This window comes from Streptomyces camelliae (genome assembly GCF_027625935.1).
GTDB lineage: Bacteria > Actinomycetota > Actinomycetes > Streptomycetales > Streptomycetaceae > Streptomyces > Streptomyces camelliae.
In genome coordinates this window covers 56,972-273,284 of the sequence record NZ_CP115301.1, presented here as the reverse complement: position 1 = coordinate 273,284, position 216,313 = coordinate 56,972, and the positions used below count along the sequence as shown (strand labels likewise).

201 protein-coding genes, 18 pseudogenes and 1 riboswitch (1 of these 220 only partly in view) are annotated in these 216,313 nt (G+C 70.3%); of the genes and pseudogenes, 93 read left to right on the top strand and 126 right to left on the bottom strand.

The features are described 5' to 3' along the window. Nucleotides 1-19: 19 nt before the first annotated feature. Entirely contained in the window at nucleotides 20-214 is a 195-nt protein-coding gene (locus tag O1G22_RS44420) for a hypothetical protein (RefSeq protein WP_270086937.1), read from the bottom strand. A gap of 55 nt (nucleotides 215-269) precedes the next feature. After that, entirely contained in the window at nucleotides 270-641 is a 372-nt protein-coding gene (locus tag O1G22_RS44415; RefSeq protein ID WP_270086936.1) for a hypothetical protein, read from the bottom strand. A gap of 142 nt (nucleotides 642-783) precedes the next feature. Between O1G22_RS44415 and O1G22_RS44410 the strand changes: the two genes are divergently transcribed. From O1G22_RS44410 to O1G22_RS44400, 3 genes and pseudogenes are all read left to right on the top strand, one after another. Beyond that, a complete protein-coding gene (locus O1G22_RS44410; protein ID WP_270086935.1) occupies nucleotides 784-1,335 on the top strand; it encodes a YciI family protein in 552 nt (183 codons plus the stop codon). A gap of 445 nt (nucleotides 1,336-1,780) precedes the next feature. Next, nucleotides 1,781-2,315 (top strand): annotated as a pseudogene (locus O1G22_RS44405) (phosphohydrolase). After that, nucleotides 2,296-2,607, top strand: a pseudogene (locus tag O1G22_RS44400) (transposase); the annotation flags it as partial. The pseudogenes O1G22_RS44405 and O1G22_RS44400, both read left to right, overlap by 20 nt. 13 nt (nucleotides 2,608-2,620) lie before the next feature. Here the strand turns inward: O1G22_RS44400 and O1G22_RS44395 are convergent. Together O1G22_RS44395 and O1G22_RS44390 are read right to left on the bottom strand one after the other, a co-directional pair. Beyond that, a complete protein-coding gene (locus O1G22_RS44395; RefSeq protein ID WP_270086934.1) occupies nucleotides 2,621-3,094 on the bottom strand; it encodes a DUF7919 family protein in 474 nt (157 codons plus the stop codon). Nucleotides 3,095-3,260: 166 nt separating this feature from the next. Further along, nucleotides 3,261-3,585: pseudogene (locus O1G22_RS44390) on the bottom strand (transcriptional regulator); the annotation flags it as partial. 150 nt (nucleotides 3,586-3,735) lie between these two features. Here O1G22_RS44390 and O1G22_RS44385 point away from each other — a divergent pair. The 5 genes and pseudogenes from O1G22_RS44385 to O1G22_RS44365 form a co-directional block, all read left to right on the top strand. Further along, nucleotides 3,736-4,200 (top strand): hypothetical protein, encoded by a 465-nt coding sequence (locus O1G22_RS44385; protein WP_270086956.1) that lies wholly within the window; start codon nucleotides 3,736-3,738, stop codon nucleotides 4,198-4,200. Then, nucleotides 4,170-4,334: a 50S ribosomal protein L33 gene (gene rpmG / locus O1G22_RS44380; RefSeq protein WP_225102430.1), complete on the top strand. Its 165-nt coding sequence runs from the start codon at nucleotides 4,170-4,172 to the stop codon at nucleotides 4,332-4,334. Before O1G22_RS44385 ends, rpmG begins: the two co-directional genes overlap by 31 nt. Nucleotides 4,335-4,392: 58 nt before the next feature. Next, nucleotides 4,393-4,653: a type B 50S ribosomal protein L31 gene (locus O1G22_RS44375; RefSeq protein ID WP_270086933.1), complete on the top strand. Its 261-nt coding sequence runs from the start codon at nucleotides 4,393-4,395 to the stop codon at nucleotides 4,651-4,653. 53 nt (nucleotides 4,654-4,706) lie between these two features. Continuing rightward, nucleotides 4,707-4,829 (top strand): type B 50S ribosomal protein L36, encoded by a 123-nt coding sequence (gene ykgO, locus O1G22_RS44370; protein WP_270086932.1) that lies wholly within the window; start codon nucleotides 4,707-4,709, stop codon nucleotides 4,827-4,829. Between the two features lie 845 nt (nucleotides 4,830-5,674). Next, nucleotides 5,675-6,010: pseudogene (locus tag O1G22_RS44365) on the top strand (site-specific integrase); the annotation flags it as partial. A gap of 157 nt (nucleotides 6,011-6,167) precedes the next feature. On the opposite strand, the gene O1G22_RS44360 reads toward O1G22_RS44365, so the two are convergent. Continuing rightward, the gene (locus O1G22_RS44360; protein ID WP_270086955.1) at nucleotides 6,168-6,527 is read right to left on the bottom strand and encodes a hypothetical protein; all 360 of its coding nucleotides are present in this window, start codon (nucleotides 6,525-6,527) and stop codon (nucleotides 6,168-6,170) included. A gap of 840 nt (nucleotides 6,528-7,367) precedes the next feature. Between O1G22_RS44360 and O1G22_RS44355 the strand changes: the two genes are divergently transcribed. From O1G22_RS44355 to O1G22_RS44645, 7 genes and pseudogenes are all read left to right on the top strand, one after another. Continuing rightward, nucleotides 7,368-8,027: a hypothetical protein gene (locus tag O1G22_RS44355; protein ID WP_270086931.1), complete on the top strand. Its 660-nt coding sequence runs from the start codon at nucleotides 7,368-7,370 to the stop codon at nucleotides 8,025-8,027. Between the two features lie 187 nt (nucleotides 8,028-8,214). Next, complete coding sequence (locus tag O1G22_RS44350; RefSeq protein ID WP_270086930.1) at nucleotides 8,215-8,853, top strand: hypothetical protein; 639 nt, start codon at nucleotides 8,215-8,217, stop codon at nucleotides 8,851-8,853. A gap of 61 nt (nucleotides 8,854-8,914) precedes the next feature. After that, a protein-coding gene (locus O1G22_RS44345; RefSeq protein WP_270084189.1) for an IS3 family transposase occupies nucleotides 8,915-10,077 on the top strand; the annotation gives its coding sequence in 2 pieces (ribosomal slippage) (nucleotides 8,915-9,199 and nucleotides 9,202-10,077; 1,161 coding nt in all). 571 nt (nucleotides 10,078-10,648) lie between these two features. Then, entirely contained in the window at nucleotides 10,649-11,056 is a 408-nt protein-coding gene (locus O1G22_RS44340) for a hypothetical protein (protein WP_270086929.1), read from the top strand. Nucleotides 11,057-11,286: 230 nt separating this feature from the next. After that, nucleotides 11,287-12,216, top strand: coding sequence for a P-loop NTPase family protein (locus O1G22_RS44650; RefSeq protein WP_333492504.1), 930 nt, complete (start codon nucleotides 11,287-11,289; stop codon nucleotides 12,214-12,216). A 165-nt stretch (nucleotides 12,217-12,381) separates the two neighbouring features. Continuing rightward, entirely contained in the window at nucleotides 12,382-12,969 is a 588-nt protein-coding gene (lspA, locus tag O1G22_RS44330; RefSeq protein ID WP_270086928.1) for a signal peptidase II, read from the top strand. Between the two features lie 260 nt (nucleotides 12,970-13,229). Continuing rightward, nucleotides 13,230-13,600 (top strand): annotated as a pseudogene (locus tag O1G22_RS44645) (transposase); the annotation flags it as partial. Between the two features lie 218 nt (nucleotides 13,601-13,818). On the opposite strand, the gene O1G22_RS44320 reads toward O1G22_RS44645, so the two are convergent. Then, entirely contained in the window at nucleotides 13,819-14,319 is a 501-nt protein-coding gene (locus tag O1G22_RS44320) for a hypothetical protein (protein ID WP_270086927.1), read from the bottom strand. A 245-nt stretch (nucleotides 14,320-14,564) separates the two neighbouring features. On the opposite strand from O1G22_RS44320, the gene O1G22_RS44315 reads away from it, so the two are divergent. Both O1G22_RS44315 and O1G22_RS44310 read left to right on the top strand, forming a co-directional pair. Then, nucleotides 14,565-15,446: an ISL3 family transposase gene (locus tag O1G22_RS44315; RefSeq protein WP_333492503.1), complete on the top strand. Its 882-nt coding sequence runs from the start codon at nucleotides 14,565-14,567 to the stop codon at nucleotides 15,444-15,446. Nucleotides 15,447-15,467: 21 nt separating this feature from the next. Then, nucleotides 15,468-16,256 carry an SDR family oxidoreductase gene (locus O1G22_RS44310; RefSeq protein WP_270086926.1) on the top strand — a complete coding sequence of 263 codons (789 nt, stop codon included), beginning with the start codon at nucleotides 15,468-15,470 and terminating at the stop codon, nucleotides 16,254-16,256. A 13-nt stretch (nucleotides 16,257-16,269) separates the two neighbouring features. Here O1G22_RS44310 and O1G22_RS45110 read toward each other — a convergent pair. After that, nucleotides 16,270-16,476: pseudogene (locus tag O1G22_RS45110) on the bottom strand (IS256 family transposase); the annotation flags it as partial. Between the two features lie 102 nt (nucleotides 16,477-16,578). Continuing rightward, nucleotides 16,579-17,618, bottom strand: a pseudogene (locus O1G22_RS44305) (IS256 family transposase); the annotation flags it as partial. A 186-nt stretch (nucleotides 17,619-17,804) separates the two neighbouring features. On the opposite strand from O1G22_RS44305, the gene O1G22_RS44300 reads away from it, so the two are divergent. Continuing rightward, entirely contained in the window at nucleotides 17,805-18,515 is a 711-nt protein-coding gene (locus tag O1G22_RS44300) for a transposase (RefSeq protein WP_270086925.1), read from the top strand. Nucleotides 18,516-18,555: 40 nt separating this feature from the next. Here O1G22_RS44300 and O1G22_RS44295 read toward each other — a convergent pair whose 3' ends face one another. Further along, nucleotides 18,556-18,909, bottom strand: coding sequence for a MerR family transcriptional regulator (locus O1G22_RS44295; protein WP_270086924.1), 354 nt, complete (start codon nucleotides 18,907-18,909; stop codon nucleotides 18,556-18,558). A 108-nt stretch (nucleotides 18,910-19,017) separates the two neighbouring features. Between O1G22_RS44295 and O1G22_RS44290 the strand changes: the two genes are divergently transcribed. Together O1G22_RS44290 and O1G22_RS44285 are read left to right on the top strand one after the other, a co-directional pair. Beyond that, the gene (locus O1G22_RS44290; RefSeq protein WP_270086923.1) at nucleotides 19,018-19,803 is read left to right on the top strand and encodes an amidohydrolase family protein; all 786 of its coding nucleotides are present in this window, start codon (nucleotides 19,018-19,020) and stop codon (nucleotides 19,801-19,803) included. A 154-nt stretch (nucleotides 19,804-19,957) separates the two neighbouring features. Then, nucleotides 19,958-20,347, top strand: a pseudogene (locus O1G22_RS44285) (IS21 family transposase); the annotation flags it as partial. 283 nt (nucleotides 20,348-20,630) lie between these two features. On the opposite strand, the gene O1G22_RS44280 reads toward O1G22_RS44285, so the two are convergent. Further along, the gene (locus tag O1G22_RS44280; RefSeq protein ID WP_270086922.1) at nucleotides 20,631-21,260 is read right to left on the bottom strand and encodes a hypothetical protein; all 630 of its coding nucleotides are present in this window, start codon (nucleotides 21,258-21,260) and stop codon (nucleotides 20,631-20,633) included. Nucleotides 21,261-21,521: 261 nt separating this feature from the next. On the opposite strand from O1G22_RS44280, the gene O1G22_RS44275 reads away from it, so the two are divergent. Continuing rightward, nucleotides 21,522-21,755, top strand: coding sequence for a hypothetical protein (locus O1G22_RS44275; protein ID WP_270086921.1), 234 nt, complete (start codon nucleotides 21,522-21,524; stop codon nucleotides 21,753-21,755). Between the two features lie 247 nt (nucleotides 21,756-22,002). Here the strand turns inward: O1G22_RS44275 and O1G22_RS44270 are convergent, their stop codons facing one another. Further along, the gene (locus O1G22_RS44270; protein ID WP_270086920.1) at nucleotides 22,003-22,860 is read right to left on the bottom strand and encodes a hypothetical protein; all 858 of its coding nucleotides are present in this window, start codon (nucleotides 22,858-22,860) and stop codon (nucleotides 22,003-22,005) included. Nucleotides 22,861-23,451: 591 nt separating this feature from the next. Here O1G22_RS44270 and O1G22_RS44265 point away from each other — a divergent pair. Continuing rightward, on the top strand, nucleotides 23,452-23,694 hold the full coding sequence (locus O1G22_RS44265) for a tautomerase family protein (RefSeq protein ID WP_270086168.1): 243 nt from the start codon (nucleotides 23,452-23,454) through the stop codon (nucleotides 23,692-23,694). Between the two features lie 422 nt (nucleotides 23,695-24,116). Here the strand turns inward: O1G22_RS44265 and O1G22_RS44260 are convergent, their stop codons facing one another. After that, nucleotides 24,117-27,263 carry an AfsR/SARP family transcriptional regulator gene (locus O1G22_RS44260; protein WP_270086919.1) on the bottom strand — a complete coding sequence of 1,049 codons (3,147 nt, stop codon included), beginning with the start codon at nucleotides 27,261-27,263 and terminating at the stop codon, nucleotides 24,117-24,119. A gap of 241 nt (nucleotides 27,264-27,504) precedes the next feature. Between O1G22_RS44260 and O1G22_RS44255 the strand changes: the two genes are divergently transcribed. Next, entirely contained in the window at nucleotides 27,505-28,101 is a 597-nt protein-coding gene (locus tag O1G22_RS44255) for a helix-turn-helix transcriptional regulator (RefSeq protein WP_270086918.1), read from the top strand. 373 nt (nucleotides 28,102-28,474) lie between these two features. Here O1G22_RS44255 and O1G22_RS44250 read toward each other — a convergent pair whose 3' ends face one another. The 10 genes from O1G22_RS44250 to O1G22_RS44205 all read right to left on the bottom strand — a co-directional run bounded on the left by O1G22_RS44250 (nucleotide 28,475) and on the right by O1G22_RS44205 (nucleotide 38,568). After that, a complete protein-coding gene (locus tag O1G22_RS44250; RefSeq protein WP_270086917.1) occupies nucleotides 28,475-29,251 on the bottom strand; it encodes an SDR family NAD(P)-dependent oxidoreductase in 777 nt (258 codons plus the stop codon). Nucleotides 29,252-29,307: 56 nt separating this feature from the next. Further along, the gene (locus O1G22_RS44245; RefSeq protein WP_270086916.1) at nucleotides 29,308-30,612 is read right to left on the bottom strand and encodes an APC family permease; all 1,305 of its coding nucleotides are present in this window, start codon (nucleotides 30,610-30,612) and stop codon (nucleotides 29,308-29,310) included. Beyond that, nucleotides 30,609-31,562, bottom strand: coding sequence for a transketolase family protein (locus O1G22_RS44240; RefSeq protein WP_270086915.1), 954 nt, complete (start codon nucleotides 31,560-31,562; stop codon nucleotides 30,609-30,611). The genes O1G22_RS44245 and O1G22_RS44240 overlap by 4 nt, the downstream gene beginning before the upstream one ends. Next, complete coding sequence (locus O1G22_RS44235; protein WP_270086914.1) at nucleotides 31,559-32,416, bottom strand: 1-deoxy-D-xylulose-5-phosphate synthase N-terminal domain-containing protein; 858 nt, start codon at nucleotides 32,414-32,416, stop codon at nucleotides 31,559-31,561. The genes O1G22_RS44240 and O1G22_RS44235 overlap by 4 nt, the downstream gene beginning before the upstream one ends. After that, nucleotides 32,413-34,368: a M20/M25/M40 family metallo-hydrolase gene (locus O1G22_RS44230; protein WP_270086913.1), complete on the bottom strand. Its 1,956-nt coding sequence runs from the start codon at nucleotides 34,366-34,368 to the stop codon at nucleotides 32,413-32,415. The genes O1G22_RS44235 and O1G22_RS44230 overlap by 4 nt, the downstream gene beginning before the upstream one ends. Continuing rightward, entirely contained in the window at nucleotides 34,365-35,405 is a 1,041-nt protein-coding gene (argC, locus tag O1G22_RS44225; RefSeq protein ID WP_270086912.1) for an N-acetyl-gamma-glutamyl-phosphate reductase, read from the bottom strand. The genes O1G22_RS44230 and argC overlap by 4 nt, the downstream gene beginning before the upstream one ends. Next, entirely contained in the window at nucleotides 35,398-36,717 is a 1,320-nt protein-coding gene (locus O1G22_RS44220) for an aminotransferase class I/II-fold pyridoxal phosphate-dependent enzyme (protein ID WP_270086911.1), read from the bottom strand. The genes argC and O1G22_RS44220 overlap by 8 nt, the downstream gene beginning before the upstream one ends. Beyond that, the gene (locus tag O1G22_RS44215; protein WP_270086910.1) at nucleotides 36,714-37,382 is read right to left on the bottom strand and encodes a DegT/DnrJ/EryC1/StrS family aminotransferase; all 669 of its coding nucleotides are present in this window, start codon (nucleotides 37,380-37,382) and stop codon (nucleotides 36,714-36,716) included. The genes O1G22_RS44220 and O1G22_RS44215 overlap by 4 nt, the downstream gene beginning before the upstream one ends. Before the next feature lie 113 nt (nucleotides 37,383-37,495). Continuing rightward, nucleotides 37,496-38,380, bottom strand: coding sequence for an ATP-grasp domain-containing protein (locus tag O1G22_RS44210; RefSeq protein WP_270086909.1), 885 nt, complete (start codon nucleotides 38,378-38,380; stop codon nucleotides 37,496-37,498). Further along, nucleotides 38,377-38,568, bottom strand: coding sequence for a lysine biosynthesis protein LysW (locus tag O1G22_RS44205; protein WP_270086908.1), 192 nt, complete (start codon nucleotides 38,566-38,568; stop codon nucleotides 38,377-38,379). Before O1G22_RS44205 ends, O1G22_RS44210 begins: the two co-directional genes overlap by 4 nt. Before the next feature lie 420 nt (nucleotides 38,569-38,988). On the opposite strand from O1G22_RS44205, the gene O1G22_RS44200 reads away from it, so the two are divergent. The 3 genes from O1G22_RS44200 to O1G22_RS44190 all read left to right on the top strand — a co-directional run bounded on the left by O1G22_RS44200 (nucleotide 38,989) and on the right by O1G22_RS44190 (nucleotide 41,599). Then, nucleotides 38,989-40,098 (top strand): acyl-CoA dehydrogenase family protein, encoded by a 1,110-nt coding sequence (locus O1G22_RS44200; protein ID WP_270086907.1) that lies wholly within the window; start codon nucleotides 38,989-38,991, stop codon nucleotides 40,096-40,098. A gap of 67 nt (nucleotides 40,099-40,165) precedes the next feature. Further along, complete coding sequence (locus O1G22_RS44195) at nucleotides 40,166-40,486, top strand: poly-gamma-glutamate hydrolase family protein (protein WP_270086906.1); 321 nt, start codon at nucleotides 40,166-40,168, stop codon at nucleotides 40,484-40,486. A 525-nt stretch (nucleotides 40,487-41,011) separates the two neighbouring features. Further along, complete coding sequence (locus O1G22_RS44190) at nucleotides 41,012-41,599, top strand: hypothetical protein (protein WP_270086905.1); 588 nt, start codon at nucleotides 41,012-41,014, stop codon at nucleotides 41,597-41,599. Between the two features lie 339 nt (nucleotides 41,600-41,938). On the opposite strand, the gene O1G22_RS44185 is transcribed toward O1G22_RS44190, so the two are convergent. Continuing rightward, complete coding sequence (locus O1G22_RS44185) at nucleotides 41,939-42,547, bottom strand: TetR-like C-terminal domain-containing protein (RefSeq protein WP_270086904.1); 609 nt, start codon at nucleotides 42,545-42,547, stop codon at nucleotides 41,939-41,941. A gap of 69 nt (nucleotides 42,548-42,616) precedes the next feature. Here O1G22_RS44185 and O1G22_RS44180 point away from each other — a divergent pair, with 69 nt between their 5' ends. After that, the gene (locus O1G22_RS44180; RefSeq protein WP_270086903.1) at nucleotides 42,617-43,951 is read left to right on the top strand and encodes an alpha/beta fold hydrolase; all 1,335 of its coding nucleotides are present in this window, start codon (nucleotides 42,617-42,619) and stop codon (nucleotides 43,949-43,951) included. A gap of 191 nt (nucleotides 43,952-44,142) precedes the next feature. Here the strand turns inward: O1G22_RS44180 and O1G22_RS44175 are convergent, their stop codons facing one another. Next, complete coding sequence (locus tag O1G22_RS44175; protein ID WP_270086950.1) at nucleotides 44,143-44,808, bottom strand: DUF4097 family beta strand repeat-containing protein; 666 nt, start codon at nucleotides 44,806-44,808, stop codon at nucleotides 44,143-44,145. A 226-nt stretch (nucleotides 44,809-45,034) separates the two neighbouring features. Here O1G22_RS44175 and O1G22_RS44170 point away from each other — a divergent pair, with 226 nt between their 5' ends. After that, nucleotides 45,035-45,790 (top strand): GbsR/MarR family transcriptional regulator, encoded by a 756-nt coding sequence (locus O1G22_RS44170; RefSeq protein ID WP_270086902.1) that lies wholly within the window; start codon nucleotides 45,035-45,037, stop codon nucleotides 45,788-45,790. A gap of 13 nt (nucleotides 45,791-45,803) precedes the next feature. Here O1G22_RS44170 and O1G22_RS44165 read toward each other — a convergent pair whose 3' ends face one another. Further along, on the bottom strand, nucleotides 45,804-46,034 hold the full coding sequence (locus O1G22_RS44165) for a hypothetical protein (RefSeq protein WP_270086901.1): 231 nt from the start codon (nucleotides 46,032-46,034) through the stop codon (nucleotides 45,804-45,806). A gap of 422 nt (nucleotides 46,035-46,456) precedes the next feature. Between O1G22_RS44165 and O1G22_RS44160 the strand changes: the two genes are divergently transcribed. Next, a complete protein-coding gene (locus O1G22_RS44160) occupies nucleotides 46,457-46,678 on the top strand; it encodes a hypothetical protein (protein ID WP_270086900.1) in 222 nt (73 codons plus the stop codon). 150 nt (nucleotides 46,679-46,828) lie between these two features. Here the strand turns inward: O1G22_RS44160 and O1G22_RS44155 are convergent, their stop codons facing one another. After that, nucleotides 46,829-47,329, bottom strand: a complete 501-nt coding sequence (locus O1G22_RS44155) for a hypothetical protein (protein ID WP_270086899.1) — start codon at nucleotides 47,327-47,329, stop codon at nucleotides 46,829-46,831. Nucleotides 47,330-47,397: 68 nt separating this feature from the next. After that, complete coding sequence (locus O1G22_RS44150) at nucleotides 47,398-47,694, bottom strand: hypothetical protein (RefSeq protein WP_270086898.1); 297 nt, start codon at nucleotides 47,692-47,694, stop codon at nucleotides 47,398-47,400. A gap of 74 nt (nucleotides 47,695-47,768) precedes the next feature. Here O1G22_RS44150 and O1G22_RS44145 point away from each other — a divergent pair, with 74 nt between their 5' ends. Then, on the top strand, nucleotides 47,769-48,044 hold the full coding sequence (locus O1G22_RS44145; RefSeq protein ID WP_333492502.1) for an SDR family oxidoreductase: 276 nt from the start codon (nucleotides 47,769-47,771) through the stop codon (nucleotides 48,042-48,044). A 272-nt stretch (nucleotides 48,045-48,316) separates the two neighbouring features. Continuing rightward, nucleotides 48,317-48,424, top strand: a pseudogene (locus O1G22_RS44140) (NDP-hexose 2,3-dehydratase family protein); the annotation flags it as partial. Between the two features lie 5 nt (nucleotides 48,425-48,429). Here O1G22_RS44140 and rfbB read toward each other — a convergent pair. Beyond that, entirely contained in the window at nucleotides 48,430-49,407 is a 978-nt protein-coding gene (rfbB, locus tag O1G22_RS44135; protein WP_270086897.1) for a dTDP-glucose 4,6-dehydratase, read from the bottom strand. Continuing rightward, nucleotides 49,404-50,471: a glucose-1-phosphate thymidylyltransferase gene (locus tag O1G22_RS44130; RefSeq protein WP_270086896.1), complete on the bottom strand. Its 1,068-nt coding sequence runs from the start codon at nucleotides 50,469-50,471 to the stop codon at nucleotides 49,404-49,406. Before O1G22_RS44130 ends, rfbB begins: the two co-directional genes overlap by 4 nt. Nucleotides 50,472-50,635: 164 nt before the next feature. Here O1G22_RS44130 and O1G22_RS44125 point away from each other — a divergent pair, with 164 nt between their 5' ends. Further along, entirely contained in the window at nucleotides 50,636-50,998 is a 363-nt protein-coding gene (locus tag O1G22_RS44125; RefSeq protein WP_333492501.1) for a hypothetical protein, read from the top strand. Here O1G22_RS44125 and O1G22_RS44120 read toward each other — a convergent pair. The 8 genes and pseudogenes from O1G22_RS44120 to O1G22_RS44085 all read right to left on the bottom strand — a co-directional run bounded on the left by O1G22_RS44120 (nucleotide 50,976) and on the right by O1G22_RS44085 (nucleotide 57,085). After that, complete coding sequence (locus O1G22_RS44120; protein WP_270086895.1) at nucleotides 50,976-51,350, bottom strand: PIN domain-containing protein; 375 nt, start codon at nucleotides 51,348-51,350, stop codon at nucleotides 50,976-50,978. The genes O1G22_RS44125 and O1G22_RS44120 overlap by 23 nt on opposite strands. Next, on the bottom strand, nucleotides 51,347-51,601 hold the full coding sequence (locus tag O1G22_RS44115) for a hypothetical protein (RefSeq protein WP_270086894.1): 255 nt from the start codon (nucleotides 51,599-51,601) through the stop codon (nucleotides 51,347-51,349). The genes O1G22_RS44120 and O1G22_RS44115 overlap by 4 nt, the downstream gene beginning before the upstream one ends. A 44-nt stretch (nucleotides 51,602-51,645) precedes the next feature. Continuing rightward, the gene (locus O1G22_RS44110) at nucleotides 51,646-52,488 is read right to left on the bottom strand and encodes a TrmH family RNA methyltransferase (protein WP_270086893.1); all 843 of its coding nucleotides are present in this window, start codon (nucleotides 52,486-52,488) and stop codon (nucleotides 51,646-51,648) included. Nucleotides 52,489-52,547: 59 nt separating this feature from the next. Next, nucleotides 52,548-53,300, bottom strand: a complete 753-nt coding sequence (locus O1G22_RS44105) for an rRNA methyltransferase (protein WP_270086892.1) — start codon at nucleotides 53,298-53,300, stop codon at nucleotides 52,548-52,550. 64 nt (nucleotides 53,301-53,364) lie between these two features. Next, nucleotides 53,365-53,992, bottom strand: a pseudogene (locus O1G22_RS44100) (LuxR C-terminal-related transcriptional regulator). 310 nt (nucleotides 53,993-54,302) lie between these two features. After that, the gene (locus O1G22_RS44095) at nucleotides 54,303-55,025 is read right to left on the bottom strand and encodes a sigma factor-like helix-turn-helix DNA-binding protein (protein WP_270086891.1); all 723 of its coding nucleotides are present in this window, start codon (nucleotides 55,023-55,025) and stop codon (nucleotides 54,303-54,305) included. A gap of 391 nt (nucleotides 55,026-55,416) precedes the next feature. Continuing rightward, the gene (locus O1G22_RS44090; protein ID WP_225102115.1) at nucleotides 55,417-56,196 is read right to left on the bottom strand and encodes a glucose 1-dehydrogenase; all 780 of its coding nucleotides are present in this window, start codon (nucleotides 56,194-56,196) and stop codon (nucleotides 55,417-55,419) included. A 259-nt stretch (nucleotides 56,197-56,455) separates the two neighbouring features. Then, nucleotides 56,456-57,085: an LUD domain-containing protein gene (locus tag O1G22_RS44085; protein ID WP_225102114.1), complete on the bottom strand. Its 630-nt coding sequence runs from the start codon at nucleotides 57,083-57,085 to the stop codon at nucleotides 56,456-56,458. Between O1G22_RS44085 and O1G22_RS44080 the strand changes: the two genes are divergently transcribed. Further along, nucleotides 57,084-58,820: an FAD-dependent monooxygenase gene (locus tag O1G22_RS44080; protein ID WP_333492500.1), complete on the top strand. Its 1,737-nt coding sequence runs from the start codon at nucleotides 57,084-57,086 to the stop codon at nucleotides 58,818-58,820. The two genes, O1G22_RS44085 and O1G22_RS44080, sit on opposite strands and share 2 nt — an antisense overlap. A 118-nt stretch (nucleotides 58,821-58,938) precedes the next feature. Beyond that, nucleotides 58,939-59,982: a 3-oxoacyl-[acyl-carrier-protein] synthase III C-terminal domain-containing protein gene (locus tag O1G22_RS44075; protein ID WP_225102112.1), complete on the top strand. Its 1,044-nt coding sequence runs from the start codon at nucleotides 58,939-58,941 to the stop codon at nucleotides 59,980-59,982. A 74-nt stretch (nucleotides 59,983-60,056) separates the two neighbouring features. On the opposite strand, the gene O1G22_RS44070 is transcribed toward O1G22_RS44075, so the two are convergent. Both O1G22_RS44070 and O1G22_RS44065 read right to left on the bottom strand, forming a co-directional pair. Then, nucleotides 60,057-60,869 carry an LLM class F420-dependent oxidoreductase gene (locus tag O1G22_RS44070; protein WP_270086889.1) on the bottom strand — a complete coding sequence of 271 codons (813 nt, stop codon included), beginning with the start codon at nucleotides 60,867-60,869 and terminating at the stop codon, nucleotides 60,057-60,059. A gap of 18 nt (nucleotides 60,870-60,887) precedes the next feature. Then, the gene (locus O1G22_RS44065) at nucleotides 60,888-62,060 is read right to left on the bottom strand and encodes a cytochrome P450 (RefSeq protein WP_225102111.1); all 1,173 of its coding nucleotides are present in this window, start codon (nucleotides 62,058-62,060) and stop codon (nucleotides 60,888-60,890) included. A gap of 341 nt (nucleotides 62,061-62,401) precedes the next feature. Between O1G22_RS44065 and sigJ (O1G22_RS44060) the strand changes: the two genes are divergently transcribed. The 3 genes from sigJ (O1G22_RS44060) (at nucleotide 62,402) to O1G22_RS44050 (ending at nucleotide 65,470) form a co-directional block, all read left to right on the top strand. Beyond that, the gene (sigJ, locus tag O1G22_RS44060) at nucleotides 62,402-63,334 is read left to right on the top strand and encodes an RNA polymerase sigma factor SigJ (RefSeq protein ID WP_225102110.1); all 933 of its coding nucleotides are present in this window, start codon (nucleotides 62,402-62,404) and stop codon (nucleotides 63,332-63,334) included. Between the two features lie 133 nt (nucleotides 63,335-63,467). Next, a complete protein-coding gene (locus tag O1G22_RS44055) occupies nucleotides 63,468-64,487 on the top strand; it encodes a ketoacyl-ACP synthase III family protein (RefSeq protein ID WP_270086887.1) in 1,020 nt (339 codons plus the stop codon). A 59-nt stretch (nucleotides 64,488-64,546) separates the two neighbouring features. After that, nucleotides 64,547-65,470 (top strand): LysR family transcriptional regulator, encoded by a 924-nt coding sequence (locus tag O1G22_RS44050; protein WP_270086886.1) that lies wholly within the window; start codon nucleotides 64,547-64,549, stop codon nucleotides 65,468-65,470. 238 nt (nucleotides 65,471-65,708) lie between these two features. Here the strand turns inward: O1G22_RS44050 and O1G22_RS44045 are convergent, their stop codons facing one another. Both O1G22_RS44045 and O1G22_RS44040 read right to left on the bottom strand, forming a co-directional pair. Next, complete coding sequence (locus O1G22_RS44045) at nucleotides 65,709-66,056, bottom strand: hypothetical protein (protein ID WP_270086885.1); 348 nt, start codon at nucleotides 66,054-66,056, stop codon at nucleotides 65,709-65,711. Further along, complete coding sequence (locus O1G22_RS44040) at nucleotides 66,053-66,274, bottom strand: hypothetical protein (protein ID WP_270086884.1); 222 nt, start codon at nucleotides 66,272-66,274, stop codon at nucleotides 66,053-66,055. Before O1G22_RS44040 ends, O1G22_RS44045 begins: the two co-directional genes overlap by 4 nt. A gap of 301 nt (nucleotides 66,275-66,575) precedes the next feature. On the opposite strand from O1G22_RS44040, the gene O1G22_RS44035 reads away from it, so the two are divergent. From O1G22_RS44035 to O1G22_RS43990, 10 genes are all read left to right on the top strand, one after another. Then, on the top strand, nucleotides 66,576-67,142 hold the full coding sequence (locus O1G22_RS44035) for an RNA polymerase sigma factor (protein ID WP_270086883.1): 567 nt from the start codon (nucleotides 66,576-66,578) through the stop codon (nucleotides 67,140-67,142). Between the two features lie 134 nt (nucleotides 67,143-67,276). Continuing rightward, nucleotides 67,277-68,761, top strand: a complete 1,485-nt coding sequence (locus tag O1G22_RS44030) for an MFS transporter (RefSeq protein WP_270086882.1) — start codon at nucleotides 67,277-67,279, stop codon at nucleotides 68,759-68,761. A gap of 248 nt (nucleotides 68,762-69,009) precedes the next feature. Beyond that, nucleotides 69,010-70,212: a ScyD/ScyE family protein gene (locus tag O1G22_RS44025; RefSeq protein WP_270086881.1), complete on the top strand. Its 1,203-nt coding sequence runs from the start codon at nucleotides 69,010-69,012 to the stop codon at nucleotides 70,210-70,212. 109 nt (nucleotides 70,213-70,321) lie between these two features. Next, nucleotides 70,322-71,476, top strand: a complete 1,155-nt coding sequence (locus tag O1G22_RS44020) for an inositol-3-phosphate synthase (RefSeq protein WP_270086880.1) — start codon at nucleotides 70,322-70,324, stop codon at nucleotides 71,474-71,476. Next, entirely contained in the window at nucleotides 71,473-72,327 is an 855-nt protein-coding gene (locus tag O1G22_RS44015) for an SCO3242 family prenyltransferase (protein WP_270086879.1), read from the top strand. Before O1G22_RS44020 ends, O1G22_RS44015 begins: the two co-directional genes overlap by 4 nt. Next, nucleotides 72,324-73,217, top strand: coding sequence for a sugar phosphate isomerase/epimerase family protein (locus tag O1G22_RS44010; RefSeq protein ID WP_270086878.1), 894 nt, complete (start codon nucleotides 72,324-72,326; stop codon nucleotides 73,215-73,217). Before O1G22_RS44015 ends, O1G22_RS44010 begins: the two co-directional genes overlap by 4 nt. Then, nucleotides 73,214-73,915 carry an EboA domain-containing protein gene (locus O1G22_RS44005; RefSeq protein WP_270086877.1) on the top strand — a complete coding sequence of 234 codons (702 nt, stop codon included), beginning with the start codon at nucleotides 73,214-73,216 and terminating at the stop codon, nucleotides 73,913-73,915. The genes O1G22_RS44010 and O1G22_RS44005 overlap by 4 nt, the downstream gene beginning before the upstream one ends. Further along, entirely contained in the window at nucleotides 73,915-74,790 is an 876-nt protein-coding gene (locus O1G22_RS44000) for a TatD family hydrolase (RefSeq protein WP_270086876.1), read from the top strand. The genes O1G22_RS44005 and O1G22_RS44000 overlap by 1 nt, the downstream gene beginning before the upstream one ends. Beyond that, nucleotides 74,790-75,959, top strand: coding sequence for a metabolite traffic protein EboE (gene eboE / locus O1G22_RS43995; RefSeq protein WP_270086875.1), 1,170 nt, complete (start codon nucleotides 74,790-74,792; stop codon nucleotides 75,957-75,959). The genes O1G22_RS44000 and eboE overlap by 1 nt, the downstream gene beginning before the upstream one ends. Further along, the gene (locus O1G22_RS43990) at nucleotides 75,956-77,362 is read left to right on the top strand and encodes an alkaline phosphatase family protein (RefSeq protein ID WP_270086874.1); all 1,407 of its coding nucleotides are present in this window, start codon (nucleotides 75,956-75,958) and stop codon (nucleotides 77,360-77,362) included. Before eboE ends, O1G22_RS43990 begins: the two co-directional genes overlap by 4 nt. Before the next feature lie 71 nt (nucleotides 77,363-77,433). Here the strand turns inward: O1G22_RS43990 and O1G22_RS43985 are convergent, their stop codons facing one another. Beyond that, the gene (locus O1G22_RS43985; RefSeq protein WP_270086873.1) at nucleotides 77,434-78,330 is read right to left on the bottom strand and encodes an aromatic prenyltransferase; all 897 of its coding nucleotides are present in this window, start codon (nucleotides 78,328-78,330) and stop codon (nucleotides 77,434-77,436) included. Nucleotides 78,331-78,540: 210 nt separating this feature from the next. Here O1G22_RS43985 and O1G22_RS43980 point away from each other — a divergent pair, with 210 nt between their 5' ends. Together O1G22_RS43980 and O1G22_RS43975 are read left to right on the top strand one after the other, a co-directional pair. Further along, entirely contained in the window at nucleotides 78,541-79,596 is a 1,056-nt protein-coding gene (locus O1G22_RS43980; protein WP_270086872.1) for a methyltransferase, read from the top strand. 131 nt (nucleotides 79,597-79,727) lie between these two features. Continuing rightward, nucleotides 79,728-81,236, top strand: coding sequence for a multicopper oxidase family protein (locus O1G22_RS43975; protein ID WP_270086871.1), 1,509 nt, complete (start codon nucleotides 79,728-79,730; stop codon nucleotides 81,234-81,236). Nucleotides 81,237-81,257: 21 nt separating this feature from the next. On the opposite strand, the gene O1G22_RS43970 is transcribed toward O1G22_RS43975, so the two are convergent. Together O1G22_RS43970 and O1G22_RS43965 are read right to left on the bottom strand one after the other, a co-directional pair. Then, nucleotides 81,258-81,581: a 2Fe-2S iron-sulfur cluster-binding protein gene (locus O1G22_RS43970; protein WP_225102092.1), complete on the bottom strand. Its 324-nt coding sequence runs from the start codon at nucleotides 81,579-81,581 to the stop codon at nucleotides 81,258-81,260. 150 nt (nucleotides 81,582-81,731) lie between these two features. After that, nucleotides 81,732-82,682, bottom strand: a complete 951-nt coding sequence (locus O1G22_RS43965; RefSeq protein ID WP_270086870.1) for a LysR family transcriptional regulator — start codon at nucleotides 82,680-82,682, stop codon at nucleotides 81,732-81,734. 203 nt (nucleotides 82,683-82,885) lie between these two features. Here O1G22_RS43965 and O1G22_RS43960 point away from each other — a divergent pair, with 203 nt between their 5' ends. The 4 genes from O1G22_RS43960 (at nucleotide 82,886) to cydC (ending at nucleotide 88,970) form a co-directional block, all read left to right on the top strand. Beyond that, nucleotides 82,886-84,199, top strand: coding sequence for a cytochrome ubiquinol oxidase subunit I (locus tag O1G22_RS43960; RefSeq protein WP_270086869.1), 1,314 nt, complete (start codon nucleotides 82,886-82,888; stop codon nucleotides 84,197-84,199). Nucleotides 84,200-84,230: 31 nt separating this feature from the next. After that, the gene (gene cydB / locus O1G22_RS43955) at nucleotides 84,231-85,262 is read left to right on the top strand and encodes a cytochrome d ubiquinol oxidase subunit II (RefSeq protein ID WP_270086868.1); all 1,032 of its coding nucleotides are present in this window, start codon (nucleotides 84,231-84,233) and stop codon (nucleotides 85,260-85,262) included. Between the two features lie 42 nt (nucleotides 85,263-85,304). Beyond that, complete coding sequence (gene cydD, locus O1G22_RS43950; protein WP_270086867.1) at nucleotides 85,305-86,996, top strand: thiol reductant ABC exporter subunit CydD; 1,692 nt, start codon at nucleotides 85,305-85,307, stop codon at nucleotides 86,994-86,996. Nucleotides 86,997-87,218: 222 nt separating this feature from the next. After that, complete coding sequence (gene cydC / locus O1G22_RS43945) at nucleotides 87,219-88,970, top strand: thiol reductant ABC exporter subunit CydC (RefSeq protein WP_270086866.1); 1,752 nt, start codon at nucleotides 87,219-87,221, stop codon at nucleotides 88,968-88,970. Between the two features lie 79 nt (nucleotides 88,971-89,049). Here the strand turns inward: cydC and O1G22_RS43940 are convergent, their stop codons facing one another. Beyond that, nucleotides 89,050-89,607, bottom strand: coding sequence for a DinB family protein (locus O1G22_RS43940; protein ID WP_270086949.1), 558 nt, complete (start codon nucleotides 89,605-89,607; stop codon nucleotides 89,050-89,052). 746 nt (nucleotides 89,608-90,353) lie between these two features. Between O1G22_RS43940 and O1G22_RS43935 the strand changes: the two genes are divergently transcribed. After that, the gene (locus O1G22_RS43935) at nucleotides 90,354-90,887 is read left to right on the top strand and encodes a hypothetical protein (RefSeq protein WP_225102086.1); all 534 of its coding nucleotides are present in this window, start codon (nucleotides 90,354-90,356) and stop codon (nucleotides 90,885-90,887) included. 139 nt (nucleotides 90,888-91,026) lie between these two features. On the opposite strand, the gene O1G22_RS43930 is transcribed toward O1G22_RS43935, so the two are convergent. Continuing rightward, a complete protein-coding gene (locus O1G22_RS43930) occupies nucleotides 91,027-92,136 on the bottom strand; it encodes an SMI1/KNR4 family protein (RefSeq protein WP_270086865.1) in 1,110 nt (369 codons plus the stop codon). Between the two features lie 50 nt (nucleotides 92,137-92,186). Here O1G22_RS43930 and O1G22_RS43925 point away from each other — a divergent pair. Together O1G22_RS43925 and O1G22_RS43920 are read left to right on the top strand one after the other, a co-directional pair. After that, a pseudogene (locus O1G22_RS43925) lies at nucleotides 92,187-93,190 on the top strand (IS5 family transposase). A 244-nt stretch (nucleotides 93,191-93,434) separates the two neighbouring features. Further along, nucleotides 93,435-94,196, top strand: coding sequence for a HEAT repeat domain-containing protein (locus O1G22_RS43920; protein WP_270086864.1), 762 nt, complete (start codon nucleotides 93,435-93,437; stop codon nucleotides 94,194-94,196). Nucleotides 94,197-94,296: 100 nt separating this feature from the next. Here the strand turns inward: O1G22_RS43920 and O1G22_RS43915 are convergent, their stop codons facing one another. The 8 genes from O1G22_RS43915 to O1G22_RS43880 all read right to left on the bottom strand — a co-directional run bounded on the left by O1G22_RS43915 (nucleotide 94,297) and on the right by O1G22_RS43880 (nucleotide 103,043). Then, complete coding sequence (locus O1G22_RS43915; RefSeq protein WP_487416698.1) at nucleotides 94,297-95,328, bottom strand: methyltransferase; 1,032 nt, start codon at nucleotides 95,326-95,328, stop codon at nucleotides 94,297-94,299. A gap of 282 nt (nucleotides 95,329-95,610) precedes the next feature. Beyond that, a complete protein-coding gene (gene metK / locus O1G22_RS43910; protein WP_270086862.1) occupies nucleotides 95,611-96,834 on the bottom strand; it encodes a methionine adenosyltransferase in 1,224 nt (407 codons plus the stop codon). Between the two features lie 35 nt (nucleotides 96,835-96,869). Then, a complete protein-coding gene (locus O1G22_RS43905; protein WP_270086861.1) occupies nucleotides 96,870-98,450 on the bottom strand; it encodes a class I adenylate-forming enzyme family protein in 1,581 nt (526 codons plus the stop codon). Nucleotides 98,451-98,554: 104 nt separating this feature from the next. After that, on the bottom strand, nucleotides 98,555-99,175 hold the full coding sequence (gene wrbA / locus O1G22_RS43900; protein WP_270086860.1) for an NAD(P)H:quinone oxidoreductase: 621 nt from the start codon (nucleotides 99,173-99,175) through the stop codon (nucleotides 98,555-98,557). A gap of 44 nt (nucleotides 99,176-99,219) precedes the next feature. Beyond that, the gene (locus O1G22_RS43895; protein ID WP_270086859.1) at nucleotides 99,220-100,215 is read right to left on the bottom strand and encodes a class I SAM-dependent methyltransferase; all 996 of its coding nucleotides are present in this window, start codon (nucleotides 100,213-100,215) and stop codon (nucleotides 99,220-99,222) included. After that, nucleotides 100,212-101,369: a DegT/DnrJ/EryC1/StrS family aminotransferase gene (locus O1G22_RS43890; RefSeq protein ID WP_270086858.1), complete on the bottom strand. Its 1,158-nt coding sequence runs from the start codon at nucleotides 101,367-101,369 to the stop codon at nucleotides 100,212-100,214. Before O1G22_RS43890 ends, O1G22_RS43895 begins: the two co-directional genes overlap by 4 nt. Before the next feature lie 5 nt (nucleotides 101,370-101,374). Then, nucleotides 101,375-101,941 carry a cupin domain-containing protein gene (locus O1G22_RS43885; RefSeq protein ID WP_225102077.1) on the bottom strand — a complete coding sequence of 189 codons (567 nt, stop codon included), beginning with the start codon at nucleotides 101,939-101,941 and terminating at the stop codon, nucleotides 101,375-101,377. Nucleotides 101,942-101,972: 31 nt separating this feature from the next. Then, the gene (locus tag O1G22_RS43880; protein ID WP_270086857.1) at nucleotides 101,973-103,043 is read right to left on the bottom strand and encodes a type III polyketide synthase; all 1,071 of its coding nucleotides are present in this window, start codon (nucleotides 103,041-103,043) and stop codon (nucleotides 101,973-101,975) included. 554 nt (nucleotides 103,044-103,597) lie between these two features. Between O1G22_RS43880 and O1G22_RS43875 the strand changes: the two genes are divergently transcribed. Then, the gene (locus tag O1G22_RS43875) at nucleotides 103,598-104,521 is read left to right on the top strand and encodes a sigma-70 family RNA polymerase sigma factor (protein WP_270086856.1); all 924 of its coding nucleotides are present in this window, start codon (nucleotides 103,598-103,600) and stop codon (nucleotides 104,519-104,521) included. Between the two features lie 76 nt (nucleotides 104,522-104,597). Here the strand turns inward: O1G22_RS43875 and O1G22_RS43870 are convergent, their stop codons facing one another. Continuing rightward, nucleotides 104,598-105,515 (bottom strand): aromatic prenyltransferase, encoded by a 918-nt coding sequence (locus O1G22_RS43870; RefSeq protein WP_270086855.1) that lies wholly within the window; start codon nucleotides 105,513-105,515, stop codon nucleotides 104,598-104,600. A 443-nt stretch (nucleotides 105,516-105,958) separates the two neighbouring features. Between O1G22_RS43870 and O1G22_RS43865 the strand changes: the two genes are divergently transcribed. Then, nucleotides 105,959-107,215, top strand: a complete 1,257-nt coding sequence (locus tag O1G22_RS43865) for an AfsR/SARP family transcriptional regulator (protein ID WP_270086854.1) — start codon at nucleotides 105,959-105,961, stop codon at nucleotides 107,213-107,215. A gap of 111 nt (nucleotides 107,216-107,326) precedes the next feature. Here the strand turns inward: O1G22_RS43865 and O1G22_RS43860 are convergent, their stop codons facing one another. Then, a complete protein-coding gene (locus O1G22_RS43860) occupies nucleotides 107,327-107,779 on the bottom strand; it encodes a nuclear transport factor 2 family protein (RefSeq protein ID WP_225101880.1) in 453 nt (150 codons plus the stop codon). A 398-nt stretch (nucleotides 107,780-108,177) separates the two neighbouring features. On the opposite strand from O1G22_RS43860, the gene O1G22_RS43855 reads away from it, so the two are divergent. From O1G22_RS43855 to O1G22_RS43800, 12 genes are all read left to right on the top strand, one after another. Next, nucleotides 108,178-109,947 (top strand): FAD-dependent monooxygenase, encoded by a 1,770-nt coding sequence (locus O1G22_RS43855; RefSeq protein WP_270086853.1) that lies wholly within the window; start codon nucleotides 108,178-108,180, stop codon nucleotides 109,945-109,947. Nucleotides 109,948-110,049: 102 nt separating this feature from the next. Continuing rightward, a complete protein-coding gene (locus O1G22_RS43850) occupies nucleotides 110,050-111,561 on the top strand; it encodes an MFS transporter (protein WP_270086852.1) in 1,512 nt (503 codons plus the stop codon). A 253-nt stretch (nucleotides 111,562-111,814) separates the two neighbouring features. Continuing rightward, on the top strand, nucleotides 111,815-112,444 hold the full coding sequence (locus tag O1G22_RS43845) for a hypothetical protein (RefSeq protein ID WP_270086851.1): 630 nt from the start codon (nucleotides 111,815-111,817) through the stop codon (nucleotides 112,442-112,444). Between the two features lie 286 nt (nucleotides 112,445-112,730). Then, nucleotides 112,731-113,723, top strand: coding sequence for a mevalonate kinase (gene mvk / locus O1G22_RS43840; RefSeq protein WP_270086948.1), 993 nt, complete (start codon nucleotides 112,731-112,733; stop codon nucleotides 113,721-113,723). Continuing rightward, nucleotides 113,716-114,780, top strand: coding sequence for a diphosphomevalonate decarboxylase (gene mvaD, locus O1G22_RS43835; RefSeq protein ID WP_270086850.1), 1,065 nt, complete (start codon nucleotides 113,716-113,718; stop codon nucleotides 114,778-114,780). Before mvk (O1G22_RS43840) ends, mvaD begins: the two co-directional genes overlap by 8 nt. After that, nucleotides 114,777-115,892, top strand: coding sequence for a phosphomevalonate kinase (locus tag O1G22_RS43830; protein WP_270086849.1), 1,116 nt, complete (start codon nucleotides 114,777-114,779; stop codon nucleotides 115,890-115,892). Before mvaD ends, O1G22_RS43830 begins: the two co-directional genes overlap by 4 nt. Further along, the gene (gene fni / locus O1G22_RS43825; RefSeq protein ID WP_270086848.1) at nucleotides 115,889-117,001 is read left to right on the top strand and encodes a type 2 isopentenyl-diphosphate Delta-isomerase; all 1,113 of its coding nucleotides are present in this window, start codon (nucleotides 115,889-115,891) and stop codon (nucleotides 116,999-117,001) included. Before O1G22_RS43830 ends, fni begins: the two co-directional genes overlap by 4 nt. Further along, complete coding sequence (locus O1G22_RS43820; RefSeq protein ID WP_270086847.1) at nucleotides 116,998-118,059, top strand: hydroxymethylglutaryl-CoA reductase; 1,062 nt, start codon at nucleotides 116,998-117,000, stop codon at nucleotides 118,057-118,059. Before fni ends, O1G22_RS43820 begins: the two co-directional genes overlap by 4 nt. A 3-nt stretch (nucleotides 118,060-118,062) precedes the next feature. Further along, nucleotides 118,063-119,232: a hydroxymethylglutaryl-CoA synthase gene (locus tag O1G22_RS43815; RefSeq protein ID WP_270086846.1), complete on the top strand. Its 1,170-nt coding sequence runs from the start codon at nucleotides 118,063-118,065 to the stop codon at nucleotides 119,230-119,232. A 107-nt stretch (nucleotides 119,233-119,339) separates the two neighbouring features. Then, nucleotides 119,340-120,317, top strand: a complete 978-nt coding sequence (locus O1G22_RS43810; protein ID WP_270086845.1) for a 3-oxoacyl-ACP synthase III family protein — start codon at nucleotides 119,340-119,342, stop codon at nucleotides 120,315-120,317. A 570-nt stretch (nucleotides 120,318-120,887) separates the two neighbouring features. Continuing rightward, nucleotides 120,888-121,394, top strand: coding sequence for a DUF6624 domain-containing protein (locus O1G22_RS43805; RefSeq protein ID WP_270086844.1), 507 nt, complete (start codon nucleotides 120,888-120,890; stop codon nucleotides 121,392-121,394). Between the two features lie 45 nt (nucleotides 121,395-121,439). Beyond that, nucleotides 121,440-122,123 carry a hypothetical protein gene (locus O1G22_RS43800; RefSeq protein ID WP_270086843.1) on the top strand — a complete coding sequence of 228 codons (684 nt, stop codon included), beginning with the start codon at nucleotides 121,440-121,442 and terminating at the stop codon, nucleotides 122,121-122,123. A 73-nt stretch (nucleotides 122,124-122,196) separates the two neighbouring features. Here the strand turns inward: O1G22_RS43800 and O1G22_RS43795 are convergent, their stop codons facing one another. The 10 genes and pseudogenes from O1G22_RS43795 to O1G22_RS43750 all read right to left on the bottom strand — a co-directional run bounded on the left by O1G22_RS43795 (nucleotide 122,197) and on the right by O1G22_RS43750 (nucleotide 131,205). Then, nucleotides 122,197-122,676 (bottom strand): hypothetical protein, encoded by a 480-nt coding sequence (locus O1G22_RS43795; protein WP_270086842.1) that lies wholly within the window; start codon nucleotides 122,674-122,676, stop codon nucleotides 122,197-122,199. Nucleotides 122,677-122,861: 185 nt separating this feature from the next. Continuing rightward, nucleotides 122,862-123,236 (bottom strand): annotated as a pseudogene (locus O1G22_RS43790) (TetR/AcrR family transcriptional regulator); the annotation flags it as partial. A gap of 117 nt (nucleotides 123,237-123,353) precedes the next feature. Continuing rightward, a complete protein-coding gene (locus O1G22_RS43785; protein WP_270086841.1) occupies nucleotides 123,354-123,821 on the bottom strand; it encodes a PhzA/PhzB family protein in 468 nt (155 codons plus the stop codon). A gap of 77 nt (nucleotides 123,822-123,898) precedes the next feature. Next, nucleotides 123,899-124,588 (bottom strand): phenazine biosynthesis FMN-dependent oxidase PhzG, encoded by a 690-nt coding sequence (gene phzG, locus O1G22_RS43780; protein WP_225101854.1) that lies wholly within the window; start codon nucleotides 124,586-124,588, stop codon nucleotides 123,899-123,901. After that, a complete protein-coding gene (locus O1G22_RS43775) occupies nucleotides 124,581-125,417 on the bottom strand; it encodes a PhzF family phenazine biosynthesis isomerase (protein ID WP_270086840.1) in 837 nt (278 codons plus the stop codon). The genes phzG and O1G22_RS43775 overlap by 8 nt, the downstream gene beginning before the upstream one ends. Nucleotides 125,418-125,539: 122 nt before the next feature. After that, nucleotides 125,540-127,441: a chorismate-binding protein gene (locus tag O1G22_RS43770; protein WP_270086839.1), complete on the bottom strand. Its 1,902-nt coding sequence runs from the start codon at nucleotides 127,439-127,441 to the stop codon at nucleotides 125,540-125,542. Further along, the gene (locus O1G22_RS43765; protein ID WP_270086838.1) at nucleotides 127,438-128,061 is read right to left on the bottom strand and encodes an isochorismatase family protein; all 624 of its coding nucleotides are present in this window, start codon (nucleotides 128,059-128,061) and stop codon (nucleotides 127,438-127,440) included. The genes O1G22_RS43770 and O1G22_RS43765 overlap by 4 nt, the downstream gene beginning before the upstream one ends. A gap of 36 nt (nucleotides 128,062-128,097) precedes the next feature. Continuing rightward, a complete protein-coding gene (locus O1G22_RS43760; protein WP_270086837.1) occupies nucleotides 128,098-129,285 on the bottom strand; it encodes a 3-deoxy-7-phosphoheptulonate synthase in 1,188 nt (395 codons plus the stop codon). 43 nt (nucleotides 129,286-129,328) lie between these two features. Then, nucleotides 129,329-129,829 (bottom strand): PhzA/PhzB family protein, encoded by a 501-nt coding sequence (locus O1G22_RS43755; RefSeq protein WP_270086836.1) that lies wholly within the window; start codon nucleotides 129,827-129,829, stop codon nucleotides 129,329-129,331. 296 nt (nucleotides 129,830-130,125) lie between these two features. Then, nucleotides 130,126-131,205, bottom strand: a complete 1,080-nt coding sequence (locus O1G22_RS43750; protein WP_270086835.1) for a polyprenyl synthetase family protein — start codon at nucleotides 131,203-131,205, stop codon at nucleotides 130,126-130,128. Between the two features lie 325 nt (nucleotides 131,206-131,530). On the opposite strand from O1G22_RS43750, the gene O1G22_RS43745 reads away from it, so the two are divergent. Next, nucleotides 131,531-132,292, top strand: a complete 762-nt coding sequence (locus O1G22_RS43745; RefSeq protein WP_270086834.1) for a sigma factor-like helix-turn-helix DNA-binding protein — start codon at nucleotides 131,531-131,533, stop codon at nucleotides 132,290-132,292. An 86-nt stretch (nucleotides 132,293-132,378) separates the two neighbouring features. Here O1G22_RS43745 and metF read toward each other — a convergent pair whose 3' ends face one another. From metF to sigJ (O1G22_RS43730), 3 genes are all read right to left on the bottom strand, one after another. Beyond that, a complete protein-coding gene (gene metF, locus O1G22_RS43740; protein WP_270086833.1) occupies nucleotides 132,379-133,284 on the bottom strand; it encodes a methylenetetrahydrofolate reductase [NAD(P)H] in 906 nt (301 codons plus the stop codon). Continuing rightward, nucleotides 133,281-134,303: a carbohydrate kinase family protein gene (locus tag O1G22_RS43735; RefSeq protein ID WP_270086832.1), complete on the bottom strand. Its 1,023-nt coding sequence runs from the start codon at nucleotides 134,301-134,303 to the stop codon at nucleotides 133,281-133,283. The genes metF and O1G22_RS43735 overlap by 4 nt, the downstream gene beginning before the upstream one ends. A 208-nt stretch (nucleotides 134,304-134,511) precedes the next feature. Next, the gene (gene sigJ / locus O1G22_RS43730) at nucleotides 134,512-135,441 is read right to left on the bottom strand and encodes an RNA polymerase sigma factor SigJ (RefSeq protein ID WP_270086831.1); all 930 of its coding nucleotides are present in this window, start codon (nucleotides 135,439-135,441) and stop codon (nucleotides 134,512-134,514) included. Between the two features lie 155 nt (nucleotides 135,442-135,596). On the opposite strand from sigJ (O1G22_RS43730), the gene O1G22_RS43725 reads away from it, so the two are divergent. Further along, on the top strand, nucleotides 135,597-136,373 hold the full coding sequence (locus O1G22_RS43725; protein WP_270086830.1) for an SDR family oxidoreductase: 777 nt from the start codon (nucleotides 135,597-135,599) through the stop codon (nucleotides 136,371-136,373). 164 nt (nucleotides 136,374-136,537) lie between these two features. On the opposite strand, the gene O1G22_RS43720 is transcribed toward O1G22_RS43725, so the two are convergent. Continuing rightward, nucleotides 136,538-138,088, bottom strand: coding sequence for a right-handed parallel beta-helix repeat-containing protein (locus O1G22_RS43720; protein WP_270086829.1), 1,551 nt, complete (start codon nucleotides 138,086-138,088; stop codon nucleotides 136,538-136,540). A 249-nt stretch (nucleotides 138,089-138,337) separates the two neighbouring features. On the opposite strand from O1G22_RS43720, the gene O1G22_RS43715 reads away from it, so the two are divergent. The 3 genes and pseudogenes from O1G22_RS43715 to O1G22_RS43705 all read left to right on the top strand — a co-directional run bounded on the left by O1G22_RS43715 (nucleotide 138,338) and on the right by O1G22_RS43705 (nucleotide 140,006). Continuing rightward, nucleotides 138,338-138,766 carry a YunG family protein gene (locus tag O1G22_RS43715; protein ID WP_270086828.1) on the top strand — a complete coding sequence of 143 codons (429 nt, stop codon included), beginning with the start codon at nucleotides 138,338-138,340 and terminating at the stop codon, nucleotides 138,764-138,766. A 178-nt stretch (nucleotides 138,767-138,944) separates the two neighbouring features. After that, nucleotides 138,945-139,355 (top strand): annotated as a pseudogene (locus O1G22_RS43710) (BtrH N-terminal domain-containing protein); the annotation flags it as partial. Nucleotides 139,356-139,628: 273 nt separating this feature from the next. Continuing rightward, nucleotides 139,629-140,006, top strand: a complete 378-nt coding sequence (locus O1G22_RS43705; protein WP_428986543.1) for a PaaI family thioesterase — start codon at nucleotides 139,629-139,631, stop codon at nucleotides 140,004-140,006. A gap of 475 nt (nucleotides 140,007-140,481) precedes the next feature. Here the strand turns inward: O1G22_RS43705 and O1G22_RS43700 are convergent, their stop codons facing one another. The 24 genes and pseudogenes from O1G22_RS43700 to O1G22_RS43585 form a co-directional block, all read right to left on the bottom strand. Beyond that, a complete protein-coding gene (locus O1G22_RS43700) occupies nucleotides 140,482-141,732 on the bottom strand; it encodes an ATP-grasp domain-containing protein (RefSeq protein WP_270086826.1) in 1,251 nt (416 codons plus the stop codon). Between the two features lie 190 nt (nucleotides 141,733-141,922). Continuing rightward, entirely contained in the window at nucleotides 141,923-143,158 is a 1,236-nt protein-coding gene (locus O1G22_RS43695; protein ID WP_270086825.1) for an ATP-grasp domain-containing protein, read from the bottom strand. Further along, nucleotides 143,143-144,315 (bottom strand): GNAT family N-acetyltransferase, encoded by a 1,173-nt coding sequence (locus O1G22_RS43690; RefSeq protein WP_270086824.1) that lies wholly within the window; start codon nucleotides 144,313-144,315, stop codon nucleotides 143,143-143,145. The genes O1G22_RS43695 and O1G22_RS43690 overlap by 16 nt, the downstream gene beginning before the upstream one ends. A 105-nt stretch (nucleotides 144,316-144,420) precedes the next feature. Then, complete coding sequence (gene rosC, locus O1G22_RS43685) at nucleotides 144,421-145,092, bottom strand: 8-demethyl-8-aminoriboflavin-5'-phosphate phosphatase (protein WP_270086823.1); 672 nt, start codon at nucleotides 145,090-145,092, stop codon at nucleotides 144,421-144,423. Nucleotides 145,093-145,218: 126 nt separating this feature from the next. Beyond that, a complete protein-coding gene (locus O1G22_RS43680; RefSeq protein ID WP_270086822.1) occupies nucleotides 145,219-145,617 on the bottom strand; it encodes a PaaI family thioesterase in 399 nt (132 codons plus the stop codon). A 16-nt stretch (nucleotides 145,618-145,633) separates the two neighbouring features. After that, nucleotides 145,634-146,971, bottom strand: coding sequence for a beta-ketoacyl-[acyl-carrier-protein] synthase family protein (locus O1G22_RS43675; RefSeq protein ID WP_270086821.1), 1,338 nt, complete (start codon nucleotides 146,969-146,971; stop codon nucleotides 145,634-145,636). A gap of 12 nt (nucleotides 146,972-146,983) precedes the next feature. Then, nucleotides 146,984-147,259, bottom strand: a complete 276-nt coding sequence (locus O1G22_RS43670; RefSeq protein ID WP_270086820.1) for an acyl carrier protein — start codon at nucleotides 147,257-147,259, stop codon at nucleotides 146,984-146,986. Nucleotides 147,260-147,279: 20 nt separating this feature from the next. Then, nucleotides 147,280-149,004, bottom strand: coding sequence for an AMP-binding protein (locus O1G22_RS43665; protein ID WP_270086819.1), 1,725 nt, complete (start codon nucleotides 149,002-149,004; stop codon nucleotides 147,280-147,282). Continuing rightward, a complete protein-coding gene (locus O1G22_RS43660; RefSeq protein WP_270086818.1) occupies nucleotides 149,001-150,527 on the bottom strand; it encodes a B12-binding domain-containing radical SAM protein in 1,527 nt (508 codons plus the stop codon). Before O1G22_RS43660 ends, O1G22_RS43665 begins: the two co-directional genes overlap by 4 nt. Continuing rightward, nucleotides 150,524-151,831: a B12-binding domain-containing radical SAM protein gene (locus O1G22_RS43655; RefSeq protein ID WP_270086817.1), complete on the bottom strand. Its 1,308-nt coding sequence runs from the start codon at nucleotides 151,829-151,831 to the stop codon at nucleotides 150,524-150,526. The genes O1G22_RS43660 and O1G22_RS43655 overlap by 4 nt, the downstream gene beginning before the upstream one ends. Nucleotides 151,832-152,074: 243 nt before the next feature. Beyond that, the gene (locus O1G22_RS43650; protein ID WP_270086816.1) at nucleotides 152,075-152,617 is read right to left on the bottom strand and encodes a cytochrome P450 family protein; all 543 of its coding nucleotides are present in this window, start codon (nucleotides 152,615-152,617) and stop codon (nucleotides 152,075-152,077) included. Nucleotides 152,618-153,336: 719 nt separating this feature from the next. Continuing rightward, nucleotides 153,337-153,945, bottom strand: a pseudogene (gene ribB, locus O1G22_RS43645) (3,4-dihydroxy-2-butanone-4-phosphate synthase); the annotation flags it as partial. Between the two features lie 107 nt (nucleotides 153,946-154,052). Next, nucleotides 154,053-154,181: riboswitch (FMN riboswitch) on the bottom strand. Nucleotides 154,182-154,343: 162 nt separating this feature from the next. Next, nucleotides 154,344-155,156, bottom strand: coding sequence for an ABC transporter permease (locus tag O1G22_RS43640; RefSeq protein WP_270086815.1), 813 nt, complete (start codon nucleotides 155,154-155,156; stop codon nucleotides 154,344-154,346). Then, on the bottom strand, nucleotides 155,117-155,920 hold the full coding sequence (locus O1G22_RS43635) for an ABC transporter permease (protein WP_270086814.1): 804 nt from the start codon (nucleotides 155,918-155,920) through the stop codon (nucleotides 155,117-155,119). Before O1G22_RS43635 ends, O1G22_RS43640 begins: the two co-directional genes overlap by 40 nt. Further along, entirely contained in the window at nucleotides 155,917-156,768 is an 852-nt protein-coding gene (locus tag O1G22_RS43630) for an ABC transporter ATP-binding protein (protein ID WP_428986541.1), read from the bottom strand. Before O1G22_RS43630 ends, O1G22_RS43635 begins: the two co-directional genes overlap by 4 nt. A 344-nt stretch (nucleotides 156,769-157,112) precedes the next feature. Then, nucleotides 157,113-159,431, bottom strand: coding sequence for an alpha-xylosidase (gene yicI, locus O1G22_RS43625; protein ID WP_270086813.1), 2,319 nt, complete (start codon nucleotides 159,429-159,431; stop codon nucleotides 157,113-157,115). Between the two features lie 27 nt (nucleotides 159,432-159,458). Further along, on the bottom strand, nucleotides 159,459-160,259 hold the full coding sequence (locus O1G22_RS43620) for an ABC transporter permease (RefSeq protein ID WP_270086812.1): 801 nt from the start codon (nucleotides 160,257-160,259) through the stop codon (nucleotides 159,459-159,461). After that, a complete protein-coding gene (locus O1G22_RS43615) occupies nucleotides 160,249-161,037 on the bottom strand; it encodes an ABC transporter permease (RefSeq protein ID WP_270086811.1) in 789 nt (262 codons plus the stop codon). The genes O1G22_RS43620 and O1G22_RS43615 overlap by 11 nt, the downstream gene beginning before the upstream one ends. 18 nt (nucleotides 161,038-161,055) lie before the next feature. Beyond that, complete coding sequence (locus O1G22_RS43610; protein WP_270086810.1) at nucleotides 161,056-162,066, bottom strand: ABC transporter ATP-binding protein; 1,011 nt, start codon at nucleotides 162,064-162,066, stop codon at nucleotides 161,056-161,058. A gap of 93 nt (nucleotides 162,067-162,159) precedes the next feature. Then, nucleotides 162,160-162,936, bottom strand: a complete 777-nt coding sequence (gene rosB / locus O1G22_RS43605; protein ID WP_270086809.1) for an 8-demethyl-8-aminoriboflavin-5'-phosphate synthase RosB — start codon at nucleotides 162,934-162,936, stop codon at nucleotides 162,160-162,162. Nucleotides 162,937-162,998: 62 nt separating this feature from the next. Then, on the bottom strand, nucleotides 162,999-164,048 hold the full coding sequence (locus O1G22_RS43600) for an ABC transporter substrate-binding protein (protein ID WP_270086808.1): 1,050 nt from the start codon (nucleotides 164,046-164,048) through the stop codon (nucleotides 162,999-163,001). Between the two features lie 107 nt (nucleotides 164,049-164,155). Then, nucleotides 164,156-164,716: a riboflavin ABC transporter permease RibX gene (gene ribX, locus O1G22_RS43595; RefSeq protein ID WP_270086946.1), complete on the bottom strand. Its 561-nt coding sequence runs from the start codon at nucleotides 164,714-164,716 to the stop codon at nucleotides 164,156-164,158. Between the two features lie 462 nt (nucleotides 164,717-165,178). Beyond that, complete coding sequence (ribC, locus tag O1G22_RS43590) at nucleotides 165,179-165,655, bottom strand: riboflavin synthase (protein ID WP_270086807.1); 477 nt, start codon at nucleotides 165,653-165,655, stop codon at nucleotides 165,179-165,181. Nucleotides 165,656-165,714: 59 nt separating this feature from the next. Beyond that, on the bottom strand, nucleotides 165,715-167,316 hold the full coding sequence (locus O1G22_RS43585) for a gamma-glutamyltransferase (RefSeq protein WP_270086806.1): 1,602 nt from the start codon (nucleotides 167,314-167,316) through the stop codon (nucleotides 165,715-165,717). A 410-nt stretch (nucleotides 167,317-167,726) separates the two neighbouring features. Here O1G22_RS43585 and ribA point away from each other — a divergent pair, with 410 nt between their 5' ends. From ribA to O1G22_RS45105, 4 genes and pseudogenes are all read left to right on the top strand, one after another. Then, nucleotides 167,727-168,332: a GTP cyclohydrolase II RibA gene (gene ribA, locus O1G22_RS43580; RefSeq protein WP_270086805.1), complete on the top strand. Its 606-nt coding sequence runs from the start codon at nucleotides 167,727-167,729 to the stop codon at nucleotides 168,330-168,332. A 78-nt stretch (nucleotides 168,333-168,410) separates the two neighbouring features. Continuing rightward, complete coding sequence (locus O1G22_RS43575; protein WP_270086804.1) at nucleotides 168,411-169,265, top strand: beta-keto acid cleavage family enzyme; 855 nt, start codon at nucleotides 168,411-168,413, stop codon at nucleotides 169,263-169,265. Next, entirely contained in the window at nucleotides 169,262-170,113 is an 852-nt protein-coding gene (locus O1G22_RS43570) for a class I SAM-dependent methyltransferase (RefSeq protein WP_270086803.1), read from the top strand. Before O1G22_RS43575 ends, O1G22_RS43570 begins: the two co-directional genes overlap by 4 nt. Continuing rightward, nucleotides 170,082-170,648: pseudogene (locus O1G22_RS45105) on the top strand (MFS transporter); the annotation flags it as partial. The gene O1G22_RS43570 and the pseudogene O1G22_RS45105, both read left to right, overlap by 32 nt. A 171-nt stretch (nucleotides 170,649-170,819) precedes the next feature. On the opposite strand, the gene O1G22_RS43560 reads toward O1G22_RS45105, so the two are convergent. Further along, entirely contained in the window at nucleotides 170,820-170,966 is a 147-nt protein-coding gene (locus O1G22_RS43560) for a hypothetical protein (RefSeq protein WP_270086801.1), read from the bottom strand. 53 nt (nucleotides 170,967-171,019) lie between these two features. Here O1G22_RS43560 and O1G22_RS43555 point away from each other — a divergent pair, with 53 nt between their 5' ends. From O1G22_RS43555 to O1G22_RS43545, 3 genes are read left to right on the top strand one after another with little or no spacing between them, the layout of a single operon-like run. Beyond that, nucleotides 171,020-171,337 carry an MFS transporter gene (locus O1G22_RS43555; protein WP_270086800.1) on the top strand — a complete coding sequence of 106 codons (318 nt, stop codon included), beginning with the start codon at nucleotides 171,020-171,022 and terminating at the stop codon, nucleotides 171,335-171,337. Nucleotides 171,338-171,350: 13 nt separating this feature from the next. Beyond that, nucleotides 171,351-172,532, top strand: coding sequence for a glycosyltransferase family 2 protein (locus tag O1G22_RS43550; RefSeq protein ID WP_270086799.1), 1,182 nt, complete (start codon nucleotides 171,351-171,353; stop codon nucleotides 172,530-172,532). Beyond that, a complete protein-coding gene (locus O1G22_RS43545) occupies nucleotides 172,529-173,053 on the top strand; it encodes a hypothetical protein (protein ID WP_270086954.1) in 525 nt (174 codons plus the stop codon). Before O1G22_RS43550 ends, O1G22_RS43545 begins: the two co-directional genes overlap by 4 nt. A 196-nt stretch (nucleotides 173,054-173,249) precedes the next feature. Here O1G22_RS43545 and O1G22_RS43540 read toward each other — a convergent pair. Together O1G22_RS43540 and O1G22_RS43535 are read right to left on the bottom strand one after the other, a co-directional pair. After that, nucleotides 173,250-173,399: pseudogene (locus O1G22_RS43540) on the bottom strand (ArsR family transcriptional regulator); the annotation flags it as partial. Next, a complete protein-coding gene (locus O1G22_RS43535; protein ID WP_270086798.1) occupies nucleotides 173,383-174,852 on the bottom strand; it encodes an MFS transporter in 1,470 nt (489 codons plus the stop codon). The gene O1G22_RS43535 and the pseudogene O1G22_RS43540, both read right to left, overlap by 17 nt. 97 nt (nucleotides 174,853-174,949) lie before the next feature. On the opposite strand from O1G22_RS43535, the gene O1G22_RS43530 reads away from it, so the two are divergent. Together O1G22_RS43530 and O1G22_RS43525 are read left to right on the top strand one after the other, a co-directional pair. Further along, nucleotides 174,950-175,960: an Lrp/AsnC family transcriptional regulator gene (locus O1G22_RS43530; RefSeq protein WP_270086797.1), complete on the top strand. Its 1,011-nt coding sequence runs from the start codon at nucleotides 174,950-174,952 to the stop codon at nucleotides 175,958-175,960. A gap of 56 nt (nucleotides 175,961-176,016) precedes the next feature. Continuing rightward, a complete protein-coding gene (locus O1G22_RS43525) occupies nucleotides 176,017-176,439 on the top strand; it encodes an SbtR family transcriptional regulator (protein ID WP_333492498.1) in 423 nt (140 codons plus the stop codon). 214 nt (nucleotides 176,440-176,653) lie between these two features. Here the strand turns inward: O1G22_RS43525 and O1G22_RS43520 are convergent, their stop codons facing one another. Beyond that, on the bottom strand, nucleotides 176,654-177,481 hold the full coding sequence (locus O1G22_RS43520; RefSeq protein WP_270086796.1) for a class I SAM-dependent methyltransferase: 828 nt from the start codon (nucleotides 177,479-177,481) through the stop codon (nucleotides 176,654-176,656). Between the two features lie 67 nt (nucleotides 177,482-177,548). Here O1G22_RS43520 and O1G22_RS43515 point away from each other — a divergent pair, with 67 nt between their 5' ends. Further along, nucleotides 177,549-178,151, top strand: a complete 603-nt coding sequence (locus O1G22_RS43515; protein ID WP_270086795.1) for a TetR/AcrR family transcriptional regulator — start codon at nucleotides 177,549-177,551, stop codon at nucleotides 178,149-178,151. Between the two features lie 325 nt (nucleotides 178,152-178,476). Here O1G22_RS43515 and O1G22_RS43510 read toward each other — a convergent pair whose 3' ends face one another. The 3 genes from O1G22_RS43510 to O1G22_RS43500 form a co-directional block, all read right to left on the bottom strand. Further along, nucleotides 178,477-178,875 carry a PIN domain-containing protein gene (locus O1G22_RS43510; protein WP_270086794.1) on the bottom strand — a complete coding sequence of 133 codons (399 nt, stop codon included), beginning with the start codon at nucleotides 178,873-178,875 and terminating at the stop codon, nucleotides 178,477-178,479. After that, entirely contained in the window at nucleotides 178,875-179,141 is a 267-nt protein-coding gene (locus tag O1G22_RS43505; RefSeq protein WP_270086793.1) for a hypothetical protein, read from the bottom strand. The genes O1G22_RS43510 and O1G22_RS43505 overlap by 1 nt, the downstream gene beginning before the upstream one ends. Nucleotides 179,142-179,375: 234 nt before the next feature. Next, entirely contained in the window at nucleotides 179,376-180,944 is a 1,569-nt protein-coding gene (locus O1G22_RS43500) for an outer membrane protein assembly factor BamB family protein (RefSeq protein ID WP_270086792.1), read from the bottom strand. A 615-nt stretch (nucleotides 180,945-181,559) separates the two neighbouring features. On the opposite strand from O1G22_RS43500, the gene O1G22_RS43495 reads away from it, so the two are divergent. Continuing rightward, the gene (locus O1G22_RS43495) at nucleotides 181,560-182,225 is read left to right on the top strand and encodes a DUF4097 family beta strand repeat-containing protein (protein WP_270086791.1); all 666 of its coding nucleotides are present in this window, start codon (nucleotides 181,560-181,562) and stop codon (nucleotides 182,223-182,225) included. A 59-nt stretch (nucleotides 182,226-182,284) separates the two neighbouring features. Then, nucleotides 182,285-183,103, top strand: a complete 819-nt coding sequence (locus tag O1G22_RS43490; protein ID WP_270086790.1) for an alpha/beta fold hydrolase — start codon at nucleotides 182,285-182,287, stop codon at nucleotides 183,101-183,103. A 91-nt stretch (nucleotides 183,104-183,194) separates the two neighbouring features. Here O1G22_RS43490 and O1G22_RS43485 read toward each other — a convergent pair whose 3' ends face one another. Beyond that, the gene (locus tag O1G22_RS43485) at nucleotides 183,195-183,569 is read right to left on the bottom strand and encodes a VOC family protein (protein ID WP_270086789.1); all 375 of its coding nucleotides are present in this window, start codon (nucleotides 183,567-183,569) and stop codon (nucleotides 183,195-183,197) included. 287 nt (nucleotides 183,570-183,856) lie between these two features. Between O1G22_RS43485 and O1G22_RS43480 the strand changes: the two genes are divergently transcribed. Beyond that, a complete protein-coding gene (locus O1G22_RS43480) occupies nucleotides 183,857-184,234 on the top strand; it encodes a VOC family protein (RefSeq protein WP_270086788.1) in 378 nt (125 codons plus the stop codon). A 4-nt stretch (nucleotides 184,235-184,238) separates the two neighbouring features. On the opposite strand, the gene O1G22_RS43475 is transcribed toward O1G22_RS43480, so the two are convergent. The 8 genes from O1G22_RS43475 to O1G22_RS43440 form a co-directional block, all read right to left on the bottom strand. Continuing rightward, the gene (locus tag O1G22_RS43475; RefSeq protein WP_270086787.1) at nucleotides 184,239-184,613 is read right to left on the bottom strand and encodes a DUF3099 domain-containing protein; all 375 of its coding nucleotides are present in this window, start codon (nucleotides 184,611-184,613) and stop codon (nucleotides 184,239-184,241) included. A 112-nt stretch (nucleotides 184,614-184,725) separates the two neighbouring features. Next, complete coding sequence (gene qcrB / locus O1G22_RS43470) at nucleotides 184,726-186,459, bottom strand: cytochrome bc1 complex cytochrome b subunit (RefSeq protein WP_270086786.1); 1,734 nt, start codon at nucleotides 186,457-186,459, stop codon at nucleotides 184,726-184,728. 305 nt (nucleotides 186,460-186,764) lie between these two features. Continuing rightward, nucleotides 186,765-188,288 carry an FAD-dependent oxidoreductase gene (locus O1G22_RS43465; RefSeq protein WP_270086785.1) on the bottom strand — a complete coding sequence of 508 codons (1,524 nt, stop codon included), beginning with the start codon at nucleotides 188,286-188,288 and terminating at the stop codon, nucleotides 186,765-186,767. A gap of 569 nt (nucleotides 188,289-188,857) precedes the next feature. After that, a complete protein-coding gene (locus O1G22_RS43460; RefSeq protein ID WP_270086784.1) occupies nucleotides 188,858-190,267 on the bottom strand; it encodes a nitrosuccinate lyase in 1,410 nt (469 codons plus the stop codon). Further along, nucleotides 190,257-192,281 carry an FAD/NAD(P)-binding protein gene (locus tag O1G22_RS43455; RefSeq protein ID WP_270086783.1) on the bottom strand — a complete coding sequence of 675 codons (2,025 nt, stop codon included), beginning with the start codon at nucleotides 192,279-192,281 and terminating at the stop codon, nucleotides 190,257-190,259. Before O1G22_RS43455 ends, O1G22_RS43460 begins: the two co-directional genes overlap by 11 nt. Before the next feature lie 96 nt (nucleotides 192,282-192,377). Then, nucleotides 192,378-193,352 (bottom strand): 3-oxoacyl-ACP synthase III family protein, encoded by a 975-nt coding sequence (locus O1G22_RS43450; protein ID WP_270086782.1) that lies wholly within the window; start codon nucleotides 193,350-193,352, stop codon nucleotides 192,378-192,380. A 154-nt stretch (nucleotides 193,353-193,506) separates the two neighbouring features. Then, a complete protein-coding gene (gene mvk / locus O1G22_RS43445; protein WP_270086781.1) occupies nucleotides 193,507-194,484 on the bottom strand; it encodes a mevalonate kinase in 978 nt (325 codons plus the stop codon). 79 nt (nucleotides 194,485-194,563) lie between these two features. Next, nucleotides 194,564-195,625, bottom strand: coding sequence for a type III polyketide synthase (locus O1G22_RS43440; RefSeq protein ID WP_270086780.1), 1,062 nt, complete (start codon nucleotides 195,623-195,625; stop codon nucleotides 194,564-194,566). A gap of 543 nt (nucleotides 195,626-196,168) precedes the next feature. On the opposite strand from O1G22_RS43440, the gene O1G22_RS43435 reads away from it, so the two are divergent. Together O1G22_RS43435 and O1G22_RS43430 are read left to right on the top strand one after the other, a co-directional pair. Next, entirely contained in the window at nucleotides 196,169-197,119 is a 951-nt protein-coding gene (locus O1G22_RS43435) for an aromatase/cyclase (protein WP_270086779.1), read from the top strand. Nucleotides 197,120-197,313: 194 nt separating this feature from the next. Continuing rightward, complete coding sequence (locus O1G22_RS43430; protein ID WP_270086778.1) at nucleotides 197,314-198,690, top strand: condensation domain-containing protein; 1,377 nt, start codon at nucleotides 197,314-197,316, stop codon at nucleotides 198,688-198,690. A gap of 3 nt (nucleotides 198,691-198,693) precedes the next feature. Here O1G22_RS43430 and O1G22_RS43425 read toward each other — a convergent pair whose 3' ends face one another. Further along, a complete protein-coding gene (locus tag O1G22_RS43425) occupies nucleotides 198,694-198,894 on the bottom strand; it encodes a hypothetical protein (protein WP_270086777.1) in 201 nt (66 codons plus the stop codon). Between the two features lie 125 nt (nucleotides 198,895-199,019). Here O1G22_RS43425 and O1G22_RS43420 point away from each other — a divergent pair, with 125 nt between their 5' ends. Then, on the top strand, nucleotides 199,020-199,841 hold the full coding sequence (locus O1G22_RS43420; RefSeq protein WP_270086776.1) for an AfsR/SARP family transcriptional regulator: 822 nt from the start codon (nucleotides 199,020-199,022) through the stop codon (nucleotides 199,839-199,841). Between the two features lie 213 nt (nucleotides 199,842-200,054). Here O1G22_RS43420 and O1G22_RS43415 read toward each other — a convergent pair whose 3' ends face one another. The 8 genes from O1G22_RS43415 to O1G22_RS43380 form a co-directional block, all read right to left on the bottom strand. After that, nucleotides 200,055-200,900: an AfsR/SARP family transcriptional regulator gene (locus O1G22_RS43415; protein ID WP_270086945.1), complete on the bottom strand. Its 846-nt coding sequence runs from the start codon at nucleotides 200,898-200,900 to the stop codon at nucleotides 200,055-200,057. A gap of 414 nt (nucleotides 200,901-201,314) precedes the next feature. Continuing rightward, nucleotides 201,315-202,067 carry a thioesterase II family protein gene (locus tag O1G22_RS43410; RefSeq protein ID WP_270086775.1) on the bottom strand — a complete coding sequence of 251 codons (753 nt, stop codon included), beginning with the start codon at nucleotides 202,065-202,067 and terminating at the stop codon, nucleotides 201,315-201,317. Nucleotides 202,068-202,267: 200 nt separating this feature from the next. Beyond that, complete coding sequence (locus O1G22_RS43405; RefSeq protein WP_225102374.1) at nucleotides 202,268-203,089, bottom strand: AfsR/SARP family transcriptional regulator; 822 nt, start codon at nucleotides 203,087-203,089, stop codon at nucleotides 202,268-202,270. Between the two features lie 288 nt (nucleotides 203,090-203,377). After that, entirely contained in the window at nucleotides 203,378-204,046 is a 669-nt protein-coding gene (locus tag O1G22_RS43400; protein ID WP_270086774.1) for a ScbR family autoregulator-binding transcription factor, read from the bottom strand. Between the two features lie 131 nt (nucleotides 204,047-204,177). Further along, entirely contained in the window at nucleotides 204,178-204,357 is a 180-nt protein-coding gene (locus O1G22_RS43395) for a hypothetical protein (RefSeq protein ID WP_270086953.1), read from the bottom strand. Nucleotides 204,358-204,461: 104 nt separating this feature from the next. Next, a complete protein-coding gene (locus O1G22_RS43390) occupies nucleotides 204,462-205,325 on the bottom strand; it encodes an AfsR/SARP family transcriptional regulator (protein WP_270086773.1) in 864 nt (287 codons plus the stop codon). A gap of 324 nt (nucleotides 205,326-205,649) precedes the next feature. Continuing rightward, on the bottom strand, nucleotides 205,650-207,182 hold the full coding sequence (locus O1G22_RS43385) for an acyl-CoA carboxylase subunit beta (protein WP_270086944.1): 1,533 nt from the start codon (nucleotides 207,180-207,182) through the stop codon (nucleotides 205,650-205,652). Between the two features lie 176 nt (nucleotides 207,183-207,358). Beyond that, a complete protein-coding gene (locus tag O1G22_RS43380; protein ID WP_225102378.1) occupies nucleotides 207,359-207,550 on the bottom strand; it encodes an acyl-CoA carboxylase subunit epsilon in 192 nt (63 codons plus the stop codon). Between the two features lie 361 nt (nucleotides 207,551-207,911). Here O1G22_RS43380 and O1G22_RS43375 point away from each other — a divergent pair, with 361 nt between their 5' ends. Then, a complete protein-coding gene (locus O1G22_RS43375) occupies nucleotides 207,912-208,907 on the top strand; it encodes a ScbA/BarX family gamma-butyrolactone biosynthesis protein (RefSeq protein ID WP_270086772.1) in 996 nt (331 codons plus the stop codon). A gap of 140 nt (nucleotides 208,908-209,047) precedes the next feature. On the opposite strand, the gene O1G22_RS43370 is transcribed toward O1G22_RS43375, so the two are convergent. Further along, on the bottom strand, nucleotides 209,048-209,902 hold the full coding sequence (locus tag O1G22_RS43370; RefSeq protein WP_270086771.1) for an NAD(P)H-binding protein: 855 nt from the start codon (nucleotides 209,900-209,902) through the stop codon (nucleotides 209,048-209,050). Between the two features lie 133 nt (nucleotides 209,903-210,035). Between O1G22_RS43370 and O1G22_RS43365 the strand changes: the two genes are divergently transcribed. Continuing rightward, entirely contained in the window at nucleotides 210,036-210,704 is a 669-nt protein-coding gene (locus O1G22_RS43365; RefSeq protein WP_270086770.1) for a ScbR family autoregulator-binding transcription factor, read from the top strand. Here O1G22_RS43365 and O1G22_RS43360 read toward each other — a convergent pair. The 6 genes and pseudogenes from O1G22_RS43360 to O1G22_RS43340 all read right to left on the bottom strand — a co-directional run. Next, nucleotides 210,697-212,259 carry an FAD-dependent monooxygenase gene (locus O1G22_RS43360; RefSeq protein ID WP_270086769.1) on the bottom strand — a complete coding sequence of 521 codons (1,563 nt, stop codon included), beginning with the start codon at nucleotides 212,257-212,259 and terminating at the stop codon, nucleotides 210,697-210,699. The genes O1G22_RS43365 and O1G22_RS43360 overlap by 8 nt on opposite strands. Nucleotides 212,260-212,458: 199 nt before the next feature. Continuing rightward, the gene (locus O1G22_RS43355; RefSeq protein WP_270086768.1) at nucleotides 212,459-212,881 is read right to left on the bottom strand and encodes a DUF6009 family protein; all 423 of its coding nucleotides are present in this window, start codon (nucleotides 212,879-212,881) and stop codon (nucleotides 212,459-212,461) included. Continuing rightward, on the bottom strand, nucleotides 212,878-214,389 hold the full coding sequence (locus O1G22_RS43350; protein ID WP_270086767.1) for a DNA primase family protein: 1,512 nt from the start codon (nucleotides 214,387-214,389) through the stop codon (nucleotides 212,878-212,880). Before O1G22_RS43350 ends, O1G22_RS43355 begins: the two co-directional genes overlap by 4 nt. A gap of 712 nt (nucleotides 214,390-215,101) precedes the next feature. Then, nucleotides 215,102-215,372 (bottom strand): annotated as a pseudogene (locus tag O1G22_RS43345) (DUF6009 family protein). An 85-nt stretch (nucleotides 215,373-215,457) separates the two neighbouring features. Continuing rightward, a pseudogene (locus tag O1G22_RS44640) lies at nucleotides 215,458-215,559 on the bottom strand (hypothetical protein); the annotation flags it as partial. Between the two features lie 165 nt (nucleotides 215,560-215,724). Next, nucleotides 215,725-216,313 carry the 3' portion of a bifunctional DNA primase/polymerase gene (locus O1G22_RS43340; protein WP_428986540.1) on the bottom strand. The gene runs 500 nt beyond the window's last position, so only the last 589 of its 1,089 coding nucleotides appear in the window; the start codon falls outside the window, past its right edge; the stop codon is at nucleotides 215,725-215,727.

The following is a 216,313-nucleotide window of genomic DNA, read 5'->3' as shown; positions in this document are numbered from 1 at the left end:
ACGACGCCGGGCCGGCTCCCTACAGCGCGGCGCGGCCGCCGACACCGAGAGTCCGCCGCGGTGCCGGGGGCGACGCCGCGCGGGTACCGAGCACCCCTCGGGACCGCAGCTCCTCCAGATCAGGGAGACGGAGGCCGGGAAGGGCATCGAGCAGGTCGGCCTGCGCGGCGCGGATGGTCTGAGGACCGGCGCCAAGGGCGCGGCGAGGTGTCACGCGCGCATCGTACGGGCAGACAGCAGGTCTCCAAAGGACGTCCGGCGCCTTGGCGTCAGCTTGCGTCGCTCGAGCCGCTGAGGTGGCCACCACACGCGTGCAGGTCTACCGCCTTCCCCCCTGCCGCCCAGAATGCCTGGCTGAGCAGTCGATTGAGCTGGTCATCGAGTTGCTGCTTGAGGGAGCCCAGCTGCTTCGGACCCAACTCAGGGGACGTGGCGTTGAGGAGCGGGTGGGCCTCTGTGATCGCCTTGTCGAGCCACTCCATCGGGGCGACCGTGTAGGCGCCGAGCATGCCACTGCGGCGCGTGAACGGGATGTAGTCCACGCTGAGCTTCGCGTGAGTCTGGGTGAAAAGGCGCAGGTAGTCGAAGCGTTCCCACGCCAGCTCGAAGAGGCCCTCACCCACGGCGCCGACCCGCTCCACCTGTCCCTCGTCTTCAGCATCGACGAGAAGACGGCCATCCGCTGCGCGGAGTCGGCACGCTTGCTTCTGGGTGAGGCGGCCGAGCAGTCATCGCGGTGAAACTCGCTCGTCCTGGTTACCTCCTTGAAGAGACCCTATGGACATGGAGTTCCTCTGCTACCACCGCGACCGGCCCGGCTCCCTGCCGCTGCGCGACGAGCTGCTGGAAGATCATTGGTCCTACATGGACCGGTACGCGAAGGAGATGATCGCCCGGGGCCCGACCCTCGCCGACGACGGCGACACACCCACCGGAAGCGTGCACATCGTCGACCTGCCCGATCCCGCCGCTGCCCGCGCTTTCGCCTTCGATGAGCCGAATTACCAGGCCGGCGCCTACCGGGACGTGCTGCTGCGACGGTGGCGCAACATGCTGGGGCGTACCATGTGGGACTTCCCCGGCGGCCGGACCGGCGGCAACCGGTATCTGGTGCTCGGCCTCGGCACAGGGCAGGCCGCCGACCTCGCGGTGCCGCCCGACCGGGACGAGCTGATCGCCTACGGGCCGCTGCTGTCCGACAACGGCACCACCTGGCTGGGCACGGCGGTGTTGCTCCGGGCGCCGGACCCGGAGACGGCACGCGCCATCCTGACCCCGGACCGGTACGCCGACATCGAGGTGCACAACTGGCAGTTCGGCGGGCGGCCCTCCTGACGGAGGACGTGCAGGCCGACGTCACCACGGAAGTCCGTCGGATCGCTCGGCATCCCCGTGTTTCACCCGAGCCCGCGGATGGATCGACCTGACGCATACTGGCGCACCCGTGGGTTCGCGCTGAACAACTTTCAGTTTCCCCGAACCCACGGGGATCGAGGCCCTGTGCTCCCGAAGCTGCCGCGAAGTGACAAGTAGCTCTCCGTGCTCGACCTGACGAGCTGTTGTCATGGCTGCCCGCGTTCTCCCCCGGGCTAGGAGTAGAAGCCCCGGCCGTAGTCCTCGCGTGACACCGTGAAGTCGTCCGGGTGATCCCGGCGCAGATCGATCATCCCAGCCAGGCAAGATCACGATTGTTCGGTGAGGGCTCCTCTTACGGACGCAAAAGGGGGACGCCGTCAGTACCCTGACGGCGGTGACGACCAACACCCACTTGTCGAGAGCCATGAGCGGCACCGGCAGCCCGCCCCTACTGCCTCTGCCGGATCGTGTCGCAGAGTTTCTGTCGGAGCTGGGAAGTCCGCCGCGGCTGGCGGCCCACCTGTGCGCCGTCCATGACGTCGCGCACCAGCTGGTCGACTGGGTGGAACAGCGCTACCCCGTCGTGGTCTTCGACCGCGAGGCGGTGCTCTTTGGGGCGGCCACGCACGACGTAGGAAAGACGGTGCACCTCGCCGAACTCTCCGGGCCCGGATCGGCGCACGAGGTGGCCGGGCAGGCTCTTCTGCTCGGCCACGGCATCAGCCCGGAACTGGCGCGCTTCGCCGCGACTCACGCGTCATGGGTGGAAGCGCGGGTCGGCCTGGAATGCCTGCTGGTCAGCCTCGCCGGCAAGATCTGGAAGAACAAGCGTATTCCCGACCTGGAAGATCTCGTCGTGGCTCGGCTGGCCGAAGCGACTGGCCGCGGCGGGATGGGAGGAGTTCATCGCGCTCGACGGGGTTCTCGCCGACATCGGCGACGCGGCCCGATCATCTTAGGGGCGACAAGGCCTATTCGTCGCGCCGTAACCGTCGCTATCTGCGGCGACGTCGGATCAAGCACACGATTCCCGAGCCCAGGGACCAGCGGGCCAACCGTCGGCGCCGGGGAAGCAAGGGCGGCCGCCCGACCGGGTTCGACACCGACATCTACCGCCGACGCAACGAAGTGGAGCGGACGATCAATCGGCTGAAGATGTTCCCCGCGGTCGCGACCCGCTATGACAAGAGGGCCTGCATCTTCCACGAGACGGTCACTGCCGCCTCGGTCCGGCTTTGGCTGCGCCGGTGAGGATTGTTTGCACCTACTCCACCAGGCGTTCGGCGTCTTCCGGGACCCACGGGAAGGGCACGTCAGGCCACCGTGCGGCAGCCCACGCGTCGAGATCGACGGCGAGAACGGCGTCGATGAAAACCTCAGGCGGTTGGTAGCCGTGAACGGTGATGTAGTGGGTGACCAGGAGCGGGGCGGCGTAGGCGATGCCGACCTCGCCCGGGATCCGTATCTCCCCGTTCCCTTCCGGAGCCTCGGCCTGAGGACACAGGTCGCATTCGTGGACACCGAGGCAGACGTTCATCCACTGGACCTGCTGGATGGCCTGCAGCTTCTCCACGAAGCCTGCGGGAACAGGCCCTGTCGAGTATGGCTTGCCGGCTTCCAGCCATCCGATGTTCAGGCGGCTGTACTCAGGGCGGTACCAGAGCTCGTAGAACGACTCCCTGTCCCCGAACGCGTCCTCGTCCCGGTAGGTGTACTCGCTGAGATCCTCGTAGAACACCCGCACATCATCGCCGCACGCTGCGTTGCCGACCACGCACTTCCATGACCAATCGGACACTGCCTAGGCGGCCGCCTCGCCCTGTCCGAGGACGCCGTCGGACAGGCGCAGCCGAGGCCAGCACCCATGCTGGCCTCGGTGTCCGGTGCTCGTCACCGATGGAGGCTCAGGCCGCAAAGCCGATGTTGGTCACGTATTCGTACTGGCCCCACTCGGAGCCGAGGTCGACCGCGGCATCGCTTACCCAGGCGTTGTCCAGTGCTTCGTCGTTGTCGTCGGCCCAGGCTTCGACGATGCGGTCCCAGTGGCGCACGTCGAGTGTCCGGAAGCTGAGCTCGCGTTGGCGCGGCCGCGGTACTGGGGACTGGTTGAGTGGATGAATCTCGGGTGCCCCTGCCTTCACGATTGAGGCGCGCGAGCAGGTAGCGGGCGACGTTGTGTCGGCGCACCGTTCGGTAGGCCGTTTCGATGCGCTCAAGGTTCTTCTTCGAGAGCCGGACCTGGCAGGTCGTGGGATTGCAGGGGCAGCAGGTGCGGCTGATCGACGAGCAGGGCATGGTGGCGACGGTGCTGGCGAACTTCCTTTTCGCCGCCGACGACTTCGCCCTGGTCGGCGCTGCCGTTCCGACCGCGGTGCCGCAGTGGGGCTGTTCGCGACCGTGCCGCTGCGCGAGCAGGAGCGGGCCCCTGGCCTGGCAGCGGCACATCCGCGAGGTGGAGACCGACAGCCAGCCGCAGCGGGCAGCGGTCAGGCGCCGCGGCCCAAGTACGACCCGGCCACCGGCACCCTGGCCCAGCGCGAGCAGGCCAAGGCCGGGGAGCTGACCGCGATCGGCTTCGGCACCGTCGCGCGCACCACCGTGCAGCGGATGCGCCTGTCCTACCGGGCCAAGGGCCTGTGGGGCCTTGTCGATCACCGCACCACCCGCACCTACAGCCGCACCGGGCGCACCGACGAGCGCGTGGTCGCCGCCGTGCTGGAGGCGCCGGGAATGCGGGGCCGGTGGATGCCGTTGCACATCTTGCCTGACATGCCCGAGTCAACCGACTCGGGTGCACGTGAAAGGGGCACCTCATGGCACGCAGCACCACGCGGCCCGTCGTGAAGCTGAGGTCGACTGCCGGCACCGGCGTCACCTACGTGACCCGCAAGAACCGCCAGAACGACCCCGACCGGCTGGTCCTGCGCAAGTACGACCCGAAGGCCGGCGCCCACGTCCTCTTCCGCGAAGAACGCTGACCCCCGCCCCTGTCGCCCGGCGCCCCGGGCGACAGGGGCACCCAGGAAGGACACCGTCATGAGGCATGGCATCCACCCCGTTTCTCGCCCCGTCCTCTTCCGCGACCGCGCGGCCGGCTTCGAACTGCTCGTCCCCTCCACCGCCGCCGCGCAGCACACGGTCCAGTGGAAGGACGGCAACACCTATCCCGTCGTCGACGTCGAGGTCTCGTCGGCGAGCCACCCCTTCTACACCGGCACCTCCCGCGTCGTCGACACAGCGGGACGGCTCCAGCGGTTCGAGCGGCGCTACAAAAGCACCACTCGGGCCGGCCGTTGACGGCAGTGCCGTCGACGACGTCCCCGGTTCGACCGCACGGAAAGGAGACGGCCATGAAGGTACGCAAGTCGTTGCGCTCGCTCAAGAACAAGCCCGGCGCCCAGGTGGTCCGCCGGCACGGCGTGACATACGTGATCAACAAGAAGGACCCGCGCTTCAAGGCCCGCCAGGGCTGAACCCCGACACACATGGGCGGCCCGGCACCGGCAACACGGTGCCGGGCCGCTCCGCGTCCGGTGGGCGCGACATCGGTCGGGCCGGTCCCGCCGGCCGGCGCCCGGCGGCAGTGGCTCCCCCGCGCCGCGTCGGCGGACGGACTGACCTCCGGTCCGGGGGCCGATCGTGCGGGCAGGTGTTCCGGCCGTGGGGAGCTGCCCTGGGCCCCCGACATCCATACGCCCGGCCGGCGGACGGGGGAGCCAGCCACGCCGGCGGTCCGACGGTGCGTCCACGGCGGAGAGGCCGGGATTCCGCACAGATGCACCGGCTTCACGCGGCCGCTCCAACGGCCGGCTCTCGCCGTCGGGCCGAAGCCCGGTCGCATCCGACCGCCGACGGGCAAGAATTCAAAAACGCCGATGGACAGGGCGCGGCCGACTCGGCGACGTCCTCGTGATCGCAGCGCTCCGACGAAGACGACGCTCCTCCGACCTGCAAGAAGACCTACGGCCATCACCTCTTACGGATTCACCGCACTCCGCGTCAGTCGCTCACGGACGCAAAGCACAGCGGCGAGACGCGCTGGAGACCGGCAGAGCCGAACCCATCGGCCTGGGGCGGGAGTTCATCATCGCGATGCCCGCCGCCGGAGGCGCCCCGCTCAGAGCCCGCCGTGCCTTCCCGGATGAAGCCGCCCGCGCACTCGCCGATGAGACCAACCTCGCCAGGCTCGCCGAGGTCTACGGCCCCGATGACCAGGGGATGCGCGACGCCTGGGAGACGATCGTCCTCACCGGCCGCCGCGTCAACGAGGTTCTGAAACTGCGCTGGGGACTGCATCGGCCGCTACGGCGGCCTGGCGATGTTCTGGCACGACCAGACCAAGGCCGGCAACTACGACGCCGCGATCCGCATCCCCGAGCGCCTCTACGACATCCTCGCCGAGCGGCAGCGCAAGACCCTGGACCGCTTCACCGGCCGCCACGGCCGCCGGCCGACCGGAGCCGAGCGGGCAAAGCTCGCCCTGTTCGCCACCACGGTCCGCAACCCCGACGGCACCACGGCACTGACCTACCAGTGGTTCCACAGCCGCTTTAGACAGTGGATCGCCGAACTCGACCTCGGCCAGGTCGTCCCGCACCAGCCTCGCCATACTCTGGCCACCAGCCTGCTGCGGCACGGCGCCACCTTGACGCACATCCGCCGCTACCTCGGCCAGGTCTCCGACCGGATGGCCGAGCACTGCGTCCACCTCACCCAGGCCGACCTGGACAACGTCCTCCAGCACGTCTGGGTCGCCGGCCCCGGCACCGCCAGCCCCGGCCAGCTGCTGACCGGCGACGCCGCCACCGCGCTCACCCGAACAAGCCCAGGCCCTCGCGATCGCCCTCACCCGCCGCAGCACCCCCGCCGAGGGCGGCTTCTGCATCTTCCAGCCCGTCGTCGACGGCGGCGCCTGCCCCTGGAACCTCGACTGCCACAACTGCGACAAGTTCGTCCTCTCCGGCGCCGATCTCCTCCACTGGCGGCGCAAGCGAGAGCAGTGGCGGCTGCTGGCCGAAGGCGCCCCGGACGATGCCACCGCCGACTACCTCCACCGCTACTTCGAGCCCACCGCCCGCGCCATCGACGGCCTGGAGAAGGCCCTGGCCAGCCTCGGCGTCCTCGACGACGCCCTCGCACTGGACCTGCGCAAACCCCAGGACTGCTTCCACCGCGTATGTCCACCGCCTTCCGCGCCGCCGACCTCGCCGACGCGGGCGACGACGAGCAGAGCGAGTACAGCGATACGTACACAGCCGGCGGCGCCGCACCCGAACAGGACCCCGCATGAACACCTCCACCGTCCCCGAACCCCGCACAGCCGCCGCTCTGGCCGCCCGCCGCCGCTCACCGAGACCGCCCAGCCGCCCCGGCGGCACGGCGAGACTCTGGGCCGACATCACGAGTTCAAGTTCAGTAGCCCGCCGGCGGCCCGACGCGAAAGGCGGCCTTCCTCGCCTCGCGCGCAAACCAAGCAGGTGAACCCGCAGTCCGGAGAAGGCCTGCTCTGCGGGAGCTGCAATACCGCGGAGGGTACGCGCACCCGCGACCCGCTCAGTCTGCTGGCGGCCTACCGGGCACGCCCACCCGCCGTCGTGATCGGTTGGGCCGCGCCCTACGCAAAACCCCATCCCGTGGCCGCCGCCCGCCTCGGACCAGCACCGGACGATCCGGCGGCTGCGGTCCACTACTTACTGAAGACCGTAGAGGGCGGTACGTGACGTATTGTCACATCTGTCGTCTCCGGAGCGTGCAGGAACGCGGCATCCGCACTGACCGGAGGGCTCGGTCGTGTTGGAGTGTCCCCGAAATGGGCGCAGATCCTCGATCTTCACTGCGTTGGAGGTATCGACGCGTCTCCGGCGGACCCAATAGCATGCGGCGCTCAATTCAACCGCGATCAAGCAAGGAGGGGGCGCGGGATGCTACTGACGTGTCGGAAGTGTCAACAGCGTGAAGTTGCTTTTGACGGGATCAAAGGGCTGTGTCCGGTCTGTCAGCAGGAGAGCGACTTGTCGAAGCCGCCTCAGCGTCGCGGGCGCAACGCCAAGGCGGCGTTGCTGATCCAGTCCAAGGTGAGTCCCGGGCGGGTTTCGATGACGGGCCCACTACTCACGGTACTGGCTGCAGCCGCGGTGGCCATCGTCAGCGAGGTCGTGCGGTTCTCCGCCGAGCGCACGCGGGCCCACCAATGGGCCTTGGCCGCCGCCAACGACGGCTATGACCGGCAGGCTTTGCACAGCGCACTCCAAACGATCAACACCACGAACATGTTGCGCTTCGCAGCCTTCATGGCAGTTCTGTACGCCTACCAGCGGTGGGCGCGCGCCGGCCACGCGAACGCCATGTCACGCACCGACATCGGGCTGGGATGGGCCAGGGCCCTGCCAGGCGGCCGCGGAGTCGTCTGGACCTACGGCGCGTGGCTCCTGTCGGTTTTCGCCGCGCTCTACCTCTCATTCGTGACCAACTCCAACCTCCAAACGCCCGGCGACTACGAGACCGCGGCGAACGTCGACGCCATCTACAGCCTGGTCCGAATAGTCCTGGCCGTCCTACTGAGCATGTTCGTCGTGCAGTTGACCCTTGGACTGAACAAGCTGCTGGCCACGCCACAGACCATGGACGTGGCCGACCGGCCCGTCGAGCTGCAGACCATCGACGAGGAGTAACGTGCCACGCCTGGCCACAGCGCCGAGGGAAGCGCGACCTGCGATGCCCCAGTTATCCGCAAAGGTGCAGTCCCCTGAAGGGATCTGCACCCAACCGCAATAGCAAAACGAGCATCAGCTCGCGTACCGCCCTCTGAGGTACAGGCTGCTCGGCCGGCTGTCAGCGGCGGCCTGTTCAATGTCCGCCATGAATGTTCACGAGCTGGTGTCCGTGCTGGCCGATCCCGACGTCCTGCGTGCCCGTTGCCGGGCGCTGGCGCTGCTCGACGTTGTGCTCGGCGGTTCCGCTCCGAGGCACGACTACTTCCCGGGCTGGCGTGCGGGCGTGGACTTGGCCACGAGGGAGAACGGCTCCGGTGATCTGTACGGGGTCGTCTTCGATCCGGCCGGGGTCTTTCTCTACGGTTTCGACCATGAATGCGATGCCACGCCGTGGCGTGAGTGGCCCAGGGCGCACTGGCCTGGGCTGCTGGAGGGTCTGCCTGCTGCGCTGGCGCACTATCCGGCCGATCCGGAGCTGCAGTTCGAGGGGTTCTTTGACGCGACGGTGTGCGTGTGGCGCGAGGCGGATGCGGCTTCGTGGCGATGCGGTCCGGTGGTGTTCGCGCCGGGGGAGTCGGATGGGGCTGGTTGGCTTTTCAGGGTGCTGACCGACGGCAGTGCCGAGACCGTCTGCAGTGACGCTGAGGACTACTACGAACGGCCGGTGGACCGGCAGGCTGTTGCCGCGATCCTGGCGGGCGCCCCAGTGGACCGTCGGACGGTCAGTGTGCTCAATCCGGTGGCGGGCTTCGAGGCGGTAGCCGACCGTGCCCGCTGGGTCTGATGCACGATCGGGTGACATCTGAACTGGCTTGCCCTGCAGGGCGGGTGGGAAGGATGTCGCTGTGCCCAAGCCCTATCCGGAAGAGTTCCGCCAAGACGTCGTGCGAGTCGCGAGGAACCGCGGCCCGGGTGTCACGGTCGAGCAGGTGGCCACCGATTTCGGGGTCCACCCGATGACGTTGTGGAAGTGGATGCGCCGGGCGGACATCGATGACGGGCCCAAGCCCGGGGTGACCAGCCACGAGAGCGCGGAACTGCGGGAAGCGCGTCGGCGGATCAAGCTGCTGGAGCAGGAGAACGAGGTCCTGCGCCGGGCCGCGGCATATCTCTCGCAGGCGCATCTGCCGGGAAAAGGATCTACCCGCTCGTAAAAGAGCTGGCCGTGGACGGGGTGCCCGTCACGGTGACGTGCCGGGTGCTGAAGCTCGCCAGACAGCCCTACTACCGCTGGCTCGACAAGCCGATGGCCGACGCCGTACTGGAGGAGGCGTACCGCGCGAACGCACTGTTCGACGCTCACCGCGAGGACCCGGAATTCGGCTACCGCTTCCTGGCCGATGAAGCGCGTAGTGCCGGGGCTCGGATGGCGGACCGGACCGCGTGGCGGATCTGCCGGGACAACAACTGGTGGAGCGTGTTCGGCAAGAAGCGTGGCCGGGGCAGGAAGGCCGGCCCGCCGGTGCACGACGATCTCGTGAGCCGCAGCTTCACCGCGACCGGCCCGAACCGGCTGTGGCTCGCCGACATCACCGAACACGCCACCGCCGAAGGCAAGTTGTACCTCTGCGCGATCAAGGATGTCTTCAGCAACAGGATCGTGGGCTACTCCATCGACGCGCGGATGAAGTCCCGCCTGGCCGTGACCGCCCTGGACAACGCCGTGGCCCGACGGGAACACGTCGACGGGTGCATCCTGCACAGCGATCGCGGCTCGCAGTTCCGGTCCCGGAAGTTCGTCCGGGCCCTCGATCGCCACCGGATGGTCGGATCGATAGGGAGAGTCGGGGCGGCCGGCGACAACGCGGCCATGGAGTCCTTCTTCAGTCTGCTGCAGAAGAACGTCCTCGACCGCCGGAGCTGGACCACCCGCGAGGAGTTGCGGATCGCGATCGTGACCTGGATCGAGAGGACCTACCACCGACGCCGCCGACAGGCCTCGCTCGGCTGGCTGACACCTGTCGAATACGAAACCGTCATGACCACACCGGCCCTCCAGGCTGCGTAACCGAACCTGTCACCCAAACCTGCATCAGACCCGCTTGCTCGGCTACATGGTGGCGGATGCCTGAACGTGGCGAGGTGTCTCACACGGGCTTGGTACATCGCTACATCGGTTATCGGCAAGAACGATCACGGTCCAGTTGCCTCAAGGGCCTTGCCCCGGTTCTCGTACCCTCGACAAGCCTTGCGCTGGGCGGGGATTGCCGGGCACCCTGGCCGCCGTCGAGCGGCTGGCAGCGGGCGAGGAGTCCGCGTCGCGATGGACGGCGGAACGGCGCTGACGCGCAGGGTGTAGCCCTGGCCGCGCCGTACGGTCACCCGTGGTCGAGGGCGGCCCGCGCCGTGGTGCCGACACCCTCGGATACACCAGACTCGCCGCTCAGGCCGGAGGTCCCTGGAGCCGGTACGCCTCTGGGCACCACTCACGGTCACCGCAAAGACCTGGCGTGAGCTGACTCGCGAGCTCACCCATAGCGCCTCCGGCGTCATCGAGGCCCCGATGCACGATCGGCGAACGCGGACGCGGTGGGCGCGCCACGCACCGTGGCAAGACGAGCCACCGAAAAACTACTGCCATGCATCTTGATCCGGGGAAGTTGTGGCCCGTGGCCGGAGTCCTCGCCGGCCTCCAGGTCACTGGATTCAGTCTGCGAATCAACAGGGAGATCGCAGTCAGCGGCATGGGCGACATCACGTGGCTGCCCCTCGCGGACGCCCTCAACCTTGTGTCACTCGCCGTGACCCTGGCGGGTGTGTTCATCCCTCCCATTCTTGGGATCGGCAGTGCGGCTTTCGCCACGAAGGCCTTTGGCCTGTCAGTCCTCCTGCTCGCAAGCTACCCGTTCGCGCTCGCTGGCCACTACGAGATGTACAACCCTCGATCGGTTCGCAAGATGGCCTACTGCCCACGGCAGGAGAAGATCGTGCTGTCCATCGCTGCCATGGCAGTGATCGTCTACGTCGTTCTCGTGAGCATCCGGTAGGGGCCGGCCTGACGACAGTTGAATCGGCGACCTCACCAGTATCGAGGCCGGTGCCAGAGCGCTCCACGGCGCGGCAGGCCTGAATCCGTCGCTCAGGCGGGCCACGGCAGAGGGGTGGACTCCCCAAATCCCGCAGGACGGGCATAGGTTGACCTGCGAGTGATCATTTTTCGGGGGTGGATGTGGCAGGCCGGGATCTCAGGGCCCTGTTCAGTACGAACGACCGTGGCGTGGCGGTGCAGGAGACGTTCACGAACTGGCAGGCGCAGTGGGAGGCTCTGGCCGCCGCCCTCACCGAGCACCTGCAGCACACCGGCGCGCCCGGCTTCGACGTCGAGGATTTCGAGGCGCCCCGCGACAACGTGATCGTGTTCCACGGGGTGGGCGGCGTCGGGAAGACCACGCTCTCGCGTCAGCTGGAGGCGGCGCTCGCCGACGCGGGACGGCGCCCGGCGCAGTGGGGCGAGCCCGGCTGGCCGGCCGACCGGATCCTCCCGGTACGGATCGACCTCGCGCGGTCCGCCACGGCCGGCTTCGAGCAGATCGTGCTCATGATCCGGCTCACCCTGACCCGCATCGGCCGCCCGCTGCCCGCCTTCGACATCGCACTGCGCCGCTACTGGGAAACCAACCACCCCGGGAAGCCGCTGGAGGAATACCTGCGCCGCCGCGGCCTGGCCGCCCGGTTCGGCGAAGTGCTGCCACAGCAGATGGAGTCCGCGCTCGCTGAAGTCGCCCAGGCCCTGACGCAGTTTGCGCAACCAGCCGCGATCAGCCAGCCTGACCAGCCTCCCGCGCAGCGGTTCCAGCTTGGACCGCACGGTGACACCGACTCCGAGCATCTCGCCGACCTGCCGGGCCATGACCGGCCCGGCGGCCTGACGCACAGCGGCGAGAATGCGCTGGTAGTCCGGCGGAAGCATGGTCTCCTCCATGTCCGGCGTGCGGTGTGGGATCAGCATTACCGGCCGGCCGCCCACCTGCCCCGGCAAGGGCGCGGCCGAGGCCCGCTCGTCGGCGAGCTGATCGCTCACCCTCTCCAGGACCCGCTCGGCGACAGCGAGCTCGTCCCGCTCCGACCGCACCTCCGCCAGCTGCTTGACCAGCTGTTCTTCGAGTTCGTCCAGTTCAGCGCGGCGCGCGGTGATCCGCTCCAGTAGCTTGGGATCCAGCATGCATAGATCGTAGAAGGCTGTTCGTGGGGCCTGAGGCCAGAGCCAACATGATCTGACCACGGAGGTGTGAAAGCTGGAGCCAACCGCCTGCCCGACGTTTCCCCTCGCAGTCCCTTGTAATGTGGTGTCGTCCCGGGCGGCTCGGCATCCATGGAGCGGATCATTACTACCCACAATGCCTCGCAATCCCAGCCCGAGACCGCAACACGTGCTGTTGGCAACCGCACACTGGCTCTGACCGCTCTGCTGACGGCGGCCGTTCTCACCTATGCCTTGGATCTCGGCAGCAAGCTTGTGGCTGTCTCGCGGTTGGAAGGCCAAGAGCCCGTTGCCATAGCGGGCCACGTGCTTACGCTGCAAGTGTTCCGTAACTCGGGTGCGGCTTTCAGCAGCGGCCAGACCTTCACTGCAGTATTCACGGCGATTGCGATCGCGGTTGTCGTGGTCATCACGCGTGCCGCGCGTAGGCTTCAGAGCCTTCCCTGGGCCGTCGCCCTGGGCCTGATGCTCGGGGGCGCGCTCGGCAATCTCACTGACCGGATCTTCCGGGCGCCCGCGGTCTTTCGCGGGCACGTCGTCGACTTCATCTCCGTCGAGCACTTCGCGGTGTTCAACCTCGCCGATTCGGGCATTGTCTGCGGCGGTGCCCTGATGGTCCTCATGTCGATCCGGGGTACTTCCCTGGACGGCTCAGCCCCGCAGGATCGGCAGGGCCGGAGCATTCTCTCCCCGCGGTGACATGCTCCAGAACCGAGAGTTCGACCGCCGCGCATACACGGACACTGCGGACAGTGCTCTTCGCATAAAGCGCCATCACCATCCGGCCACAGGCAGCACGATCCAGCGAGCCAATCGCTGACAAACGATCTGCTCCGCAGACTGCCGCCGACGACCAACGTGAGTATCCCGGAAGCCAGTCATACCAGCCCTTCGACCTGCGGTTTCAAGTTGGCGAAGGCTCACTGATCGGAGAGCCTGGCCGTGCTGGAGTGTTCCTCGTGAGCGATCGCCAGCCCTACAAGAGCGACTTGTCCCACGAGCGTGGGCCCTGATCGAGCCCGTCGTCGCCTCCTGGAAGGCCCGGCACCCCTCCGTCAGCGGCCACCAAGGCGCCTACGAGATGCGGGAGATCGTCATCGCCCTGCTCTACCAGTCCCGTACCGGCTGCCAGTGGGACTACCTCCCCCACGACCTGCCCCCGGTCGGTGCGGTGAAGTACTACTTCTACAAGTGGCGCGACGACGGCACCGACCAGACCATCCACGACCTTCTGCGCTGGCAGGTCCGCGAGAGCCGGGGCCGATTAGCCGACCCCAGTCTGGTCGTGCTCGACACCCAGAGCCTGCACGCCGCCGCTGGCGTCCCGGCCTACCAGCAGATCATGGCGGTATTCGCCGCGGCTGATGCCCCGCTACGGGCGCGGGCGGTGTGTGAGGCGATGGACGTGGAGATCGCGCCCAGCAACATCAACAACGTCCCCCTGAAACTCAAGCGGCTCGCTGAGCGGGGAATCCTGGCCGAGACCGAGCAGGGGCTATTCGCCCTGCCACGGCCGTAGCCCATCCAGCGCAACCCCGTGTCCGCAGCTCAGTGCTGGTGCCGCTCGGCGAGCAGCTTCAGGTTCAGCAACTGCCGTCGAGCCATAATCAGATCGCCGACGGACAGCCCGAGGGCTGCCCAGCGGCTGGTTTGCATGACGACCTTGAGCAGCAGGCGCGTCGTGTCGTGATCCTGGGGCACGAGGACGTAGGACATGAAGGCGCCCATGATGGTGCCGGTCAGCTGCTTCCCCGGGGTGACCGAGACGATCCGGCCCAGCTCACGCCCGCCAGCGGTAGTGAACCTTTCTCCGACTTGAGGCTCGGGAAGGCCTACCAGCTCGCGAGGCGAGCGGCGGCCGAGGTTGTCGAGCCAGTCGTACGAGTATGGCGCAAGCCGCACTTGTGCGACCCGCCGCCACACCGCTTCTGCAGGCGCCTGGACAGCCACGCCCCGCCACGCCTGCAGCGTTGGTGAGGTGACGAAGTCGTCGCACGGGTAGGAGCGCACGATCTCGCTGTCGCTCACACCCCATCGATCACCGATCATGGGTCCATCCTCCACGAATGCCCCCGTTGGCTGGCGTCCGAGGCTGGGTACGCGCGTCGGCGGGCAGCACGGCTGGAACGCACCATTTCATTGCCATCGTTAAAAATCGTATCCCTGCGACGGCCGGATAACTCCCCACCAACCGGCCGACAATGGGGAGTTGGAACGGTTCTGATCCACTTCTTGTGGTCGGGTGACGTTGCGTTACGGACCTCTGATCGGTTGACCCTTCGTGTGAATCCAGCGTGCTCTGGACCGCCTTATCCCACCTGAAGTCGGTTGTGGTGGACGAGATCACGGTGGGCGACGAAGCGGTGGCCGTCGCGGCGCGGGCGACGAGTCCAGAGGCACCCTGCCCAGGGTGCGGTTGCAGGTCCAGCCGAATTCACGGGCGATACCACCGGCGTTTGGCCGATCTGGCGGTGGCAGGGCGGAAGGTCGTCATAGACCTTGTGGTCCGGCGGTTCCTATGCGAGACGCCGGAGTGCGGTCGCCGGCCGTTCGTCGATCAGGTAGAAGGGCTAACCGAGCGGTTCGCGCGTCGCACACCGGTCTTACGCCGGACGCTGGAGAGGCTCGCGCTGGCACTGACCGGGCGCCCCGCGGCCCGGCTGGCCGCGCACCTATCGATCCCCACCAGCGCGAACTCCCTGCTCAGGCTGCTGGGCAAGCTCCCGGACAAGAACCCCGGCACGGCCCCGCGGGTCCTGGGCGTGGACGACTTCGCCTTCAAGAAGGGCCACGTCTACGGGACAATCCTGATGGACATGGAGACCGGCGCGCGTGTGGACGTGTTGCCCGACCGCACATCGGAGACGCTCATAGCCTGGCTGCGCGACCATCCCGGCGTGGAGATCGTGTGCCGGGACTGGGCCAGCGCCTACGCCGAGGCCGTCCGCACAGTCTGTCCCGACGCCACGCAGGTCGCAGACAGGTTTCATCTATGGAAGAACCTGTGCGAGGCAGTAGAGAAGTGCGTTGGCGAACATCGCAGGTGTCTCGTCGAGCCCACCGAAGACATGACCGCCGACACCGCCGACGTGGAGGCCGGCACGGCAGCCGACGACGAGCAATCGTCAAGACTTGTGGATGAGCTGAGGGAAAATCGGGTTGCCGTTCCCGTGTAGCAGGCCGAACGATTGCTCCTCGTGACGACTGCTGATGAGAAGCCGCTGTTCGACGCCGCCAGGCCGGTCACGTTGGTGACCGGCGTCGGCCGGTCCATCGGGATCGGTGCGGGGATCGCCCGTCGACTGGCCGAAGCGGGCTGGAATGTCGCCTTCACCTACTGGACGCCCTACGACGCGCGCATGGCCTGGGGCGTCGAGCCTGACGCCGCGGACACCATCGCCAAGGCCCTGGAAGAGCAGGGCGCCAACACGGTGGCGATCGAGGCGGACCTCACCGGTCCTGAGGCCCCAGCGCGAGTCTTTGACCAAGCTCAGGGCCGCCTCGGCAACGTCACCGCGTTGGTGATGTGTCACTGCGAGTCGGTGGCCTCCGGCCTGCTCGACACCACCCTGGAGAGCTTCGACCGCCACTTCGCGGTCAACGCGCGTGCCTCCTGGCTGCTGATCCGTGAGTTCGGCCGACGCTTCCAAGGAACCCAGGGAACTGGACGCGTGATCGCCCTCACCAGCGACCACACCGTTGGCAACCTCCCCTACGGGGCGAGCAAGGGCGCACTCGACCGCATCACCCTGGCCGCTGCCCACGAATTCGCTCACCTCGGGATCACCGCCAACGTGATCAACCCCGGCCCGATCGACACCGGCTGGATGTCCGACGACATCCGCGACCACGCACTGCGCCAGACACCGCTGGGACGTCTGGGCAGCCCGCAGGACACCGCTGACCTGGTGGAGTTCCTGTGCTCACCGCAAGGGCAGTGGATCAACGGGCAACTACTGAAGAGCAACGGTGGCTTCGCCAGCTGACCGGCCGACCTGACTACGCGGCCTCCTCGCGCTCGACCAGGACGCCGTTCTTGAACCTGGCGCCGGACCGGACCAGGGCGACGAGGGAGGCTCCGGTGATCGCCCGCCGGCGGTCCTGGGCGGACTCGACGAGCTTGAAGACCATCGCCAGGGCTGCGGCCGGGCTTCCGGCCCCGCGGGTGACCTTCGTACGGAGCTTGGCTGTGGAGAACGTCGACTCGAACAACCGCATGGCCGTCAATGGGGTTCAGAGTCAGGGCGGGCCGCATCGAGCGCCAGCCGGGGAGCAACTCCCCAACTGGTATGGGAAGTACAACACCCAGATGGGGTTCGTGGTCCGCAGGTGGACCCAGTGCTCCGCCGGGAAGTCGTAGAACGCCAGCAGTTCCTCCGCATCGTCGGTGATCTTCGCGACGGCCCTGGGCCACTTGGTGCCGTAGGTACGGGAGAACTCCTCGATCGCCTTCTCCGCGTGGGTGCGGTCCTCGGCGTTGTAGATCTCCTGCATCGCCTTCGTCACGCCCGGCTGTGCGGACTTCGGCAGGCAGTTCGTGACATTCCGGGCTTTATGAACCCAGCAGCGCCGGTGGCGGGAGGCCGGGAACACCTCGGCCAGGGCATTCCACAGGCCCATCGCGCCGTCGCCGATGACCAGCTCGGGATCGCGCATGCCACGGCGGCGGCAGTCCCGGAGCAGGTCGGCCCAGGACTCGGTGGACTCCCGCAGCCCCTCTGCGAGGGCGATCAGTTCCTTGGTGCCGTCCAGGCGGACGCCGAGCAGGACCAGGACAACGAGTGGGCCTGGCCGAGCCGAACCTTCGGGTGCACGCCGTCGGCCCACACGTAGACGAAGTCGGTCTGCGACAGGTCTCGCTGCTGGAAGGCCGCGTGGTCGTCCTGCCACTGCTTTGTCAACCGGGTCACCGTCGCGGGCGACAGGCCGGCCGTGCCGCCGAGGAACTGCTCCAGCGCTGGCACGAAGTCTCCGGACGACAGGCCGTGCAGGTAGAGCAGCGGCAGCACCTCGGAGATCTTCGGTGACTTGCGGCACCAGGGCGCCAGGATCTTCGAGGAGAACCGCTTGCGCTCGCCGGTCGCGTCGTCGATGCGACGGTCGTTCACCCGCGGAGCCCGCACCTCGACCGGGCCGGCCGCGGTAACCACGGTCCGGGGCCGATGGTGGCCGTTACGGACAACCAGGCGATGACCGACCTGATCTGTCACGGCGGCCAACTCGGCTATGTACTGGTTGACTTCCGCCTCCAGCGCGGCGGCCAGCATGCGGCGGGCACCCTCGCGGACGATCTCGTCGATCAGGGAGCCGGACTGGGTGGAGCCGTCGTCGGTCACTACGCTGAGCACAAGCGTGCCTTCCCGACCCGCGCTGCGAACGCGGGCCTACTCGGACATCACGGGATCATCGGGAAGGTACGCCTTCTGCGTCCCGCCCCGGGACTGATCCACAAGTCCTAAGCACTGCTCGCCGACGACGCGCCGGAGCCCCTGGAAGGGCTGCGCGCGATCAAGCGACGCGAGCGCCATGCCGCGGTGCATACCCTCTACGACAAGGGCGTGCAGATCGACGTCATTGCCAAAACCCTCGGTCTCGACCGCAAGACCGTGCGCCGCTACGCACACGCCGCCACTCCTGACGATGCCTCCCGCGGAACCGGCTCCCGCCGCTACGGCCAAATCCACGCCTACTCGCCCTATCTGTGCCGACGTTGGAACGAGGGGTGCACGGACGCGGCACGGCTTCATGCGGAGATCGTCGAGCTCGGCTACCGCGGCAGCAAGCGGACTGTCCGCCGTCACCTGCAACAGATCCGGGCCAGCGGCAAACCCGCACCCGACAAGCCCAAGGAGCTGACCGTCCGGAAAGTCACCTGGCTGATCACCGCGCACCCCGACAAGACCGACGAGGGCAACGCGCTCAAGCTCAAGCAACTCCTGGCCCACTGCCCGGAATTGGAATTCGTCACCGACTGTGTGCGCGACTTCGCGCAGATGATGACCGAGCGCCGCGGCAGCGAGCTTGAGAGCTGGCTCACCCTCGCTGAGAACACCGGGCTGAAGCCGCTGCAGAGCCTGGCCCGCGGCCTACGGCAGGACTTCGACGCTGTGACTGCCGAGCTCACCTTGGAGTGGAGCTCGGGCAAGGTCGAAGGCAACGTCAATAGGGTGAAACGGATCAAAAGGGATAGCTACGGCCGGGCCGGATTCGACCTGCTTCGCCGCCAAATCCTCTTCGCAGATTGAGCGATCGCATGCTCCGCCCAGTCTCGGGCACCGGCTTTGGTTAGCCGGCTCGTTCGGCGAGCGCGATGGCCTGTTGCAGTGTCTGTCGCGCCCGAGCCAGCTCGTCCGCGCGCTGATCAAGACGGGCGAGCTGGCTGCGCAGGGTGTCCACCACTCCCGGGCATGGCCGCAGTGAACCGTCGGCGAGCGCGCAGGGCAGCACCTGCCGGATCACATGGGTCGGTAGTCCCGCAGCCAACAAGGCACGGACTTGCGCGACCGTCTGCTCGGCATCGTCGTCGTAGTCGCGGTACCCGTTGACCTGCCGCCTCGGGGTCAGCAGCCCGACGCGTTCGTAGTAGCGAAGCCGGCGCTCGCTCGTCCCGGTCCGCCTCGCCAACTGTCCGATCAGCATCCGTGCCCCTGTCTCTCCGGTGAACTTGACCTTCCCACGGTGTCAATGTTCAACACTGGGCGCGCGGTCGCACTTCCCCCGAATCCCTGCCCTGACCAGGAGAAGCCAGTGATCATCGATGCGCACAGCCATGTCCACGACCCCCTGAACACCCACATCGACCTGCTAGATGAAGCAGGAGTGGATCGCGCTGTCCTGTTCGCCACCCGGCCACATCCGGAACGGGCCGACGACCTGGCCTCGTTGCGACGCGAGATGAACGCACTGGCCGGTGCGACCGGCGGCCGCGCCAACGGCCGCGACGGCTACCAGACCGCATGGCAGGAACTCGACGCCGCTGTCGCAGCACATCCTGACCGATTCATCGGCTTCCGTTCCCTCAGGCTCGACCTGCCCGCCGAGCAGATCACCGCGGATGTCGAACGAGACGTGGTCGGCCGGGGCTTCCGTGGCATCGGTGAGCTGACCCCGCCCCCCGGCCAGGCCAGCCGGATCGAGCCGGTCCTGCGCGCAGCCGCCGATCATGGTCAGCTCCCGGTGGTAGTGCACGGAGCCGCACCGACCACCAAGGGCGACCTGACCACCCTGGCCGGCCTCGCGCGCCGCTATCCGACCGTTCCCCTGGTGATCAGCCAACTCGGCGGCGCACACTGGCTGACCGCAATCGAGGTAGTACGGGACACCCCGAACATGTTCCTGGAGCTGTCGACGGCCGACATCATCTTCGCAGTCCGACTGGCGATTAACGAAGTACCCGACCGCACGCTCTTCGGCTCGGACGCCCCCTACGGCGACCCGGTTCTCGCCCGCATGACCGTCGAACGCGTCACCCGCCCAGGAACACTGCGCGACCGCGTCCTCGGTGACACTCTCGCCGAGCTGCTTGGACTCTGAACAGCACGCACTGCTCACTGATCGAGCCCACCGTGACACTCTGCGACCGGACCACACCAAGTGGATCAGAGCCGTTGGAACTGGCCGCTGACACCTGCTCAGCCCAACCGAAAGGCCAAAACGGGCATCACCTTACGTACCGCCCTCTGAGGGTGCGTACTCGACGTTCACGCGGGCGCTTCGCCGCTATCAGGTCCGGCCGCACTGCGAGCCCTGCCACGCATCCACCGGCCGCGACGTCGCGATGATCGCGCACCCGCCGGGCGAAGAGATCCAGTTCGACTGGCTGGAGCTACCGGATGCTCCGGAGGGGTGGGGAGTGGGTGAGCATGCCCATCTACTGATCGGGGCGCTCGCGCACTCGGGCCGGTGGCGGGCCGTGCTATCGGAGTCAGAGGACTTCCCGCACCTCGTCCAGGCCCTGGACGAAGTGATGCGCAAGCTCGGCGGGACCACGCGCAGGTGGCGGTTCGACCGGATGGCGACGGTCTGTTACCCCTCCAGCGGGCAGATGACCGCAGCGTTCGCCGCGGTCGCGAAGTACCTGGCGGATGCTGCACATCACCCAGACCGGACGCGATCACCTGGCCCGGCACCAGCAGGACTACGCCGAGCACTACCCCGACGTCGCCACCCCTGCCGACCGCCGCCGCACCGTGACGGAGACGGGCCGCGGTGCCGTCCGGCGCGCACGTACCTGCACCACGGGATCGCTGCCCGCGCCGAGCGGTGCCGCGGAAGCGGGGCCCGGGGGCCGGCGAAGGCCCCCGGCAGCCACCGGCCCCCGGGCCAGGGCGGTACCGGAGAAGCACCCGCAGATCGTGCGATCAGGCACCGCCCAGGGCCCAACTGCCGTCCTGCGGCACCGCGAAGGCGAGCTTCCAGGGCGTGTGGTCCGGGACGGTGCAGGTCGCCCAGAGGCGGATGGGGGCGGTGCTGTACTCGCTGCGCCAGCGCTGTTCTCCGTCGGCGCCCTCATACCAGGAAGGTTTCAGGGACGGGTCGAGTGCGAGCCGATGACGGTCGCCAAGGAGGAGGGGGAAGGCGGGAACTGACCGGCCCAGCTCATCGGCCTCATTGATTCTGGGTCGGAATCGGTACGGCCCCCAGATGACTTCGGCTGTCTGCTCCGGTGTCGGAACGCCAGCCAGGTGAGGAAGCCGGGAGCGGTCGAAGTCGTCCCGTATGGTCAGCTGGATGTTGAGTTCGCCGAGCATGGCCGGGCTGTCGAAGCGGATGTACAGCACGTCATCGGACTCAGCCTGAAGTTTGATCCGGAGCTGGGGCGTCAGCTCCTTGTGCCAGCGGTCTCGTTCGATCTGCGCGACGGAGACGGCCGTCTCGTTCGCCTTCAGGGCTGCCTCGTTCGCTTCACGTGAGGCCTTCCATGCGCCCCAGGCGGCGAGGCCGCTGAAGGCTGCTGAGGCCGCGGCTATGGACGTGTCGACGATGCTCATGCCGGACTGTATAGCTCACTTGGCCTACGACGATTCTTCGAGGCCGGATCACCGGCGCCGGGCTGTGCCGTCAGCCAGCAGCTGAGGGTATGCGGGGTCAAGAGTGCGGCATCCGCCACCGCGTCGTACGCCAGGACCAAGCCGAGCCGGGCCGCGGGGCGCACCTGAGTACGAGCCTGGGCGGAGATAAGTATCCGGGCCCATGCCGGGGCGGTGTCGGCGCGACGAGGATCGTTTGCACCGCCCACGGAAGGAATCCCGATGAACCCCGGCACCTACGCCCGCCTGTACGGGCCCCCGCAGCTGGCGCCGCGCCGCGAGCGGTCCGGCGTCGTGGTGCTGGCCTGGGCGCTGTGGGTGCTCAGCGTGGCTTCGCTGGCCTGGCTGACCTTCCTCGTGGCCGTGATTGCGCTCTGGGGTGCGGCGGAGGGGGAGGCGGTCGGCGGTTTCGTCCTGGAGTTCGTGCTGATCAGCGGCCGGGGGCGTGTTGACTGAACCAAAATCGGCGTTTACGCAGGTCAGATGTCCTTCTGCTACCTTCCGGGCATGGAGTGAAGGGGGAGCCACGAACGGGATCTGAAGCGCCTTGTCGTGCCCGAGGCCGCGGTGCCCCTTCGCCGGATCTGCATCGCCTGCCGGCACGGATCCCCCGATCCTGGCACCGCGCGGAAGCGGCCCTCGCTTCAGCCGGCGCAGTCATCGCTCCAGAACTGCACCGCTGGTGGGCTCACTGGACGGTGCTTCAGTCTTGGGTGCCCAGTAACGGCCAAAACCACCAGGTCCAGGCTCTCACGATGGCACTCAGGCCCAGGACGAGGACGATTGCCAGCCACGCAGGAAAGCCGAGGGCACCGTAGCCGAGAAGCGCGATCCCTGAGGCCGTGAGAACGGTGGCTGTGGCGAAGAGATAGCGCCACACCCGCATCATGTTCTGATACAGCACCCAGGCTGCGGAACTGGGCGGTCGCGCCACACGCCAGCTGCGACGAAGCGAGCGCACTTCTCCTGCGCCGCGTTGCTCGCCCCAGAAGCGCTCGGGCATCAGGAGTGAGTCGTATGCATAGAGCGTCGCGAAGTAGAGGACGGCGGCGAGAAGGAGCACCACAGCGGCAGCCTGAACGCTCCAGGTCCGGCTTCCGAGAGCCTGGAGCTGGTCCTGTTTGAGCAGGATCCCGAAGATCACGGTGAGGCCGAAGGTCAGGGCACCGCTCAGGAGCTTGGCGGTGTCCATCTTACGCTGGATCTTCTCCCGGACCTGGTCCGCGGCCTTGCTGTCGTCGTAGCTGATGGTCCACTGCAGCTCAGCGCGGGAGCCGTCCTTGTCAGCGCAGGAGTCGACCTTGAACGCGATGCACACCACGTCGGCGCGGCCGAGCGGAACGGGAGGCCGTCGTGGCCTGAGGTGCCGCCCATGGTTGAGGAATTCATCGGCAAGCAGGCTCAGCTGTGGTTGATGACCGACCAGCAGGACGGAACGACCCTCGCTGATCTCTTGGCGCAAATCCTCGACCGTTCCAGGCTGCCGGGAAGGACCCGTGAGTTCGGTCTTCGGATCCATCGGCGGCCGGTCACTGGATGAAGCCCACAGGATTCGCGTCAAGCGTTGCAGCGTCTCGCCCGCCTCCTGGGAGCTCGCGCACCAGACCTTGGCGGGGAGGCCGGCTGGGTACTGTTCCAGCTACTCCCGCAGCCGCTCGGCGACCAAATCGATCGGGTACTCGTGCCCCATGCCGTTTCGACGGAAGTGAGTCTCCCGTGCCGGTGCTGTCCGTGCCTGCAGAGAAGGATGTACGGCATGCCGTGCTGCAGGAGGGTGTGGCGGTCCCTGCTCGACCAGATCAAGGGCACCTCCGAAGGCAATGGAGCAGGGCCGACGACGAATCCGTCTCGTTCTTCGCATTATGGGCTCGACTACTGAGTTCGAACTCGCACTGTCGCCCTCACGGCTTCGCGTGTTTCGCCGCGGGCAAGGATGGCGTCGTGCACTGTCCGGACGCCGACGAGTTGTGAGGACCGTGCGGTGTCGCTGCCGGGGTGGCGCGGTGGCCGGGACGGGAACGGGAACGGTACGGGAACCGGGGCGTGGACAGTGGTGGGCAGTCTGGGCCAGGTCTCTGTGTCCAGGCCCGCCGTCATGGCGATACGACCCGGCGCCGTCCGCCGCGCCCACGACCCTCAAAGGAGCGTCAACGTGCCTGTGATCACCGTTGATTGGTGGCAGGGGAACGACCGGGAACGCCGGGCGGACCTCGTGTCCGAGCTGGCCGCCACCGCCTCCCGGGTGACCGGGTGTCCGATCGACGACGTGACCGTCATCGTGCGGGACTGCGAGCCCGGCCATGCCTCCGGGCTGCGCGACGGCCGCTCCAGAACCGCGTGCCCCGGTGCGAACGGCTTCGGTGAGATGGGCCTGGGGCAGGGCAGTCCCTGCTGAGACGTGCCGCGGTACTGGTCTTCGGCGCCGATCGGCGTGCGCCCGGGGATCCGAGCGGTAACGAGCCCGGACTCGTTCGGGAACGGCCGACGGCAGGTTGATGCCTGTCGCAGTCATTCGAACGAGGGGGCACCCGATGCGCATCACTTGGTACCGGACGGCCGGGGTTCTGTCGGCGGTCGCGATTGCGGCGGCCGGGGGATTCGGGACGCAGGCGGGGCGGGGTCACCTGGCGACCGACGGCCGCACCGCGGCATACCAGGTGCTCGGTTCCGGGGAGGGACCGGCGAGCGTGGTGACGGTTCCGAGCTCGGGCGAAGGACCGGCCCTCACGAGCTGACCCGGGCCGACCATCACGAGCCGAGCCGGCCGACCATCACAAGCTGACCCGGCCGACCATCACAAGCCGAGCCGGCCGACCATCACGAGCCGAGCCGGGCCGCCGACTCGTTCATCGCTTTCAGCAGCTCGGCCGCCTCGCTCCGATAGGCCTCGGCGGACGCGCTGTCTCCTTGCGCCGCCAGTACATCGGCCAGACCGCTCAAAGCTCGCACGACCTCGATGCGGTAGCCCACGGCCGAGGCGATCCGGTGTGCGTCGGAGTGCAGCTGCCGCGCTTCGGCGTGGTCGCCGCTTTGGTGGCGGAGAGCCCCGAGGATGTTCCAGACGGCCGCCTGCCGGATCGGCGCGCAGGGCCCGCGGGTCAGCTTCAGTGCCTGTTCCTCGTACGCCGCCGCTTCCGCGTCGGCCGCCGCCTGCCCGGGAGCCCGCCGACCGTGCCGCACCCGGGCGGAGAGGGCGAGGACCAGGGCGCTGTCGCCCAGCGGCGCCGACTCGTCGCAGAGTCCCAGCGCCCGGTCCAGGCAGGTGCGCGCGTCGTCGTCCCTGCCGAGGCCGAGATAGGCGAGTGCCAGGTCGGTCAGCGCCACGATCTCGTTCTCCCGGGCGCCGATGTGCTGGTTGAGCTCGACGGAGCGCTGGGCCGTGGCGGCCGCTTCGGCATGCCGGCCCATGTGCTCGAAGAGGGAGCTGAGGTTGGTCAGGGACTCGGCCTCGGCGCGCGGGGTGCCGAGCTGCCTCTTGAGGGCTATGGACTGTTCGAGCTGGGGCAGCGCCTCGCCGAACCGGCCCAGGGTGGCCAGCAGCAGCCCGAGCATCCCGGTGCTCTTCGCCTCGCCCCGCTGGTCCCGTAATCGTACCGACAGCTCCAGGCTCTCCTGGGCGGTGGCCAGCCCTTCGGTGAACCGGCCCAGCTTCCAGTCGGCGACGGCCAGGTTGGACAGGCTCAGCGCCAGCAGGTACCGGTTGCCCAGCTCCCGGGAAGCGGCGACGGCGATGCCCGCGACCTCGCGGAACTCCTCGAAGCGTCCCCGGGTGTCGAGCTGGAAGACCACATTGCGGGAAAGCTCGGCGGAGTGCCGGTGCAGGTCGCGGCGCTGCGCGAGTCTGACGGCCGCCAGCAGGTTCTCCTCCTCGCGGTCCAGCCACTGCCGGACGCGGACGGGGTCGTGCAGCGCGGGCAGCACGACGGTGGCGCGGGGGGTGCCGTCCGGCTCCGGGGCGAAGGGGGCCCGCCCCGGGAACGCGACGTCGCAGGCCGCCTCCGTCGCCGCCACGTAGTAGTCCAACAGCCGCTCCACGGCGCGCTGGTCGACCTCGGCGGGGTCCTCGCCGGCCTGGCCTCTCAGCCATTTGGCGAAGCTGCGCACCAGGTCGTGGAAGACGTAGCGGCCGGTCTCGAACTGCTGCATGAGGTGCGTGTCCAGCAGGTGTTCGAGGACCTCTTCGGCCTTGGCGGGATCGGTGTCGAGCAGCGCGGCGGCGCTGTACGGGTCGAACTCCGCGCCGGGGTGGCTGTCGAGCAGTTGGAAGGCCGCCTGGTGCGCCGGGCTCAGGCCCTGGTAGGTCAGGTTCAGCGTGGCGGTGACGCCGCGCGTCCCGGAGCGCAGTTCGTCCAGTCGGCGGGTCTCGTCGCCCAGCCGGTCGACCAGATACTGCACGGTCCACCGCGGCCGGTTGCGCAGCCTGGCCGCCGCTATCCGCAGGGCGAGCGGCAAGTGGGCGCACAGCTCGACCAGTTCGCCGACCGCCTGGGGTTCGGCGGACGTACGTTCCTCGCCGAGCGTCCGGGAGACCAGCGCCGTGCTGTCCTCGGGCGGCATGCCGCCGAGCGATATCCACTCGACACCGTCCAGGTCGACCAGCCGGGCCCGGCTGGTGATCAGCACGAGGACGTCGGCGGACGCCGGCAGCAGCGGCTGGATCTGGGCGCTGTCGATCGCGTTGTCCAGGAGCAGGAGCAGCCGGTACTGCGTCGCGGTGGTCCGCCACAGCGCGATACGGCCCGCCTCGTCGTCCGGGATCCGGTCGCCGGGTACGTCGAGCATGCGCAGCAGTCCCTCGGCGACGGCGCCCGGTGACAGGGGCGATTCGCCGGGCGTGTAGCCGCGCAGATCGAGGTAGAGGTGGGCGTCCGGGTACTGGCCGGCCAGCCGGTGGGCGACCCGGATGGCCAGGGAGGTCTTGCCGCTGCCGCCCATCCCGTCGATCGCCATGATGCGGGAGCCGGGCCAGCCGTCCGGCTCGTCCGGGTCGGCCAGCATCAGTTGCAGTTCCCGTTTGCGGCCCGTGAAGTCCGGCAGGTCGTACGGCAGCGTGCACCGGTGCGGATGGTTCGTCGGCGCCGCCGCCGGGAGGGGCGCGGGGGCCACCGGGGCCGCCGGAACGGACGGTGTGTGCCGCGCCGGGGCGGCCGTCCCGGCCTCGGCGGGCAGGGCTGTGCGCTTGCGGCGCGGTGGGGCGGCGAGTTCGGGACTGTTGCGCAGGATCCCCTCGTACAGCGCGGTCAGCCGCCCGTCCGGATCCACCCCCAGCTCGTCGACGAGCGCGTCGCGCATCCGGGTGTACTCCGCGAGGGCCTCCGACTGGCGCCCGGACCGGTACAGGGCCAGCATCAGCTGCCCGCACAGGGTCTCCTGGTACGGGTGCGCCGCGACCAGGTCCCGCAGGTCACCGACCAGCTCTCCGGTCTCGCCGAGTCCCAGCCGCAGTTCGAAGAACAGCTCCAGGGCCGCCAGCCGCCGGTCTTCCAGGGCCGCCGACGCCGTCGTGATCACCGATCCGCCGGCCCCGACCAGGACCGGCCCACGCCACAGCGCCAGCGCCTCGCGCAGCGTGTCCACCGCGCTCTCGGGGAGGTCGGCCGCGGCCTGGTCACGGGCCTGGCCCAACAGGTCGGAGAAGACGGCCAGGTCCGACTGGCCCGGTTCGAGCGCGATCCGGTAGCCCGGTCCCTCGGTGACGATCAGCTCCCGGCCGCCGGGGATGCGCCGCCGCAGTTCGGCGACGGCCTTGCGCACCTGGTGCGCGGCGGTGGCCGGCGGCTCCTCGTCCCAGACGGCATCGACCAGCCGGCTGACCGGCAGTACGCGGTCCGGGGAGAGGAGCAGCAGGACCAGGACGCGTTCTTGCACCGTGCCGCCGGTCGGCAGCTGTTTCCCGTCGCTGGTCAGGCATTCGAGCGTGCCGAGGATGTTGAACCGGACCGACGGCTGTTCCGGCTTTGTCACGTTGCCCCTTCAGCCCGTCTACGGGATCCCCCGCCAATGTCCGCATGTCGACGTATGAGTTCATCACTTAACCACTGCGAAGGTTGTTTACACAGTGACTTCCCGGACACTCTCCCGGGCGCTCCTCGGTCGTCAGGTACCGGAAAGGGATCGGTTCGGGAGTCCGCCGCCGCAGTCTGAGGGCCACCACGGGGAGGGGCGCTCGCACCCCGCCCGGCACGTCCTCTCGACGGGAGCAGTGATGAAGTACCTGGTGGAACGGCGCCTGCGGGACGGGGCCGACCTGCGCCGAACCCGGCCCCGGCACCGCTCGTACTGGCAGCGGATGGCCCGGCACCGGGTGCTGCTCTACATCGGAGTCTGGGCCGAGGGGCCGGGCGACACCCTGCTCGTGCAGGTCAAGGATCCCGCCGCGCTGCGCCAGGTCCTGAACGGCGACCCGTATGCACAGGAGAGCCTCGTCGTCGGCATCCGAACGCGGCGGCTCGGCGACGACGTACTGGGCTGGGACACCGCCGGGTTGCCGGACCGGTCCGCCGCGGGGGCGGGTACCGGCGCGGTCACCGCCCCCGGTCCGGGACTCGTCGGCGGCCTGGGAACGGTCTCGGCGCTGCGGGACCGGGATGCGGCGCCGACCGCCGGCCACGGGCCGCTCAGCGCCCACGAGTCCCGGATCACCCGCATGATGCTCGACGGCATGACCAACCAGCAGATGGCCGCCTGCCTCGGGGTCAGTTCGCGTGCGGTGGAACAGCACATCACCCGGATCTACCGCAAACTCGCCATCAGCCGCCGGGCCCAGCTCGCCGTCGCCCTGCACGACCGTCCGGCGGCCTAAGCGCTCCGCTCGAAGTGCCGCGATGCGCCGTCAGCCGCCTGCGGCACCGTCGTGGCTGGTCGCTCCCCCAAGCTCTCGACGTCGTTCGAGCAGGGAGGTACCCCCATCGCGGCGGAGCCGCATGTCGACACAGCCCCGCGCCCCTTCAGGGCGCTGCCGAACCGCAGTGGACTTCACCCAACCTGCTTAGTCGTACCGCCCCTGAGCGCGCGGCGGGCCAGGCGCGGACGTCCGGTCTCGGTCAGGGGTGCACTAGGTGGGGCATGAGGGCCTGTGTGCTGGTCGGTGGCGATGGCGCACTCCCCGCCGAACCCGGAAGGCCCTCACTCGTCCAAGGTCACCCATGCGTGATCGCTGTCGTACGGCCTGATTTTCACAGCAGACCGCGCGTGGCTCCGCCGTCCACCGGCAGGACCGTCCCCGTGATCGAGCCGGCCGGCGCGGACGCCAGGAACGCGGCGGCGGCGGCCACCTCCTCCGGCTCCGCGAGCCGGCCGATCGGGATGTCGGCACACAATCCCGCCTCCCCGCCGTCGAGTTGCTCGGCCCAGGCCCGGAGCGTCGGCGTACGCGTCATACCCGGGGCGATCACGTTCACCGTGACCGACCCCTCCCTCGCCGCCGAGAGTTCGTGCACCAGCGACTTGGCGTAGCCGACGACCGCCGGACGGACCGTGTTGGACAGCGCCAGCCCCGGGATCGGCTGCTTGGCCGCCAGCGAGGTCACGAACAGTACCCGGCCGTAGCCCGCCGCCCGCATGTGCGGCAGGGCCGCGCGGCTCAGGGTGACGGCGGACAGCAGGTTCAGCTCCAGCGCCGTCCGGTAGTCCGGTACGCCGAACCGGTCGGCGCCCCCTTCCGACGGGCTCCCCGCGTTGGCGACCACCACCTGCGGGCCGCCGAACCGGTCGGCCACCTCACCGACCCAGCTCTCGATCGCCGCGTGGTCGGTCACGTCCACGGCCGCGCCGTGCACGGGGCCGTCGGTCTCCTTCTCCAGCAGGGCCACCGCCTCCCGCAACCGGTCCGGGGAGCGCCCGCACACCGACACCACCGCTCCCTCCGCCGCCAGCCGGCGGGCGATGGCCAGTCCGATCCCGCTCGTCCCGGCCGCCACCATCGCGACCCGTCCCCTCAACCCGAGATCCACCGGGGCTTCCTCCCTGCCGTTCCGTCCACTGCCGTGCTCTTCCTGCGCGCCGTCCGCTACTCCGCCGCCTCGGCCTCCTGGGCCACCAGGGCCGGTTCCACCGGAGGCGCTGCCGTCCGGCGACGCGGCGCCGTCCACGTGGACCAGCCGATCGCCACCCCGCCCAGCACCAGCGGAAGCAGCAGGAACCAGCCGGAGAACGCCAGGACGACGGTCATCACCACGGCGGCCAGCACCGCGCCCCACCACACCGCGCTGCCCCGGGGCAGCAGCCGTACACCCGCCACCAGCCCGGCCACGGTGACCGCGATGAAGCAGGCCGAGGCCGCCAGCATCACATCGCCGAGCTGGGTTCCGGTGGCCAGCGCGAAGACGCACACCAGGGCGCTGAGCACGAACAGCAGCGCCAGGCTGCGCCGGGGCACCTCGCCCGGAAGGTGGCCCTTGGACAGCGGTGCGGGCAGTACACCGTCCCGTGCCAGGGCCGCGCCCAGCCGGGAGGCCCCGGCCAGGTAGGAGTTCATGGTGCCGAAGGTGAGCAACATGGCCATGACGGCGGTGACCCCGGAGGCGGCCGGGCCGGTGCCGCGCTGGAGCAGCAGCGTCAACGGCGCGTCGGTGCGGGCGAGATCGGGGCCGAGCACCAGGACGCAGGTCATCGCGAGGCCCAGGTACAGCACGGCGATCACCGCGAGGGTCGTCATGGTCACCCGACGCAGGTCCCGGGCGGGGTCACGGAACTCGCCGGACAGGTGGGTGACCGCCTCCCAGCCCGCGAAGGTGAAGAACAGCAGGCTGGCGGCCTGTCCGACGGCCCCCCAGCCGTGCGGTGCGAACGGGGTCAGGTTGGCGGTGTCGGAGTGCGGCAGGGCGGTGAGCACCGCGATCAGCAGCAGCACCGCCAGCACCCCGACCAGGATGAGCTGGAGGCGGCCGGAGATCCGCAGTCCGAACGTGTTGCTGATGAACGCGGCCAGCAGCAGCACCGCAGCCACGGACAGGGCCATGCTCTCCCCGCCGCCCAGGGTGTGTGCCACGTACTGGCCGCCGACGTAGGCGGTGGCCGGCGCGCCGGCGGGCAGCGCGAAGTAGAACCAGTAGCCGACCGCTCCGGAGGCGCGCGGTCCGAAGGCCTTGGCGACGAAGGTGGCCACGCCACCGCTGTCCGGATAGCGCGCGCCGAGTGCGGCGAAGCTGGTGGCGACCGGTACGCAGAACAGCAGCAGGGCCAGCCAGGCCAGCAGTGAGGCGGGACCGGCCACCTGGGCGGCCAGGGCGGGCAGCGCGAGGATGCCGGCGCCCAGGATGGCCCCTACATAGATCGCGGTGCCCTGCCCCAGCCCGATCCGGTGGGTGCTCATGCCTTTCCCCCCTCAGCTGCCGGGGGGGTCCCCGGCGGGGCTTCGTACGGAGCGAGAGCCTTCCACAACGCGGCCTCGTTCAAGCCTAGTTCGTCCAGTACCTGTTCGTGGCTGCCGCCGTGCACCGGCCACCGGTCGCCCGCATCGACCGACCGCACCTCGCGGCCGGGCAGCAGCAGGGCCAGCGCGGAGCCGACGCCGCCGGCCGGCCGGTGCTCCTCGACGACGACGAACCGGTCGAAGCGCTCGGCCAGTTCGGCGGCGGCCCGCTCCAGGTGCGGCTGGTCGACGAAGCACAGGTGGGCGTGCGGCAGGGCGGGCCGGGCCCGGCGTACGGCCAGGCACAGGTCGGTGCCGACCTCGCCGACGGAGACCAGGCAGGTACGGCCGGCCTCGGCACCCGCGTCGTCCCAGTTGACGACGGGCGGGTCGGTGCCCTCCCAGGGCAGGCTCACCGGGGCGGCGTTGCGGCCGGTGCGGATGTAGTGCGGCTCCCCGGTGCGCGCGGCCCGCCGGATGACGGCCCGCATCTCCTCCTCCCCGTAGGGCGCGGCCACCGTGACGCCGGGGATCGCGCGCAGTACGGCGAAGTCCTCCAGGCAGTGGTGCGTGGTGCCGAACCAGCCGCCGGACACTCCCGCGTACGGGGCGACCACCGTGACCCCCGCACCCAGGTAGCCCAGGGCGAGCTTGAGGCTCTCGGCGGCGCGCAGCGCGGCGAACGGCGCGAAGGTCGAGACGAAGGGCTGGTAGCCGCCCTCGGCCAGGCCGGCGGCCATGTCGATCATCGTGCCCTCGGCGATGCCGACGTTGAAGAAGCGGTCGGGGTACGCCGTGGCGAAGGGGTGGCCGCGTCCGCCGAGGTCCGCCTCCAGGCACAGGATCCGGGGGTTGTCGGCGGCGATGCGGGTCAGTTCGTCGCGGTAGGCGGTACGTCCGGGCAGGGTCATCGCACGATCTCCTTCCAGGCGGCGGCCCGGCGGGCGTCGATGCTCACGTAGTGGGAGGCGGCTTTGCCCTCCACCGGGCGCAGTCCCTTGCCCTTGACGGTGTCGGCGATGATCGCGAGGGGCCGGTCGCGGTCCGACCGGTCCGGCTCGAAGAGGTCCCGCAGCGCGTCCACGTCGTGGCCGTCCACCTGGCGGACCTCGAAGCCGAACGCGTCGAATCGCTCGGCCAGTCGCGGTTCGGGGGAGATGTCCGCGACGAGGCCGTCGTTCTGGCCGCCGTTGCGGTCCACCACGACGATCAGGTTGCCGACCCGCTGGGCCGCCGCGACCTGGCAGGTCTCCCAGACCAGCCCTTCCTGGAGTTCGCCGTCGCCGAGGACCGCGATGCCGAGCCCGGGGGTGCCGGCCAGCCGGCGGCTCAGCGCCCAGCCGAGCGCGTACGGAGCGCCGTGGCCCAGGCTCCCGGTCGGGAAGCGGACCCCCTCCACGGACGGTCCCGGATGGCCGGTGAAGTGGTGGGTCGGGGCGCCGTAGTGCGGCACCGGGTGCTCGCCGAGGATGCCGGTGACGTACATCGCCGCGTACAGGCCGGCCGCGGCGTGGCCCTTGCTGAGGACGACCTCGCTGTCGGCGTCGGTGGCGGTCCGGTCCAGCGCGGCGATCAGGATGTCCATCGCCGACAGGCTGCCGCCGAGGTGGCAGCCTGTCGGGGTGGCCGCCATGTCGATCACCATGCGGCGTGCGGCGAGGGCACGTTCGCGCAGCGGGGAGAAGGCGGCGATGGCGGGAGGGGTGGTGGCGGGGAAGGGGGCCAGGACGAGGCCGGGCCGGCCGGCCTGCGTGCTGGTGGTCATCGGGTGACCTCCTGCGCCTGCCGCCGGGCCCGGTCGCCCGCGCCGGCCAGTTCGAAGAACACGGCGACCGCGTCCCGCAGTACGGCGCGGCCCCGGCGGTACTCGGCAGCGCCGATGTGCTCCTCGGCGGTGTGGTCCAGCGCCGAGTCACCCGGCCCGTAGGCGACCATGGGGACGCCCTGCCAGGTCGTGGCCAGCGTGTTCATGTCGGAGGTGCCCTTCTTCAGCAGGTATCGGGGACGGATGTCCCTGCGGTTCAGCGCCCGGCCGAACGCCTTGGCCAAGGAGGTCGAACGGCCGCCGGCACAGCCGGGGGTGGCCCGCAGGAAGGTGATCGTCACGTCGTCGCCGACCGCGTTGGCAGCCGCCGTACGGAGCGCGTCCAGGTCGGCCATCGGTGGCACCCGGAAGTTGAGGATCGCGGTCGCCGTCTGGCTCTCGGTGGTGGCCGAGCAGGACAGGTCGATGACCGCGCTCAGCGCGTCGTCCGCCTCCTTGAGCACCGCCCGGCGGATCCGTTCCAGTGAGTCGGTCAGGTGGTCGGGGGCGGACAGGGCCTCGAAGCCGGCCGAGTGGCCGCTGCGCACGGTCACGGTCACCCGCAGCTTGAAGAGGCCGAAGTAGCCGAGGGTCAGCGCTCCGGAGCCGCTGGGCTCACCCACCACGACGGCGTCGGCGGGGTAGTGGTCGCGGGCGTGGAAGGCGCCCTTGGACGAGGAGACCTCCTCCTCCACCGCGCCGACGACGCGCAGCCGCCAGCCGTCGGGGACCGGTGTGCCGGTGTCCGCCAGGACTTCGAGGAAGGCGATCAGCGACGCCTTGGCGTCCACGCTGCCGCGTCCGTGCAGGACGGGGTCCTGGTCGGCGTCGGCGTCGGCGTCGGCGTCGGCGTCGGTGGCATGGGCCCCGCTGTGCCCGCCGGTGGACTCCCACCGCACCGGCCAGTTGAACGGCACCGTGTCCGCATGCCCGAGGAGCAGCAGCGTGCGCGGCCCCTCCCCGCGCTCGGCCACCAGGTTGCCTGCCTCGTCGACGCGTGCCTCGATGCCCCGCTCCCGGCACCACTGCACCAGGTACCGCACCACCTCGTGCTCGTCGTACGAGACGGACGGGATCTGCACCGCCCGGCTGAGCAGCGCGAGGTCCGCCGAGGGCTCGGCGGCCCAGAAGCGGGTCCAGCCCTCGGGGTCGGACATGGTGTGCGGCCCGGTCACCGCGACATCCGCCGTCCCGAGCAGCCCCAGCTCGGCGGCCCGCACCTTCTGCTTCATCCGGCCGCCCGCGTACACCCCCGCCGTGCCGGGGAACGCATCGCGCAGCGTGGAGGCCGGGTCGGCGGGATCGGTGAGGATCCCGGCGCTCCCGGTGACCAGCCGCAGATGGTCGGCGCCCAGCGCGTTCGCCAGCGTGGCGGCCAGCACGTCGGCGTCCACGTTGAGGTCGCTGCCGCCGTCCGCGTCCCGTACCGGCGGGGAGAGGCACACCACGTCGTACGCGTCGAGCAGAACGCGCAGCCGCTCGGTGTCGACCGCCGTCACCGTGCCGGCCCGGTGGTCCCTGACCACCTTGGAGCGGCCGTTCTCGGTCACCCGCAGCGGCTTGTTGACGATGCCGGTGACCAGGCCTGCGTAGGCGGCGACATGGGTGAGGACGGTCAGGCCGTGCGCGGCGAGTCCCGCCTCCACCACGGGCAGGGTCACCCGGCGGTAGGCGTCCGCGATGTGCGGCATCTCCTCGGGCGGGCAGTAGCGCACGGTGTCGCCGTTGCGCAGGGTGAGGGAGGGCATCGTCCGGCCGATGGAGCCGTAGTGGCGTTCGATGCCCTCCGCTCCGCCGGCGACGACCAGGACGCGGGCGCCCCGGCCGCGCACGGCGGCGATCTCGGCGAAGATCTCCGGGTGCAGCAGGGTGCTGCTCCCGACCTTGATCACGTAAAGCGGCCGTTCGCTCATGGGGTCACCGCCGTGAAGGGAAGGGCCGTGGACTGCTCGAATCCGTGGACGAGGTTGAAGGCCTGCACCGCCTGGCCGGCCGCCCCCTTGATCAGGTTGTCGATCGCGGTGACCGCCACGTACTGGTCGCCGCGCACCGCCACCGCGACCTCCGCCATGTTGGAACCGATGACGCTCTTGAGCATCGGGAAGTCCGTCGGCGTCTTCAGCTGGGAGCGCGCCGTGACGAAGGGGGCGTGGGCGTAGGCGGTGCCGTACGCGCGTTTGATGTCCAGCCGGGTGGCGTCCGGGCGCAGCAGGCCGTACGCCGAGACCAGGATGCCGCGCGACACGTCCAGGCTGAAGGTGGAGAACCGCAGCCGGGGCGTGCGGCCGGAGAAGGTCTGCAACGCCTGTGAGATCTCCGGGGCGTGCCGGTGGCCGTACGGCTTGTGCACCCGGAAGTTGCCGAACCGCTCGGCGGGGTGCTCGGTCGACTTGTTGCCGCTGCCGCTGGCGCCGGTCTTGGCCTCCACGACCACGTCCCCGGCCGCGAGGTCGGCGGCGAACAGGGGCTGCAGCGCGTAGAGCGTGGCCACGGCCATGCAGCCGGGCAGGTTGAGGAACCGGGCGTCACCGGGCGGCGGCGAGAACTCGGGTACGAAGTACTCGAAGGCCTCGGTCCACTCGGCGGACTGCGGGTAGTGCAGGGCGGCCTGGCCGGGGTCGGTGAGCCGGAAGTCCCCGGCGAGGTTGATCACCCGGCCCGCCCGCTCGGAGAGCTTGGGCATCTGCGGGGGCAGCGCGCCGGTGGGCAGGCACCCGAAGGCCACGTCGACTTCTTCGCAGGCCTCCAGCGGGGCGAACCGCAGCCCCGCCGCGCCGGGGTGGTTGCGGATGCCGGGCAGCACCGAGGTGATCGGCTGCCCGCTGTGCCGCTCGGACGAGAGATGGACGAGTTCGGCGTGCGGGTGCCCCAGCAGCAGCCGGATCAGTTCGGCGCCGGTGTAACCGCTGGCACCGAGCACCGCCACGCGTAAGCGGCCGTTGTCAGCCAAGGCGTGCCGCCTTCTCGTAGGGCCGCACGTACTCGCGTTCGGCGACCAGCTTGCGGATGGCGTCGGGGCGGGCGGCGACCTTGCGGAAGGCGTCCGCGTAGCGGGTGGCCCGCTCGTACTCCACGGGGGAGCGCAGTTCGCGGCAGAGCACGACGGTGCTCTCCAGCATGGCGACGACGTTCGGGAAGTCGGTGGGCCGGTGGTCCCGGACCGCCCCCGGGTTGAGGGTGAAGGGGTAGCCGTTGCCGAAGCCGGTCCGCTGCTGGAACGGCAGATGGCAGGGGATCGGGGTGTTCTGCCACTCGCGGGCCGGCACACCCTCGGCGGTGAGCAGCTCGTGCACCGCCTCCTTGACCGCCCAGACAGGCAGGTCTGCGAGGCCGACGGCCTCCGGCACCAGGCCGATCCGGTACATGTTGTACGCGTGGGTGTGGCCCTCGGGGACGTGCGGCGGGGTGAACAGACCGGTCTCCCGCAGCGCGTCGGCCAGCAGCGTGGCGTTCCTGGCCCGGATCGCGTCGTAGTACGGCAGCCGCTTGAGCTGCGCGGCCCCGAACGCGGCGGCCACCCAGGACATCCCGTAGTCGATGCCGTTGCGGTCCAGGAAGTCCACGGCCCGCTGGTACGCCTCGCCGCTCCCGAAGAAGGCGATGCCGCCCTCGCCGCCGAGCGGGAAGTTCTTGTCCGCCATCAGGCTCTGCCCGGCCGCGTCCCCGAAGGAGCCGGCCACCTGGTCGCCGATCTTCGCGGAGTGTGCGTGCGACGCGTCCTCCACCAGCGCCAGCCCGTGCCGGTCGCAGACCCCGCGCAGCGCGGTGACATCGGCCGGCAGCCCGTGCACATGCACCGGCATGAGCACCCGGGTCCGCTCGGTGACGGCGGCCTCGGCCGCCTCGGCCGACATGCAGTACGTCAGCGGGTCGACGTCCACGAAGACCGGCACCGCCTTGGCGGCGACCACGGCCTGCGCGGTGGCGATGAAGGTGAACGCAGGGACGATGACCTCGTCACCGGGCCGCACACCGGCGCCGATCAGCGCCAGGTGGAGACTCGATGTGCCGCTGGCGGTCGGCAGGGCACTGTGCGCGCCGACGTAGGACCGGTACTCCTCGGCGAAGTCGGCCACGACCTTGTCCGGGTCGGACCGCTGCGCCAGCAGCATGGTGAAGACATCCTCCTTGGTGATCACCGGGAAGATGGTGCGCCGCGCCTCTTTGGGGATCATCGCCGCGCCGCCGAACCCGGCCAGTTCGGCCGTGACCTCGGCCGGATCGGGCAGGGCCAGTGGTGCGCTGGGAAAGTCGGTGATCATCGGGAGGTGCCTCCGGTCGTCACGGGGGTGGTCGTCACGGGGGTACGGGAGGAGCCGGCCTGCGCGAGTGCCATCCGGGCACAGGCGGCGACCAGGGGGCTGAGCCGGTAGTTGAACTGCACGCCCGGTGCCGTCCCGGGCTCCGCCTCCTGCTGCGTCCACATGGTCCGCAGGTCGAAGGCGCCGAAGATCTTCAGACGCTCGGCACGCGTCCAGATCCGCTCGTCGTCGGTGAGCACCGCTCCGGCGGGCCCGAAGCCGAGGCCGGTGAGGTCCACGGCCAGGGCGGGCGCGGTGGAGCCGGCGGCCTGCTGGGCGAAGGTGTCGGCGTTGTCCGGGGTGAGCGTCAGCAGGTCGAAGGCGGGCGGGGCCGCGTCGTCGGTGCCCTGGGCTTCTTCCACACCGAGCCAGTCGACGAACGCCCGGGTCCGGTCGTCGAGGCCTACGGGCAGCACGGCCCGGTCGCCGTGGCCTATGCCCTGGCCGACCAGGGCGGCGTGCACGGCGGCACTCCTGCTGTTGACCAGGACCGCTCGGAGACGGCCGCTGCGTTTCGTCAGGAGCCGTTCCAGCGCGGGCAGTTCCTTGTCGTTCTTCTCGATGCTCATCACGATGCCGGAGGTCAGTACCCGGGAGAGGACGAGCGCGGTGTCGTACTGTTCCATGAGCGGTCTCCTTGTTCTGCGGGCCGGCCCGTCCGGGCAGCCCTCGGACACCTTGCGGCGCAGGGCGGTCCACAGGGGATGCCGGGGCACGGCCCGGGTGCGGCAGGTGCCGGTCAGACGGCGAGTACCGGGCGCTCCGATTCCAGCAACCCGGCCACGTGGCGTGCGTAGAGGCCTGCCACGTCCACGCCGTGGGTCTCCGACGAACGGGCGAACTCGGGGTTGGCGTTGATCTCCAGGACCGTCATCTCGCCGGTGTGCCGGTCCTGCATCATGTCGACGCCGTAGAAGCCGGGGCCGAGCGCGGCGACGGCCTGCGCGCACAGCCGGCGCATGTCGTCACTGACCTCGACGCGCTCGACCTGCGCGCCGAGGTGGGTGTTGGTACGCCAGTTGTCGGAGTTCCGGCTGATCGCGACGACGGGTTCCGTCCCGACGACCACGATCCGCAGGTCGTGGCCGGGCTTCTCCACGTACTGCTGCACCAGGACGGGGAAGAGCTTCCCCGCCGCGTCCACGGACTCCCGTCCGCCGGTCCAGGCCTCCAGTTCCTCCTCGTGGGAGAGGCGGGTCACGCCGCGTCCCCAGGAACCCGACACCGGCTTGACCACCACGGGCCAGCCGAACTCGGTCGCGATGTCGTGTACTTGCTCGTAGGTGAACGCGTGCCGGGTCGCCGGGTGCAGGATGCCGAGCCGGGCGAACAGAAGTGCCTGAAGGCCCTTGTCGTTGCAGACCTCGACGGCGGACGGACTGTTCAGCGTGGCGACCCCGGCCTGCTCCAGCCGACGGGCGGTGCCGATGGCCTCACGGTGCGACAGGTTCCGCAGGACGGCCAGCCGCGGCCGCTCGCCCCCGGCCGCCAGCACCTCCGCGAGGTCCGGCTGAAGGACCGGACGGGCGGTCAGCCCCTGGGAGCGCAGCGCGTCCAGGAGCCGACGCTCGTCGGGGCGCAGCACGGTCACCGACAGCAGGACATCGGTGGCTGCGGTGGTCATTCGCCCCAGTCCTCCTCGACCTCGGGAGCGAGCGAGACCTCGTAGCCGTTCTCCGAAGTGTCGGTCAGCTCATGCTCCTGGCCGCACGTGCCGCACTCGACGATCTCGCCCTTCTCCGAGCCGCTCTCGATGTCCAGGGGGCTGTCACACACCAGGCACGCCACGCCCGTCACGACGGTGGTCGACATGGATTTACCCTTCCGTCCGGTCTCCGATGGGAGGTGCACCGGGGGGAGCGGCCCGTTTCTCGTGGGGCGGACCGCCGCTTCCGGCACACACGAAGTTACGGTCGGCCGCCGGCGGGGGCACTACGGGATCACGTACTCGATCTCCGTCGGGCCGGCTCGTCCACGGTTGGCCAGGAGGCGCACACCGATCGAGGCCGGACCTGTTTCGCAGGTCCGGCCTCGACGAACTGGCGAAAAGTTGGAAAGTTTTTTCGGGGGCACGTCTTGATGCCGATGTCGGCCGAAGATGTGCACTCGACGCATAAGTCCGCGTCTGCTGAACTTCAACTCACGGTGTCCTGTGGGGTGGTGATGGTGCGGTGCGGTCAGGGGAGGCCCCTCCGGCCGACTCCCGATCCGGCGGTGCAAGGAGATTCCCTTATGACGCAGTTCGATCGAGTGCTGGCAGTGGTGGCCGAACGACGAGCTGAATTCGAGGAGAAACGGCATGTCCCGCCGGAGGTGATCGGCGAGTTCAAGCGCGCGGGAATCTACCGAGCAGGTGTTCCACGGCGTTTCGGTGGAGACGCCCTGCCGCCCGCCCAATTCCTGCGCCTCGTCGAGCGGATATCGGTGGTCGACGGTTCGGCCGGATGGGTCGCGAGCTTTGGCTCGTCCACCGTCTACCTGGCCGGGCTTCCTCTGGAATCGCAGGCCGTGCTGTACGGGGAGGGGCCTGACGTGGTCTTCGCCGGCGGCCTTTTCCCGATACAGCCCGCTCAGCGCGTCGAGGGCGGCTACCGGGTGTCGGGCCGCTGGAGGTTCGCGAGCGGCTGTACGAGCGCGGACGTCCTCGGCGTGGGCATCAAGGTCGGCGACGACCGGGCCGGCCGCCCCCTGACCGCCGTACTGCGGCCCGAGCAGGTGCAGATCGCCGACAACTGGGACGTCATCGGGTTGCGCGGAACCGGCAGCCACGACCTGGTGGTCGACGGGGCCGTGGTGCCCCGGGAGTGGACGTTCGTCCGCGGTGGCGCGCCCACCGTGGACGAACCGCTCTATCGCTATCCGACCGTCCCCTACGCCGCCCAGGTCCTGGCCGTCGTGGGCCTGGGAGTGGCCCGCGCCGCACTCGACCATGTCATCGCCGAAGGCGGCCGCTCCGGCTACACCGGTGCACCGAAGCCGGCCGAACGCGCCACCTACCGCATCGCGGTCGGGCAGGGTGAGGCCCAACTCCGGTCTGCGCGCGCCTTCTTCTACGAGATCACCGAGGAGGTCTGGGCGACCGTCGAGGCGGGAGACCATGCGACTGCCGAGCAGGCCAGCCTGTTGCGGCTGGCCTCCGCGCACCTCGCCAAGACCTCCTTCGAGGTCGTGCAGATCGCCTACCGGCTCGGCGGCACCACGGCCATCGCCACCGGCAGCCTCCTGGAGCGCTACCTGCGCGACGCATCGGTCGTTCCGCAGCATGCCTTCCTCCAGGAGGGCATGTACGACGGCGCCGGCGCGGTCCTGATGGGCGTCCAGCCTTTCCCTGGCTACGTGTGATGTGCCCCGGGTCTGGTGGAGTCATCTTGCTGGACGGATGATGCTCCAGTCACTCAAGGAGGCTTCTGTGCCCCGCAGTTACCCGCCCGAGTTCCGGCGCAAGATCAATGCCCGCGGCACGAGCAGCCCCGTCGGCAGTACGGCGGTGATCGCGCCGCACGGCGGCGGGATCGAGGCGGGTACGAGCGAACTGTGCATGGCCATCGCCGGCTACACACCCTTCGAGGCCGACACCGATCCGGCGAGCGCGGCGGTGCCGGGAGAGCCGCAGCGGGACTACTGGATGTTCGAAGCCCTGGCCAACTCCGCCGCACAGCACGTCACTTCCGCGGCCGGGACGAACGCCTCAAGCGGAACCTGCTGGCGGCCTTCACGAAGTACGCTCTGACCTCCCCCGCGACCAACGCCGACTGGAACGTGACCGTGGCCTTCGCGGGCGCCACCGACCCCATCAACGGCGACGACCCGGCCAACATCGTCAACCGCACCCGCGCCTTGCGGGGATTCTTGAGGGCATGGCCGACTTCTCCGCCACGGTGGTCGTCATCCGCCGCACCGGCTTCACTTGCGTGTAGTCCTCGGCGTGCGTGCCCGGGGTCATGATGCGCATCACTCACGCCTTTGGCACAGCCGATCCTTTAACACGGATCAGTTCATGGATTTCGCAGCGACACACGGTCGGCAAGGGGTGAAGGGGCGTCAGTAGATCATCCGGAAGGACTAACAGACATTCAATAGGCCTTTTTTCTTGGCCACTTCATGTCCTGGTCGAAGGGGAGGCGGGGCCGTATATACCCCGATCGGCTCTCTGCCGCTCATCTTCCGATATGACTGATATGACAGCTGTGAGTAGGTTTGGTCGCAGTCGGCTGACGAGCCGACATCTCCGAGATATCCAGACAGGAGAAGCGACATGAAGCTCGCTCGTTCCACCATGGTGACCGCAGGTGTCTCGGCCGCCGCGGCGCTCGCCGTGACCGGCATCACCTACGCCTCGGCGGCCCCCGCCCAGGCACCCCAGGCCGCCCCGGCCGCCGCCCCGGCAGCCCCCCTCAGCAACGACCCCGGACAGGGCAAGAACAACAACAACGGCAACAACAACGAAGGGCAGGGCAAGGGCAACGAAGGCAAGGGCAACGAAGGCCGGCGCGAGGAAGGCAGGCGCCACGAGGAGGGCCGGATCGAGGTCAACGAGCGGTCCTACTCCGCCCACCCCGGTGACTGCATCACCGTCGTCAGCGGCCTGGGCGCCAAGACCCTGAACATCCGCAACGAAAGCCACAAGCGGGTGGAGGTCTTCCGCGGCGCGGTCTGCGACAACGGCGCCCCCATCGCCACCGTCGGCCCCCACAGCTCCAGCTTCGGCGTCGACGACCTCCACACCAAGGCCGTCCACGTCAAGGAAGGCGTCGTCGCCAGCTTCCGCGTCGTCTGCGACGAACGCGGCGAACGTGGTGAGCGCGGCGAGGGCGGCTGGGGCGGCGAGGGCGGCTGGGACTGACCCGAAGCCCACAGCACGATACGGGGCCCCGGCCCGCCGGAATCGGGCCGGGGGCTCCCTTCCCATTGTCTGACAACCCACGCGCCATGCGCGCACCGCCGGCCCGGACACCAGAGGTCACACCCCTGGCGCCCGGGCCGGCGTCCTTGCTCCCGCCGGCCGACCCACCTGGGGATATCCGCCCCGAACGCCCCCGGCGGGCACATCTCCCCACACCCACACCACCCGCACCCCTCCCGGCGATTCCCCACCCCCGAACGGGTGAGACAAGACATGAGGCAGGCCGCGCAGGACGCCTACGGGTGTCGCTCCCGAGCGCTTGTGCCACGGCCCCGGCCCTCAGGTGGTGCGTCGGAGGTCCGGGAACGCGGTGGGGGTTGCCCAGCCGCGCAGTACGGCGTGGATCGTCGACCGGAATGCGGTCTCGGCTGTGGTGTCGTCCAGGGTGCCGGCGAGTTCGAGGGTCACGAGGCCGTGCAGGGCGACCCACAGCGAGACGGCGATCAGGGTGGTGTCGCCCGCGAGGGTGTGGTCCGCCACGGCGCGGTCGATCGCCGAGAGGAGCGGTCGTACGGGGTCGTGGTCGCCGACCGTGCCTGAGGGGTCGAAGGACTGCGCGCCGCCGAACAGCACCGTGTACAGGTGGTGGTGTTCGCGTCCCCACCGCCGATACGCGGCGGCCAGCGCGTACAGGTCTTCGAGGGCGGCCTCGGAGGCGGGAACCGCTGTCAGGTTCTGGAACAGGCCGGCGACTGCCCGGTCGCGCACCTCGCGGATCAGTCCGTCCTTGCCCTGGAACAGGGTGTACACCGCCGCTGTCGACGTTCCGGCGGCGGTGGCCAGCGCGCGGACTGTGACCGACTCCTGGGGACGGGTGGCGAACATCTCGGTCGCGCATGCCACGAGACGTTCTCCGACGGCGGCGTCGTTCGTTCTCGGCCTTCCCATGCGGAGCAGTCTAGCGGCACTGATAACATCGTTTCGAAACGGTGTTTTGAAACTCTGGGGGAGATTGCCGTGCCACCGTCCGTCATACGTCCTTTCCGCCTCGCCGGCCGTGTGCTGGCCGCCACCGCCGCAGTGGTGGGGCTGGTTGCCGTCTTCCTGGCACTGATCGTCGCCACCGACGGTGCGGGATCAGGGTTCGCCGCATGGTCCGCGACTGTCACAGGCGCGGTCGTCGCGGCGCTGTGGCGGGGCCGCCGCCGCAGCCGGTGGGGACGGCTGGTGCCGTTTGTGCCGGTGCTCGTGGCCGCGGTCCTGACGCTGTCGGTGTGCATCCCGACCGTTCCCACGACCCGTCACTATCCGCCCGCCCTGCCGTTCGTGACCACCGGGCACTGGAGCCTGTCCACCGGCAGCCGGGTCGCCGTCTACCACTACCCGCCCACCGGCAACGGCCCCCGGCACCGCGTTCCCCTCGTCTACCTCAACGGCGGGCCGGTGCGCGGCATCTCGGTGCTCGACCACCACTTCCTGCAGCGGCTCGCGGGTGAGGGCTACGACGTGTACACCTACGAGCAGGCCGGCGGCGGGCGCAGCGACCTGCTGCCCATGGGCCAGTACTCGATCACCCGGTCGGTCCGTGACCTCGGCGCTTTCGTCGACAGGCTCGGCAAGGGCCGTGCCGACGTGCTGGGGTTCTCCGCGGGCGCGGTCGTGCTCACCCGCGCGCTGGCCGACCCGGCCGTCGCCGTCCGTCTGCACCGGGCGGTCATCGCCGAGCCCGGTCCGATGGACGGCCCCACCACGCGCATCGCGGGGCGCAAGGGCCGGCCGTCGGCGCGCGGCATCGCACCGCCCATGACCGGGCCGCGCTCCACACACCAGCCGCGGTACGCCGTCGCGTTCGGCCTCATGCGGCTCGGACTGCTCAGCCCGGACAACGGGCTGGTGGGGCAGGCCGAGGGCGACAACGCCTTCACCGCCGCCGATCTCGGCGGCGACACCGCGGCCGGTTACTGCGCGCGAGACGCGCACCGCATCCCGGTCGAGGACACCGTGCGGAACTTCTCCTTCAGCGCCGCCGCCAGCCTCCGCATCCAGCAGACGGTCAAGGACTCCCCCTCCATCGCCCCACGGCTGAGGCGCTCCCGGACACCCGCCATGCTGATGATCGCCGAGTGCTCCTCCCAGGTCCGGCAGTGGGAGACGACGGTCCTCGCCGACGATCCCGCCGTCCGGCGCACCCAGTACATGCCCGGCGTCGGCCACCACATGTGGAACGGCCTGGGTGACAACGACCGACGAGCGGCAGCCGTCATCACCGCGTTCCTCCAGGACAAGCCCGCACCGCTGCGCAACTACCCGACCCGGGCCGACATCCCGGCCTTCCTCCGTGACCACACGTAGGCAGCCCCTGACCTGCCACCCGGCTCGGTGCTGCTGTGCGCCGCCAAGGCCGCCGACTTGACCGGCAGTGCGCCCCCGAAAGCCATGCGGCGACCGATGTCAGGACCTGCTGCCGGATCTCGCGCCGCTGAGCGGCTCGGACGGGTCCGACGTCCTGTCCGAGCCGCCACCCCGGCCTGGGTTCGGCCTCTTCACAGGCTGCGGGCGGTGATGTCGCCGTGGGAGGTGGTGGCGCGGATGTCGAGCTCGGCGGTGCCGTCGTTCTTCAGGGCGTTGCTGATGCGGCCGTAGGAGGTGCCGGCGTCCAGGGCGGCGGAGACGCCGGCGGCGGCGCCGACCGTGATGTCGCCGGACTGGGTGCGCAGGACGACCGTGCCGCGTACGGCCTCGGCGATGCGGATGTCGCCCCGTGCGGTGCTGATCTGCGCGGGGCCGCCCAGCCGGCCGACCTCGACGTCGCCGTCGGTCGCGGTCAGGCGCAGACTCGCGGTCTCGTCCAGCTTGATCTGGCGGTACGCGCCGTCGAATTCGACGTCGCCCAGGCGGCCGACACCGCGGAGCTCACAGGCGGCGGTCCTGGCCTCGACGCGGGAGCCGGCCGGCAGCTTGACGCTGACCTCCAGGGATCCGGAAGGGCCGAAGAGCTGGTTCTTGGGCTCGGCGGTGCCGATCCGCAGGACGCCGTCGGCGTAGGCGACGGTGGTCTGCTCGGCAGCCTTCACGTCGCGGCTCTTCGCGGGGTTGGCGGGCAGGACCTCGACGCTGGTGTCGGCACGGTCGGCGGCGAAGAGCTGGACGCGTCCGGCGGGGATGTCCAGGACGACGGTGATCGGGGCGGGGGTGGCGAACTTCTGCATCATGCTCTCCGGTGTGTTCGTTCGTCGTTTCTGACAGGGAAAACGCTATGTTGCATTCATCGATACGGCAACAAGCTTGTTGCGAATGAGTGTTATCGCCGCAGGTCAGAGCGAGAAATCGTTGCATCGACCTGAGCGGTAACGCAACAGACTCGATGCACCCGTTGCAATGGATTGAGGGTGAACGCTATGGTGGCGACACCACGGACCACTTGAGGAGACCGCGATGCCAGGAGGCAGGCTCACCCAGCCCGAACGTCAGCAGATCGCGCTGGGCCTGGCCGACGGCCTCGCCTACGCGGAGATCGCCCGACGCCTCGACCGCCCCACCTCGACCGTCACGCGCGAGGTCATGCGCAACGGCGGTCCCACCGCCTACCGCGCCGACCTCGCCCACCGCGCCACCGAACGCCGTGCCCACCGGCGCAGGCAGGCCGCGCCCCGTGATGCGGCGACGCCCCCGCAGGCCCACGGACGCGACGCCGAAGCGGTACGCGAGTACGAGGAGACGCTCACCACCGTCTTCATGCAGTCGGGCACGCCCAAGATGATGGCCCGGGTGATGGCCAGCCTCTGCATCAGCGACGCGGGCAGCCTCACGGCATCCGAACTCGTCCAGCGCCTCCAGGTCAGCCCGGCGTCCATCTCCAAGGCGATCGCCTTCCTGGAGAGCCAGGACCTGGTCCGCCGGGACCGCGACGAACGCCGCCGCGAGCGCTACTCCATCGACGACGACGTCTGGTACCAGTCCATGATGGCCAGCGTCCGCTCCACCGCCCAGGTCGCCGAGACCGCACGCCAGGGCATCGACATCCTCGTGGCCGGCACCCCGGCCGCCACCCGCCTGGAGAACATCGCCCGGTTCCTCGACTTCGTCTCCGAGAGTCTCGCCCGCGCCGCGGACCAGGCCCGCGAAGTCCTCCACACCAAGCCCGCAACCACCCCCGACGACACCGACCGGCCGCATCCGGACCACGCATAGACACACCAGCCGGTCAGCGCCAGGGACGGGCGTCTCCCGCGGCGGCGTGGCCGAGGGCTTCGAGGCCGGACAGCCAGGCGTCGGCGACAGCTGGGCGCTGCTCGCCGAGTGCACCGCGGGCCCGTCGTTCGAGGTCGAAGGCTTCGACCCCGTTGCCTGCGTGTGCCTCGAACTGGGCGAGGGTCCCGGCCTGACAGGCGGTCAGCGGGTCGCCGGCTGAGCGAGCGGCGTCGGCACCGGCCACGTCATCATCCCGTCCCTGTCGGTCCTGGCCGCCGAACGCCGAACGCCGACGAGAAGAAGCGCTCCGCGACCGGGCGAACGGTCCGGGGCGTGGCCAGCGCTGACAAGGAGCGTCGACATGCCGCACTGTATCGCCCGCCTCTTCGGGCCGATGCTACGGCTGCTCCTGCCCACACCGGGCCGCCATCGCAGACCCGATCGCCCATCCGCCGGCCTTGTTGTAGAAGCGTCGACCGCGTGTCCGTCCCGCGTGCCGACCGCCCGGGTACTGCGCGGTGAGGAGATCGGACTGGTCCGCCCGTTCCTGGTCGCACACGAACGGCGGGAGGCACACAAACAGCAGGCTCGGCGTCGCACGCTCCGGCTGGCAGTGCGCGGTATCGACATTGCTCCCCATCTGATCCACGGAGTGGAGGTCACGGCATGACGAGCGCGACCGGACAGCTGCGCCTTCTGCCGTGGGTCGGTCCCGAGGGGAAACCGTGCTGTCTCGCAGGCGATGCGGGCGGATATCTGTCCCGGCTCGCCGACGACATGGAGGCAACGCAGCTCGGCCTGACCGGCGAACTCTTCCAGGAGGCCAAGCATGTCCTGGACAAGGGACAGTGGACGTCCGGCGAACTGCACCTCCTGGCAGTCCAGTGAGCCTCCGCCAACTTGAAGTCGCAGGTTAAAGGGCTGGTGTGACCGGTTCTCGGGGCGCTCACCCTGGTCGTGGGCGGCTGTCTGAGGAGTAGCATCGTCCGTCAGATTGTGTTGCTGGCGACGACGGCTCGGAGAGGGTGATCTCCGTGTTTACTGCGGCAGGTTGGCCTGGTCCGCCTGGCGGAATATGTCTCCGCAGGTAGGGACGGGTCCCGGCTCGCGGGCGGCAAGGACGGTCAGCGTATGGCGCACTTCCGTGCTCAGCCGAAGGAGCTGGAGACTGGTTTGGCCGCCCTTGTATGCGTACAGGCGGAAGACCTTGACCGCGATTTCGTCGCGTTCGTCGGCGAAGGTGTCTGGGAGCCCGGCGAGTAGTTCGAAGTCTTGCTTTCCGGTTGCCGCGTCGGCCACGGTGCTGAGGGGCAGGGTCTCGAACTCTGATGCGGGCAAGGAAGTGTCCACCGCGACGGCGTGGGCGGCTAAGGCCGCGAAGACCTCAATGAGTCGTTCCCCCACCGACACGTCGATGTCCGAGGAGTGCAGCCGCTCTCGGCGGCGATCCTGACGCCATGGCTCCTTGTCCAGCAGTGGCAGCAGGACGCGTCCCAGGTACGCGCAGCGACGCCACAGCGTGTCGTGCTCCGAGGTCATGATCGATCCTCTCTGCAGCAGTTGGAGGTTCTGCGCTGCCCGAGCGGCGCAGAACCTCCAACTTCCCACTACACGCAGGCCAGGTACAGGACGGGACTGTTCGCCGTGCCGCCGCCCGCGGAGCCGCCCGAGCTCACGAGAGTCCCGTACGTCGTCGTCCGGAAGGCATGAGTCGGGTCACCGGAGTGGTGCTCGCAGGTTGCCGCTGCGGTCGACGACCGCAGCGGAGGCGCGCACTTGGACTGGCGCGCGGTCCCGATCGTCATCCACTGGTTCGAGAAGTCGTTGTAGAGCTCCAGGTCCACCTCGCTGGTGCAGGCCACGGGCCCGCCCGAGCACGTCTTGATGCCTCCTGTGCCCGTCATCCGGGAGCCGCTGGCCCTGCCCGGCCTGATGGAGCGTCAGGGAGCGATCGTCAACGTCGTCCATTCTCGCCCGGATGCCCGGGGGTCTCCCGGTCGCCATGACCTCGGCCAAGGCGGCGCTCACCGCGCTCGGCAAGTCCCTGGCCGAGGAGTTCGGTCCCCGAGGCGTACGCGTGAACACCGTCTCCCCCGGCTTGGTCCGCACCTCCGTCTATCAGAACCCCGACGGCCAGGTCAGCCGGTGGGCTGCCGCGGCCGGCATGGGCCTTGCCGAATTCGTCCAGCAGATGGTGACGGCCCAGAACGTCACGACCGGCCGCATGGCCGAGCCGAAGAAGTGGCGGCCCTGATCGCGTTCCTCCTGTCCGACGTGGCCGGCAACATCACCGGCGTCGACTACGCCATCGACGGCGGCACGATCAAGACGGTCTGAACAAGCGCACACCTCGCGCTCCGGTCAGCTCGCCGGCCGGGGCATGGATCCATTCGCGGTCGGGTCTCGAAGCCGACCGCACAAGCTGGGGGCTCCCCTCACGATGACGGGAGGTGCAGCACCAGCGGTTCGCTCTTCTAGGGCGTCCGAACCGCACGCACGAGTTCACCACCACACGGTGCCGCGCCGGGCTTCCGCTGGGTGGCGCTGGACCGGCTGCACACCCTGGTGCGGCACAGCGGTTGTCTCAACGTGGCGGCCCGCAGCCTGCTCGCCTGCCTGCGGCACCCGGTGTGAGCAGGTCACCTGGCCGGACGCCGCAGCAGGGGCTCCCACCAGGTGCTGTTCTCCCGATACCACCGCACCGTCTCGGCGAGACCGGCGGTGAAGTCACGGCGCGGCTCGTAGCCCAGTTCGCGCCGGGCCTTGCTCCAGTCGACCGAGTAACGCCGGTCGTGCCCCTTGCGGTCGGCGACGTACTCGATGCGCTCCGGCCCCGCCCCGCAGGCCTTCAGCAGCAGGTCGGTCAGCTCCCGGTTCGTCAGTTCCGTGCCGCCGCCGATGTTGTAGACCTCACCGGGCCGGCCGTGCCGCAGGGCCAGCAGGATGCCCCGGCAGTGGTCGTCGACGTGCAGCCAGTCGCGCGCGTTCATCCCGTCGCCGTACAGCGGGACCGTCAGTCCGCGCAGCAGGTTGGTGACGAACAGCGGGATGATCTTCTCGGGGTACTGGTACGGGCCGTAGTTGTTCGAGCAGCGGGTGATCCGGACGTCCAGCCCGTGCGTGCGGTGGTAGGCCTGGGCCAGCAGATCACCGGACGCCTTGGACGCGGCGTACGGCGAGTTGGGCCGCAGCGGGTGCTCCTCCGGCCACGACCCGGTGGCGATCGAGCCGTAGACCTCGTCGGTCGAGACGTACACCACCCGCGCACCGTGGCGCAGCGCGGCGTCCAGCACCGACTGCGTGCCCAGGACGTTGGTCAGCACGAAGTCCCGGGCTCCGTCGATGGAGCGGTCCACGTGGGACTCCGCGGCGAAGTGCACGACCGTGTCGTGGCCCGCGACGAGCCGGTCCAGCAGCGCGGCGTCCCTGACGTCGGCCTGCTCGAAGCGCAGCCCCGGGTGGTCACGGACCGGGGCGAGGTTCTCCCGGTTGCCCGCGTAGGTGAGGCTGTCGACCGCGGTGACGGTGTGCCGCTCGCCGTCCTGCGCCGGGTCGAGGAGCATCCGCACGAAGTGCGAACCGATGAATCCGGCCGCGCCGGTGACCAGGGCCTTCATGCGCTAATCCGGGCCGTGCTGTGGTCGCCCAGGACCAGCCGGTGCGTCCGCGGGGTCCGGGGCGCGCCGGTGACCCGTACGCTGCGGCCGATGAGCGAGGCCTCCACGCCGCGCACGCCCTCGATCCGGGAGTCCTCCAGCACGATCGAGTACTCGATGCCGCTGTCGATGATGGCGCAGTCGTCGGCGACCGAGGTGAACGGTCCGATCGTCGAGCCGTGGATGCGCGCGCCGTCGCCGATGACGACCGGGCCGATGATCCGCGAGTTGCGGATCTCCGTGTTCCGGCCCACGCTGACCCGTCCGACCAGCTCGCTGGCCTCGTCCACCCGTCCGTCCGTGCGCGAGCGCAGCCGTTCCAGCACGATCCGGTTGACCTCCAGCAGGTCCTCCACCGTCCCGGTGTCCTTCCAGTAGCCCTCCATGAGGGTGGAGCGCACCGTGAAGTCCCGGTCGATCAGCCACTGGATCGCGTCGGTGATCTCCAACTCGCCCCGCGCGGACGGGGTGATGCGGTCTATGGCCTCGTGGACGGCGGAGGTGAAGAGGTAGATCCCGACCACGGCGAGGTCGCTGCGGGGCGCCTCGGGCTTCTCCTCCAGTCGTACGACCGTGCCGTCCGCGGCGACCTCGGCCACGCCGAACGCCGACGGGTTGGCGACCTTGGTCAGCAGGATGTGCGCGTCGGGCCGGGACGCGGAGAACTCCTCGACCACCGAGGTGATCCCGTCGATCAGGAAGTTGTCGCCGAGGAACATGACGAAGTCCTCGTCCCCCAGCCACTCGCGGGCCGTCAGCACCGCGTGCGCGAGTCCGAGCGGCTGTTCCTGCCGCAGATAGGTCACGCGGATCCCGAACTCCGAGCCGTCCCCGACGGTCGCCCGCACCTCGTCCTCGGTGTCGCCGGTCACCACGCCGACCTCGGTGATGCCGGCCGCCGCGATGGATTCCAGCCCGTAGAACAGCACGGGTTTGTTGGCCACCGGTACCAGTTGCTTGGCGGAGGTGTGCGTCAGGGGTCGCAACCGGGTGCCGGTGCCCCCTGACAGGACGAGTGCCTTCACGGATGCTCCTTGACGAAGGAATCGGTGCCGTGGCCCAGTCGGCGCCGGTCGGTGACCGGGTGGGGCGCCGGCGCTGCCGGGCACGATGCTCTTCGCCGTGCTTCGAGGCCTTCTTGAGAAAACATGGTCTCCCCCGCACGCCCCGGCCCCGCCGTCCCGGTACGGTGCTCGTCGGTCTGGCGCTGCCGCCCGAGCCCGCCGGGACGGCCGGTCCCGGAGCCGCCGACGCCGTCGCGCGCCCCGGGGCCTGGACCCTGACGGCTCTGCTGAACACGCGCGGGCTGACGGAGATCGTGGTCCTGCAGGCCGGTCACAGCGCACACATCCGCACGCCGGGCCTCTGTGTCGCCCTGCTGGTCATGGCGCTCGCCACCACGGCCTGCAGCGGCCCCCTGCTCTGGGCCGCCGACCGCTGCGCACGGTCCGCCGCCGCGCACGAACCGGCCCGCCCGCCCGCCGGGAACGATGATCACGGCGATGACCACAGCGATGACCATGTGGTGGTCAGGCGGGGTTCAGCGGGGTGATGCCGGTGGGCGGGTACAGGGCAGGTTCCAGGGACAGGACCGTCGCCGGGTCCCCGGCCCTCAGGGTCTGCCAGGCGATCGCCGCCGCGTGGGCCACCGGCCAGTCCACGTCCTTCCACTCCATCGCGTCCGCCGCGTGCGCCGTGGTGAACGGGGTGTGCTCCGCGAAGCGCAGGGACGCGGCATGCCGGCCCGCGCCGGGGAGCCGGCGTTCGGCGGCCAGGACGGACAGGGACGGGACGATGACGCGGCCGGTGCCGCGTGAGGCCTCGATGTAGAGACCGGTGAAGAACGGGTCCGCGCGGTACAGGGCGGTCAGGGCGGTGTGGTCCAGGACGGCCGTCAGGTTCATGCGGCCGTGCCGCCCTGGTGGGCGCGGATCCGCGCCCAGGCGTCCTGGCCCGCCTGCTGGACCTCGTCGGTGTACTCCACACCCAGCTCACGGGCGGCCGCCACGGCCCGCTGCTCCCGCTCGGCCGCCGTCAGCTCGCGGGCAGCCAGCTCCTCCAGCAGTTCCGTGATGGTGGTGCCGCGCTCGGCGGCGAGGGTGCGCAGCCGGTCACGCACTTCCTCGCTGGTCTTGATGCTCGTCGGCTTGCCCATACGGGGATTCTACGCCGGTTCTACCACCGGTAGAGTGCAGCCTCTCAAACCCCACTGACCTGGGCTTTTGCCGCGATGCGCTGGCGGGAGGCCTCGTACAGGACGGTGGTGGCGGCGTTGGCCGCGTTCAGCGAGCTGGCCGCTCCCGCGATGGGGATGCTCACCGTGTGGTCGCACAGCTCGCGCCAGGCGCCGCTCAGGCCGCTGGTCTCGTTGCCGATGAGCAGCAGGACCGGCTGGGTGAGGTCGAAGTCGAAGACGTTCTTCTCGCCGTGTTCGTCGGTGCCGACCATGAGGACCGGCTTGCCCTGGGCGCGCTGGGCCTGGAGCCAGTCGGCGACCTCGCGGGGGGAGGGCACACGGACCGCGGGCAGGGCGAAGAGCGAACCGGTACTGGCACGGACCGACTTGGGGTCGTAGACGTCGGCGGCGTGCCCGGAGACGATCAGGCCGTGGGCACCGAAGGCGTCCGCCGAGCGGATGATGCTGCCGATGTTGCCGGGGCTCGTGGGCCGGTCGAAGAGGACGCCGAGGAAGTCGTCCTCGACCGGGATGCGCTGGAGGTCGTCGGCGGGCATGCCCACGACGGCGACGAGCTCGGGGGCGGCCTCGTTCTTCTCGCCGAGGTCGGCGAGCAGCTCCGGGGCCATGGCGATGCGCTCGGCGGGGACGGTGTCGAGGAGTTCCCCGGCCCAGCGCGAGAGCCCCCGCCGGTCGTCGTGGATCAGTGTGTGTACGGGCCAGCCGTGTTCGACGGCGAGCGAGATGGGACGTACTCCCTGTACCAGGAACTCCCCCGCGCGCTGGCGCTTCTTGCGGTTGGCGAGCAGCGCCTGCCACTGCTGGAACTGGGCGTTGCGCGAGGTGATTCGTCGGCCCGCAGGCACCTGTCTCCCCAGGGGTCGTGGTCTTTCCGGTGTGACCCGAAGGCTACACGGGACGTGGCTTACGGCTGCTGCTCGTGGCCGATGTCGCCGGCGCGGAGCAGCACCACCGAGCGAGTGCCGATCTTCAGGCGTTCCAGGGGGCGCAGCGGGGCCACCGGGATCTTCCGGCCGCGGTTGCTGACGGCCACGACCGCGTGCGGGGGCAGTACGGCGGCGAGGGAGCGCAGCAGGGCCGGGATGGGCTGCTCGGGGGCACCGCCGCCCCAGTGGGTGCGTTCGCCGTAGGGGACGTCGGTGATCACCAGGTCGGGGGCGGTGTCCGCGAGCAGGTCGCGCAGGGCGGCGGGGTCGAAGGCGTCGGCCTGTGCGGCACGCCAGGGCAGGCTTCCGCCGTCGGCCGCGAGCCGGACGGCGCGGCGGCGGGTGGCGGCCGCGGCCTCCTGGTAGGCGGGTTTGCCGAACCGCTCGCTCTGTTCGAGGCGTTCGCGCTCGCGTGCGGCGAGGCCCTCCTCGGTCAGCAGGGCCAGGTTCTTGCGGGCCAGGGTGATCGCCTCGGTGTCGACGTCGCTGCAGACGATCTGCCCGATGGCGGGGCGCTCCAGCCAGCCGAGGACGGTCGCGAGATGGCCGCTGCCGCAGCAGGGGTCCCACAGGGTGACGGGCTGGCCGGTGCCGGTGTGCGCCAGGGCCCGGCAGAAGATCTCGACCGCCAGGCGGGCCGGGTAGGCGGGGTAGCCGGGTGCCGAGTGCAGTACGACCCCGGACGCGAGGTCGGAGTCGTCCGTCCGCTCGGTGGCAAAACGGTAGGGCACCTGGACCTTCCTCGACCTTCCTCCACAGAAACGAAACCGCTGCTCACGGCCGTTGCGCACCATGCTACTGGGCGTGCGCGGCGGCCGTCCCCGCCCCCGGAGGGGGACCGACCAGCCCGGACTCGTGGGCGAGGCCCACGAGGTGGACGCGGCCGCGGGCCCGCAGCTTGGTCCGTGCCCGGTCGATGTGGGACTTCGCGGTCGGCGCGCTGATCACCATGCGGTCGGCGATCCGGTCGGTGGTCAGCCCCCGCGCGACCAGGGCGACGGCCTCGCGCTCACGGCCGGTCAGGTCGGTCAGGTCGGTCAGCTCCGGGAGGAGCCCGGACCGCGCGCGCAGCGGCAACGGCAACGGCAACGGCAGCGGCAGCGGCAGCGGCAGCGGCAGCGGCAGCGGCAGCGGCAGCGGCAGCGGCAGCGGCAGCGGCAGCGGCAGGGCAACGAGCCGGCTGATCACCTTGCGGGTGACCGACGGTGCGAGCAGGGTGTCCCCGCGCGCGACCACCCTCAGTGGCGTGCACCAGATCGGCGGGCGCGATGTCCCTGACGAGGAATCCGGCGGCGCCGGCCCGCAGCGCGTCCACGACGTGGCCGTCGCTGCGGGCGCCGGTCAGGATGACCACCCGCACCCCGGACAGGACCGGATCGGCGGTGACACGCCGGGTCGGCTCGACGCCGTCGAGGACAGACAGCCGTCGCTGCGGGCGCCGGTCAGGATGACCACCCGCACCCCGGACAGGACCGGGCCGACGGTGACACGCCGGGTCGGCTCGACGCCGTCGAGGACGGGCAGCGGCACGTCGGTGAGCGCGATGTCGGGCTGCCGTTCCCCGGCCGGCCGCAACTCCGGCCGCCGTCACCGGGCTCGGCGACCACCTCGATGTCCTTCTCGGCGGCGAGCAGCGCACGCCGCCCGCCGTGCAACACCGGCTGCTCGTCGGCCGGCAGGACGCGGATCACGAGGACCGACCGGCACTCGGCGCGAGTGCGGGGGTGGGGTCCTCATGCCGCCTCCCCCGCCGCCTCGGGCACGCGGCGGACGGCCTGGATGCGGCCGTCGAGGACGTCCAGCGCCAGGGCGCCCAGGAAGGTGCCGTGGTGGTCGTGGAAGGCTGCGCCGGGGCCGGCGGCCACGTCGGCCGGCCGCATGGTGACGCCGACGCGGAGCAGCGCGGGGACGATCGCCGCGAGCAACCGGGCCGAGTGGTCCGCGCCGGCGACGTATCCGGGCCAGGGCAGAGCCTCGCCGCCGGCGTCGCTGCGTGCCGTCACGGAGGCGGCGAGCTGGTGGCAGGCGGCCTCCGAGCAGCCCACGGCCGACGCGGTCCGCGCGATGTCGCAGCCGAGGATCTCCCGCAGCACGAACACCGCCCGCTCCAGCGGCGACAGCCGCTCCAGCAGCAGTACGGCCGCCGTCGACAGCGACTCGGCCGGCTCGGGCGGCCGGTCGGGGTCCTGGAAAGGGTCGGCCGGCGGCGGCCCGGCGAACCAGGGACCGGCGTACTCGTCCTGCCGTGACCGGGCCGCGCGCAGGGTCTCCCAGGAGACTCGGACGACCTCGGCGGACAGGAATGCCGTGGCCGGGGCGGGCACGGCGGGGGCGCTCTCGTAGCGCAGCCGGGTCTCCTCGATGGCGTCCTGGGCGTCGCCGGCGCTGCCCAGGATGCGGTGGGCGAGCGAGAACAGCAGCGGCCGTACCGCGTCGAACTCTTCGCTCCGGCTCACACAAGTCCCTCCTCTGACACGACGGACAGCGCCCGTCGGTGGTCTCGGCTCCCGCCTGTGAGACAAACCGGAACCGGCTCAAGTGACACGCCGTGCGGGGCCACCCTAGGGGCGGCATGAGCGCACGTCCCGTGCGCACCAGGGGAGTTCGAGCGGGGCGGGAGCACACGTCCGGTTCCGGGGGTACGCCGGCACGGTTTGTGTGTGCGGGGCCCGGTGGGATAGAGTCGATCTTGAGCGCGGCGCCCGATACGGCGCGGAGCGCGATGCGTTGGTGGTCCAAGGAAAGACGCCCCGCTTCCTGCGGGGAGATGCAGGTGCAAGGCCTGCCCGGCGCTCGGCGGGAAAGCCCCCGCCCTCGATCTCGGGGGCGGGGGCTTTCCCTGTGCGCTCAGTCCGCCGGGGTGCCGGGGGCGTCGGCATGCTGCATCAGGGCGGCCTCCCCGGCCGTCCAGCCACCGTCCACGGCGATGTCCGCGCCCGTCATGTACGCGGCCGCATCGGAGACCAGGAAGGACACCGCCTCGCCTATCTCCTCCGGCACGCCGACCCGGCCCAGTGGGGCCAGCGGGAAGTTGCCCTCCCCGAGCCGCGCACCATGGGCCTCGGTCATCGGGGTGTGGACCAGGCCGGGGTGGACGGAGTTCACCCGGATCCGGTAGCGGCCCAGTTCCACCGCAGCCGTCTTGGTGAGGCCACGCAGACCCCACTTGGACGCCCCGTACCCCGAGGTCATGGGGTGCCCCGTCAGCGCCGTGGCGGAGCCGATGTTGACGATCGAGCCACCGCCGGCCGCCTTCATCGGCGCGATGACCGCCTTCAGCCCGAGGAACACCCCGGTCAGGTTGACCTTCAGGACTCGTTCGAACTGCTCCAGGGACTCGTTCTCGATCAGTGACCAGGAGTCCGTGCCGGCGTTGTTGACCAGGCCGTCCAGCCGGCCGTAGCGGTCGACCGTCGCTTCCACCACGGCACGCCAGTCGTCCTCGCTGGTCACGTCGTGGCGGAGGAACACACCCCCGATGTCGGCGGCGGCCTTCTCGCCTTCCTTGCTGTCCCGGCCGGTGACCACCACCCTGGCCCCGCCCCGGGCCATGCAGGCCGCCGTCGCCGCGCCCAGCCCGCCGGAGCCGCCCGTCACGATCACTACCTTGTCCTGCAGACCAGACATGGTCGTCCCCTCCTGGTGTTCATGCGAGGGACCGGCCGGAACGTACGTACGGCCGGTCCCTCGCCGTGGTGTCGTACACATGGCCGGGTCCGGCTGTCGCACTCGCGCGGACCCGGCACCCGAACCCGCCCTTCACCTGACCGCGCCCCGGCACCCGATCACACCGCACGACAGCCCGGCACCGGGGTGCCGGTACGGGGCGGCTGCCGCTGTGCTCACGCCGATCGGGCCCGAGGTGCGTGCGTGACTGCCGGTGGTGTCAGAATCCGATGGCTTCGCGGAGCAGCAGGAGGGTGACGCGCCCGGGGGCGGGCTCGGCGTTGAGGACGAGCAGGCGGTTGAGGGAGCTGGGCACTCCGTAAGCCTGCTTGCAGCGCTCGTCCTCCAGCGGGACGCAGTGTTCTTCGATGCGACGCAGCGCGGTGCTCAGGTCGGGCACGATCTTCTGCGCTCCGACGACCCAGATCACGCGCTGCGCGGCGCCCGAGTAACCGGCCAGCTGGCTGCCACTGGCCGAGGCGAACACCACGGAGCCGGTCTCCGTGACCGCGGCGGCGCTGCCCACGATGACGTCGGGGCAGGCGAGCAGCTGCCAGATCTCCTTGATCTGGGTGGCACGGTCCATGGTGGTGCTGCGTGCCTTGACGGAGTCGTAGCGTCCGCTGCCGTTGATGTCCTCGTCGATGCCGGACAGGCGGAGGGTCTCGCTGGCCCCGGTGAACACGGTGGCGCCCTCGGGGATCAGGTCCTTGATGCGGGCCCGCGCGGCGGCGGCGTCATCGAGGATCTCGACGTCGAAGTTCTTCTCCCTCAGCGCGGCGGCCACCTGCTCCAGGCGCTCGGCGGGCGCCGGTTCGGTGAACTGCGTCTGCAGAGCCGGGGTGTTCATGGTGTCTCCTGACTGGTTGAGTGTGTCAGCTCGCTGGACGATGCGTTCGTCTCATCAGTACGACAGGACAGCCCGCCGGAATGTGAGGCGAAGCCCTCCACAACCTGTCCGCAGTGTTGGTCGAGGCCGTGGAGACGCCTCTCCAACGAGCGCCGCTCGACGGCCACTTGACGGCCGCTGCCCTTGCCTTGACGGCGTACTCGGGCGGTGCCTAGCGTCAGACACCATGACAGCATCACGACAATCGGGGCAATCAGGGCAATCGCTGCCGGACCAGGTCCAGGTGCTGATCGTGGGCGCCGGTCCGGCCGGCATGGTGGCCGGCATCACCCTGGCCGGCTACGGGATCGATGTCCTGCTCGTCGAGAAGCGGGCCGAGCCGTCGGCCCTGTCGCGCGCCATGCTGATCAGTACCCGGACCATGGAACTGATGCGCCGATGGGGTCTGGAGGCAGCCGTACGCGCCAGGGCGGGCGACGTCGATGCGTACACGTACGTCACGGAGTCGCTGGCCGCCGGCACGGGCAGTGAGATCCCGATGGCCATCCCGACACAGGCCGAGGCGGCTCTGGTCAGCCCGACCCGGCCGGCCTGGGCGCCGCAGGACGACACGGAGTCGGTCCTGCTCGCCCATCTGCGCACGATGCCGACCGCGGCGGTGCGGATGGGATGCGAGCTGACCGGGCTCCGCCAGGATGACGACGGCGTCCGGGCCACCCTGCTGGACCCGCGGACCGGGAGCACCCACCCGCTCGAAGCGCGTTACGTGATCGGCGCGGACGGCCCGTACAGCACGGTGCGCGAGCAGCTCGGCATCGCCATGGAAGGCCTGGATCACCTGGGCGCCTACGAGGCGGTCCAGTTCCGGGCATCGATCAATCCCGATGTCGGGGACCGGAAACCCGCCGTCTACATGATCACCCGGCCGGACGCCGCCGGCTTCCTCAGCCGCCGGGGCCACGGGGACCGGTGGGCCTTCGCGCGGGGACGCACGCCGGACCAGGCCGGGCTGGCCGACCTCGAAGAAGCCGAGCTGGCAAAGCTGCTGGCCCGCGCCGCGGGCGTCGATACGCTCCGGCCGCGGATCGAGCGGTTCAGCAGCTTCGCGCTCGCCGCCATGCTCGCGGAGCGGTATCGGGAGGGCAGCGGCTTCCTGGTCGGCGACGCGGCCCACCGGATGACGCCACGGGGCGGCACCGGCATGAACACCGCGATCCAGGACGCCTTCGACCTCGGCTGGAAGCTCGCCTGGGTGTTGCGGGGATGGGCACCGGCCGACCTGCTCGACTCGTACGAGACCGAGCGCCGCCCGGTCGGCAAGCACAACGTGGACTTCTCCGCCGCACCGCCCACCGAGCCCGCCACCAGCGCCGAGACCCTGCCGTGGGACCTCAACGGGCGGCTGGCGCACCACTGGCTTCCGGCCCCGGACGGCGCCCCGGCGCCGACCGACCCGGTGAGCACCATCGACCTGGTCGGCGAGGGTCTCACCCTGCTCGCCGGGCCGCAGGGACAGCCCTGGACCGAGGCCGGGGCCCTCGCCACCGGGCCGATTCCGCTCGCCGTCCACCTGCTCGACGAGGGCACCGCCGACGCCCTCGGGCTGCGGCCCGGCGCGGCGATGCTCCTGCGCCCCGACTGCCGGGAGATCCGGCAGTGGTCGCACTACGACGAGGCCGACCCGCCGCGGGTCGGACACCTGGCCCCGGCCGCGCACTCGCTCCCCACTGTCTGAACACCTGTCAGGAGCCACGACCCGTCGGCGGGAGACTGCCCGTCGCCGGGTCCTCGTGCGCTCCTACGTGTTCACCGCCCGCAAGCACGGCCGCAACCGCCAACACGGAAGGCTCACCATGACACAGTCCTCCTATCCGGCTCTGATCCCCAGCGCTACCGACTTCACGGCGGGGGACGCGATCTACATCGCTTCAGCCGCGGCCGAGCTTCCGCCCGCCCTGTCCGTCGAGGACGCCGTCCGCGACGGACAATACCCGCAGGAGAGCGCCGACATAGCCGGATACAGCGGCGTCACCATCGCGAAGGAATCAACCACCATCCTGGACCTCGCGGCCGGTGCCGCCTCGTCGGCCATCGCGCGTTCCACCGTACCGGCCACCGATATCCGCAGCGTGCTGTTCGTGAGCGTGTTCCCCTTCACGCACACGCCCCTTTACAACGTTCCCGCAGCAATCGCCGAAGCCGTCCGCTCTCCTTGCGCCTTCGCCACCCAGCTCTCGAACGCGTCCTGCGCTGCCGGTGTGGATGCCCTCGTCATGGCCGGGCACCGCTTGCTGGTCACCGACGACCGGGCCGCCCTCGTGGTCGCCGGCGATCTGTGGCGCCAGCCCCACATCGATCGCTTCAACTGCAACCCCAACTTCGTGTTCGCCGACGGCGCCGCCGCCGTCGTGCTCAGCCGCGAGGCCGGGTACGCCCGTCTCCTCTCCGGAGCGACCCTCACCGATCCCACCCTGAGCGGGCTGCACGCCGACGTCCCCTCGGCGCGCACGGCCGTCGACATCAGCGCGCGCGCCCGCGCGTTCTTCGAGACCCGCATGACCCCCGACGAGGCTCACGAACGCCTCGAAGCCGCTTTGACGTCCACGGTCGACGCCGCCCTCTCCCTGGCCGGTGTCGACCTGGACGATGTCGCCTATGTGCTCCTGCCGGCCATCGGGAGGGCCTTCCTCCAGCGGTACCTGGACATGCTGAACGTGCCCCTTTCCCGCACCGCGTGGGACTACTACGCGACGACGAGCCACATCGGTCCCGGCGACCAGTTCAGCGCGCTGTCGTATCTCATGGACCACGACCGGTGCAGCAGCGGTGATGTCGTTCTCCTGATCGGCGAGGGAGTGGGATTCCAGTTCAGCGCCGCAGTACTCAAGGTGCAGTAGTCCGAGGGCGACTTCGGTCGCGTCGCGCGTCCGGCCGGCGGTTCGGCGAACCGCCGGCCGGACGCGCGACCGTGTCAGTCCAGCAACCCGGCCATCCGGTCAAGGCGGCGCAGGGTCTCGTCGCGCGGCGCGGGCGGCAGGTTGAAGGTGATCTCGTCCACCCCCGCCTCCGTCAGGCCCACCACGGCCTGGGGCTCGGGCGCGGCCGCGTGCACCACCACCGGCACCCGCCGCCCGGCACGCTCCCGCAGCTCGGCGATGCCGGCGGCGAGCACCTCGGGGTTCGCGGCGTACGGGAACCAGCCGTCGCCGTACTCCAGCACCCGGTCGAACGTTCCCGGCCCCCAGCCACCGACCAGCACGGGTATCGGGTGGAGCGGCTTCGGCCAGGAGTACGCCGGGGGGAAGTCCACGTACTTGCCGTGGAACTCGGCCTGTTCGCGGGTCCACAGCTCCTTCATCGCCAGGACGCGCTCGCGCATCAGCGCCATCCGGGTGCGCGGGTCGGTGCCGTGGTCGCGCATCTCCTCCCGGTTCCAGCCGGCGCCGATACCGAGGACGGCGCGGCCGCCGGACACCTGGTCCAGCGAGGCCATCTCCTTGGCGAAGACGATCGGGTCGCGCTGGGGGATCAGCGCGATGCCGGTGCCCAGCCGCAGCCGCTGGGTGGCGACGGCGGCGGCGGTGAGCACCACGACCGGGTCGAACGTGCGGTAATAGACTTCGGGCAGCTCACCTCCGCCAGGGAACGGCGTGTCCCGGCTGACCGGGATATGGCTGTGCTCGGTCACGAACAGCGAGTCGAACCCGCGTTCCTCCAGCGCTGCCCCGAGCTCGTCGGGCGCGATCCCCTTGTCGGTCACGAACGTCGATACGCCGAATTTCATGTGCGGTCACCTAACCGGTCAGCGGAGCTTGATCGTGGTGGGCAGCGAGGAGAACCCACGGATGTTGGTGGTGTAGACGCGGACGATCCGGTCCGGGTCGATCTCGTACGCGCTGATCCGGGCCGCGAGTTCGTCCAGGACGATCCGAGCCTCCAGCCGGGCCAGCGGAGCACCGAGGCAGAAGTGCGGGCCGCCCCCGAAACTGATCGCGCGGTGGGTGTCCCGGCCGAGGTCGAAGCGTTCCGCGTCCGCGAACACCTCGGGGTCGCGGTTGGCGGCGCCGATCAGCAGCAGGACGCGCGCGCCCTTCGGCAGCCGGACGCCGTGCAGGGTCCGGTCCTCGGTGAGCGTGCGGACCAGGTACTGGATGGGAGTGTCGTAACGCAGGGTCTCCTCGACCCAGTTCGTGATCTGCCCGTCGAAGGCGCGGGCGCGCTGCTCGGGATGCCGCCATGCCCAGTACCAGGCGTTGCCCAGCAGCCGCAGGCTCGTTTCATAGCCGGCCGTGACCAGCAGCCCCAGCAGGGCGATGATCTGCTGGTCGGTCAGGGGGGAGCCGTCGACCGACGCCTGCGCCAGCGTGGTCAGCAGGTCTGTGCCCGGCGTGCGGCGCCGCTCGTCGACCCAGCGCACGTAGTGTTCCGCCAGCGCGCCCATCGCCTGGGCGTTCTCGGGCGTGAGGTCGCGGGCGCCCGGCGGGCGGTGGAACGCGAGGTTGATCAGGCGGCGCGCCTCCGCCCGGTCGTCGGCCGGGACCCCGATCAGTTCCGAGATCACGTCCATCGGGACCGTGGCCGCCACATCGGTGACGAAGTCGAACGATTCGCGCTCCATTGCCGGTTCGAGGTGGGTGCGCACGATGTCGCGGATCCGCGGCTCCAGTCCGGCCATGCGCCGGGGGCTGAACACCGCCGACACCAGGGCCCGCGTCCGGGTGTGCTCGGGCGGGTCCATGGCGTTGAACGACATCACCTTGTGCGCGTCGGTTCCCCAGATGGCGGAGTCCAGCAGGGGACCGTTGGCGCTGGAGAACCCCGCCGAGTCACGCAACGCGGCGTCCACATCCGCGTGCCGGGACAGCGCCCAGATGTCCAGGTCTTCGTTGTGATGGACGGGCGCCGTCTCCCGGAGCCGCGCGTACAGCGGGTAAGGGTCAACGTTGAGCTGCTCGTCGTAGGGGCTGTACTCCACTGCCACTCTCCATCGCCTCCCGTTGTGATGGTTCGAGAGTTCCTGCGCCGGTGTCGCGGAGCAGCAGGGCGGTGCCGCGTCCCCGGGCAGGACTCCGCGTTCAGGATGTGCGCGCGGTCGATGGTGCTCGGCTCCCGTGGACCTTCTCGGCCCGCTCGACTTCCGCTCAAGCGCTCCCTCGACGCGGCGCGACACGGTGCTCAGGTCGGGCATCATGTGCTTGTTTCACCAGTACGACAAAGCAGCTCCCCGGAATGTGAGGCGAGGCGCCGGTCTCATGTCCACATGTGTTGCTGTGCCGAAGTGGTGAGGGCAGATGCGACGGAGGGATGGGTGAGGCGATGACCACCGAATCGGAGCCGGAGCACGACCGGTCCGATCCAAGCCTGAGCGTGATCATGAGCGAGCGGCGTCAGTTAATCAATCTCGCCTACCGGCTTCTCGGCTCGCTGGCCGATGCCGAGGACGCCGTCCAGGAGACCTACGCCCGGTGGTACGCGATGCCGCGCGAGGATCAGGACGCCATCGAATCCCCGGGCGCCTGGCTGACGACGGTGACCAGCCGTGTCTGCCTCAACCTGCTCGGCTCGGCCCGGGTTCGGCGCGAGACGTATGTGGGCGAATGGATCCCGGAGCCGCTTCCGGAACGCACGGAGTGGTCCACGGCGCGGTCGGGCGGCACGCACATGGACCCGGCCGACCGGGTCACCCTCGACGAGTCGGTCAGCATGGCGTTCCTCGTCGTGCTGGAGTCGATGACCCCGGCCGAGCGGGTGGCCTTCGTCCTGCACGACGTCTTCCGCTACTCCTTCGCCGAGGTGGCCGAGATCGTCGGCCGGACGCCGGCGGCCTGCCGCCAGTTGGCCTCCTCCGCCCGCCGCCGCGTCAGCTCCTCGCGGGCCTCCGCGACCTCGACGGTCCGGCAGGCCGACATCGTCAGGGGGTTCAAGCAGGTGTGGGAGGCCAAGGACATCGGCGGCCTCATCGGCCTGCTCGATCCCAACGCCACGGTGATCGCCGACGGCGGCGGCGTGGTCTCCGCCGTGTCCCGGCCGGTCGAGGGCGGCGAGCTGATCGCGCGCGCCTGCGTCGATCTCGCCGAGCGGGCACCTTTGACGATCCTGGAGCGTACGGTCAACGGTCAGCCCGGGCTGGTGAGCCTGCAGGACGGCCTCACGGTGGCGGTGCTGGCCTTCGATGTCGTCGACGACCGGATCAAGCACATCTGGGCGGTGCTCAACCCCGAGAAGCTGCGGCCCTGGACGACGGTCTGATCCGTATTACGGCACCTCGCCTGACATTCCGGCAGGTTCTCCTGTCGTACTCACGAGCGAACGACCCGCCACACACCACCAGCGAGGGGGCACCATGAATACCCCGGTTCCGGCAACGCCCACCTTCCCGGCCTTGGCCCCCAGCGCTATCGACTTCACGTCGGGGCCCGGACTCCACATCGCCTCGGCGGCAGCCCAGATCCCACCTGCTCTGCCCCTCGAACAAGCCGTTCGCGACGGGCTGATCTCGGAAGAAGACGCCAAGATCACCGGATACAGCGCCGTCACCGTCGCGAAGGAATCGGACACCCTCCTCGACCTCGCGTACGCCGCCGCCCTGGCGGCCACCACGCGCGCGGACATGTCCGGCACGGACATCGGCGCCGTGTTCTTCGTGAGCGTATTTCCCTTCACCCGCCCGCCGCTGTACAGCGTGGCCACGGCAATCGCCGAGGCCGTCCGCTCTCCGTGTGCCTTCGCCGCCGAGATGTCGGGCGGGTGCGCGGCCGGGCTCAACTCCCTCACCCTCGCCGCGCATCGCCTGCTCGCCTCCCAGGACCGCGCCGCCCTCGTCGTCGCCGGTGATGTGTGGCGCCAGCCCCACATCGATCGCTTCAACTGCGAACCGGGCTACATATTCGCCGACGGCGCCGCCGCCGTCGTACTCAGTCGCGAGGCCGGGTACGCCCGTCTCCTCTCCGCCGCGACCCTCACCGATCCCACCCTGAGCGGCCTGCACGCTCCCGTTCCCTCGACCCGGACACCGGTCGACATCACCGCGCGCGCTCACGCGTTCCTCAAGAACCGGATGGGCACGGACGCGGTTCTCGGCCGCCTCCGGTCCGGTCTGACGTCCACGATCGACGCCGCCCTTTCCCAGGCCCGTGTCAGCCTGGCCGACGTGGCCCACGTCATCGTCCCGGCCATCGGGGAGCCGTTCCTGTACCGGAATTACCTCGACCCACTGGGCATACCCGTTTCTCGCTCCACGTGGGACTACTCCGAGGTGACCGGACACACAGGCGCTGCCGACCAGTTCGGTGCCCTCGCACATCTCGTGGACACCGACCGGTGCAGCAGCGGTGATGTCATTCTCATGATTGCCGAGGGCCTCGGATTCCAATGGAGCGTCGTGGTTCTCGAAGTCCAGTAGACATACGGGACCGCCAGAAGCCCAAGTGCTGACCTGTCCCACTGTTAGCATTTCTGCTTATGGAGCTCAGGCAGCTGAAGTATCTCGTCACGGTGGTCGAGGAAGCCAGCTTCACGCACGCGGCGACCAAACTGCATGTGGCCCAGCCTGGTGTGAGCGCCCAAGTACGCCAGCTGGAGCGGGAGTTGGGCGAAACCTTGCTGGACCGCTCCGGCCGCGGCGTCCGCCCGACCGCGGCCGGGGAGGCGATCCTCCCCTACGCCCGGGCCGCGCTGGCGGCGGTGGAGGGTGCACGCGCCTCCATCGACGAGCTCACCGGACTGGTCCGCGGTCAGGTGCGGATCGGGGCGCTGCCCTCCATGGCGTCCATCGATCTGCCCGAGGTGCTGGCGGGTTTCCATCGCCGGCACCCGGACGTCGACATCTCGCTCGCCGAGGGCACCGCCGAGCATCTGGCCCTGGAACTGCACGCCGGCCGCCTGGACCTGGCCCTGCTCGGAGCGGGGGTGCTGCCGCCGGGCGTGGCGACTCAGGTCGTCGCGGACGAAGCACTCGTCGCCGCGGTGCATCCGTCGGATCCCCTGGCACGGCGGGAGCGCATCACCGCCGGCGCGCTGCGCGACCGCCCGCTGATCAGCCTGCCGACCGGCACCGGACTGCGGGCCTGCGCCGACGAGGCGTGTGCGGCGGCCGGTTTCCAGCCGCACATCGCCTTGGAGGCGGGCGATCCGCACATGGTGACACGGTTCGCGGCGCGCGGGTTGGGCGTCGCCCTGGTCTCGGAGTCGTTGGCCCGGGCGCACGCACCGGAGGTCAGCACCGTCACCATCGTCCGCGCACCACGGGCGCGCATCCTGCTCGCCTGGCGGGCGGACGGGCCGGCCGGCCCGGCGGCCCGGGCGCTCATCCGCCACGCCCGCGCCGCTCTACCGGACCTCCCCCGGTCCCGCCCGAACTCCTCGCACCCCGGCCAGGAAAGCTGAGGCAGCGTCAGGCTGGAGCCGGCGAACCGTCCCGCCCCGGCCTTCCCGGTCGTGGCCGGGCCGGGCGGGGGCGGGCAGCGGCGCCGACCGCAGGCCCAGCCGGTCGCGGCCGGTCCCCGGGTCCTGTCGTCACACTCCCGTCGTCCGCCGAAGGGCGGGCCTCGCGGCGTCAGGCGCGTGTTCCGGTGCGGCGAGCGCTGGTCTGCGACCGCGGCAGCGCGGCCGCGGCCGGTCGTCGTCAGGGGCGGCTGTCGGCGGCCAGGGCAGGTCCCAGTCCGCCCAGGGTGATCATCGAGTGGACCCCCTCGACGGTGGCCTCGACCTCGAACCGCGAACGGTGGGTGGGCGGGCAGCCGATCAGATCAGCCGCCAGGTTGGGCGGCAGCGACCCCGCGGGCGGCCGATCGCCTTCCCACACCATCACCGCGCCCCATCGGTTGTGCTCCTGGTCGGCGATCCAGAACTTCACACGCAGCCCGGGGACCGAGGCCCAGGGCCGGACCGCGCCCTTCCGCAGATGCTCGCGCAGGCTCTCGATGGTCTGGGACGAGCCGTCCAGCTCCCACCAGGCGATGTCCACTCTCACCGGCCGAGCACCCCCTGCCCGCGGCTCGCCTCGGCCGGCCCGGTGCCCAGGCCCGGCCGCGGGCCGAGCACACGGGGGCAGCCGGTCCGCGGGCGCTCCGCCTCGCGGCCGTATCCCCGGCGGGCGGGGAGTCCGGGCCCGTTGGCCTGCTCGGTGGGCTCGGCCGACGTGCGCCGACCGGCCGCGGCTTCCTGACTCGGCGTAACGACGTTTCCCATCGGCTCTCTCCTGTGCGGATGGACGGGACCGCTGCGTGGCAGGGATGCATGAACTCGCCGCTCGATAGTTGCTCATCGTGCGTAATCGGTTGACAGCGCAGCGTGTGAGCCGCACCACACGTCGCCGCATAACGGACAGTTCTGACAGTCAGAAGATGTGGCTCTCCGTCGTCGATTGACTCGCGTTCGATCGCCGTGTGACGCTCTCCCGGTCCGGGCCAGTCGACACCGCACCACGTCCGGGAGCGGCCCCCCGGCCCTCCCGCAAAGTGTCGGAAGAACAAGCGGGAGAACGGACAGCATGGAACGGAAAACTGCCTGCGGCGTCCTGGAACACCCCACAGAACACCCCACGGATCGCGGTTCAGCCCCGGAATCCCCGACCGTCGCCTCGCTCTTCTCCAGCCATTACGCCCACCTCTTGAGGCTCGCCCGATTACTGGGAGCCGAGGAGGAGTCCGAGGACCTGGTGGCTGAGGCATTCTGCGAACTGCACCGCCGCTGGACCGCGCTGCGCACCGACGGGGCCGCCGTCGGGTACCTGCGGTCCACCGTGAGCAATCTGGCGCGCATGCACATCCGCCGCAAGCAGGTGGTCCGGCGGCGCTTCCCCGCCCTGACCGACGTCCCCGAGTTCTGCCGCTCCGCGGAGCAGTCGGTGCTCGCCCGGCACGGCCACCAGGCCGTGGTGCACGCCCTCGGCGAGCTGCCCCGCCGGCAGCGCGAGGCCATCGTGCTGCGCTACTGGATGGGCTTCCAGGACACGGAGATAGCGGAAGCCATGGACATCTCCCACGGGACGGTCAAGGCACACATCTTCCGGGGAATGGCCGGGCTGAAGCGCTCCCTGGCCGACGGAGAGTGGTGAGCGGCCGCACCGCCTGACGCAGAAGCAGATCTTCTGGCAGACAGAAAAACAAGCTCTTGGACTTCTGAAGATCCCGCGGGCACGGTGGAAGAGCCCACACACCTCGTCTCGGCTACGGACGGACAGGGATCTACATGGACACAAAGAACACCGAGCCCACCTCACGCGGAGCCTGGCTCGCCGTGGCGGTGCTCGCCGGGGGTCTGTTCGCGGCGGTGGTGTCGACCACCGTCGTCAGCGTGGCCCTGCCCACCATCGGCCGCGAACTGCACGCCGGTGCAACGCAGTCGGCGTGGATCGTGGACGCCTACGTCCTCGTCTACGCGAGCCTGCTGGTGGCCGGCGGTGTCATCGGCGACCGGCGCGGCCGCAAGGGCCTGTTCCTGATCGGCGTGGCGACCTTCGGCCTGGGCGCTCTGGTGACCGGCGTGGCGCCGAACACCGGAGTCCTCCTGATAGGCCGGGTCGTCCAGGGACTGGGGCCGGCCCTGCTGGTGCCGGGCAGCCTCACCATCATCCGCGCCATCTTCGAGGAACCGGGCAAGCGCGCCACCGCCATCGGTCTGTGGTCGACCAGCTCCGGCCTCGCGCTGGCGGTCGGCCCGGCGCTCGGCGGGGTCATCGTCAACGGCCTGGGCTGGCGCTGGGTGTTCCTGGTCAACGTGCCCTTCAGCGCCCTGCTGGTGGTCCTGGGGGCCCGCCTCATCCCGCGGGTGGAGCGCAATCCGGCGACCAGCCGCTTCGACTGGGCCGGGGCGGTCCTCAGCACCCTGTCCATGGCGGCCGTCGCCTTCGGGATCATCGAGGGCCCCGAGTGGGGCTGGGCCTCCCCGCGTATCCTCGCCGCCTTCGCCGCAGGCCTCGTCGCCCTCGGCCTCTTCGTCGGCTGGGAACTGCGCAGGCCCGAACCGCTGGTCGACATCAAGCTCTTCCGGCACTCCGCGTTCACCGTGGCCAACGTCGCCGCCATGATCGTCTTCTTCGCCTTCGTCGGCGCGATCGTGTACTTCAGCGCCTACTTCCAGAACGTCCAGGGCCACTCGCCCATCGAGGCCGGACTCGACGTCTCGGCCATCGGTGTGGCTTTCGCCCTCGCCGCGCCGCTCTCCGGTCGCATGGTGGCCAGGATCGGCCCGTTCTGGCCGATGTTCGCCGGGCTGGCGGTCAGCGGGGTGGCCACCCTGGGACTGCTGCGCCTGGGTCCGAACACCGGGATCGGCGCCATCTGGTGGGACTTCGCCCTGGTCGGCGGCGGTGTCGGACTGAGCCTGACACCGATGACCACGACCGCGATCGCCTCCGTCGAGGCCTCCCGTGCCGGGATGGCCTCCGCCGTCCACAACGCACTGCGCCAGCTCGGCCAGGTGCTCGGCGTCGCCATCCTCGGCGTCCTCGTCTACGCGAAGCTTCCCCACAGCCACAAGGGCGGCGGCCGCCTCGCCCCGCACACCGGCGACCTCTTCGTCACAGGACTGCACCACGCCATCTGGGTCTGCGGCTGCGTCCTGCTGGCCGCCGCGGCCATGGTCGCCCTCCTCGCGGCGAGCAGCCGTAAGCCCATGGCCGGGGCCGCGCGGCCCTCCGGCGAAGCCACGCGCGCGGCGCCGGCCTCCCGCTGACGCTCCGGCGCATTCCCTTCGCACACAGGTGATTCCTGCAGCCACCCTCACCGGCGCACCGCGCCGCCAAGTCGGCACCAACTTGATCGACAGTCACGGACAAGCCGTGTGATCAATGCTGAGGCGCCAGAACCAGAAGCAGGGGGCGGGTCATACCGCAACAGATGCGAGTCGGTCGCGGTGCGTCCTGGCGTGAATACCAGTCACCTAGTCGTGGATTCACTCGAACCGGAGGGAATGAGGCCAAGATGTGGCGTCTCAAAACAAGCCGGACGCTGGCCGCCGGTGTGGCAGCGGCGGCAGCGCTCGTCAGTCTGGGAGCCGGACCATCGGGGGTGACGGCCCAGGCCGCCACCCAGTCCCACCGTCCGACCGGCCATCTCACCAGCGACGCGCCGGTCACCGTCGTGGCCGGCGGCCTGAACTCGCCCCGGAGCCTGGCGTGGGGACGCCACGGCCACCTCCTGGTCTCCGAGGCCGGGGCAACGCCCCCGGCGTGCCAGGGCACCGGCTTCGCCACCAAGTGCTACGGCCTCACCGGGTCGGTCGCGGACATCTCTTCCGGCAAGCCGGTGCGGATCGCCGAGGGACTGGCGACGAACTTCAACCAGGAAGAGACGATCGGCCCCAACGGCCTGACCGTCGGGCCCAACGGCCACGTCTACACCCTTTCGGCGGGCTCGCCCGAGCAGGTCCCGTCCGGTCTGCCGGCGGACCTGACCGCGGAGCTGGGCAAGCAGTACGGGTCGCTGATGGACGTCACCGGCGGGCGGCGCAAGGTCATCGCCAACCCCGGTTCGGCCAACTGGCAGTGGACGACGGACCACAAGTACCTCGTGCCCGAGGACTTCCCCGCCTCCAACCCCTACGCGCTGACCAACAAGCCGGGCGGCGGCTTCTACCTGGTGGACGCGGCGTCGAACACGCTGGACTCCGTCGACCGGCACGGAAACGTCCGCGTGCTCGCCTTCGTCCCCAACACCCCGGCCGGTACCGACGCCGTTCCCACCTGCCTCGCCGTGGGCCCGGACCACTCGGTGTACATCGGCCAGATCACGGGGCACGGCAACTCGGCCACCGCGGCCAACGTGTACCGGTACTCGCCGCGCACGGGCAGCCTGAAGGTCTGGCAGAGCGGCTTCAGCGCCATCAGCGGCTGCGGCTTCGGCGCCAACGGTGACTTCTACGTGACCCAGTTCGACACCACCGGCTTCCTGCCGACCGGTGACCCCGTCGGCAACGTCATCCAGATCGACCACCGCGACAACTCCCGCACCGTCCTCGCGGACGGAAAGCTGTTCGCGCCCACCGGCTTCCTGGCGGGCCCCGACGGCTCCGTCTACGTGGCCAACAAGACGATGATGTGGCCGGCCTGCACGGACGCGCCGGCCTGCACCTCCTCGTCCTCGATCCCGGCCACCGGCAGCGGCGAGATCGTCAAGATCGGCTGATCCCCTCCGGTCGCCCCGCCGCGGGCCACGGCCGGCGTACCCGGCCCGGCCCGCGGCGGCACCGGACATCCGCAGGACCCATCCCTGTGCTCGTGATCGGAGGACATTCGTGCGTGCTGGCATCTGGCTGATCGGCGCCCGAGGATCCGTCGCCACCACCAGCGTGGTCGGAGCGCTCGCGCTGCGCGCCGGGCTGGCCGACCCGGTGGGCTGCGTGACCGCCCATCCCGCGCTGGACGTGTCGGCCCTGCCCGGCTACGGCGACCTGGTCTTCGGCGGTCACGACGTGACCCAGGACCCGCTGACCAAGAAGGCCGAGCAGCTGGCCGCCGCCGGCATCGTGCCGGCCCGGCTGGTGCAGGCGCTGGAGCAGGACCTCGACGAGGTGGAGGCGAACCTGCGGCACGCCCCGGCCGGCGCCACGCAGGCCGAGGCCGCCGCGCTGATCTCGGCCGACATCAAGGCGTTCGCCGCGCGGCACCGCCTCGACCGGGTCGTGGTGGTCAACGTGTCCTCCACCGAACCCGCTCCCCCACGGCACCCCGCGCACGCCGACCTCGGCACGCTGGCCGCCGCGATGGCCGCGCCGGGCACGGTGCTGCCGCCCAGCTCGCTGTACGCCTACGCCGCGTTCGACGCGGGCTGCTCGTACGTGGACTTCACCCCCTCCACCGGGGCCCGGCTGCCGGCCCTGGCCGACCTCGCGGCCGAGCGTGGCCTGCCCTACGCCGGCCACGACGGCAAGACCGGCGAGACGCTGCTGAAGTCGGTGCTCGCGCCCATGTTCGCGATGCGCAACCTCGCGGTCCGCTCCTGGTCGGGCATCAACCTGCTCGGCGGCGGGGACGGCGCCAGCCTGACGGACCCGCGGGCCAACGCCGCGAAGACGGCCAGCAAGCAGCGGGTGCTGCACGAAACCCTCGGCTACGCGCCCGACGGCGACACCCGCATCGACTACGTGGCCGACATCGGCGACTTCAAGACGGCGTGGGACCTGATCACGTTCGACGGCTTCCTCGGCACGGGCATGTGCATGCAGTTCACCTGGCAGGGCTGCGACTCGGCCCTCGCGGCCCCGCTCGTTCTCGACCTGGCCCGGATCACCCTGGCCGCGCACGCGGCCGGGGACACCGGCCCGCTGGCGCCGCTCGCGTACTTCTTCAAGGACCCGCTGGGCGACGTCGACCACGCGCTGCACGCCCAGTGGGAGGCGCTGCGCACGTACCTGGCCGGGCTCGCGGCCGAGACCGGCGGCGGCCGATGACCACGCCACGGGACCTCATGGAGCTGGTCCGCGCGCCCGCCGCGCTGTCGGTACCCGGGGACGCCATGGCCGGCGCCGCCGCCGCGGGCGCCCTCGGGCCGCGTACGGCCGGACTGTCCGCGGCCGCGGTCTGCCTGTACTGGGCGGGGATGGCGGCCAACGACTGGGCGGACCGGGACCTGGACGCCGGGGAGCGTCCCGGCCGGCCGATCCCGTCCGGCCGGGTGGCGCCGCGCGCCGCCCTGGGCGTCGCGGCCGGGCTCAGCGCGGCCGGGCTCGCCCTGTCCGGCCTGGCCGGCGGCCGCCGGGCGCTCGCGGTGGCGGTGCCGCTGACCGGCGCGGTGTGGGCGTACGACCTGAAGCTGAAGGGCACCGCGGCCGGCCCCGCCGCCATGGCCGCCTGCCGCGGACTCGACGTGCTCCTCGGCGCCAGTGCGCGCCGGGGCGGCTGGCGGCGCGCGCTCGCGCCGGCCCTCACCGTCGCCGCGCACACGTACACGGTCACCGCCCTGTCGCGCCGGGAGGTGACCGGCGCCGGCCGGCTGCTGCCGGGCGCGACGCTGGTCGGGACGGCCGGGGTCGCCCTCGCGGCCTCGGGGCGGGCGCCGCGGCCCGGGCTGGTCCGGTCGCTGGCCGCCTGGTACGCGGCCGGGTACGGGGACGCCCAGGTCAAGGCGCTGGCCACGCCGGACGCCGGCAGCGTACGGGCGGCGGTCGCGGCCGGGATCACCGGCCTGCCCGCGCTGCAGGGCGCGCTCGTCGCGCGGTCGGCGCGTCCCGGCGCCGCCGCTGCGGTGGCCGCCTGCGCACCGCTCGGCCGGGCCCTGGCCGGCAGGGTGTCGCCGACATGAGCGCCGCCGGGACCACCGTGCGGTTCGGGTACGGCACCAACGGGTTCGCCAACCACCGGCTGGAGGATGCGCTCGCCGTCATCGCCGATCTCGGCTACGAAGGCGTCGCGCTCACCCTCGACCACCACCACCTCGACCCGTTCGCCGAGGACCTGCCCCGCCGCACCGAGGCCCTGGCGGCGCGGCTGGACCGGCTCGGGCTCGGCGTCGTCGTCGAAACCGGTGCCCGGTACCTGCTCGACCCGTGGCACAAGCACGCCCCGACCCTGCTCGACGACGAACCCGCGCTCCGGCTGGACTTCCTGCGGCGGGCCGTACGCATCGCAGCGGACCTGGGGGCGGAGGCCGTCTCGTTCTGGGCCGGTGTCCGGCCCGCCGCGGTGCCGCGGGAGCGGGCCTGGGACCGCCTGGTGCGGGGCTGCGCCGAGGTGGTGGCCGCGGCGGACGCGGCGGGTGTGCGGCTGGGTTTTGAACCGGAGCCCGGCATGCTGGTGGAGACGATCGACGACTGGTTCACGCTGCGCGGCAGGCTCGGCGCGCCGGGCTGCTTCGGCCTCACCCTCGACATCGGGCACCTGCGGTGCGTCGAGCCGCGGCCGGTGGCGGACTGCGTGGCCATGGCCGGTCCGCACATCGTCAACGTGCAGATCGACGACATGCGGCGGGGTGTGCACGAGCACCTGGAGTTCGGGACCGGCGAGATCGAGTTCCCGCCCGCGCTGCGCGCCCTCGCCGAAGCCGGGTACGGCGGGCTGACGGCCGTGGAGCTGCCCCGCCACTCCCATGCCGCGCCCACGGTCGCACGCGACTCGCTGGCGTTCCTCACCGCCGCCCGCGCCGCGGCCGAGGCTCTGGGCTCAACCCGTGAAGCGGAGGAGGTCCCGCAGTGACCGGCGGACATCGCACAGACGCACTGGTAGACATACTCGAAGACCTGAAGGACCGGGTCGCGGACCCGGCGTGGCTGGACGAGGCCGAGCGGCGGGTGACGCAGGACCCGGCCGCGATCGCCGCGCTGTTCCCCGCCGTGGGCAGGCGGTGCGGCCGGGGCCCGCTCCCCCGCACCGGCCCCGGACCGGCGGGCTGGACCGTCGACGACGCAGCCCGTGTCCTGCTGCTGACCGCGCTGCCGCTGGGCGGCGCGGCGCTGGCCGAGCAGGTCGGCACGCTGTACCGGTACGGCGGTGCGGCCGAGAAGCGCGCGGTGCTCCGCGCCCTGCCCGGCCTGGACATCGGGTCCGGCGCGGTGGACCTGCTGCACGACGCGATCCGCACCAACGACCCGCGGCTGGTCGCGGCCGCCGTAGGACCGTATGCCCGCCATCTCGACGACGGGATGTGGCGGCAGGCCGTACTCAAGTGCGTGTTCATGGAGATATCACTGACCGCGGTGGCCGATCTGGACCGGCGCGCCGACGGCGAACTGGCCCGGATGCTGGCCGACCTGGACGACGAACGGCGTGCCGCCGGACGGACCATGCCCGACGACGCGGTCGCCCTGCTGGCGCTGATCGGCGACCCGATGCCGGCCCGGTCCGGCGAGCGGGCACCGGCACGGCCCGGCGAGCGCGAGGAGGAGGCAGTCTGATGCGCATCTTCGACCCACACATCCACATGACCTCTCGGACCACCGACGACTACGAGCGCATGGCGGCGGCCGGGGTGCGCGCACTGGTCGAGCCGGCCTTCTGGCTCGGCCAGCCGCGCACCAACGCCGGGTCGTTCACCGACTACTTCGACGCGCTGACCGGCTGGGAGCCGTTCCGCGCGAGCCAGTTCGGCATCCGCCATCACTGTGCCATCGCGCTGAACCCCAAGGAGGCCAACGACCCGCGCTGCCGCGAGGTGCTCGGTGTGCTGCCGCGCTACCTGGCGATGGACGGGGTGGTGGCGGTGGGCGAGGTCGGCTACGACTCGATGACGCCGGAGGAGGACGAGGTGTTCGCGGCCCAGCTCCAACTGGCCGTCGAGCACGGTCTGCCGGTGCTGGTGCACACCCCGCACCGCGACAAGCAGCGCGGCACCCGGCGCACGCTGGACGTGCTGAGGGAGTCCGGCATCGAGCCCGGACGGGTCGTCGTCGACCATCTCAACGAGGTGACCGTGGGCCTGGTCGCCGACAGCGGCTGCTGGATGGGGTTCTCCATCTACCCGGACACCAAGATGTCGCCGGACCGCATGGCGGCGGTGCTGCGCGCGTACGGGCCGGACCGGATGCTGGTGAACTCCGCCGCAGACTGGGGCCGCAGCGACCCGCTGCTCACCCGGAGCACGGGGCAGGCCATGCTGGCCGCCGGCTTCACCGACGACGACGTGGACCGGGTGCTGTGGCGCAACCCTGTGGAGTTCTACGGCCAGTCCGGACGGCTGGAGATCGCCGGGACGGAGGCCGGGGCGGCGTCCGGGGCGAACGTGCCGGCCCCGGTGTTCGCCGGCAACTCCATCGCCCGCGGGGGCAGCTGATGCGGCTGCGGCATCGGGACGGGCAGACGATTCACCTCGGTTACTGCACCAACGTCCACGCCGGCGAGGACCTGCCCGAGATCGTCGGGCAGCTCGACACGTACGCGGTGAGTGCACGCCGGGTGCTGGGCGCCGACCGGCTCGGGGTCGGGCTGTGGCTGGCCGCGCCCGTCGCCGCGCAGCTCGCCGCCGACCCCGCCGCGCTGGCCGGGCTGCGCCGGGACCTCGACGCGCGCGGGCTGGAGGTCGTCACCCTCAACGGCTTCCCCTACGGCGCCTTCCACGCCCCGGTGGTCAAGCACGCCGTGTACCGGCCGGACTGGCTGACCGGCGAACGCATGGACTACACGGTCGACCTGGCCCGGGTGCTGGCCGGGCTGCTTCCCGACGACGCCGCCCGCGGCTCGGTGTCCACGCTGCCGCTGGCCTGGCGCACGCCCTGGACGGCGCGGCACCGGGCGGCGGCCGGGCGGCGACTCGCCGAGCTGGCGGACCGGCTGGCGGCCGTGCACGCGCGCACCGGGCGGCTGATCCGCGTCGGGTTCGAGCCGGAACCCGGCTGCGTCATGGAGACCACCGAGCAGGTGGTTGCCGGGCTGTCCGGCATCGACACCCGTTACCTCGGCGTGTGCCTGGACCTGGCTCACCTGGCGTGCGGGTGGGAGGACCCGGGCGCCGCGCTGGCCCGGCTGGCCGGGGCGGGCCTGCCGGTGGTGAAGGTGCAGGTGTCCGCCGCCCTCGGCGCCGACCATCCGGAGCAGGCCGCGACGGGCGCCGCGCTGCGCGGGTACGCCGAACCCCGGTTCCTGCACCAGACCCGCTCCGCCGCCGGGCAGGCCGCCGACGACCTTCCCGAGGCGCTCGACGCCGGCTTTCCGGGGCCGTGGCGGGTGCACTACCACGTGCCGCTGCACGCCGCCCCGCAGCCGCCGCTGCACGCCACCCTCGACGTGCTGCGCGGTGCGCTGGCCGGGCTCGTCGGCGGCGACACGGCCGTATGCGACCACCTGGAGGTGGAGACGTACACCTGGAACGTGCTGCCGCCGGACCAACGTCCCACCGGCCCCGACCGGTTGGCCGAGGGCATCGCCGCCGAGGTGGCCTTCGCCCGGGACGAACTGCTCGCCCTGGGCCTGCGTGAACAACTCGTGAGGGAGATGATCCAGTGACCCCCCGGCCCACCCCTCTCGTCGTGCTCGACGTCGTCGGGCTCACTCCGCGTCTGCTCAGGCACATGCCGCGGCTGGCCGCGATCGCCCGCACGGGCTGGCAGGCCCAGCTCGCCCCGGTCCTGCCCGCGGTCACCTGCTCCGTGCAGGCCACGCTGCTCACCGGCGCACCGCCGAGCGAGCACGGCATCGTCGGCAACGGCTGGTACTTCCGCGACCTCGGCGAAGTCCTGCTGTGGCGCCAGCACAACGCGCTCGTGGGCGGGGACAAGCTGTGGGACGCGGCACGCCGCCGCCATCCCGGGTACACGGTCGCCAACATCTGCTGGTGGTACGCGATGGGGGCGGACACCGACTGGACGGTGACCCCGCGCCCGGTCTACCACGCCGACGGCCGCAAGGACCCCGACTGCTACACCGATCCCCCGGAACTGCACGACGAACTCACCGCCTCGCTGGGTACGTTCCCGCTGTTCAGCTACTGGGGTCCGGGCGCGGGCCTGGCCTCGTCCGAGTGGATCTGCCGCGCCGCGCAGCAGATCATGGCGCGTCACGATCCGGACCTGACGCTGGTGTACGTACCGCACCTCGACTACGACCTGCAGCGGTTCGGCCCGTACGGGCGCAAGGCCGCGTCCGCCGCGGCGCGCCTGGACAAGGTGCTCGGGCCGCTGCTCGACGCGGCCCGCGAGCGCGGCGCGACCGTGGTGGCGCTGTCGGAGTACGGCATCACCCCGGCCAGTCGTCCCGTCGACGTCAACCGCGCGCTGCGCCGCGAGAACCTGCTGCGCGTGCACACCCAGGCCGGCATGGAGTACCTGGACCCGTGGACGTCGCGCGCGTTCGCCGTCGCCGACCACCAGATCGCGCACGTATACGTCGCCGATCCCGAGGACCTGCCCCTGGTGCGCAAGCTCTGCGCCGGCCTGCCCGGCGTCGCCGAGGTGCTCGGCCAGGAGGAGAAGGCGGCGCAGGGTCTGGACCATCCGCGGGCCGGGGACCTCGTTCTCGTCGCCGAGCCGGACGCCTGGTTCACCTACTACTACTGGCTCGACGACGACCGCGCCCCGGACTTCGCCCGGCTGGTGGAGATCCACCGCAAGCCCGGCTACGACCCCGCCGAGCTGTTCTTCGACCCCGCGGCGCCCCTCGCCGCCAAGGCCCGGACCGCGATGGCGCTGGCACGCAAGAAGCTGGGCATGCGGTACCTGATGAACGCGATCGGCCTGGACGCGGGCGCCGCCGCCGTACGCGGCACCCACGGCCGACTGCCCGCCGACCCGCAGGACGGCCCGGTACTGCTGTGCTCCGACCCCCGCGGCGCCCGCGAACGCTATGCGGCGACCGAGGTCAAAGAGCTGCTGCTGGCCCTGGCGTCGCCGGGCGGCGGCGGGCGGCTCTGATGGGTGAACCGGGTCGTCGGTGGGGACGACCGCGTCGGCGACCTCGGTGGGCGAACGGCCCTCGGTCCGCCTCAGCTCGCGGCGCGGACCCGGTCGTGCGCTTCGGCGGCCATCTGGTAGTAGGCGGCGAGCTTGTAGTACTCCTCGCCGGGCGACAGGGCGCCGGCGTAGACGAGGACACGGTCACCCTCGTACGTGTACGGCGCGCTCCTGGCGAACTTCTCCAGTTGCGGCTCGACGCGGGCGGGAAGTGCCGCCGGGTCCGTGGTCCGCGTGGAGAAGCTGATCCGCTCGGTCTTCGTGCCGTCCCAGCGGAAGGTGGGGTACAGCGCCGACGAGGTCTCGATGAAGTCCAGCATCCGCTCGCTCGGCTCCGGCAGACCGAATTCGCGGAGCATCGGCAGGACGGTCGTGCGCCCGACGTGTTCGGCGGAGAGGCCGTTGAAGTACACGTTCCACGTCCTGCGCCGGTAGTCGATCGCGATGGCCGACACCTTGTCGTCCAGGCCGTACGCGGCGAACGTGCCCGCGTTGTCGGACAGGGCGCGGGGCATGGACGGGATTTCGGCGAGCCGGGCCAGTCCCTGCAGATCGCTCAGCGGGAAGAAGGCGTAGGCCTTGTTGAAGCCGCGGGTGATTCCGTAGTCGACGCCGAAGCTCTGCACGGGCAAGCGCGCCTGGATGTCCGGGAAGAGGCCGCGGACGGGATGGTCCGTCTCCTCGACCAGGCCGTGCGCCAGGGCGTGCGCGTAGGGGTCCCCGGCGCTCGGAGACATCATGAAGTCGAAGGACATCTCGCCGATGTGGCCCCCACTGGTCACCATGTTGAAGACGAGGGGGGAGGCGATGACGTCCTGGAACGCGGTCAGGGCGGGCCACATCCTGTCGTGCGAGCAGGGTATGTCCAGCAGCCCAGCCGCTTCCGACACCGCCGAATACACGCGTCCTATGTCGGCTTTTGCGGACATCAAACCCCCAGGTGTCGGTAGGAAACGTCGCCGAGCGGCACGTTCGGGCCGTACGGGTTCCATCATCGTCCGCGCGGCTCGCAGGCCCGTCGAGAAGTGCTTGCCGGGGGGCCGTACTCCGGTCTTCCTCAAGCGGAGTGCGACCGGCCGGACAGAGGCCGGGACGCACACACCAGGTCGATGACATCGGATGAGAGAGAGGCATTGTCGATGGCAGGCGCTCACCCCGAAACCGCGGACGTCCGGGCGTCGTCCGGCGCCACAGAGGCGGGTGAACTGGTCGAACTCGCCCTGGGATACGTGTACTCGGCGGCGCTGCACAGTGCCGCGCGGTTCGGCGTCGCCGACCATCTGGTGGACGGGCCACGCACGGCCGAGGAACTCGCCCCGGCCGTGGGCGCCCACGCGCCGCACCTGTACCGGCTGCTGCGGTTCCTCGCCACCAAGGGGGTCTTCCGCGAGGACGAGGCGGGCCGTTTCCACCTCACTCCGCTCGCCGAGCCGCTGCGCACGGACGCGGAGCGATCGCTGCGCGACTACCTCCTGGTGCGCGGTGAGGCGCCCTTCTGGGAGTCGGCGGGCCGGCTGCACGACGCGGTGCGCACCGGCACCACCGCCTTCGAGACGCTGTACGGCGTTTCGTTCTACGACCACGTAGCCGCCGACCGGGACTTCGGCAGGGCCTTCAACTCCAGCATGGCGGCGTTCTCCGACGCGCTGAGCGACGACGTGGCCGAGGCCTGCGACTTCTCGCGGGACAGGAGCGTCGTCGACGTGGGCGGCGGGCGCGGCGGCCTGCTGCGCTCGGTGCTGCGGCGCAACCCGCATCTGACGGGGGTCCTGTTCGACCGGGAGAACGTGGTGGCCGGGCATGTCCTCGACGCCCCGGAGCTGGCCGGCCGCTGGCGGGCCGAGTCCGGGGACTTCTTCGTCTCCGTGCCGTCCGGCGCCGACGTGTACCTCCTCAAGCAGGTGCTGGCCAGCTGGCCGGACGAGGAATGCCTGCGCATCCTGCGCTCGTGCGCCAGGGCCATGCCCGCGCACGGGCGGCTCCTCGTCGTCAACGCGATGATCCCGGCGGGCAACGAGCCCCACCCCGGCAAGACGGTCGACATGCTGATGATGACGGTCCTGAACGGCAGGGGCCGCACGCGCGCGGAGTACGAGGCGCTGCTCACGGCGGCGGGTTTCGAGGTCGTGGGCTTCCATGAGCCCTCGCCGCACGCGTCCGTGGTCGAGGCGGTCGTGGCCCTCGCGGCCGCGTGACACCTCGGCCGCACGGCTGCCGCCGCACCCGCCTCATCCAGCGGCACTCCAGAGTTCCCTGAGCGCAGTAGTGCAATGCTCTGCCACGTCTTTGAACTTCCATCACACGCGACACCCCACGGGGAGGGGACATGATCCAGCGCAGAACCGTCCTGAAGGCGGGGGCGGCGCTGACCGGCGCCCTCGGTGGTGCGGGTCTGCTGGTGCCCGCCGTGGCCGGGTCCGCACATGCCACCGATCTGGACCCGACCACCATCCCGCAGTTCGCGCAGGCGATGCCGGTGCCCGAGGTGCTGCAGCCGGTGTGCGACCTGGGCACGACCAGCTACTACGACATCAGCGTCGAGGAAGCGGACGCGGAGATCCTGCCCGGGCGGACCACCCGGGTCTACACGTTCAACGGGAGCTTCCCGGGGCCCGTCATCAAGGCGGTCTCCGGCCGGCGCGTCGTGGTCCGGCAGACCAACCAGCTGAGCGTGCCCACCTCGATCCACCTGCACGGTGCCCACGTGCCGCAGAGCAGCGACGGCTCCCCGGGAGACCTCATCGCGCCGCAGGGCGGCTCGAAGATCTACACGTACCCCAACGAGCAGCCGCACGCGAACCTGTGGTTCCACGACCACGCCCACCACCAGGAGTCGGAGACCGTCTACCGCGGGCTGACCGCCACGTACCTGCTCACCGATGACGTGGAGCAGCGCCTGAATCTGCCCTCGGGCCGCTACGACGTGCCGATCTCGCTGCGGGACGCGCGCTTCGACGACAGCGGCCAACTCGTGTACGAGATGGTCGACTTCAAGAGCCGCAACGTACAGCTGGCCAACGGCAAGGCATGGCCGTACTTCGAGGTCGAGGCGCGCAAGTACCGTTTCCGGCTGTTCAACACGTCCAATATGCGGTTCTACACGCTGCAGTTGTCCGACGGTTCGTCCTTCCAGCAGATCGGGACCGACGGCGGGCTGCTGGAGAAGCCGCTCGACGTGACGTCGGTGTCCCTGTCGCCCGGTGAGCGCGCCGACATCGTCATCGACTTCTCCCGCTACACCGCCGGCACCAAGCTGATCCTCACCAACACCGGACCGATATTTCCCGGCAACCCCGTCGACCAGGTCGGCAGGATCCTGCAGTTCCGGGTGACCGGTCCGGCCACTGACACCAGTGTGGTGCCCTCGGCCCTGCGCACGCTGCCCGCGCTGGGCAGCGCCACGGTCAACCGCAGCTTCGTCCTGAGCATCGACGAGACCGGTGCGACCGGGGACATGTACATCAACGGCAAGACGTACGACATGGACCGGATCGACACCGAGATCGAGTACGGTGCCACGGAGATCTGGACCGTGCACAACGGCGATGCCTACACCCCGCACAACTTCCACATCCATCTGGTGCAGTTCCGCGTGCTGGAGCGCAACGGCCAGCCGGTGACGTCCGGGCCGGAGTACGGGCTCAAGGACACCGTTGCCCTGATGCCCGGGGACACGGTGAAACTGCAGGCGACGTTCACGGGCTACGAGGGCACGTATGTGTACCACTGCCACGTGTTCGACCATGCGGCGATGGGCATGATGGGCAACTTCCGTGTCTCCAGATCCACCACGAGCAGCAGCACCCTCCGGCGTCAGGGCCACCGCCGTCGGTGAGCCGTCGGGCCGCCGTACGCGTCAGTTCTGACGTTCGGGGATGTGGACGATCAGTCCGTCCACCGCGTCGGTCACCTTCAGCTGGCAGCTGAGCCGGCTGTTGGGCCGGCGCGGGCTGGCGGTGAAGTCGAGCATGCCGTCCTCGCCCGGCTCGCGGGGTTCCAGCTTGTCGAGGGCGGCCCCGTCGACGTAGACGTGGCAGGTCGCGCACTGCATGTTGCCGCCGCACTGGGCGACGATGCCGTCGACGTAGTTGAAGACGGCGCCGCGCATGACGCTGGTGCCGACCGGGACGTCGACGGTCCGTTCGTCACCGTCGCAGGAGACATACGTGATCTTGGGCATGGCTGGACTCCCAGCGCTCGGCCGGCACGCGGCACGCAGGGTGACGCGGACACCGGCCGGGCGGCCGTCGAAGAAGGGTGGAGTACTGCTCAAGAGTCGGTGGGGACGCGACACCTCGCCAACCGGTACGGACCGTACCAGAGGATTTTTTCAGCGGCCATGTGGAGCTCGGCTTGAGGACCGCTCGGGCGTGTGGCGGCGCGGGTCGGGCAGACGGTGGGTCATGAACGGCCGGGAAGTGAGGAACTCCCGGAATCTCAGGGCGGCTTCGGACAGGTAGGCGTCGCGCCGCCAGACCAGGGTGAGCACCCGGTGGCAGGCGGGGGCGGCCACGTGCACCCAGGCCACCGGCACCCGGGTGTCGGTGCCGGCCTGCCGGGACATCGCCGGGATCAGGCCGATGCCGAGTCCGGCGCTGATCAGCACCTGGCTCGCGCCCGCCTCGTCGCCCTCGCAGGACACCACCGGGGTGAGCCCCTCGGAGGCGAACAGCCGGTCCAGCAGGGCGCGTTGCCAGTGGGTCTTGCGGGTGGTGACGAAGGGCTCGTCGGCGATCTCGCGGATCGTCACGCTCTCCCGGCCGTCCAGCCAGTGGCCGCGCGGCACGGCGAGCAGCACCTCCTCCCGGATCAGCTCGATCGACTCCAGGTTCGGGCCGGTCAGCGGCTGGGAGGCGACGCAGAAGTCGACCTCGCCGACGCGCAGCCGGCGTTCCATCTCCGCCGCGTCGGACTGGAAGAGCCGCACGTCGGCGCGGGGCTGGGCGGCGCGGAAGCTGCCGAGGACCGTGGTGATGGTCAGCAGGGTCTCGCAGGCGATGCTGACCCGGCCGAGCCCCAGGTCACCGGCCTCGCGGACGGCCCTGATGCCGTCGTCGAGCTCGCTGAGGGCGCTGTCGACATGGCGCAGGAACATCGTCCCGTACTCGTTGAGCCTGATCCCGCGGCCGTGCCGCTCGAACAGCGGGGAGCCGATCTCGCGCTCCAGGCGTGCGATGGTGCGGCTGAGCGAGGGCTGCGCGATGCCCAGTTCCTCCGCGGCGCGGCTGATGTGCTCAAGACGTGCTACAGCCTGGAAATAGCGCAATTGCAGCAGATCCACGGTCCACCTTCACTTATGCCTGTCGAGGCATCGTCCCATGGCTGAACCGGTCTTGGAAATGCATAAGCATTGTTCCTACGGTCTCAACCGAGGTCACCGCGCAGGTGACGGGCGACGGTGCCCGGTGCCTGTACACGCGACGCGAGGGCCCCGCGCACACATCCGTCCTCTTCCCGTCACCCCCCGGCAAGGAAGGTCCCGCCATGAGCGCTGCGGATCTGGCCCGGCTCCAGTTCGCGGCCACCACCGGAATCCACTGGCTGTTCGTGATCCTCACCATGGGTCTCGTCCCGCTCGTGGCCTTCATGCACACCCGGGCCGCCTATACCAAGGACCCCGCCAAGCGGGCCGTGCGCGAGCGCATGACCCGCTTCTGGGGCCAGCTGTACGTCATCAACTACGCGGTCGGCATCGTCACCGGCCTCGTCATGGAGTTCCAGTTCGGGCTCAGCTGGAGCGGCCTGAGCAAGTTCGCGGGCAACGTCTTCGGCGCCCCGCTCGCCCTGGAGACCCTCATCGCCTTCTTCGCCGAGTCCACGTTCCTCGGCATGTGGATATTCGGGTGGGGCCAGCTGCGCCGGGGCGTGCACGTCACGCTCATCTGGCTGGTCGCCCTGACCGCGTACGCCTCCGGGTACTTCATCCTCGTCGCCAACGGCTTCCTGCAGCACCCCGTCGGTTACGAGGTCCGCGGCAACGCCGCCTACCTGACCGACTTCGGGGCGCTGCTCACCAACGCCAACGCCCTGGTCGCCCTCGAACACATCGTGCTCGCCGCGCTCACCACCGGCGGTGTGTTCATGCTCGGCGTCAGCGCCTGGCACTTCGCCCGCGGCACCGAGGAGACCGAGCTGTTCCGCAGCTCGCTGCGGCTGGGCACCTGGGTGGCCATGCTCGCCTCCTTCTTCGTGGTCGTCGTCGGCCAGCTGCAGCTGCCGGTGATCAAGCGGACGCAGCCCATGAAGTACGCCGTCCTGAAGGACTCCGGCGTCGCCGAGGCGCAGCGCCGGCTCGTCGAGCAGCACGGGCCGGGCAACTATGTGCCGCACGAGAGCTGGGTGCACATCGGCATGGACTCGATGCAGATCATCGGCAACACCATCTCGACCATCACGTTCATCGCCGTGTTCCTGCTGCTGAAGGACCGGCTGGTGCGCTGGCTGGGGCGCAGGCGCTGGCTCGCCTGGACGATGGTCGCGATGATCCCGTTGACCTTCATCGCCTCGGTCGGCGGCTGGGTCGTGCGCGAGGTCGGACGTCAGCCCTGGCTGGTCTACGGCCAGTTGAAGGTCGAGGACGCCGTCTCCCACGTCAGCAGGACCTCCCTGATCGCCTCCTGCACCGTCTTCGTCGCGATCTTCGTCGCGCTGGCGGTCACCAACTGGACCCTGATCACCCGCTTCGCCGTACGCGGCCCCGACTCGGCCCAGATAGGCGCCACCGAACCGCTGCCCGAGGAGCTGCCCGAGGGCCCCGTGGGCGGCATCGACGACAAGCAGCCCGCCCCGGCGTTCTGAACCGGCCCTCGAACCGAAAGAGTTGAGCGACATGAGTCTGGAGACCGCCTGGCTGGGCGTGCTCGGCCTGATGCTCGCCGGGTACTTCGTGCTCGGCGGATACGACTACGGCGTACAGATGCTCCATCCCTTCCTCGGCGGCACCCGGGAGGATCAGCAGGCCGAGCGGAGCGGCCAGAACCCCGCGCTGGACGCCATCGCCCCGTTCTTCCTCGGCAACGAGGTGTGGCTGGTCGCCTTCGCGGGCGTGATGTTCGGCGCCTTCCCGCACCTGGAGGGCAACCTGCTGTCCGGCCTGTACCCGCTGCTCGTGGCCATCCTCGCCGGGCTGGTCCTCGGCAACGCGGCCGTCCAGCTGCGCCGCCGCTCCCGCGGTGCGGGCGCCCGGCGCGTCTGGGACGCGCTGGTCGTCGTCGGCGGCGCGGTGCCCGCCGTGTGCTGGGGACTGGTGGTGGGCCTGCTCCTGCACGGTGTGCCCCGGCGCGCCGACGGCACCTTCCACGTCGGGTACGGCGAGGTGTTCCACCCGTTCGTGCCGGCCTGCGGCGCGACCGTCCTGCTGCTGTTCGCCGCGCACGGCGCCGCCTTCGTCGCCGTACGCGCCACGGAGCCCGAACTGGTCGCCAGGGCACGGCAGTTGGGCGGCAGGCTGATCGCCGTGAGCGCGGTGGCGGGGCTGATCGCCCTGCTGCTCACCCTCTTCGGCGAGGGCGCCCACATGACGAACAAGACCACCTCCGTGATCCTCGCCGCCGCCGTCTTCGCGGCGTACGGCGCCGCCTGGTGGTCCCTGTCCACCGGGAACCACGTCCGCGCGTTCGTGTCCACCTGTCTGGCCACCGCGCTGCCGGTGCTCCTGCTGGGGGCGGGGCAGTACCCGTACCTGCTGATCACCAAGGCGGGCCACGGCCTGCACATCGACGACGCCATCACCGACCACGAGACGCTGAAGATCCTCAGTGTCTTCGGTGTCTTCATCGTGCCCACGATCCTCGCCTACCAGGCGTGGAGCTGGTGGGCCTTCCGGGGACGCACGGGGCGCCGTCATCTCAGCTACTTCTGAGCAACCGTCGGTGAGCCGCGGCCGGACGGGGAGGGAGCGCGCATGAAACCGGTCGAACGCCGCCTGGTGCGGGAACTGCCCGTGCTGCGGCGCCACTTGGCGACCTCCACGGCCACGGCGTTCCTCGCCGCGGGGCTCGTCGTCGCGCAGGCGACCCTGCTCGCGACGGTCCTCGCGGACGGCTTCGCCGGGCACGAGGCCGGCTTCGGGCTGCCTGCCGCGCTCGGCGCCGTCGTGGCGGGGCGGGCCCTGCTCGCCTGGACGCGCGGTGTGCTCGCGCACCGCGCCGCCGCCGACGCCAAGCACACGCTGCGCGAGCGGCTCACGGACCGGCTCAGCCGCACCGCGCCGCTCCGGCTGGCGTCCCGCCGCCACGGTGAGACGGCCACCTTGCTGCTGCGCGGCCTCGACGCCCTGGACCCGTACGTCACCGGCTCGCTGCCCACGACCGCGGCGGCCGCCGTGGTACCCGTCACGGTCCTCGCCTGGCTGTTCGCGACCGACTGGTCCTCGGCGCTGATCATCGTCGTCACGCTGCCGCTGATCCCGGTCTTCGGCGCGCTCGTCGGCCTGCACACCTCCCGGCGCACCGCCCAGCAGTGGCGGCTGCTGGCCCGGCTCGGCGGTCACTTCCTGGACGTCGTGGCCGGGCTGCCGACGCTGCGCGCGTTCGGCCGTGAGCAGTACCAGGCCCGGCGTGTCGGCGAGATGGCCGACGCCCACCGCAGGGCCACGATGCGCACCCTGCGGGTGGCGTTCCTGTCGTCCTTCGTCCTGGAGACGGTCGCCACCCTGTCCGTGGCACTGGTCGCCGTGCCCGTCGGACTGCGGCTGCTGGACGGCACGATGAACCTGCGTACGGCCCTGATCGTGCTGTTCCTCGCCCCCGAGGCCTATGTGCCGCTGCGGGCGATGGGCGCCGCGTTCCACGAGAGCGCCGAGGGCATCACGGTGGCCGAGCAGGTCTTCGCGGTCCTGGACGAGGACGAGGCCGGCGCCGGGCACCCGGCCGACCGTTTTCCGACACCCGACGCCCGCACGGCCCCCCTGCACATCGAGGACGTCACCGTCCACTACCCGGGCCGCACCACCCCCGCCCTGGACCAGGTGTCCCTGCACGTCGGCCCCGGCGAGCACATCGCCCTGGTCGGCCCCAGCGGCGCGGGCAAGTCCACGCTCCTCGCCCTGCTCCTCGGCTTCGTGACACCCTCGGCGGGCCGGATCACCGTCGGCGGCACCGATCTGGCCTGCCTCGACCCCGACGACTGGCGTGCGGGGCTGGCGTGGGTGCCGCAGCGGCCGCACCTGTTCGCGGCGTCCGTCGCGGACAACATCCGGCTCGGGCGCCCCGACGCGAGCGACGCCGAGGTACGGCAGGCGGCCCGGGACGCGTACGCCGACCACTTCATCGAGGCGCTGCCGCAGGGCTACGACACCCCGCTCGGCGAGCACGGCGCGGGCCTGTCCGCCGGTCAGCGCCAGCGCATCGCGCTCGCCCGCGCCTTCCTCAAGAACGCTCCCGTGCTGCTGCTCGACGAGCCCACCGCACACCTCGACCCCGACAGCGAGGCCGCCGTCACCCGTGCCACGGTGCGCCTCATGCAGGGCCGCACCGCGATCGTGGTGGCCCACCGCACGAGCCTGCTGCCGTACGCCGACCGGATCGTCACGGTGCGGGCCGGCCACATCGAGACGCCCCAACTGGTGCCCGCGGAAGGGCCGGTGACCGCATGACCACGCCCCCGGCGGCGGCAAGCCGCACCGACTCCGGCCCGAACGCCGCGGTGCGGCTCGCCCATCCCGAGACGCCCCAACTGGTGCCCGCGGAAGGGCCGGTGACCGCATGACCACGCCCCCGGCGGCGGCGAGCCGCACCGACTCCGGCCCGAACGCCGCGGTGCGGCCCGCCCATCCCGAGACGCCCCAACTGGTGCCCGCGGAAGGGCCGGTGACCGCATGACCACCCTGCACACGGCGGCCGTGAGCCGCACAGACCCCCGCCCGACGGCTGTAACCCCCGTCCGGCCCTCGGGCGGGTCCCGCCCCACCCTGCGCCTCGCACGCCACCTCGTGCCGTACTGGCGCAGGCTGCTGCCGGCCGCGCTCGCCGCGGCCGGCAGCGAACTGGCCGCCGCCGCGCTCATGGCCACCGCGTCCTGGCTGATCACGCGGGCCGCACAGCAGCCGCTGATCGCCTCGGTGAGCCTCGCGATCGTCGCCGTACGCGCCCTCGCACTGGGCCGCGGAGCCCTGCGCTACGTCGACCGGCTGCTCGGCCACGACGGTGTCCTGCGGGCCGTCGCGGGCTTCCGCACCCGGGTGTACGAGGCGCTGGTGCCCCTCGCGCCCGCGGGCACGCCCGCCTTCCGCAGCGGCGACCTGCTGACCCGCCTCGTCGACGACGTCGATGCCGCCCAGGACCTGCTGCTGCGGGTCCTGCTGCCGGTCGTGGCCGCCTGCGCGGTGTGTGTCGCCGCCACCACGACGGCCGCGCTGCTGCTGCCCCAGGCGGGCCTGTTGCTCGGGCCGCTACTCGCCGTGGCCGCCCTGCTCGTCCCGGCGGCGGTGCTCGCCGTGGCCCACCGGGCGGGCCGGGAACAGGCGGCGGTACGGGCCGAACTCGCCGCGCACGTCGTGGACTTGACCCAGGGTGCGGCCGACCTCGCGGCGTACGGCGCCCGGGACCGGGCCGCCGAGCGCGCCCGCCGGGCCGCCGCCCGCATCGCCCGCCTGGAACGGCACCGCGCCCTGACCACCTCGCTGGCCTCCGCCGTGCTCCTGCTGCTCCAGGGCACGGCCCTGGTCGCCGTCACCTGGACCGCGCTGCACGCCCACGCCGACGGGAGGCTGCCCTCCGTCCACCTGACGGTGCTGGCAGTCCTCGCTCTGGTGTCCTTCGAGGCCCTGGAACCGCTCCCGGCGGCCGCGTTCCGCCTCGCCGACGTACGCGCCCGCGCAGCCCGGCTGGCCGACCTCTTCGACACCCCGCCCCCGGTCACCGAGCCGGCCGCGCCCGCCGCACTCACCGCGGACGGCCCGCTCGGCGTGCAGATCACGAACCTGACGGTACGTCACACTGCGGACGCTCCCCCGGCACTGGACGGCGTGAGCCTGCACCTGTCGGCCGGCCGGCGCACGGTGCTGCTCGGCGCCAGCGGCTCGGGGAAGTCGACGCTGATCGCGGCGCTCATGCGGTTCGTCGACTACGAGTCCGGAAGCATCCGCCTCGCCGGACACGAACTGCGCGACTGCGCCGGTTCCGACGTACGGCGCGTGATCACCGGCATGACGCAGGACGCCCACGTCTTCCACGCCACGATCCGCGCCAACCTCCTGCTGGCCCGGCCCGGCGCCACCGACGCCGAGCTGCGCGACGCGGCGCGCCGGGCGCGGATCCTGGACTGGATCGAGTCGCTGCCCAAGGGCTTCGACACGTTCATCGGCCAGGACGGCACCGAGGTCTCGGGCGGCCAGCGCAGCCGGCTCCTGCTGGCCCGCGCCCTGCTCGCCGACCCGCCCGTCCTGGTCCTGGACGAACCCACCGAGGGCCTCGACCCCGACACGGCGTCCGCTGTACTGGCGGACATCCTCGATGCCACGCGGGGCCGGACGACCCTTCTGGTGACCCATGAGCGGGAGGGGCTGACGGCGGCGGACCAGGTGGTGAGGCTGGATGGGGGGCGGATCCTGGCCCGGGGCGCTGCCTGAACTGCCCCAGGCGGTTTCCGATGCACGTGCCGGAACGGGCACGTACACGCAGCGACGGCAGATCCGGCACACGATGCACTCAGCCCATGCTTTTGGCGCCGTCCAAAGACTCGCGGATGATGTCGGCGTGGCCGGCGTGCTGTGCGGTCTCGGCGATGATGTGCATCAGCACCCGGCGGGCCGACCACTGCGCGCCGGGCTCGAACCACGGGGCTTTCGGCAGCGGCTGCGTGGCCTCCAGGTCGGGCAGAGTGGCGACCAGGTCGTCGGTCCGACGGGCCACCTCGGTGTAGTCGGCCAGTACACCGGTCAGCGTCTCGCCGGGCAACAGCCGGAACTGGTCGGCCCGCCGGGCCCAGTCGGCCTCGGTCATGGCCGTGAAGTCCCCCATCGCCGCTGGGCCGTTCAGGATGAAGTCCACCCAGTTCCGCTCGACCGCGGCGACGTGCTTGATCAGGCCGCCCAGGCAGAGCTCGCTGGCGGTGGTCCGCAGCCCGGCCTGCTCGTCGGTGAGGTCACGGGTGGTGAAGCGCAGGAAGTGCCGGTGCTTGGCCAGCATCTCCAGCAGGTCGGCACGCTCACCGGTGACGGCCGGGGCCCCGGCCAGGTCGCGGGTGGTCGTCTCGTTGAAGGTCATGGTCTCCGCCTTCCGGTGTTCCTGTTCCATCGGTCGAGGACCACGCTACGAGGCATTGAGGTCAGATTCTGTCCTAAGGCGTCGTTTCCTTTGGCGTGATCGCTCATTGAGCGGTACATGACCGGTCTGATTGAGCGGTTGGTGCCGATGAGTGTCGAAGCCGTGGCGGCGGGCGAAGCCGGGCCAACGCGGGTCGTCCCGCTTGCCCTCGGTGGCCGGCAGCCCGTAGTCGCGGACCTGCTCGTGACGTGGTGGCGGAGAAGCTGCGGGTGAACGCGTTGACGCACGTGAACCAGCTCAAGGTCGAGGGCCATGCGCGCAGCCACATCCTCGGGCAGCTCCGCCGTGGTGACCCAGCCCCCTCGCACAGCGGGAAGACGGCGACGAGTTCCACCTGCCCCAGGCACCGTGAGGCGCCAGCCTGCCGGTACGGCTGTGATGTCTGAGACGCGGGCACACAACCTGCGCTCATCTCGGCCGCTGTGCACTGCGGCACCGGAACCCCCTCTTCACCGTGCAACTCGACACTCCACAAGAGACGTTGTCGCACCTAGACTCAAAGTTGACCAACAGCGCCACCCAGGTGTGTGAACTCGTGTGGGAAACGAGACTCCACTCGGCCACCCAAAAGCAGCCTGGTCGGCGGCCGCTTCGCGCAGCCAGCCCAAGCGGCGACGCACGACGCGCCAGAGACAACATCTAACGGCGCCCCACCAGCGGCACCACTCACAGGGGGGAAGTCACCCATGCTCACATTCCGCACAAGCCGACGCGCCATCGCCACGGCCGCCGCGACCCTGGCCCTCACCGGCAGCGCCGCCATCGGCGTCGGCAGCACCGCGCGGGCCGCCACCGCGCAGGCCACCCCGGCCAGTTGCACCATCATCGACATCGGCAACCCCGGCAGCATCAACATCGACACCATGTACGGCGGCCAGGTGGAGCAGCAGTACGACAGCTGCGGCAATGTCCGAGCCCACTTCCAGTACTCCTACAACTTCTGGAGCATCCACAGGGGCTTCGGAAGCTACCAGGGAAACCGCTATTCGGCGCACCCGTGCGTGCAGACGCTGAACTACGTGCCGCAGGCGTGCGCCACCGGCGACACGGTCGACGGCCCGACGCAGGACGTGTACACCGCGTGGGTGCCCATCCACTCAGCGAACCCCGACACCTGGCAGGCGGTCGTCACCAGTCCCACCGGCTGCTCCGAGGCCGGCGGCTCCTGGCACGCCTACGCCAATGGCGCCACCTGGGGCGATTACTCCTCCTGTTCTTGAGGTATCAGTGGCTGGTGGGGGTCACTCCGAATGCGGCGGCACGGGCATCGCCTCGACCGATACGTCGTACAACGCCGCCGCGAGCGCGACACCCGGCGCGCCGGCCGGACGGGCAACCGGTTGATCGCCGACCGGCAGCTCACCAGTAGGCGCGGTCGTCCCAGGACCGGAAGTCCGCGAACTCGACGGGGTCGTCGTCCTCGTCCAGAGCGGCGAACCCAGGCGTGACCAGCGTGCCGCGCTGCCAGTCGAGGAGGGTGTCGATCAGGCCGCCCTCCAGCGGCGGGCCCTGGTCCGCGTGGCGGGGCCAGACGATCAGCGGCCAGGTGTCGGGATCCCCGCCCTCGGTGAGCCAGCCGAGGTAGTCGCCGTCGATGGAGTTGGCGAAGGGGAGGAAGCCGCCGGGCTCGGGCCAGATGGCCAGCGGGTACCACTGCTCGTGGCCGTCCTTGAGCTGCCGGTAGGCGTCCACGGTGTCCTCGACGTGCGTGAGGAAACGCCGCTCGCCGGTCCGGAGCGGGGTGTGGAAACGCAGCCACCCGCTCCAGATGCCGGCGCCGTACCCGTCCATCAGCCGCACGTACTCCCCGGGCAGCCGTGTGCCCAGCTCGGCGAACAGCCCCTCCCAGGAGCCGTCTCCGAGGTACGGCCGCGCGGGTGGCGGCGACAGCAGCCGCAGGGCGTCCAGCCCGGTGCCGGTCTCCAGCGCGAGCCGGCGCTCGGCCTCGGTGAGCCGAGGCGGGACCGGCGCGGGCGGGGTCCACGGCTCGGCGTCGGGGAGGAAGGCGGTCCGCGCGACGGTGCCCGGCAACGGGCCCAGCAGCGGGCCGGGAGGAGAAGGGAGCTCCCAGGTGTCGCGGACGGTGTGCCGCAGATAGCCGGTGAGCGTGAGGCCGTACCGGTGCCAGCGCAGCAGGCCACTGCCCGGCACCGCCCCCGAGTGCCGCACCACCACGGTCCACTCGTCGGGGTCGTCGGAGGCCGAGGTGTCCCAGAACAGTACGTCGCTGCCCCGCGTGCAGCCCCAGGCCAGCAGGCCGCCGGGATCGGGGTGGAGCACGGGCCGCTCGGCCTCGGGCAGCTCCCGCGCCGCGATCCGCGCCTCCCGGTGCGTCGCGCGCAGCCACTCGCCGTAGTCGAAGCGGTCCCACTGGACGCACGGCACGTGGATCCACACGTACTCACCGAAGTCCAGCGGCCCGTACCGGTCGGCGAGCCGCTTGTAGGGCCTGTGTGGTGTCGTGATCAATCTTGCCGATCCGGGTCCCTCAGGACGGGGGATCCGGTAGGAAGACCATCGTGACACGCAGGCAACTCACCGACGAACAGTGGAAGTTGATCGAGCCGTTCCTGCCGATAGGCGAGTACGGACCGTACCCCACACGACTGCGGGATCAGTTCGAGGGGGTGATCTGGCGGTTCCGCACCAGCAGCCAGTGGCGGGAGATGCCCGGCGAGTTCGGACCGTGGCCGACGGTCTACGGCCGCTTCCGGGTGTGGAGGGACGCCGGAGTCTTCACCGCACTGCTCGAAGGCTTGATCACTGAGGCCGCCCGCCAGGGACAGACGGACTTATCCCTGGTCAGCGTGGACTCCACCACGGCCCGCGCTCACCACGACGCGGCCGGGATGCGCATCGGCAAGGAGGTCCTGGACGCCCTTGAGGAAGCCGCCGTCGAACAGGAACGGGCCCGGCAAAAAGGGGCGGCCCGCCAGAACAGAGCGGACAGCACGGCAGTGACGACCCCGAGCGCGAAGAGCGGCGGCACATCAGGCGACGGCGCAAGCTCCGCTTGAGCCAGGCCCTGCTCGGCAGATCCCGCGGTGGACTGACGAGCAAGATTCACCTGGCCGCAGACCGCAAGTGTCGTCCGCTGTCCCTCGTCCTGACCGCAGGACAGGCCGCCGACAGCCCGCAATTCGTCCCCGTGCTGCAGAAGGTGCGCATCCGTCTTCCCGTCGGGCGGCCCCGGACCCGGCCCGACGCTGTCGCCGCGGACAAGGCCTACTCCTCCCGTGCCAACCGCTCCTACCTGCGGAGTCGCAACATCAAGGCAGTCATCCCGGAGAAGACGGACCAGGCCGCCAACCGGAAGAAGAAGGGCAGACGGGGCGGTCGCCCCACACGCCACGACGCCGAGCTCTACAAGGAGCGCAACACCGTCGAGCGCCTGATCAACAAGCTAAAGGCCTGGCGGGGCATCGCGACTCGACACGACAAAACACCCGAGAGCTACCTCGCCGGCCTCCACCTCCGTGCCTCGATGATCTGGATCAACGACCTCCTGAAGGCAACCGGTTGATCACAACATCACACAGGCCCTAGTCGGCCGGCAGCCGCAGTCCGAGCCAGTCCTCGACGGCCGCCCAGTCGATGGGGACGGGTGAGGGCGGGCGTTCCGCGGAGGGGGTGGTGAACGTGCTTATGTCCGATGTCAATTGACGTCCTTCGAGCGTGCGCCATGTGCTCGGCTGATTCTTCCGTCTCCGCGGGCCGGGCGGAAATCGGGCGGCGCCGGGTGTGCCGCGCGGGTCAGACTGGCGCGCATGGAGGACGAGATCATCCGCAGGGTGGCCGAACTGGACGCGGAGTCGACCGAGGTGGCCGAGGAAGCGCAGCACGCGCTGATCGCCCTGGGGCCGAGCGTGCTGGAGCCGCTGATCGCGGCGGCCCCCGCGCTGAACCCGTTCGGGCAGCTGTGCGCCATCGAGGTGTTCACCGCGCTGGCCGACCCGCGCCCCGCCGGCATCCTGATCGGCATGCTGGGCAGCGAGAGCGCCACCGTCCGGCAGTGGGCCGCCGAGGCCCTGGCCGAACTGGGCGTCCGGCGCGCCGTGCCATGCCTGCGGCAGGCGTACGACGCGTTCCTGCGGCGCGGGGAGGCACCCGACGACAGCGAGGGCGAGGGGCTGCGCCGGGCGCTCACCGAACTGGGTGCCCGCGAGACCGTCCTGCCGCCGCGGTCTGCCGCGCTGCGCGGCTCGGGCGGCGCACTGGACGGTCTCTGGCCGGTGGAACACCTGCCCGAGGTGATCCGGGACCTCGCCGACCACGGGCAGGCGGTGCTCTACTTCCAGATCTGGGAGCTCACGCCCGACGGCGGACGCCGCGGCGGCGGCGGGCCGGGCATCGACTGGGACGTCGACCTCGACCGCCCCTGGCCCGAGACCGTCGCCTCCTGCCGCGACTGGGCACTGCTGGCGGCGGAGGCGGTGGACGTGGCGCCGGACCGGGTGGTGACGATCTCCTGGATCGACGTGACGGATCTCCGCGTCGACGGTCCCCAGGAGGCCCGTGCGGTCGGGTAGCCGGAGATCAGCAATGCTCTCCGGCCACCCGGACTCGACCCCGACACGGCCTCCGCCGTACTCGCCGGCATCGATCCTCCCCGGGCCGTGACACCGTCCGTCAGGCGATCTTCGTCGCGGACAGAACGGCCTCCACGGTGAGGGCGTGCGGCGGCAGGTTGGCCGGGTCGTCGGTGATCGCCTTGGTCACCTGGAAGCCGGACTCCTCAAGCCAGCTCTGCCAGGTGGACAGCTTCTGTGGGCCGCCCTGTCCCATGGTGCAGCCGACGAAGAAGCTGGGGTAGAAGTCGACGGTGTAGTTCTCGGTGTCCTTCAGGTTCTCCGGGAACACCGGGACCAGCACGTGGACCTGCGCGCCGGCGTCCAGCGACTGGTGGACGCTCTTGAGGATCCGGAGCACGTCGCTCTTGTCGAACATGGGCAGGAAGTGCTTGATCAGAACGACGTCGAAACCTGTGGGGACTTTCTCGAAGACGTCACCGCCGATGAACGAGCACTGGTCCTCGACACCGTGGGCGCGGAAGTTCTCCAGGCTCTCCTTCTCCTTCTCCGGCAGGTCGAAGTTGGTCACCCGAAGGCCGGGCGAGCCCTTCAGCCGAAGCGTGTTGATGGCACCGAGGCCGGTGTTGCCGGCGAGGTCGAGCACGTTGGACCCGGCAGGGATGTCGACGTTCTCGAAGAACCAGGGGTCGACGTGGGCGGTGACGGTGTTCATCAACTTGGCCCAGGGCTCGCGCAGTTCGGGCAGCTCTCCCAGCGCGCCGTACAGGTCACCGTCGTACCCGTACAGCTCCTTGAGGCCGGCGACCGTGCCGGTGCGCACGCTCTCGGTGAGGTAGAACAGCTGGCGCAGCGTGACGGCCTTGATCATGTTCAGGTCGGCGAGGGCCTGTTCGAGCAGCTTGTCGGAGACGCCCGCGAGCCCGTCCAGGGTGTAGGCGCCGGAGGCCTCGTCGTGGGCGACGAAGCCCTCCTTGACCAGCAGCAGCAGAAGCTGTTCCACGGCGTCCGGCTTGGCGCCGGCCACCTCGCCCAGCTCGGCCGCCGTCAGACCGGGCCGGTCCCGCAGCGCGTCGATGATGCCCAGCTCGAAGCAGGAGAGCAGGGTCATGAACCGGGAGGGTCCGACCATGTAGTCGCGAAACCGCCGCAGTGTCGCTTCCGGTGTCATTGCAACTGACCTCTTTCGGTGTCGGTGGTGGTCCGGCTGGTCCGGAGCTGAGCGGTCCTGGCGAAGCCGGCTGCGGTTCGGCAGCGCCCCCAAGGGGCGCGGGGAACTGCGCGACCAGCCACGACGGGCCCGCAGACGATCGACGTCCCCTCGCGGCACTTCCCGCGGAGCGCTTGGTACTCCTGGGTGCCGACCGTCTCCAGCACGGTGGAACCTCGGGGTGGGACGATCCGGGCGGTGCCGTCAGCTCGTGCCGGCCGCCCGGCGCAGGGCCTCGGCGCGGTCGGTGCGCTCCCAGGTGAAGTCGGGCAGCTCGCGACCGAAGTGGCCGTAGGCCGCCGTCTGGGAGTAGATCGGGCGGAGCAGGTCGAGGTCGCGGATGATCGCGGCCGGGCGCAGGTCGAAGACCGTGGTGATGGCTTCCTCGATCTTCTCGACGGCGACCCTTTGGGTGCCGAAGGTCTCCACGAAGAGACCGACGGGCTCGGCCTTGCCGATCGCGTAGGCGACCTGGACCTCGCAGCGGGAGGCCAGGCCGGCCGCCACGACGTTCTTGGCGACCCAGCGCATCGCGTACGCGGCCGAACGGTCCACCTTGGACGGGTCCTTGCCCGAGAAGGCACCGCCGCCGTGGCGGGCCATGCCGCCGTAGGTGTCGATGATGATCTTGCGGCCGGTCAGGCCGGCGTCGCCCATCGGGCCGCCGATCTCGAAGCGGCCGGTCGGGTTGACCAGCAGGCGGTAGCCCTCGGTGTCCAGCTTGATGCCCTCGTCGGCGAGCTGTGCGAGGACGGGCTCGACCACGTGCCGGCGGATGTCGGGGGTGAGCAGCCCGTCGAGGTCGATGTCGCTCGCGTGCTGGGAGGAGACCACGACCGTGTCCAGACGGACCGGGGTGTTGCCCAGATACTCGACGGTGACCTGGGTCTTGCCGTCGGGGCGCAGGTAGGGGACGGTGCCGTCCTTGCGGACGTGGGTGAGCCGGCGCGAGAGGCGGTGGGCCAGCTCGATCGGCAGCGGCATCAGGGCGGGGGTCTCGTCGGTCGCGTACCCGAACATCAGGCCCTGGTCACCGGCGCCCTGCCGGTCCAGCTCGTCCGCGTCTCCACCGGCGGCACCCTGCACCCGGGACTCGTACGCCGTGTCGACGCCCTGCGCGATGTCCGGGGACTGCGCGCCGATGGACACCGAGACACCGCAGGAGGCGCCGTCGAAGCCCTTGGCCGAGGAGTCGTAGCCGATGTCGAGGATCTTCTCCCGGACCAGCGAGGCGATGTCGGCGTACGCGGAGGTGGTCACCTCGCCCGCGATGTGCACCTGGCCGGTGGTGATGAGGGTTTCGACCGCGACGCGCGAGGCCGGGTCCTGGCGCAGCAGCGCGTCGAGAACGGCGTCGCTGATCTGGTCGGCGATCTTGTCGGGATGTCCCTCGGTCACGGACTCCGAGGTGAACAGGCGGCGGGACATGACACTCCAGGACGTCAGGGGGTGGGCAGCGGTCGCTATCGGTCCAGCTGGGCCTTGAGCCGTTCGGCGAGTGCGAGGCGCTGGACCTTCAGGGTGGCGGTGCGCGGCAGTTCGGCCTCGGGGATCTGGATCGGGTCGGACAGTTGCGGGAAGGCGGAGACGGCCTCGCGCCAGCGGGCCGGGTCCAGGGGTTTGTCGTCGTGGGTGCAGATCACCGGGATCGCCTCGGAGTCGGGGCCCTGGACGACGACCAGCTCGCTCAGTTCGTGCAGCTTGCCGAGGACGACGTCCTCGATCTCCAGGGAGCTCTTCACCCCCGGGATCATGTCGACCTCGCGGTCGAGCATGTGCAGGCAGCCGAACCGGGTGAAGTAGCCGATGTCACCGGTCCCCCACCACTCGCCCTTGCGGTTGTCGTCGTAGCGTTCCTGCTCGCCGTAGTACGTCTTGGCGAGGCCGGGCCAGGCGACCTCGATGCGGCCGGGGTTCTGCTCGGTCGGGCGCTCGCCGTCGCGGCTGACGACGCGCACCTTCGCCGCGCCCAGGGGCATCTGCCAGCCCACGCACCGCCCGTTCGCCTTGTGGGCGGAGCGGCGGAAGTAGGCGCGGCCGACGGCGGGGCCGACCTCGCTCTGGCCGTAGATCTGGAAGAACAGGGCCCCGCGCCGGTCGGACGCCTTGAGCAGCTTGCTCATCGTGCCGGGGTGGATCGCGTCGAAGGTGCTGCTGAACACCTTCACCGACCCGAACGGCGCCCGCGGGTCCTCGGTCAGCCCCTCCCAGTCCATCAGCGAGTTGGGCAGCGCCTCGATGAGGGCCGGGCGGTGCGTGAGGAAGTGCTCGGCGACGACAGCGGGGTCCGTCTCCCGCATCAGCAGGACCGGGTACTCCTTCAGCAGCGCCAGCGACATCGCCGCGACCATCCGCGAGTGCACGAACGGCACGTGGATGGCGACGGTCTCCTTCTTGCGCAGCAGGGACAGCAGCCGCCACTGCGGTACGAGGCGGATGCCCTGGGTGCGGGGTGTGTGCACCACGAGTTTGGGGATTCCGGTGGTGCCGGAGGTGTGGGTGATGACGGCGGCCTCGTCGATCGGCCGGACCACCGGCTTGACCCGCGGGGCGCCCGCGAGGTCCGCGAGCGAGATCGTCCCGGGCCGGTCGAAGGCCGAGGTGATGACCCGCGTGGTGAGGTCGGTCAGCGGCAGGTCGGCGAGCAGATCGAACTTGGTGCCGTCGGTGAGCAGCGTCGGCCGGCCGACCCGCTCCAGCAGGACGGCGACGGTCGCGGGGTCCAGGGCCGGGGAGAGGTTGACGACGACGCCGCCGATGCGGGAGACCGCGGCGGCGAGCATCCAGTGGTCGGCCCCCGGCGTCTTGTAGATCGCGACGTGGTCGTCGGGGCGGACGCCGGCCGCCCACAGCCGGGCGGCGAGGTCGGCGACGTGCTCGGCGTACTGGGCGACCGTCAGACGCCGTCCGGCGTCGGGCAGGACGTCCAGATCGTGGTCGAGGACGATCGGTGTCGAGGGGTTCACGGCCGCGGCCATCTCCGGCAGGAGACCGATGTGCAGGCCGCGCTTCTGTATCGACGAGTAGGCGGTGGAGCCCTTCATCGGGCTGTCTCCTTTGTGATGAGCGATGGATGTTCGGGCTGATCGCCGGCTCGGTGCGGGATACCAGGACGGCGCGGCGTCGTAGGCCGTCGGGACCGTGGCCGTCAGGCCGCGCGGCCGGCCTTGAGCGCCGCCGCCGTCTCCGTGACCCGGCGGGCCTGGTGACGGGCCGCCTGCAGCACCTCCTCACCGGGGAGGCCGTTGCTGCCGCCGGCACCGGAGACGTACGAGGTGCCGTACGGATTGCCCGTCCGGAACTGGACCGGGTCGGTGTAGCCCGGCGGCACGATGATGCCGCCCCAGTGGTAGAAGGTGTTGCTGAGCGCCAGGATGGTGGACTCCTGGCCGCCGTGGGCGGTGCCGGTGGCGGTGAAGGCCGAGACGACCTTGTCGGCCAGCCGGCCCTGCTGCCACAGCGGGCCCGCGGTGTCGATGAACGCCTTCAGCTGGCTGGCGACGTTCCCGAAGCGGGTCGGGGTGCCGAACAGTACGGCGTCCGCCCAGCTCAGGTCGTCGAGGTCGGCCACCTCGACGTCGGCGGTGTCCTGGATGTGCCGGGCCCAGGCCGGGACGGAGTCGATGGCCTCCGGCGGGGCCAGTTCACGGACCTTGCGCAGGCGCACGGTCGCGCCGGCCTTCTCCGCGCCCTCGACCGCGGCCCGCGCCAGGGCGTGCACGTTCCCGGTGGCGCTGTAGTAGATGACGGACACGTTCACAGGTGCCATGAGCGGCTCCTTCGCCGGCTTTCCGTCCGGTGCCTGTCCGGTGGCTACTTGGCGACGACGAGCGTGCCGGGCTCCGCGGTGTGGAAGGAGACGTCCTCGAAGCCGGCCTTGATGAGCCACTCGCGGTAGTCGCTGCGCCGCCAGGTGCTGCCCTGCCGGGTCTTGAGCAGCATCTCCGAGGCGAAGAGCAGCGGGAACTGCGGACCGCCGCGGTCGTCGTCGACGACGTAGTCGTTGACGACCAGGGTGCCGCCGGGCTTGAGGGCCTGCCGGAGCCTGGTGAAGACCTCCACGTTGCTCTCCGGGCCCTCCTGGTGGGCGATGTGGGAGTACACCGCGATGTCGTACTGCGCGGTGCCGAAGTCGGTGGTGTGGAAGTCGCCGGCGAGGGTGGTGAACCGGTCCCCGACGCCGCGCTCGGTCAGCAGCCGGCGGGCGATCTCGTTGATCGGCTCCCAGTCGAGCTGGGTCGCGCGGGCGGCCGGGTTGGCCTCCAGCCAGATGCCCGAGTAGATGCCTGAGCCGCCGCCCACGTCGAGGATCGAGATCTCACCGGCGTCGGCCAGCCCGAGCACCTCGGCGGCGATCGTCGCGGCGGGCACCGACTGTGCGGCGATGGCCGTGACGATGCCCTCCCAGTGCGGGTTGTTGGCGACCTCGACCACCACGTCCTTCACCGGGCCGCCGACGCGGACCACCTCGGCCAGGTCGGTGAGGGCGCCCGTGTGCGTCAGCTTGAGCCTGGCGAACGGGGCGAGCGAGACGGGGGTGTCCTCGACCAGGTAGGTGGCCGCCTCGGGGGTGTTGCGGTAGTGGCCCTCGTGCAGCTCGGCCAGGCCCACGCTGACGAGGCCGTCGAGGAGGGTCTGGGCGCCGCGCTCGGCGATACCGGCGCGCTCGGCCAGCTCGGTGGCCGTCTCCGCACCGTTCTCCAGGTGGGTGAAGACCTTGTGGGTGGCGGCCGCGGCGAGGATTCCGGTGGCCCAGTAGCCGTTGATCAGCCGCATGATGCCGACGGGTGATGGACGGTTGTTCGTCATGCTGCCCCTCCGAGGACCCGGGTGACGGACGAGTGGGTGCGCACCGCGCTGCGGAGGGCGTCGACGACCCGTTCGACCTGGTTCGGCTTGAGTTCCGCGTGCATGGGTATGGCGAGCTGGCGCGCGGCGAGATCCGCGGACACCGGGCACTTCTGCTGCGCCTGGAACACCGGCTGGATGTGGGCCGCGAACGTGCCGTGGCCGCAGCCGATGCCCTGGCCGCGCAGGTCGGAGGCGACCGCGGCGCGGTCCACGCTCGCGTCCAGCGTGACCATGTAGGTCTGCCAGGCGTGGGTGCGGTCCGCAGGGACCTGGGGCACCGTCAGGAGTTCTTCGTCGGCGAGCAGTTCGGCGTACTGCCGGGCCACGGCGCCCCGGCGAGCGAGCAGTTCGTCGATCCGGCCCAGCTGCACCTGGAGGATCGCCGCGGCGATGTCGGACAGCTTGAAGTTGTAGCCGATCTCGGTGAACGTCGGGATGGGCAGGCCGACCACGTTGCCCATGTCGAAGATGCTGCCGATGCCGAAGGAGGAGCGCAGTCGCGCGTCCTTGCCGATCGCGGGGTCACGGGCGAGCAGCGCGCCGCCCTCGCCGCTGGAGGCGCCCTTGCGCCCGTGGAAGGACAGGCAGCCGACCTCGGCGAGCGAGCCGGCCTGGCGGCCCTGGTAGGTCGCGCCGACCGCGCAGGCGGCGTCCTCGATGAGGAACAGGCCGTGGCGGTCGGCGATCGCCTGCAGTTCCGTGTAGTCGGCGGGCATGCCGACCGTGTCCACGGCGACGATGCCGACGGTGCGCGGGGTGACCAGGTCGGCCACCGCCTGCGGGTCGACGGTGTAGGTGTCGGGGCGTACGTCGGCGAAGACCGGGGTGGCGCCGACGTAGAGTGCGGCCTGTGCCGGCGCCGGGAAGCCGTAGTCGGCGACGATCACCTCGTCGCCCGGCTTGACGCCGAAGGCGAGCATGGCCAGGTGGAGCGCGGCGCCGCAGTTGCTGACCGCGACGGCGTCGGCGACGCCGTACTTCTCCGCGAGGCGGGCCTCCAGCGCCTTGCCCTGGGGGCCCTGACCGGCGGGCCAGCCGGAGGCGAACACCTCGGCGACAGCGGCCAGTTCACGCTCGCCGAGACTCGCGTGGACCAGGGATATCGGTTCCATCGTGGTCACCTCCCACTCTTGTTCGCGTGTGTGTCCTGGCCGGGGATGCGAGGGGCCGGGGGTTCGTAGACCAGCGGGGTGAGCTGGCCGACGTCGTAGCGCTTGCGCATCTCCTCGACGGCGGCCGGGTCGACCCCGGTGCCGCGCGACCAGATCTCCGCGATCTCCTCGAAGTAGTCCTCGTGGATGGGCGAGGGGAAGCACTGGAAGAGCATCCTCGCGGGCTTGTCCGTGGCGTTGCGGAACGCGTGCGGGACGCCGGTCGGCACGAACATGCAGCTTCCCTCGCCGGCGCGGACGACGTGGTCGCCCTTGGCGGACACCCACGTGTGCCAGGCGCTGTCCGTGCGCTCGGTGGGCTCGAAGCACAGCAGGTCGAGCTCGCCGTCCAGGACGTAGAAGAACTCCTGGGCCTCACTGTGCACATGTGCTCCGACGTCGAATCCGGGCGGCACGACCACCTCGAAGATCGACACGGAGGAGCCCATCTCCTTGGTGGCCTTGAATGTCACTTCTTGCGCCGGGGTGATCAGTTTTCGCCCGGCGCCGGCCGGGAGAATGAGGTCAGTCATACGCTTGGTTTCCTTCGTCCGGGCGCGGGCTTCAGGCGGCGAGGACCCGGGGGGCGTCGGCGGCCCAGGTGCCGAGTGCCATCTCGGCGGTGATGCCGGGACCGAACCCCGCGATCAGACCGGTCGCGCCGGGAGCCGGGGTGTCCTCCTCCATCAACCGCCGCGCGGCCTCCAGAACGACAGCGCTGGCGATGTTGCCGTACTCGTTCAGCGTCGACCAGCTGTGCCGGAACACACCCCGGTCGACCTCCAGATACTTCGCCAGATCGTCCAGGATGCGCGGACCACCGGCGTGCACGATGTAGAAGTCCAGCTTCCCCGCGTCCCAGCTGTGGTCCTTGGCCAGCTCCCGCAACACCGGCGCCAGCGGCTCCATCGTCCCCGGCACACGCCGGTCCAACTGGAAATGGAACCCGGTGTCCTTCACCGCGTACGAGATCCAGTCCTCCGTGTGCGGGATCAGATACGACGCATTGCGCTCCAGCTCGATACCCACACCACCATCGCCCCGCACCACAGCCGCGGCGACCGCGTCACCGAACAGACCGTCCGACAACAGCGAGCCGATGTCGTCGGCACTGGGCTGGTAGCACAGCGAGCACAGCTCGCAGGAGACGATCAGCACGTTGCTGCCGGGATGAGCCACACAGAAGTCGTGGGCCCGGTTGATCGCCGCACCACCGGCCGCGCAGCCCAGCTGCGCGATCGGGATCTGCCGGGTGTCGGAACGAAAGCCCAGCTTGTTGATCAGCCACGCCGTCAGCGACGGCATCATGAACCCGGTGCACGACACATAGATGATCGCGTCGATGTCACGGGCCGGCAGCTCGGCATGGGCCAGAGCCCGCTCGATGACCTCCGGCGTGCGCTTCTTCGACTCCGCCTCGTAGATGCGGTTGCGCTCCTCGAACCCCGGGTGCCGCAGGGTCTGCTCGATGGGCTGCACGATGTGCCGCTTCTGCACACCCGTGTTACGGATCAGACGCAACGCCAGCGGAAGCTGCGGCTTGCCCGCATGCGCCTTCCGCGCGAACTCCAGGGTCTCTTCCACCGTGATGACATACTCCGGCGCACTCATCGCCGGCTTGCACAGCCTGGGCATATCTGGAATCCACTTCTTTTGGAGTCTCGACAGCGAGGGCAGCAGGACGTCGGGCTGACGGCAGGCCATGTCCGCCTGTCCGCAGGCACGTTGACGCCGGAGTCCCTCGGACGGACAGCACCGGCCGGGCTGTCCGGAGGGGGAAACGGGGGAACCAGGGGGGAAGCGACGGGTGGCGGCCGCTCGGGCCTGACCACAGGGCCGGCGCGGCAGGCGGCTTCGACGCCGGCCCGGCCACGGCGGTGTGCGCGAGAGGGGGGGCGGGCCGCCTCGGTCTTACGGCATTGCGGGACAGAGCGTGCTTGCGCTCACCGCACCCACGAGCGCTTCGGTCTCGTCTGCGCGAACCGGCGGGCGGCGCCCAACTGACAGCCGCCTGGCTGTTTTTGGGCAGGCTAGGGGTGCACCAATCGTGACACAGGCAGGGCCCCCCGCCAAGCACTCCCCGAAGTGACCAAAGTCACATTCAAGGCAGTCTGTCCCGCACCCGGTCACATTCTCGGGGTCTGTCCTGTCGGACATACAAGGCATTGGTGGGAGAGGGGTGTGACCCGATGAACGAGAGCGAATGGCTGGCCGCGCGGTTCGAGACCGACCGGCCGAGGCTGCGTGCGGTGGCGTACCGGGTGCTCGGCTCGCTGACCGAGGCGGACGACGCCGTCCAGGAGGCCTGGCTCCGGGTCTCCCGCGCGGACGCCGCCGCGGTGGAGAACATGAGCGGCTGGCTCACCACCATCGTGGCCCGCGTGTCGCTGAACATGCTCCAGTCGCGCAGGTCGCGCCGCGAGGACCTGGTGGACGACCCCGAGGCCGAGGGCCCGCAGTCCCCGGACGCGGTGGTCGACCCGGAGCAGGAGGCGGTGCTCGCCGAGTCGGTCGGCGCGGCCATGTTCCTCATCCTCGACACCCTCACGCCCGCCGAGCGGCTGGCGTTCGTCCTGCACGACATGTTCGCGGTGCCCTTCGACGAGATCGCGCCGATCGTGGACCGCACTCCGGCCGCGGCCCGCCAGCTGGCCAGCCGCGCCCGTCGGCGCTTCCAGCAGCAGCGCGCCGCCCCGGCCGCGGAACCGAAGAGCGTGCCGGTCCAGGACGAGGGCGCCGGCGCCTTCCAGGCCGCAGAGGCCGACTTCGTCGACGCCTTCCTCAACGCTTCTCGCGAGGGCGACTTCGCGGCCCTGCTGGGCATCCTCGCCCCGGACATCGTGGTCCGCGCCGACCAGGCGGCCATGCGCATGGGCGCGGCCACGGGCAGGCCCCTGGCCGAGGAGATCCGCGGCGCGGACGCCGTCTCCCGCGCCTTCGCCAAGCTCTCCTGGGCCCCGGTGCCGGCCCTCATCGACGGGGCCGCCGGGCTGGCCTACGTCCAGGACGGCGTGCCGCGGACCGTTCTCCGCTTCACCATCGCCGACGGACTGATCACCCGCATCGACATCATGGCCGACCTGACCGACCTGCAGATCATCGTCCTGTGCTGAAACCGCCGCGGCACGTGCCGCGGCAGCGCGAAAAGGGCGGTCCGCACGGGACCGCCCAGGTCGTTCGAGGTGGTGCTCAGTCCACCAGGGAGTCGAAGGCCTTCAGCAGGCGCCGCTGGACGTCGGTGATGTGGTAGTACGCCCCGAGCTTGTAGTACTCCTCCTTGGGCGACAGAGTGAGCCCGTAGACGAGGGTGCGCTTCTCCCCCACGTACGAGTACGGCGCCCTGGTCGCGTAGTTGTGGAACTTCTCGATGTCGCCCGGGTCTTCGGAGGGCACCAGTGTGGGGTCGTTGGAGATCACGGCGAAGCACAGCCGCTCGATCTTCCCGGTGTCCCAGCCGAGGGTGGGGTAGACCGAGAACGAGCGCTTGCAGAACTCCAGCCCCAGCTCGGTCGGAACGTGCAGGCCCAGCTCGCGCACCAGGGCCAGGACGGAGTCCGGCTCCAGGTACTTCCGGTTCAGATTGCTGAAATAGAGGTTGACCTGCCGCTTCTTGTAGTCCATCGAGGTCATCTGGACCTTGTCCAGGCCGTAGCGGGCGAACAGCTCGGCGTTCTCGGCCACGGACTTCGGCATGGAGGGAATGGCGCTCAGCTGGGCGACCCCGGGCATGTTGTCGGTGGGGAAGAACGCGTACGTCTTCTTGAAGCCGCCGGTGACCTCACCGTCGATGGCGAACAGCGAGACCGGAAGGTGCTTCTGGGTGTCCGCCAGCAGGTCGTCCACGGGATGGCCCGTCGCCGGGAACAGTCCCTTGTCCAGCACGGTGGCGTACGGGTCACCCTGGGTCGTCTCCGCCGAGATGCTGAAGTCCAGCTCCGTGGAGTGGCGCCCGCTCGCCATGGAGAAGACGACCACGCCCTGGTCGAGCCTGCCTCGGAACGCGTCCAGCAGCGGATAGACCTTGTCGCGTGCGCAGGTCACGCCCAGCAGACCGGCCGCTTCCTCCATGGCCGCGTAGACGCGCTCGACATCATCAGTTCCGGACATTCAAACCTCCACACGTGTTCCCGAGGATCCGTCACAAGTCGATCGGCGGTTCGGGGACATTGAACGAAGCGATGCCGTGCGCCGCCCCCCGCTGCTTCCCCGCCCCAGCGTCGGCCAGGCGCCTTGAGCGTGACTGGAGAATCGACTGGTGCCGACTTGGCGCACAGACCGTCGGCACATAAGGTCGCAATCAGCGGCGGAACCATTGCCTTTTCCACGCCGCAAAGGAAAACACCGACGTCCAGAACCGTCACCCCCCTACGGGCACTTGTCGTATTCGGCGCGCGCATGTGAAAAACCCGCTCCGTTCAGGCCGTTCACCGCGCTGCACCAGGCGTCCGGTCGCCGGACACGGCCTGCTTCGGCCGTCCTGGCCGTCGGCCAGGCGCCCTCCGGTACCGGCCGGGCGACCGCACAAGGCCGTGGAAATGGAGAGTTCACGGATGGCAGACGAAAAGGTCGATACCGGTAGGCCGGACAGGGAAGCCGGTCATCCCGATACGTGGCGCATCGCGGAACTGGAACGCGAGATCCAGGAGCTTCGCCGTACCAACGAGGCACTGCGCGTGTACGTGGCCAGAGAACTCGAACTCGATCCCGAAATCCCGGCAGCCGGACACGTGATCGCGGAAATCTTCGCGACGGATGGTGTCGTACAGGGCATCACGAACGGCGGTGGAAGCACCGCGGCCGCGCCACCCGGGCGAGCGGAGGACGTCCGGTGGGCCACGGAGCGGGCGGCGCAGAAGCCCGCACCGTCGCGCCCTCTGGTCGAGTTCCGCGCGCTGGGCCCGATCGAGGCCGCCGTCGGCGGCCGCCTCGTCGACCTGGGAGCGCCCAAGCAGCGCGCGCTGCTGGCGCTGCTGGTCAGCAAGGTGGGCCAGCCGGTGACCGTCGACGTGATCGTCGAGGAGCTGTGGACCGGGAACCCGCCACCGTCGGCGATCGCCTCCCTCCAGGCGTACGTCGCCAACCTGCGGCGCGTACTCGAACCCGGTCGCGCGCCCCGGACCCCGCCGACGGTGCTGCGCACCTATGGACGTGGCTATCTGCTCAACAGCCGGGTCGTCGAGGTCGACGTGCAGCGCTTCGGCGAGCGGGCCGTCGCCGGCTGGCAGGCGCTGGAGCGGGGTGACGCGCAGTCCGCGGTCCACGCGTTCGACGTGGCGCTGGCGCTGTGGCGCGGACAGGCGTACGCCGAGGTGGCCGACACTCCCTATGTGGGGCCGGACGTGGCGCGGCTGGACGAGCTGCGGCTGTCGGCGGTCGAGGGTCGCTGCGCGGCCCTGCTCGCGGCCGGCGCCCACGAGGTCGCGGTGGCCGAACTGGAGGCCTTCGTGCAGGCTCATCCCCTGCGCGAGTACGGGTGCGAGCTGCTGAGCCTGGCCCTGTACCGGGCGGGTCGTCAGGTCGACGCGCTGGCGGTGCTGCGCACCAACCAGCGGCGGCTGGCCGAGGAGTTGGGAATCGATCCGCGGCCGGCGCTGCAAGTGCTGGAGCAGCAGATACTCAACCAGGCACCGTCCCTGGACTGGCGGCCGCACCCCAGGGCGGTCACGGAGCCGGCCTGGCCTTCCGGGCGGTGGGGATCGGTGCCGCCCGCGCCCGTCCGGCCGTCGCCGGCCGCCATGGCACGGTCCTTGGCCGCGGGGCGGCTTCGTTCGGTCGCGCTGGCCGGCAGCGTTCCCGGTGGCGGCTGACCTCCGCCCCTCCCCGCCCACCCACGCAGCAGACCGCGGGCCACAGCGCGGTGCCCCCCTCGGCACGCCGAGGGGGGCACACCTGCGCGGCTTCACTGTGCCGGGGGATGGTCACGCATCCCGGGCCGGGCGAGGCGGAGAGCCCGCCAGCGGCGAGGAGTCCTCGTACCGGACCTCGTAGACGCGCTCGGTGAACTTCCAGCCCTCGTCGGTGCGCTGGTACCGGTCGTGGTAGATGGCGTAGTTCTGGCCCCCGCGGCCGTCGAGGCCACGCCCGACCTCGGAGATGTAGGTGCGGCCCGATGCGGTGTCGCCGCCGAGCTGGATCAGGCCCGGGTGTGTGTTCTGCACGAGGAAGTCCACCAGGTCCGGCACCCGCCTGCCCCAGGCGCGGATCGCCTCCCGGCCTTCGAGCTCGACGGGGATGTTGGGCATCCGCCACACGCCGTCCGGGGTGAACAGCGAAGCCACACGGTCGTAGTCACGCATCATCACCGCGTCGGTGAACTCGCCGCGCAGCGCCTCGATCTCGACGCGGTCCACGACGGCTTGAAGGTCACTCATCGCTTTCTTCCTTCTCATCGCCTTGCACTCGGAGCACGAGCGAACGGCACCGCCCACGGGGCGCCCGGTGGCCGGACGGTGTGTTCGCCTCGTCCGTTACGACAGGGCGGCCGTGCGGAATGTGACCGGTGCCCCGTCGTAGCAGGTCAGAAGGGACAACGGTGACCTGTCAAGCCGACGCCGACCCGCGCCATAGTGCGACTCAACCACCCCGACCGATGCTGGGGGACGCAGCATCGGCCGAAGAGCGTCGTCGTGGTGGCGTCGACCGTCGTATCCCGGGACGACAGACACATCGGTTGAACCGTTTCCCCGGCCCGCCCGCCGGCATCCAGGGTCCTTCGTGATCGCCTGACGCCCTGTATGTGGGCCGGCCCTCACCTTATGGAAGGCCGAATATGGAGGTTACCGAGGTTCCGGTCCTGATCGTGGGGGGCGGCGGCTGCGGCCTGTCCGCCTCCCTCTTCCTGTCGGACCACGGTGTGGGCCACGTGCTCGTGGAGCGGCACGCGGCCACGTCGATTCTCCCGAAGGCGCACTACATCAACCAGCGCACGATGGAGATCTTCCGCCAGCACGGCCTGTACGACACCGTGGTCGAACGCGCGGCGACCCCCGGGCAGTACGGCCGGGTGCGCTGGCAGACCACCCTCGCCGGCGACGGGCCGCTGGACCGGCGGGTGATCCATGAGATGGACGCCTTCGGCGGTGGCGCGACGACGGAGGTCTACGCGGCCGACGGCCCCGTGCTGCCGATCAAGCTGCCGCAGCTCAGGCTGGAGCCGATCCTGCGCAGGCAGGCCGAGGAGCGCAATCCCGGCCGGGTGCTCTTCTCCCGCGAACTGGTCTCCTTCACCGACGAGGGCGACCGGGTCGTCGCCGAGATCCGCGACCGCGACAGCGGCGAGGTGACCCGGATCGCCGCGCAGTACGTCATCGCCGCCGACGGCGGCCGTACGCTCGGCCCCCGGCTCGGCGTGCAGATGCAGGGCGTGACCAGGATGGCCGAGGTCACCACCGCGTACTTCACCGCGGACCTGTCCGCGTGGTGGCACGACGGCACCCTCATCACCTGGTTCATGAACCCCTACCGGCCCGATCTGAACAGCGCCCTGCTGGAGATGGGGCCGACCTGGGGCAGGCACTGCGAGGAATGGGGACTCACCTTCGCCCTGGGCGACGTGGACCGCTCCGACGACGCGGCGATCGCCGACCGGATGCGCGAGGTGCTGGGCCTGCCCGACCTCGACCTCACGGTGCACAAGGTGTCGCACTGGATGGTCGAGGGCGTGCTCGCCGACCGCTACCGGGCCGGCCGGGTGCTCATCGTCGGTGACGCCGCCCACCGCCAGCCGCCCACCACCGGGCTCGGCCTGAACGGCGGCATCCAGGACGTGCACAACCTCGCCTGGAAGCTGGCCGCGGTGGTCGCCGGCCGCGCCGACGACAGCCTGCTCGACACCTACGAGGCCGAGCGGCGGCCGATCGGCCGGCGCAACGTCGAATGGGGCCTGGCCAGTTGGTTCCACCACCGGACCATGACGGAGGCCGCGCTCGGGCTCGGCCCGCACGTCCCGCCGCAGCGCCGCCCGTCCGCGTTCACCCAGTACTTCGAGACGTCCGCGGTCGGCGAGGTCACCCGCGCCAGGGCGGCGGAGATCTTCGGCACCCACCGCGCCGAGTGCCAGGCGCACGACCTGGAGATCGGCTTCGCCTACGAGCAGGGGGCACTCGTCCCCGACGGGACCGAGCCGCCGCACCGCTCGCCCATGGGCGACGTCCACCATCCCACCACCCGCCCCGGCCACCGGCTGCCGCACGCCTGGATCGAGCGGGACGGCCGACGCCTGTCCACCCACGACCTGGTCGGGTCGTCGAACGGCTTCGCCCTGATCACCGGCCCTGTGGGCACCCCGTGGGCCGAGGCGGCCGAGGAGGTCGCCGCGAAGTTCTCGGTCCCCATCACCGTGGCCCGGATCGGGCCCGGCGCGGAGTACGCCGACGGTGGCTGGGCGGACGTACGGGAGATCGCCGACGACGGCGCCGTCCTGGTCCGCCCGGACAACCACGTGGCGTGGCGCTCCATGGGAGCCGCCGAGAACCCGGCAGACGTGCTGGGCCAGGTGATGTCCGAGGTGCTGGAGCAGGGTGCCGCGGACAAGCCCTAGCTGACGGGGCGCCACGGCGGCGGGGCCCGTCACATCCGGCTGCTGCGGCCTGTCATAGAGGTGAAGCAGCTTGAGCCCGACCGAGTATCTAGGAGACAGCTCATGTCCACACCCAGCGCCGTGCCTGCGGCAGCCGTGCCCATGGCAAAAGATTCACGGCGGTGGATCGTCCTCGCCGTCATCTGCGTCGCCTACCTCATGCTGACGCTCGACAACACGGTGATGAACCTGGCGTTGCCGTCGGCGCAGAAGGCGCTGCACTTCTCGGACACCGACAAGCAGTGGGTCGTGACGGCGTACGCGCTGTGCTACGGCAGCCTGCTGCTGTTCTGCGGCCGGCTGGCCGACCTGATCGGGCGCAAGGAGACGTTCATCGTCGGTCTGGTCGGCTTCGCGGCCGCCTCCGCCGTCGGCGGTGCCGCGGGCAGCTTCGGCATGCTGGTGGCCGCCCGCGCCTGCCAGGGTGTCTTCGCCGCGCTGCTGGCGCCCACCACTCTGTCGCTGCTGGCCACCACGTTCACCGACCCCAAGGAGCGCGGCAAGGCGTTCGGCGCCTTCAGCGCGGTCGCGGCCAGCGGCGGCGGCCTGGGCCTGCTGATCGGCGGCGCACTGACCTCCGCCCTCAACTGGCGCTGGTGCATGTACGTCAACCTGGTCTTCGCCGCCTTCGCGCTGATCGTCGGCTCCCCGCTGCTGACCCGGCAGCCGCGCACGGGCGCCCGGATGGACGTCCCCGGCGTGCTCCTGGTGTCCGGCGGCATGTTCGGCCTGGTCTACGGCTTCTCCAACGCGGGAACGCACAGCTGGCACACCACCTCCACCTGGGGCTTCCTCGCAGTCGGTGGCGTGCTGGTGATCCTTTTCGCCCTCTGGCAGCGCCGCGCCCAGAACCCGCTGCTGCCCCTGCGGGTCGTGCTCGACCGCAACCGCGCCGGCGCCTACATCACCAGTGCCGTCGTCGGCGCCGGCATGTTCGGCGTGCTTCTCTTCCTCATCTACTACATGCAGACCGACCTGGGCTACTCGGCGTTCAAGTCGGGTGTCGCCCTGCTGCCGATGGTGGCCGTCATCGCCGTGATGAGCAACGTGGGCAACATCCGGCTGATGCCGAAGGTCGGCCCGAAGCCGCTGATCCCGCTCGGCATGCTGTGCAACGCCGGCGGCATGGCCTGGCTGACCCGGATCCAGCCGGACTCCCACTACGCCTCGACGATCCTCGGACCGATCATGGTGATCGGCGTCGGCATGGGCTTGGTCTTCTCCGGCGCCCTGAGCACCGGCACCTCCGGGGTGCAGCCGCAGGACGCGGGTATCGCTTCGGCGACCATCAACGCCGGCCAGCAGCTCGGCGGCGCCATCGGCACCGCGCTGCTCAACACGATCGCGGCAAGCGCCGCCACCGGCTACCTGAACAGCCACGCCCACGGCAAGCCGGGTCCGGGGCTGTTCCAGCAGGCCGTGATCCACGGCTACCACAATGTGTTCTGGGTGTGCGCGGCCATCTTCGCGGGCGGCGCCGTCATCAGCGGTCTGCTGCTGCGCAAGGGCCCGCTGCCGGTGCCCGGCGCACCCGCCACCGAGCCGGCCGCCGAACCGGAAGTGGCGCACTCCTGACGCACGAATTGAACAATCCACGCGAGAGGGCCGGGTAACCGGCCCTCTTCCTTTTCCCGTCAACCTCGCCCCGGGCACTCCCGGGTCACGGACGAGGCTGACTGTATCGGGCCTCCAGCACTCTTCTGTACGTTCGTGTGGAAGCACTTGAAGGTATAGGTATGCATCGAGGGATGGGATACATGGCATCTCTCTTCGCCGGATGAAACCAACGGCCGTCGTCATCTCACGCATTAACGCCGCAGGAGATTCCATGCAGGTTCGGTCGTGTCCCAGAAATCACGCGCACAAGGGCCGCACCGCCGGCGATTCCGTCCTGTGCGACGCGTGCATCAGCCAGGTGGAGCGCAACCTGCGCACGCTGCCCGCCCTCCACCAGGAGTGCCTGCACCACGCATCGCCGACATCCAGGCGGAGCAACCCCACGAAGGTCTCGGGCAGCCGGACGCGAGACCATCTGAACGTCTCGGTGCTCGACGCCCGATACAACATTCTCGCCACCCTTGAATCCTGGGCCGAGGCTGTCTCGGAAGAACTCGACGTCGCCGTTCCGGCCCGCTCCGTCCCGCATCTGACACGCTTTCTGACGCGCCATCTGAAATGGCTGGCGTCCCAGCCTCCGGCCGTCGATTTCGCGGACGAGATGGAGAGTCTGGCCGCCGAACTGCGCGGCACGATAGACCCGGAATCCAACGATCTCCGAACTGCGATCCGGAAATGCGTCGTGGACAACTGCAGTGGAACGATCAGCACATCGCTGAGGAACAGCGGAAGGATGCCGAGGGGCAGCATCGAATGCTCCGCCGGACACTCCTGGGAAATGCATGAGTGGCTGAATCTGAGGCACCTCATGGAACAGCAGCGAAAGGGGGTCAGGGTATGACCAAGCCGCCACGTCACCGGCTCGTCCCGACCAATGTGGCCGCACTGGCCGTGGGGGTGTCCGAAGCAACCATTCGCAAGTGGGTGAGCCGGGGGAAGATCACGCGCTACGGGGCACCGAACTGCCGCTCCGAGTTCGACATCGACGAACTCACGCGGATCGCCCTCCAGCGTCGCCCCTGCCCACCGCGACACCCTCACTGACCAGTTCCTGAGCAGTCGACCGGACTATGCGATCCCACCGCAGCAACGAGAAGGGAAGCTGAGCGTTGACTCCACCGACCTCTGTGGAGGGGGTGTCGGGGCACCACCGGACTCGCACCGTCGGCATCGGTCGCGCCCATGCGAAGGCCATTCTGCTGGGAGAGCACGCGGTCGTGTACGGGGCTCCCGCGCTGGCCGTGCCGATCCCCCAGCTCTCGGCCACGGCGAGCGCCGGCTGGTCCCACGGTCCCGCGGACACCTCCGGCGGCGAGGGCAACCTGTCCTTCACCATGACCGGTTCGGTGTCGCGGGCGATGGTGACACAGGTCTCCGGCGGGCTGCGCCGGCTGACCGCCGCCTTCAAGGCGCGTACGGGCGTGAGGGACCACGCGCACCTCGACGTGATCGTCGACGGCACCATCCCGCCGGGCCGCGGGCTCGGCTCCAGCGCCGCCACCTCGCGGGCCATCGTCCTCGCCCTGGCCGATCTCCACGACCGTGAACTGACCGGCTCCGCCGCGTTCGAGCTGGTGCAGACCGCGGAGAACGTGGCGCACGGCCGGGCCAGCGGGGTCGACGCCATGGCCGTCGGCGCGGCGGCGCCGCTGCGGTTCCAGGCGGGCCAGGCCCACGAACTGAGCGTCGGCTGCGACACGTTGCTCGTCGTGGCCGACAGCGGCACCTACGGCAGCACCAAGGAAGCGGTCGAGCTGCTGCGCGCGGGATTCCGGCGGGACGGCACGCGGGAGAGCTTCCTGCACCGCGCCCGTGTGCTCGTCGACACGGCCGCCCTGGCCCTGGCCGAGGGCCGGCCGCTGGAGGCGGGCGCGCAGTTGACGCACTATCACGAGCTGCTGGCAACGGCCGGGCTCAGCACCGACCGGATCGATGCCCTGGTCGAGGCCGCGCTGGACGCGGGCGCGCTCGGCGCGAAGATCACCGGCGGCGGCCTGGGCGGCTGCGTGATCGCGCTGGCCCGGCCGGAACACACCAGGAACGTCACCGTCCGACTCCACGACGCCGGCGCCGTGCAGACCTGGGTCGTACCCCTGAGGAGGCACGCCGACCATGTCTGAGCAGCTCATCACCCTGATCGACCTGGCGGAGCCCGGCGAGTGGCGGGGCACCCCGGGCCGCGCCACCGCGGTGGCGCACCCGAACATCGCGCTGGTCAAGTACTGGGGCAAGCGCGACGAGAAGCTCGTCCTGCCCCGTACCGACAGCCTGTCGATGACCCTGGACATCTTCCCCACGACCACCACCGTCCGTCTCGCCCCCAGAGCCGGGCAGGACACGGTGACCTTCAACGGCAGGCCCGCGACCGGCGAGGCGCTGCGCCGTATCGTCGCCTTCCTGGACCTGGTCCGGGACCGGGCGGGTAGCTCTGAGCGGGCTGTCGTGGACACCGAGAACACCGTGCCGACCGGGGCGGGTCTGGCGTCCTCCGCGAGCGGGTTCGCCGCGCTGGCGGCCGCTGCCGCCGCCGCGTACGGGCTCGGTCTCGATGCCACCGAGCTGTCCCGGCTGGCCCGGCGCGGCTCCGGATCCGCCTCGCGGTCGGTGTTCGGCGGCTTCGCCGTCTGGCACGCCGGGAGCGGTACGCCCGAGGAGGCCGACCTCGGCTCCTACGCCGAGCCGGTGCCCGCCGCCGCTCGCGACCTCGACCCCGCCCTCGTCATCGCCGTGGTCGACGCCGGGCCCAAGGCCGTCTCCAGCCGGGAGGCCATGCGCCGTACAGTCGACACCTCGCCGCTGTTCGAGCCGTGGGCCGTCTCCAGCAAGGACGACCTGACGCAGATGCGCGCCGCGCTGCTGGCCGGTGACCTCGAAGCGGTCGGGGAGATCGCGGAGCGCAACGCCCTCGGCATGCACGCGACCATGCTCGCCGCCCGCCCCGCCGTGCGCTACCTGGCCCCCGCCACCCTCCGCGTCCTCGACAGCGTGCTGCAACTGCGCCGGGACGGCCTCCTGGCCTACGTCACCATGGACGCCGGCCCCAACGTCAAGGTGCTGTGCCGCAGGGTGGACGTCGAGCGGGTGGCCGCGGTCGTCCGCGGCGCCGCCGCCGGCGGTGCCGTACACATCGCCCGCCCTGGACCGGGCACCCGCCTGCTGAACGCGGACGGACGATGACCGGCGGGCGGGCGGTCGTCCGGAGCGCTCCGGGCAAGCTGTTCATCGCGGGCGAGTACGCGGTGGTGGAGCCCGGCACCCCGGCGATCGTCGTGGCCGTGGACCGGGAGGTCACGGTCACCGTGCGCGGCGCGGCCGGGCCCGGTGTCGTGATCACCTCCGATCTCGTCGACCGGGCGATGCGCTGGCAGTGGCGGGGCGAGCGGCTCCAGGTGTCCCCGGGGCAGGACGAGGAGCGGGTGCGCGGCGCGGCGGCCCATGTGGTGGCGGCCGTCGAGACGGTGGCCGCTCTGCTGGCCGAACGCGGCCTGCCCGCACCGGAGTTGAGCGTCTCGGTCAGCAGCGCCCTGCACGACGGGGGCAGGAAGTTCGGGCTGGGTTCCAGTGGCGCGGTGACCGTGGCGACCGTCGCGGCCGTGGCGGACCACTGCGGCCTCGGCCTGTCGCGTGCGGACCGGTTCCGGCTGGCGCTGCTCGCCACGGCCCGGATCGACCCCAAGGGCTCCGGCGGTGATCTCGCCGCCAGCACCTGGGGCGGCTGGATCGCCTACCAGGCCCCCGACCGCGCCTTCGTGCTCGACCTGGCGCGGCGCCGGGGCGTCGGGGAAGCGCTGCGCGCCCCCTGGCCGGGGCTCGACGTGCGCCCGCTGCCGGCGCCGCGGGCCTTGCGTCTGGAGGTCGGCTGGACCGGCCGTCCGGCGTCCACCACCTCGCTCGTCGGCGACCTGCACCGGCGCACCTGGCGGGGCAGCGCCTCGCACCGCGACTTCGTCAAGACCAGCACCGACTTCGTGACCGCCGCGATCGACGCGCTCCACAGCGGTGACGACAAGGCACTGCTGCACCAGATCCGGCGCGCCCGGCAGGAGCTGGCCCGCCTGGACGCCGAGGCGCACCTCGGCATCTTCACCCCCGAGCTGACGGCGCTGTGCGCGGCGGCCGAGGCCGTCGGCGGCGCGGCCAAGCCGTCGGGGGCGGGCGGCGGCGACTGCGGCATCGCCCTGCTGGACGCCACGGCCGAGCACGACATCGCGCACGTACGGAAACGGTGGGCCGCGAGCGGAGTGCAGCCCCTGTCCGTCGGTCCCACCCCGGAAAGGAACGAGGAATGACCAGCGCTCAACGCAAGGACGACCATGTCCGCCTGGCCATGGAGCAGCACCGTGCGCACAGCGGCCTCAACCAGTTCGACGAGGTGTCCTTCGTGCACCACGCCCTGGCGGGCATCGACCGGCCGGACGTCTCGCTGGCCACCTCCTTCGGCGGCATCGAGTGGCAGGCCCCGCTCTACATCAACGCCATGACCGGCGGCAGCGCCAAGACCGGTGAGATCAACCGGGACCTGGCCACCGCCGCCCGCGAGAGCGGCGTCGCCATCGCCTCGGGCTCCATGAACGCCTACCTCAAGGACCCGTCGTGCGCGCACACGTTCAGCGTGCTGCGCACCCACAACCCCGACGGGTTCGTCATGGCCAACATCAACGCGACGACCTCGGTCGACAACGCCCGGCGTGCCATCGACCTGCTGCGGGCCGACGCCCTGCAGATCCACGTCAACACGGCCCAGGAAACTCCCATGCCGGAGGGCGACCGGTCGTTCTCGTCGTGGGTCGGGCAGATCGAGCAGATCGCGGCCGGCGTCGACGTCCCCGTGATCGTCAAGGAGGTCGGCAACGGCCTGAGCCGGCAGACCGTCCTGCTGCTGCAGAACCTGGGCGTGCGGGTGGCCGACCTCGCCGGGCGGGGCGGCACCGACTTCGCCCGCATCGAGAACGGGCGCCGGGAGCTGGCCGACTACGCGTTCCTGCACGGCTGGGGCCAGTCCACCGCGGCCTGTCTGCTGGACGCCCAGGACGTGGCTCTGCCGGTGCTCGCCTCCGGCGGCGTACGCAACCCCCTCGACGTGGCCCGCAGCCTGGCACTCGGCGCCCGTGCCGTCGGCGTGTCGGGCGGGTTCCTGCGCACGCTCATGGACGACGGGGTCCCGGCGCTCGTCGCGCAGATCACGACCTGGCTCGACCAGCTGGCGGCGCTCATGACCATGCTCGGCGCCCGCACCCCGGCCGACCTCACCCGCTGCGACGTGCTGATCCACGGCTCCCTGCGCGACTTCTGCGCCGACCGGGGCATCGACACGAGCCGCCTCGCCCAGCGCTCGGCCTCCACGCACTCCCTCGCATCCATCGACACCCTCCACGACCTGACGGGAAGCACACGATGACCGACACCCACGCGCTCGCCGGCGTCCCGATGCAGTGGGTCGGGCCGCTCCGCATCTCCGGCAACGTCGCCACCACCGAGACCCATGTGCCGCTGGCCACCTACGAGTCGCCGCTGTGGCCGTCGGTGGGCCGGGGCGCGAAGGTGTCCCGGCTGGCCGAGAAGGGCATCGTCGCGACCCTCGTGGACGAGCGGATGACCCGCTCGGTGCTGGTCGAGGCGACCGACGCGCAGACCGCGCTGACGGCCGCCCGCACCATCGAGGCCCGCAAGGGCGAGCTGCAGGAGGTCGTCCGCACCTGCAGCCGCTTCGCCGAGCTGATCGAGATCCGGCACGAGATCAACGCCAACCTGCTGTTCATCCGCTTCGAGTTCCGCACCGGGGACGCCTCCGGCCACAACATGGCCACCCTCGCCTCCGACGTGCTCCTGAAGCACCTGCTGCAGACGGTCCCGGGCATCTCCTACGCGTCGATCTCCGGCAACTACTGCACGGACAAGAAGGCCACCGCGATCAACGGCATCCTCGGGCGTGGCAAGAACGTGGTCACCGAGCTGCTCGTCCCGCGTGACGTGGTCCACGACGTCCTGCACACCACGGCCGCGAAGATCGTCGAGCTGAACATCCGCAAGAACATGCTCGGCACCCTGCTCGCCGGCGGCATCCGCTCGGCCAACGCCCACTTCGCGAACATGCTGCTCGGCTTCTACCTGGCGACCGGCCAGGACGCGGCCAACATCGTCGAGGGCTCCCAGGGCGTCGTGATGGCCGAGGACCGCGACGGCGACCTGTACTTCGCCTGCACCCTGCCGAACCTGATCGTGGGCACGGTGGGCAACGGCAAGGGCCTGGCCTTCGTGGAGACGAACCTGACCCGGCTCGGCTGCCGGGCCGACCGCGCGCCCGGCGAGAACGCCCGGCGTCTCGCCGTCCTCGCCGCGGCGACGGTGCTGTGCGGCGAACTCTCGCTGCTCGCGGCACAGACGAACCCGGGTGAGCTGATGCGTGCTCACGTCCAGCTGGAACGCGACAACAAGACCGTAGAGGTTGGTGTTTGAGGCATGTCCCTGTCCATCGGAATCCACGATCTGTCGTTCGCGACGGGCGAGTACGTCCTGGAGCACACCACGCTCGCCGCCCACAACGGCACCGACATCGGCAAGTACCACGTGGGCATCGGCCAGGAGTCGATGAGCGTGCCCGCCGCCGACGAGGACATCGTGACCATGGCCGCGTCCGCCGCCGCGCCCATCATCGCCCGGCACGGCGGGGACCGGATACGGACGGTCGTCTTCGCGACCGAGTCGTCCATCGACCAGTCGAAGGCCGCTGGCGTGTACGTCCACTCGCTGCTCGGCCTGCCGTCGGCGTGCCGGGTCGTGGAGCTGAAGCAGGCCTGCTACGGCGCGACGGCGGCCCTGCAGTTCGCCATCGGCCTGGTGCGGCGCGACCCCGCGCAGCAGGTCCTCGTGATCGCGTCCGACGTCTCCAAGTACGAGCTGGACAGTCCGGGCGAGTCGACGCAGGGCGCCGCCGCGGTGGCCATGCTGGTCGGCGTGGACCCGGCCCTCGTACGCATCGAGGACCCCTCGGGCCTGTTCACCGCCGACGTCATGGACTTCTGGCGGCCCAACTACCGCGCCGCCGCGCTCGTGGACGGCCAGGAGTCCATCAACGCCTACCTCCAGGCGGCCGAGGGCACCTGGAAGGACTACACGGAGCAGGGCGGCCGCTCGCTGGAGGAGTTCGCCGCGTTCTGCTACCACCAGCCGTTCACGAAGATGGCCACCAAGGCCCACCGCCACCTGCTGAACTACTGCGGCAAGGACACCGACAACGACGCCGTCGCCGCCGCCATCGGTCTGACCACGGCCTACAACCGGGTGATCGGCAACAGCTACACCGCGTCGGTGTACCTGGGCCTGGCCGCGCTGCTCGACCAGGCCGAGGACCTGACCGGCCGCTCCATCGCCTTCCTCAGCTACGGCTCCGGCAGCGTCGCCGAGTTCTTCGCCGGCACCCTGGTCGCCGGTTACCGCGACCACCTGCGCACCGAGCAGAACCACACGGCGATCGCCCGGCGCACGCCCGTCAGCTACGCCGAGTACCGCGAGCTGCACGAGTACTCCCTGCCCACCGAGGGCGGCGACCACGCCACCCCGGCACAGACCACCGGCCCCTTCCGGCTGGCCGGGATCAGCGGCCACAAGCGCATCTACGAGACGCGCTAGATGACACCGCCCCGGCCCCGGCGCGCGGGCAGTCCGTGGAGGCTGCCCGCGCACAGGTCCGTCCGTGCATTCCATTGCAAGGTCCCAGACGAGGGGAGGGCAGCCGCATGACTGACGTCAGGATCCTCGGTACGGGCGCCTATCTGCCGGAACGAGTTGTCTCCAACGACGAGGTCGCCGCGCCGGCCGGGGTCGACGACGCCTGGATCATCGGCAAGACGGAGATCCGCGCGCGCCGCTGGGCCGCTGCCGACGAGGCCACCTCCGACCTGGCCACGGCGGCCGGGCGGGCCGCACTCGAAGCGGCCGGCATCACCGCGGCCCAGCTGTCGGTCATCGTGGTCGCCACGTCCACCCCGGACCGCCCCCAGCCGCCCACCGCCGCGTACGTCCAGGGCAGTCTCGGCGCGATCGACGCGGCGGCGTTCGACGTCAACGCGGTGTGCTCCGGCGAGGTGTTCGCGCTGTCCGCCGCCGAGGGCGTCCTCGCGCGCCGGGGCGGCCACGCGCTGGTCATCGGCGCGGACCTGTACTCACGCATCCTGAACCCGACCGACCGCAGGACGGTCGTCCTGTTCGGCGACGGCGCCGGCGCCATGGTCCTGGGCCCGGCCTCTCACGGTCCCCGCATCCGCGACCTGTCCCTGCACACGTTCGGCGAGTTCTCCGGCCTGATCGAGGTGCCCGGCGGCGGCAGCCGGCTCCCCCTGGACGAGCAGGCCCTGGCTGCGGGACAGCAGTACTTCACGATGGACGGCCGAGGCGTACGCCGCTTCGTGGCGGACCATGTGCCGCAGCTGATCAAGCAGTTCCTGCACGAGGCCGGCGTCGCCCCCGACGACATCCGCCACTTCATCCCGCACCAGGCCAACGGCGTCATGCTGGACTCCCTCTTCGAGGAACTGGCCCTGCCGAACGCCACCATGCACCGGACCCTCCAGGAGTACGCCAACACCGGCGCCGCCTCCATCCCGATCACCCTGGACTCGGCCCGCCGCATGGGCACCCTGCAGCCGGGCGAACTGGTCCTGCTGGCCGCGTTCGGAGGGGGGATGGCGGCGGGGGTGGCGTTGGTGGAGTGGTGACAGGGCCTCGGGCCATAGCCGACGATGGCCCGCTTCCCGCCTGTGGGAGGGGGCCATGGTCGAGCCGGTCAGCGGCTGGCGCCCTCCGGCCACAGCACCCGCACCGGGACGCCGGTCCGCTCGGCGTACGCCACGACGTCCGCCGTCCCGCCGTAGCCCCGTGCAGGCTTGCCGCGACCTGCGCGCATGCCCGTGCTGCGCCGGGATGTACGGGGTCCAGGCGGTCGACCAGTGACCGCAGCCGACGACTTTCCAGCCGAGCTGGACCAGTGGACCGACCGCAATTGGGCGGGCTACCGGCGTGGGGTCAAGGACGGTGAGGGCGATCGACGCCGTGCAGCGTCGTCGGCGCCGGGCTCCGCGCGAGGCGCGGACGCAGGCGCGCCGGTGACCGTCACAACGGTACCTCGTGCGGCCTGGGTGGGTGACCTGGTCCGCGACACGTCCCAGAGCGGTCAGGCCGTCCTGACCGACGTGCGGTCAGGCGTGCCGTACCTGCGCCCTCTGGCGGCCCCGCCTTCGTGCACGCGAAACCCGCGCCGGCCAACGTCTACGAAGGGACCAGACCCCATGTTGTTGCCCGGCATCGCCGCCGAACTGCTCGTGAGGAAGGCTGCCGACCAGGAAGTCCGGCAGCAGGCCTCCCGATCGGGGGACCCTGAGGACGGCGGGAAGATCACGACCATCGACCGGGACAACACCGCCTGGTTGAAGTGGATCGTCGGCGAGCATGGTTGGCCCGGTGTCGATCTCGTCGGGGAGGAAGGCGCCGACGCCGCGTGGCTGCTCGCTCAGCACGCCGACCAGGACCTGGCCTTCCAGCAGCGGGCGTTGGACCTGGTGGCGCACGCGGCACTCGCCGGGCAGGTGCCCGTGCACCACTACGCGTACCTCCTCGACCGCTGCCGGGTCGGCGAGGGACGCCGGCAGTTGTACGGCACGCAGTACCACGACAACGGCACGGGCACCGCGATCAAGGCATACCCGATCGAGGACCCGGAGCGGCTGGCCGAGCGCCGCACGGCCCTCGGCCTGGAGCCGCAGGCGGCGTACGAGCGCAAAGTCCTCCCGCACTAGCCGATGCGGACGCGGTGAAACCGCGGTGCATGGCGCAGCGTCTTGATGCCCGAGACCGGGAGAACGTATCCGATTGACGCCATCTCGGGCCTGTCTGAACGTATCGAGAGAGGCTGGTTCGACATGACACGCCGGAACCGTTCCCTGTACCGCGGTGCCGCTCTGGGGATGGCCGCTGCCGCGGTGGCGCTGCTGACGAGCTGCACGCAGAACAGCGGCACTGCGCACAGCAACAATCCGAACGCAGTGCAATCGCCTTCTTCGTCGGCCGTGGCGTCCGCAGCGGTGGGTACGTCGGCCGGGCGCACTGCCGTCGGCTCCTCGGCCAAGACCACCGGCTCCTCGGCCAGGACCGGCGGCTGCCGGTCGTTGCTCGCATCGCCCACCGTCAAGGCGGGCGTCACGGCGGCCTATCGCAGACAGGCTCAACCGCCCCTCACCCACATCGCCCCGGTCAAGGGCACGTTCTACTACGGCAGTTGCGACGGGACCTTCTACGCCGGAACCCGATTCCAGCTCACTCCCGGCAGCACGGAGGCGGAGCAGGTCGCCCTGCAGGACGACGGAGCCGCGATGAAGTACTTCGTCGATCGCCCCGGCGCCGGTTGGCGCTACGTGGCCAGCGACAGTTTCCCCGCCGGCCCTCGGGGGTGTGCGGCCATCACGCAGATCCCGGCCCGACTCGCCGCCCTGTGGAACGACTGCAGGTCCACAGCGGGACAGCAGTGACGGCCGGAGCCCGCCGACACCACACACCCCCTGTCCGGTGCCGGGGGTGCGGCGCGGTCGCCGCGGCCCGCGGTCATGCGACGTCCCGCGGGTCCGGTGCCGGACCGTAGTCTTCGCCGTGATCCCTGGTCAGCGCGGCCAGCAGCTCGGGGTCGGAGTAGACCTCGGCGGTGTGCTGCCAGGCGATGAGCAACTGGGCGACGGACGCGCTGTTGCCGACCGAGTCGGCGGCACGCATGGTGTCGACCAGTTCGACGGCGAAGGCGTGGAGATCGGCCTCGGGCAGGAAACGGACCCAGGGGAAGGCATCCGGCAGTATGTCGAGGAGCAGTTCCATGCTGCCGGGCTCGCGGCGCGCCATCGCGGCCGGCATCCGGGTGGCGGCCGACACCACGGTCTGGTCCTGCTCGGCCCGCGCCGCGGTGGTGAGGACCAGATCCTCGCCGTCTCTGCGGTGCAGGAGCAGTCTCGGCGATTCCTGGAGCCGGGCAAGCGTCTGCTTGTTCTTGTTCACCAGCTCGGAAAAGTTCACGGCTGCGCTCTCGCCACTCATGACCTTGCAAATACTTCGAAACTCGGTCCAGAGCCATCACTCGAAAGGGGGGCGCATCCGGCCAGGTCTCCGGCTTCGGCAGGCCGGACACCGGTCTGCGCTTCGGCGGGCGGCCGCCTTGCCACATCCGGCGATCACGCCGACGGACTCACCTGCCGCCGGTCACCCGATCCGCCGGACAGGGCCTAGCTCGGGCGGATTGCCGCCTCGATGTGGGCGAGTTGGGCGGCGAGGATCTCTTCGAACGCGGCGCGGCGGTCCGCCCCCAGGGGACGGACGTCGCGGGCGAAGTGGGCCAGGGCGGGGAAGCGTTCGGGGGCGGCGCCCAGTACCGCGACGCGGAACAGCTCCATGCCCTGGTCGTACTCCTCGGGGGTGATGGTGCTGACCCCGGCCTCGGAGGCGATCAGTGCGGCGAGAAGGCCCGCGATCCGGTGGTAGCGCTCCGGGATCTGCTCGTCGGGCAGTCCGGACGCTCGCAGGGCCTGCAGCACCTCTTCCATGGCCGGCCGGGAACCGGTGCCGCCTGACGCGTAGCGTCCCCAGACCGCCGCGAGCTGGAGGCTCGACTCCTCGGGCAAGCCGCAGCCCCATCCCATCGACGACGCGCCTGCGGCCTTCTACCGCGTGGCGATGTACGGCTGACCGGGCGGGGCCGGCTGTCCGCGGGACCGGTGTCAGGACGAGGGGATCCAGTCCCGGTTGATGCACGGGGTCTCGATGCCGAGCGACTTCATCTGCTCGATCGGGTTGGTGTGCTCCCGGCTGGTGGCGATCTGCCCGTCCCGCAGTGTGAAAGCGTGGATGAAGTGGTTGCGGTAACGGCCCTCGGGATAGCCGGGGAAGCGGATCGTTCCCTGGCCGTCGCACTCGACCCAGATGACGGACGGGTCCTGGGTCTCGTAGAGGTGCACGTCGGACCACTGCCAGTCGGGCAGCACCTCAAGGGACAGCTCGCCATGCCGCCGCAGCATCTCGCGGCCCACGATGACGATGGGCCTGCCGATGTCGGTGTAGAACAGGGATGCGGTGCCGTCCTCGGTGTAGAGGGTGTACCGGCTGAGGCGGGCCTCGGCACCGGTGCGCAGGTACTGCTCCACGGCCCGCCGGTTGCGGGCCCGCAGGTCGTGGTGGTCGGTGAACACCGACGTGACGGGCGCGGTCTGGGGGGCGGACGAGAAAGTGATGATGTCTCCCAGGAAACTCGCAGGAACGGTGGGACTCAGGGCTGGAGCCGGCTGATCTCCCAGCCGCCGCCGACGCGTTCGTAGGACAGCCGCTCGTGCAGCCGGTCGGTGCCGTTGGCCCAGAACTCCACCGAGGCGATGTCGAGCCGGTACCCCACGAATGTCGCGGGGCGCGGCAGCGGGCGCTGGGGCTCGCCCAGCTCCAGGGCCTCGGCGCGCAGCCGGTCGAAGTGGTCGAGGCCGGTCAGCGGTTTGCTCTGCCGGGAGACCGTCGTCATCGCGTGCGTGAAGACGGCACGCGCGAACCACAGGTCCTCCGACTCGGCGTCGGACAGCTGGGTGACCGGGCCGGCGAGCGTGATCTGCTGGCTGGTCTCCCGCCAGTACAGGACGCCGGAGGCCCAGGGGTTCTCGGCGAGATGGCGGCCCTTGCGGCTGTCGGAGTGGGTGATGAACACGATCCCGGTGCCCGTCACCTTGCCGAGGTTGACGATGCGCGAGGACGTGCGGCCCTGGGCGTCGGCGGTGGCCAGGGCCAGCGCGCGGGGCTCGCGCACCCCGTTCGCGACGGCGGCCTCAAGCCACGCGTCCAGCAGGCCCATCGGCTCGGCCGGCGGCGCGAAGAACTCGGGGAAGTCCACCGCGACGGTGCCGGTCATCGACTCGGAGCGGGTGGCGGCCGCCGCCGTGCCGTTGGCGGAGACGGACTGGGTCAGGTCAGACATGGAGCACTCCTTCGATGGTGACCACACCGGGACCCGCGACCTCGACGGAGGCGACGTGGTCGCCCTCCCCGTGCGCCAGCGCGCCCATGGGAGAGGGGCGGCCGATCTCGACGCCCTGGGTGATCTCTATGCGCTGCCCGTACTCGATCAGGCCGTGCCGGGCGAGATGGATGGCGATGGGTCCCGCGGCGGAGCCGGTGGCGGCGTCCTCGACGACTCCGTACGCGGGCGAGAACATGCGGTTGCGCCACGAACTCCCCTCCCCTGCATAGCAGTTGGTCGCCATGTCGGGGAAGCGGGCCAGGGCGCGGTGATCGGGGTCCACCTTCGACAGTGCCTCGACGCTCTCCAGGCCGACGAGGACGTGCCGGGGGCCGTTGCGGTAGATCTCCACCGGGAGCGTCGAGGCGCTGATGCCGAGTGCCTCAAGGAGTTCCTCGGTGCGGTCGAAGGGCTCCCACACAGGCACCGGCTGCCGCATGCTCGTCGAGACCACCTTGCCGTCGGCGCGCTTCAGCTCGAAGGGGATCACCCCCATGGCGGTCTCGATCCGCAGCCCGTCGGCGTCGGTCCGCTGCCCGAGCGCGATGGCCGTGCCGAGCAACGGGTGTCCCGCGAAGGGCAGTTCGTTGACCGGGGTGAAGATCCGCACGTGGTGGTCCCCGCCCTGCTCGGGGGTGAGCACGAACGTGGTCTCCGACAGGTTCATCTCCCGTGCGATGCGCTGCATCTGCTCGGCGGTCAGGTCGTCGGCCCCGAAATACACCGCCACCGGATTGCCAGTGAGGGGCTCACGCGCGAACGCGTCGACGACGACGTACGTATGCATCTGATGTCTCCCACGTGTCTGATGTCGGCGGGTGCCGGGCCGGCGCTCGGGGGTGGGCGCCGGCCCACCCCCGAGCGGGGCGGGCGCCGGCCCGGCAGTTCGGGTGAGGCCGCCTCGGGCCCTCAGGCCCGGCGGGCGGCGGCCCCGGCCGGCGCGAGCAGCGCGGCCAGGCGCGTGCCCACGATGCGCGGCCCTTCCCTGGTCAGCACGGACTCCGGGTGGAACTGCAGGGAGGCGAACCGGGGGCCGCTCAGGGCGTGCACCTCCCCGGTGGCCGGGTCCCGGCTGACCCGGACCGGGCCCACGCCGTCCACCTCGAACTCGTCGTGCTCGGCGACGAGCGCGAAGGTGTTGTAGAAGCCGACGCGTTCGGCGCCGCCGAACAGGTCGATCCGCTTCTGCACGCCCTGGTTGGGCACCTCCCTGCGGCGCAGCGGCAGGCCGAGGCGCAGGCCGAGGACCTGGTGGCTGAGGCACACCGCGAAGAACGGCCGGCCTTCGCGCAGCAGGGTGTCCACCGCCGTGTGCAGGTGGCGCATCTTGGGGTGCGCCACCTCCTGCGGATCGCCCGGCCCCGGCCCCATCACGATCAGGTCGTGCCCGTCGAAGGTGTACGGCTCGTCGAAGCGGCGGACCGTGACCTCAAGGCCCAGGGAGCGCAGTTGCTGGTCCAGCATGGACGTGAAGGTGTCCTCGGCGTCCACGACGAGGACCCTGCGCCCGGCCAGCTCCGGCCGGGCCGCCGCGCGCGCCTCGGTGTCGGTGAGCCAGAAGTCGGCGATGGAGTCGTTGCGCAGCCCCAGGGCCTGGCGCACGCTGGGGTGGTCGGCGAAGCGGGCCTTCTCCTCCCCGCCCAGCGCGGCGACGACTCCGGCCGCCTTGGCGCGGGTCTCCGCGGCCTCGGACGCCGGGTCGGAGTGGCGCACGATGGTGGCGCCGACGCCGATCCCGATGCGGCCCTCGGGGCTGATGTCGGCGGTGCGGATGAGGATCGCGGAGTCCATGACCCGCTCGCCGGCGTCGTCCCGCCCGATCAGCGCCGCCGCCCCGCTGTAGTAGCCGCGGCCGCCGGGCTCGTACTGCGTGATGATCCGGCAGGCGCTCTCCAGCGGGCTGCCGGTGACCGTGGGCGCGAACATGGTCTCGCGCAGGATGTCGCGTACGTCGCGGCCGGTGTGCCCCTCGATGAAGTACTCGGTGTGCGCGACCCGGGCCATCTCCTTGAGGTAGGGGCCCACGACCCGGCCGCCGCCGGGGCAGATCCGCGCCATCATCTTGAGTTCCTCGTCGAGGACCATGTACAGCTCGTCGGTCTCCTTGCGGTCGCCGAGGAACTCCAGGACGCCCGAGAGCGTGGGGCCGGACGACGGGTAGCGGTAGGTGCCGCTGATGGGGTTCATGACCGCCGTACCGCCCTGGAGGCTGATGTGCCGCTCGGGCGAGGCACCGACGAGCGTGCGGGTGCCGGTGTGGATCAGGAAGGTCCAGTGGGCACCGGACTCGCGCTGCAGGAGCCGGCGGAACAGCGCGGGGGCGCTGCGCGGCCCGTAGTCCGTGATGTCGGCGACGAAGGTGCGCTTGATGACGAAGTTCGCGCCCTCCCCGGTGCCGATCATCTCCTTGACGATGCGGCGCACGACCTCCTCGTACGCCTCGTCGTCCACGTCGAAGCCGCCGCCGGCCAGCGGGGTCGGTACGTCGGGGATGCGGGCCAGCGCCTCCTCAAGGGGCAGCCGCTGCTGGCCGGTGACGGTCATCGCCACCAGCGGGGTGCCGTCGTCGGCGCAGGCGAAGCCGCGTTCGGTCAGCTGCCGGTACGGCATGACGACGAGGACCTCGTGGCGCGCGCCGGTGCCGTCCGCCGGGCCCTCGGGCAGCGCGATGTCGGCCAGGGAGGCGGGCAGGGACACCTCGCCCGTCAGCACCTCCACGGCCCCGGGGCCGGTCGCACCGGGCCGGTGCAGCAGGGCGTAGGGCTGCGCCGGGCCGTTCAGCGCCTGGTCGAGCAGATCGGCGTAGGTCATGCGAACACCTCCTTGGCGGTGACGACGCGGGCGCAGCGCTCCGCGGCGTAGGTGAGGGCCGAGCGGTGGTAGTCCTGCGAGAAGTCGGCCGTGGCGTCGGCGACGAAGAACGTCTGGATGTCGTTCGTGAATGCCTCGACGGCGGTGGCCAGCACACCGACGTGGGCGTACACACCGCACAGGATGAGCTGGTCGCGGCCCGCGGCCCGCATCCGCTGGAGCAGGTCGGTCCTGAAGAAGGCGCTGTAGCGCCACTTGGTGAGCAGCCAGTCGTGTGCGGCCGGGGCGAGGGCGTCGACCACCTGGCGGTCCTCGGGCGAGGTCCGCATGCCCGGACCCCAGAAGTCCTTGAGCAGACCGCGCTGTTCGTCGGTCATGCCGCCGGGCTGGGCGGTGTAGGCGACGGGGACGCCGAGCGCGGCACAGCGCTCGCGCAGCTCGGCGGCGTGACGGATCAGGTCCTGGCGCAGGGGGTCGGGGAACGGCTTGAGGAAGTAGCGCTGCATGTCGTGGACGAGAAGGACCGACCGGTCGGGCTCGGCCTTCCAGGGCACGGCGGCCGGCGGCAGGTCGCCCTCGGCGGGCAGCGGGTAGGCGGAGATGGGGGGTATGCCGGTCATGGCTTCGGTTCCTGTTCCTGCTCGGTGCGTGGGGGGTCAGGCGGCCCAGGACGAGATCACGGACACGGCCTGCCACGGCGTGAGGCGGGGGTCGCAGAAGGTGGTGTAGCGCTCGCCGACGGAGCCGAGGTCGGCCTCGGTGGCGGCGCACTCCGTGACGTCGTCGGGCGTCGTCTCCAGGTGCAGGCCGCCGGGGACGCCGCCGGCGTCGCGTACGGCGGTCACGAAGCGGGAGACCTCCAGGGCGAGGGTCTCCACGAGCCGGGTCTTGTGGCCGCTCGGCGCGGTGACGGTGTTGCCGTGCACCGGGTCGGTGAGCCAGATCGCCGGGTGACCGGCCTCGCGCACCGCCTCGACCAGGCGCGGCAGCCGGTCGGCGACGTTGCCGGCGCCCATCCGCGCGATCAGGGTGAGCTTGCCCGGGTCGCGCCAGGGGTCGAGCCGCTCGCACAGGGCCAGCAGCTCCTCGGGCTCCATCGAGGGTCCGACCTTGCACGCCACCGGGTTGGTCACCTGCGAGAGCATGGCGACGTGGGCGCCGTCGGCCTGGCGGGTGCGCTCGCCGATCCACGGCCAGTGGGTGGAGCCGAGGAACAGCCGGCCCTGCTCGTCGATGCGGAGCATGGGGATCTCGTAGTCGAGGAGCAGCGCCTCGTGGCTCGTCCACACCTGGGGGCTCGCCACGTCCCGGCCCGCGGCACGCTCACGCCAGCCCAGGTGGTCGATCACGTCGCTGGCGGCCATGTAACCGGTGAGGATGCGCAGCGGGTCGGCCCGGCGGATCTCGGCGTCCGGCTCCGGGCCGTTGACCATGTGGCCCCGGAACACGGGGAGTTCGACGCCGTCGATGTCCTCGGTGGGCTTGGACCGGGGCTTGGCGAACTGCCCCGCGATGCGGCCCGCGCGCAGGACGGGCCTGCCGGTGATCAGGCCGAGCGTCCCGGCGAGCAGGTCGAGCACCGCCACCTTGCGCGCGACGTGCTCGGGCCGGCACTCCTGCGGATCCTCGGCACAGTCCCCGGACTGCACCACCAGGGCCTCGCCGGCGGCCACGGCGCCGAGCAGGGTGCGCAGGGTGGCCACGTCGTCGGACTGTACGAGGGTGGGGCGGGTGGCGAGTGCCTCGCCCACGCGGCTCAGTTGGAGAAGATCGCTCCACTGGGGCTGCTGCAGCGCCTCGCGGACACGTATCTCGTCGATGACGTCCTTCGCGACGTCCTTCATGGGTACTCCGATCCAGAGGTTGTCGTTCGCGTCAGCCGTCCGGTCAGGTGGGGATTCCCGTGCGCTTGATCTCGGGGACGGGGATGCCGAGGGCCCGCAGCTGCTGGAAGGGGTTCATGAACTCGCGCTGCCGCTTGATCTTCCCGTTCTCGAACTCGAACGAGTGCAGGAAGTGGTTCTCGTAGTAGCCCTCCGGATAGTCCCCGAAAAGGATCTTTCCGTGGCCGTCGCACTCCACCCAGAAGTGGTTGGGGTCGTCGGTCTCGAAAATCCGGACGTTGTACCACTCCCAGTCCGGGAAGCACTTCAGGGACCAGACGGCGTGCTCGCCGAGCCGGTCCCGGCCGTGGGTGGCGACGGGCGAGCCGGTGTCGGTGGTCCACAGACCGCCGACGCCGTCCTCGGTGAACAGCTCGTGCCGGCGCAGCCGGTCCTGGCCCCTGGTGTTCATGTACTGCTCGACGATGGCGCGGTTGTGGCTGCGCACCTCGGCATCGTCGGCGAATGCGTCGGTGCGTGCAGTGGTGTCTGCGGATTCGGACACAGTGGACCCCTGTGTGGTGTCGGAGAGTGAAGGAAAGATGAGCAGCCGAAGCCCCGTCAGAGCGAGGGGGCTGATGCGGGAGGGGCAGCGACAAGGGCTTGCCCGTACAGGCCGGCGAACAGAGTGCCGGCTCACTGCCCCACACATGGGCTCAGACTGAGCTCACACATGTTCCGGGCAGGAGGGATGTACACAAATGGTGACACATGCCAACTCTTCCCAACAATATCCCCTTGGGGTGACCTGGATCACCCCAACGGGACTGCGTGTGGCGGGAGTTGAGCATCGCGCGCGCGTCACGACGTCCGCTGCGTCGCACTGATCGCCATGACGGTCAGCTGGTGCTTCGCGAAGTCGGTGGCGCTGCTCGCCCGCAGCGCGGCGAGCGCCCTGTCGGTACGGCGCTCGATGTCGCGTTCGACATGCTCCACCGCGCCCACCTCGGTGATGACGGCACGCATGGCGGTGAGCTCGTCGTCGGTGAGCGGCGTGCCGATCTTGGTGCGGAGGAACTTCGCCGCGTCCGGGTCCTGCTCGTCGGCATACTTCAGCGCCGCCGCGAACAGGGTGGTGCGCTTGCCCTGGATCAGGTCGCCGCCGGACGGCTTGCCGGTCTCCTCCGAGGAGCCGAACACACCCAGGATGTCGTCGCGCAGCTGGAAGGCGACACCGATCTCGTCCCCGAACGCGCGGTAGGCGGCGATGAGTTCGGCGTCCGCGCCGGCGATCGCGCCGCCGATGTGCAGCGGGCGCGCCACTGTGTAGGAGGCCGTCTTGTACTGGTTGACCCGCAGCGGCGTGTCGATGTCCTCGTCGCCCGAGACCTCGGCCGTCAGGTCGAGCATCTGTCCGTGCAGGACCTCGGTGCGCAGGCCCGACCACACCGGGGACACCCGCGTCAGCGCCGGTACCGGCAGCCCGGAGGTGTGGACCAGGTCGTCGGCCCATCCCTGGGCCATGTCTCCGATGAGGATCGCGGCGCCCGTACCGTACAGTTCCGCGTCGCCGGTCCAGCACAGCTCCCGGTGCCGGTCGGCGAAGATCACATGCGCGGCGCGGGCGCCACGGCGGGTCGGGGCCGCGTCGATGACGTCGTCGTGGACGAGGAGCGAGGCGTGGAGCAGCTCCAGCGCGGCACAGACACGCACCACCGCGTCGGCCGTGGGGTCCTGCGCGTCGCCCCCGGCGCCGATCCAGCCGAGCCATGCGAAGGTGGGCCGTACACGCTTGCCGCCGCGCAGCACATAGGTCTCCAGCTCGGTGACCGCGTCGGCGCAGGCCGCACCGATCTCCGCGGCCTCCGTGCGGCGGTCGGCGAAGAACCGGCGCAACGCGTCCTCGACGGCTTCCACGGGGCAGATTCGGGTGCTGGTCATTGCGTCAACTTCCCTAAGTCTCTGAGGCCATCACCGAGCCGTTCACGAGTTTTTCCGTACTGGCCCGAGTATTGGCGAAGGGACTTGAGGTCCGGTTGAGTTCTGTTCGCCCGGGCACGTGCCGCACCGCCGATTCTGGAACCGTGCTGCAACTGAACTCGAACTTCCCTTGTCCGCAGGGGACTTGGCGATCGTGCCGGACCTAGGATGGGTCGCGAGAACCCCCCTTCCGAGGCGTGCCCGCTGCTCATCCCCCGTCGGCGGGCACGCCTTTCGGTGAGCGAACCGGGTGACGGCCGCCCGCAGCCAGCCCCGAGGAGCCGGTGTGACCAGAGCTGAGGAGTTCGCGAGGCTACGGCCGCTGCTGTTCGCGATCGCCTACCGGATCCTGGGCGATGCGCGTGCGGCTCACTACGCGGTACAGACGGCCCGGCTGCGCTGGACGGCGCAGCCGACGGGGCCCGCGTCCGTCGAAGGGCATCTGGCGGCCGACATCACCCGGATCGCGGCCCGGGCCCTGCACTCGGCCCGTGTCACACAGGGCGAGCTGGTCGGGCCGCTGCTCACCCGCGTGGTGACGGACCCGGACCGTCCGGCGGACCTGGAGGAGTCACTGTCGCTGTCGGCCCTGATGGTGCTGGAGCGGCTGTCCCCGCTCGAACGCGCCGTCTTCGTGCTGCGGGAGGCGTTCGGGTGCGGCCACGCGCAGATCGCGTCGGCCCTCGGATGCTCGCAGGAGGCGAGTCGCCGCATCGTCGCCGCTGTCGCCGCGGTCAGCGACGGCGGCCGTGCTCCGCTGCCCTGGCCCACATGCGTCACGGGCGCCTGGAACATCGCCAGGCTGCTCACCGCGATCGTCCCGCCGCTGCTGCGGGTGGGCGTCACCCTGGAGGAGTGCCAGGTGAACGGCCGCCCCGGGTCGGTCTTCCGGGGCCGGGACGGCGCGGTCCTGCAGGCCATAGCGCTCGACGCCGGCGACGGACGGGTACAGCGCATGCACCTGGTCGCCCCGCCCGCCGGGGCCGGGCACGCCGATCCGGTGGCCGAGGCCTGCGCCGTCCTCCGCGAGGCCGGCCGGGCGGACTGAGCTGCCCGGCCGGGCCCACGAGGGGCATGACCAGGACCGGGTCATGCCCCCGACGTGCCCCTCCCGTTTCCGGCAGGGCGGTGGAGTCAGCGGTGCGGTGCGAGGGCGCGCCGGGCGCTCCAGGAGTCCTGTACGGCCCGGTGGATCTCGGGCGCCGCGGTCGACCGGTTGAGCGTGATGTAGTGCAGTCCGGGAGCCCCTTCGGCAAGGAGGCGCTCGGCCATGGCGGTGGCGTACTCGACTCCGATGCGATGCCCCTGCGCGGGATCGTCCCGCACGGCCTCCAGGCGGTGCGCGAGCTCCTCGGGAAAGGCAGCCCCGCTGAGTTCGGCGAAACGGCCGATCTGGCGGGCGTCGGTGGCCGGCATGATCTCCGGGATGATGGGGATGTCACAGCCCACGGCGGCCACCCGGTCGCGCAGCCGCAGATAGTCCTCGACGTGGAAGAACATCTGGGTGATGGCGTAGTCGGCGCCGGCCCGGCACTTGGCGACGAAGTGACGGATGTCGCTGTCCCAGTCACGGGACCGCGGATGACGCTCGGGGAAGGCCGCGACACCGATGCTGAAGTCGCCCAACTCCCTTACCAGAGAGACCAGTTCGTGGGCGTAGGTGAAGCCGTCGGGGTGGGCGACCCACGGTGCGTTCGGGTCGCCCGGCGGATCCCCGCGCAGGACCAGGACGTCCCGGACCCCGGCGTCGGCGTACTGGCCGATGATGTGGCGCAGTTCTGCCACCGAGTGTCCGACCGCGGTGAGATGGGCGACGGGCCGCAGCGTCGTCTCGGTCGAGATCCGTTTCGTCACCTCGACGGTACGGTCCCGCGACGAACCCCCCGCGCCGTAGGTGACCGACACGAAGTCCGGTGCCAGCCGCTCGACCTGGCGGATCGCGTGCCACAGGTTGCGCATCCCGGCGTCCGTCTTCGGCGGGAAGAACTCGAAGGAGATGGAAGGGGTCCGACGGTCGAGGACCTCGCGCAGCGTCGTCACGGCCGGCCTCCGGTGCTGGTCGCGCCCAGGACGAGGGCGAGGGGTTCGGCCGCGCCGGGGCCGTAGGCACGCTCGACGACGGCGGACAGCTCGCCCCGGTCGACCTCGTGGCACTGCGACCCCACCGCGCCGAGGGCCACGGAGGCCAGCGCACAGCCCAGGCGGGCCGCGGGTTCGAGCGGCACCCCAAGGCTGACGGCGGCCAGGAACCCGGCGCGGAACGCGTCGCCGACCCCGGTCGGGTCGAGCGTCTCGGCGTCGTGGACCGCGGGGACGACGAGGGGGGCCGATCCGGCGCGTTCGATGCGCACACCCTGTGCGCCCAGGGTGGTGACCCAGACGCCGACCGCGGCGAGGACGTCACCGTCGCTCCAGCCCGTGCGCTCCTTGAGCAGGGCGGCCTCGTACTCGTTGGTGAACAGCCAGGCGGCGCCGTCCGCCAGGTCGCGGACCTGGTCACCGTCCAGGCGGGCCAGCTGCTGCGAGGGATCGGCGGCGAAGGGGATGCCGAGGGCCCGGCAGGCGGCGGTGTGGCGCAGCATCGCCGCTGGATCGTCGGGCGAGACCAGGACGAGCCCGGGACGCTCGGATCCGGCTGCGGTTGCGGTTCCGGTTGCGGTGAGCAGTGCGCCCAGGTCGATGTCGCAGGCCTCCGCCATCGCGCCCGCGTAGAACGCGGCGATCTGGTTGGCCTCATCGTCGGTGATGCACAGGAAGCGTGCCGTCTGCCGCTCGCCGGAGACCCGTACGCCCGCGGTGTCGACACCGTGGTCCTTCAGCCACACCTCGTACTCGGCGAAGTCGGAGCCGACTGCTCCGACCAGCAAGGGAGACAGTCCGAAGCCGCCGAGCCCGTAGGCGATGTTCGCCGCGACCCCGCCCCTGCGCACCTCCAGCCGGTCGACGAGGAAGGAGAGCGAGAGATGGGCGAGCTGGTCGGGCAGCAACTGCTCGGTGAACCGCCCGGGGAAGACCATCAGATGGTCGGTGGCAATGGATCCGGTCACCGCAATGCGCACGAGGTCTCCTTCGGTCGCTTGGGTCGCTCCGTTTCGCGGGCGAGTCCACCCGTGTCCCCGTCACGATGCCCAGCCCCGAACGAGCCGGGCTCGAAACACGATGGACCCGGCGCGGAACCGCCGGTAGCTGCCTGCGGAGTGGAACGACGCCGCAGCTCATACGGCGCGCACGCACCACAACAGCGACCGAAGCGACCGAAGCCTCCGGTCATGCGCTCCACGGCCGGAGTTTGTGAGGATTGCGGACGGCCCAGATCCGCTGGATACGGCCGTCGGTCACGGCGAAGGCGAGCACGGACAAGGCGATGCCGTCGCGCTGTACGACGAGTCCGGGCTGGCCGTTGACAGCGCACTCCAGGATCGAGACGCCTGGCAGGCCGGCGAGGTCGACGAAGGTGCGGGCGACCTGTTCGCTGCCGTGGACGGGTTCGAGGGTGGCGTTGACGATACCGCCGCCGTCGGCGACGGCCAGGACGTCGGGGTCGAGCAGCCCGATCAGGGCCTTGATGTCCTGGGCCTCCCACGCCTGCCGGAAGTCACTGACCACCTCGGCGCGTTGGGCGCTGGAGGCGCTGGGGGTCTGTGCGTCGCGGATACGACGACGGGCGCAGGAGGCGAGCTGGCGGCAGGCGGCCGGGGTGCGGCCGACGATGTCGGCGATGTCGTCGAAGGGGTAGCGGAAGACGTCGTGCAGGACGAAGGCGACGCGTTCGGCCGGGGTGAGCGATTCCAGTACGACGAGGAAGGCCATGGTGACGGACTCGTCGAGGGTGACCCGGTCGGCCGGATCCACGGCGGAGCTGCCGGTGCGGGAGCTGACCCACCGGGTACGGTCGGGAACGGGCTCGGGCAGCCACTGGCCCACATACGTCTCCCGCCTGGCCCGTGCCGAGCCGAGCAGGTCCAGGCAGATACGTCCGGCGACCTTGGCGAGCCAGGCCCCGGGCGACTCGATGGCCTCCTGCTGAACCGGCGTCATGGCATACCAGCGGGCGCACGTCTCCTGCACGACATCCTCGGCATCGGCCAGCGAACCCAGCAGCCGGTACGCCAGATTGATCAGCGCACGCCGCTCACGCATGACCGCGCCCAGGCTCGGATCCAGTCGTTCGTCTCGCTGCGGGGATCGGGTGCTCATGGTGTCGACATCTCCTCACATCGCATCTGCCGTCACCTGTCCGACGGGACAGCACCGCGAACTGTCAGGCGGCGCGGACATCACCTCACAGTCCGCGGCCCCACGTCGTCGTAGTACTCGGCAACGCATTCCGGGTGCACAGGAGGGACTGGATCATGAGTAGGACCATCACGTTCGCAGTGGCGGGAGCAACCGGACGGCTGGGACGCCACATCGTCGACGTCCTCACGGAACGGGGCTACGAAACCGTGCCGATGTCACGGGCCTGCGGAGTGGACATCGTCACCGGTCAGGGCCTTGCCGAGGCACTCACCGGGGTCGACGTCATCATCGACGCCGCGTCCTGGCCCGCCTCCGACCAGCAGGCCGCAGCAGAGTTCTTCCACGCATCCACCCGTGCCCTGCACGAGGCCGGCCGGAAAGCGGGCGTCAGCCACATCGTCGTCGCCTCCGTCATCGGCGCCGACCGGTTCGCCGCCGGCTTCCTGGCCGCCAAGCAGGTGCACGAGCAGCTCAGCCTGGCCGGTCCGCTACCGGCCCGCATCCTGCGCGCCGCGCAGTTCCACGAGTACGTCGCCGAGCACCTGGACCGGCAACAGGACGGCGTGGCCCACATCCCGGCCTGGCCCAGCCAGCCCGTGTCCGCCCGCACGGTGGCCGAGGCCCTGGCCGACCTGGCCCTCTCCCCCGACGCCCCCGCACACCCCACCCCCGAAACCCCGATCCCGGAAATCGCCGGCCCCCGCAAGGAAACCCTGGCCGAGGCAGCCGCCCTCCTCGGCGCCCGCCGCGGCATCCGGGTCATCGCCGTCGACACCCCGGACGCGAACGACCCTGACGCGGAGACCTACGCGGGCGGCGGCCTGCTGCCCAGCCCGCATGCGAAGCTGGCGGGGCCCAGCTTCGAGGAGTGGGTGGCGAGCCGGGGTTGAGCACTGGTCGAGCTTGGGCGGGGCGGGCATCGCCGTCTTTGGGAGGAGTCTGGCGTGGCAACCTCGCCTCCGCGCTCAAGCCGATCTCCGTCGGCTTCGTGCTCATCGGTGTCCCCGGTGTCCGGCTCAGCAGCTCGGGCCGCTGAGCCGGGCACCGGAAACGGCTACCCGCAGAACGCGTTCTTCGGCAGACCCGCGCACGGACGCCGCATGCTGACCTGCGGGGCAGACGACGCCAGTTCGAGGCGGGTCCGCTGCGGATAGGCCGCGTCCGGGACCGGGCAGGGGCCGAAGCCCGCCGCGCACACCAGCTCGCCGGCGAGCAGCTGGTCGTCGCCGACCCCCGCGCCCTGGCCGCACGGCGGGCCGTCCACCGCACGGCTCTGGATCGACGCCGGGTCGCTGGTCGGCGCGCCACCGCCGGTCCCCCGGTTCCCGAAGAAGCAGTTGTGCGGGGCCGTCGTCGACTCGTTGGCAAGGTCCCCGTTGGTCGGGTTGCCGAAGGAGCCGTTGCCGCTGAACTGGTTGGCCGCCACCACGTTCCCGTAGGAGAGGAACACGCAGACGCCGGTCAGCTGCACCCCGCCCTGGCAGTGGCTCAGCGGCGGCGGGGTCTCGCTGTCGGGGAAGTCGTGCAGCACGACGCCCCAGCTGCCCTGCCGCTCGATCCGGTTGCCGCGGATCGTGTCGCCGTGACCGCCCGAGATCTCGATGCCGGCGCCGATGGCGCCGGCCAGCCCGGACACCGGGACGTTCGGGTTGTTGTTCTCGTGGATGAAGTTGTGCTCGATGAAGGTGCACGAGCGCTGTGGTGCGCCCACGCAGCTGCCGTCCTGAGGTGGGGGCGCGTCGTCGTTGTTGAGCGAGTTGACGACGATGCCGGTGCGGTTGTTGTCGAACTCGGAGTCGCTGATGGTGTAGCCGCCCGAGTTGGTGCCGGAGAAGCCGATGGCCGAGTTCTGGCCGTGCGCGTCGGTCAGCGTCACCCCGCAGATGTTGCGGCAGGCGCCCACGTAGTAGTCGGAGTCGCCCATGTTGGACGCATAGGTGTGCGCGATCTCCGCCGGGCCCGTCGCGTTGGACGCGAAGATCCCGTACTGCGCCATCGACGCGCTCGGGTCGGCCGAGCCGTAGCCGGAGGTCGCGGTCAGATAGGCGCCGTGGTAGCCGTGCAGACCGATCTGCCCGCTGCCGTCGCCGCCGTTCCACCAGATCTGGTTGCCGCCGCTGCCGTCGGTGCCGGAGAGGTAGTTGCAGACGGTGAGGTTCTCGATGGAGACGTCGTCGGCCTTGGAGACTTCGATGCCGCTGCGGCCTGTGGTGTCCTTCAGCGTCGAGTCGGCCGGGCACGGCTGCGCCGCGCTGCCGTTGCTGCCGTCGACGACCACCCGGTTGCGGTCCAGCCCGCGGATGTGGATGCCGGGCGTGGTGATCAGCACGCCCGCCTCCTTGGTGGCCTTCTCGTGGTAGACGCCGGGCCAGACGAGCACCCAGTCGCCTGTGCGTGCGGCGTCGACGGCGGCCTGGATGGTTCCGTACTGGTGCGTCGAGCTGCTCGGGCAGCTGACGGTGCTGGCGTTGCAGACGAGCAGCACCTGCGGATCTTCCCGGTCGTGTGCGGCCGCCGCGGGGGCGACCCCGCCCGCCGTCAACGCCAGGGTGCCGAGCAGGGCCGGCAGGAGTCTGTTGCGTCGCGGGGCTGACCTCTGTCCCACAGCAATCCTCCGTCACTCACGTTAGCTGACGTAATGTCAGATCGACTCAGCCTCCGAGCCCACCCAGGGGAAGTCAATCAGCCACGCAGAGCCGCCCCCGTGCGAAGTCTTCACCCGAATCCGCAGGTGGGAGAACCGATGACTCGTTGTCAGATCCGCGGATCGTGCCAGGCTGAGAGCGCCTCGGCCCTGCAGTCGCCGTGTCTGCCAGTCCGGCCGTTGTCAGTGCCTGCAGGCAGGATCACCGGCATGACACCGTTGCTTCTCACCGACATCGAACGAGCCGTTCGCAGCAGTTGGAGTGCCGAGACGTGCACGCCTGAATACCGATCGCGCTGGACCGAGGACAATCCGGCCCGGGATCAGTGCGGGGTGACCGCCATGGTGCTCAATGACCTGCTGGGAGGCGAGTTGATTCGCGGAGAGGTCCACGTCGCCGGAGAGCGTGTGGACTACCACTGGTGGAACCGCCTGGGCATGGGCATCGAGATCGACCTCACCCGCGAGCAGTTCGGACCCGAGGAGATCGTCACCGGAGGCATCGTGATTTCCCGCCCGCCGGTGACCGAATGGCGCAGGCTCCGTGAGGAGTACGAGCTGCTCCGCGACCGCGTCCTGGAGAAGCTCGATCGGCAGCAGGCGACGGCCTCAGCGGCGGTCCCTCGCCAGCCGGCTTGAACCATGTTCGACTGATCCGCCGTTCCCTGACGAGGGAGCCTGCCGGGCCGGTTGCGGACGCCTGGAGCGTCACGTAGGGCTCTTCGCGTACGGTCCCTCGCCCGCGCGGCATACGGCGCACGGGAGCCTGGGGCCCGTCCGGGGCGTCGTCGTCAGGTGAGGGAGAAGAATGAGCGGCATGACCATGGTGAAAGGCATCGATGCCCGCGGTATGCAGCACTGCGAGACCACGGCGCTGGGCGTGCTGCTGCGGCATGAGGGACTCGACGTGTCTGAGCCCATGCTGTTCGGGCTCGGCTCCGGGCTGTCCTTCATCCACTGGGACAGCAAGGGCATGGGTTTTCCCTTCCTGGGAGGCCGGGTCAAGCCGTTCGAGCTCACCAGGAACCTCGTCGCCGTACTCGGGCTTGAGCTGCTGGCCGCGGAAACCGTCGTGGCCATGTACGGCTACGACGAACAGGACGCCTACCTGGTGGACACCGACCCGCAGGGCGGCATCGCGATCGAGAAGATGAGTTCCAGGTCCGGGCGTTCACCGGTACGTCCTGATGGACCACGGCAACGAACCGCTCGGGCAGTTGTCCTCACCTGACGCCTCCGCACACGTTGGCGGAACGGCGGGCAGGGCGTCCTGGTCGAGCGGGAGGCGGGTCGAGCGGCGGGAGTGGCCTGATGGTGCAGGTGATGGCTGCCTCGCAGATCGCTGGCAGCGAAGGGAACATCGGAATTACCCTCGGGCCGCAAGGTCCCAACCCTCGGTAACGGCAGAGCGAGGAGAGTCGTGGAAGAGCAGACGCTGCAGGACCGGGTCAGCCCCGAAGTGCAGGCCCGCATCCAGGGGAGCTTCGATCGGCAGGGGCTCATGCGCCATCTGGGCGCCCGCATCACGCACATCGCTCCCGGCCGAGTGCATATCACGCTGCCCAGGCGGACGGAGGTCGCCCAGCAGCACGGGTACATTCACGCCGGCGCCACCAGCGCCATCGCCGACAGTGCCGGCGGTTACGCGGCCTTCACGCTCTTCCCCGAGGACTCCTCGGTGCTCACCGTGGAATACAAGATCAACCTCCTGGCCCCCGCCGTGGGCGACCACATCGAGGCGGTGGGTACCGTGCTGAAGTCCGGCCGGACGCTGACGGTGTGCCAGCTGCACGTCTTCAGCGTGAGCGAGGGACACAAGACACTCGTCGCCACCGGGCAGCAGACACTCATCTGTCTCGAATCACGGCCCGACCACTGAGGGGACCGGTGCCGGCCTGCTCAGGCGGGTCTCGGATCCGTCGTCCCAGGGCCACCTGGTCGCGCACCGGCCGGGCGAGCGCGCCTGGCTCGTGGAGCCCGTCCCGTCCGGGAAGCAGGCGTCAGGGGGTATCTCTTGCGGATCGCCACGCAGCCCGGATGCCGATGCCCGCGTCACTCACCCGGACGGCTCCGGGGCGGAAGGCCGGCGGGCGGCAGTGCCCGTCGGCCGCGAGGTGAGACTCCGTGGTCAGACCGCCGCGGGACCGTCCGAGGGCATGATGCTGCAGCTCGCTGTTCCGGAGCCCCTCATGCCGGCCCGGACAGCGTGCCGGGGCGCCGACGACGGCGGAGTTCACCGCAACCGGCCGGTCCGCGTCACCGACGCCCGGTCCACGTGGTCACCGGCCACCCCCTTCGGTGTCCGGTCCGATGACAACGGCTGGATCCGGTCCTCCGGTCCCCTCGGGCATCGCTCAGCGGCGCGCCAGGTCGGCGATCCGGTGATCTGAAAGAAGCGCTCTGGCGGTCGCGCGGCGCTGTTCCAACGACTCCGTCAGGTCGATTCCGGTGAGCGCCGCCACCTGCCGTACGGCTTCGTCCGTCCGGCCGCCGCCGGCCACCCCGCCCAGCAGGACTCGGGGCTGGAAGCCATCGGTGACCGGATGAACCCACGCGACCCCGGGGGCGGTGACGAGCGAGGCGAGCGCCTCCGGCGGCAGGTCGGCCGGCAGGGCCCGGTCCACGGCCTCCGCACGTGCCACTTCGGGCAGGGACGCCAGTCCGCCGAGTGCGGCCCTGACGGCCAGTTCGGTGGAGGAGAAACCGTTGCCGACGGCGAAAACTCGGGAGATGGCGCTCACGCGCGGGTTGCATTCCAGGACACAGGCCCGGCCGTCGGCGCCGACGACGAATTCCACTTCGGCGATGCCTTCATGGCCGGCCGCGGCGCACAGTCGCACCGCTCGGTCGGCCAGCGCGGCCGGTACAGGCCCGGCCGGTGCCAGGCGCAGCCGGTGCAGAGGGTGCCCGCCTTCCTCGGTGCCGCCCTTCACCGCCCAGCCGAGAACCAGGTGCTGCCCGTGGTGCGTCAGCACCTCGACGCTGATCTCTTCACCGGCGACGAACGCCTCCACCACGACGGGGTGTTCACCGTAGGCGTCCAGTGCCGCGTCCAGCTCGTGCGGTGTGGCGGTCTGGCTCTGGCCGCGGCTCGCCCAGCCTTCCGGGTCCTTGACCAGCACCCGGCCGTACCGGCCGAGCAGTTCGCTCGCCCGGCGCCGCAGCAGTGCGTCGGACGCCGGGCCCCACACCCCGTCGGCGACATCGATGGCCAGGCGCTCGCACAGGTCCCGCGTGCGGCCCTTGTGCAGCAGGGTGGCAAAGGCGGCGGCGGTGCGTTCCGCGTCGTCGGCGCGGCCGCGGGCGTGCCCGTAGCGGCGCGCGGCCTCGGCGTCGCGCCGTACCAGAGCGTCCGGATCGGCGCAGTGCACGATGTGTTCGGGGCCGTGCTCGGCCAGCAGGGCGGCGAGCTCCGAGGCGGTGGCGTTCTCGGGTACCGGCGTGAACAGGCTGGGCCCGAGGGCGTCTTCGGGGCCGCCCGGCGGGTCGGGGGGCGTGCTGAGGATCTGCACGCCGGCCTTGGCGCACAGTTCGACGGTGCCGCGCCACGCGGGCTCGGTCAGCCGCCGGGGGTTGCCGCTGCGCAGCAGCACTACCTCGGTCACCGCAGTCTCCTCGGACAGGTTGATGCTGGGTCCGACCATGCCACCGTGCCACGCGTGTGCGTCGCGTGACGACCGGATCCGGACGGCTTGCCCGGGGCCGCCCCGAGGCCGCCTCGGCTCCGTTTCGCGCCCCGCGCCGCGATCGGGTCCCGCCGGTCCCGCCGTGGACCGGCGTCCTGGGGCACTGCTGTCACCGCTCCTTGAGGCCTGTGAGGGAGAGCTGGCGGCCGGCGGCGAGGGCCAGTTCCCGTTCCAGTACGGGGCGGGATGGACCCCAGCCGAGCACATAGCCGACGCGGTCCCAGTTGCCCGCCGGCTCGGCGTATATGCGGCCCACTTGCCCGCTCTGCACGGCGATGCGTACCGTCTCCAGGCCCTGGAGGACGTCGACGGGGCGTGCGTATCCGGTGACCCGGCCCGTGCCCAGCGAGAACCGCACCCCGGCGACCGCCGCATTCTCCCCCGTCGGTTCTCCTGCCGGCGTCTGACGTCCTGTGGCCAGAGCCGCGAGTTCCCGGTAGAGGTCCCGGCCATGGGTGCGTTCGACGAGTTCGGGAATGCAGTCCCCGGCCGGACGCACCGCCATCTCGACCGGCACCGGACCACGGTCGGTGAGCTTGACCTCCAGATGGATGACCGCGTCGATCACCCCGAAGGCCTTGACCAGGGCGTCCGCCAGGGCGGGGACGTTCTCGCGCAGGGCCTGTTCGCCGGCCGAACCGGGGGTTTCCCGCTCCGGTGCGGCGACCAGGTGACGGCGCTCCAGGAAGCAGTCGTCCCCGATCACGTCCTTCTCCGTGACGCTGGAGTGCGCGATGCGCCCGTCGCGCACCACGGCCTCGTAACTGATCTCCGAGCCGGTGAGGAACTCTTCGGCCAGAAACGTCTCGTGGCCGCGGGCGCGGATCGCCTCGCAGGCCGCGAGCGCCTCGTCGGCGCCGGTCACGCGGGCCACCGAGGCGGATCCTCCCGCGTCCACCGGCTTGACCACGCACGGGCCCGTTCGTGCGGTGACGAACTCGGCGATCTCGTGCGGGTCGCCGGCGGCGTGGTGGGCCACGGTCGGCAGGCCGTGCTCGGCGGCCACCTCGCGTTGGCGCCGTTTGTCACGCGCCAGCCGTGCCGCGTCCACCCCGGCGGTGGGCAGCCCGAGCCGCTCGGCGACCAGGGCCGCGGTGATCTGGCACTCGTCGGAGAGCGTGGTGACGCCGTGGTACCGGGAGGCGAGGGCGCACAGCGCGTCCAGATCGGGTCGGGCGCTGTCCCGGACCTCCTCGGGCAGCGACTGTTCGGCGAGATGGTCGTAGCGCGCGTAGGAGAAGCCGTCCACCAGGGTCACCGCCAGCCCGTCGGCGGCCCAGCGGTAAAAGGCCCGCTCACGCTGGTTGCCGGCGCCGAGCACCAGCAACTTCAGCCGTTCGGACATGCTCCGGCCTCCTTGAACACGCCGGTGATGGTGAACGCCCCTGCCGTGTCGTGGATTTCGTTCTCCCATGCGGCGGCCCTTCGCCATGCCGCGGCCCGCAGCCCGTCCGGGTCGTCGACTGCCCCCGGCCCCAACAGCGTGATGGTCGGGGCGAGTACGGCACCGCGCAGGAGCTTGGCCCGGTAACTCTCCATACCGAGGTGGACCTCACGCAGGCCGTGCCGGTAGGCGTGGTCGATGGGCAGGTAGGTGGTGAGGTTGAAGTACTCGAACGCTCCGGCCAGGCGCGGGTAGTCGAAGCCGGCCATGCGTACGTGGAGTGCATCGTGCCAGGGGTAGACCAGGGAGAAGCCGAGCAGATCACCGTCGCGTCGGCAGGTGAACACGATGCCGTCGAGGTGTTCGGCCTGGGACCCAAGCAGGCGAGCGGTGGACTCCGTGGTGGCACTCTGACCGTGTTTGTGCTGTAACTGCACCAGCAGCGGGGCGAGTTCGTCCCGGCAGTCGCGGAGCTTCTCGCAGCCGACGTGATATCCGGCCGCCTCGAACCGGCGGCGCTCATAGCCGATCTTGCGTCGCCGGGACGCCCGGGAGCCGGGGAGAGCCCGCAGGTAGTCGTCGAAACCTGTGCCGGGCAGGCGGATCACCGCGTTCAGCCCGACGGGCACCACGGTGACCGCCGTGCCGCCCAGCAGCGCGGCGACGGTGTCGGTCGCGGTGGCCCGGACGTACTGCGCCACAGCCGGCCGGCCGGTCTCGGCCACCAGCCTGCCGACCTCGTTCGCGAGGGCGGCCACGAGTTCGCCCCGCTCGCCTTCCGGGGAGGCCTCCAGCAGGACGGGGTTGTCGTAGCCGCGGCCGACGCCCAGGTGTATCAGGCCGTCGGCGGCCGGAGCCCGCTCCCCCCACAGGGCGCGCGGCTCGTAGAACGGGTTGAACTCCCGGTCCGGAACGGCGTACGGCAGTACGGCCGTCACCGCTCCGTCCTGCTCGGCGACGAGCAGTCGCTGTGGCTGTCCGCTGAAGTCCTCCTGCGCGGCGAGCCACGGCAGGCTCGCGTAGAAGTGTGGGCCGTCGGCGGTCAGTCGTCGCCACACCGCCGGATCCAGTGACCTCACTCCCGAGATCCGCGAGATCACCGGACAGGTGGTTGCCAAGGTTCCCCGCTCCCTTCCGCGCTCCGACGGCCGGCGTGGGACGAGGATAGTCACGCGCCGGCAGCAGGGGTAGACGATGGTCAGCCGTCACCTCCGCGCGCACCCTCAGGGCATGTCGGGCGGAGCCGAGACCAGGTGGGTGGCATCGCCGATCGACCGGACGACCATGCGCTCGCCCTTGACCGCGACCACGGAGACGCTCGTCAGCGGAAGGAGCATGTCCAGCTGGCCCCAGCCGAGGTTCAGCAGGCTGCCGAGAAGGATCACCAGGGCCGAGTCATGGCCGACCACCGCCACCCGGGACGGCGTTGCGCCGTCTGCCGCGGGGGTGGCGGCGACGGCTGCCGCGACCGCCTCCCGCATCCGCTCGGCGACTTCCTTCTCCGGCTCGGGAAAGGGGTACACCCCATGTGGTTTCAGCTCGCTGGGCCGCCCGTCGTCCCAGTTGGTGCGCACTTCCCGCAGCCGGGGGTCGGTGACGACGCTCAGACCGTGCCCGGCGGCGACGGCCTTCGCGGTCTCCTGGGCACGGCGCGCACCGCTCGCCCACACACCCTCAAGTGGGACATCGGCCAGCCGGGCGGCCAGGAGCCCGGCCTGAACCCTGCCTTTGTGGGACAGTGACGGATCGCGCGGGTCGCCCCGGTAGTCCTCCAGTCCCGTGTAGGAGTCGGCGTGCCGGATGAGCCACACCTCGGTGACACCTGGCACACCGACGAGGTAGCGCTCGTACACCGAGCGCATGACGTTCAGGAAGCCTTCGCGTCCGTCACTCACCACGGTCTCCGTATCAGCCGGTCAGCAGTGCAGTGGGAGATGGGGGCGGTCAGCCGTCGTTGCGGCGGTACTCGATGACCGACCGTGCTTCCACCGCCGGGTGGACCTTGACGATATCCAGGCCGCTCAGTCGTTGTAGCCGTCGAGGTCGGCGAGCAGGATCTTGGACACGGTGTAGGTGCCCTGGCCCGCCGCGACGAGCTTGCCGCTGTCGCTGTAGACGTCGCTGCGCGCTACATAGATGGTCTTCCCCGCGGTCACCACCTCGCCGATGGCGTGGATGCCTTCCTTCCGCACCGGCCGGATCAGGTTGATGTGATAGTCGACCGTGAGGACGCTGTAGGTCTCCTCCATCGAGTTGGCCGCCATGAACCCGGCGGTGTCTGCGACCTCGAACAGCATGGCCGCGTGCAGGAAGTCGGCGTTCTGCGTCAGGTCGCCGTTGAAGGGGATGGCGACCCGGGCGACTCCCTCCTTCTCGATCTCGATGGTCTTGTTCAGGAACTGGGAGATCCTGCACTTCATGCAGCAGCGGGTGAGCCTATCGAAGTGCGTCGACGCGGAACCCAAGGCTGTCTCCTTCTGAGCTGGGTGTCACGGCCGTGCGCGGCTGTGCGCGCGACACGATGAGACTCGCATTGATCCCGCCGAAACCGAAGGCGTTGATCAGACAACGGCGCAGCTCGGCCTTCCGCGGTTCGCGGGCGATGTCGATGTCGGCGAACTCGGGGTCGGTCTGTTCGTATTTCAGGGTGGGTGAGACGGTCTGGTGGCGAAGCGCCATCAGGGCGGCGGCGAGGTTCATCGGGCCGTTCGCGGCGAAGGTGTACCCCGTGTGTCCCTTGATGGAGGTGACGACGGGCTGTCTGCCGGTCCCTGATGCCAGGTCACGCACGGCGGCGAGTTCCGCCGCGTCGGCCTGCACCATGCCGGACGCCTGCGCGAACACGCAGTCGATGGTGTCCGGTGCCACGGCTGCATCGGCCAGTGCGCTGCTCATGCACCGCGTCACATGGCGAGTGGAGATGCCGGTGATGTCGTCGCAACCGCTGTTCGTGGCGTAGCCGGTCAGTTCGCCGTACACCTGCGCGCCGCGTGCTTCGGCGTGTTCGCTGTCCTCCAGCAGGAACACGGCAGCTGCCTCGCCGACGACCATGCCGTCCCGGCGGCGGTCGAACGGGCGGGGTGTGCTCGCCGGATCGTCGTACCGGCTCAGGGCCTTCATGGCCTGGAAGCCGGAGTAGGTGATCGGAGTGGTCACCGACTCGGCGCCGCCGGCCAGTGCCCAGGTGCGGGCTCCGGACCGGATCGCGCGCATCGCCTGCCCCACTGCCTGACAGCCGCTCGCGCAGGCGCCGGCGATCGTCACTTGCTCGTCGGCGATCCCGTGGTGCAGGGCGATCGCGCTCGCCGCCATGCTGGGGATGAGAGAGGGAATCAGAAACGGACTGGTCTTGCGCACCCCCTGTTGCTCCTGCTTGAGAACACCGGCCTCGATGCTGGGCAGCCCGCCCATGGCCACGCCCAGAAAGACGGCCCCTCCCGGCGGGAGATCCCGGCGGGGCTGCTGAGTGCTCCCGTCGCTCGGCGTTCGCGCGGCCAGGCCGCTGTCCTCGACCGCCCGGTCCGCGGCGAAGAGCGCGTAGCGGACGAATGCGCTCATCCGCTTGAACTCGAACTGGAACGGACCCGTCGGGAGCGTCACCGCGGCGTCGTCGACCTGACCGGCGAGACGGCTGTGGAACCGGGCCGGGTCGAAACGGGTCAGCGGGGCGATCCCTGAGCGGCCGGCGAGGAGGCCCTGCCACAGCTCGCCGACCGTCGAGCCGAGCGGGCAGACCACTCCCACACCGGTGACCACCACGCTCCGGCGCTGCACCGGGAAACCGTGTCAGGCCTGCTGCCCGGACACCTTCTGGGTGCCTCGTATGTAGTTCTCAAGGTCCTGCATCGTCTCCAGCTTCTCCATGACGGATTCGTCGAAGTCCACCGCGAAGCAGTCCTCCAGGTAGAGCAGCAGCTCGATCATCTTGAGCGAACTCATCCCTTCGATGGAGTTGCCGATGTGCGACTGCGGAGTCAGATGGGAGACGTCGCGCTCCATGAACTCACCGATGTGCCCGACGATCTTGTCGAAGAGTTCCTGGTCCTGCTTCTCGTCCTGCATCGGGTGTTCCCCTCCCGAGGTCATGCTCGTCGGCTCAGTGGTTCCGCGGCCCGCTGTGTGCGACCGCCGGTGTCCTCGATCATCTTCCGGCACAGATGGCGCTGGATCTTGCCGCTGGTGGTCCGGGGGAGCTGTGCCCGGGGCACCCAGTGGAAGGTGACGCCGCCGATCCCGAACGCCTCGCTCAGTGCGCGGCTGACCTGGCCGGTGACGTCCTGCCGGTCCCGGCCCTCGGCGAGCCGTTCGTCGAGCAGGAGATGGAGCTGCTCTGTGTGCAGGGTCTCGTCCCGGACGCCGACCGCGACGACCGCCGAAGTGCGCGGACTCCCCGTCACCGTTTCCACGAACCGTTCCAGCTGGTCGGGTATGTAGTTGCGGCCGGAGATGATCACGATGTCCTTGCTGCGGCCGGTGACGTGGAGTTCACCGTCGATCTGATAGCCGAGGTCGCCCGTGCGCAGGTGGCCATCGGCTCGTTTGAGCTGGTCCTCGGCCGTAGCGGTCGTGGTGTCGCCGGGCTCGGGGAGATATCCGTCGATCACGCTGGGGCCGGACACCTCTATCTCGCCGATCGTGCGATCGGGCAGTGGCGTGCGGTCCGGGCCGACCACGCGCAGCGCATGGCCGGGCAGTACCGGGCCCACGCACATCATGCCGGTCGTGCGCGCGTCGGCGGCCTGGCGGGGTTCGGCATATCCCCTCGCCACGACGGCCTCGGTGTCGACATGGTCGACGGTGTACGGTCGTGTGACATCGGAGATGGTGACGGCGAGCGTGGCCTCCGCGAGCCCGTACACGGGCCTGAGCGTCGTCTCGTGCAGCCCGAAGGGGCCGAACGCCGTCTGGAACTCGCGCATGGTGCTCTCGTGCACGGGTTCCGCGCCGCACAGGGCGACGCGCCAGGTCGACAGGTCGAGGTCTTTCGGCGGACGTCGCCGCGCGACGCGTGCGCAGATGTGGAACGCGGAGCTGGGCGCGGGCGACAGGGTGCCACGGTGACGGCTGATCCAGCGCAGCCAGGACATCGGGTTGCGCAGGAAGTTGACGGGGTCCGAGAGCACCATCGGGATGCGGGCGTGCAGGGCGTACGAAATCCCGATGAGCCCCATGTCGTGGAAGAGGGGAAGCCAGCTCACCAGCGTGTCGTCGGCCCTGCCCAGGATCGCTTCGGCGATCGCCCGGACGTTGGCGACGATGTTGCCGTGCCGGATCATGGCCAGCTTCGGTGTGCCGGTCGAGCCGGAGGTGGCCTGGAGATGGGCGAGCGACGCCGGTTTCGCCCGCGGTGAGTCCAACGGGAGGGGTGTGTGGCGTAGGGCGCTCGGTGTCGTCACCGGCACCGGCAGCGAGGCCGCGAGGCTGTCCGCCAGTTCGGCAGCGGTGACGACCCGCTTGGCCTGTGCGTGTTCCACGAGCCGGCGCAGGTGTGCGGTGTAGTGGGACATGCCGGCGCCGGTGGGCTCCGCCGCGGCGAGCGGCACGACCCCCGCGTACAGGCAGCCGAGGTAGACCGCGAGGAAGTCCCGCGAGGTGGGCAGGACGACGATCACCCGGTCCGCCGCGCCGATCCCCTGTGCCGTCAGGCCGGACACGGTCTGCGCGACCAGGTGGTACACGTCCGCGTAGCTGAGCGGGAACTCGTCCTCGGATCTCTCGATGACATGGAAGGCCAGCCGGTCCGGGGTGCGCTCGGCGCTGTCGAGCAGCGCGTCGACGACGGTTCCGGCCGGGTGACGGACCGTCATCGAGCGTATCCCTTGACGAACTCGATGTCCGAGCGCTTGGACGACCGCTGCAGCCAGCTGCGGAGTTCGCCGTGCCGGCTGTCGAAGTCGGCCTTGAGCAGATCCTCCTTCAGGGTCCCGGACACGGTGTAGTAGGGCTTCTCCAGTTCTTCCAGGAAGCGGATGTGCTGCTCCATGCCGGCCCGGCCGCGTTCGACGCTGCGCGCGTACGACTTCAGGCGAGCCCGTCGCTGCGGTCGCTGTTCGATCTCGAACGCCCGCTTGAAGAAGATCCCATAGCTGTCCAGGATGCCTCGCTGCAGTTCGCTGGGACGCATGTGGCGGGGGAAGATGCCGACGAATGAATAGTGCTGGTAGGTCGGCACTTCCATGATGATCCGGTGATCCTCGATGTCCTGGCGGGCCCCGTACAGCAGGTCCTGGAACGGGTATTCCGCCAGGCATACGAAGACGGGGTGCATGATGCGTGCCTCGGCGCACCAGTACGCGGTGGCCTCGATCGCCTGACGGTCCTGGGCCTCCAGTCCGAAAATGATCGCGGAGTGGATCGTTATGTCGTTCTCCGCGAAGCGCAACAGGCGCCGGGTCTGTTCCGAGGGGTCCACCCGCTTGTTGAAGGCCCGCAGGACACTCGGGTCCTCCGACTCCACGCCGAGGCAGTACTCCTCGAAACCCGACCGCTTGAGGTCGAGGACCAGGTCCATGTCGTCGGCGTGGTTGATCCGGCTCATGGCGATGAACTTGTAGTCGCGGTCGCGGAAGGTCTCGGCGATCTCGCGGCAGTAGCCCTTGCGTGTCGTGAAGTTCAGGTCCGTGACATAGAACCGGTTGCAGCCGGTCTGCTGGTAGATGGCGTCCAGTTCGCTGCGCACGTCCTCGGCCGTCTTGGTGCGGAAGCGGCGTCCGAGCAGACGGATCGCGTAGCAGAACGAGCAGTTGAACGGGCAGCCGCGCGACATCGAGACGGTGGCCCAGTGCAGCTTCGGTGCCCGCGCCAGGAGCTTCGGGTTGATCGCGTTGGCGAAGCTCCCGTAACGAGTGATCTTGTTCAGTGTCAACTCGCCGCCGGCGCCGATGTAGGCCAGGTTGTCGACGGCCGTGACGGGCTCCGCGGCTTCCAGCGCCCTGATCAGCTGGACGGCCGGGATCTCCCCCTCGGCGGTCACCGCGTAGTCGGCGTAGCGCAGGGCCTCGTAGGGCGCGAAGGCCGCGTGCGGGCCGCCCATGATCACCACGCAGCCGGGCCGCTTGCTGCGCCGGATCAGCTCCAGTGTCTCGATGTTGGACCAGAAGTGGGTCGCGAGCGCCGAGATCAGGATGTAGTCGTAGTCGGCGAGGGGAAAGTCCTCGGGCCTCTCGCCCCAGTACATCTGGCACATCTCGACCCGGGCCTGCGGGAATTCCTGCTGCACGAACGAGGCGACGTAGTAGATCCCGTCGTTGTAGGTCGTTGCCAGCGTCGACGCGTCGGGGTAGGCCTCGTGGAACCCCAGTTGTATGCAGAGGATGTTGAGGCTCGTCATGACGCGGTTCCCGACGCGGTGGCCTGCTTCGCCGCGTGCCGGCGCGCGAATTCCTTGCGGACCTTCTCCTTCATCTCCTGCTTGAGCCTGGCAGCGATGCGCTCGGGGTCGTTGACCCGCCGTTGCGCCCAGGCCAGCAGGTCCCGTGCTTCGCTGCGGTTCATCTTCGGGTGCTTCCACACCAGGTTGTACAGGTCGTGCTTGCTGAGGTCCGGCTCGTCGATCAAGTGCTCCATCTGCCGGTACAGCCGGGTGCGGTGGAACGGGGTCAGCAGCGTCAACTGGCAGGCGAACAGCCCTTCCTGGCTGAGCTGCTCGATGTCGTACTGCATGTCTTCGATGCTGTCCTCGGCGAACCCGACCATGAACGTGCCCAGGGCCCGCCGCCCGTTGTCGATCAACTCACGCACCGTCTGCCTGACGTTGTAGACGTCGTCGCGTTTCTTCACGTCGGCGACGTTCTTGTCCCGATAGGACTCGATACCGACGATCGCGCCGTCCATGTAGCGGTCGGTGAGTTCGGGAATGCGCCCCCGGATCAGGTCGGCGCGGGTCAGACAGATCCAGGGCAGCTCGCGCTCCGCCAGGGCGTCCACCACCCGCTCCGCCAGGGCGTTGGTGAGGAAGAAACTCTCGTCGTAGATGATGACGTGAGCGACCTTCGCGTCCCGGTACGCGTCGAGCGCCGCGTACGTGTCCTCCATGAAGATCGCTTCTTCTTTGGGATTGAAGACCGGCGTGGAACAGAAGGTGCAGCCGATGTTGCAACCGCGCTTCGAGTAGAGGTATCCGACCGGAGAGCTGATCCCCCGGAAACCACTCTCCCCGATCATTGCGGGGTGCCGGACCCGGGGCAGTGGCCTGTCATAGACGTACTGGTGGATCGGCGCCTCGCCCGCGCCTTTCACCAGCCTGTTGAAGTAGGGTTCGAGGCCGGGCGTCAGGACGCCGTAGTTGCCGCCCCATATCTCGGGTATGTTTTCCTCGCGCGCGGCTTTGGCCATCTCGATCGCGACCGGAGTGGACCACGTATAAAAGCTGATGCCGACCATGTCCCAGGTCTGCGAGCGCAGTGCGTCGAGGTATTCCTGCCAGGTCGGGTATTCGAGGATCTCGACGTCGGGCACATTGTGCTTGATGAAACGGAGACCGGTCGGTGGGCACGTCACGGACAGCCGGTCCTCGATGTCGACGGCGCACGTCCAGGCCATATAGGTATCGGTCCGGTCGTACCAATTCCCGCCCACGCCGTTGGGCTCGATCAACGCCTCTTTCGGAGCAGTCGTCAGGAGCACTTTTTTCACTTACCGTCCCCTCCGCCCGGAATTTTTGGTTCCGCGAACAAGCCGTGGTTGACAGTGTGCCGAACACGCGCGCATTATCAGGAGAATGGGTATGAATCGGAGGTGCTCCGAGTTTTTGACCCTAGGATCGGCTCATCTTTTATGTCAACCCGCAGGCTCTCCCGTGGTGTGGCGACCCGTCACGTTCAGGCCAATTGGCCGCCGCTGCCACGACCGGTGCCGGCCGGGCGCTTTCGCCGGCCCCTACGCCTGCCGGCCGGCCGGCAGGGAGGTCAGGATGTGCCAGGTCACCACGGCCTCGTCCTGAGTGGCATCGACGGTCACCATGGCCACCGGGCCTCGAAGCTCTCCGCGAGCCGGGCGAGGGCCGCCCTTGAGACGGGGCGTCAGCCGCCGCATCGCCTGCGGGCCGAACGCACCTCGTACTGCTGTGCGCAACCGTGTGTGGCCGGGCGGGTCGAGCATGAACAGTGACGGGCGGTCCGGGTCGAGCATGGTGTACGGGTCGATGAGATCCTGTGTGGCCGAGCGCGGATCGCTGCGAAAGACACCGTCCTCGCGCAGTAGGTGATCGACGTCCTCGTACCGTGTGACGACCCAGCAGTCCAGCAATCTGCTGTAGTGCACTGGGCTGCCGTCGCGCAGCCGGGCGTAGACCTCCTCCGGGGCGTTGGGGAAGGAGTCACGCAGCGGATTGAACGTCACCGCGAACTCCGCGCGCTCGTCAGCCAGACAGGGGTGCAGCCAGGCCAGCCCTCTGCTGTCGGTGTTGTATCCGCTCAGCATGAAGCGGCCGCCGCAAGCGTTGTCGGTAAGTGCGCCTTCGACACGTGTGCCCAGCCTCTCGTCAGCTGCCTTTCAAGTGACCCGAAGCGTTACCGAAGGCGGGATCATCCCAGTGGCCCGGCTGTCTCCATCGGACGTGACCGGCCAAGTTCCTGCGGAACCGGTGCCGGATCTTGTGCCGGGTTCACCGAGCCGGCTGTCTGCGTCCGGAATTCCCGAGAGCGTCCTGTTCGATCAGTCGCATGGCTCGTGTGATGTTCTCCTCTTTCGGCAGGTCGTCGAGGGTGACTCGCCGCCATCCCCATTCCTGTGAGGCCTGCTGAAAGGCCGGCCGGCAGTCCTGCTGCATCGCCAGGAACGAGGTGTCTCCGTTCTGCCCTGCCAGTCCGTAGCTCTCGAACGGGACGGTGACTTCCCCGGTCGTCTCCCGCCGGCGCAGTGCCAGGTGCGGATCGGTGTCGATCCAGTAGCCGTACGTCGGCCTGAGCAGTGAGTGGAAGACCGACCTGCAGAACGGCGGAGGACAGCAGCGGACGTGCCTCGTTGCGCCCCACGGACACCGCGCGGAGCCCGCTGACGTACCTGCACGGTGCCTCCGATGCGGCAGACGGCTGGATCGAACAGAGGTGTTGCGTCAGGGCCGCCGGACGGCGGGGTGCTCACCCGGCGACGCCGATCGCCGTACCGGCACGGTGCGGGAGGGCACCGTGGGTGTCGCCGGTCCTGAGCCGGTACTCGACCAGCTGCGCGACGCTGATCAGGCAAAGGCCGAACTCGTCGGCGAAGCGGCGCAGATCGGGCAGGCGCTTCATGGTTCCATCGTCGTTGACCAGCTCGCACAGCACGCCCGCAGGGCGGCAACCGGCCAGCCGTACGAGGTCGAGGGTCGCCTCGGTGTGTCCCGTACGGCGCAGCACCCCGCCCGGGACACCGCGCAACGGGACGACATGGCCCGGCCGGCACAGGTCCGCGGCAGAGGTGTCCGGATCAGCGAGCAGCCGGATCGTGCGGGCGCGGTCGGCCGCGGAGATACCGGTGGTGACGCCCTCGCGGGCGTCGACGGTCACGGTGTAGGCCGTCCCACGCCGGTCCTGGTTCACGGGGTGCATCGGCGGCAGTTCAAGACGATCACAGTTCTCCGAAGTCAGCGGCGCACAGATGAATCCGGAGGTGTGGCGCACCATGAAGGCCAGCAGTTCCGGAGTCGCGTGCTCTGCGGCAAAGACCAGGTCGCCCTCGTTCTCCCGGTTCGCGTCATCGGCCACCACGACCGGCTTTCCGGCCCGCACAGTGCCGATGGCTTCCTCGACGGTGTCGAGTGGGAACATCCTTTCTCCCCTTCCGACGTGGCCCTGCACGAAAGCGAGGTCCAGGCGGAAGAGCGCGACACCGCACGGCGCGTCGGGGGGAGCCCGATCGGCGCCAGAATGCCACTACACGCAAACTCCCTTCCGGACTTTGACCGTCGGCCCCGAAATTCCATCGGGTCAACCGGTCGATGGCTTCGACCGGGTCGCGGGCTTTCACCGCCGGTTCGGAATTTCACCGAACCCCGCTTGCGTTGTATGGGTGATAGTCAGGCAGCCAACATGCTGCCATAGCCGTCACTGCCCCGCCAGAGGTCCCCCACGGGCCGGGCAGCCAAACGCCGTGTCTCGGCCGATCAGGTGTCGGGGCGGTCGGGTGCGCGACCCGGCGTCGGCGAGGAGTGCGTGCCGTGTCTGCCTCACGCGTCGTCGAGGACCGCGGCGGCCAGGCTCATCCGTTCCAGCACCCGCAGCATGAGCAGGCCGACCAGCACGAAGACGGCGGCCTTCAGCAGTTCCCAGCCGAGCAGGGCCGCCACGCCACCGTCCCCCGACAGCGCCCGCCGGGCCGCCTCGATGCCCTGCGTCATCGGCATCGCCGTGCCGATCACGGCGAGCCATCCGGGCAGCGCAGCGACGGGGACGTTCACCCCGCACAGCAGCAGCATCGTGTACAGCACCATGTTGGACACGAGGGTCGCCTCCCGGGTGCGCAGCCCGACAGCCCCGATGATCAGGCCGAAAGCGCTGCACGACAGGGCGGTCACCAGCACGGCGGCTGCCAGCTGCGGCAGGGCGGCAAGGGGGATGGCCGCCCATCCCACGACCATGCCGAAGCCCAGCATGACTGACGAGGTGAGCGCGCCGAAGAGGACGGCCGGTACGATGCGGCCGCCGAACATCACCGCACGGTGGGCCGGAGTGGCCAGGACCGCACTGAGGGTGCCGCTGAAGCGTTCGCCCTGGATCGACATCGACGGTGCGAACAGACCGGCCATCGAGCAGCCGATCAGCGCGTTGCCCACCACGTAGTAGGAGACCGGGCGGGTGCCCAGATAGCGGCCCAGATGGGCGAACCACACCAGCTGCACCAACGGCACGCCGAGCACGGTGGGAAGGAACGCGGAGGGCCGCAGCCAGCGGAACAGGGCAAGATGCGAGCGCCAGCCCGCGACGAAGAACAGGCGCAGGGTCACTGCAGCGCCAGCGTTCCGCTGGAGCGTGCCAGCCACTCGAACCTCCTCTGCAGCAGCAGCGTGAGCGCGGCATAGCCGGCGGCGAGGAGGGCGCACATCCCCAGGGCCCGGCCGACCCCGCCGCCTCCGAGCGCCGCCCCCTGCAAGGCCTTCACTCCCCAGGTGGGCGACAGCACCCAGGACACGGTGCGCGCCGGTCCGGGCAGGGCGGAGACGGGGACGAGCATGCCGCTGAGCATCCACACCGGGTACTCGAAGAAGTTGGCGAGCGACTGGGCGGTGGGATACAGGATGAACGCCGAGGACAGCAGCAGGCCGAGCATCCCCACTGCCGCGACGGTGGCCGGCAGCGCCACGAGGAACAGTGCCGGGTGAGCCAGGTGCAGCGGCATGCCGAACAGCAGCGCGCTCCACAGCAGGGTGGCTCCGAGCCCGTACAGGCCCAGGGAGGCGGTGGCGAGGGCGAACGGCACGGTGATGAGGAACGTGGAGCGGGGGCTGGCGACCAGGGGTTCGAGGACCTGCATCCAGCGCAGCCGGTTGATGGCGTTGCCGGAGCCGAGCAGCGTGGAGGACCACATGCCCATCATGCCCGCGCTCAGGGCCACCGAGACGGGGGCGACGTCCCGGTCGGAGTCACCGAGCATGTAGAACGCCAGCGAGGCACAGATGAGCGGCAGGAAGACGGCGACGAAGAGGTACAGGCGGGTGCGCAGCAGCTGGCGCAGCTCCATCCGCCAGGCACGGACCAGGTAACCCGCGGTGGCCCGCGGGTCGGCCAACCCGCGCGGCCCCGTCACTTCGCGGCACCCGAGATGAGGGAGACGTAGGCGTCCTCCAGGGTGGGTTCGCGTTTGAAGACCTGCAGGACGGCAAGCCCCCGCAGTTCGGCCAGTACGGCGGCTGTCACGTCCGTCTCCTGCCCGCTGTGGACGTCGAGCACCTGGCCCGCGTCGCGGTTCGACAGGCTCACCGAATGGATGCCGGGCAGTGCCCGCAACCGGGCCGCGTGCTCCTCGCCGGCGCCGTTGACGTGCACGGTCAGCACGACCTGGCCGTCGGTCTGCTTCTTCAGCGACTCGGGGGTGCCCTCGGCTATCTTCCGGCCGTTGTGCAGGACCGCGACGCGGTCGCACAGTTCGTCGGCCTCGAACATGTAGTGGGTGGTGAGCAGCACCGTCCGGCCCTGTCGCACCTGTTCCCGTACGAGGGTGCGCAGTTCGCGGGCCCCTACCGGGTCGATGCCGTTGCTCGGCTCGTCCAAGATGACCACCTCCGGGTCGTGCAGCAGCCCTCGGGCGATGTGCAGCCGCTGCTTCATGCCGCGCGAGTAGGATTCGACCCGCTTGCGCTCCTGGCCGAGCAGGCCGACCATGTCGAGCAGTTCGGGTACCCGGCGTTTCTGTTGCCGGTACGGGATGCCGTACAGGTCCGCGAAGAGCAGCAGGTTGTCCCGGGCTGACAGCCGCGTGTACAGGCCGAGGTCGCCGCCCAGGATGACTCCGGTGAGCCGGCGTACGGTCTGCGCCCGGGCAACCACGTCATGACCGAGAATGCGGGCACGGCCGGAGGTCGGCAGGAGCACGGTCATGAGTATCTTGACGGTGCTGGTCTTGCCGGCTCCGTTGGGTCCGAGGAGTCCCACCATCTCGCCTCGCTCCACCCGTAGCGACAGTCCGTCGACCGCACGCTTCACACGGCCTTGGGGGCCCTTGAAGGTACGGGTGAGATCGTCCACGGCAATGGCGGGGCTTGCACCGGAGTCCTGCAATGGGCACCTCTTGCGGCCATCGGGCGAAAGAAGGAGACGGCAGGGCGCGCACCGCCTGCCGGACGGCAGCCGGGGGAACACGCCGACCCTAGAACCATGCCGGGGCGCTCCTCAATCGGTACCGGCCGCATTGTCCGGAATCCGCCCTCAACCGGGCCCCGGTGTCCCGGCGTTGTCCGCTCTCTCCCCTCCGGTCACCGTCCGAGGCGGGCGGTTCCTCGTCACTGCCGGGCCTCCATCGTGAGCTCGCCGGGCAGGGACCGCAGCAGGACTCCGTCCGTCACGTCTTCGGGCACGGCACCCCGTACCGAGGCGGGGGCCGGCTCACCCACCAGCAGCACGGACCACTCCGGCACCGGCCGGCTGGCCGTGACGCGTGTCAGGCCCTCATGCCGGTCCACGGTGAAGACCGCGGCCGGCTCCCCCTGGGGTGTCACGATCCGCGTGATCACGTGCTTCGCCCCGGGCGACGGGTAGACCCGCAGCACGACGCCGGCGGCGTAGTCGTAGTCGGGCCGGTCGTCCACGGCTCCTACCGGGATCACCGAACCGGGCCTGACCAGCACCGGCAGGCTGTCGAAGCCGTGCCGCTCGCCGACCCAGCGGGGGCCGGTGACCGTCGTGCCGGTCAGCAGGCTGGTCCAGCGGCCCTCGGGCACGTAGTAACGGACGTCTCCGTCGGCCGTGAAGACCGGAGCGACGAGGAGCGAGTCACCCAGCATGTACTGCGTGTCCAGGTGCGCGCAGGCCGGGTCGTCGGGGAACTCCAGCATCATCGGCCGCATCATCGGCAGGCCGTCCGTGTGCGCTTCCTCCGCGACACGGGCGAGGTAGGGCATGAGCGTCATCTTCAGCCGGGTGAAGGCGCGCAGCACGTCCACGGACTCCTCGTCGAACGCCCAGGGGACCCTGTAGGACCATCCGCCGTGCAGACGGCTGTGTGAGGAGAGCAGACCGAACGCGATCCACCGTTTGAAGACAGCCGCTTCGGGACGGCCGATGAAACCCCCGATGTCGTGGCTCCAGTAGCCGAATCCGGACAGTCCCAGGGACAGCCCGCCCCGCAGGCTCTGGGCCATCCCGTCGAAGGTGGCCTCGCAATCGCCGCTCCAGTGCACCGGGAAACACTGGGTGCCGGCCGTGGCCGCGCGAGCGAACAGCACGGCTTCCCCCCGGCCCCGGCGTGTTTCCAGGAGGTCGAACACGACCTGGTTGTACAGGTAGGCATAGTGGTTGTGCATGCGCTCGGGGTCGGAGCCGTCGTGGTAGACCACATCCAGCGGGATGCGTTCTCCGAAGTCCGTCTTGAAACAGTCCACTCCCATGTCGAGGAGCGCGTCGAGTTTCGCGGCGAACCAGGCGCGGGCGGCGGGGTTGGTGAAGTCCACCACCGCCAGACCGGGCTGCCATCTGTCCCACTGCCACACGTCGCCATTGGGCCGGCGCAGCAGGTAGCCGTGGTCTCTTCCCTCGGCGAACAGCGCCGACTGCTGCGCGATGTACGGGTTGATCCACAGGCAGATCCGCAGACCGCGGGCCTTGAGACGCGCCAGCATGCCCGGCGGGTCGGGGAAGGTCCGCGGATCCCAGGTAAAGTCGCACCAGTGGAACTCCCGCATCCAGAAGCAGTCGAAGTGGAACACCGACAGGGGCAGGTTCCGTTGTGCCATGCCGTCGATGAAGGAGCTGACCGTGTCCTCGTCGTACGAGGTGGTGAAGGACGTCGACAGCCACAGGCCGTAGGACCAGGCTGGCAACCGTGCCGGGCGGCCGGTGAGCGCCGTGTAGCGGCGCAGGATCTCTTTCGGCGTGGGTCCGTGGATGAGGAAGTAGCGCAGCGACTGGCCCGCCACGCTGAACTGGGTCCGTGCCACCGCCTCCGAACCCACCTCGAAGGACACCTTCCCGCTGTGGTGCACGAAGACTCCGTAACCGGCGTCCGTCAGGAAGAACGGCACGTTCTTGTACGCCTGCTCGGTGGAGGTTCCGCCGTCGGCGTTCCAGATGTCGACCGTCTGGCCGTTTCTGACCAGCGGACCGAAGCGCTCGCCCAGGCCGTAGACCTGGTGGCCCACACCCAGGTCGAGTTGTTCGCGCACGTAGGGGCGGCCGTCGGCCTGGATGACCGCCATACCCCCCGCTCCGCTGCCGGTCAGGACCCGGCCGCCGGCCAGGAAATCCATACGCCAGGTATCACCGCGTGAGAAGCGCACCGCCAGCGATCCGCTGGTGAGCACCGCCGCCTCGTCGTCCACCGACACCTCGACACCGTCGGCCGCCGCGCGACGCAGGGCAAGTTGTGGTCCGCGCGCCAGGACGCCCTCGAAGTGAGTGATCTCCACCGCGATGACCTCGGGCATCGGGCTGGTACAGCGGACGGTGACGACGGGTCCCGTCGTCAGGTCGCCTCTGCGCTCGATTCTCCGTACCGGGGCATGGACGGTCAGCGAGTCGGATGCGGCGGTGATCTGGTAGGCGTCGGCCGGGTAGCAGGCCTCCACCCCGTCCCGCAGCAGCCAGTACCCGTCGGTGAACTTCATCCGGGACGACTCTCCCTTCGGACGTGATCAGTTTCCGGCGCTCTCGTATCGGCGCAGCCCGCAGTGGAAGACGAGCCTCGCCAGCAGGTGGGTGACAAGGGCGGCGGCCGGCGCCGCCGGCACGACCCAGGCGGGGCCGCCGTCCGTGAGCAGGGTGGCCGGGAGAAAGGTGACGAAAGCGAAGGGGAGCGGAAAGAAAAAGAGCGCGGACAGCGCGCGAGGGTACAGGTGCAGGGGGAACCGGGCCAGGTCGGTGAACTGGTGCACGAGGAAGGGGATGTTGTGCAGCTCCCGGAACCAGAAGGCGAGTGAGGCCGAGGCCAGGTTGACGGAGCCGTACATCAGGCTGCCGGACAGGATGAAGACGATCGACAGCGGCAGCGACCAGATGCCGAAGGGAAGCGGCAGGTGGCCGGCGGCCAGGCTTATCGAGAAGACACCGATGGCCAGGTCACCCAGCCCGTGCAGACTCACGTCACGGGTGAACAGGTGCAGCACCGTATCGACGGGACGCAGGAGCAGGGCGTCGAGTTCGCCCTTGCGGATGAGTTCGGTCAGCTTCCACACGCCGTTGAACAGCAGGACGTTCAGGCCGAGCGGGGCGGTTGCCAGGCCGTAGAGGAGCATCATCTTCCAGGTGCTCCACCCGTGGATCGCCGGTACCCGCCGCAGCAGCACCAGCATGAAGGCCACCCAGATGCCCTGCCGCAGCAGTGCCGCGACGATCTGCAGGACAAGATCGGCGCGGAATGCCAGCTTGGCCCGGTACTGAAGGGTCAGCAGCAGCGCGAAGTGCGGCATGGCGTGCCCGCGGCGCTCACCCGCCATAGGTGTCCAGCCGCCGGAATCCACGGTGCACCAGCAGGCCGGCCGCACCCCACAGCACGCCGAGCCACAGCACTTGTAGTGCGATCAGTGCGGCGGCCTGCCGGGCGTCGGCCCGGCCGAAGTAGATCACCACCGGGGTGTGGAAAGAGCCCTGGAAGGGCAGCGCGTAGGCCATGTCCCGGAGCCAGTGGGGGAGCATCTGCAGCGGGAGCATGGCACCGGAGAGCAGCAGCGCCACCGCCTGCCGGCACCACAGCAGGCCGAGCGCGTTGGTGGTCCAGAAACACAGGATCCCGGTGACGACCGCGAGGGCGCCCTTCAGTGCCACCGCCATGACCAGGGACAGGACCAGGGCGCCTCGCATCCGGGCCTCGGGCGGTACCACCCGGACCACGGTCGTGGCTGCCGCCAGCAGGCACAGGCCCACGGACAGCAACTCGACGAACAGCGCCGCGGTCAGTTCGGACAGACGCAGCGTCATGTAGTGCACCGGCTTCAGCAGCTCCATCGACACACTGCCGTCGCGGATGCTTGTCGAGACCCGCTCCTCGGTGCCGAACGAGACCACGAGAGTGAGCAGGAAGGACATCAGCAGATAGGTCTGCATCTCCCGCCAGGTGTAGCCGGCCGGATTCTGCCGGTGCCGCAGGACGGCGTGCCAGATGGAGTAGAGGACCGACATCTGGACCAGGCTGATGAGCACGCTCACGGCATAGCGGCCGCGATACATGAAGGCTTCCTGGACAGCCGTGCCGACCAGGGCGCGAAACGCTCTCAACGGCAACTCCCCTGGCCGCTACGACGTGGACGGGGGTCTTTGGAAGATACGCTGGACGAGGTGTTCGAGCGCCGGTTCACGCAGTTCGAAGTCGACGATCTCGTGGTGGCGCATGATCAGCCCGACGAGCTGTGCGACGCCGACCGTGTTGCGGTCGAAGGAGCAGGACAGCCGCTGCCGGTCGAGCATCGTGCAGGTGGCGGCGGTGTGGGTGTGCACCGTCCGGACCACTTCGGCCGCTTCCTCCGCCTCGGGCAACGTCACGATGAGGTGCCGGTCGGTCGCGAGCCGGTGCTTCACCCGGTCGAGGCCCTCGTCGAGGATCTTGCTGCCCCGGTCCAGGATGACCAGCCGATCACATATCCCCTCGACGTCGCCCATGTCGTGGCTGGTCAGGAAGACCGTCGTGCCTTGCTCCCGGTTGAGGTGACGGATGAACTGCCGTACGGCCGCCTTGGAGTTGATGTCCAGGCCGGACGTCGGCTCGTCCAGGAAGACCAGGCGCGGGCTGTGCAGGAAAGCGCCGGCCAGGTCGGCCCGCAGGCGCTGGCCCAGAGAGAGCTGGCGCACCGGGACGTGCAGGATCTCGTGGAGGCCGAGCAGCTCGGTGAAGACATCCAGGTTGCCCCGGTAGGTCGCGTCCGGGATCTCGTACACGCTGCTGAGGGCCTTGAAGGAGTCGATGACCGGCAGGTCCCACCACAGGCCTGTCCGGTGTCCGAAGACGGCTCCGATCTCGCGCACGTGCTTCTTGCGGTCCCGATGAGGTTCCAGGCCGTTGACCCTGACGAAGCCGTCGGTCGGGGACAGCAGACCGGTGAGGATCTTGATCGTGGTGGACTTGCCGGCGCCGTTGGAGCCGAGATACCCGACGGATTCGCCTGCCTCGACGTCGAGGCCGACGCCGCACAGCGCCTGCTTCGTGCGGTAGCGGGGTCGTATGAAGTGCTTGACCGTGCCCGCCAGACCTGGTTCCTTGTCGGGGATCCGGTACTCCTTGCACAGACCACGCACTTCGATGATCTTCATCTCGCTCCCCTGCCGGTCTGCGGCTGCCGTTGTGGTCCGCCCCGGGGACGGCGGTGAAGGCCGGGCGACGGCCTACCGCCGCCCGGCCCCTGGTCAGCTACCGGCGGAGTGGGAGTCGACCGTGACGTCGCCGAGTTTCTGGAAGCGCTTGTAGCGGATCGCCGGGGTGTTCACGTTGACCCTGATCGCGAACACGTCGTCGCTCTCGCCCCGTGCCTCCTCGGCGCACCGCTCCAGGTCGGTGGTGTACGGGGTCTGCTCCAGGACGCGTGCCAGGTGGGCCGTGTTGGCCACCATGAAGCGGATGAGCTTGTTGGTGTGGAAGTGCCGGTCGCCGTTGGCCTCGATGTAGCCGGGCCCGGTGCCGGCCGGACCCAGCCAGTACGCCGCCGCGTTCGGCGGGACGCTGTATCCCAGGCGGCCGAGGTTGTTCAGGACGGTTCCGGCGACGTGGTGGGCGCCGTCCTCGTTGCCGCACATGAGCAGCCCGGCCACCTTGTTGTACAGCGGGAACTGCTTGGTCCGCGGCGTCAGTTCGTCCATGAGGTTGAGCTTCTCAAGGATGACATGGGCCGCAGAAGTGCACATGTTGAGGGTGATCGGGGTGGCGATGACCAGGATGTCGGCCTCCCGGATCTTGCCGAGCAGCCAGGGCCACTCGTCCTGCCTGCGCGCTTTCTCGCCGGCTTTCCAGTCGTCGAAGTCGTCCCAGTACTCCTGCTCGATGTCGTGGTCGATGACCCTGATGACCTCTGTCTCGATGCCCTCCTTCTCGTAGAGGGCAACGGCCTTGTCTATCAGTCCCTGGGTCTGGGAGCGGCTCGGGGATCGGCGCAGAGTGGTGTTGAGGATGAGTGCCTTGAGCGTCATGCTTCTCTACCCTTCTGGTCGCGACTGCTGGTGACTGCGCACAGCGAGAGCGCTGCCGGCCGTCATTCCTTGGGCAGGTAGTCGTTGCTGTACGCCTTGCCTGCCGGGACTTCCTTCTGGATCAGGCCCTTGTCCTTCAGGAAGCCGGCCATACGGAGCCAGGTCTGCGGGTCGTTCTTCCCCAGCTGTCCTCCGGAGCCACGGATGAGCGGAGCCGACGCCTTGAGCACCTTCTGCGCCAGCGCCTGGCTCTTGGCATCGGTCAGGCCGGGGATGTAACTGCGGCTGAGTTCGACGGCCTCCTTCGGGTGGGCCAGGGTGAACTCGACACCGCGCAGGGTGGCTTGCACGAACTTGCGCACATCGCCGGGGCGTTTGGCGAGGAAACTCTCGGATGCTCCGAGACCCGACGACACCAGTGACGCGGCGCTGCTCTCCCCTGCCAGATCGATGGCGCGTACGTCCAGCCCTGCCTGCTCGAAGTTGATCTGATCGTTGTTGACGAAGCCCATCACGCCGTCGACGCGGTGTGCGGTCAGGGCCGCCTGCTGCGTGTATCCGATGGACTTGATCGTGACGTCCTTGGTCGTGAGCCCGGCCTCGGCCATGAGCGCCAGCAGCCCGAAGTAGGTCTCGCCGTACGGTCCGGGCACACCGATGGTGCGGCCGCGCAGGTCGGAGGCGGCGTGGAGGGGCGACTCGCCGGGCACCAGCAGGGCCACGGGGTAGCGCTTGTAGACCGTCATGACGTCGACCACCGGGACCGAGCTCGCCCTGCCCTGGAGCATCTCGTCGCCGCCGGCCAGGACCAGGTCCTCCCTGCCCGCCTTCAGGCCGCCGAAGAGGTCGTCGCTGGCGGTGTGATGATGCAGGGTGACCTGTAGGCCGGCGTCCTTGTAATACCCCTTCTCCTCGGCCACGTAGAACGGGGCGAACTGGATGTTGGGTATGTAGGTCAGCCCGAGTGTGACGTGGGCGGCGCTCTTGTCACCTGCCTTCGAGCCGTCGGCGCAGGACGTCAGGGTCGCCGCCAGCAGGGCGGCCACGAGTACGGCCGTCGACGTCCGGGGGCCGCCGAAGCGCCGCAGCGGCAATGGGGTGACAACTCTCATCAACGAGGCTCTTTCTGGCGTCACGGTGAACTGTCGTCTTCGGGCATGCCTGGTTCGACGGCGCCCCGGGCACCATGGGCGTCTTGGGCGGTGGGCGGGCCGGGCGGTCACCACCGCGCCCACCGCTCAAGCAGCAGCATCAGGCCGTAGAGGCATGCCGCCAGTGTGGTGAGCACCAGCAGCGTGGCGAACATGCCGACGGTGTCCGCCGCGCTGCGTTCCACGGTGAGCAGCTGACCCAGGCCGTCGCCGCCCACGACGAACTCGCCGACGACGGCACCGGTGATGGACAGGGTGACCCCGGCCCGGACGCCCGCGAGTGTGCCGGGCAGCGCGAGGGGCCACTCGATGTACCGCAGCATCTGAAGGCGGCTCACCCCGTCGACACGTGCCGCGTTCATGATGTCGGGGTCGATCGACCGCAGTCCCACCAGGGTGCTGACGACGATCGGGAAGAAGACCAGCAGGGCGCAGAGCACGGCGACGGGCAGCAGCCCGTAGCCGAGCCACAGGGCCAGGAGCGGAGCGAGCGCCACCGCCGGCACCGCCTGGGAAGCCGCCACGTACGGTTGCAGCGCCGCCGCGGCCACCCTGCTGCGGGCGATGACGTGGGCGAGCGGGAGGGCGACGGTCACACCGAGTGCGCTGCCCGCCGCGCTCTCGGTCAGGGTCTGGTTCGTGTAGTGGAGCAGGGAACCGTCCTGCAGTTGGCGTACCAGCTCCTTCGCGACGGAATAGGGAGTGGGCAGGAAGAACGCGGATACAGATCCAAAATGGGTTGCTGCGCCCCAGAGAGAGATCAGGAGGAAGCCCAGCACGGCCGGCGCCAGAATTCTCAGGGAAACACCCCTGCGTAATATCCGGCGCCGTGCGCCCCGACGTCTCCCGGCGACTTCCTCTTTCACCGTGGATAACGCTCCGCCAGGGGATCCGTCTGCGGTGACCTCTTGATCGTCTGCTTCAGGTTGCGACGTATTGCGCGTGATACCCGCTGGGAACACTCGACCGTCCCTGGCCAGATAGCGCGAGTTATGGTCCGTCCCGCAAGTTAGTACAAGTCCCGGACATACGCAACGAGTTATTCACGTATCAGGAACCGGGAGTTTTCACCGTACAGGCGCACACCGCATTCAGGCGAGCAGGGGTCCGGTGTCCGGGCCGCCCTGGCGGATTCCCTGCCCAGCCCGCTTGCGCAGTTCTTCGGGTGCGTAGAGCATCCAGTATGCATTCACGGCGTGGGACCCCACCCTGTTGCGGCACAGTTCTTCGAACTTGACCGGATCCGACTCCTCCTGGGTGTGCACGAACACCTCCAAGATGTGCGTTCCGGTCAGCACCTGAGCGAGCATGATGCCCTGGGCGGCCTCGTGCGCACACGCCTGGTCGAGTTCCGCGCCGCCGGGCATGCCGCAGGCGATGACGATGGCGCAGTCCTCCTTCTCGATCAGGCGGCGGGCGGCCACGGCCAGGTCTTTGAAGCCCGGCACGGTCACCCGCACCACCTCGAACCGCTCCCCGAAGCCCTCCATGGCGGCGAGCCTGTTCTCGGCGATCGACCCCATGTCGATCCGCGCGAACATGGTGTCCACCACTCCGATTCGGTCCACTGTCTCTCCTTCGGTCATGATCTTCCGGTTCACCGCGGCCGACGGCGGCCGCGGGCTTTTCAGCAGGCCGCCGTCAGGCCCTCCTGCCGGCCGTCGTCCAGGCCGTACAGCGAGCCACGCTGCCAGGACACGACGCGGTTGACGCCGCCGACACTGGCCTTGCGCACGACGTCGTGCCCGCGGCGCACCAGCTCGGCCACGGCCGCCGGCTCCATCGTCTCGTCGACGTGGAGTTGTTCCGGGCGACCGGCCTCGATCCGGTCACTGCCGGGGAAGTACGTCCAGCGCGGCCGGGACAGGGCGCGCAGCGCGGTGCTGTCGTCGAACAGCAGGGCGGCCGCGACCTGGGTGTTCCACTGGCACTGCCCGTCCCCGCCGGGTGTCCCGCCCAGCCACCGGACGGCCGGTCCCTCGCTGATCGTCCAGGGGAAGATGGTGTTGACGGGCCGGGCGCCCGGCGTGACCCGGTTGGCGTGCCGGTGATCGAGTGTCGCGCTGCGGCCGAGGCGGTTGCACAGCAGCAGTCCCGCCTCGGGCAGCCCCACTCCGGCCCCGAAACCCAGGCCGAGGCTCTGCACCCAGGTCACCGCGTTGCCCGCGCGGTCGGCGACGACCAGGTGCGTGGTGTCACCGTGCGAGTAGTGGCCGGTGTACCGGCAGGGGGTGCGCCGGTCCGGGTCGATGCCGCTGAGGAGTGCGGCCAGGGTGTCCGCGCCGAGGGGGTCGGGCATGGGCGGTCCCGCGGACTCCGGGTCCCGCAGGTGGTCCAGGCGCCAGCCGAAGGTCTGGTGAACGGTCTCGGCGAGGAGATGGATGCCCGGGGCCGAGCCGCTGTCGACACCGTCGCTGAGCAACGCCCCGTACAGCGCGAGGTTCTGCAGCATCAGCGGCCCCTGGGTGGGCGCCGGCGGCACGGCCACCTTGCGTCCGGCGACCTGCGCGTCGAGGGCGGGAACGAGACAGGCCCTTGTGGCGGTCACGTCGTCGCCGCGCAGGAATCCTCCGTGGCGGGCGCTCACCTCGTGGGCCAGTTCGGCGATCCAGCCGTTGAGCGCCTCCCGGCTCTCGCGGCCGGCCCTGTCGAGCAGGCGGGCGAGCCCGGGCTGGGGCAGGGAGGTGCCGACCGAGTCCGCCTCGGCGGCCCGCCCGTACAGACCACGGAACTCCGGCTGTTCGAGGACGTGGAGGTTCTCCCTGGTCCACCGCTGGAACTGACCGGTGATCACGGCGCCTTCGGACGCGGTGCGCAGCGCCGGGCGCAGCAGCCGCTCCAGCGGCAGCGTGCCGAAGCGCTCGTGCACCTCGAACCATGCGTCGAGCAACGCGGGCGTGGTCGCCGACAGAACACCGGTGCGCGGTACGGCGTCCAGGCCCCGCTCACCGAACGCCTGCGGATGGGCGGACCGCGGCGCCCGGCCGAGGCCGACCAGGGCGAGTGCCGTCCGCTTGCCGCCCACGTGCAGTACGGCTGTGGCATCGCCTCCGGGGCCGGAGGCCATCGGCATGCAGACGGTCATCATCGCCGACGCGGTGATCGCGGCGTCGAACGCCGTGCCGCCCTCCTCCAGGACACGCAGTGCGGCAAGGGTGGCCGCGGACGACCCCGTCGAGACCACGCCACGGCTTCCCCACTGCTGCCGGTCACGCAGCACTACCCGCATGGCCGCACCATGATGAACGGAATATCTGATTCTGCGTCGAGCCGCAGGTAAACCTCGACCACGTCCACCCTCTTCGGTCGAATGATGGCCGTCACCACGATCTTAGGGATGGATCCTGCCGTGCCGTGCCGCCTGCGGGCGACGGGTTCCCGCGGTGTGGCCGAACCTCGCACCCGCGCACCGCAGCCCACTGAAGAATCCCGGACAAGCATGCCCGGGATGCCCGCTTCGTCGCTGTATTGAGCAATCGGTTTCGCGTCAGAAATGCAGGTTGCATGTCTTTTGGACAAGCCGCTTGTACCCTGATTGCTGGCAGTTTTCCGAGATGTATCGGCGCGCCGCTCCACATGTAAACGACGTGCAGCGCTCAGGCCACCGTGCGCCCTTTCACATGCCCTTGAGGTAAGCCGATGTCGCATATCGTCCGTCAGGCCAACTGCACTTTACCGATTTCCGGTGGGGAGGTGGAGCTGCACATATTCGGCCGGGAGGAGAACGGACCCGAACGGGTCATGGCGGCGGTGCACCGGACACCACGCGCCGACGACCGCGAGCCGCTGGTGCGTATGCACAGCGCCTGCGCGACCGGAGACATCCTCGGCTCGCTGCGCTGCGACTGCGGAAGCCAGTTGTCGGCCGCACTCGATGCGGTGCTCGCCAGCGACTACGGGATCCTGCTGTATCTGCTCGGCCACGAGGGACGAGGCGTGGGCCTCGCCAACAAGATCAGGGCGTACGCCCTGCAGGAGCAGGGTCTGAACACCGTCGAGGCCAACGTGGCCCTCGGGCTGCCGGTCGACGACCGCGACTACACCGACGCCATCGAGGTGCTGCGCGCCTTCTGCGTCCCCCGGCTCCGCCTGGCCACCAACAACCCGCTCAAGATCGCGGCGCTTGAGGGGGCCGGGTTCGAGGTCGAGCGTGTTCCCTGGGGCGGCTTCGTGACACTGCACAACTCCGGCTACCTCAAGACCAAGGACTATGTGCTCGGGCACCTGGACAGCCTGGGCCCCTGACGGAATCCGGCAGTCCGCCCGGCTGACGGCCGGTCACCGGCGACCCTTTGCCGCACATCCTCTGAAAGCAGGTACGGCATGAGTTTAGGCGACAAGCTCATCGTGAACCTCTGCCCGACCGGAATGATCCCGCGCCGCTCGAAGGTCCCCGCCGTCCCCGTGGACCCGGCGCAGATCGCGGCGGACGTGCGCCGCTGCCGCGACGCCGGTGCCTCCATGGTCCACCTGCACGCGCGGGACACCCACGAGGAACCCACCTGGAGGCCGGAACGGTTCCAGGAGATCTGCGACGCCGTCGTGTCCGAGACGCCCGACATCGTCGTCGTGGTGACCACCAGCGGCCGTAACTGGTCCGAGACACCCAAGCGGTCCGCTTCGCTCACGGTCACCGGGCTGGGCAAGCCCGAGATGGCATCGCTCACCCTCGGTTCGATGAACTTCCCCACCGGCCCCTCGGTCAACTCCCCCCAGACGATCCAGGATCTGGCCCAGGCCATGCGGGACCACGAGGTGGTTCCCGAGCTGGAGGTGTTCGACGTCGGAATGGCCGACTACGCCTCCTTCCTCGCCGACAGGGGCGTCCTGCACCCGCCGTTCTACGCCAATGTGCTGCTCGGCTCCCTGGGTACCGCCGCGGTCAGCGCGGCCAACCTGGCCGCCGTACTGGCCGCGCTGCCGCAGGGCACGACCTGGGCCCTGGCCGGGATCGGCCGCTACCAGACCCGGGCGAACACCCTCGCCACCGCGCTCGGCGGGCATGTGCGCGTCGGACTGGAGGACAACCCGTACGACGACTGGGCCACCAAGTCCCCGGCCACCAACCCCCGCCTCGTGGAGCGCGCCGTACGCATCGGCCGGGAGCTGGGTCGCGAGCCGGCCACTCCTGAGGAGGCCCGGGCCATCATCGGGCTGAAGCCGGTGACCCGGGAGTGACACGGGACGCACCGGGGGAGCCGGCGACCGCGACGGTCCAGCGGCACCGCTGGCACACGGCCGCCTCCTACGATCAGGCCACCGGCCGCATCCAGCGGCGCAACGCCGCCCTGGTGGCCCGCCTGCACCCCGAGCCGGCCACCGTCCGCCGCGCCCTGGACATCGGATGCGGCACCGGCGCGCTCACCGAGGAACTGCTCGGCACGCTTCCGGCGGCCCGGATCACGGCGCTCGACGTGTCCGCCGACATGCTCGCCCGCGCCCGAACCCGCGCCGCCGGACCGCACGCCCACCGTGTGGAGTTCCAACTCGGCTCGTTCCTGGGCCCACAGCTGTTCCACAGCCGCCCGGCAAACGCAACCGGCACGGGCGAGCAGTTCGACGCGGCCTTCAGCAACGCGGCGCTGCACTGGATGTATCCGCGGTACGACGACTGCTTCACACGGGTGCACCGGCTGCTCGTGCCGGGCGGTCTGCTCTGCATGGCCTCGGCCGGACGCAGCGCGGCGACCGACGCGTTCGACCGGCGGGTGAGAGCGGCAACCGAACACGTCACGCCGGGCACGGGCGAGGACTTCACACAACGCCGGATGACCGCCGACGAGGTCACCGCCGTCGCACGGCGAAACCGTCTGGAAGTGGACGACGTCTTCCTGGTCGAACGCCGGTACGTGGTATCCGCCGCCGCCTACGCCACCTGGTGGCTCGCCAGCGGTGGCCCCTGGCAGACAGACCCCCCGCAGCAGGAACACGCCGTGGAACTGCTCGCCGGCGTGCTGGGCGGACCCGAGGCCGAACTGGAGATGGTGCACGCCAGTGTGTTCGCCGTACTACGCCGACCCAAGTGAACCCGCCGGCCCGGCCGGAATCCAGGTGCACCGGCGGCTGGTGACCGCGGCCGTGGTGGACACGGCAGGCTACGGGGCATTCCTCCCCCTCACCTTCCTGTACCTGTCCACCACGGCCGAGATCCCCCTGGGCGAACTGGGCACACTGATCACCGCGGCGAGCCTGGCCGGACCGCCCGTGCCGCTGTTCGTAGGACACCTCGTCGACCGCTGCGGCGCCCGGCGCGTCCTGGTGGCACAGACCGCCGCGGCAGCACTCGGCCTGTACTTCTGCGACGGTACCTTCTGGCTGCTGATCACCGGGATCGCCGCCGTCACCGTCGCCGACCGGACCTACTGGGCCGCCTGGCCCGTCTTCGTCAGCGAACACGTCACCGACTGCACCGCACTCGACCGCTGGAACGCGATCGTCAACGCCGCCAAGAGCGCCGGCCTGGCCGCCGGCGCGGGCATCGCCTCCGTGGCCCTCGCGGTCGGCGGCACGAGCGGCCTGCGCGCCATGCCGGCGCTGAACATCATCACCTCGTGCACCGCCGGTCTGCTGTTCGTCTCGATCAAGAACCCACCCTCCGCAAGAAGACCGCACCAGGCCGCCGTCACCGCAGGAGCCCGGCGCCCTGCGCTCCGACCGCGCCTATCCGGCACTCACCTGCGCCAACACACTGCTGACATACGGCTGGCTGATCTCCACCCTGGTCCTGCCCGTCTACGTCGTACGGCACACCGCACCGGCCGACTGGACCGCCGCGTTCGCGCTGATCCTCACCATGCTGTTCCCGACCACCGTCGCCGCACGGCTGCAACACCTGCGCAGAACATCGACCGCGCTCGCCGGCGCCGCCTCCTTCGTCATCGCCATCCTCCTGCCGGCCCTCGCAGCACGGCCCCGCGGCCCCCCTCACCGCCATGGCACCGATCATCGCAGGCGGCGTGTTCCTCGCCCTCGGCGAGATGCTCGCCGCACCGGCGACCACCAGCCTGGCCATCGCCGCAGCACCCCACGGAGACCGGGGCCGGTACGTCTCGGTGTTCCAGCTGTCCTGGACGCTGTCCGCCCTCTCCCGTCCCGCGTTGGTGGGACACCTGCTCGACACCTCACTACCGGTGCTGTGGGGATCCTTCACCGCACTGATGCCGGCCGCCGCGCTCGTCCTGACGGCACTGCGACCACAGCTCCCCGCGCACACCGACAGCAAGTCCACGCCCGCCCCACCGCCGCCATGAGGAGCCCGCGCCCATGACATCCCCCCACCATGCCGATGCCACGGCCTCGGGACGCGCCGCCGCCGACGCGATCGTCCTGCACGCAGACCACGGAGCACGCGAAGCCAACCCCTACTACGTGCACCGTGCGAGGGAACACACGGCCGAACTGGTCAAGGAAATCCACTCCCACAAAGACCCCCGGCTGTCCGCCGCGGCCGACGAACTGCTCAACGACCCGGCAAGCCTTCCGGCATGGCGGCGGCTCCAGGAGCACGTGACCGCCGCCATCCACGCCTCACCGGACGGCACCGCCCCCCTCGTCCGGGCCGCCTGGCACGTCATGACCACATCCCGGCTCGGCTACCACATCGGCAACGCCTACGACCCCCAGGCCCGGCCCGCGCCCGACTGGCAGTCCTGGCCCGCACGGCCCCCGGCCCCCACGGACACCGAGCCGGTCGCCCACATCGTCATCCCGTTCCGCGACCACAGCCAGGACCAGGCACGCGCCCGCAACCTCACGGCCTGCCTGGCCGCACTCGGTGACCAGACCATGCCCCGCGAGCGATACCACGTGACAGTAGTGGAGTCGGACACCGTCCCCCGCTGGCGCGAGACCGCCCTGAAGTACGCCGACGAATGGCTCCACGCCCCCTCCGACCGCCCGTTCAACAAATGCTGGACCGTCAACTGCGGCGTGCTGCGGGCCCGCCGCCACGCCCCTCTCCTCTGTGTGCTCGACGCCGACGCCCTCGTGGACCAGGACTTCGTCCGGCGCAACACCGACCGGTTCCAGCGCCCCGGAACAGGCGGATTCATGTGCTTCCGCGACCTGCTCTACATGGATCCCGCCGCCACAGCGGCCGCGGTACACGACCGCTGCGTCCACAGGCGGGCCGAACCCGACCCGGACAAGCTGCGCTGGTTCGCCGTGCAGCGATCACCAGGACTATGTGTATGGCTGCGACGCGACGTCTTCGACACCGTGGGCGGCATGGACGAACGATTCGAGGGTTGGGGCCGTGAGGACATCGACTTCATCCTGCGCCTCCAGCTCGCCACCGCATTCGACCACTACGACGACCCGATGCTCCACCTCTACCACCCCAGCACCGCCCAGCTGAACGACGGCCAGACCGTCAACAACCACATCCCCCTGCTGTCCTGGACACCGACCGAACCCATCGGCCTGCTCGAACGGTTCACACCATGACAGAGGCGAACATGACAGTCTGCCGGACCTGCGCGATCCTCGGCTTCCAGACCGCCCGCCCCGGCACGGGACGCCGGCTCGCCGAGCTGAACCTGGAGCTGGGCAGGACACTCGACGTCGCCGGCCTGCTGCGCCTGCAGGTCCTGGTACGCGCCGGCTACGACACCGATCTGTGCGTGTACTGGCTGTGGCGCGACCTGCGCGACCGGGACGCCGTCTGGGCCGCCCCACCGACCGCGCTCACACATTTCTGGGCCTCGGCCCGCCCCCTATGGGCAGCCGAACCCAGCGTCCGCCGCCTCCACTGGCAACCAGCCACCGACCGCGACCTGTGCCCGCCGAACTCCGGCGTCCTCCTGGAAGAAAGAACACCCGTACCCGCCACATCCCGCCGGCTCGCACCGGAGGAATCCTGGCTGCTGGACATGGACACCGGAACCGCCCTGCACTGCCGACCGCCTTCGACGCCGGCCGACCCCACCGCGTGGACAGCCCTGTGGCAACGGCCCGCCACGCCCTGAGGCGTGGTCGAGATGTGGTCACCGTGCTTGTCGTGTCAGGGCGCGTTGCATGGTGGCATGCCTCCGCTGCACCACCACGACCGCTGACCTGCCACGGTGACGTGGTCCGCGTCGTCGATGCCCTTGTGAGTAGAGCGACACCGGACTCCTCCAGCTCGTACAGCACACGCGGGCCTGTGCGATGGCGCCGGACAAGGCCTGCCGCGGCCAGGACGGACAGGTGCTGCGACACGGTGCTCGGCGCCAGGCCGACGGACGTGGCCAGTCCGGTCGTGGTGGCCGGTGACAGCAACGCCCGCAGGACTGCCGGGCCCTCCGCTCCCAAGCTGTCACCTGACCGTGGCATCGGGAACGAAGGGCTGATCCGGGATCGTGGGCGATGGGCGCCGCGGGAGCATCATGGCCGTGGTCACCGCGGTGGCGACGATGAGCGCGGCGGCGAGGCAGAAGGCGTTGCGGGCGCCGGTGAGCGCGGCGGCGGCCGGGGTGGGGTCGCCGGGCGCGGCGGCGTGGAAGAAGAGGCTGCCGAGCAGGGCGACGCCGAGAGTGCCGCCGAGTTGCTGCACCGCGTTGAGCAGGCCGGCGGCGGAGCCCGTCTCGTGTGGGCGGACTCGGTGCAGGGCGGTGGTGAAGAACGGCACGGCGTACAGGCCCTGACCGATCCCGGCCACGGCCAGCGCGGGCAGCAGCAGCCAGGGGTAGGAGGCGGGCGGGCTGGTGGCGTACACGGCGGCAGCCGATACGACTCCGGCGAGCAGGGCCAGCAGGCCGACGCTCATGACCCGGGCCCCGTAGCGGGGTACGAGCCAGGCGCCGGCGACCCAGGACGACAGCGCCATCGTCGCGGACCACGGCAGCAGCGTGAAGCCGGCCGAGAGGACGTCGCGGTGCAGGCCCAGCTGCATCTGCAGCACGGCCACCAGCATCAGGCCGCCCACCACCGCGAAGAACAGCACGCTGGACACCAGCGCGGCGGTGAAGCCGCGCTCGACGAACAGGCCCGGCTCGATGAGCGGGCTGCGGCCGCCGCGGGCCCGCCGCCGCTGATGTGCGGCGAAGCCTGCCAGCACCACGCCGCCGGCGGCGAGCATGGCCCAGCACCAGCCTGGCCGGCCATGGGCGCCGCCCTGGATGAGCGGATAGACCAGCAAGCTGCTGCCCAGGACCGCCAGCACCGTGCCGACGTGGTCCAGCCGCGGCCGGAGCGCGGCACGGTCCTCGTGCAGCAGCGGCGTGGCCGCCAGCACGGCGGCGCCGAGGGGGACGTTGACGAGGAAGACCGCGCGCCAGGAGGAGCCCAGCACATCCGCTTGGGTGAGCGCGCCGCCGACCACCGGGCCGGTGACCGCGGCGAGCCCCATGACCGGTCCGATGGTGCCCATGGCCCGGGCCAATGCCGGGCCGGTGAACATGGCGCGGATCATGCCGATGGTCTGCGGGATGACCAGTGCTGCCGCCGAGCCCTGCACCGCCCGCAGGGCGATCAGCGCTGCCGTGGACGGTGCGAGTGAACACCCCAGTGAGGCCAGGACGAAGCCGGCCATGCCGAGGCGGAACACCCGCCGTCGGCCGACAATGTCACCCAGCCGCCCGCCGGTGATCAGGAAGACGGCGAACGGCAAGGTGTACGCGGCACTGAACCACTGGATGCTGGAGGCAGGGCCGCCCAGACCGGCGCGGATCACGGGGGCGGCGACGGTCATGATGGTGGCGTCGAGGAGGTTCATGGCCTCGGCGACCAGCAGCACGGCGAGTGCGGCCCAACGCCGCCGCGGAGGTGGGGTGGTGGAGTACGACATGCGCCCGAGAGTGCGCCCCGCCGCCGGGGCACCTCCACTTCGGGCGGCTGGATTGCCGAATCATTCCATTCGAATGTCTCTGGTGCATGATTTTCACATGCTGGACGACATCGACCGTGGTCTCATCCACGCCCTGCGCATCGACGGGCGGGCGCCGTTCAGCGCGATCGCCGACGTCCTCGACGTCTCGGCGCAGACGGTCTCCCGCCGCTACCGGCAGCTGTGTGCCAGCGCTGCGCTGCGGGTGGTCGGTCTGGCCGAGCCGGAGCGCAGCGACCGCACCCAGTGGCTGCTGCGCCTGGCCACGGGCCCGCGCGTCGCCCAGGACCTTGCCGACGCCCTGGCCCGCCGCGCCGACACCTCCTGGGTCAAACTCGCCTCGGGCGGCACCGAGATCGTCGCGATCGTGCACACCTCCACCGCCGACGGGCCCTCCGGGCACGCGCTGCTGTTGCACGACATCCCGCGCACGGCCGGCATCACCGCGGTCTCCGCACATTGCGTGCTGCACACCTACCTCGGTGGGCCCACCGCCTGGTCCGGCCAGCAACAGGCCCTCGACGCCGCGCAGCAGCGCCGCCTGCGCACCGCCGTAGCCGAGGCGGCGTCTGCCACCGCCGCTTCTGGGGGGCGGGCGGCTCTCACCGATGCCGATTCCGACCTGCTCGCTGCCCTCCAGCGCGACGGTCGGGCGAGCCTGAGCAGCCTGGCCGCGGCCACCGGCTGGTCACCCGCCACCGTCGCGCGCCGGCTGGAGCAACTGCGGGCCGACGGCCGGCTCTTCTTCGACGTCGAACTCGACTCCGCCCTGCTGGGCGTCGCCACGCAGGCGCTCCTGTGGATGGCCGTCGCCCCCGCTCACCTCGACCGGGTCGCCCGTACCCTGGCCCGGCACCCCGAGCTGGCCTACGTGGCCGCCGTCACCGGCCCCCACAATCTCACCGCCCATGCCCTGTGCCCCGACCCGGCGGCGCTGCACCGCTACCTCACCGAACGCCTGGGCACCCTGAAGGCGATCCGCACCCTGGAGACCGCGCCCGTGCTGCGCACGCTCAAGATGGCCGGACCGCTCCCGGCCACCGGCAAGCCGCCCGAGCGCCGCCGTTAGCTCGTACCGGAAGAGCCAGGCAATACGGTGCGGCCGCCGGGGTCGGCATCGGCACCGTGTACCGGCATTTCCCGACCCGGCAGGCCCTCGTGGAAGCCGCAGCAGAACTCCGATTCGCCGAGATCCTCCAGTTCGCGCGCACCAACTGCCTGCGCGACCCCGAGTCAGGCCAGGGGCTGGCCCAGTATCTCCGCCATGTCGGTCAGATACTGGCCGAGGATCAGGGCCTGTCCGCTTCCGTCGCGGCGACCGTGGGATCGTCGGCACCCAGAGGGGAAATGCTCGCTCAGCTCGAACTAGCGGTCGGAAAACTGATCGACCAGGGACGGTCAGCCGGAACCCTACGGGGAGACCTCGCTGTCTCGGACGTCTACATGCTCGTCGGCGCCCTGTCCGCAATCATCCGCACCGGCAGCGGCGACTGGCGCCGCTTCATCGGCCTCGCCTTCGACGGCCTACGCCCGCGCAGGGGCAACTGATCCGATGTGACCCAGTGTCCGGTAGCCATGCCTCCAGGCGACCCGAGAACACACCCTGGTCTCGGACACCGACTGCGGTGCCGTGGGCGCGTACACCAGCAGGCTCATCGAGAAGGGGCGGACTCGCCACATCCCGCACTCTGGGCTGCTGCGCCCGGCAGAGCATCGAACGGCCGCGCGGATTCCTAGGTCGGCGGCGACTTGGCGGATGGACTCAGGGAGTGCCGACGAGCATGGCGGTCGTGGCCAGGGTCGTGTAGTTCATCGTGAAGCGCCCGCCCATGGAGTCGATGGCGTCCCCGACCGCATCCAGTATTTCGGCCAGCTGATCGGGACGGAGTTGGGTGAGGCCGCCGGTGGTGGGGAGCAGGTCCAGCCATTGGTCGCGCGTGTATGACCGCTCCCAGTCGAATCGCCACTGTTCGGGATCGTTGAACCGTTCGGTCTCCCGGATCTTGTCGGCGAACTTCGTGTATCCCTCCTGGTAGAGGTCGAGCGGACGTCGGGCCGGTTGGCTGCTGAGCGGGGAGTCGGGCGCCACCCGCCGGAAGGCAGCGGCAAACGGTTCGGCCACCTCGGCAGGCGGCTCGTACACATGCCCGAAGATCGCCAGCCGTCCCCCTGGACGCAGCACACGTGCCGCCTTGGCGGTGCCGGCGACCGGATCCACCCAGTGCCACGATTGGGCGGCAATGACGGTGTCGAACATCCGGCCGGCCGGCTGCCAGGCTTCGAAGGCCGCCACCTCGACCTCCAGGCCACGGGCTCGCGCGAAGTCGGCCATCCGCGCATCGGGCTCGACGCCGAGCACGGCGCACCCGGCGGCTTGGAACTGCCGGGCTGCGATGCCGGTGCCGCAGCCGATGTCGAGCACGTCAGGCCCGGGGCTCCCTGCGACGATTCGCGCCACCAGCGCATCGGGGTAGCCAGGCCGAGCTTGGTCGTAGCGTTGGGCATCCACGCCGAACGACTCGGCTGTCCGCCGGGCCTTGTGCGGCTCTACTGGGGATGGTTCTGGCTGTTCTCGCGGTAAGGTGGGCATGCGCCCACCTTAGTGGGCGCATGCCCACTAAGCAATCATTGAGATGACTGCGCGAGAGGATCCGTGAGTGCCAACTGGGGTGCACCTCCGCGACGCGCGGCAGCAGCTGTTCGATGCTGCCGAACGCGTGCTTCTGCGGGACGGGCCGAACGGGCTGACCAGCCGGGCCGTCACCGACGAGGCAGGCTGCGCCAAGGGCGTCCTGCATCGGCACTTCACCGACTTCGACGCCTTCCTCACCGACCTCGTGCTCGACCAGGCCGCGCAGCTTGAGACGCAGGCGAGTGCGCTGCGCGAGTCCGCCGGCACCGGCACGGTGGCCGACAACCTCACCAGCGCACTGGGAACCCTCTTCGGACCGATTCCGGTGGCGATCATCCCGCTCATCACCTTCCGGGACGACCTACGCACACGGCTGCGGCAAGCCAGACCAGGAGGGGGCATCGCGATCCTCGCCGAGGCCACGACCGCGATCTCCGCTTATCTGGCCGACGAGCGTGACCTGGGCCGCATCGCGGCCGACGCCGACATCGACTCACTCACCCTCTCCCTGGTCGGCGGTGGGCACCTCCTGTTCGCAGACCGCGACCCCGGCCCGTCGACCACGGCAGCCGTCAACAAGCTCGTGACAGCAGTCATCGCTGATGCCGTGCAACGACGACCGACCTAGAGCCCCCTCAGTGTCGGCAAACGATGGCGACACTTCCGCCCGTGATCGTGAACCCCTAGGTGGGCACTGTCGGCAACTCACGTCGGAAACCAACGTCGGAGAACGGTCCTTCGGGTAGTTGTCGGTACTTGCCGAGCTCCAGCGCGAGCTCATCGTGGCGAACACGAACGACGGGCTCGCCTCAGCGCGAGCCCGCGGCCGAGTCGGCGGGCGCCGACCGCGGCTCACGGCGGACCAGGCCACAGCCGCCCCTGCCGAAGGGGGGCGCGGTGGTTCATGCCGGGACCCATCACGGCGGCCGCCGCCTCAACCGCTCCCGGGTGGCCTACTCGTCGGGGTGGACGGCCTGGACGCCGGTCCCTTCGTACAGCTCGGGCGCCAGGGTGAGCAGGAAGCGGCCGGTGGGAAAGTCCGCGGAGGGGCGGGCGGCGTGGATGGCATGGACGGCCGCCCAGGAGTGCCCGGCGCGCAGCAGCCCGGTGGCGGTGACCGCCGCCTCCGTGTCGAAGGGCTCGACCGTGACGAACCGCAGCCCGTCGATGTAGGCGAGGAGACCGGGCCGCTCGGCGTCGCCGGCCGTGAGGGAGAGCACCGGGGCGTACAGGGTGCCCAGCCCGCCGGAGGCCTGCACGTAGAACGCGGCCACGGCCTCGTTGTACGGGTCCTTGGGATCGTGGAGGGCGGTGGCGGTGGTGTGGTCCAGGACGACGGCGATCTGCCCCACTACGCGGCCGCCGGGTCCTGGCCGGCGCCGAGACGCTGAAGCAGGCCGCGGGCCTTCGCCTCGGCCTGCTCACTGGGCACGGTGCCCAGGACGGAGGCGAGCTCGGCGCGGGCCTGCTCGGCGCGCTCCGCGTACTCGGCCTCGGTCGGCCGGCCCGCGGCGAGCTCTTCGACGAGCTGCCGGATCGTGGTGCCCTGCTCGCTCGCCAGCGCGGCCAGCCGGTCGCGGGTGGCCGAGCTGACCTTGATGCTCGTTTCGTCTGCCATACCCACCACTCTACTGCCAGTAGAGGACTTGCTCTGCTCCGGGTACACACGTCGTCGTCCACGAGGCGTTCGAGGTCCCGGGGCTTACGAGGACTGGGCCAGGGCCAGTCCACGCTCGCGGGCAGCGCATCGCCCTCGTGGATACGGGGGAGTAGCCGATCCCGCTCGCACTACTGGGCACCGCCCGGCACCTGCTGCACCCAGCGGGGCCGGGCCCGAGGTGAAGGAACAAACTCACTGCGCTCGGCACCTGTTTCGGGTCCCGTCCTGGTCACAGGGACTGTGGGGCAGAGAGAAGGCGTAAAGCTTGTTGTTGATGCTTCCGGGAACGTAATAGCCGGACCCCCAGTAGACCGAACCGTTCACGATGGCAGCGCCGCCGGCCACCGGCCCGCCGCTGGCAAAGCTCCACTTGACGGTGCCGGTGGCGCCGTCCAGCGCGTACATGTCGCCGGACGTGGAGCCGGCGTAGGCCACACCGTTGGCGCTGGAGACGGGGCCCAGGTCCAAAAGGGAATCCCCCTTGGGATCCGCGGTCTGCCAGAGGATCTTCCCGGTGGCCGCGTCGAGCGCGGCGAAGAACCCGCTGGTGACGGTCGACTTCTGGCCGGTGACAGAGGTGATGGTGGTGGGTACGTGCTCGGAGTTGGCGATGGCCACGTAGACGCGCTTGCCGTCTGTCGCGGTGCCGAACTCGATGCCGCCGATGATGCCACCCGGACCGACCCGCGTCTGCCACACGACGCGGCCGGTGGCCGGGTCCAGTGCCCAGTACACGCCGCTCTTTTGCCCCGCGCCGAGCAGCCGGGTGCGCTTGCCCTTGACTTCGGTGGTGTAGAGGTTCGGTCCCGAGCCGAAGTCGTAGTCCGGTCCTTCCGGGTGCGGGAACGTCCAGGAGTCGGCACTCAGGGTGGAGCGAGACCAGGCGATCTGGCCGGTCTTCAGGTGCAGGGCCAGAATCGAGTCGATATGGTCGTCCGGCGACGGCGGGGTGCACCCGGTCTGAAACGGTTTTGTGCAGACGCCAGGCGGCACCGAGTAGTTGTTGCCCGTGTCCACATACAGCAGTCCGGTCTCGTGATCCACCACCGGGGTGCTGGCCCACATCGAACCACCCGTGTAGCCGAGCGGAACGGTGCGAGTCTTCCACAGCACTTTTCCGGTGGCGACGCTGAGTGCGACAACGCTGCCGCGGAAGGTGGACTGCGTCGGCAGGACCTCGGACTTGGAAGATACGCCCACGTAGGCGACACCGCGGTCGATCACCGGCGAACTGGTGATGATCGCGTCCGGGTTGTCGTCCACCTTGGTGCGCCACAACGGTGCGCCGGTCGCGGCGTTGGCGCCCATGATGTAGGCACCCGCGGTGGTGGGGGCGAACAGCCACCCGTCACCGAACACCAGCGTGCCGTCCGCGTACGCGGGGCTGGTCCGCGAGGTGTCCCCGGGGACACCGCTGTACCTGCTGATCGGGTTCGACCACAACGCCTTCCCGGTGGCCGTGCTCACCGCGGACAACTGTCCGCCCCAGTCCGGCACATACGTCACCCCGTGGGCCACGGTCGGCGTGGCCGAAACACTGCCCGCCGCGGTGTAGATCCAACGCGGCTTCAGGTTTTTCACATTCCGCCTGGTCAGGATGTGCTCACTGGCGGCGTTTCGGGTGCCGTGGATGTTCTGGCCCGCGGATGTCCAGTCGGTGTTCGACGCGGCGTGGTCCGGACCGGTGGCTGCTGCCGTGGTGCCCGCCGTAGCGAGCGCGACGGTGACGGCGGCTGCCGCCGCCCACACACGCTTGCGCATGCATCTCTCCCTGAGTCAACGATCTTGCTGTACGGGGCCAGCTGGGTAGCGCCGCCAGAATCGTTCACGTCATACAGGAGGAAAAGACCACGAACTCACATTCACATGACAGACAGGTGAAAAATACCCGGAAAGCACCAATCCACCGATCCAACCCCGATCCGCTTATCACAAGGCATGTTTTTTTCGCGCCTTTAGCCCGCGCGTTATCGCAGGTCAGCGGCACCGTCCCCTCCTTGCCCAGAGAACGCGGGGCCCTCCCGTCGGCACGCGACTGTCGGCCGCACGCGAAGACCGGCCCACCCCCGGGCCGGGCGTCTATCCGTGGTCCGGAGTTGGCCCGTCGGTGTCGTTCGGCGGTCTCCGCGTAGGCGAGGCCGGTCTCCTCCGTGCTGCTTCGCAGTGGTCCCTGATGCCCCCACCATAGCGTTCACTTCTCAATCATTGCAACGATCGGGCGATTTCCGTTGCGTTACCGCCGAGACCGTTGCAACAATTTACCGGCCTCGACCTGCACGAATGCCGATTTCTCGCAACGACCGCGTTGTCAGACCTTGGAAAGCAACGTAGCGTTTCCAACGTCAGAAACGACGAACGAACACACCGGAGAGCATCATGCAGAAGTTCGCCACCCCCGCCCCGATCACCGTCGTCCTGGACATCCCCGCCGGACGCGTCCAGCTCTTCGCCGCCGACCGCTCCGACACCAGCGTCGAGGTCCTGCCCGCCAACCCCGCCAAGGGCCGCGACGTGAAGACCGCCGAGCAGACCACCGTCGACTACACCGACGGCGTCCTGCGGATCGGCACCGCCGAGCCCAAGAACCAGCTCTTCGGCCCCTCCGGATCCCTGGAGGTCAGCGTCAAGCTGCCGGCCGGCTCCCGCGTCGAGGCCAGGACCGCCGCCTGCGAGCTCCGCGGCGTCGGCCGCCTGGGCGACGTCGAATTCGACGGCGCGTACCGCCAGATCAAGCTGGACGAGACCGCGAGCCTGCGCCTCACCGCGACTGACAGCGACATCGAGGTCGGCCGGCTCGGCGGCCCCGCGCAGATCAGCACCGCACGGGGCGACATCCGCATCGCCGAGGCCGTACGCGGCACGGTCGTCCTGCGCACCCAGTCCGGCGACATCACGGTCGGCGCCGCCGCCGACGTCTCCGCCGCCCTGGACGCCGGCACCTCCTACGGCCGCATCAACAACGCCCTCAAGAACGACGGCACCGCCGACCTCGACATCCGCGCCACCACCTCCCACGGCGACATCACCGCCCGCAGCCTCTGAAGGCATCCGCGAGGTCCGGAGAAGTCGTACAAGACGCCTCACACGACCAGGAGGAAGACATGACGAAGAACAGCACTTCCGCGACCAGTTCGCAGTGGACGGGCATGGTGCCGGTGGACGACACAGCCCTGGCCGTCACCGACACCGACGGCCCCGGCATCCCCGTGGTCTACCTGAACGGCCAGTTCGCCACCCAGGGATACTGGCGGCGGGTCGTCGCTGAACTCGGCACGACCTGGCGGCACATCACCTACGACGAACGGGCTCGCGGCAGGAAGTCGAAGCGCTCGGCGGACTACTCCTTCGAGGCCGCCGTCCGCGACGTCGACGCCGTTCTCGCGGCCCGGGGCGTGGACCGGGCACTGCTGGTGGGCTGGTCCTACGGCGCGGTCGTCGCGGCGCACTGGGCCGGCCGGAACCCGGAGCGCTGCCTGGGCGCGGTCCTGGTCGACGGCGCCTTCCCGTACGACTGGCTGGACGAGGCCATGGAACAGCGGATCCGGAAGCTGTTCCGGCGGATGAGCTGGTTCATGCCACTTCTGCGCCCCACGGGCATCACTCCGCGCATGACCGCCGAGGAGCAGGCGGACAGCAACATCGAGCTCGGCAGGCTCTCCCGCGAACGCGAACTGGGCCCTGTACTGGACGGCATCACCGTCCCCGTGCGGTACGTGGTCGCCTCGGGGACGTCCCTGGGAAGCCGCGGCGACGAGCAGGAACGGATCCGCGCCGGCCTCGACGCGGTGACCGCCCGCAACCCCAACATCCGCATCAGCGCGAAGGTCGCCGGCAACCACGGCGCGATCCTGAGGAAGGACTTCCGCGCCGTCGCCGATGCCCTACGCGAGGTCGCCGCCCTCGACCACGTGGGGCGCTGATGACATGACCAGAGGACCGACGGCCGGCCACGGAGCGCCGGCCATCAGTCCTTGTCCGTGACGGGATGGGACGGGACGGGACGGGACGGACTCAGTGGAAGCAAAGGCAGAACGGATGGCCGGCCGGGTCCGCGTAGATCCGCCAATTGGCCTCCGGGCGGAGCTGGTCCGTCCGCTCCAGCACGGTCGCACCGAGGGCGAGCGCCCGCTTCTCCTCCCCGTCGAGGTCGTCCACGTCGAAGTCCAGGTGAAGCTGCTGCGGGCGCTCCTGGCTGGGCCATTCGGGTGGCTGGTATCCGTCCACCCGCTGGCAGGCCAGCGTCGTGCCTTCGAAGCCGTGCACCTCGAACCAGTCGGGATCCTCCGGGTGCGCGACCACCCGGCCGCCGAGCAGTTCCGCGTAGAACTCCGCGAGCTGTGCCGGATCGGCGCAGTCCAGCGCGACCGCCTGCAGCTTTCGAATCACTTCCGACGCCCCTCGCCTCGCTCTTGGGCCGTTTCCGCGACCCCCGGTACGAGAGGGGACGTACCCACCGCCGCGGCGGGCATGCGCGGCGGTACGGCGGAGCGCCGCCGGGCTTCGACCAGAAGGGGGCGGGCCGCCCTCTCATGACATCGCATGGCAACATCGACCTCCGCCGCGCCAAAGCCTGAGCGCCTCATCGTCATCCACCTCCTCGTCATCCACCTCCCCGACCGGCCCCGACACCTCCCTGCAGACGGCACGTCAGGGACCACCTAGGATCTACACCCGTGATCGCTGATCTGCAGTGCGTGGTGCTGGACTGCTCCGACCCCGGTGAACTCGCCGAGTTCTACCAGTCGCTCCTCGGTGGCACCGTCGACCAGCCGGATCGGCGGTGGGCGCTCAGCGAGGACTGGGCCACGTTGCACACGGCGGCCGGCCTCGTTCTGGCCTTCCAGCGGGTGGCGGAGTACCGGCCGCCGCTGTGGCCGGACCCGAACCGGCCACAGCAGTTCCACCTGGACTTCGGTGTCGCCGATCTGGAGCACGCTCAGGAACAGGTGCTGGCCCGGGGTGCCAGGGTGCTCGACGGCGGTGCGGACGGGCGGAGTTGGCGGGTCTATGCCGACCCCGCGGGTCATCCGTTCTGCCTGGTACGGCACTGAACAGTCAGGCCGCCGTGCCCCGGTCCGTGTCCCCCTCCGGCGGCAGGATCAGCGTCGGTTCGAGTACGACGCGGGGGGTCGGCTCCTCCCTGGCCTGGACCCAGCTCACCGCGTGCCGGGGGCCTCGTTGCTGGCGCCAGTGGGCCTGGGCGACGACCACGGCGACGTACGGGATGAGCGCCGCGCCGACCAGGGCGCAGGCCGCGACGACCGGCCAGCGATGCCAGGTCGCGGCCATCGTGACGACGCACGCGGTGCGCACCAGCATCGCCGTGAGGTAGCGGCGCTGGCGGCCGCGCAGGTCGTGGGTCAGGCCGGTGCGCGCCCGGGTGATGGACTCGGCACGGGGGGTCTCCCGGCGCCATGGGGTACTGGCCATAGAGCCTCCGTGGACGCCTGGATCCAGCGGGAAAAAGCACGGCGCGGGTGATCGTCCCCTGATCACCCGCGCCGCTCCGGTCTGCCCCGGGCCTCTGTGATGTGCGGCCGGGTCAGAGCAGTTCCTGGTCCGCCTCCTGTCCCTCGCCGGAACGCTGGGCGCCGATCTCCGCGTGTTCGGCGGCCGGGCCGTGGCCGTTGACCGCGGCGTGGCCGTTGGCCGAGTGGTCGAGATGGGCCAGGGCCTCCCGCATCTCCTGCTCGGTCGGCTTGGGTACCTGGTTGCCGTACAGCCAGCGGCTGAGCAGGTAGCGCCGCTTCTCCTCGCGCAGGTTCGGGTTGGGCACGCCGTCCACCTCCGCGACGGGCGCCGGCAGCGGCTTGTACTCCTCGCGGGACAGCAGGGTGTACTCGCGCCGGCGGTCCAGGCGCTCGTGCACCTCGACGAACTCGCCGTGCGGCAGCCGCTTGATCCGGCCGGTCTCGCGGCCGTGCAGGAGCTTTTCGCGGTCGGCCCGCGCCAGGCCCAGACAGACCCGCCGGGTGATGACGTACACGACGGCCGGGACCACGAAGAAGCCGATCCGCACCATCCAGGTGATCTCGTTCAGCGAGAGATGGAACTTCTCGGCCAGGACGTCGTTGGCGCCGCCGAAGAACAGCACCAGGTACAGGGCGACGAAGGCAGTGACGAACGCGGTACGCGTGGGGTGGTCGCGCGGCTTGTCCAGCAAGTGGTGCTCGCGTTTGTCCCCGGTGACCCAGGCCTCCAGGAACGGCCAGCCGGCGGCCACGTGGATCATCAGCGTGGGCAGGATGACGCCGGGGATCAGGACGGCCATGTTGACGGTATAGCCGCCGACCGTGAACTCCCAGGCGGGCATGGCTCTCAGCGCGCCTTCGAGGAAGCCCATGTACCAGTCGGGCTGGGAGCCCTGGGAGATCAGGTCGGGCCGGTAGGGACCGTATGTCCACACCGGGTTGATCTGGGCGATGCCCGCGAGCAGGCAGAGCACACCGGCGATGAGGAAGAAGAAGCCGCCGGCCTTGGCCGCGTAGTGCGGCAGCAGTGGCTGGCCGATGACGTTGTTCTCGGTGCGGGCCGGACCCCGGTGCTGGGTGTGCTTGTGGTAGAAGACCAGGATCAGGTGCACGGTCAGCAGCGCCACGATGATGCCCGGGATGAGCAGGATGTGGATGCTGTAGAACCGGCCGATCACGTTGTGGCCCGGGAACTCGCCGCCGAACAGGAACATCGTCAGATACGTTCCGACCAGCGGAATGGCGAGTGTGACGCCCTCGGCGATCCGCAGACCGGTGCCGGAGAGGAGGTCGTCGGGGAGCGAGTAGCCGACGAAGCCCTCAAGGGTGACCACGATCAGGAGCACGAAGCCGATCACCCAGTTGAGCTCGCGCGGCTTGCGGAACGAGCCGTGGAGCAGGTGCCGCAGCGTGTGGGCACACATCGCGGCGATCATGATCAGCGCCGACCAGTGGTGCAGCTGGCGGATGAACAGACCGCCGCGCACGTCGAAGCTGATGTGGATGGTGGAGGAGTAGGCCTGCGACATCGGCACGCCCTGCAGCGGGACGTACGATCCGTGGTAGACCGTCTCCGTCATGCTCGGATCGAAGAACAGGGTCAGCCAGACACCGGTCAGCAGCAGGACGATGAAGCTGTAGAGGGCTATCTCGCCGAACATGAACGACCAGTGTTCGGGAAACACCTTCCGGAGCAGGAAACCGGAGCGGTAGACCCCGAGCCGCCCGTCCGCCCAGTCGGCGATGCGCTCGCCTTTCGATGCCTCGGTACGGGTATCCACTGGCGCCTTGTGGGTGGTGCTCATCCCCGCGCGCCCTCCCCTCGCGTGCAGTGAAACGGCTGGAACCGTATCCACACCTGCCACGGTGGAACAACGGCACTCCAGCCGTTCACTGGTGTCAACTCAAGTGATTCTTGAGCGAGTTTCGAGCTTCCCGGGAACGTGCCGGCATCGTGTACACGCAACGCGCCGGGAAATCCGGCCCGGTTACCGGTCGTGACGTGCCCCCGGTCGATCAAGTCGCTTTTTAAAGCGGCCAGTTGATCCACTCTTGTCATGAGCAAAAGCGTAATGGCCGCCTCTTGGCCGCGTCTGCCCGGCATGGCTTTTCAGGCGCTCCAGTGGGCCGAGGAGATCGTGGCCCGGGGCCGGGCGGAGCCGATGGAGACCCCGATGGCGGGTACGGCCGGCGTGCCGGGGCGGCGGCTCCGGGTGCCCTGGCCGTGGGTGGTGCTGGGCGGCGCCGCCGGGGCGGCGGTGAGGCGCGGGGCGCGCAGTACGGCCCGCAGTTCGCGGCGGCGCAGCCCGGCGGCCGGCGGATCGAAGGTCTGCAGGCGTTCGAGCAGCAGCCGGGCCGCGTCCTCGTCGGTGGTCGCGGCGGCGGCGAGCCGGGCCGTCCAGCTGCGGCCGAGCCGGGCGCGCAGCCCGTCCGGCGGAAGATACGGGCTTGCCCCGGCCGCGCCGAGACTGTGCAGGCTCGCCTGCCAGGCGGGGGCCAGGTGCTGGGCGAGGGCGTGGCGCAGCCGGAAGGTGATGCCGGTGGCGGTGCCGTGGCCGGTCAGCACGTGGTCGAGGACGAGGGCGGACTGCACGGCGAGGGTCATGCCGTGGCCGTGGGCCGGGTCGAGGGCGACGAAGGCGTCGCCGATGACGAGGAACCGGTCGGGCCAGCGACGCAGCTTCTCGTAGTGGCGCCAGCGGTTCTCGGTGCGCGCGCAGGCGTAGACCGGGCCGAGGGGGGTGGCGGCCTCGATGACCTCGCGCAGCAGCGGGTGGCGCAGGTCGCCCGCGGCGCGCAGCAGGGCCTCGTGGTCGGCGGGCGGGCGGCTGCCGTCGCCGGCGCTGAGCGTCACCGACCAGCGGCCTCCCTCGACGGGCTGGAGCATGCCCTGGCGGGGCTGGTCGGGGGTGCCCATCAGCAGCAGGGCGCTGAAGTCGGCGACATGGCCGATGGGCGGCGCGAACAGGGTGGAGGCGTAGGTGGTCGGGGTGCGGACGGCCGACTCCCTGGGCGTCTGGTAGCCGAGCTCGGCCAGCCAGCGGGGGGCGCACGAGCCGCGTCCGGTGGCGTCCACCACGAAGTCGGCGGGCATCAGGTGCCGTGGGCTCCAGCCGTCGGGCGCCCGCCGGTCCCGGCCGCGGACCCATACCCCGGCGACGGTGTCGTGGCGGCCGGCTTCCAGGCAGACCGCCTCGTGCTCCTGGAGGAAGGTCACCTTCGGGTCGGCGCGCAGCCGGTCGCGTACGACGGCGTCGATCAGGTCACGGCCGGCGCTGAGTGCCAAGAGGCCGGCGTCGAAGCGGGGCAGCCAGCCGGCCGGGCCGAGCAGCAGCATGTCCTGGGGCATGCGGACCGGAACCGCTCCGGCGGCGGTGAGATCCGCGACGATGCCCGGGAACAGCTGCTCCAGGCCCTGCCGCGCCGCGGGCATGAGGGTGTGGGTGTGCCGGGCCTGGGGCACGCCCCGGCGCCGCCCGGAGCCACTGGGCAGCCGGTCGCGCTCGATCACGGTGACTCTGTCCATGAAGTCGGCCAGGGCCCGTGCCGCGGTGAGCCCGGCGAGGCCGGAGCCGATCACCACGGCGTGCCCGTGGCCGCCGCCCCCGTCGCCGGCACATACCTCCAGGCTCATCTCCGGTCCCCCCTGCTGTAGTTGTGGTTGCATCATGCGGGTGCCGTACGCGCCACGGGCAGGGGATTCCCGGCCGGGCCGTACGGCGAGCGGTGCGCGGGCGACGCCGGTGCGCCCGCGCCGTGCGGGGTGTCCGACCCGATGTGCCTGGTGGGACGGGCCGCCCGACGGGGCTCTCGGCGCCGGGCGCGGTGCGGGCCGGGGCAGGGGCTCAAGTGACCGTCGAGAGAGCCGCGACGGGTATTCGAGCGACCGTCGAGGAAGCCGCGGAGATGTCTACGACACCCGGGCGACCGCCCGCACTCGCCGGGCGCCAGGACCGGCACCCGACGAACAGTGCTTACCGCCAGTCCCCCGGGCGCGGTGTCCGGGACAGCACACGCCCCGTCAGGACCGCCCGACGGGCCCCCGGGCCCGGGGCCAGGCGCGGTGCGGTGCGGGCCGGGGCAGGGCTCAAGTCACCATATGCCCACGTCGGACGCCAGGACCGGCACCCGACGAACAGTGCTTAGCGCCTGTCCCCCGGGCGCGGCGCCCGGGACGCCCCGTCAGGACCGCCCGAACAGTGCTTAGCGCCTGTCCCCCGAACACGGTGTCCGGGACAGCGCGCGGTCCGTCAGGGCACCGGCCGCCCCGGTGTACGCCTCTGGCTCGAACAGATCGGTCAGCCGGGCGTCGGCGAGGACGGCCGAGGCCCGGCTGTCCTGCCGCAGGATGTCGGCCAGGGGCTCACCGGTGCGCGCCGACCGGGCGGACGCCTCGTTCAGCAGCTCGCGTGCCTGCGCTTTGCCGAGCAGCGGGGCGAGGACGACGGCGATCCGCTCGGAGACGATCTGTCCTCCGGTGAGCCGGGTGTTGGCGCGCATGCGCTCGGGGTCCACCGACAGCTGGGAGACGAGTTCCACCGCCTGGTGCGCAGCGCCTCCGGCCAGCCGCAGCAGGGCGCGCAGCGGCTCCCATTCGGCGTGCCAGGCACCGGCCGAGCGCTCGTCCTCGCTCGGCAGACAGCCCAGCACCGTGGCGGCGAGCTGCGGCGCCTGCAGGGCGGCGGACCTGATGGCCGTGGCCAGCACGGGGTTGCGCTTGTGCGGCATCGCCGAGGACGCCCCCCGGCCGCTGGGTGCCGGTTCGTGCACCTCACCGACCTCGGTCCGGGTCAGGGACAGCACATCGACCGCGATCTTGCCGAGGGCGCCGCACAGGAACGCGGCGGCCGTGGCCAGGTCCACCACGGGCGTGCGCAGCACATGCCAGGGTACGAGGGGTGCCGTGAGCCCCAGTTCGGCCGCGAACGCCTCGGTCAGCTCCTGGACGTAGCCGGCCGGTTCGGTGTCCGGCGCGAACTCCAGGTATCCGGCCAACGTGCCTGCGGCGCCGCCGAGTTGGACGGGAAACCTCAGCTGATCCGCCTTGTCCAGCGCGTCCAGGACGAGGTGACGCCAGCCCGCCGCCTTGAGTCCGAAGGTCGTCGGCACCGCGTGCAGGGCCAGGGTGCGGCCCGCCATCAGGGTGTCCCGGTGCCGCGCGGCGAGTACGGCCAGCGCCTCCTCGACGCGTTCCAGGTCGGCGTGGATCAGGGTCAGGGCCCGCCGGGCGACCAGGACGGTGGCGGTGTCGAGGATGTCCTGGCTGGTCGAGCCGCGGTGGACGTACCGGGCCGCCGCCGCGTCCTCGCTCGCCACCACCGCGGTGAACTCCCGTACGAACGCCACCACCGGGTTGGCGGACTCGCGGGCCTGCCGGGCCAGGGCGGCCAGGTCGAGCCGGTCGGCCCGCGCGGCCTCGCTGATCACCCGCGCGGCCGCCGCCGGCACCGTACCGAGCCGGGCCTGCGCCCGGCTCAGCGCCGCCTCGGCGTCCAGCATGGCCTGCAGCCACGCCCCGTCGGACACCGCGGCCACGACCGGGGTGTCCGCCCAGACCGGCGCCAGCAGACCGGGGTCCGCCACGGGCGCGAGGCCGGTGAGATCAGTCGGCATGAGCAAGTCCTTGTCCTGCGGTTCCTGCGGTTCCTGCGGTTCCTACGGTTGCTGCGGCTCCTACAGCTCCTGCGGTTCCTACGGCTCCTGCGGCTCCTGCGGCGACGGCCTCCGTGTCGCAGTCGAGGGCCGCGCGGGCGATGGCGTCGGAATCCGTGAGGGTCACCGAGTTGACGCCGGGCCGGATGCCTGCGGCCGTCACCCAGTGCACCGACTCGGTCGGCACGCCGAAGGCGAAGCGGCGCGGATGCGGCCGTCCCGCCGCGTCGAGCAGGTGGAACGGCCGCCCGGTGACGGCCAGCCCGTCGGTCTCGTAACTGCCGCCGGAGCGGGTGCGGATGCGGTACGTGTCGCACTGCCCGGTGTCCAGCAGATGGCGCAGCAGCGGGTCCGCGGTGCGGCGCAGGGTGATGTCGGGCAGGCGCGCCTCGACGAGCGCGTCCACCCGGACCTCGGAGCCGGGCACGAGCGGCGAGCTGACGGAGTATCCGCCGACGCCGGCCTCGACGCGCAGGTCCGGCCCGACGATGTGCAGCACACCGGCCTCGATCAGTGCGGTCATCTCCTCGACGCGGCGCGCCGGCGGGCCGATCGACAGGAAGGCGTTGAGGGGGGTGTACCAGCCGTCCAGGTCGGTGCGGTACGAGTCGCCGTGCAGTCCGCCGTGGTCGACGGCGAGGCGGATCTCGTTGCGCAGGTCCCGCAGGACGTCGAGGGCCGCCTTGCGCGGGCCGCTGACATTGCCGGCCTCGGCCTCGGTGACGTCGTCGCGCAGGTGGTCGAGGAGCCAGTCGGTGAAGTCGCGCGGGCCGGTGAACTCCCGGTCCCGGTAGGGGCGGGTGAGCAGGTCCCAGTCCCAGCGGTACTTCTCGTCGATGCCGTACGCATCGAGGACGGCACGCCCCGCCTCCTTCCCCGGTCCGGCCGCCAGCAATTCGTCCTGGAGCTGCTGCGCCTTGCCGACGTGTCCGCGTGAGGTGAACAGCGTCCGGTAGTAGACGGTCACGACCTCACGGGCGATCAGCGGCCACAGGTGCCGACGGAAATCGAGTCCGCGGTGGCCGTGGTCACGGCGCAGTTCGGCGATGCGCTCGGCGGTGAGCACGAGCGGCTCGTGACGGCCGTGCGGGCCCTTCTCGTTCTCGCCCCGGGCCTGGTACGGGATGCCGCGCCGGGACCCGGCGTACATCCGTGGCTCCTGCCCGGAGGCGTGGTAGACGAGCCGGCCGCCGGTCCGCGCGAAGGTGCCGCCGCGGCCGGCGGTGAGCTGTGCCATGTAGTCGAAGAAGTTCAGTCCGAGCCCGCGCAGCAGCACCTTCGTGCCCGGGGCCAGCACGTCCAGGTCGACGTCGGCCGGGTTGGCCGGCGGGATGTAGGTCAGGCCCGACTCCCGCACCCGGGCGGCGAACTCCCGCTCGGCGGCGTTCGGCCGGCCCGGCAGGTGGCCCTGGCACAGGATCACCGCGTCCAGGTCCGCCAGCACGGTTCCGTCGGCGAGCACCACCCGCTGGCGGGAGCCGCCCCGCGCGTCCGGTACGTCGTCCAGGGCCACGGCGAGACAGGCGTGCGCGGTGACGGTCACCCCGGCGGGCGCGCCCGCGACGATGCGCTGGTACACCCACTGGAGGTAGCGGCCGTAGAACGCGCGGGTCGGGTAGGTGTCGGGGCCCAGCGTGCGGGCCTCTTCGAGGACGTGTGCCGGGTGGTCGTCACCGAACTCGCCCGCGACGAGGGCCACGGCCCACTCGTGCAGGCTCGGCCCCGGCTCCAGGGGACCGCGCAGGTCCACGCTGGCGTCGGTGAACACCGAGATCTGGCCTGCCACGGTGTTCATGAGCAGCTGACGGGACTGGTCGGTGCGCCATACCTTGCCGGGTCCCGGCGGGTAGGGGTCGACCACGTGGACGTGGACGGTGTGGCCCTCGGTCCGGGAGCGGGCGTTGGCGCAGAGCCGTTCGAGCACGGAGAGCCCGCGAGGGCCTGCGCCTATCACGCAGACAGTGCGATGTGTCATGGTCATGATTCCTGATTTCTGCCGATGTCGGGCAACGAGGCGAGGGCCGTGCGGTTGCCGGGGGCCCCATGGAGCGACCTCGAACAGGCAGTCGATTCACCACTCGACCAGCGCGAATCCGGCCGACATGCCCCCGCCGAAACCGGCCAGGAGGATCAGGTCGCCTCGGCGGAAGGCGCCCGCGCGGGCGGCTTCGTCCAAGGTGATCGGGATGGAGGCGGCTCCGGTGTTGCCGTAGCGGGTCAGGGAGAGATGCATGGCGGCCCGGGACAGGGCCAGTTGCTCGAAGACGGTGTCGAGCATGACGCCGTTGGCCTGGTGCGGGACGAAGTGCCGGACGTCGTCGGGGACGACACCGGCCTCGTGCAGGAACTGCTTGACCAGTCCGGGCAGTTGGTCCTCGACGAAGGCGCGCACGGCCCGGCCGTCCATCGTGAAGTACTGCCGGCCGGCCTCAAGGGCCGCCGGGTCGCAGGGCATCCGGCTGCCGCCGGCCGGCACCTCGATCAGACCGGACAGCTCGCCGAAGGTGTGCGCGCTGATGTGCCGTACGCGCGCGCCCCGGCCGCTGCCCAGGACCATCGCGCCCGCGCCGTCGCCGAACAGGACGACCGTCCTGCGGTCGGCCGGGTTCAGGATGCGCGAGTACAGGTCCGCGCCGATGACCAGCGCATGGCCGCCCGAGCGGGCGAGGATGCCCTCGACCGAGGCGAGCGCGAACACCTCGCCGGAACACACCGCGTTGACGTCGAACGCCGCCGCGCCGGACGCGCCGAGCAGATGCTGGACATAGGCGGCGGTGGGCGGCTGCGGCCGGTCCGGCGTCGAGGTGGCGACGACGATCACGGACAGCTGGTCGGCGGTGATGCCGGCCGACTCCAGCGCGGCCCGGCCGGCGGCCGCGGCCAGGTCCGACGTGGCCTGCTCGGGGGCGGCCCAGCGGCGCTCCCGGATGGCCGTCTTGCGGACGACCCAGGCGTCGTCGACCGCGGCCGCCGCGCCGACTTCGTCATTGGAGACGACTCGGTCCGGCACATAGGCACCGGTACCGAGGATTCCGACTTCGGTCATGCGCCTGTCTCCCCCTCGGGTGGTCCGGCAGGACACTGCCTGCCGTATGGGCCGTGTGTCTGCGCGTGTCTGTGTAGCTGTGTGTGTCTGTGTAGCTGTGTGTGTCTGTGTGTCTGTACGTGCTGTGCCTGCTGTGCGTGGTGCTGACCGCCCGTCATCCGCCCTCGGCGGGTCCTCTCAGCGGTACGACCCAGGTCTGCACGGCACCGGCTGCGTGGAGCCGCCGGGTGACCTCTCCGGCCTGCTCCGGCCGGGCCAGCGCGATCATGCAGCCGCCCAGACCGCCGCCGGTGATCTTCGCGCCGTGGCTGCCCGCGTCCAGCGCGGCCTCGACCAGGGCGTCGATCCCCTGGGTGCTGAGCCCGGCCGCACGCAACAGCTCGTGATAGTCCGTCAGCCGCGAGCCGAGCTCCTCCGGCCTGCCGCTGGCGAGCGCGTGCCGGGCCTCGTCGGTCAGCTGCGTGGCGCGCCCCACGAATCGGTCCTGCGCTCCGGGGTGCCGCTGGAACCCCGCCCGCAGCAGCTCGACCGCGTCCTTGGTACGGCCCACGACGCCGCTGTCCGCGACGATGAACAGGCCGTCGCAGCCTGGCTTCAGTTCCTCGGCCTCGCCCGCCTGGAACAGCAGCGGAGCGGGCGCACCGACGGTCCGCGCGTCGACGCCGCTGGAGCGGCCGTGGGCCACGTTCTCGGCCGTCTGCACCAGGTCGAAGGCCTCGTGCTCCGCCAGGCGGACGCCGTGAAGATCGGCGAGGGCGAGGGCCACAGCGCGCGCGACGGCCGCGCTGGAACCGAGTCCCCGGCCGTGCGGGATCGCCCCGTCGATGAGGATGTCGAGGTGCGGGCCGTCGGTCACGGCCATGGTCGTGGTGAACTCGGCGATCAGCCGGCGCAGGCTGGCGGAGGCCTGCGTCATCAGCGGCCGGGACGGGGAACCGGTGGACGTGAAGGACACGTCGCCCAGGTCGTCGGGGCCGCGGCAGGACCACCCGGCGCTTGCCGTGACCGTCAGCTGTGGAACGGGAAGGGCGATCGCCGGCGCCCCGTACACGACGGCGTGCTCTCCCAGCACGATGGCCTTGGCGTGAGCGCGACCGATGCCGACGGAACGAGCCCGGCGGTCTTCTGACACCCTCTCCACTGAGGTCGGCAGAGCCAACGCACTCAACTCCCCTTGTCGTTTCTACGGTGAGATCGCATCGTCGGGCGTTTCAGGACTGCGCGGACCCGTCGGCCCAGGTGCCGAGTGCCATCTCGGCGGTGATGCCGGGACCGAACCCCGCGATCAGACCGGTCGCGCCGGGAGCCGGGGTGTCCTCCTCCATCAACCGCCGCGCGGCCTCCAGAACGACAGCGCTGGCGATGTTGCCGTACTCGTTCAGCGTCGACCAGCTGTGCCGGAACACACCCCGGTCGACCTCCAGATACTTCGCCAGATCGTCCAGGATGCGCGGACCACCGGCGTGCACGATGTAGAAGTCCAGCTTCCCCGCGTCCCAGCTGTGGTCCTTGGCCAGCTCCCGCAACACCGGCGCCAGCGGCTCCATCGTCCCCGGCACACGCCGGTCCAACTGGAAATGGAACCCGGTGTCCTTCACCGCGTACGAGATCCAGTCCTCCGTGTGCGGGATCAGATACGACGCATTGCGCTCCAGCTCGATACCCACACCACCATCGCCCCGCACCACAGCCGCGGCGACCGCGTCACCGAACAGACCGTCCGACAACAGCGAGCCGATGTCGTCGGCACTGGGCTGGTAGCACAGCGAGCACAGCTCGCAGGAGACGATCAGCACGTTGCTGCCGGGATGAGCCACACAGAAGTCGTGGGCCCGGTTGATCGCCGCACCACCGGCCGCGCAGCCCAGCTGCGCGATCGGGATCTGCCGGGTGTCGGAACGAAAGCCCAGCTTGTTGATCAGCCACGCCGTCAGCGACGGCATCATGAACCCGGTGCACGACACATAGATGATCGCGTCGATGTCACGGGCCGGCAGCTCGGCATGGGCCAGAGCCCGCTCGATGACCTCCGGCGTGCGCTTCTTCGACTCCGCCTCGTAGATGCGGTTGCGCTCCTCGAACCCCGGGTGCCGCAGGGTCTGCTCGATGGGCTGCACGATGTGCCGCTTCTGCACACCCGTGTTACGGATCAGACGCAACGCCAGCGGAAGCTGCGGCTTGCCCGCATGCGCCTTCCGCGCGAACTCCAGGGTCTCTTCCACCGTGATGACATACTCCGGCGCACTCATCGCCGGCTTGCACAGCCTCGGCATATCTGGAATCCACTTCTGTCGGGGTCTCGACGGCATGGGCACGTGGAACACGCAAAACAGCAGGTGGGACACGTGGGACACATGGACACGTGGGACACGTGGGACGTAGAGCCGATGGCGGCACGACGGTGAGGTGACACGCAGCCCGGACGGCACCGGGCAAGCGGTGAACGCGGCCGGCTGCCATGGATCACAGGGGGCTCGGTCTCGCTCGTACGAACGCGTACGGCCTTGCGCGGACCGGCACACACAACGCTCGATCCACTGCCGTGCAACTGCTTTCGGGCAGGGAAGGCGTGCTGGAATCGTGCCACGTGTGCCGTCCCGGCGCCAGGACATCACCGGGTGACCCGACCCGGAGTCCAGCGGCCTTCCAGCCGGCGTCGACCTGCAGCGCCGCACTAGTGAGGCTTGTGCCGCGCGCGAGCGGTTCCGGACAGTATCGGTGGTACGACCACGGGGGCGACGGACATCGGTCGGGCACTGCCGTAGTGCGTGCATCGGTGCGGCGCGGGCTGCCGCCGACCCAAGGGGAGCGTGAGGATGCCGGTCGCACTGGTGCACCGCGTGGTCTCGGAGGCAATCGCATCGGCCCCGGCCGGGGTGCTGTACGGGCTGATCGCCGACGCCACCCAATGGCCGCTGTTCTTCCCGCACTACGTGCACGTGGAGCGGCTGGGCTTCGACGGCGCCCAGGAGCGGCTGCGCTCATGGGTCATCTCGGAGGGCCGCATCCACTCCTGGGTGGCCAGCCGCGAGCTGGACGTGGCCCGTCGGCGTGTGACGTTCAGCCACGAGATGACGGACGCTCCCATCGAATCGATGAGCGGCGAGCTGACGGTGCATTCGCTGGGCGATCGCTCCCGGATGGAGCTGGGCCTCAACTTCACCGTCACCGGAGACGCACCCGCGGACCTGGCCTGGGCGGAGCGGGTCGCCCACGCCACCGGCCGTGCCCAGCTGGACCGGCTGGCCTGGCTCGCCGAGCACTGGCTCAAGCTGGACGACCTCCTGCTGTACTTCGAGGACACCGTGCGGTTCGAGGGCTCCTCCGACGCGGTCATCGACTTCCTCTACCGGGCCGAGAACTGGCCCGCGGAGCTGCGGCACATGCGCAGCGTGCATCTGGTGGAGAAGATCCCAGGCGTCCAGGTCATGTCGGTCGACAGCCTCGCGGACGGCGACGCGCAGCACACCGAGTCGGTGCGCCTCTGCTTCCCCGGTGCGGGGCGGCTCGTCCACAAGGAGACGGTCACCTCGGCCCTGGTGTCCGCGTACACCTGCGAGTGGTCCGTCGAGCCGGACGAGTCGGGCCTCGTCCTCACCGCCCGGCACCATGTGCTGCTCCAGGAGGACGCCATCGCCGGCGTACTGGGCGAGCACGCGACCGTGGCGGACGCGGGGCAGTACGTGCGCGAGGAACTGAGCCGGCAGGGACGCCTCGTCCTGCACCAGGCGAGGCGGCACGCCGCGGGCGGCGTACCGGTCCGGTGACCACCGGCGGCGCACCGGTCGCCGGGACCGCGGCGGCCCCGGCCTCCTGACACCGGGGCCGCCGCCCGGCCGGGCCCGCCGCCCAGGTGTCCCCAGGGCTTCGAGAGCGGATTTCGAGCCCTGTCGACACGCCGTCAGGTCATTTCGGGGGAAACTCCTGAAGGATGTGCCAGCCACTGCGAGGAGGACGAGACATGGCGAGGTCGAGCCGCCGGCGCCGTGTACGGATCCGTACCGGCCGCCGTCCAGCCGTACTCGGCGACATCGTGCGCCCGGCCGTGCAGATGCCCTGGCAGCGGTGCGAGGCGCTGCTCGACTCCACCATGGACCGCTCCACGGGACGGCATGTGGAGCAGGTCTGGTGGTGCTGGTACGGGCCGCTGGACATGGCGCGGTTCGTCGCCGCCTGGCAGTCCGTCGTGCAAAGAGAAACCATTCTGCGGACGTCCTTCTCGCACCACCCGGCCCCGCACCTCGTCTGCCACCCCCAGGCACGCGCCGAGGTGACACGGCATCCCGCGGGCACCGTCGACTGGGACCGGCTGCTGGAGCGGGACCGGCTGCGCGGCATCGACGTGACCCGGCCCGGCCCGCTGCGCATCACCCTCGTCGACACCGGCGAACCGAACACCACCCGGGTGCTGCTCACCTTCCACCACGGGCTGCTGGACGGCGGCAGCGTGGACCTCCTGCAGAACGAGTTCACCCGCGCCTACCTCGCGGACGGATCTCTGCCCGGCGGCGAACGCCGGCCCGACATCCGCGACTGGATGTGCTGGCTGGAGCGTCAGGACACCACCGCGGCACGGGACTTCTTCAGCCGGGACCTCTCCGCCGGCACCCCCGCCGTCCTGCCCGTGCCGTCCGGCCCGCGCACCCGCCGGCACGGGCACGGCCGGGCGGGGTCCCGGCTGGCCACCGCCGAGGTGAGCCGGCTGCGCCGGTGGGCGGCCCTGCGGGGCCTGCCGGACTCCAGCCTGCTGCACGCCGCGTGGGCGCTGCTGCTCAGCCGCGAGGCGGGTACGACCGAGCCGGTCCCGGTGAGCTTCGGCATCACCGTCTCCGGGCGCGGTATCGCCCTGGACGGCGCCGAGCGGCTGGTGGGACCGCTGCGCGGCTGCCTGCCGATGACCGCCCTGGTCGACCCCGCCCGCCCCATCGGCGCTCTGCTGGCGGACCTGCGCGACCGGGCGCTGGACATGGCGGCGTACGAGTGGGTCTGCCTCGGGCAGATCCAGGAGTGGACCGGCCGCTCCGCCCGGCCGCTGGAGAGCCTGGTCTCGGTCGAACCCACCCCGCGCATGCTGCCCGACCTGCAGGACGAGCTCGACGACGCGGGCATCGGCTACGGCCGCCGGCGCACCGGCGGCGCGCACTCCCTGCTGCCCGTCACCCTGCTCGTACAAGACGGCGCCGACGGCTCACGGGACCTCACCGTCCTGCACGACCGGGCCCGCCTGTCCGACACCGACGCGGGCCTGCTGGCCGACCGGTGCGCCCGGCTGCTGTGCCACCTGCCCGCTCTCGACGACACCGAGACCGTCGCCGAGGTGCTGGCCGCGCTCACCTAGATATCAGGTCCGCTCGGCGCCCGATTCGGGGAAACCCACGAGCATCGGGCGCCGGTGATATCGGCTCAGCAGGGAGAGCAGCGTCTCCGCGGGAAGGTCCGGCAGGAAGTCACAGCTGTCCGTCGGGGCCAGACGGGCCAGCAGTCCCAGGATGAGGGGATCCCCGTCGCGATAGACGGTCGATCTTTTCGATTCCGTCGCCATGACTGAAAGGTAACAGCGCACCTCTCCATGGAGACTGCGATTCCTCTCGAATTCCTCTCGCGAACGACCCGAGAAAATCACAGAGGAATCAGCGATGAATCCATCTTGAAGCCATGGTGTAAAGCATGAAGATAAAGGTGCTAGGTGCGCTGAACGCCGAAGTGAACGGAATCTCGATCGTCCCGAGCGCGGCCAAGCCCCGCCAGATCCTGGCGCTGCTCGCGCTCCACCCCGGCCGGGTGGTGCCGGTGCCCACCCTCATGGAGGAGGTCTGGGGCACCGACCTGCCGCAGAGTTCGCTGGCCACGCTCCAGACGTACATTCTCCAGCTGCGCCGCATGCTGGGCATCGCCATGGGCCCGGACGTACCGGGCTCGGCCAAGGGCGTGCTCGCCACCCGCTACGGGGGCTATCTGCTGCAGATCCCCGCCGAAGCGGTGGACGTCTACCGCTACGAGCGGCTGGTCGCCGAGGGCCGGCAGGCCTTCGAGAGCGGCGAGGACGCCGACGCGGCCGCCCTGCTGCGCGAGGCGCTGGCCCTGTGGGAGGGGCAGGCCCTGGTCGACGTCCGGGTCGGGCCGGTCCTGGAGATCGAGGTGATGCGGATGGAGCAGAGCCGCCTGGTCGCCCAGGAACGCCGGATCGACGCCGAGCTGCGGCTGGGACGGCACGTCGAACTGCTCGCCGAGCTGAGCGACCTGATCGCCCGGCACCCGCAGCACGAGGGGCTGCACTCGCAGGCGATGGTGGCCCTGTACCGCTCGGGCCGGCAGGCTGCCGCGCTCGATGTCTACCAGCGGCTGCGCCGGCGCCTCGTCGGCGAACTCGGCGTGGAGCCCTCGCCGCAGCTCCAGCGCCTGCATCAGGCGATGCTCGCGTTCGACCCCCGCCTGGACATCGCCGCCGGCCCCCGCCGCACCTCCACGTTCGACCTGTACGCCGCCTGACGCCGGCCACGCCCGCACTGCCGGCCTGCGCGCGGCGGGGGCGTGCGGTACGCCGACGGGCCTGATCCGGCATGCCCCGAACCGGTCATGGGGCGGGCGGCGTTCGGACGGTGCCGTCGTCGCCCGGCTCGGGCCGTGACGGGGGCGGGCCGGCATCGCCCCCGCACGGCCGTGGGCCGACGGCTCGGGTCAGGTGACCGTCACCGGCGGACGTCAGACCGTACGGGTGGTCACACGACCCCTCGTGGCGTTCGGGGGCGTTGCCGCCGGGGCATCGGAGCGGGCCACATCGGAGCGGGCCATGAGGATCGCGCGCTGGAGGCGGCCCAGCGCGGCGGACGGCTCCAGGCCCAGCTCGGAGACGAGCGTGTTGCGCAGCCGTTGATAGACGTCGAGCGCCTCGCCGCGCCGCCCCGAGCGGTGCAGAGCCAGCATCAGCTGGCCGTACAGGCTCTCGTGCATCCGGTACTGGTTCACCAGCACCGTCAGCTCCGGCAGCAGCTCGCGGTGGCGGCCCAGCTTGAGGTCGGCCTCGATGCGCTGGTCGAGTACGGACAGCCGCGCCTCCTCCAGCCGCCTGGCCTCCATGTCGATCAGGATGCCGGCCTGGACGTCGGTGAGCGCGGGCCCGGTCCACAGCGAGAGCGCGTCGGCCAGCCGCCGGGCCGCGCCGCTGTAGTCCTCGGCGTCCATGGCCCGGTAACCGGCGCCGGCGCGGCACTCGAACTCCCGGAAGTCGACGGTCCCGTCCCGCGTCACCAGGCGGTAGCCGCCGGGGACGGTGGCCAGGATGTCCTTGGAGGTGCACCGTTCGTCCTCGCCATGGGTGAGCGCCTCGCCGATCAGCTCGCGCAGCTGCAGCACGTACGTCTGCAGTGTGGTGCGCGCGCTACGCGGCGGCTCGCTCCCCCACAGCTCCTCCACCAGCGCGGTCACGGGGACCACCTGGTCGGCGTGGAGGGCGAGCAGGGCCAGGACCTGTCTCGACTTGGGTGCCGTCGGCACGATCGACACACCGTTCTCGCGCACTGACAACACGCCCAGCACTTCGATGTCCACGTTCTCCCCCATGAGCCAGTGCTCCGCTTGGCAGGACACCTTCGATAAAGAAACAGCGCAGTCGGTTTGTCAAATATCAGACAGCTGACGCCCGGTGAAGCGACGACATTCGGCCATTGATGCGTCGAACCGATGTTCACTCAACCGCCGCCCAGCCAGGAGGAGGAGCAGGCTGAGCCCGGTGTTCCGCTTCCGCAACGCATGGAACAGCGGAAACAAAGAACCAACGGAAGTCCGGAATGCTTCGACTTGAATCGTATAGATTTATGCAACTCCTCACCCCACGGGGTGGCTTGAAACGGGAGCCACCAAGACCGGGGCACCCCCGGGGGTTACCTTACCCTTTGCGACTCCTTTGCCCGGCCATGGAGCGAGGAGAAACCGAATGCCTGGTATGTTTGTCAGGTCGCAGGTTCAGCCCACGGGCGCGGGCTCCGGGGCGATCCGGCGGGCGACGCGACAGGCCCGGCCCAGGAGCCGGGGCAGCTGACGGCCGCCGCGTACGAAGAAATGGCGCCCGGGGACGGTCCGCGACCACACGGGGCCCTCGGTCCGCCGGTGCCAGCCCTCGGCCGTGGAATGCGCGGCAAGCGGGTTGTCCTGCGAAGCGACGACGAGCACCGGGGTGGTGAGCGGGCCGGCCGGGGAGGGCCTGTCGACCGCCTCGTGCAGGTCCTGGGCCAGCTCCAGATCGGCGCGGAGCACCGGCAGCATGGCCTGCAGCAGGATCCCCTCGTCGCTGCCGAGCGGCACGGCGCCCCTGTCGCTCAGCTCGTGCAGCAGCTCGGCGTCCGTCGCCCGGTGGGCGGCCGGCAGCCCACCGGGCAGGGGTGACGGCGACCAGCCGCCGACGGCGAGGAACGCCGGGCCCGGCAGGCCCGCCTCGTGCAGGGCACGCGCCACGGCGAGCGCCATCATCGCACCGAGGCCGTGCCCGTACAGGGCGTACGGGCCGGAGAAGGAGTCGGTGAGCTGCGGCAGCACATCGGCCAGCAGCGCCTCGTGCGTGGTCACCCGGGGTTCGGTCCGCCGCTGTGCGCAGCCCGGCAGGAGGACCGGGACGGGCTCCACACCGGGTCCTGTGCTCGCCGCCCACGTGTCGAAGACGGAGATGCCCTCGGCGGAGTGGGCGAAGCAGTGCAGCCGCACCGGTTGTTCGGCCGACATGGCGTCCTCCTCTGGGTCCGCTCCCGGTACGACCACGTCCGCACCCGGGACGACGGGGCTGGGTCCGAGAATTCCCGGAGTGCCTCGAACCGCACTTGAGGCCTGGCCGAAACCGCGGTTCGGAGCACCAGCCGGAAGACGGGCCCTGCTGCCCCTCCTGTCCGGAAGACGACGGCCCTCACGGCCGCAGGACGGGCCCCTCAGGCCGCGTACCGGTCGAAGGTGGAGCCGCGGCGCGGCCCGGCCACCACGTCGAGTTCCGGGTCGACCGCGAGCATGGCCTGGTGCAGGCGCTGCAACTGCGGCGAGGGTTCCACGCCCAGCTCGTTCTTCAGTCCCTCGCGCAGCTTCCGGTACACGTTCAGGGCGGAGGCCTGCCGTCCGGACCGGTACAGCGCCAGCATCGCCTGCGCGTGCAGGCCCTCGTGCTGGGGGTGACGGGCGATCAGGTCGGTGAGCTCGGCGATCAGTTCCACGTGCCGGCCGAGCCGCAGATCCGCGTCGATCCGCCGTTCCGTGGTCACCAGCCGGGACTCCTCCAGCCGTGTGACCTCGATCGCCAGGACCGGACCGAGTCCCACGTCCACCAGCGCGGGCCCGTGCCACAGGGCGAGGGCCTCCCCGAAGCAGCGGGCGGCCCGCTCGTCTTCCCCCTCGTCGAAGGCCTCCTGACCCTCGGCGACGAGGCGCTCATAGGTGTGCACGTCCACGGACTCCGGCGGTATCTGAAGCAGATAACCACCGTGCCGAGTGGCCAGGACGTTCTTCGCGGCACCGGGCGCGTCCGGCCCCATCGCCGTACCGAGGTAGCGGCGCAGCTGCATGATGTACGTCTGCAACGTGGTCATCGCGCTCTGCGGCAGCTCCGTTCCCCATATCTCCTCCATCAGCGTCGGCACCGGTACGACGCGGCCGGGATAGAGCGCGAGCAAGGCGAGAACCTGGCGGGGTTTCCCGGCGGTCGGGACGATCGAGTCCCCGTTCACGGCGGCACACAGCGGACCCAAGACCTGAATCTCCATGGTTCCCTCCGTTCGTCGTCGGGCACACCCGATGGCGGAAATTCGTCGGCGAACTTGCACGCTAGCCGCACCCGCACCGGAGGCATCGGTTCCTTCAGCAGCATTTGAGCAATCCTCAAAGAGGAAACGAAGGCAATACGCACCGCGGGAAACTCAGGAGAAAGCACCGACAACAGGTCCGGAAATAATTCACCGAGAATCCGGAAAATCCGGCCGCCGGCGCGGCGAGGCACTGGAGACCTGCCGAGCCCCACCGGACAGCGAGCGAACCCGCTGCCGCCCCGCCCGCTACCGCTCGGGCTGCGCCAGCTCCGGCTGCACCCTCGGGGACACGACCGCCGACGAGCGGGAGCCGGAGGACACCAGGGCCTCCGGCTCCCGCCGGTCGGTCAGCAGCGGCAGCAGCAACTCCCAGATACGGGTGACGTTCTGCCGGGACAGCCAGGAGGCGTCCTCGCCGCCGAGCACCTCCAGACCCACGGTCACCGCGACGACGACGCGGGCGGCATCCTTCCAGGACACCCCCGCGGCAAGCGCACCGGCGTCCTCGGCCCGGCGCAGGCTCTCCTCCACCCAGCGCTGCCACTCCTGGCGCAGCGGAGACTGGGCACGGCGGGCGATGTCACCGGCGAGTTCGAAGCCGGCGCGGACCACAACGTCCTTGGCCAAGGAGCCGATCAGCTCGTGCATGGCGTCCACCACGGCCTGCAGTGAGTCGCCATGCCGGGCCCGCGCCGTCTCGGCGAGCTGCCGTACCGCCTCGGTGGCCTGCGCCTCGACGGCCTCGGCGAGCATGCTCTTGTTGGCGAAGTGAAAATGCAGCGCCCCGTTGCTGACACCGGCGCGCGTGCTGATGGTGCCCAGCGACGCGGGGACGAAGCCCACTTCTGCGAACACCTCGGCCGCCGCATGGATCAGCGAACGCCGCGTACGTGCGGCCCGCTCCTGCTTGACCATGTGCTGCCTCCTGCGTACCGGGACGTCGAAAGGCCGAAGCCAGCCCCAGACTAACAAACCGCGTACGCGGTTTCATATAGATGGAAGTGAACATGGCTGGTCAATGGCTGAGAGGCCCCCTCGAGCACCCCTCAGTCGTCCCTCACCGTCGTCATCGTGCCGAGGAACTCGACATAGCCGATGTACGGCGTCCAGTCGCCGATGAGCGACAGGCTCCAGTCGGCCTGGAAGAGCCGGCCGATAGCGTCGACGAGCGTCAGCAGCAACGTGTAGAAGCCCACGGCCACGAACCAGTGCGCGAGGCCGGCCATCCTCAGGGAATGGTAGATCTGCAACCGGGACGGCCGAACGGCGGTGATCTGCGGCGCCGTGGCGGGACCGGCCTAAGTCCCACCTGCTGCACGGCAGTTCATGCCTACCGGGAGCCGCTGCCCACGCGGGCGGTGGCGAGCGGTGCCGTGGCGAGCGGCTGGGACTCGGCCCCCAGCAGGTTCTCCGCCCCTGCGACGAGGATCGACTGCTGAAGCCGGCGCAACCTCGCCGAGGGCTCCAGGCCCAGGTCCCGCACGAGGGTGCCGCGCAGCTGGTGGTAGACCTCAAGGGCCTCGCCGCGGCGGCCGGAGCGGTGCAGCGCCACCATGAACTGGGCATGCAGGTTTTCGTGGGTGCGGTAACGGCTGGTCAGCACGGTCAGTTCGGCGAGCAGTTCGCGGTGCCGGCCGAGCCGTAGGTCCGCCTCGATGCGCTGGTCGAGGGCGCACAGCCGGCTCTCCTCAAGCCGCTTGGCCTCCATCTCCAGGCGCGCACCGGTCCGGATGTCGGCGAAGGCCGGGCCGATCCAAAGGCCGAGCGCCTCACGCAGCAGGCGCGACGCCTGCTTGAAGTCGCCCGCGTCGATCGCGCGGTAACCCATGCCCGCGAGCCGCTCGAACTCGCGGACGTCACTGTCTCCGCCGTCGGAGACCAGCATGTATCCGCCGGGCGCGGTGACCAGGACGTCCTTGGCGCTGCGCCGCGGGGCCCCGGGCTCGCTGTCGGCCTCCTGCTCCAGCGCGGCCGTGATGAGGTCGCGCAGCTGGAGGATGTAGGTCTGCAGAGTGGTGCGTGCGCTGCGCGGTGGCCGGCCGGCCCACAGCTCGTCGGTCAGGGCGAAGACCGGCACCACCTGGTCGGCGTGCAGCGCGAGAAGCGCGAGCACCTGCCGCGGCTTCGGCGCGGTCGGGGCGATGAGCACCCCGTTCACCCTGACGTCCAAAATGCCCAGTACGCCGATCTTCATGCCGTTTCCCCCAGATGAGTGCGCTCTCCAAGCTGGCACTCATCGAGTAGAAAACAGGCCGGACGGTTTGTCAATACCAAACCAAGTATGCTGTTTTGATTGATTGGGCACCGGCTGAGGCACGACACTCGCAAGTCGCGTCTGACGTGCAGATTCATCCAACTCTACGCCACCGTACCGCCGAAGCGCCGCAGCCCTCCATCGAACTTTGCCAAGTTTGACCCCAACAAACGGACGATCAAACCGGGAACAACAGGCCCGCCCGGCCGGGATAACAGACCATTCATGCCGTTCTCTTCTCCTGCCGCCGAGGCGTTTGCCCGTTCACTGCGGCGGGTTGCCGTGCTTACGCGAGGGCAGGTCGGCGTGCTTGCTGTGCAGCATGGCCAGCGAGCGGATCAGCACCTCGCGGGTCTCGGCGGGGTCGATCACGTCGTCGACCAGGCCGCGCTCCGCCGCGTAGTACGGGTGCATCAGCTCGGACTTGTACTCCTTGACCATCCGCGACCGCATCGCCTCGGGGTCCTCGGCCTCGGCGATCTGCCGGCGGAAGATGACGTTGGCGGCGCCCTCGGCGCCCATCACCGCGATCTCGTTGGTCGGCCAGGCGTAGGTCAGGTCGGCGCCGATGGACCGGGAGTCCATGACGATGTAGGCACCTCCGTACGCCTTGCGCAGGATGAGCGAGATGCGCGGCACGGTCGCGTTGCAGTAGGCGTACAGCAGCTTGGCGCCGTGCCGGATGATGCCGCCGTGCTCCTGGTCGACGCCGGGCAGGAACCCCGGCACGTCCAGGAGGGTGACGATGGGAATGTTGAAGGCGTCACACATCTGCACGAAGCGAGCGGCCTTCTCGGACGCCTCGATGTCCAGGACGCCGGCCAGGGATTGCGGCTGGTTGGCGATGATGCCGACCACCTGGCCGTCGAGACGGGCCAGCGCGCAGATGATGTTCCGCGCCCAGCGCTCGTGGACCTCCAGGTACTCGCCGTCGTCGACGATCTCCTCGATGACCTTGCTCATGTCGTACGGCCGGTTGCCGTCGGCCGGGACCAGGTCCAGCAGCACGTCGCTGCGCCGGTCGACCGGGTCCGAGCTCTGCACCCGCGGGGGGTTCTCCCGGTTGTTCTGCGGGAGCAGCGAGATGAGGTAGCGGACCTCGGCGAGGCAGGTCTCCTCGTCGTCGTACGCGAAGTGGCACACGCCGGACGTCTCGGCGTGGACGTCGGCGCCGCCCAGGCCGTTCTGGCTGATCTCCTCGCCGGTCACGGCCTTGACCACGTCCGGGCCGGTGATGAACATCTGCGAGGTCTCACGGACCATGAACACGAAGTCCGTCAGGGCCGGCGAGTAGGCCGCGCCGCCCGCGCACGGGCCCAGCATCACGCTGATCTGCGGGATGACACCGCTCGCCTTGGTGTTGCGCTGGAAGATGCCGCCGTAGCCGGCGAGGGCGCTGACACCCTCCTGGATACGGGCGCCCGCGCCGTCGTTCAGGGAGACCAGCGGCGCGCCGGCCGCGATGGCCATGTCCATGATCTTGTGGATCTTGGTGGCGTGGGCCTCGCCCAGCGCGCCGCCGAAGATCCGGAAGTCGTGCGCGTAGACGAAGACCGTACGGCCCTCGACCGTGCCCCAGCCGGTGATGACACCGTCGGTGTACGGCTTCTTCGCCTCCAGGCCGAAGCCGCTCGCCCGGTGCCGGCGCAGCTGCTCGACCTCCTGGAAGGACCCCGGGTCCAGGAGCAGCTCGATACGCTCCCGAGCCGTCAGCTTGCCCCTGGCGTGCTGCGCCGCCGTCGCCTTCTCACTCGGGCCGGCCGCCGCCTGGGCCCGTATCGCGTGCAGCTCCGCCACATGACCGCGTATGTCGGCCGGGGCTGTCCCGGTCGGCACGGGGGCAGTCGTCATCGCCATCTCTGGTCCTTTTCTGGGACAAGGCTGCCGAGCCTGCCCCGGTTCCATCGCCAAAGTAAAACCGCATGTGCGGTTACATTTTCTTGCAGTGGACGGCGCCTCGGACGGCGGACGGCTCACCTCCAGCTGCCGGGCGGCGCGTAGTCGTGCGGCCGCTTCCACCAGTTCCAGCCAGGCGACGGCGGCTGTGTCTCGGGCTCCTCCTGGCCGCGCGCCCGCAGGGCGAGCAGCACCGTCGCGACGGCGGCCAGCTCTTCCGCACCGGCCTGACCGCGTTCCACGCGAAGCACGGTTTCCACGTTGTCCATGCGGCGTTTTCCCCTCCTCGCAGCCCTGGCCCATGGTTGATCAGGGCACTCGAACAGTGCTCTGAAAAGGCTTGAGAGCCCCCTCGGAAGGCGGCCCCGCGGGGCTGCGGGGAGCAGGCCGGCGCACCCCGCACAGGGGCGGTCGTCGGCCACGGGCGTCATCCGAGGTCCCAGCGGACAGGGCCCCCTGGGACCGTCCTGGCGGGTCCTCGGAAAACCGGACCGGCGCCCCGATATGGAACCGGATCCTCCACAAATCGCGAGGGCGGAGTGCCTGCTACCGCTAGAAATTAAACCGGTTAGTTTGTATCTTCGGTGTCCTGACACAACCACATATGACGCCGCTCAGGGGGACCCAGACATGTCTGCGAGCACGTTCCGTGTCACCGGCACGATATCCGCCAGCCAGCAAGGGAAGAGCGACACCACCATCGGGCACGCCAACCTCGCACCGCACCACACCTCGTGGACCACCACGGTCCCGAGGGAGTTCGTCCACCGCGCCAGCATCGCCGAGGTGATGCTGACCGACTGGAGGCGCGTGGACGACAACCACTTCAGCCTCGCCGCCCAGTGGCCCCGCGGCCACAGCTTCTTCGCCAACGTGGACGGCTGCCACGATCCGCTGATCGCGGCCGAAACGATCCGGCAGGCCGGGATCCTGCTGGCCCACGCCGAGTTCGGCGTTCCGCTCGACCATCACCTTCTGATGTCGGACCTCAGCGTGGCCGTACGGCCCGAGCACGTCCGCGTCGGCTGGGCACCCGCCTCGCTGGAACTCGACGTCACGTGCACGAACGTGACGTGGCGGCGCGGCGGCTTCACCGGCTGCACCATCGAGGTGAAGATCCTCCGCGACGGCTTCGTCGCCGCGACCGGGGGCGGCACGGTCAGCTGCATCGGCCCCAAGGTCTACGGACGGCTGCGCGCCGCCAAGCTGCTCGACGGCGGACAGCCCCGGGTCATGCCGCTGACCGCCCCGGAAGCCCCGCAGACCGTCGGGCGCATGTCGCCCATGGACGTCGTCCTGTCGCCCGTCGGGGAAGCCGGCCGCTGGCAGTTGCGGCTGGACACCCGGCACCCCGTGCTCTTCGACCACCCGGTCGACCACGTGCCCGGCATGGTGCTGCTGGAGGCCGCCCGCCAGGCCACGGCCGCGACGCTGGGACATGCCTCGCTGCCGCTGGCCATCACCAGCGAGTTCGTGCGCTACGTCGAGATGGACGCGCCCTGCGCCATCGAGGCGCTGCGGATCCCGACGTCGGAGCCCGACCGGGAGGCCGTGCTCGTCTCCGTCCTGCAGGACGGACAGCTCGCCTTCCGGGCCACCGTGGCCATGGCGGCAGGCCAGGGATGAGCCGTCGGGGCCGGTGCCCGGCGCGCCGGGCACCGGCCCCGACTCCGGCAACCGGCCGCGTGTCGTCTTCCCGCGCTCCCTCCGGTACGACGGTGCCGGGCCGCCGCCCGCAGCGGCGGCCCGGCACCGTCGTACCAGGGCTACACCGTGACCGGGGCGAACGCCTCCAGATGGTCCTCGGCCCACTGCCGGAACGATCGCGCCGGGCGGCCCGTCACCGTGCGGACGGTGTCCTCCACCCCGGCCTTGGCACCCGCCCGCTGCCGCCGTGCGCTCGCCAGCAGCGCCTCGACGACCGGCTCCGGACAGCGCCTGCTCAGCCCGGCGCGCGCCGCCTCCGGGGTCAACTCCTCGAAGCGCAGGGGAATCCCGAGCAGCCGGCCGAGCAGTTCCGTCTGCCCGGCCGCGGTGACCGCCTCCGGTCCGGTCAGCGTGTAGGCGCGTCCGGCATGGCCCTGACCCGTCAGCGCCCGCGCCGCGACCGCCGCGACGTCCCGGGGATCCACACAGGCGTTGGCGGACGTCCCGTACAGCGCGCGGACGGTGCGCTCGGACCGTATGGAGGCCGCCCATGACAGGGAGTTGGACATGAACGCGCGCGGACGCAGCAGGGTCCACTCCAGGCCGGAGGCGCGCAAGCGTTCCTCACTGGCCCGCTGCCACCGGGTGATGAGGTCGTCGGCCTCGGGGTCGAGGACGGCCGCTGCGGAGAGTTTCACCACCCGCCGCACTCCGGCCGTCCGTGCGGCGCCGACGAACCGGGCGTCATGCTCGCCCGAGGGATCGGTGGTGACGAGGAACGCCGTCCGCACCCCCGCCAACGCCCGCGCCAGCGCCCGCGGATCCGCGAAGTCCCCGGCGACCGTCTCCGCCGCCGACGGCACCCCGGAAGCCTTCGCGGGGTCCCTGACCATGATGCGAACGGGCACGTCGGCGGGCAGCAATCTGACCAGTTCCCGCCCAACCGTCCCGGTGGCCCCGGTCACCAGGATCACCGGCTCGTTCCCGTCTCATTGCGTACGCGTGGACAATTCACTGTTCTCGCACCCTCCCGATCAACCAAAACGATGTAAGATACAAACTGGGCGGTTTTTATTGGCTCTGTCTCACAGACGAAGGAGGCCGACAGTGGTGACGCAGGACCGGGCGATCCGCACACGGCGGACGATCCTCACGGCGGCGGCCAAGGTCTTCGAGGAGCGGGGCTACCAGGCCGCGACGATCAGCGAGATCCTGACCACGGCCGGTGTGACCAAGGGGGCTCTCTACTTCCACTTCGCCTCGAAGGAGGACCTGGCGGAGGGGGTGATCAGTGAGCAGGACCAGCAGCTGCCCATTCCCGGACGGGCCTGCAAGGTCCAGCAGTTGGTGGACACGGTGGCCGTGCACGCCTATCACCTGCAGACCGACCCCCTGGTCCGGGCAGGTGTCCGGCTCTCCCTCGACCAGCAGGCCCAGGGGCTCAACCGCAGCGCCCCCTTCCTGCGCTGGGGTGAGATCGGCGTCGAGCTCCTGACGACGGCACAGGCCCAGGGCGAGCTGCTGCCCCATGTGGTGCCGGCCGAGACGGCCGAGGTCCTGGTCGGAGCCTTCGCCGGCGTCCAGGCCATGTCCCAGGCCACGTCCAACTACCAGGACCTGCCGCGCCGGGTGACCTCCCTGCTGCGGCACATACTGCCGAGCGTCGTGATGCCCTCGGTGCTCGCCGCGGTGGACGTCACCGAGGGCCGCGGAGCAGCGGTCCACAACGAGCTCCAGCAGACGCACTCCATGCAGCCCGCGGCGGCTCTCACCTGACAACGCCCGACAGCGCACCGCTCGCCCCCGTCCGAAGTCCATCGGCCCGCACTCCCCCGCCGGCACCGAAGTACGCCCTGAGCGCGAGGGAGAGCGGCCCACCCCCGGCCGCCCAGCCGACGTACCCGTCGGGCCGTACCAGCACGGCCTCATACGGCAGTTCGGGCACCGGCTCGCACCGCACCACCCTCAGCAGCCCGGCCCAGGGCCGCGCCTCGGCCTCGTAGCCGCCGCTGCCGTAGCCGCCGCTGTCCTGCCCGCCGGAGAGCAGGAGCAGCGGCCGTCCCTCGCCCAGCAGGCCGATCACATCGGTGTGCCCGTCCCGGGTGGTCAGCGCGATGTTCTGCAGAAACCTTCCCTCCCAGGGTGAGGAATCGGCACCACGCGCGGGCAGCACCGTGTCCTGGGCGCTGAGCATGGACGCCAGCACCCCGCTCTGGGGTTCCGAGGCGAGCAGCTCGCCGAACAGGGCGCGCAGCGGGTCCAGTTCGGCGCCCGGCCGCATGATGGCGAGCTGGGCGAGCGTGTTGTCGATGACCCGCCGCGCGGCGGGCCGGCGCTCCTGGTCGTAGGTGTCGAGCAGCCCGTCGGCCGCCGTGCCGCGCACCGTGAACGCCAGCTTCCAACCGAGGTTGAGGGCGTCCAGCACGCCGGTGCTCAGCCCCTGGCCGGCGATCGGGAAGTGCAGGTGCGCCGCGTCCCCCGCCAACAGGATCCGCCCCTTGCGATAGCACCCGACGAGCCGGGAGAAGTCGCTGAACCTGGTCAGCCACTGCGGTTCGCGCATCGCGATGTCCCGCCCCGCGATCCAGGAGACCTCCCGCCGTAACTCCTCCAGGGTGAGCGGCAGATGACGCGCCGGATGCGTGCTCACACAGTTGAGGGTCCGCAGGTGCGTCCTGCCGTGCGGGGCGTCCTTGGCGACGATCCAGCCCCGGGCGGTGCGGTGCCAGCCCGGCCGCAGGGCGTCCGCGTTCTCCAGCCGGACATCGCCCGCCATCGCCGAGACCGTGGCCGTACGCGTCCAGGACTCGAAGCCCGCCTGTTCACGTACGGTGCTGCGCGCGCCGTCCGCTCCCACCAGGTACGCGGCAACGCAGCTGATGCCGCCGCGCGGCCCCTGCGCCGTGACCCGGACCCCGTCCGGACCCTGCTGCACCCCGGTCACCCGGTGCCCGCGCAGGATCACCGCACCGGCGGCCCGGGCCCGTTGCTCGAAATGCCTCTCCAGTTCCTCCTGCGGGCACTTGAGGATCGGCGTCGGTTCCATGGCCGGGGCGGAGATGGTGAGCCCGGGGATCCCCGCGAAGTGGAAAGGCCGGCTCACCGGATCCGGGCCGGTCCCCTCCCCGGCGAGGTCGCCGAGATGTCCGCGCCGGGCCAGCGACTGCACGGCACGGGCGTGCAGCGTGGTCGCCTTGGGCCGGCCGGACACAGCGGTCTCGGCCTCGACGACCACGGTACGGACCCCGTGTCCCGCCAGTTCGCCGGCGATCAACAGACCGACCGGTCCGCCACCCACGACCACCACATCTGCCTGTATGTCATTTGTCATCCCGGAATGCCCCCTGTTCCCGGATCGCGGTGTCAGTACACCGAATCAGGCAGGATTCCTGCTGAATCGGCTGATTCTCTCCATCGCGCGAAGTAAAAATATACCGGGGGGACGGTTCTCTGCAATGCTCCGCGACACACGTCTGGCGAACCTTGTTTCGGAACATTCCGTCAGAAACGCTGCATAAACCCCAGGAAAGCTAAAGGGGCAAGGTGAGACCCAGCTGCTCCACTGCCGACGACGGCTCCGACACCGCCGGAGCGGCCGGTCCGCCCCCAGAGCGCTCCGTCTTGCGGCCCTTGGTGCCCGGGGCGAGGGTGCGCGGGTCCACGGCCTCCGCGGGCGCCCCAGTGGCGTACAGCCCGTCGGGCTCGGTGTCGCGGTCGTGCGGAAGCAGCCAGAAGACGCGGCGGCGGAACGTGCCCGAGGAACGGGAGGGTTTGGCCTCGGGGCCGAGCAGCGCGTAGCCCACCATCCGGCCGTCGCGGTGGTAAGGGGGCCGGCTGCGGCGGGTCGGCAGCCGGTCGAGGCTCTGGCGCACGTAGTCCAGCTTGCTGATGTCCTCCAGCCAGACGAAGTCGACCTCGTGGACGATCTCGTCCTCTGCGATGAGGGCACTCATGCTGTCTCCTCGTCGGCGACCAGTCCGATGCCCGGGTAGTACTTGCGCTGGTTGGACAGGACCATCTCCTTGGGCGACGCGAGCCCCACCACCTCACGGACCCGTGCCGCGAACGCCCGGGACGACATCGCCTGGGCACCTTCATTCTGACACCATGTCTTGTAAGCCGCGTAGAGCCTGGCTTGTTCCGCTCGCATAGCGGGCTCGATCCGGCAGCTCTCGCTCAGAAAACGACCCGTGTAGTCCTCGGTCTCGGCATACGCGGTCGTCGCGATCCGTACCCGCTCCGGCCCGCTGAGCTGCCTCTCCCCCGCCAGATAGCGACGCGCGCCCGTGACGAGCCAGTTGAGGATGCCCGGCCCTTCCTCGCTGACGAGGATGTCCGCCAGGTTGTCGATCTTACGGTCGTCGGACACGACGCGTTCGAACGGAATCAGCCGCATCCGCCGCCAGAACGCGAAGCCTCCGGTCCCCACCTCGGGCCGGTGGTTGCCCAGCAGCCAGAGCTTGTGGGTGGGCTGGAAGCTGAAGAAGTCCTGCCGCATCCGGCGGGCCTTGATCCGGTCACCGCCGGTCAGCAGCTTGACCCGGGCCTCGTCGAAGCGGTCGCCCGGCTTGACCTCGTTGCACACGATGACCCGGCGGCCGTGCAACTCGGCCAGGTCGGTGGGGTGGCCCTCGAAGGGGCGGGCCATCAGGAATCCGGGCGGCGCCGCGTCCGCGTAGTCGCCGATCAGCTTCATCACCACGTCCAGCAGGACCGACTTGCCGTTCTTGCCGGAGCCGAACAGGAACGGCAGGACCTGGGCTCCGACGTCACCGGTGATGGAGTATCCCAGCAGCAGATGGAGGAAGTCGGTCATCTCCCGCCCCTCGGTGCCCTCCCCGAAGGTGTCCGCGAGGAACCGGTCCCAGCGGGGCGTCGGCATCGCCTGCGGGGCCACGGTGGTCGAGCGGGAGTGGAAGTCCCGGTTCGGGGCGGGCCGGTGCAGCCGTCCGGTACGCAGGTCGACGACCCCGGCCGGGGTGCACAGCGCGTACGGGTCGGCGTCCAGCTGCGAGGCGTTGAGCACCATGCCCGGCGCCGACTTCGCCTGCATGAGCAACGCGTTGATACCGCTGGTGCTCAGTGCACGGCGCCGGTGCTGCTGCAGCGCGCCGGTGCTGTGCACGCCGCGCGGGTCGGTGGTGGCGATGGACTCCGCGAGATCACCGGCCGCCCACAGCACGGTCTCGTCCTCGTCGATCTGCCAGCGGGTGCCGTCCCACCGGAACCAGCCGAGCCCGGGCACATGCCGGTAGTCGTTGGCGTAGACCTTCACGAACAGCTTGGCGTTGCCACGGTCGCTGAGCGTGTCCGGCAACAGGCCGTCGGCCGTGACGTCGGCCGTGACCGCGGTGCTGTCGTGGACCTCCCGGGGCGCGGGCAGGGCGATGGGCTGGGCAAGGATCTGCGCAGCGGCGGTCTGGGCGTCGAAGCGGAACAGGGCCTGCTCGTCGGAGGTCATCGCCGGCCCCCCGGAGACGACGGCCGTAACCGGCCGGCGCCCACGGCACAGCCGACGCCGGGCAGGCGTCCGCGCCCGTGGGCAAGGCCGAATAACCCCCGCAGCTCAGAGGCCATGCGCACCCCCCGTCAGCGACCGAAGCGACTGAGCGACCGACACAGACTAGCGAAGCCTGCGCGCACCAAAGTGGCACGTGGGAAACAATTTTCGAGGCAGCGGCCCGGTCAGCGACTGAACCGCACACGGACCAGCGACCGTAGCCGCTCCGCAGCCGGGTTCAGTAGCTCGACAAAAGTGCAGGTCAAACCACACGCAAAGACCAAAACAGCGACTGAAGCGACTCAAGCTCTCTATCTATGACGCGCACACGCACGTGCGTTGCACGTCATATACCCGACCCTTGAGTCGCTTCAGTCGCTGCTTGTCTCTAAAAACAGCCCTGACCTGCGCATTCTCTCCAGCGACTGACAGCGACCGAAGCCGAATCGAGTCGCTTCGCCTCAGTCGCTGCCGCGCGAGCAGCCCACCCCCCAGCGACTGAAGAGCGACCGAGGAGCGACTGAAAGGGAGGAAGGACAGGGAGAGCCGAAGAGGGACACTGCCCGACAAGTCCCAGAAAGCCTTGAGCGGCCCTGCACCGCCCCTCCAGCCGGGTATACGGCGGAAGCCTCGGGGGAACCCAGGAGGGCCTAGCGGGCGGCCTGAGCGCCCGTCACGGCGCCCGCTGCGGGCCCCGCTGGGAGCGAGGGGTCTTCTCCCCGACCTTTCTGACCTCGATCGTGCGCGGATCCACGGCCTCTTCCGGCGCGCCCTCCTGATAGAGCCCTCGGGCTGGGCGTCCCGGTCATGGGGCAGCAGGAAGTAGACCCGGCGGCGGAGGTCTTGTCGAGCGCCTGACGGACGTAGTCGAGGTTCTCGGGGTCTTCCAGCCACACGACGTGTGCCTCGTGGATGAGATCGCTCTCGGACAGGAGCGACCTCAGCTCCCGGTCGCTGTACACCTCGTGCGGATCGCTCTCCGGCCCACAGAGCGGCCTTCTCTCCCCCGGCCCGCTTCCACCGGTATCCGTCCCAGGCGTACCAGCCCAGGCCTTCGACATGGCGGAACTGGCCGCGCTGGAGCTGGACGAACGGCTTGGCGTTGCCCCGGTCGGTGAGGCTGCTGAGCAACGGCCTGGACTCCTCGGGTGATTACGCCGTAATCACCGGGCGACTGAACATCAGGCGAGGACTGGGACTACGCGGACAGTACCGACAGGCGGACGGCCGGCTGCTCAAGGTCCAGCATCTGTTCAGCGGCTGCGCCGGCGTCGAAGCGCGGGGTCTCGGCGCTGCTCATGAACGTCCGTCGAGGTGAAGCGGGCGGGCGGACCCCGCGGCGAGGCCGGCGTCGATGATGCGGGCATGACGGGTGCTCTGCCGGGGCCGCGCGGTCTCGGCGGCCTCCCACAGCAGAGCCCGAGCCGAGCCCTCGTCCAGGTGCCCGGCGGCGGCGAGCCCCCCGGCGGTGTAGGCGGCCTTGTTGAGCTTCTCGGTGAAGGCCGCCCCCTCGGGCGTACCGGCGCACGCGGCGACCTCGGCCAGCAACGGCTCCAGCACCCGCTGCCCGCCCGTGCTGCGGCCCCCCGGCCGGGAAGTGATTACGCCGTAATCACCCTGGGGTCCGGCAGACCCGGTGGCCCCGGCAGACCCGGACGGCACAGTCACTCGCTGCGGCTCGACGACATGCCCGGTGCGTACGAGTTCCTCGCCGAGCCACTTGGGTAGCGGGGCGGGCAGCCGCGCCGGTCCCTCGGGCCGGTACGTGCCCTGCGCGGTACGGGTCGTCGGGGCCACGATGTAGCCGCCGTCCGCCCGTACGTCGACCTGCCAGGCCAGCGCCACCTTGGTGCTGGACCCGGTCGAGCAGCGCAGCCGGGTGGCA

Bases quoted from the DNA above. Each gene is read 5' to 3' on its own strand.
- O1G22_RS43935 (WP_225102086.1), top strand. From the start codon at position 90,354: ATGCTCACATTCCGCACAAGCCGACGCGCCATCGCCACGGCCGCCGCG.
- O1G22_RS44295 (WP_270086924.1), bottom strand. From the start codon at position 18,909: ATGCTGATCGGACAGTTGGCGAGGCGGACCGGGACGAGCGAGCGCCGG.
- O1G22_RS44115 (WP_270086894.1), bottom strand. From the start codon at position 51,601: ATGGGCAAGCCGACGAGCATCAAGACCAGCGAGGAAGTGCGTGACCGG.
- O1G22_RS44220 (WP_270086911.1), bottom strand. From the start codon at position 36,717: ATGATCACCGACTTTCCCAGCGCACCACTGGCCCTGCCCGATCCGGCC.
- O1G22_RS43905 (WP_270086861.1), bottom strand. From the start codon at position 98,450: ATGAAGGGCTCCACCGCCTACTCGTCGATACAGAAGCGCGGCCTGCAC.
- O1G22_RS43650 (WP_270086816.1), bottom strand. From the start codon at position 152,617: ATGCTGAGCGGATACAACACCGACAGCAGAGGGCTGGCCTGGCTGCAC.
- O1G22_RS44085 (WP_225102114.1), bottom strand. From the start codon at position 57,085: ATGAACACCCCGGCTCTGCAGACGCAGTTCACCGAACCGGCGCCCGCC.
- O1G22_RS44175 (WP_270086950.1), bottom strand. From the start codon at position 44,808: ATGCAGAAGTTCGCCACCCCCGCCCCGATCACCGTCGTCCTGGACATC.
- O1G22_RS43865 (WP_270086854.1), top strand. From the start codon at position 105,959: ATGGCAGACGAAAAGGTCGATACCGGTAGGCCGGACAGGGAAGCCGGT.
- O1G22_RS43395 (WP_270086953.1), bottom strand. From the start codon at position 204,357: ATGGCCGGCCTCGCGCACTGGTTCGTGGCCGTGGGCTTCTACACGTTG.
- O1G22_RS43715 (WP_270086828.1), top strand. From the start codon at position 138,338: ATGACACCGTTGCTTCTCACCGACATCGAACGAGCCGTTCGCAGCAGT.
- O1G22_RS44145 (WP_333492502.1), top strand. From the start codon at position 47,769: ATGCCCGGGGGTCTCCCGGTCGCCATGACCTCGGCCAAGGCGGCGCTC.
- O1G22_RS44000 (WP_270086876.1), top strand. From the start codon at position 73,915: ATGCGCATCTTCGACCCACACATCCACATGACCTCTCGGACCACCGAC.
- O1G22_RS44075 (WP_225102112.1), top strand. From the start codon at position 58,939: ATGACACAGTCCTCCTATCCGGCTCTGATCCCCAGCGCTACCGACTTC.
- O1G22_RS44200 (WP_270086907.1), top strand. From the start codon at position 38,989: ATGACGCAGTTCGATCGAGTGCTGGCAGTGGTGGCCGAACGACGAGCT.
- O1G22_RS43705 (WP_428986543.1), top strand. From the start codon at position 139,629: ATGCGCCATCTGGGCGCCCGCATCACGCACATCGCTCCCGGCCGAGTG.
- O1G22_RS44080 (WP_333492500.1), top strand. From the start codon at position 57,084: ATGGTGTCTCCTGACTGGTTGAGTGTGTCAGCTCGCTGGACGATGCGT.
- mvaD (WP_270086850.1), top strand. From the start codon at position 113,716: ATGTCTGAGCAGCTCATCACCCTGATCGACCTGGCGGAGCCCGGCGAG.
- O1G22_RS43440 (WP_270086780.1), bottom strand. From the start codon at position 195,625: ATGCCGAGGCTGTGCAAGCCGGCGATGAGTGCGCCGGAGTATGTCATC.
- O1G22_RS44280 (WP_270086922.1), bottom strand. From the start codon at position 21,260: ATGAGCATCGTCGACACGTCCATAGCCGCGGCCTCAGCAGCCTTCAGC.
- O1G22_RS43620 (WP_270086812.1), bottom strand. From the start codon at position 160,259: ATGGCGGGTGAGCGCCGCGGGCACGCCATGCCGCACTTCGCGCTGCTG.
- O1G22_RS44375 (WP_270086933.1), top strand. From the start codon at position 4,393: ATGAGGCATGGCATCCACCCCGTTTCTCGCCCCGTCCTCTTCCGCGAC.
- O1G22_RS44040 (WP_270086884.1), bottom strand. From the start codon at position 66,274: ATGGGAAACGTCGTTACGCCGAGTCAGGAAGCCGCGGCCGGTCGGCGC.
- O1G22_RS43520 (WP_270086796.1), bottom strand. From the start codon at position 177,481: ATGCCCACCTTACCGCGAGAACAGCCAGAACCATCCCCAGTAGAGCCG.
- O1G22_RS43775 (WP_270086840.1), bottom strand. From the start codon at position 125,417: ATGCATACGTACGTCGTCGTCGACGCGTTCGCGCGTGAGCCCCTCACT.
- O1G22_RS43450 (WP_270086782.1), bottom strand. From the start codon at position 193,352: ATGACCGAAGTCGGAATCCTCGGTACCGGTGCCTATGTGCCGGACCGA.
- O1G22_RS43795 (WP_270086842.1), bottom strand. From the start codon at position 122,676: ATGAGTGGCGAGAGCGCAGCCGTGAACTTTTCCGAGCTGGTGAACAAG.
- O1G22_RS43680 (WP_270086822.1), bottom strand. From the start codon at position 145,617: ATGAAGTGCAGGATCTCCCAGTTCCTGAACAAGACCATCGAGATCGAG.
- O1G22_RS43600 (WP_270086808.1), bottom strand. From the start codon at position 164,048: ATGAGAGTTGTCACCCCATTGCCGCTGCGGCGCTTCGGCGGCCCCCGG.
- O1G22_RS43585 (WP_270086806.1), bottom strand. From the start codon at position 167,316: ATGCGGGTAGTGCTGCGTGACCGGCAGCAGTGGGGAAGCCGTGGCGTG.
- O1G22_RS43895 (WP_270086859.1), bottom strand. From the start codon at position 100,215: ATGACGAACAACCGTCCATCACCCGTCGGCATCATGCGGCTGATCAAC.
- O1G22_RS43765 (WP_270086838.1), bottom strand. From the start codon at position 128,061: ATGACCGGCATACCCCCCATCTCCGCCTACCCGCTGCCCGCCGAGGGC.
- O1G22_RS43350 (WP_270086767.1), bottom strand. From the start codon at position 214,389: ATGACCTCCGACGAGCAGGCCCTGTTCCGCTTCGACGCCCAGACCGCC.
- O1G22_RS43360 (WP_270086769.1), bottom strand. From the start codon at position 212,259: ATGACAAATGACATACAGGCAGATGTGGTGGTCGTGGGTGGCGGACCG.
- eboE (WP_270086875.1), top strand. From the start codon at position 74,790: ATGCGGCTGCGGCATCGGGACGGGCAGACGATTCACCTCGGTTACTGC.
- O1G22_RS43455 (WP_270086783.1), bottom strand. From the start codon at position 192,281: ATGACACATCGCACTGTCTGCGTGATAGGCGCAGGCCCTCGCGGGCTC.
- O1G22_RS43815 (WP_270086846.1), top strand. From the start codon at position 118,063: ATGTCCCTGTCCATCGGAATCCACGATCTGTCGTTCGCGACGGGCGAG.
- O1G22_RS43885 (WP_225102077.1), bottom strand. From the start codon at position 101,941: ATGACTGACCTCATTCTCCCGGCCGGCGCCGGGCGAAAACTGATCACC.
- O1G22_RS44410 (WP_270086935.1), top strand. From the start codon at position 784: ATGGAGTTCCTCTGCTACCACCGCGACCGGCCCGGCTCCCTGCCGCTG.
- O1G22_RS43890 (WP_270086858.1), bottom strand. From the start codon at position 101,369: ATGGAACCGATATCCCTGGTCCACGCGAGTCTCGGCGAGCGTGAACTG.
- O1G22_RS43560 (WP_270086801.1), bottom strand. From the start codon at position 170,966: ATGACGAAGGAGGCGGCGCCGGCGAGCGCGGTCGATGTTCTGCGCAGG.
- O1G22_RS43630 (WP_428986541.1), bottom strand. From the start codon at position 156,768: ATGGTGGGACTCCTCGGACCCAACGGAGCCGGCAAGACCAGCACCGTC.
- O1G22_RS43355 (WP_270086768.1), bottom strand. From the start codon at position 212,881: ATGAGTGCCCTCATCGCAGAGGACGAGATCGTCCACGAGGTCGACTTC.
- O1G22_RS43660 (WP_270086818.1), bottom strand. From the start codon at position 150,527: ATGACGAGCCTCAACATCCTCTGCATACAACTGGGGTTCCACGAGGCC.
- O1G22_RS43985 (WP_270086873.1), bottom strand. From the start codon at position 78,330: ATGTCCGCAAAAGCCGACATAGGACGCGTGTATTCGGCGGTGTCGGAA.
- yicI (WP_270086813.1), bottom strand. From the start codon at position 159,431: ATGAAGTTCACCGACGGGTACTGGCTGCTGCGGGACGGGGTGGAGGCC.
- cydB (WP_270086868.1), top strand. From the start codon at position 84,231: ATGAGTCTGGAGACCGCCTGGCTGGGCGTGCTCGGCCTGATGCTCGCC.
- O1G22_RS43575 (WP_270086804.1), top strand. From the start codon at position 168,411: ATGAGTTTAGGCGACAAGCTCATCGTGAACCTCTGCCCGACCGGAATG.
- O1G22_RS43555 (WP_270086800.1), top strand. From the start codon at position 171,020: ATGGCACCGATCATCGCAGGCGGCGTGTTCCTCGCCCTCGGCGAGATG.
- O1G22_RS43535 (WP_270086798.1), bottom strand. From the start codon at position 174,852: ATGTCGTACTCCACCACCCCACCTCCGCGGCGGCGTTGGGCCGCACTC.
- rosB (WP_270086809.1), bottom strand. From the start codon at position 162,936: ATGACGCTCAAGGCACTCATCCTCAACACCACTCTGCGCCGATCCCCG.
- O1G22_RS43850 (WP_270086852.1), top strand. From the start codon at position 110,050: ATGTCCACACCCAGCGCCGTGCCTGCGGCAGCCGTGCCCATGGCAAAA.
- O1G22_RS43880 (WP_270086857.1), bottom strand. From the start codon at position 103,043: ATGCCCAGGCTGTGCAAGCCGGCGATGAGTGCGCCGGAGTATGTCATC.
- O1G22_RS43460 (WP_270086784.1), bottom strand. From the start codon at position 190,267: ATGCCGACTGATCTCACCGGCCTCGCGCCCGTGGCGGACCCCGGTCTG.
- O1G22_RS44030 (WP_270086882.1), top strand. From the start codon at position 67,277: ATGGACACAAAGAACACCGAGCCCACCTCACGCGGAGCCTGGCTCGCC.
- O1G22_RS44340 (WP_270086929.1), top strand. From the start codon at position 10,649: ATGCATCTTGATCCGGGGAAGTTGTGGCCCGTGGCCGGAGTCCTCGCC.
- O1G22_RS43550 (WP_270086799.1), top strand. From the start codon at position 171,351: ATGACATCCCCCCACCATGCCGATGCCACGGCCTCGGGACGCGCCGCC.
- O1G22_RS43375 (WP_270086772.1), top strand. From the start codon at position 207,912: ATGTCTGCGAGCACGTTCCGTGTCACCGGCACGATATCCGCCAGCCAG.
- O1G22_RS43855 (WP_270086853.1), top strand. From the start codon at position 108,178: ATGGAGGTTACCGAGGTTCCGGTCCTGATCGTGGGGGGCGGCGGCTGC.
- O1G22_RS43805 (WP_270086844.1), top strand. From the start codon at position 120,888: ATGTTGTTGCCCGGCATCGCCGCCGAACTGCTCGTGAGGAAGGCTGCC.
- wrbA (WP_270086860.1), bottom strand. From the start codon at position 99,175: ATGGCACCTGTGAACGTGTCCGTCATCTACTACAGCGCCACCGGGAAC.
- O1G22_RS44050 (WP_270086886.1), top strand. From the start codon at position 64,547: ATGGAGCTCAGGCAGCTGAAGTATCTCGTCACGGTGGTCGAGGAAGCC.
- O1G22_RS43400 (WP_270086774.1), bottom strand. From the start codon at position 204,046: ATGGTCAAGCAGGAGCGGGCCGCACGTACGCGGCGTTCGCTGATCCAT.
- O1G22_RS43410 (WP_270086775.1), bottom strand. From the start codon at position 202,067: ATGTCGGCCGAACAACCGGTGCGGCTGCACTGCTTCGCCCACTCCGCC.
- O1G22_RS44070 (WP_270086889.1), bottom strand. From the start codon at position 60,869: ATGAAATTCGGCGTATCGACGTTCGTGACCGACAAGGGGATCGCGCCC.
- O1G22_RS44255 (WP_270086918.1), top strand. From the start codon at position 27,505: ATGAAGTACCTGGTGGAACGGCGCCTGCGGGACGGGGCCGACCTGCGC.
- O1G22_RS44010 (WP_270086878.1), top strand. From the start codon at position 72,324: ATGAGCGCCGCCGGGACCACCGTGCGGTTCGGGTACGGCACCAACGGG.
- O1G22_RS43725 (WP_270086830.1), top strand. From the start codon at position 135,597: ATGAGTAGGACCATCACGTTCGCAGTGGCGGGAGCAACCGGACGGCTG.
- O1G22_RS43695 (WP_270086825.1), bottom strand. From the start codon at position 143,158: ATGTCCGAACGGCTGAAGTTGCTGGTGCTCGGCGCCGGCAACCAGCGT.
- O1G22_RS43420 (WP_270086776.1), top strand. From the start codon at position 199,020: ATGAAGATAAAGGTGCTAGGTGCGCTGAACGCCGAAGTGAACGGAATC.
- O1G22_RS44120 (WP_270086895.1), bottom strand. From the start codon at position 51,350: ATGAACCTGACGGCCGTCCTGGACCACACCGCCCTGACCGCCCTGTAC.
- O1G22_RS43475 (WP_270086787.1), bottom strand. From the start codon at position 184,613: ATGGCCAGTACCCCATGGCGCCGGGAGACCCCCCGTGCCGAGTCCATC.
- O1G22_RS43465 (WP_270086785.1), bottom strand. From the start codon at position 188,288: ATGAGCCTGGAGGTATGTGCCGGCGACGGGGGCGGCGGCCACGGGCAC.
- O1G22_RS43490 (WP_270086790.1), top strand. From the start codon at position 182,285: ATGACGAAGAACAGCACTTCCGCGACCAGTTCGCAGTGGACGGGCATG.
- qcrB (WP_270086786.1), bottom strand. From the start codon at position 186,459: ATGAGCACCACCCACAAGGCGCCAGTGGATACCCGTACCGAGGCATCG.
- ykgO (WP_270086932.1), top strand. From the start codon at position 4,707: ATGAAGGTACGCAAGTCGTTGCGCTCGCTCAAGAACAAGCCCGGCGCC.
- O1G22_RS43820 (WP_270086847.1), top strand. From the start codon at position 116,998: ATGACCGACACCCACGCGCTCGCCGGCGTCCCGATGCAGTGGGTCGGG.
- rfbB (WP_270086897.1), bottom strand. From the start codon at position 49,407: ATGAAGGCCCTGGTCACCGGCGCGGCCGGATTCATCGGTTCGCACTTC.
- O1G22_RS44170 (WP_270086902.1), top strand. From the start codon at position 45,035: ATGCCAGGAGGCAGGCTCACCCAGCCCGAACGTCAGCAGATCGCGCTG.
- O1G22_RS43875 (WP_270086856.1), top strand. From the start codon at position 103,598: ATGAACGAGAGCGAATGGCTGGCCGCGCGGTTCGAGACCGACCGGCCG.
- O1G22_RS44320 (WP_270086927.1), bottom strand. From the start codon at position 14,319: ATGATCGGTGATCGATGGGGTGTGAGCGACAGCGAGATCGTGCGCTCC.
- lspA (WP_270086928.1), top strand. From the start codon at position 12,382: ATGGAGCGGATCATTACTACCCACAATGCCTCGCAATCCCAGCCCGAG.
- O1G22_RS43530 (WP_270086797.1), top strand. From the start codon at position 174,950: ATGCTGGACGACATCGACCGTGGTCTCATCCACGCCCTGCGCATCGAC.
- O1G22_RS44160 (WP_270086900.1), top strand. From the start codon at position 46,457: ATGACGAGCGCGACCGGACAGCTGCGCCTTCTGCCGTGGGTCGGTCCC.
- O1G22_RS43390 (WP_270086773.1), bottom strand. From the start codon at position 205,325: ATGAAGATCGGCGTACTGGGCATTTTGGACGTCAGGGTGAACGGGGTG.
- O1G22_RS44015 (WP_270086879.1), top strand. From the start codon at position 71,473: ATGACCACGCCACGGGACCTCATGGAGCTGGTCCGCGCGCCCGCCGCG.
- O1G22_RS44150 (WP_270086898.1), bottom strand. From the start codon at position 47,694: ATGACGGGCACAGGAGGCATCAAGACGTGCTCGGGCGGGCCCGTGGCC.
- O1G22_RS43670 (WP_270086820.1), bottom strand. From the start codon at position 147,259: ATGCAGGACGAGAAGCAGGACCAGGAACTCTTCGACAAGATCGTCGGG.
- O1G22_RS44025 (WP_270086881.1), top strand. From the start codon at position 69,010: ATGTGGCGTCTCAAAACAAGCCGGACGCTGGCCGCCGGTGTGGCAGCG.
- O1G22_RS43870 (WP_270086855.1), bottom strand. From the start codon at position 105,515: ATGTCCGGAACTGATGATGTCGAGCGCGTCTACGCGGCCATGGAGGAA.
- O1G22_RS43860 (WP_225101880.1), bottom strand. From the start codon at position 107,779: ATGAGTGACCTTCAAGCCGTCGTGGACCGCGTCGAGATCGAGGCGCTG.
- metK (WP_270086862.1), bottom strand. From the start codon at position 96,834: ATGTCCCGCCGCCTGTTCACCTCGGAGTCCGTGACCGAGGGACATCCC.
- O1G22_RS43800 (WP_270086843.1), top strand. From the start codon at position 121,440: ATGCCCGAGACCGGGAGAACGTATCCGATTGACGCCATCTCGGGCCTG.
- O1G22_RS43810 (WP_270086845.1), top strand. From the start codon at position 119,340: ATGACTGACGTCAGGATCCTCGGTACGGGCGCCTATCTGCCGGAACGA.
- O1G22_RS44210 (WP_270086909.1), bottom strand. From the start codon at position 38,380: ATGACCACCGCAGCCACCGATGTCCTGCTGTCGGTGACCGTGCTGCGC.
- ribA (WP_270086805.1), top strand. From the start codon at position 167,727: ATGTCGCATATCGTCCGTCAGGCCAACTGCACTTTACCGATTTCCGGT.
- O1G22_RS44240 (WP_270086915.1), bottom strand. From the start codon at position 31,562: ATGACCCTGCCCGGACGTACCGCCTACCGCGACGAACTGACCCGCATC.
- O1G22_RS44090 (WP_225102115.1), bottom strand. From the start codon at position 56,196: ATGTCTGGTCTGCAGGACAAGGTAGTGATCGTGACGGGCGGCTCCGGC.
- sigJ (WP_270086831.1), bottom strand. From the start codon at position 135,441: ATGAGCACCCGATCCCCGCAGCGAGACGAACGACTGGATCCGAGCCTG.
- O1G22_RS43845 (WP_270086851.1), top strand. From the start codon at position 111,815: ATGCAGGTTCGGTCGTGTCCCAGAAATCACGCGCACAAGGGCCGCACC.
- O1G22_RS44245 (WP_270086916.1), bottom strand. From the start codon at position 30,612: ATGAGCACCCACCGGATCGGGCTGGGGCAGGGCACCGCGATCTATGTA.
- O1G22_RS43610 (WP_270086810.1), bottom strand. From the start codon at position 162,066: ATGAAGATCATCGAAGTGCGTGGTCTGTGCAAGGAGTACCGGATCCCC.
- O1G22_RS44215 (WP_270086910.1), bottom strand. From the start codon at position 37,382: ATGGAACAGTACGACACCGCGCTCGTCCTCTCCCGGGTACTGACCTCC.
- phzG (WP_225101854.1), bottom strand. From the start codon at position 124,588: ATGTCTGACCTGACCCAGTCCGTCTCCGCCAACGGCACGGCGGCGGCC.
- cydC (WP_270086866.1), top strand. From the start codon at position 87,219: ATGACCACCCTGCACACGGCGGCCGTGAGCCGCACAGACCCCCGCCCG.
- O1G22_RS43505 (WP_270086793.1), bottom strand. From the start codon at position 179,141: ATGGCAGACGAAACGAGCATCAAGGTCAGCTCGGCCACCCGCGACCGG.
- O1G22_RS44205 (WP_270086908.1), bottom strand. From the start codon at position 38,568: ATGTCGACCACCGTCGTGACGGGCGTGGCGTGCCTGGTGTGTGACAGC.
- O1G22_RS44035 (WP_270086883.1), top strand. From the start codon at position 66,576: ATGGAACGGAAAACTGCCTGCGGCGTCCTGGAACACCCCACAGAACAC.
- O1G22_RS44350 (WP_270086930.1), top strand. From the start codon at position 8,215: ATGAATGTTCACGAGCTGGTGTCCGTGCTGGCCGATCCCGACGTCCTG.
- O1G22_RS44230 (WP_270086913.1), bottom strand. From the start codon at position 34,368: ATGAGCGAACGGCCGCTTTACGTGATCAAGGTCGGGAGCAGCACCCTG.
- sigJ (WP_225102110.1), top strand. From the start codon at position 62,402: ATGACCACCGAATCGGAGCCGGAGCACGACCGGTCCGATCCAAGCCTG.
- O1G22_RS43405 (WP_225102374.1), bottom strand. From the start codon at position 203,089: ATGGAGATTCAGGTCTTGGGTCCGCTGTGTGCCGCCGTGAACGGGGAC.
- O1G22_RS43770 (WP_270086839.1), bottom strand. From the start codon at position 127,441: ATGACCTACGCCGATCTGCTCGACCAGGCGCTGAACGGCCCGGCGCAG.
- O1G22_RS43960 (WP_270086869.1), top strand. From the start codon at position 82,886: ATGAGCGCTGCGGATCTGGCCCGGCTCCAGTTCGCGGCCACCACCGGA.
- O1G22_RS44275 (WP_270086921.1), top strand. From the start codon at position 21,522: ATGAACCCCGGCACCTACGCCCGCCTGTACGGGCCCCCGCAGCTGGCG.
- O1G22_RS43500 (WP_270086792.1), bottom strand. From the start codon at position 180,944: ATGCGCAAGCGTGTGTGGGCGGCGGCAGCCGCCGTCACCGTCGCGCTC.
- O1G22_RS43940 (WP_270086949.1), bottom strand. From the start codon at position 89,607: ATGACCTTCAACGAGACGACCACCCGCGACCTGGCCGGGGCCCCGGCC.
- O1G22_RS43495 (WP_270086791.1), top strand. From the start codon at position 181,560: ATGCAGAAGTTCGCCACCCCCGCCCCGATCACCGTCGTCCTGGACATC.
- O1G22_RS43970 (WP_225102092.1), bottom strand. From the start codon at position 81,581: ATGCCCAAGATCACGTATGTCTCCTGCGACGGTGACGAACGGACCGTC.
- O1G22_RS44185 (WP_270086904.1), bottom strand. From the start codon at position 42,547: ATGGGAAGGCCGAGAACGAACGACGCCGCCGTCGGAGAACGTCTCGTG.
- O1G22_RS43665 (WP_270086819.1), bottom strand. From the start codon at position 149,004: ATGACGGTCCGTCACCCGGCCGGAACCGTCGTCGACGCGCTGCTCGAC.
- O1G22_RS43435 (WP_270086779.1), top strand. From the start codon at position 196,169: ATGCCGGTCGCACTGGTGCACCGCGTGGTCTCGGAGGCAATCGCATCG.
- O1G22_RS44235 (WP_270086914.1), bottom strand. From the start codon at position 32,416: ATGACCACCAGCACGCAGGCCGGCCGGCCCGGCCTCGTCCTGGCCCCC.
- O1G22_RS43750 (WP_270086835.1), bottom strand. From the start codon at position 131,205: ATGACCAGCACCCGAATCTGCCCCGTGGAAGCCGTCGAGGACGCGTTG.
- O1G22_RS43830 (WP_270086849.1), top strand. From the start codon at position 114,777: ATGACCGGCGGGCGGGCGGTCGTCCGGAGCGCTCCGGGCAAGCTGTTC.
- O1G22_RS43920 (WP_270086864.1), top strand. From the start codon at position 93,435: ATGGAGGACGAGATCATCCGCAGGGTGGCCGAACTGGACGCGGAGTCG.
- O1G22_RS43980 (WP_270086872.1), top strand. From the start codon at position 78,541: ATGGCAGGCGCTCACCCCGAAACCGCGGACGTCCGGGCGTCGTCCGGC.
- O1G22_RS44190 (WP_270086905.1), top strand. From the start codon at position 41,012: ATGAAGCTCGCTCGTTCCACCATGGTGACCGCAGGTGTCTCGGCCGCC.
- O1G22_RS43380 (WP_225102378.1), bottom strand. From the start codon at position 207,550: ATGGACAACGTGGAAACCGTGCTTCGCGTGGAACGCGGTCAGGCCGGT.
- O1G22_RS43425 (WP_270086777.1), bottom strand. From the start codon at position 198,894: ATGGCGACGGAATCGAAAAGATCGACCGTCTATCGCGACGGGGATCCC.
- rpmG (WP_225102430.1), top strand. From the start codon at position 4,170: ATGGCACGCAGCACCACGCGGCCCGTCGTGAAGCTGAGGTCGACTGCC.
- O1G22_RS43430 (WP_270086778.1), top strand. From the start codon at position 197,314: ATGGCGAGGTCGAGCCGCCGGCGCCGTGTACGGATCCGTACCGGCCGC.
- cydD (WP_270086867.1), top strand. From the start codon at position 85,305: ATGAAACCGGTCGAACGCCGCCTGGTGCGGGAACTGCCCGTGCTGCGG.
- O1G22_RS43760 (WP_270086837.1), bottom strand. From the start codon at position 129,285: ATGAAGGACGTCGCGAAGGACGTCATCGACGAGATACGTGTCCGCGAG.
- O1G22_RS43915 (WP_487416698.1), bottom strand. From the start codon at position 95,328: ATGGTCGGACCCTCCCGGTTCATGACCCTGCTCTCCTGCTTCGAGCTG.
- O1G22_RS43545 (WP_270086954.1), top strand. From the start codon at position 172,529: ATGACAGAGGCGAACATGACAGTCTGCCGGACCTGCGCGATCCTCGGC.
- O1G22_RS43975 (WP_270086871.1), top strand. From the start codon at position 79,728: ATGATCCAGCGCAGAACCGTCCTGAAGGCGGGGGCGGCGCTGACCGGC.
- O1G22_RS44155 (WP_270086899.1), bottom strand. From the start codon at position 47,329: ATGACCTCGGAGCACGACACGCTGTGGCGTCGCTGCGCGTACCTGGGA.
- fni (WP_270086848.1), top strand. From the start codon at position 115,889: ATGACCAGCGCTCAACGCAAGGACGACCATGTCCGCCTGGCCATGGAG.